The following is a 230,686-nucleotide window of genomic DNA, read 5'->3' as shown; positions in this document are numbered from 1 at the left end:
AGGCTTTGAAAATATAACATCTGAACCATTGCTTAAATCATTTTTAAAATTAGTGAAACAACATCATTATCTTAATCTAAAATATTATAAACATCAAAACCAAAAAACTGTCCAAAAAAATATAGCCAAGCCTTTTGAAGAAATTTGAGAAGTGGCCTTAAATTTAGCCAAAAGTTAAATAATGTAACTTAATAAAAGTAAACAAGAATAAATGTTCTAAAGTAAACGAAAAGCTAACAATAATTGTTAGCTTTTTATTTTAATATTTTGCATGATCAAGTTTTTACAATATATATATATATATATATATATGAATTATAATTAATTTAAATAAATAACTAACATAATAAATTTTTTGTTCTTCAAATTTATTATGTTACTACATATCATTCTGTCTATATAAACTTTGTAAGGAGTAAAATGTCAAATAATAATAAATCGCTCACCAGCATTGAGTTATTACAAAAACTACAAGAAATATTTATAAAATCCGGCTTTGCAATTATTTCATGTGGGATTCGTATAAATAATTTTATAAAATTTAAAATTTTAAAACATAATCAAGAATATTTTATAAATGTAAATATCCGTAATATTGCTAGTGCATACTTACCAAATAAACCTGATGTAATGAGAAGACAAGTTAACAAACTTAATTTTAATGATATTCCTGATAATACTGGAAATAATGCAACAATGCTATTAGGACTTTGAGATATTAATGGTAAAAAAGTTTTAGTTGCTTGAAATCCATTTTTATTTATCCACCATGAAAAAAACCGCTCTTGCTATGTATTAAAAGAAAGTTTAAATAAAGCATCACAATATGGTTTATATCAAGGTAAGGATTCAGGTACAAATATTTTAGTATGTTCTGAAAATAATTTTGAAAAACTATTATCAGTTTATCTAGAAATTTATAAGGCAGATTAAGATGAGTATTTTAAAAAAGGATTTTGTATACGTAGATTTATTTGCTGGAATTGGTGGCTTTGCTCTAGCAATGCAAAAATATAGCAATAATAGCAAATGTTTATTTGCTTCTGAAATTAATGAAGCAGCTGCGCAAACATATGAACAAAATTTTAAACATAAACCTTTGGGAGATATCCAATTGTTAAATTTTAATAATTTATATCAAAAAAATATTGATGTAGTTTGTGCTGGTTTTCCATGTCAAACATTTTCCAAAGGTGGCAAGCAGGAGGGGTTTAATGATTCACGTGGCACACTGTTTCGTGAAATAATTAGATTAATTGAAACAAAGCAAGATATTAAGCAAAGACCAAAGATATTAATTTTAGAAAATGTCCAAAATTTAATTACTCATGATAGTGGTAATACATGAAACACAATTTATAATGAAATATCAAATGCTGGATATAATGTGGTTAAAAAACCACTAGTTGCAAGCCCTAAAGATTTTGGAGTTCCACAACTAAGAAATAGGGCAATAATACTAGCAGTGAGAAAAGATATATACAATGGTCCTATCAATTTAGAAATTAAAAAAGTTAAACAAAATACACCTACTATTTCTAAAATCATACAAGATGAGTTACAAATTAGCAATAAAGCAAAATATCAATTATCTAAAATGCAATTACAAACCCTAAAATGTTGGAATAACTTTATAGAGATTATTCCAAAAAACAACAGAGTCTTAGGTTTTCCCATTTGGGTTGATGAATTTGGATTAAATTATGATATTTCAAATTTACCAATTTGAAAACAATCCATTATTAAACGAAACAGAACTTTATATTTTGAATATAAAGAAAAAATTGATAAATGACTAGAAAAGTGAAAGGTTAAAGATATTTTAAATAAAACAATGCGTAAATTTGAATGACAAGCTGGCTTGGATTTAGATAATCTTTTCGAAGGAATTATTCAATTCCGTCCTAGCGGAATTAGAGTCAAAAGACCTACAGAATCCCCAGCATTAGTAGCAATGGACCATCGCCCAATCTATGGACCTCAAAAAAGGTATTTTACTCCTGTTGAATGTTTAAGGTTACAAAGTTTTCCAGATAGTTTTAAATATATAGGAAATGAAAAAGAATTATTTAAACAATTAGGCAATGCAGTTAATGTTACTGTAATATATTCTATATTTAAACATTTTATTAAATATATTAATAAAATGAGAAAGGTTAATAACAATGAATAATACTAAGAAGTACGATATAACTATAGGATCTGGTTTTATAAAAAATTTTCAATTTGAAAATTATAAACTTGAACGTGTTTTTTCTGAATTTATCGATAATTCTTTACAAAGTTTCTTAGACAACCAGGATATTTTAAAAAACCTTGAAGATGGTAAAAAGTGTAAAGTTTCAATTATTTGAGATAAAAATCAAATTATTATTGAAGATAATTCGTTTGGTATGAATGAGGAAGAATTTGGTAGAGCTTTAAAACTAAATGCAAAAAACCCAAATGCAAATAAAGATAATCAGTTAGGGATGTATGGCATAAGCTTAAAATATGCTTCTGTTTACTTAGGTAATAAATATACAATATCCACAACAAGATATGATTCTGGTTCTAGAATTAGTGCGTCTGTTGATATTGATGAGTTATCGGAAAATAATCCAAACGAAATTGAAGCAATCTTTGACCATGATCAAAAAGAAAACCATGGGACAATTATAACAATTACTAAATTAGTAAAAGAACTTAATAACCCAAATAAGGAAAATGAGCTGCGTGAAAAGCTTGGTACAATCTATCACCATTATTTAGAGAGGGGTATTTTAAATATTACGTTAAATAAAATACCTATAAAGTATGAAAAGCCTGAAATATATATGGATGAAAATCAGCAAAGATATATTCGTAATATTAATGATTCATTTACTTTTAAAAATATAACATACGAATTCACAGGTTGAATAGGAATCCTTAATAAAGGAAATCGTAGTAAAACTGGTCTAAACATGATGCAAGCAAATAGGTGTATTGCACTTAACTATAAACCTGAAAAAATATTTGATAAAGGTAATTTATTTCCAACCCTCCGAGTAGTTGGGGAAATAAGATTTGAAGGAAAAAATTATGTTTTATCCTATACTAAAGATAAATTTGTTTGGAATCACGATGGTGCAGAGGATAAATTTCTTGAGAAATTAGCTTCAAATGAAAGCGTCTCATATATTATTAAACAATCTAAAAAAATTCGTGTAAAAGATGATGATAGAAAAATTAGTAATCAAACTAAAAAGATCTTGTCAGATAGTGCAGCAAGTACACCAACTATTAAAGAAGATATTAACAATAATGAGGAAAAATCAGTTAAAGAACTCCCAAAGAATGAATTTGAAAAAGATGTTGATGAAATTATATTTGAAAAATATAATGTTTTAGTAAATGATCAATTGGTTTATTTATATGTATCAATTCAAAGGCTTTCTTCAGATGTAGATTGCTTACAGTTTGATAAATATAAAGATGGCTATTCTCTTATTATAAATATTAATAATCAGTTTTATGTTAATAAATTTAAAAAAAGCGGAACAATTGCATCAGTTAATTCAATTATTATAATATTAGTTCAGAGTATGCTTCAAAGCCAAAGTTTGGGTATTAAATTGGCTGATTCTATAAAATTGCTTGACACAATTAATGAGATTATGGTTAAACAAAATGGATAGCAATAAAATTATTTTAACTAAAGTTGTTGAAGATAAAAAAGTTGCAGATAACTATATAAATTTAGCCAAATTAAACGGTTTTTATATAAAAAAATTTAAAGAATTTCTTGCAAAATCAGAAGATAGTCAAACAATTTCTCATATTCTTTCAAATTCATATCAAGCAATTTATAATTTTCAAAATCCAACTGGTAATATTAATCAATATAGTCCTGTTAAAATATTATGTTTAGGCAAGGTACAAAGTGGGAAAACATCATTTTTTTTAGCATCAACGGCGCTGGCATTTGATAATGGGTATGATATTGCTTATATACTAGCTGGGACTAAATTAAAATTAAAAGACCAAAATTTTAATAGACTAGTTGACGGATTCAAAAATAACGAGAAAGTAAAAATTTTTAATTTAAATTCCTCATTTAAGGAAGATATAAAGGATTTAATTAAACAAGGATGTAAAATTATATTAGTTGTTTTAAAAAATCCTGCAGAAAATACTAATTTGGGGAAAATGATGCAATTGGCAAAATTATATTCTGAAATACCATCAATTGTTATCGATGATGAGGGAGATGAATTTACTCCAGGAGCTCCAAAATCTAAAAAAAAGGGAATATCTAATAAAACTCATGACAATATAGTTGATATTATTACTTCTTTTAAGATATGCACATTTTTATCAGTTACAGCAACCCCACAAGCTAATTTACTCATTTCAACCTATGACCATATCTCACCTGATAGAGCTTTATTGGTTAAGCCAGGAAAAAATTATACTGGAGGAAGATCCTTTTTTGATACTATTGATAATCCACATATAAAAGTAATTGATGATAATGATGATTTTGAAAATTCAATACCTGATTCATTTAAAGAAGCCTTATATTTATTTATTTTTTCATGTGCCTTAAAGCGAGCACAAGGAGACTATAAACCTTTTTCAATGCTTGTACATCCTTCTTCATTTAACAAAATCCAAGATATTGTTGGGTTACGTATAAAAAAATATATTAATACAACAATTACTTCGGGACTTGAAGATAAAAATTCTATATATTTTGATGATCTTAAAACTGAAATAAGTAAATGTTACAAAGAATATTATGAATTAAATAATGGTATTATCAAAATTGAGTTTAAAAAAATAGTTAATGAACTTTCCAATGTTGTAAAAAATATTAATTTACAAGTGATCAACCATAATAATATTGAAAAGGAAAAAACAAACTTTCTTTATAACATTAAAGTAGGTGGCAACATGTTAGGACGCGGCCTTACTTTGGATCGTTTAATCGTTTCATATATTTACCGAGATTCAAAAGAGGCACAAGTAGACACTATGTATCAAAGATGCCGCTGATTTGGATATAAAAATAATTATTTTGATATTTGCAGAGTATTTATGACTAAAGAACTACAAAGAAAATTTATGGCTATTGTATCAAATGAGGATCATATGTGAAATGCTTTTCAAGCATTTTTAGAGTCAAATTTGAATCTAAAGCAGTTTAAACGAACCTTTTTATTAGAACATGATAACTTAGTTTTAACACGCAAAAGTGTGTCAAATACTGTTAGTTTAAAAGTTATTTCATATGGTAATAAAGAAGATTTATCTGTAGAATTAACCAACCAACAAAAAGAACATAATCGAAATTTATATTTAAATTTTTGTAAAAAATATGGATCAAAAGGAAAATTAATTGATTTTGACACATCGCAAGAACATAATCAAAGGCATTTATTGTTAATGCTAAGTTTTAATGAGTTTTATAATGAATTTTTATCTAAACTTGTTTTTGGATTTACTAGTCCATTTAGTCTAGAAAGTTTTGCAATAATTAATAATAGAATAAAACAAGGGTTACAAAGTGATGAAATTTTAATTATGCTTATGAGGTATCAAAAAGGTCAGTATCGTTCTTATACTGATTCCACAAACACATCTATAAAAAGATTGTTTCAAGGTCAAAATCATGGAACTAAATTTTCTGGTGATAGGTACCCAGTTGATATAAATGGAAATGATTATACAAATATTCCATTCATTCAAATACATATGGTAGATATTTTTAATAAAACGCCTATATTTGAATCATGTATCCCATTAATAACTTTTAATAATCCTTTAACAGCTCAAACAATAAAATTAGTTACAGGAGATAATGTTTATGAATAAAGAATCGAAATATTTTGGAAATTTTCTAAAAGATCAGTGACTTTCAAATAATGTTTTTATGTTTGAAAGTGAAGATGGAATTAAAACTATTTTCATTAAAAATAGTAACAATTTGGCTAAAACTATGAATAATGCAACAGATAACTTGCATTATTCAATTAATGGGAGATACACAGATGGCAATACCACTTATTATTTTCATACTATCTCGTGCTTAAGGCAAGATAATAAATCAAAAGAACAGTTTCAAATTATTTATGATTATTTATTTAAATCTATTGATAAACCTCAAGCTGGTGAAGATATTTTTAATTTGCTTGACTCTTTAGAAATATTATTTAAATCTACACCAGCACAAGATTTAAAAAGAATGCAAAGCATTTCCTATTTAATATTATTATTTTGTATTTATAGTCATAAAAGTAATTTAAAAAGTATTTATAGTAAATTTAATGATCTTGATTATCTTGAGAAAGGTGTTATACAATTAAATTTTGAAACTTCAATCATTTTAAAAGGTTCATTAACTGGCAATAGGATTCACCGATTTGCACATGATTTATTAACTTCAGCGCAAAATAATTTATACTATGTATCAATTTTGCTTGAAAAAGATGATAATGGAGTTAGTCTTTATGATTTATTTTTAAAAGTAAGTTTTTTAATTAAAGATCCTATTTTCCATTTATATTTAGAAATGCTTAAAATTAAGTGTGAAATTTCTAGTTTAAATAAAGGTGTAAGTTATAATTTAAATTATGCTTTAGATCAATTGAAAATTTTTAAAAAAGAGCAATTACCAATTTTAGAAATTAACTCAAAGTACTGCGATATTAGTAATATTAAATATGATATTGATTGTAAAAAGCTAAATTCACTTAATATAAGTGAATTTAGTGATGAAATTAGAAAGAATCTTACTTGGTAAGATAAAGGAGAAAAATGGATTTAAAAGAATATAATAAAGTTAAAGATTTTACATACTTAGAATATTGTGATTATTTACAAAATAAATATGGAATAGGTCTTGGCCCATACTTTAAGGAAAATTGAGTTAAAAATCCAAAGATTACGAGAACTAAAGAAGGTTTGTTTGCACATCATAAATATGAAGATCATGCAATTATGTTATCTACCTTGGAATATGCAAAAAATAATCCTTATGAATGACAATTACCTGAAAACTTAGTATATTGAATTATCTAGAACATTTATTCTTACATATTTTAATTGTCCAATACCCTGCTAAAAATAAAAACAAGCATGAAAATGTCGGTTATGGTGGTGTAGTTAATTTCTTAGTACCAGAATTAAATGATGTTTATTCTGGTTTCATGCCTGAAAGTGGTTGAAAAATTAAACCATATTCAGTTATAAAAGATCACAAAGATGTTTATTTACAATTACTTAAAAAATTTAAAAATATAATGAAAAATGACCCAAATTTCTCGCCGCTATCTTTATTATCTTCGTGACCTTATAACAAAGGTGTATGAAGCATTTATAATAACTTAGAATTATATAATGAAATATTAGATCTATAAAATTTTTACTAGTTGCCTATAATATTGGTTGCAAGTAACTAGTATTATGTTAAAATAAATTTTTTATATTGTGTAAATACCAAATTTATATATTAATATTTATATATATATATATATATAATGTTATAATATAAATATAATTAAAGGAAAATACAAAAAGGACAAAATATGAGACTTAAACGAAAATACAAAATAGTTTTAATATCCCTTGGTTCTGCAATGGGTATAACTACTATTTTTACAACTGTGCAATCATTGCAAATAGATTCTAAAAATAGTCATAAGTATAATGTGCAACAAACTGTTAATACCTTCTTAGACAACAATACTGCTGATCCTAAGAATTCATATCCAAATACTTATGATGCAAATTTAGATCGTAAACCAAGAGAACCCGAACCAACTCCTCCTAAAGAAGTTGAAGAGCCTCTTACAATACTTCCAGATCCCCCAAAGATTATTGATGATAAAAAAGAGGAACCTAAACCAGTGGACCCTCCTAAATTAGAAGAAGATGCATTGCCAATTCCTACTCCTGTTCCGCCAGTAGAAGACACTAAACCCGTTGAACCAGATGTTCCAATTCAAAAAACTCCAATTGAGGTAAAACCTGAACCGGATAAAGAACCTTATGAAAGAGTGCAACGTCGCGAACGGAAAGAAATTAACCAAGGTGGTATTAAATTTACAGCTGATATTGCATATTTAAATCCCCCTAAAACTGAAAGATATGATCGGGATCGAGGAATTGCGAACCGGATTGCATATCAAAATGAATTTCAAGAAGTTGAAGGTATTTATAATGCTTTAACGGAAGCAAATATTAAAATTTCTGTGGAAAGATCGCAAAAAGGCGCTAAAGATGCAGATTGACTTTTCCAAAATTCAAACACTTCATTCCATGAAGTATTGCATGATGAAAAGTTAGATATTGAAGCTCAAATTGATTTCTTTAAACGTAGTGGCGATGGTGCTATTGAAGCATTAGGTAACTTATATGCAAGGTATTTTAGACTTTTAGAAAAACCTGAAAAACTTAAAGAATATCTTGATGAAACTGGTTTAAAAAACTTTGATAAATGATGAAACATGACCAAGATCTTCAAATACCGGCCTCCACGTGCAAATCAAGATGTTGAAGTTCCTCTTGGTAAATTATTGCTTTTAATGCATATTGATCAATCTAAAATTAATAAAGTTAGCGATCGTGTTAAAAAATACCTAGAAGAAGGTTTTGTAATTTCAGAAAGCGGACAAGTATGAGTTAATGAAAATGGTGAATGAGAATCATATGTTTATTCACCACCAGTTAACAATGTTCAATTAAGAATCCAATACGATAATAAAAATCGTCGTGTTTTATGAAATAACGAAACATGGCCTGGTCGTAATTCTGATGACATAAGATTAGGCAATTACAACGGTTGAACTAAAACTTGGGCAAACCAAGAATTTGAACAAAATGGATATGCTGATTTAATTGCAGGATTTCATGGTATCACAATTAATAGGTTTATTAATAATAAACCTGAAGAAGGAAAACTCAAAGAAGCTATTGTTGTTGAAATTGATGTTGAACAACCAAAAGCATATCAAAATGCTCAAGCATTAATTGAAAGACTTCAAAAAAATAACGTTAAAATTACTGGTTATCGTATTAAAAGTATTGGAAGAGTTGGGGCAAACCAAGATATGGATAAAATCTTTGCTGCTTTACCAAACAAATTGCCAATGCTTGAATTATTCTTCGCGTCAAAAAATACAACTGCCTTAAAATATATTAAAGGTAAAGAAATTGACGAATTAGCCATGTATACAGACCAAAAATTAAATGCTTTAGCAAACGACTGGGCATTTAATCCATGGGCTTTAAATAAAGTTGCTTGAGTCAACATGGATGATTACAATATATCATGAGGTGCTTTAAATAGCCAAGAAAGAATTTATTCTCGAATTAGTTTTGACAATTTAGCCTTTGATGAAGAAGACGTTATCGTTAATGGAAAATATGATTTAACAATCATTAACGATGGCTTAAGAATGGCTTATTGAGCTAGAAACAACGAAAGAATCTTCCAAGGTGGTTGAGGTGGTGGTAATAAGCCTGATAGTCAAAGGGATGGAAACTCATGGCCTCTTGGCTTAGATTTCAGTAATGCACCAAGTATCAAAACATTAGCGGGTATGGTATTTGAAGACGTGTTAGGAAATAATAGTACTGTTCGTAAACTACGTAGAATTAAATTATTCAATGACTCAGATATTTGATCTGTATCTGCCTTTGAAATGAACAATGCACAATTTAGCAAAATTCTAATTACTGGCGAGCCAGGTGATCCAAGCAAGATCTTCTTTAGCAATGGTAAAGAAACCAAGAAGATAATGATGAGGGCACTAGAACCTGGAAAAGGTGAAAAACTTAATGCAGAAGGTGCTGGCAACTTACGTACTTTATTAAATAATAGTGATGGAACCTTTAATTCAAACACCGAAATTATTGTTCAAGCAGGGGAACAAGCATTACTAGATTCTTTAAAATCTGCTGGGTTTAATGCAAGGTATGAAGTTGAGGATGACAAATATATCATTTTATAATTAACAAAAACAATATGTGTACAAGCATATTGTTTTTATATATAAATTTTATTAGTCTAAATACACAATAAATGCATTTAATTGAATAAATTAGGTGCATACAATTTTATGGTTGTTTTTCTATCCCAATGTGATAAATATTCATTAAATAAGAATTATAAGAAATTTAATTATTACCGGTGATTAATAAGTAATTTAAACAAAAAAAACTTAGCCATGAGCTAAGTTTTAAGTTAGTCTTTATTTTGTTCATGTTGTTGTAGACTTGGTTTTATCATATTTTGTGCTTTATAGTTTTTAAAACTGATCAATTTAATAACAAATGGGTTAAAGTATTTTTCGGTAAAGCCTTGCACAAATAAGTATAAAAATGGTGCTAACAATGTACCAAGCAACATTGCAAAAGTTCCAGCTAAAATACCATTATATGCTTGTGCACTTGGGTTTGTTAAAGTTCAAGAAATGCCAAGGTTATTTGTGTAAGCAGCAAAGCCATTTGAATAGGTATCTTCAAATAATAAATTCGGCAATTGCTGTGCTAAACCTCTGGCTGGATTAATTGCAGCAGACCCCGTTAATATTCCCATTCAAACGCTAAATGAAATAATTGCCATAATAAATGTATCACGGTATTTATTATCAATTCTTGGTGAAAAAATTGGTACTAATAATACAACTGTCACAATCATTTCAAAGAAGAAAATTCATGTTGAGCCTGAGGCCATTATTGATCCTTCACCATTTTTAACCACAAAAGGTGAAAATGATTTTTTAGCAGCTACTAGTGAGTTAATTGGTGCATTAGCAACATAAGTATCGCCTACGTTTGCCTTTCCAACTGCATAAATAATTGCACCTGCAATAAAAGCCCCAATTACTTGCATTAAGATTTTAAATAAAGTATATTTACCATCATTTGTCCCATTTAAATATCTTGTAATTGAAACAGCCGGATTTAAATCACAACTAAATCTTAGAAAAATAAATAATACTAATCCAACTGCCACAAAACCCGCAAAGAAACCAACCAAGACTGGGTGAATCAAATATTCTTCTATAATAATGGGGTGGCCATCTTTATCTTTAATAAAGGTACTAAGGCCTGCTAATAATAATGAAAGCATAATTGTACCAATTATTTCAGAAATACCATGAATTAATCAAGTTTTTGGATCCTTTGGTTTTTCTGCATTTAAACGTTTATCTTTGGTTAATTTAAAATAACTAAAGAGCGATTGAGTTTTTAAGGTTTGCTTTTGTTTATCCATTTTTAATTTTTCCATTTTCTAAAATAATTAAGGCATTTTCAAAGTTGTTATTTTGAGCTGCATCTGCATGATCTAACGTTACTTTAGCAATTTGGGTAAGGGCTAAATCAGTTAGAAATGCTTGGTGTGAGGTAATTAACACATTTGGCATTTCAATTAATTCTTTTCATTGAGGATCTAGGTTCTTTAAATCTTCAATACGAGCTGAAACATCTTCGTAAAATCTTCCTTCTTCGCGCTCTAACACATCAGTTGCTAAACCACGGATTTTTCCAGATTTAAGAGCCTTAATAATTGCTTCTAAGTCTAATATTTCACCACGGGCGGTATTAACTACAATAACCCCATCTTTCATTTTATTAACTGCAGCTTGATCTAATAAATATTTTGTTGATGGTAGCAATGGACAGTGAATTGAAATGAAATCTGACTCTTCTAGTAATTTACTTAATGAAACAAATTCAATTTCTAATTTTGCAGCTAAATCAGGGAAGTTTTCTTGTGCATAGGCATCAAATACTAATACTCTTGCACCAGTTGCTTTGGCAATTTTAATAAATGTTTGCCCAATTTTTCCTGAACCAATTACTCCAACTGTTGAATTTGCAATACATTTACCATCTAATCCGTTTAAAGAAAAGTTGTATTGTTCAACTCGTTTATTTGCTTGAATTAAATTTCTATTTAGTGCTGATAAACCGGCAAAGGCAAATTCTCCAATGCTTTCAGCTGAGTAATTAAAGATTCTAAAAACATTAATCCCTAATTTGTTAGCTGTTGCAATATCAATCTTATTATATCCCATTGATCTTTGAAATCAATGTCTTACCCCCAACTTTGCTAAAACATCTAAAATTACTTTATCTCCGTATGTATTAACAAAGGCACAAACTGCATCATATCCTTTGGCCAAAGAAGCAGTATTAAGGTTTAAATTTTCTTTGAAAAATGTAATTTGGTGTCTGCTTTCATTATACTTTTCAAAATATTTTATGTCATAATCTTTCGCATCAAAAAATGCTATTTTCATTCTGTCTCCTATTTCTAATTTTGTGAATTTAAAATAACTTATAAAGTTATTTAAAATTATATAAAATTATGCCTATAACGTAAATAAAAAATGCGGAATTTATAATGAAAATTGTTAATGAATATTTTGATATTTTTGTTTACAAATTTTAAAAATATAATATAATTATAAAGCCATTTGAACAATAACCTACTAACCTGGTCAGGATAGAGATATAGCAGCCATATGAAGAAGTATTGTGTCAGGTGGTCTTTTTTTATATTTTAATAAAGGAGTAATTTATGGATATATTTTTTAAAAATAATGAATTTTTATTTAAATTACGAGTTGGTTATTTAGTTAAACATGATAATAAAATTTTATTATCAAAAAATCCAAACGGTACATATTTTTATTTACCCGGGGGCAAAATTGAATTTGGCGAAACTTCGAGCAATGCCCTTAAACGTGAAATATTTGAAGAATTAAAACTTATTCCCAATACAATTAAGGAATTATTTCACGAAGAAACTTTTTATTATTCAGACTTTTTTAAAGCAAACGTGCATGAAATTTGTTTTTATTTTGAGGTAAATTTAAACATGCCCAAGCATATGTTAAATGATGAATTTGAAATTTGTGAAACTCCAACTAAAAGACCATATTTTAAATGGGTTAACGAACAAGACTTAGAAAATATAAATTTTGTTCCCCAATCAATTTTAAAATACCTTAATAAACCAAATGCTTTGAATAAATCATAGTATTTGGTTTATTTTTATACTTAAAATATAAAAAGAAAACCAAGATTCATCTTGGTTTATTAAACATTTAGTTATTTTCGAATTCATCATAAGTTTCATTGTAATCTAGATCAAAATCATAACTTTCTTGCATTGGTTCATTTTCAACATCCTCAATGATTTGATCAAGTGAAAATTGTTCTATTTCAGCTCTTAATTCTTCAGTAAATGTTGGCTCTGGTTCTTTATGTTTATCAGGGAAATATGAAGCAAAACTACGAATGTCATATTTACCTTTTAATTCATAATTAGAGTTAGTTCCGGCAGGAATTTTTTGACCTAAAATAATGTTTTCTTTTAATCCTTCAAGCATATCGATGCGTTTACCAATTGATGAATTAACTAAGATCTTTGCTGTTTCTTGGAAAGAAGCAGCAGCTAGGAACGACGTAGATTGAAGCGGAATTTGTTTAGCTCCAGAAATTTTTGGTTTACCATATGCAGGACGTAATCCTTTAGCTAATAATTTAGCATTTTCAGTTTGGTAAACATAAGTATCAACTAATGATCCACTAAATAATCTTGAATCGCCTGGATCAATAATTAAAATTTTTGACAACATTTGTGAAATAATAATTTCAATATATTTATCGGCAATTGTAATACCTTGGAGACGGTATAGTCGTTGAATTTCTTTAAGTAAGTAATTTTGTACAGTTCTTACATCGGTGGTATTTAATAATTGGTTTAAAACAATTGGACCATCAAAGATTTTTTGACCAGGAACAACCTTATCTCCTTCTTTTACTCTTAATCTTTGAGTAGTTGATCCAGTTACAAATTCATTAAGTAAATTGCCTTGATCGTCTGTTGTTGCAATTGTAACTTGTGTTAAGTCAGCAAATTTTTTGGCATCCTTACTTAAGATTTGTTCTATTTTTGTAATAGTACCATTTCATTTAGAAATTGCGGCTGTTTTACCTCATGGATTATCATAAGCATCGATCAACTCAATTAAACGACCAAACCCACCAGTAATATCTTCAACTCCGGCAACCCCTCCAGTATGGAAAGTACGCATGGTTAGCTGAGTTCCAGGTTCACCAATTGATTGAGCAGCTACAATACCAACGGCTTCACCAATATTTACAACACGGTTGGTTGCTAAATCTTTTCCATAACAAACCTTACATACCCCGTTTTTGGTGTGACATGATAAAACTGAACGAATATCAACAGTTTCTAACTTTAATTCATTAGCTAAGTAATTTGCAATTTGAGGTGTAATTAATTTGTTCGCTGCAATTACTAAGTTACCATCATTATCGTAAATGGCTTTATTTGTATATCTTCCTTCAATTCTTTCGTATAGGGATTCAATGACAACATTTGTTTTAGTATCTTTAATATTTTTAACGACAAACCCAAAATCTGAACCACAGTCTTCTTCACGTACTACAATACTTTGTGCCACGTCAATTAATCTACGTGTTAAATACCCAGATTTAGCAGTGTTAAGTGCTGTATCGGTAAGTCCTTTACGTGCACCATGGGTTGATGAATAAAATTCGTAGGCACTAAGACCATTTAAGAAAGATGACTTAACAGGGATTTCGATGGTAGAACGTACGACACGTTCATTTTCAGCATCGGCTTTTAATGTTTTGGTGTTGTTTGACATCAGTCCACGCATACCGGCCAGCTGAATTAAGTTAGAAGTATTTCCGCGAGCCCCAGAAGACATCATCATAAATAATGGATTATCTACTTCTAAATTAGTTATTTCCTTAAGGGATTTTTCGACTTTATCTTTGACTTTTGACCATTTTTCAATTGTTAATTTATAACGTTCATCATCTGTTAAATAACCATTTTCAAAATATGTTTTTAATTCAGCGATATATTCATCACCTTCTTTTATATAATCTTTAGTTAATTCAGAAGTTTTAACATCATTCATTGAAATAGTAATTCCTGAAATAGTTGAATAATGGAATCCTAATTCTTTAATATTATCTAAAATTTCAGCAACGTAGTTGGAATATTTAAACCAAACAGTTTCTAAGGCTTTTGAATATTGTTCTAAAGTTCAATCTAATTGTTCTAATGATTCATTAGGAGAATGTGAAAAAGTGTATTTGTCAAATTCTTCAATAATAAAATTATTTAATAATTTAGCATGTGTATCAGGTAATAATTCACCTTTATAATCAACTAAAGCATTAAGAGCTTCCAGTTGGTCTTTATAATTAGTTTTATTAATATTGTTAATTACACTTGCTAAATCTTCAATTGTAATAACAGAAACATATTCTTTGTAAATTTGATGAATAATTTTAGCGGTATCTTTTTTAGATAAAGCTAAGTTTAGGTCCACATTTGCAATTACTTGTCTAAAGTTTTGTCCATATTCCAAAGTATAACGATCTAATGCGTCACGTGAAGTATGAATTACTTCTTTAGTTGAAACCTTAGTTTCGCCATTAGAGGCTTTAACATAACTTTTTTCTACGTATTTACCAAAAATAAACTCAAATTCTTTTGGCAATACGTTGTTGTAAATGAATTTACCTACTGTAGAAAAGATGTATGGTTTAGTTGTTTGCTTTAATAATTTAGGTTTATTTAAACTACTAATTGGTAATACAACTCTTGTATGTAAACTAATATCATTACGTTCATAAGCGCGCATCATTTCTTCAAAGTTTTGATAGTAATTTCCTTCACCCTTTGCTTGATAACCTGTTTTTTCTATGGTTAAATAGTAAATTCCTAAAATAATATCTTGTGAAGGATTAATGATGGGTTCACCATCTTTTGGACCTAAAATATTTTTTGAGGCTAACATTAGTTCTTGTGCTTCACGAACCGCTTTTTCAGAAATTGGCACGTGAACTGCCATTTGGTCCCCATCAAAGTCGGCATTAAAAGCCGTTGTTACTAATGGGTGCAATTTAATTGCTTTAGAACGAATTAAAACCGGTTCAAAGGCTTGAATCGATAAACGGTGTAAGGTAGGAGCACGGTTTAATAACACCGGGCGACCTTTAATTGCTTCATCAACGTACGGTCAAATTTTTGGATCTAAATTTTCAATTAGTTTTTTAGCAGTTTTAATGCTTGTAACACTTTCTTCCTTTGCAATTAAATCTTTAATAATTCATGGTTCAAATAATTTAGCAGCAATATCTCTAGGGATTCCTACTTGGTACATTTTTAACGATGGCCCAGCAACAATTACACTACGAGCCGAATAATCAACACGTTTACCTAATAAATTTTGACGGAAACGACCTTTTTTACCTGTTAAACTGTCTGAAATTGATTTTAAAGGATGATTATCCCTTGAAGAAACTGGAGTTGGTTTTTTACGAGCATTGTCAATTAAAGCATCAACAGCTTCTTGGACCATACGGTATTCATTTTGTCTAATTAACATAGGAGCATCAGTATCATGCCATTTTTCAACACGTGAGTTTCTAATAATGATCCGGCGGTATAATTCATTAATATCACTAGTTGAATGTCTTCCTCCATCAAGTTGTACCAGTGGCCTTAAATCAGCAGGAATAACTGGCAATTCATAGATTAACATATCTGTTGGTTTTTGGCCAGAACGAATGAATGATGAAATAATTGTTAAACGTTTATATAATTTTTGACGTTGTTGAATTTTTGAAACAGAAACATCTTTTTGCTTATTGATTTCTGAATTAATTTTATCTATTTGTTCTTGAACTAATTGTTGTTCTTTATGGCTATCAAAGTTTGTTAATAAATACTCAATAGCTTGCGAACCTGTACCAATTAAAGCATCTGAATATTCTTTAATAATATCGTTATATTGGTAAAAATCAATACCATAATCTTTACCATCTTGAGATTGAGCATAATCGCGTAGTTCATATAAAGCTTCAATAATAATTTCTGAGGCTTCTTCGTCATCTTTGTTTAATTCTTTTAATTCTTCTAAAGCAGCTTCATAAATTGTAGCTGCTTTGTTAATATCAATAATTGTATTTTTCTTGAGTGATTTTAATGATCCGCTCTCTAACACAATATGTGATTTATAGTAAATTAATTTTTCTAAATCTGATTTTGAAACCACTTGTTTTTCATCTTCAACTCTTAGGCCAAGCAAATTGGAAATAACTGAGTGATCAATTTTAAAGAATCAAAAGTGGACAACTGGAGTATGTAAGTGAATATGACCCATTCTGCTACGACGTGAAATTTTAGGTAATATTTCAGGATTATATCTTTTACATTGAGGAGTTTTAGAACATGTTGAGTTAACATCACTTTTTTTGTATTTGGTACCACAAATTGGACATTTAAAATCTATTGTAGGACCAAAAATTAACTCATCAAACAAACCGTCACGTTCGGTTTTATAGGTTTTATAATTAATTGTTTCAGCTTTTGTAACTTCTCCGTGCGACCATTTTAAAACATCTTCTTTAGTTGCTAAAGAAAGTGTGATTTTACGAATTTTATCTTTTTGATTTTGTTTAACAGTTGCTTTATTCACTTTCCCCTCCTGTTTCATATTGGATTATTTGGTCTTCGTCTTGTGGACTTTCAAAACTTTGTTCTAATTTCATACCAAGACCTTTTAATTCATAACTAAGCACGTTGAATGATTCTGGAACACCTGGTGTTGGGACTTCTTTTCCTGATACTAAAGCACTATATAAGTTATTACGACCTAAAATATCATCAGATTTATAAGTTAAAATTTCTTGCAGGATATTTGTAGCACCATATGATTCTAAGGCCCAAGTTTCCATTTCACCAAACCTTTGACCACCATTTTGAGACTTACCTCCTAGTGGTTGTTGGGTAATTAATGAGTATGGACCAACTGAACGTACGTGCATTTTATCATCAACCATATGGTTAAGTTTTAACATATACATAACACCAACTGAAATTGGTTTATCAAATTTTCGACCTGTAATTGGGTCAATAATAATTTGTTTACCAGTTTTATCAAGACCAGCTTCTTCTAAGGCTGCTTCAATATCTGGTTTTTTTACTCCATCAAATGAAGGAGACACGAATTTAACATTTAATTTACGAGCTGCCATACCAAGGTGTAACTCTAAAATTTGACCAATGTTCATACGTGAAGGTACCCCTTGAGGATTTAACATTACATCAAGTGGTGTTCCATCTTCTAAGTGAGGCATGTCTTCTTCAGGTAATACAATTGACACAACACCTTTGTTACCATGACGACCGGCAACTTTATCTCCGACTTTTATTTTACGTTTTTGTGCAATTGATACTTTAACAATTTTTTCAATTCCTTCTTCTAAAATATCACCTTTATCACGTGATAAAACTTCAACGTGTGTAATAGTTCCGTTATGTCCGTTTTTAACTTTTAATGAAGTATCTTTATCTGTTGGTGCTTTTAAAGATAAAATTTGGTATAGTAATTTATCTTCTTGAGAAGGGTTTTCTTCTGCTTTAGGGGAAACTCTACCAACTAATACGTCTCCTGGATATACTTCTGAACCAACTTTAACAATACCAGTTTCATCTAAATGACGTAGTGCATGTTTTGAAACGTTTGGCACGTCTTTTGTTAATATATCATCTCCAGATCTAGATGAACGGAATTGAATTGTTTGTTCTTCGATATGAATTGAAGTAAAGACATCATCACGAACTATTTTTTCATTTAAGATTACGGCATCTTCGAAGTTATATCCATTTCAAGTTGTGAAACCAACCAAAACGTTTTTACCTAAAGCCATTTCACCATCTTTAAATGATGAACCATCAGTTAAAATGTCACCTGTTTCAACAACATCTCCTACTCGAACTAATGGGATTTGTTGAATTATAGTTCCTTGGTTAGATCTTTCGAAATTACGAAGAGAATATTTGTCTGTAATACCTGTTTCATTTCTTTGAATGTGAATATGTGATCCATCAACATATGTAACAGTACCAGCATTTTTAGCTAGCAAGTTATATGATGAATATTTAGCTATATCAGCTTCTATACCAGTAGCAACTAATGGAGCTTCTGCTTGTAATAACGGAACAGCTTGACGTTGCATGTTTGATCCCATTAAGGCACGGTTTGCATCGTCATTTTCTAAGAAAGGAATTCCGGCAGCAGCTACTGATAAAATTTGTCTTGATGAAACTTCGACAAAGTCTACGTCCCCTCCATTACCATTTACATAAGTATAGTTTTTACGAATGGTTAAATTATCATCGATAATACGGTTATTTTCATCAACATTTACCGATGATTGTGCAATTGAATAACCTAATTCTTGGCGAGGGTTTAAATAATGTACATCATTATAATCAACTACACCATTATTAACTTTGAAATAAGGAGTTTTTAAAAATCCTTTTTCATCAATTTGTGAATAGGTAGCAAAATTTAAAATTAACCCAATGTTAAGACCTTCAGGTGTTTCAATTGGACAAATTCTCCCGTAGTGAGTTGAATGTACATCCCGAACCTCAAATTGAGCAGTATCCCGATTAAGACCACCAGGCCCTAAAGAAGTTACGCGACGCTTATTAGATATTTCAGATAAAGGATTAATTTGATCCATAAATTGTGAAAGTTTGGAAGTATTAAAAAAAGATTTAAATTGATTTGTAATTAATTTGTTGTTAGTAACATTTTTAACAGTTACCTTCTCAACATCTTTTGCACCAATTGATTTACGTGTTGTTTTTTCAAGTTTACTTAATGCAATTTGTAATTGGGTTTCAATCAATTCACCAACTGATACAACACGCTTGTTAATTAATGAATCAGGTTCATCATCTTGCCCAAGGCCATCTGTTAAGTTAAAGTAGTAACTAACAGCTGCTACAATATCTGAGATTAATAAGTGGTGTTCAATTGCTGAAGGGTCATTACCAATAACGGTAACAGGTTCTTTTTCTGGATCATTCATTCATTTTTTACTTGGGTAAACTTTAACCTTAATAACTTTAATTCTTTTTCTTAAGATAGGATTATTAAAAACAGTATTTGGATTTTTCTCATTTAATTCAGCTCGATATAACTTATAGTATACATGTTCTGGGTCCAGATCAAGTTTTTCAGTTCTAATAAATCTTTGATTAAAATTTTCTTGAATTTCTTTAGCTTTTTCAAAAGTAATAAAAGTTCCTTTTTCGAATAAAATTTCACCACTTTTGTTTTTAATGTCTTGAGCTAAATATGTGTTAGTAATACGGTCTATTAATGAAAGTTTATTATTAAGCATATAACGACCAACATCAGATAAGTTATATCTACGTTTGTCAAATAAAATACCTGGTAATAATGATTTTTTAGCATCTTGTGTATCACGATCACCTTTTCGTATTGTTCTAAAAATATCTTCTTGTGCCGCTGCAACTAATTCATCTTTATCGTCAACATATCTTTCTAAGATTTTATCTTTTTTAATTGTTTCATCAAGTAAATCATTTGGACCAAAAAGTTTTTGAAGTTGTTTTTGGGTAAATCCAAAGTAAGCTAAAAAAGTACCTAGCTGAATGTTTTTGTTACGATCTAATTTTACCTTAACAGGATCAAGAGTTGATGAGGTTATTTTATGCGATACTTCAAATCACGAACCTATTTTTGGTAAAATTTCAAGTTTGTTAAAAAGATCGTCTGATTGTTTGTTCCGCACGCCAACCCCAAAGTAAGCTCCAGGGGATCTTACTAACTGGCTTACAATAACTTTTTCAGAACCATTGATAATAAAACTACCACCAGAGGTCATGTATGGTATTTCTCCTAAAAGAATTTTATCTTTTTGGATTTCACCAGTATTAATATTTTCTTTTTGAAGATAAATGTAAACCTTTGAACTGTAGTTAATTCCTTTAGCTTTACATTTATTAATTTCTTCTGTTTCGCTTGTTATCTTTTTAAACGGATATTCAATTTCAACAGAGTTTTTAATATAGTCAAGTTTTACTTGACCGGTAATGATTGGATAAATTTCGAGTAAAACTTCATTAATACGTTTTTTCATGAAGTTATCAAAACTATCTTTCCGACTCATTAAAAGATTTTCTAATTTTAATGATTTTTTAGTCACTGAATAATCACGGCGTTGCGTAATTGGACCAAATTTACGAATTGTATATTTTGGTTTTTGATTCATACAAGACCTTCCTTAATTTTATGTTTTTGCTTATAAAAAATGTTATAAAAATAAAATAAACTTTTGCATAATAAATTAAAATATTACAAAAGTAATATAATTTTACTATATTTGTTAAATTTAGTAAATAAAATTATTTGTTTTTTATTCATTGTTTTTGATATAAAAAAATATATTAATTGGAAATGTCACATGCAAGTTTTTTTGCATGTGACATTGTTTTTGTCTGCCTTGTAATAAAATAGTTGTATTAATAAATTTTAAAAAAATGAAAGGAGACCTTAAAATTATATGAAAAATTTAGAAAAATATATTTGTGTTTTTGACAAATATCGAAAAGAAAATAAATATCAACATTTTAAAATTGAAGAGAATTACAACACTATCTTGAAAATGCAAGGAGCTCTTGAGTCGCATCGAAAATTACGATCAGATCAAATCGATCTAGAACAACTTTTTAATATTTTACAAGAACTTTCTGAAGGCTTCTCAATCCAAGAAGTAGCTAAGATTTCTAACAGAGACATTCGAAGTATAAAAAGTAAAATCCAAATTATTACAAATCGCAAACCACTTAGTTTAGATAAACACAATCGCTATGTTTGTGCTAAGTGTTCAAAAAGAGTAATGCGGGTTAAAACCCTTAATTTTACTAAACTATACGAACATTTATTAGGTTATTCATTTTCGCGACTCTTTTTTGTAAGTGATGCAATTAAAGAGAAATGAAAGGCCTACAGAAAATATTGGTATAGTGAGCTTAATACATACAATAAAAATAGAAATAAAAAGAATTTGCAGCAAAAAGAAGTTAAGAAATCAGTTACCTATCTTGTGAATTCTTTTAAAAAATTATCCCCTGATGAATTTGCTCCTTCACCTAGTACAATTTATAAAATAATCAAAAAATACCCTTATTTCCTTGAATTTGACCACATTGTTAAAAAATCTGAAGGCAAATATGGCATAAGGAAGAAAAAACAAACCAAACCTAAAACATTAAAATATGCTACAGAAATTTCAAAACGTCCAGCTTATATTAATGATCGCTCTGAACACGGCCATTTTGAATTAGACACCGTTATTGGTACAATCAATGATACATATTGTATTGTAACCATAATTGAACGGCAAACCAGAATGTCTTATGCTATGCTCTCAAAACGCAACTCCAAAGCTATAAAACAAACTCTTCTAAAGCTAATCAAGAAACATAACTTAGACATTAAAACTTTAACAGTTGATAATGGTAGTGAAAATGTCTTATTGCACCAGGTTATTCCAACTGAAAGACTATTTAAATGCCAACCATATAGTTCATGACAAAAAGGTTCAATAGAAAATATGCACCGCTTAATTAGGTATTACATTCCCAAAGGAAAAAGCTTAGATAAATACTCTCAGCAAGAAATTGATTATATGATGGAAAAAATAAATAACTATCGACAAGTTGTACGGCAATATAAGATAACCTAAAATTTTTTTTAATCCCCCGCCTTTGATTGCAATCAAAGGGGCCTTACTTTTGGCAAAAGTAAGCAAAACCGACGAGAAAACACTGCCGTGTTTTCTGTTTTCGCATACATTTTTTTATCTAAAAATTATGTTAAAATTAAAAGACAATTATTTTGTTAACATCTCGCAAGTGACTTTTCCAAAAAACAATATAAAAAAATATTAGAAAATTTTGAAAAGGTTTATAATTAATTTATGAAATTTAAATATTCCAAATTAGTAAAATCCCTACTTACAATTATGCCACTTGTAGTAGTTGCTTCTTGCAATAATGTCAATAAAAATAAACCTAAAAAACCAGATATTCCCCCTGCAATAATAGGTAAAAAGGAAGATCTAGAAAAAGAAAAAACTATTAATCCAGTTGTTAAAACTGATGATATTAAAAAAAACATAGATAAGCCATTTGAAGACAAACAAGCACCTAAAAAACAAGAGGATCCAAGTTCGAAAGATAATAATGTAGCAAATAATAATTCTCAAAATCCTGCAAATGAAACTGATACAAATCTAGGCACATCACCTTCAAATATAAACCAGACTGACCAAAATAATGAAAATATTAATAAAAATAATAAAGCTATAGAAAATAATGATAAGCCTAGTAAACCCGATGATGAAAATAACAATTCAGATCCAGAAAAAGATTCCGGATTAGACACTTTAAAAGAACCAGATTTTAGTGATTTAAATACTTTAAATTTGAATATTAATTTAAATATTAAAAAATATCAAGATTACGATGCATTATCGTATAAAACATTTATAAAAGATAATTCTAATTCAATAATAAGTTTATTACAAGTCCCAAGTGATATATATGAAAAATATACTATTATTTTAGAATCTTATGAATTATTAAATATAGATAACGAAAAAGGAACAATTAAAGATATAAATCTTAAATTTACTTTAAAAAATACTAATAAATTTAAAGTTTTAAAATACTCTTTAAGCGGATTTAAAACTTCAAGTTCACCTAAAAATAGTAATCCAAAATATGATTTTATTACAAAGCAAGAAACTAAAAGTTATAATAATTTTTTAAATCTTTTTCCATCTTTAGTTGGTGCTTTTTTACTTTGAAATAAAAATGATCAAGTTCAAACTAACCTTCAAAAAAATTCGCTTGCAAGTACTTATGCTTTTGAATCACTTGCAAATAAAAAAGAAAATGAATATTTTAAAGATCCTAATATTGTTTTTAACCCTTCACTTCCTTATTTATTCTTAAAAGTTAATCAAAAAGATCAAGAAAAATATAATTTTAAAATATCTGGAATTAATGCAAATGATATAGAAGGTAGTCTAACATTGCAAATTGATATTTTCGATCGCTCTGAATCAGTTGAACAAAATAAATACCCAGACGTAACTAAAACAATTAGTTTTGATAATTTTGCATCATTTAATAAAAACATTAATGATTATAAATTTGCAATTAATTCTGAAGATTTTAATATAAATCTAAAAAAATATACAAAACTAGCCAAAAAACTAAATGAGGATATTTTTGCTAAATATGCTAACCAGGAAATTAATGGTCAAATTGATATAACAAGCGAGTTTAGTACTTTTGAACAGCGGACTTTAAAAAACGCTTTATTTAATTCTTTAGTTTTTGATATGAATAATGATATTTATCAAGTATCAAATGTAAATAACTTACTAAAAATAACTGATACCTTTGCCTTTCAAGGAAATTATTCAATTTACCCCTTTTTAACTAAATTTAATAATGATTACCTTAATATATCTAACGTAACATTATCATTAAATGAAGGCAAATTCATAATTAAATTTAATATAGAATATTCGTTATTACCATTTATTTCATCTGGGTTTACTAATTTAGATTCCTTTGAATTTGCAACTGAAGGGATTACTAAATCTTTTACGTATCAGTTAATCCAGGAGTAAATTGCATAATTCTAAAAGAGCCTTTAGTAATCAAGAAACAGTTGATAAATATGCTATGAGTATTTTAGACGTAGGATTATGGAAATCTGAAGAATTTTTAATTAATAAATATGTTGCTAAAAATTCTAAAATATTAGATTTAGGATGCGGGACGGGAAGAACTACTTTTTGATTATATAAGCTTGGTTGAAAAAACATAAAAGGTATAGATATATCCAAAGAAATGATTAATAAATGTAATGAAATTAATCAAATCATAAAGTTTGATATTAAGTTTTATCACCAAGATGCAACTAATTTATCATTTAGTGATAACTTGTTTGATTTTGTCTTTTTTTCATTTAATGGTTGGCCTGGAATTGTTAATTTCAAAAGCAGAATTAATGCACTAAAAGAAATATACAGAGTGTTAAAACCTGGGGGCATTTACATATTCACAGCACATACCCGAAATGAATTAGAATATCATCAAAGATATCAAACTAACTTTAGGAATTGTACTGAATTTCAATTTAAAGAATATGGCGATTATGTATTTCAAAATGAAGAAGGATTTTGAGACTTTATGCATTTATATTCAACTAATGAATTAAGAAATCTAATTAAAAACCATACTAATTTTGAAATTTTAGAAATACTCGAGCGGGATAAATATTTTAAAGAATCGCAAAAAGTACTTGAATTTTCTGATAATACTAATTTTTGAATATTGAAAAAATAGAGTAAATTAAATTTACTCTATTTTTATTTATGATAAGTAATATTATGTTTAATTGTATACGCTCGGTAAATTTGTTCAATTAACATTATCCTAAATAATTGGTGTGGAAACGTTAAATCTGAGAAATTTATTTTAGTTTTAAATTTATCTTCAATTACACCATTTGATCCGCCAATTACAAAAGTAATATTATCAAGGTTAGTAATATAACTTGAAAAGGATAATGAATCCATTTTTTTACCATGTAATGATAAATAGATTACCATGGAATTTTTAGGAATTTTTTCAAAAATTAACTGTGTTTCCTTGCTTTTTTTTAATTCTATATTATCGATTTTTTGTTCTTTAATTTCAATTACATTTACTTTAGTAAAGTAATTAACTTTTTTTAAGTAGCCATTAAAAATAACTTGGTATTCTTTAGATAATGATCCTACTGCTATAATATTTAATTTCATTATTTTTTCTTTGTTGAAATATAAAACATTAACATTTGAATATCAGAAGGGTTAATTCCTGAAATTCTTGATGCTTGTCCAATTGTTGTAGGCTTTATAAGCATGAGTTTTTGCTTAGCTTCAGTGGCTAAATTTGTAACTAAATTATAATCTAAATCAGATGGTATTTTAAAATTGTCTAATTTAGCCATTTTTTGTGCTAAAGATTCTTGTTTTTTAATATAACCATCAAGGCGTACAATAGTTACTAATTCATTTTTATATTCAAAATCGCCTAAAATATCTTTAGCATCTACTTCAGGACGTGAAATTACCTTAAGAAGTGAAACTCCGTTTTCAATTTGATATTTTTTGGCTAATTCACTTTTAGATGAAACAAATTTAGTATTTAATTCTTGAATTTTTTGATCAATTAATTGATATTTATTTAAAACATTTTTGTAATGCTCTTTAGTTAAAAGCCCAACTTGATATCCATATTTTGCTAAGCGAATATCAGGATTATCATTTCTTAATAATAAACGATATTCAGCCCTTGAAGTAAGCATTCTGTATGGTTCTTTAGTTCCTTTAGTTACTAAATCATCTATTAAAACACCAATATAAGCATCTGAACGATTTAAGACAAGTGCTTCTTTTTGTTCAATTTTTTGACCTGCATTAATACCTGCAATTAAACCTTGAGCAGCAGCTTCCTCATAACCGCTAGTTCCGTTGATTTGACCTGCAGTAAATAAGTTTTTAATTATTTTTGATTCTAAAGTATTTGAAATTTGCAAAGGGTTAAGGGCATCATATTCAATTGCGTAACCTCATTTTTGAACTTTTGCATTTTGTAAACCAGGAATTGTTTTAAGCATCTTTTCTTGAACTTCAATTGGCATTGAAGTTGACAATCCATTTACATAAATAATGCTTCCATCAGCTGTTTCAGGTTCAAAAAAGATTTGATGCCTATTTTTATCTCTAAAACGCATTACTTTATCTTCAACACTTGGACAATATCTTGGTCCTATCCCTTCGATTAAACCTGAATACATTGAAGATTTATTAATATTTTGTTCGATAATTTGGTGAGTTGTTTCATTAGTATAAGTTAAATAACATGAAATTTGCTCATTTAATTTAACTCCAGAACGGTTTGAAAAAGTTAAATATGTATCATCTAAGTTTTCTTTTTCAACTTGACTAAAATCAATTGAAGATGCATAAACCCGAGGAGGTGTTCCTGTTTTGAGACGTTGTAGTTCTAAACCATGGTTTAACAACGATTGGCTTAATTTAGGGGTAGTTTTTTGATTATCCGGACCACTAATTGTGATATCTTGTCCCCTTAAAATACGTGAGTTCATATATGTTCCAGTAGTAATAACAGCTGTTTTTGCTTCTAACATCATCCCACTTCATAATTTTACACCATAAAATTCTTTATCTTTGTTTACTAAAATTTCTTCAACTGTTGCTTGGATTAAAGTTATATTTGGATGAGCTAAAAGGGCTTGTTTGATAATATAAGAATATTTTTCTTTATCAATTTGTGCCCTTAATGCACGAACTGCTGGGCCTTTTGATTCATTAAGCATTTTAATTTGAATCATGGATAGATCCGAAAAATATCCTTGCATCCCTCCTAATGCATCAATTTCCCGCGTTATTATTCCCTTGGCAGGTCCTCCAATTGATGGATTACATGGCATCATTGCTAACTTATTTAAATCAAATGATATTAAAGCAACTTTATGTCCTTTGTTTGCTAAAGCAAAGGTTGCTTCCACTCCAGCATGGCCACCACCAACTATTATTGCATCGTATTTAGTATTATTCATAATTAATTAAATTTTACCAAATATTTAATTAAGAAGGTTAATAACTTATTAACTTTCCACTAATACGTTTTTTGTCTTTATCTAAAACAGTAATAATAGCATTGATTAGTTGGCCAGGGGCAAAAGTTTCATATTGACTTAAATTATTTGTAAGGTTTAACTCTTTAGTTGGAATAAATAAACTTTCTTTTAATCCGATGTAAGCAAAAATTCCAAAATCAGTAATGTTTTCAATAAAGCCAGTTATTTCTTGGCTTTCTGATAAATCCTCAAAATTAATAATCGAACTTTTTAAAATAAAGCCTGTTTTATCGCGTTTAATTGGTTGAACACTCGTTGACAGTGCTTCTAAAATTAATTTAACATCATAATAATCAGCATTAAACTCTTTAGTAATCATTTCTATATCTAAATGCTCAAGGTTTATCCCACTATCTTTAGGCTCTAAGTTATATTGTTTGATTATTTTAAAGGCAAGGGGGTATAAATCGGGATGGATTATGGTTTTGTCTAAAAAATTATTTGAATTAAAAATTCTTAGAAAACCAACGGCTTGCTCGTAGGTTTTTTCACCAATACCTTTAACATTTAATAAATCGCTGCGGTTTGTAAAATCACCATTTTCACGTCTATGTTGCACGATATTTTGAGCATGTTTATTTGAAAGTCCTGAAATGTAAGTTAAAATTTCTTTGGTTGCCAGGTTAATATCAACACCAACTTTATTAACTACTTTTTGCACTTTAAAAGTTAGATAATTGTCTAATTCTTTTTGATTTACATCATGTTGGTATTGGCCAACCCCAATTGATTTAGGATCAATTTTCACATATTCGTTTAATGGATATAAAAATTTTCGCCCAATATTAATTGCACTACGTTCTTCAACAGATAAATTAGGGAATTCTTCAATAGCTATCTTTGAAGCAGAATAAACACTAGCCCCAACTTCAGAGACAATTGTATATTTAAGGTTAGTTAACTTATATTTGGCAATTAAATCAGAAATAAACTTTTCAGTTTCCCTTGATGCAGTTCCATTACCAATTACAATTATGTCAATTTGGTGCTTTTGAACTGCTTTAAGGATAACTTGCTGTGCTTTTTCTATATCTTTATAAGGTTCATTTGGAAAAATTTTAATAACTTCTAAAACATCTCCATTTTTATTTAATACGGCAACCTTGCAACCATTTTTAAAGCCTGGGTCAATTGATAAAACATTAACATTATCAATTGCAGGAGTATTTAATAATTTTTCAACTGAATTAGAAAAAATTTCGATTGCAGATGTTTCGGCTTTGGCAAATAATTCGTTGAAAATTTCGCGCTCAACTGATGGAAGTATTAAACGGTTTAAAGAATCAATAATTGCTGGTTTTAAATTCTTATGATTGATTTTTTTGCGATCCACCATATACAAAATATATGAAACAAAATTGTCAAAATTATATTCAAACGATAATGAAACAATATTTAAATTAACAGCTCTATTAATAGCTAAAACATTATGATTTTTTAAATATTTAAGGGGCATTTTAAAATCATAATAAAGTTTGAATTTTTCTTTTTCGTCGTTTTTATTTTTTTTAGCATTGGTTTTAAGTATTCCATAAGTATAAATGCGCTTTTTAATTTCAATTTTTATTTGAGTGTCTTGTGAAATTCATTGGGCAATAATATAATTAGCCTGTTCTAATGCAAACTCAATATTTGGTATTTTATCAGATAAATATTTAGAGGCCTCTTGAGCAATATTAAATATTGGATTTTTATTTTTAAAAATACTTAATGCTAAAAGTTCTAATCCTAAATTTATTGCTTGAGTCGCCTTGGTTTTTTTACCTACTTTAAAAGGTTCATATAATGATTCTAAATCACTTTTAAATGTAATTTGATTTATTTTTGCTAATAATTCATCAGTTAAGAGTTTTTTTTCATCTAAGATATTGATAATTGCCTCTTTACGTTTGTTTAATGCTTCGTGATATTTATACAATTTGTCAATTTGATAAATTTGTTCTTCGTTTAGTCCTTTTGTGAGATTTTGGCGATACCTGGCAATAAATGGTACGGTATCACCATTAGAAAGCATCTCTAATACTAAGTTTACTTGGTTAGTCGTTAATGATAGTTCGCTTGCTGTTGTTTGAATACTTTTTTGAGCGATATTAAGATTTTGATTCATATTTTCTCCTTTGTTTCATAACTTTGTTTCTAAAATATAATTTTTCAGCTAAAGTTGAAATTTCAAATGCTTTAAGTGTATTATTAAATTCTTTGATATTAATACTTTGAGGCAATTTAGTTGCTTCGTGACTTAGTTCTAAAAGTTTTGCTTCGAGATTACTCATATTAGCAATAATTACATGTTGTGGAATATTACTTATTTCTAGTTTTAATTCATCGGGAAAAACAATTAATGATGCATATGAAATATGCTTATTTGTCGTTTTGAAAATATTCTTAATGTGTATTTCGTTTTGTACTATTGGATTTTTGGTTTTAAATTTTTTGTTTTTTCCTTTACTTAAATTAAGTTCAGGAGCATTTGCATCACCTGATAAAACACCTTGAAAGTATTTGTATTCAGAGCATACTAACATTGATTCATTAAAAAAGATCGAATCAACTTCATATAATACTTTATCAAACTTATAAGCTCCACCTGGGATAAAATTAAAATTGGTATTTTTAAGTATTTTTTTAATTTTATTATTAATTGAATCTTCAAATAAAAAACCTTTTTTCTTACTTTTTATATTATGAATATATTTATGTAAAACAAATAAACTGAAATAAATTATAACCCCAATTGAAAAGAGTGTAATTAATGTTATTATTATAATAAGAAATTGTTGTTGATTCATATTTTTTCCTAACTTTAACAAATATTTTAAAATATTAAGGATAAAAAACATTTAGTTGAACTAAATGTTTTTTTATTATAGATGTTAATTTGCATCTGCAAATTTGTATTCTTCAGGTACATTTTCTAATGCAAAACCATTTTTAAATAATCAAGTATTACCTTTGTTTGCTTTAAGCATCGCATCACGGTATGAATTTTGTTGATCTTTTCCAGTTCCATAAATTACGTCGTATTGAGGTAAATTGTATGAACCATATAATCCTTGATAATTAAAACCACTTGAACGAAGAGCTGCTGCAACACCAGTTGATGCTGTTAAATTGGCACTATGGAAGATCGCAACAACCTTATTTTCTTGAGTACGTACTGAGGATCCTGAAGCACCGCCTCCTGGTACATAGCGACGAGGCAAGTATGCTAAATTCATTGCTACATATTGATTATTATCTTGACTTGAACGATATGGACCACTTCCAGTAACTGGATTAGATAAAAATTGATCTACAACTCCAGGTTTATTTGTAAAAGTACGGTATCCAAGGTTGTAAGATAAATTATATCCTAACTTATATACAATTTGTGAACGTTCATCTTTAGTTGGCAGCTTTTGATATAAATCATAAGCAGCATTAGTCCATAAACTATATGTATATAATGCAACACTTAGTAAATTTTCATCTTGGTAATTATCTAAGAAAAAGTCTAAAAAACCTTGTGATTGAGTGGCAGGAAAACCAAGAATATATAAATTATCATAGTTAGTTAAAACGCTCTTAAAATCATCTGTGGCTAAAGGTCAATCGATTTTTTCATATTTTGATAAATAATCATAATTAGCAAATGAAACTTTTTTATTATCTTCTAAATTAGCATAATCATTGGTTAATGCTTTAATTTGCTCCTCAGTATAATCAGTTTTACTAAAGTCAATTTCAAATATTGCAAAATCCATATATTCTTTTAAATCTTGACTTTTATCTGCAATATAGTCTTTTGGATCTAATTTTAAATAATCTCTTCCATCAAAAATACGGCTAAAAGCATCTTTGTTTTGATCTGAGAAATTATAAGATTTAAAACGATCGTCAAAATGAATTGTTTGTAATTTTTGGTATAAAGAAGGAGTATTTTTGTCTAAGACAGTTAATTGAAAGCTATCTAATGCATCATTAGCACCATCAATGACGTGCAAATTAGTTGCAAAATATCATTTTTTTGGATATGAACCATCGCTAGTTAATTCATAATCCATAATTCAGGCCGTTCCTGAAAAAGGTGAATGAGTATTAGGATAATTTTGTAGTTTATTAAAGTCATCTTCTTCACTAATTTTCGAAATTAGCTTTTCTTTAACTGATTCTTGTAATTCAGTATTTGCTTTTACTCTTGCAATGACTTTATCTTGGTGACCTTTAACATAATCACGGTATTTTTTCACAGCTTCTTGATAATCATTTTCAGCAATTAATAAGTTAAAGGTTTGCTCAATTAATTGTTTAATAACACCTTGATTATCGTTGTGGCGTGAATAAACTCCAAGGATACGTTCTTTTTCTTGTGCATTATTAATCATATTGATAAAGACTGTTAAATCTGCATCGTTTTTTAATAATTCACTAGCAATAGCACGTTGCTTAGGATCTTTTGAAATACTTCAATTACTTATTTTAAATTGATAGGATTGAAGCGAAATATTTGAATATGTTTCATTTGTAATTGTGCGTGCTAATCCTTTATTAAGATGACTTTCTTTAGTATGTGAATCTACCCATGAAGAACCCTTACCTGTTTCAGTTAGTTTTAAATCCAAACCTTTAAAATTACCTTGTTCATCATAACTTGGGATAGTCATTCCTAAGCGGTTTGAACGATCGTAAGTAGGTAAATTTAATTCCTTAGCTTTCGCATCAAATTGAGCCTTTGTTTCCTGTGTAATATTTGTATTTCTTAATTCAGTATTTAATGCAAGGCCTCTATCATAATCAACCATATCTTTTTCATAACGCTCTTGCTGAGTTGCATTTAGATATTTACTCCATTCTGAATCAGATTTTTTAGGTGGTTGAATAATATAACTTTGTTGTTTAAATCCATTAACTCGATATTTTAAAGTATCGTTAATATTATCTTTATATATAAAGATAATTTCAACACTATTATCAGTATCTGATGCAATTGAATTTAAAACTTTTAGGTCAGTATTACCATCTTTTAAATTTATTTTAACTTCACCAGTAACAACTTTTGAAGAAAAATCATTTTTATTAAAGTTTTCTTTATAGTTATTTGGATCAACAAATGAACCTTCTACTTTAAAAAGTTGGTCAAAGTCCTTGCCTTTAAGAGATTCAGAAAATTGTGCAAAGGTTAATTCTTCTTTTGGTTTGGAGTTTGTATCACCTGTTTTAGGTTTGCCATCTTCAGGAGTAGGTTCTTTATTAGCACATGATAAAGCAGTTGTTAAAAATCCTAAAGAACTAAGTGAAGAAAAAAGTAAAGTATATTTCTTTTTCATTTTGCCTCATTTGTATTTTTTTTATGTTTATTAATTATTTATTGTTGGCTTAAATTTAAATTCTTCAGGAACATTTTCTAAATTAAATCCATTTTTGAATAATCAAGTATTTCCTTTACCTGCTTTAAGCATTTCATTTCGATATGAATTTTTTTGATCTTTACCAGTCCCATAAATTACATCATATTGAGGTAAATTATATTCACCATATAACCCTTTATAATCAAATCCATCACTTCTGAAAGCGGCGGCAAGACCAGATCCTGCATATTGATTAACACTATGGAAAATTCCAACAACCTTGTTATCTTGAATTCTTACCTGCGAACCACTTGCACCTCCTCCTGGGATATAGCGACGTGGTGCATAAGCTAGGTTCATTGCGACATATTGTTTATCATCTTGTGGTGAGGTATATGGAGCAGATCCAATGATTGGAGCAGATATAAACTGATCAACAACTCCAGGTTTATCAGTGAATGTACGATAACCTAGGGTGTAAGAAAGTCCATAACCTAATTCATAAGTTGTTTTAGATTTTTCATCATCAGTTGGCCCAGGTTTTTTATAAAGGTCATAAGAAGCATTGGTTCATAAACTATATGTAAACCATTGTTGTTCATAAAGAGTCTTGTCTTCATATTGGTCAATAAAGTAATCTTCAAAATGATCTGTTTTAGTTTTTGGATAACCTAAGATGTATAAATTATCATATTTTTTAAGATCTTCAATATTACGTGTAGCTAAAGGTATATCAATTTTTGAATATTGATTTAAATAATCATAGTTAACAAATGAGATCTTACGATCATCTTTATTAGCATAATTATTTGTTATAAATTTAATATCTTCTTCTGTGTAGTTGGTTTTTTCAAAGTCTATTTCAAAAATTGCAATATCAATAAATTCTTTTTTATCAAAAGTTTTGTCAGCTAAAAAATCTACTGGATCCTTAGTTAAATAATCGCGGCCATCAAAAATTCTTGTAATTGCCTTTGAATTATCGTCATTAAAGTCATATGATTTGAAACGATCATCTAATGGAATTGTACGTAATTTATTGTATAGTGAAGTCATTTCTTCATGTAAAACAGTTAATTGAAAGTTTTTAAAATGAATTTGGTCCATTGCATCAATAACGTGCAGGTTAGTTGCAAAATATCATTTAGTTGGATATTTACCGTCTTTTGGCAATTCATAGTCCATAATTCAAGCGGTACCTGCATTAGGTGTAAAACTTTCTCATAAATGTTGTAAATGGTTAAAGTTTTCGTTTCTTTTTGCGTGGTTAACAGTAGAAATAAGTTTGTCTTTAATTTTTTTATTTAATGTTGTTTTGTTAATTTTGTCAATTAATAAAGATCTTCTGTGTTTATTGAATTCATCTTCATATCTTTGACGTGCAGGATAAAGCCCAATTTCAGAAGCTAATTGTTCAAAGGCCTTATCGTGAATTACCACAACTGTATCGGCATCATCATAATTACGCTTTAATTTTTCAAGTAAATCATTTTTAATTTCCTGATTTGACAACATTTTAATTAAATATTCATGAACAAAAGGATCTGGAACGAAAATTTCTTTGGCAATTAATCGATCAGCTTCATGAGCAGAAACGGCTCAGTTTGTTAATTTAAGGTTATATGAAGATAAGGCCATATTAGAATAAGTTTGGTTAGTAATTGTCCGAGCCAAACCAGCATTTAAACCTTTAATTCTTCCATAACTATCAACTCATGAATCTGCTTTCCCTTGTTCTTGCAGTTTCATGTCAAGACCTAAAATCTTTCCATCTGCATCATATTTAGGAATCGTAAAACCTAACAAGTTTGAGCGATCATAATTTGCTAAGTTTAATTCTTTAGCTAATTTATCATACTGTTCTTTGGTTTGAGTTGTTGCGCCTAATTCACGAGCTTGTGCTCCACTTGCGAGTAATTGATCATATGCTTTCATGTCTTGATCATATCGCTCTTGTTGGGTTGATTCTCGGTAGATTGTTCAGTCACTAACTGGTTGATTGTTATTTGTTGATAGTGAATTACTATTTTTGTCAAGAAAGCCATCAATATCAAATTGAACTAAGTTATTTGAATTATTTTTATAAGCAAAAATTAGTGCAGCTCTATTTTGGTTTTCAACTGATACAGCATTAACAATTTTTAACGTTGTATCATCATTTTTTAAAGTAACCTTTAAATCACCAGAAACAACTTTTTCAATGAATTGCTCTTTAGTAAAATTAGCTTTAATATCATCTAAACCAAAACTTGTTCCAGTTATTTTAAATAAATCACTAAAAGTTTTGTTAGCAATTGATGTTTTAAAGGCTTCAAAATCACCGTTAGTATTTATAGTTCCAGTGGAGTCATGTCCTGTGTCATTGCCTGGATCATGATTTGGTTTAACAGGTTCGGGGTTTTGCACTGGGTCACTTGTGCCACAAGAAACCAATGCTCCAAAACTTACAATACTTAAAATTGAACCTAAATTAAGAAAAAATTTCTTTTTCATTAGCTGTTTTTAATTATTCCTTCAGGGAATAAAGCTGTTTTAGGGTATTTAGATGTTAAAGTTGTAAGTTTAGCAAGATTTTGACGATATGATTTTTCTTGTTTTGGATATTTGGATTTATCACTTCCGTCAATAAGGTTGTATGCAAAGTTTGTAGCTGGATTATCTTGGGTCATAATTAGCTGGATAAATCCACCACGTTTTGATAAATCTGATGCACCATCAGTATTATCAACTGTTGAATAAATACCTACAGGAACTCCATATTCATTAAGCACCATTGAACCACTGGCACCATAGTATAGTGAAGAATTATCAACATTGAAACTGTAGCCAAAAGGAACTGTTGCTCTTTTTGAATCAAATACATGTGAAACGGTTAAATTGTTTGTGAATGTATTATTTCTGTATGTAATATCGTGGTTTAAATCAGTTGAAGTATTAGTCATAAATACAGATCCAAGATCACTAGCTTTAGGATATCCACCAATATAAATTCTTTCAGGTTTTAAAGCTCTACGATTATTTTTTTGATATGAAGAAGCATAGTCAAATGGGATATATAAAGTATCTCCATCATGTTTTAACGATTTTAAATCCTCATCAAATGATTTAATTGCTTTATCAATGTGTTCTTTCAATTCTTTATGTTCTGAATTATTTAATGAAGAATATTTGATTTCAACAGCGAATACTGCAAAATCAATTCCAAGTTTTTGGTCAGTAAATTCATCATTAGGTCTTACACTCGCTGTTTGTTTAAGTTGATTATTTGAAGTTGAATCAAAAATATCAATTGCAGCAAATACTGTTTTTGGATTTCCTAAGATATCTCCAATTGGTGTTGATTTTTGTTTGTCAGTAACTGAATCAGGTAAGTTAGAATACAATTTAGGTATATTTGTTTCAATACTTGGAATTTGTTTATTTTTAATTGGAGCAGTATTAATATTTGATTTTGGAACACCTAAAAAGAAGTTAGTGTTTTTTGAATCTTCAGTTGTTTCGTATTCTAAAAATTTACCTTTATCAGCAGTTCCTTCAAAAGTGTTTGCTTGTCTATTATGAACGTGTAAATTAGTTGCTAAAAATAAAATTAGGTTTTGTTTGGTCTGATTATTATCAAATGCATAATCAAGTAATCAACCTGTTCCATCATAATTTGAGTAAACCTGTTCACCTTTGTTTTTATAACCATATCCAATTGAAAAACTACGGTCTTTTAATTTTTCAATAGCTTGTTCTTGAGATATTTTTTTGAAACTAAATGTTCTAGTTTCGGTTGGACTTGTATCTTGGGCTGCTTCTTGTTCTTCTTTAATAGCGTTTTGAACGTCAGTTTTCAAGGTTTCGAGTTGTTGTTTAGTTTGACTAAATTCTATACGAAGACCAAAAACACCTTTTTGTCTGTTATCATCAGGTAATTGTTGGATTAAAGCTCTAATTTCTTGTTTCAAGGCTTCTAATTCTTGTGGGTTTTGTGTTGGCTCACCAGGTTGTCCAGGATTTGCTGTATGACCCTGTCCATTATTTGGGTCTGAATTATTATTTGTATTTGATCCTCCTGGGTTTGTGTTAGAATTAGGATTTTTTTCTTTATTTTCTTGATCTTTAGCTCTTTGTTTTAATGAATTAAAGTTTAATTCTGTTGATGTATTAGAATTTTTAAATCCATTAAATTCAGTTGTTAATTGGGTTTTAATTTGTGTATCAGTAACTTTATCAATTGCACTTTGTGTTTCGGTTACTAATTTATTTCAATATTCAGTAATTTGATTTTTTAAACGAGTTAAATCTTCGGTAGTTGAAGCTGTTTCCAAATTACGTTTGTATTGGAATGATGTTTGTGTATTTAATCTTAAGATGTATGCATTAATATCAGCTTTTAATTGAGTATTGTCTGATGCACCTCTTTCAGGTGCGTCAGTTGTACCACATGATACAATCACTGGCATGATTGAAGTTGCTAAAGTTAATGCTAAAACATTTTTAAATTTCTTATTAATCTTTTTCATATAATTATTATATAGATTTTTCTGTTTTTTGTATTAAACTTATCAGGAAAATTAAGGAGAACTATGAAACTATTTATTTATCAACAAAACAACTTAATTCAAAAAATTAAGCTTGCAACAAACCAAGATATCTTTAATTTAATAATTAGAATATACAGCAAAACCTTTTATAAGTGTGAAAATTTTAATTATGCTTGTTTTAATAATTCTTTTAAATGAGTAAATGCAATTTTGGATACTTTTATTCATTTAAATAAAGTCTTTTTACATAAAAATCATGATCAATATATTAAAGATCGCATAATTTATTCGCTTGTTTTTGATCAAGAGGATATAAACCTATTAGATACAAAATTACCCAATAAAATTATTTTAAAAGAAAAAGAGTTTTACAACCTTAAAATAAAAGATTCGCATTTTTCTAGTAAAATAAAAACTAAAAATTGAACTGACTTTATTGAATGAAATAATAATTTTTTAAAAAGTTGCTTTTTGCACCAAAGCGATTTGCAAATAACATACCAAAATTTTGAAGTAAAAGAACAACAAATACTTAAAACAAAAGTTCAACAACTAGTAAATTTAAATATCAACCCCCATTTAGAAAAACTTTTTGAATTTATATTAAGTGACAAAATTAAAGGTTTTTAAAATAATGACTATCTTTTATGTCAATCATTATAAAAATCCATATTTTTAAATACTATTTCTAACACCCTTTGATACCTTAATGTTACTTCTTTCTCTTAAAATCGGGGTGTTAACAATTTTTATTGTTACTATACTAATTGCTAGTAAGATATAATGGTTCAAGTTGTACATCAATCTCAAGAATTTCACCTAATTTTTAAATATGTCTTTGTTTTTATTTCGTTTAGTTTGTTGAAACTAAATTTCTAGTATTAACGTTATCTCTTGCGAAGTTTTATTTTGTACAAATCTTGTAACTTTTCTTACTATTTTGGTTGTTTTTGTACTAAATAAACCTAATTGGTTAAATCTTCTGATTAAGGTTTTGTAAGGATTTTTTTCTTGTAAAAGAACCATATTCTGAATAATAATAACTTTTAAACGAAAGTTGGTTATTTGTTAGAATGCTATTTAAAATAATTTCACATGTTTTTAAATAATCTTTAAACACTAATTCAATTTCTGAATCGGTAAGTTTGCAACTTCTTTGTTGATTTTTATTTTTATGACTGATGTCAATTTCTTGATTACTTTTTATTATTTTTTTATATCTTTTCACAGTTGATACACTAAGGTTTGTAATTAAACTAAGTTGAGATAAAGATTTTTCAATATTTGTAGCAATTAATATGAGAGATTGCTGTTTTTTTAGTTCGTATTTTATTAAGTTTTTATACTTAATTATTTTATTAATTCTAATTTTTACACTATTTCTTTGTAAGTTTTTTGTTTTTGATGATATTTGATAAATATCTTGAAATGCACCTGGGAAACTTAAATTTTGATATTCTTGGTATATTTTTGCAAATTCTTCTTTCTTTAAATGTCTTGACATAATTTTCCTTTCAAAAATTTTTTTTGTTGGTACCAACGAATGATAACAGAAAAGCTAACATTTTATGTTAGCTTTTCTGTATGGCTTTATATTTAATCAATTTGGCTTAATTTATTTGAGTTTTATATATAGACCTAAATAGTAGTTATTTCAAAAATTAAAAGTTTTTAAAATAATGGTTAACTTTTAAGTTAATTTATTTTATAATATTACTGTGCAGTAATATAGAAAGGAAACTATGAACACATTTTTTAAGTATATTTTCTTTATACACAAAATTACATTAAAAAAGAAAAATACCTTAATTATCCCGTTAATATGGTTAACTGTGGCCCTTATATTTTTGGCTTCTGTTGTCTCATTTGATTTAAATGTAAACATAAAAACATTAATTTTTTATATCATTGTTTTTATAGAATTACTATTAACCTTATTATACTCATCAATTAAATCGATTAATATTTTTAAGGATTTAGAAGATGAAGGTATTGAACTATTAACTTTATCTAAAGCTATATCTCGTAAAAGCATAATATGAGGAAAAACATTGACAAATTTTTTGTTTGCCTTTTATTGATCATTGGTTTTAGCAATCTCAAATTTTATAATTTTAGGAGCTTTAAAAGACCAAAATATAATTGCTTTAGGTTTTTTATCAATACCAATTTTTAGTTTAGGATATATTTTATTTGGTAATATAAGCTCTTTAATTGCTTATAAAGTTAATGCTAAAGTGGCAATTACCATTCCTTTGGTCTTATTTAGTCCACTTGTAATTGGCGGAACCATTATTTCAACTAAAAGCACTTCAACAAGCAATAATATTGCTTATTATTTAAACACCAAATATGAAAATAATCCTTCTGGAAACTTGCCAAACTTAGAAAAATTTTATTTAAATAAGAAACAAGATACCTTTTACATTATTCCTAACGGAAATGATAAAAAAGAATTACGAGCTGACCAAAGAGAATATTTAAAAGAAGCATTTAATTATTCAAAAAACTCAGCCTTAGAATGACAAATTTATTCTTATTTATCATTACCTTACCAATTTGTTGATTATTTTAATACTCAGAATAAAAATATTGCTGAAACATTTGTTGAAAGTTCAAACAATAATTTAAGTAATTATATTTATTATAAAAATCAAGATACTTATACTTATAATTATGATTTAAATAAAAATGTTAATTTAAAACTTTATCCAATTACTAGTCATATTGTTAAAAAACAAGATTCAGATGGTAATTATCTTAAGGATCAATATGGAAATGATATTATTGAATCTAGGGTCAATAAAAATGCTTATTTAATTCCTGGTTCATTAAAATCATATAGTCATATTGAAAACTTAGTTAATACAAACTTAATTTATGCAAGGGAAGGGGCTGAAAGTTTTGGACAAAAATTCCCTGAAGATAAATTTATTTATTCAGCTTCAGATAATTTAGTCGGCCAAATTAAATGAGAATATTTAAAAGAACTTTTAGAAAGCGAAGTATTCCAATACTATGCAAAACAATTTGTACAAGCTTTGGCTAACGAATTTAAAGAAGCTTCATTAGATAATGTTTTTGAGGTTAAAGATATTATTTTTAAATTAATTTCACAACATTTAAAAATAGATTCAGAATATGAACTTTTAAAAATACATGATATTCGCTCTGTTGTTTTGAATAAAGATTCTCTTGAAAACCGTAGTATTAAAACTATTATTGAGAAGAAAATTTATCTCGCACTAGGATTAATTTACTATTTATATTTTACATATAATAATACGTTTGTGGCTGATGCTATTTTATTTAATACAACAACGAATAATTTTGATCCTCATTCAATTAATTTAGATATTGAAGGCTTTAGATATAACTTAGGAGGTTTTGCTAACTATGTAGCAAAACAACAAATTGAAGAAGATGAAAATAAAGAGCGAAAAGTAATTATTAGATATGAATTAGAACCATCTAATAATTATGCCTTTCAACCGGTTGAAGAAGTTTGGCAAGTAGCAAGAAATAACATTCAAACAGTTAATAAAAATTATTACTTTTTAATCTGAATTATTTTAATTGTTGGTTTTGTTGCACTTAATAATTGACTATACTTTAAAAAGGATTATAAATAATGGAAACAAAAATTTTAGAAGTCAAAAACTTAAGTAAAATTTATGACAATAAAAATGAACAAACTGGTATATTTGATTTAACATTTAGTGTTCCAAAAGGATCATTCCATGCTTTTATTGGCGAAAACGGAGCAGGAAAGACAACCACAATCAAAACAATTATTGGTGCATATATTAACCATACTGGTGAAGTATTTATTAATGGGATTAGCATTAAAGACCATAAAAGCCGCCTTGCACTTGGGTATATTCCTGAAAATGCAATTTTCCCCAAAGAATTAACCGTCTTAGATTACTTAATGTACCTTGGACAATTAAATGGAATTGCAAAAGAAGAATTATTACAAAAAATTGATCAATATTTAGAAGAATTTGAAATTAGTGATTTAAAACGTAAAAAACCATTTAATTTTTCTAGTGGGCAAAAGAAAAAAGTTTTATTAATTCAGGCTTTGCTAAACAACCCTGAAATAATTATTTTAGATGAACCAGCTGCCAATTTAGATCCAACGGCCCGCTACCAATTGTTTAACATACTTCAAAACTTACGTGAAAAAGGAATTACAATTTTTATTAGTTCACACATTTTAAGTGAAATTGATAAATTTGTTAATACTTTAACCTTAATTCATAAAGGTAGAATTGTATATTCAGGCGAAAAATATGCAAGCCTTGAAGAAATTTTTTATGAAAAAGTTATTAAGGTTTAATTTATTAACAGTAAGTTTTGTAAGTATGCCTTTAATTATTTCATGTTCAGAACATAATAAGCCAACAACTTCTCCTTACCAAGATTTAATCCAAGAAGATTACCAAATTAATGAAATTATTGAAAAGTTTGTTAAAGATAATTTAAAGCAAGATGATCCAAAAAGATTAAAGAGTTTTTTTAATGAACAATTAAGAGTGGAAGAAAAATTTAAATCAGAATTGAATATGTCTTTAACTTTTGCACCTTTATTTATACCTAAAATTGAGGAAATTGCGGAACGTTGAAAATTAAAAACAGCTCTTAATTCAGTTAAAATAATATCCTCAACCTTGAATGATCGTTGGTTTTGGTATTTACAAAATATTGGTAATTTTACATATGTTTTTAATAATTGAATGCCAAATTTTAAAGAACATAGAGCCCAATACCAAGATGAATATTTGAAAAACCAATCAAGTTTTGAAGCATATTATACAAACCAAAAAACATTAAGCAAAACATTTAAAGATTACCAAATAGTTGAATTTAGCAACTCATTTAGTTTATGACAAAATCCAACAAATAAATTTTTTAATCATAAAATTACTTTTTTAAGATTGAAAAACAAACAAGATCATAACATTCTAATTCCTATTTTTCTTTTTGAAAAAACTAATAATAGTTCACAAAGAGAAATCTTTTTAACTGGTGAAATATTTACTTTCCAAAATACGATAAATAATTTTGAAATGTTATATCAAACTTTATCATCATATATTTCAAAAGGAATGGAGTTTTATCCACAAAAAGAATTAGATTATTACCAAAAACTTAATTCTAATAATAATTTTGATCCTAATCCAATTTTAAGTGAGTTTAATGATGAATATTTTTTAAATCATTATCATAAAAATAATTATGCAAATGCATTTTATTATGCAAATGAATTATTTGATAAAGAAATACCAAATAATAAAATGTATCGCTATACCTGGGGGTTTATCGATGAGAAATAAGAAATTTAAATATCTTTTTTTTACTTTAAGCATGTTACCTTTTGCTACAGTTTCATGTGTAAATTATTCAAAGCAACCAGAATTAAATAAAATAATTAATAACGTTGATGCAATAACTTCATTTTCAGATGATAATAAAAACAAAACTCACAAAACTATTATCGATATAATTTTAAATAATGCCTATCGGTTTGATTCTCTTAAAATTCAAGAATACGTTAATTCCCAAACATCCCCTGATAGTTACCAAAATTTAGTTAATCAATTTAAAGAAATTACAAATAACTTTAAAAATAGCAACGATAAGAAAAAATACGCCTTAGAGCAAAATGACTTTTTTAGTAAAAATTGGTATTTTATATTAAATAATCTTGATAAAATTGAACTTACTTTTGTTGAATTTGTTACTGTTGACTTAGCTAAAAATTATTCAACTAGTGAAGAATACAAAGAAGAAATCATACCTAAAACTAACAGAATAAAAAGTGGCAAGGATAGAGGAACTTGGGAATTTGAAAATCACTTTTTGGAAGCAATTAGAGAAGGTATTGAATCAACTGAACTAGGTGATGTGGTGGTTTATTATATACGTAAAAATAAGCTTATCTTTAGGGTGATTATTAATAATCTTCGGGCTGAAAATACACAACCTGAAGTACAATTACGTCCAATTAATTGATATTTTGGTGAATCTAAAGCAAATACAATTTCACCTTCACTAATTTCAAATGTAGTACATCAATTATTTATTCATGGATACGAGCGCGGGCGTCAAGAATTTGAAGTTGAAATGGTAAAAAAACAAAAGTATGGCTCACCAAGCTTTGTGTTCCTAACTTGGAAAGATAAAAATGTTTAGAAAATTAAAAAAATATTTATTTGTATCACCTTTAATGTTAATTACATTTGGGTTAGCTGTGAGCTGTTCTTCAAATAGCCTTGACCAAAAAAATCAAGAAATTAAATCAATTAAAATATCTAACCAATCAAAAGTTGACCAAAATTGAGAAAACTTTATTAACCGTAATTACATCCAAGTAATCTTAAAGTCAATTTATAAAGATGATTTAGAAAAGCAAAATAAATACATTCAAACACAAAAAGCTTTAAACCAAGATTATTTTGCAGAATTACGTACCAAGATACGATATTCCAATAATATAATTTATCCATATTTTAATAAAGAAGAAGAAAAATATAAAAATAATCAAGCACATTATGCTGCTTTAAGTGGTAATAATGCCATTGTTGATTTATATACTAAAAATTGATTATTCTTTTTATTTAATTTAGATAAATTTACTTTCTTACAATATACTGAATTGCAAGCTTCTGATGAATCACAAAATGATTTAATTGATGAAGTTGAAACTAACAATTTAATTTACGATGCTTTTTATACTCCAGCAAGTAACGAGATAATTGATTTTGTAGTTCAAAAATATTATAGCGAGAAAATTCAAGTAAGCGATTCACAAAATACTAGTGAACCTTATGAAATCAGAATTTACTTATTAACTAAAGATGGACGAATCTTACATTTTGATATCAGCGGAGATCATTCAAATAATTCAATCTCTGAAAGTTCGCCACCTGCTTTGCATAGTTATTTATATTCATATCCCAAACTAATTACTAGTAAAGATAAATTGCGTGATTTTGATTTAAAAAAATACGTCGAAGTAGCAGCTGAATGAGATGATGAAAACTACACTTATAGCGATATAAATAAAACTTTATTTACTGATGAATATGGTGCAAAAGAATTTCGTTACATATTAATAAATATCAAAGGATAATATTATGAAAAAATGACTTTTAACTTTAAATATTTTACCAATAATGAGTGTTATCTCATGTACTAACAAAGAGCCCCAAACTGGCAATGCAAATACTAGGGACATTGATTTATCTAATCCTCAAGCAGTTGCAAGAAATGTTAAAAATATTGCCGATAAATTAGGAATTGAGGACCTTGCTGCTTCTGTTAATAACACAAATTTAAAATGAAATGAGTTTACTAAAAGGTTTGATACTTTAAACTATACTGATAGTGATTATGAAACAAAGTTAAATGATTTATTAAATGAAAATTGGGCTTTGTTTCTTTCGAATTTAGATTATTTTGCTTACTATAAATATCCAAATACTAAGTGATTTTTATATCCAGAAAAACCTAATGCAAAATATTCTGATATATATAAACATAGTATTGGATTAATAAAAATTGAAAACGAAGCCATCCCACACAACCACATTAAACAAGTTGATAAAGTTATCGGTTTTAAATCCTTTAGCGATATATCTGAGAGTTTTACCTCTAAAATAACAAATAATACTAGAGTATATGTTTCGCTGGGTAGAGTAATTATGCAACTTGAAAAAGTTGATAACAAAGTAAAAATTATGCCTCAATTATTGTATTTTATTAATGAACCAGGATCTTATTCAGGAGCGATTAATGGAAATTACTGGGAAGTTGTCAAAGAAGTTTTAAATGTACATCCTGATAATTTTACTGAAACATTAGGCGCAATTATCGATCGCACTACTAAAGAAATTGGTTATCCTGCATATGTCTATTTGGGGAAAAAATAATTTTGGAAAAACCACCTATAAATTTATAGGTGGTTTTGTAATGCTTTTAAATATTAAAGTATTTATATCTTGAATTATCTTTTATGTAAGAAACCATCTTTTAATGAGTCTAATAATATATCAGTATTTGCGCGTCCTGTATATCTATCGTTGTAGCCAACACGGTAGTAAACATAGGCCAATAATTGATCTGATCAGTAGTTTCAATGTCGTGTACTTGAAGCACGGTTTCCTATTATAAAATCAGTATTATAAGATTTAATTCCATATCACGAAGAATAACCACCCATAGCTTCTAATTCTTTATTAGATAGTTGCTTAAACTTATCTGGATAAGTATCTCTAGCATCACCAAAAGCCATGCTTAAAGAATTAACCACCATGGAAACAGCATCTAAACCGATATTTCAGAACCATCCGCCAAGTTCAGCTTTGTCTTTTAAGAATCATAATACAAGTGCTGTTATACGATAAGCAGCATGATATTCTGGATTACCTTTAGGATTATTTATATTATATGTTTTATTTGACAATTTAACTAACATTTGTCTAAAAATTGGACGGTAGAATATTCTTAATAAATCTGCAACTCGATCCCTAATTGTAAGTACACTGTAATCTTGGTAAAAACCATAACCTTCTTCTGTATCAATTGGTGCTTCAGGTGGTGTTGGAGTAGGAGATGGACTAGGAGTAATTGGTTTACCAGGATCCACTGGTGGTTTAGGTGGATCAATTGGTTTACCTGGTTTTTCGTGTTCTCATTCTCCATTCATTAATGTATTTTTTATAAATCCGTAAATACCAGTCATTTTAGTGCGGTCACTTGCTTCAAAAATACGGTTAATAAATCTAACATAATTATCATCCCCTAAACTATCAATTAAAGCCTTTAAAAAGGGAATATTCTCATAAATTTTGCTAAGTTGGAATGTTTTATAATCTCATGCTAATAGAAAGTGGAATGCTCCATCAGTAATTGCACGAATTACGATTTTTGGATCATCACGTTTTAGTTTTGAAAAATCAATTAACCTAATTCTTTCATAGATTTTATCAATCATACCCTTTAATTCGTTGCGGTCAGCAATAAATTTAAAGAAATTACCAACCATGTTATTAACCATCGTGGCATCTTGGCCTGTAAAACTAAACATAACATTTGAATCTCTTAGTTTTGAAATTAAAACTTGTGCCGCACCTTTAACTAACCTTTGATCAGGATTTTTTAAGGTTGCTTTTATTCAATTATAGAAATTATCTTTTAATTTACTTGAAGTTTCTGTAGGAGCATTTAACAAGGTGTTTAGAGCCGTTAATCAACTGTTATTTTTTTGGTATTCATTTATTCTAGTTATAAAATCACTAATTGAAGTATTTAATGCTTGCCGCAAATCAGGGTTATTAATTGCAAGTATTAACATGTCTTTGACAAGTATTTTATCAATATCTGGATAACTTGCTGTTATTAATTCTACAATGCCAAATTCATCAATTGCAGCCCTTATTCTATTTTGATCATTAATGAAGTTACTAATTGCTTCAAATGCAAAATCAATAATTAATTTTGAATTCTTTTGAATTAATTCATCTTTTAAGAGTTTTTTAATTGTATTAAATTCAGATATCTTTAAATTGCCACTTAATGCATTTGCGATTACACTAGGAATTTGTTTAAGATTATTTGCACGTGATACTGTTTCAAAAACAGCATTTAGTGCATTTGTAAAGATTTCCTGGCGTACTAAAAAATCACCAAATCCATCAGCAAACTTACGTTTTAGTTCATTTGCTTTTGAAGTATTACGAATATTGAAGAATTTAATTCCTTTGTCAAAAACAGCTATAATAGCATTTTTGGCATTAGTTTTCTTAAATCCATTTTGTAAAATTTTAACAATTTTAGCTTGGAAGTTTTGTTTGTTATTTGGGTTATTAAAGTAAATTTTAAAGATATCAACTAAGCTGTTAATATTAGCAAATTGTGATTTATTGTTAATAATATAAACCATAATTTCACCAACAACTTCTTTAATTGAACTTGGATCTAAAATATCATCAATAACACCGGTAAAGTGTGTTTTATCAATGAAATTACGGGTAATAAATGCTCTTGAACTACTTGGTAATAAACTTCAAACGAGTTCTCCAAGTTGCACATCTTTTATTAAGATAGTAGTAGCATTTTCAACCACAACAGTTAAATCTAACTTAGCAATTTCAAAAGCAGAATTATTTAAAACTTCTTTAAATAATTGTGCAGCTCTTAAGTCAAAATTATCTTGACTTATAAAATTATTGACACTTTTTACTAAACTATTAATAATTGAGTTAATTGTAAGTGGGTCTTTTGATTTTTTAAGATCCAAAATTAAATTATCAACTAAGTTATCAGTAAGTTTTAAATTCTTATTAAAGATATTGACAAGTGAAAATGAGTTTTTAACAAAATTTTCAGAATTTGACAATCTGTCAAAGATTTGACTATATTTAGTATTCTTAACTTCATTAACCGTTATTTTACTAATAATGTTGTGAAAATTAGTATTTATTAAAAGTTTGTTTAAGATAGTTTTTAATAAATTTGCAGAACTATTTGAAAAAGAAGAATCTTGCAATAATCTATTTAATAAATCTCAAAAATCATTTGCTGATTTAAATGCATTTCAATTATTAACTGAAGCTCCAAATAGATCTTTAAAATTATTTAGAATCTGGTTATCACTTAAAATAGCTTTTAAAACGCTTTCTAAATCAGTCTCAGGAATTTGGTATTTAACTAATACATTGCTTTGACTTGCAGTATTTACAAAAGATTTAAGTAATTCATTATTTTGGCCAATATTAGTCAAAACACTGTTGAAAATTTGTTTTAAATCATTTTTATTATTACTTAAATTTTCAAAATGAATAAAGAATTTTTTATATGTTTGATATGAACCAAGATTTAACTTGCTAGAAATTCAATCTTGTAACCTACTTATAGCTTGCTCAGTATTAATTGATGAAGTAATTGAATCAAGAGTTTGAGTAAATAAGTTAGGTAATAATTGAATATCTTTTAAATAATTGTTAAGATTATTTAAAAGAGCAGATACTAATGCAGTTTTATTAATTCCATTTAGGTTAATTTGGTAATTTTTAGCTAAATTATCAATTAATCTTAAAGTTATTTCAAGCACCTTAGGATTGCTAGATAATGAATTTGCAAAAGTATTTAAATATGAAATAATTGCATTTTTAACAGGTGCTTTTGTTAAAACTGTTTTAAGTAATTCAAAAAGATTATTTGTATGATTTAGCCAGTTTGTATCATTAATAAGTTCAGGGACAATACTGGTTAAGGCATTATTTAAACTAGTATTATCTAAAGCTATTTGCCCTAATAATTTTAAGGTTTGTTTATCTACTAAGGTTAAAAATGCTGTATTTTGCTCAATATTATCAACTACTTGGTTAAAAATATTTGCTAAAACACCTTTATTTTTTAAACCAATTAATAGTTGCAAGATTGCTTTTGCTAAAGTTGCTTTGTCATTTTTTAAAAAGCTAAGGTTTAAAATCTTATCGACAAATTGTTTTGGATTATCCTTTAATTTTGATTGAATAATTAATGAAACATCATTAGTTAATGCTTTAAATTCATCAAGCATTCCAGTTAAATTAGTTTGAGAACTTGCTGATTTAATTCTAATAAAGAATTTATCAATAATTGGTTTTAAAATATCAGCAGCTTCAACTAGTTGATCTAAATTATTACTTATATTCGTAATTAAATTATTAATTTTTACATCAGTAACTGAAACCCCATAAGTAGTGAAAGTTTGTATTAAAAAGTCATTAATTGCCTGCTTAACTTCAGTTGAATTTTTTAATAAATCATTTATTAATCCATTAACGTCGGTTTCAAGTTTGTTTGTATCAATGATACTTAATGTTTTCTTTAAAACATCAAAATATGAAGTAACATCTTTAAATTCGTTGATTCTGGTTATAAAGTTATATACAGTATTATTGAAAATTGAGTTGAAGTGTTGGTTTGCAAGGATGTAATTAAATAATGTTTTAAGGGAACTTAATGGTATAAATTTAGCAATAGTGCTTTTAGCACTTTGAGGTAACGCATCAAGAGCATTATCAAAAGTACCTTGTGTTTTTAAAATATTTATGATATTAGAAAGTAATTTAGTTAAATCATCTTTATTTTCTGCAAATAATTTTGAATTAGCTAACTCTTTAATTAAAGCAATAACTTTGCTTTCTTGGTTGGTTGAGTCTCCTAAATGTTTTTGTAGTCCATTAAGAATTACATTTGCAGTTTTAGTTATGTTAACTTGGTAACCATAAGTTGCTAAGGCATCAAAAATTGTATTGAAGATCAATTGGCTAAAGTTTAGATGTTTATCAATTATGTTATAAACATCTAAAACATTATCAACAATTCTTTGTTTATTTTCTATTCCTTTGAAGTATTCTGTAAAAGAAGGATTATTCAATAAGTTAGTAAGCAATTCTCTAAATGAAGTTTTAAATTTATCATTTAAGATTGCATCTTTAATAAATTTAACTAAAGGTTGCTCAATTTGTGATTTTAAAGATGGAATTGTAAAAATTGCTTTTACTAAATCATTATATGTTGTTGCTTTTTGTAAATGATTTAAGTTGTCTAACACAGTATTAACAATAGTTTTAAGGATTGCTTTAAAATCGTCTTTTACCAAAATATCTGCTAATGCATTTTTTAAAGTATTGTTAAGACTTTCAGATCCAAATAAGTTAAGATTAATGTTAGTTAAAATTGGGGTAAGTGTTTCTTTTGTTACAAATTTTTGAATTAATTTTTCAATAATGTGTTTTATAAATTCTTTTTCTTTACTTAAAAAGTTTGAATGAATAATTGATTTAAGGAAATCATATTCTTGGATATTAACAGTATTAGTAAGATTATTAATTAGTGCTGTTTTTAGAGTCTCTAGATTAGTAATTGATTTAAGTTGCTGGTCACTAAAATTAAGTGTTTTATAAATTAATGAAACATTAGAATCAAAATAAATAACGTCCTGAACAAATTCCTTGAAGTTTTTAAATTGATCTAAGGTAAGTTTTTTACTTTCATCAATAAGTTGTTCACTCACTAGTAATTTATTAAGTGGTTCTAAAAGTAAATTGTAATTATTTAATAATTCTAAACTTGCAAATTCAATAACTTCCAAGAAGTATGTTTTATTTTTAGTAATAACATTAGATTTAACAAATGCCTGTATTATTTGATCAAGCTTAGTTGTTAAATCAGCAAAGATACTATTGGTTAGTTTATTAATACTTAAATCATTATATAAGTCATTAAGATTTTTATGTGAAGAATTTCCAATAGCATTTGAAATATAATCAATAATTTTTTGATTAAAGTTTGCTATTTTATCTATTGCATAATAATCTTTAATTAAGTTTTCAATAAATCCTTCAGTAGTAGATTTTTTGTATATTTTAGGATATTTATTTTCTAAAATTTGTGCTAAAAGTTTAACAATTGAATTGCTTCAAGATGGAGTATTAACCTTACTAAATATATTAGTTAATAATGTTTTTAGTTTAGTATGATCAATTGATTTTAAGGCAGTAAAAATTAAATCTGATAAAGAGTTAATTTGAGCAAGTTTTTGACTATTATTTAAAATTGAGCTAACTAATTCGAAAATTTTGTTTTTAACTTCGTTATCACTTAAAACTAAGGTTGTTAAATCTGCAAGGTCGCTTAAGTTTGCATATTCTTGAATTTTTGATTTGATATTTTCAGGTAATATTCCACTAAGCAAGGTTGGGAATTTCTCTTTATCATTAGCAAAATGATTATAAATATTTTTAAAAACTTGTAATATTGCTTGTTTATTTTGTGTTAAATAATTTTGGCTTATCGCTTTAATAATTCTAACTAAATTAGTTTCAAGTTTATCAGCTGCAAATTCTTTAAAAAGTTCTTTAATAAAAAATGAGATTAAACTACTAAAATCCAGCGAATCACTACTAATAAATTGTTCTAAGCCACTAAATAAATGTTTAATTAAATTAAGGTTGGTTAACTCACTAATTAAAGTATCATAAGTATTATTCAAAAATGTTTGTTTATCATTAACATTTTCTAATACTCAACTATATGAAGGCTGGTTTAAGAATCCTTGTAATAGGTTAACAACAACTTTTTTAATTGTGTGGTCTTTATGAACTGCACTAACAAAACTTGCTATTTCAGCTCCCAAGTTTTGTAAATTAGTTTTATCATTTAAAACCACTTTTAAAGCTTGAATTAGGGAAGTTGCATTTTTTAGGTTATCAAGGTTATTAAATAATAAATCAATTGCTAAATTAAAGGCTTTATGCAAGTTTTCATTATTGTAAATTAATGAAATAGTTGTTTTTATTTCATCCTTAGTTATATTATAAGGTAAACTTTCAGGTAATAAAGAATTAATAAATTCAGGGAATTGCGGTGATTTTATCTTTGTTAAGAAATCATTTAAAAATTCTTTTAATAAGTCTTTAGTTTCTAAAACTATTGGAGATGTTAAGATAACTTTATAAAGATTTAAATCTTTAAAATCAAAGAAGTCTTTAAATTTATCAAATAAATTAGAGGCAATTTGATCAATACTATTTGCCTCAGATAGCGTATTAAAAATTAAACTAAAGAATTGCTCATATTTATTGGTTGATTTTAAAATATGTTTAATACTTGGAATAACATTATGAATTAATGATTGATATTTTTTATCAATTGCTAAAAAACTATCTTTTGAGATTTCAACTAAGGTTTTCGCTAAGGTTTTATTCAGTGAAATATCATTAAAAAGATCAATGCTAATATTTTTTAGGCTATTTTTAATTAACTTTTTAACATCAGCTTTTACTAATAATGTATTAATTAAATCATTTGTATCATTTAGTTTATCTAGTAAATTAGGATCATTAATAATTACTGTAATTGCACTATAAATAATGTTTTGTGTTTCAGGGTTATTAATTAGTGTAATAAATAATTTTTTGATTTCATCTTGGTCAAGGTATTTAGATACATTTGCATTTTCAAGCAATGTAAACAAATTATTGTTCACCAAGTTAACTAATAATCCTTTTGCATTTAAATCAGCATAGACAATTTTGGCAATTGTCCCAATAAAATCAACATTATTTTTAATATATGGTTTATTAATAAGTTTTTTAGCAAAAGCAATAGGATCATTAATTTTTGTTTGGATAACGTTTAAAAGTTTATCTGAAAGACCATTAAGATCGCCAAGGATGTTATCTGAATTTTTAATTTCTTTAAGGTGCTCAAAGAATGTATTAATAACTGGTTCTAAAATATTAATATCATCTAAGGTTGGATTTAAATCATTGATTAATGATTGGATAAATTCATGATCTTTAGTTGTTAATTTAATATTTGCAGAACTTACATAGTTAGTCAATGAACTAATTAAAAATTGTTTAAATTCAGATGAATTACGGATTTTATTTAGGAAGCTTACTAAGTTTGTTTTAAATAAATCTAGGTTAAAATTACTAATTATTTTAAGAATTACTTCATTTAAACTTTGAACATTTTTAAAAGTATCATAATTTTTTAATGTTGCATCAACTGTTGACAGCAACATTTGTTTGGTTTCAGTTAAATTAAGAACAAATTTAAATACATTATTTAAATCTTGTTCATTGAAAAATTTACTCAATGTTTGGTTGCTTCTTATTGCACTAGTTAAAACCATGCTTACAGAAGAAATATTTTGAGAATCTAAAAGGTTATTTAATAGTTGTGAAAGTAAATCTTGGTGGCTAGCTATAAATTTAGAATTAGCTAAGATTTTAATTACTTTTACTATATTACTTTCATAATCATTATTTAGTAAAAATGATTTAAATGAATCAACAAAAGCTTCTGAAACTACTTGAGTTATATTACCAAGGCCGCGAATTGCAATTTTGTTTAATACATTTGCAATCAAGTTATCAACAATTTTAAATTCAATATTTAATTCTTGTAATAAATCAAAACCATTATTAGTTACTTGTTTCAGTTGTTCTTTAGTAATATTTTTAGTTAAATTAGCTTTTTCTAGTGAACTATAAACAACATTGGTTACTAAGTTTTGAACACCTTCATTATTAATAAAATATTTAAAATTATTATTAATTAATGATGATAATTCTTCGTTATTCTTTTTATCTGCGATAAATGCATTAATAAATTGTGAAAGGTTTGAAAGATCACTAAATTCATCAGAATTGTAGATAAAGATATCGATTAACTTGCTAATTAAAGCAACAAAATCTTTAGAACTAATTAGGCTATCAAAAATCATACTTATATCAGATTTTTGAATATTGTAGTCTTTCAATACATTATGAATTGGATTAACTAATAAATTACTAATTGGATCTTTAAAGACACTTAAAATATTTTGAATAACTTCTTTAATTGCTTTTGATAATTCATCTTTATTAAATTTAACTAATTCACTTCGTGCAATTCCGCTAATTACGTATGCTAAATTATCAAGAGATAGAATATTACTTGTGACAATTCGTTTTAAACTTGCAAAATCAAGGTTTTTATCTTTAGTAGCTAAATCAATTTGAATTTGAATATTAGCTAGAATTTGAGCTATTTTTTGTGAACCAAAAATTTCTGAAGTTAAATTGGCAAAATAAGTATTACCTTTAGTTGAAGTTTTATTAAGTAATGTTTTAAGAACACCATTTGGATCAATTTGTTCGTAAACTGAGCTATTTGTTAAGAAATCAAGAACATCACCAATGTAATAATCAAAGACATAAGCTAACTCTTTTAAACGGCCCATGAAGTTTAATGGTGTTCTTAATAAATCAATTGAATATTCATAATCACTTGTTGTATTAATATATTCATATGAACTTTTCCCTAAAACGCTTTGATCAGGATTATCAACTTGAATTTGATAACTAGCGGTATTGGCATCTAATTTTAAATATTGATCTGTAAAATTGTAATTATCATAATATTTTTGATTTAAATTTGGCTTTGTGATCTTTAAATATAAATCCATTGCCATTTTTTTGTAACCTTTAGTTCCAGGGTGTATATCAAAGAAAATGGCTGATAGATCTTTTGCATTTTCATTCCAAAATTCATTATTATAAGTATTAACGTAATTTACATCTGAATTAATTGCTACTTCTTTTAATAAATCATTAAGTATTTCTTGTAATAAGTCTAAAACTTTTAAACTACCTAAATTACCTATTAAGTTAGTATTAATATATTCATTAAGAACATTGAACAACATTAATAATGGCATTGGATATGAAACAATATTAATGTTAGCTTTTGGTGCTAATTCTTTTAATTGCTTTGCAAATGCAATTAAACGCTTTCTCATTTCAGGCAGTGCTTTTTGAAATATGCGGTTAACAAATTTAATTGCATCACCTAAAATTGGTTTATTATCAAAAAAGTTTTTAATTAAGTCTAAACTTTCGGCATCTCCAATTGTGTCAAATAATAGACCAAAGAAGTCATTTGCTCCCAAAGTAAAGGTAATTAAGTTTGAGTTTTGTAATTCATTAATAATTTGTTGTCGTTTATTATTAAGTGAACTAAAAATAACACTTGGATTTGTGCCAAAACGTTTATTATCTAGTTCAAAATTTAAAAACTTTATTCAGTCCAGAGTTGTAGCTCCAGAAATTGCATAGTTATTAAATGATTCAACACGATTATTTTGATTTAACAATCGTGCTAAAAATGCAGGATATGATAAACCTGAAACACTATTATTAGCTTCGAGTTGACCTTTATAATCTTTTGGTAAAGTACCATCAAATCCCGCAGTAATCGAATCACCAATTGCAACATATCTAATTTTTTGGTCTGAATAAATGATGTTATTAGATATTTTACGTGGTAAATCACCATCTTGTGGTTTTGCAAGTTTTTGGGTATTATTACCTGCTTTTGGATCACTTGTCACAAACTTTATTTTGTCAAGTGAATCACTTGGTTTTTCATCTTCCTTAGGTTTTGGGTCTTTAGGTTCTTGATTGCCTGAACGTCCAATTTGAACTGATGAACCTGGTGCCTTGCAGGCAGTGACTACTGATGTACTGATGCCTAGTGCAAAGAGCACTAAAAATAAACTACGTTTCTTATTTTTTGATTTCATAATGCCTCACTTTTTAAATAATATAATATATTAATATATATTATATAAAATTAAATAAAAAATACAACACTTGTAAATGTCTTTCCAGCAGTAAAAATATATTAAAAAACAAGCATTTTAATTTGCTTGTTTTTGTTATAAAAAAGTTCTAAAAGTTGCTCAAATACTAGTTTAAAAATATTATTAAAACTTATTTTATACAGAAAAAGGAGGTACAAATGTAACACAAAACAGGGCAGCAACTATATTTAATATATAGTATTAAATAATAAAATCATTTAAATAACTAAAATATGCTTAAATTATAATGTTTAAAAATGTAGCTAATATTTTTAAACAAGCTATAATACTAAGTTAATTTAATTAAGTAATGATTTAATTATTGCCTTAAAATAAATATTTAGTTTATTTTTTTAATAAGTTTATCTTATTAAATGTGCGCACAAATAAACTTTAAGATTTATCATTAGCCCAAAACAAATAACAAAGTTTAATTTAATAATCAGCTAAATTAATTAGATTAAACTAAAATTTTATTTATAATAATTATTAATTGAAAGGAAATTATTTAAATATAAACAATATTTTGATTTACTAAGCAAGTTTTTTGATAACTCTTAATTTTGCACTTTTAGACCTTTTATTTTCGGATAGTTCCGATTTTGAAGGAGTTAGTTGTTTAATCACATATTTTTTTACCTCTTGAATCGGCATCTTATGAGGTAAATTTGAATATGTGATTTTTTTAATAAATTGCTTTACAATGCGATCTTCTAAGGAGTGAAATGTAATAATCGCTAGGGTGCCATTATTATTAAGTAACTCTAATGCATCGTTAAGCATAGTTTTTAACGAATCTAGTTCGTTGTTTACTTCAATTCTTAAGGCTTGGAAAACTTGTTTGGCGGGGTTTTTTTTGCGTAAAAGTGCTGCAGGGTATGCTTTTTTGATAATCTCTACTAATTCAAGCGTAGTTGTAATTGGACGGTTTATTATGATGGCCTTAGCAACTTTTTGTCAAAGCCTTACATCAGCGTAATCACGTAAGATTCGTTCTAAACTAGTTTGAGAATAAGTATTAATTAATTCAAGAGCAGAAAATTGTTGCTCTTGGTCCATACGCATATCCAAGGTAGCATCTTTGTTATAACTAAAACCACGGCTTGCTTGATCAACTTGAGGTGAAGAAAATCCTAAATCAGCAATAATACCATCTACTTTCTCGATATTCAATTCCCTTAATTTTGATTTTATATTTTTGAAATCACTTTTAATTAAGGTGTAATTGAGACTTACTTGTTTTAACTTAAGATCAGATGCCCTTATGGCAAATGAATCTTTATCAAAACAATATAAATGTCCGTTCGTTATTTTTTCGAGGATTTTAGCTGAATGACCTCCTAGACCTAATGTTAAGTCAACATAAATACCATCAGGCTTAATCTCAAGAGAATCAATAGTTTCATTAAGCATAACTGAATAGTGTAATTTATCCATTATGTTTTTCAGAAAGTTCTTGTGCGATTAAAGCAATATCATCAAGAGTGTGTTCATTAATAAAACTATTGTATTTCTCTGCTGATCATAATTCTACTAGTGTTCCAGCGCCAATAAAAATTATTTCTTTTTGGATAGCAAGTTGTTCGACCATTTGTTTTGGTAAACTAATGCGATTCATATTATCTAAGGTTACTTCAAAACTATTTCCTAAAATAGAGCGTGTAATAATCCGGGCTTTTTTATCAAATACACTTTGATTTTCTAACATTTTAATGTATTTTTGAAATTCTTCCTTACTGCGTAAGTCAGCATTCCCATCAAAGCCAATTGAAATCATAAAATTCGTGCCTAAATACTCTTTTATATTAGATGGTAAAACAACTCGGTTTTTTCCATCCATGTTTCGTGAGTGTGTTCCGTAGATAATATTTGACATTTTTTCCCACTATCCTATAATATTTTACCACTTATCGACCTTCTTACCAAGAAAATAGTAATAAAAAAATGAGTTTTTTCAAACTCATTTTTTGCTTTTATGAATAATTATTCTTGTTGGAGTCATTCAAATGCTAGGCTGACATCTGAAATATCTCCAATTAAGGTAACTGTATCATTATAATGTAATAATGTTGAGCCAGTTGGGCGAATGCTTTTACCATTATTTTTTACTAAAACTAAGCTTACTCCCCGCTTGTTAAAATCAACATCTTTAACTAATTTATTATTAAGTGAGTGGTTTTTTATTGTAGTTGTACCAATTACAAAATCATCACCAATTTCTTGAAAATTTTCACTATATTTTAAAAAGTTGCTATTAGCAGCTATTAATGCAGTTCGTTTCCCTGATTCATTTTCGGGACTAACAATTAAATCAACACCAATTTGTCTAAGAACACGGCTGTGTCTTGGTGTAGTTGAGCGTGCAATAATGTTTTTAGTTCCTAATTCTAATAATGCGGCAACAATCTCGATATTTTCAGGAACTGCTACAACAACTGTGCCAACTGAACCAATTTTATTAGCCTTTAGTAAACGAGTATCAGCTGCATCACCCAAAATTAAATTATCTATATCATCTTTATAACGTTTTAGCAATTCTTCATTACTATCAATAATAGTTATTTTTTTGTTTAGTTTTAAAAGTTCATCTACAATTGATTGACCAAATCGACCAAGACCAATAATAACTATATCATCTGAATAACTAAATTTCATATTTTCCTAACCTATAACTATGTCAGTAGTTATATATTCATAATGTCTCTTATTACTTTTTTTCCTATTTCAAACAAGTAGTGATGAAGAAATTCCAAATTGACCAATAAACATCACGAAAATTAGCGCAATTTTAGAAACAATATTAAGATCTCTTGTAATCCCTGTAGATAAGCCAGCTGTTCCAAAGGCGCTAGCGACTTCAAAGAAGATATGCTCAGACTCATAAGAGGTAATATGAGATTCAAATGTTTTACTTAATAATGCCTGATCTGTATTAACATTTCCACCATAAATATCAAAGGAAGTAAATAAGACAAAGGAAGCCATTAGCAATATTACTAAACCAATAATAAATACCTGGCCAGCCATAAATACATTTTCAGGGTTGATGCTGCGCTTAAAAACTCTAACCCTTGAACGTTTCAAGATAACTGAAAGAATTGTTAAAGAAACAATTGCAAAGGTAGTTGTTCTAATCCCTCCACCAGTTGAGGATGGTGCTGCGCCTATAACCATCATAATTAATAAAACAAAAAAACTTGTTCGTGAAAAATCCCTCATGTTAACAGTAGCAAAGCCAGCACTACGAGTTGATAAAGAAGTAAATACTAATGCGAAAACTTTATCAAAAGTACCGCCATACATTTGACCTTGGTTTAAAAACTCTTTTAAGGTGCCATTTTTATACCCAATTAACATACCATTCTGATCAAAAAACTTAATAATATTAAGGTGGTTTTTATTTAAAATATTAAATCATTCTTTAGCACTATCTGTTGTTAAAGCTGAACTATCATTAAGGATTGTTAATGATCTTAGTTCTTGATAAATTAACTTACCTTGCTGAGTTGGATTTTCTGAATAAAAACTTAAAGTATAAAGCCAATTATTATAATCATTTTTCATAGCATCTGGAATGTAGACTTTATTTCAAAAGGTATTTGCATTAATTGAAAAAAACTCAAAACCAAACAACATTGCCAAACCAACTAAAAAAATTAAAAGATATGTAATTGTTGATACTTTGGTAAATAATAAGAAACGATATTTATTTTTTTTACGTTTAAGTTTATGTTTAAAATAACGGTTTATATCATAAATAACAGGGAAGCCTAGACCCCCTAAAACCAGCAAAATAATAAATCAAAATTGCAAAGCAAAATTTTGATAATAAGGCATTAAGGATCTACCTGAAATTAAATCAAAACCAGCATTATTAATAGCTGATATTGTGTGAAAAAAACCAAACCTAAATGCTAGTGACCAATTTCCCTGTGGATTAACATATCCGTCAAGAGTTTGTTGGATGCCAAAAGTATGCTCAGGATTAGCATAATAAAAATAAAAACTCATGGCAAAACCAGAAACCAAAATTACAGATAAAATAAATGTTACTGAAGAAGTTAATAAATTTCCAATTTTATTTACTTCAGTATGGTTTCTTTCATATTGGATCATTTTGTAAACATTCATAGATTTTATATTTCGTTTAAAAATAAAGTTAAAAATGTAAAATTTTAAAACAAAAATCCCTAAACCGCCACAAATAATTAAGATTGCCAAAATAATTTGGCCTAGAATATTTCAATGTAGGTGTGTGTCGTAAAGAACTAATCCTGTGTTACTAAAAGCACTTGAAACTGTAAAAAGAGAATTTAAATAGCTCTTTGCACTATATCAGTCTTTCTCCGGATTAGTTTGAGTAATTGGGCTTCATAAAAATAAACTTGCAATAATCAGAATTAATAAATAAACAAATAGTAAATACTTTAATTTAGAGAGTCTTTTCCACCTTTGATAAAAATTATTAAATAATTTAAAGAGTGGATTTTTTTTAAATTTAGATTGTAATATCATTATTTTCATATTAATTGAACTTTCTGAAAAAATCCAAAAAATAAAAAACATTATTATTAAATAATGATTTAATATTTATTAAATTAGTTATCTTTTGCATTTTGCATAGAACGCATGATTTGGCGGATTTGTGTTTCGCTTGCTTTTCTACCCATTTGATTAAACATCACACGCAACATTTTTTCATTTACCGGTGGGTTTTCACGCAATTGTTTTTCAAAGAATTTTTTAGTTAGCATAAAAGTAACAAATGCAGCTGCAGCTACCGCTCCAATTACTACTAATATAATCATTAAAATAAATATTCCAGTAGTCATTTCTACCATAATTTTGCCTCCAATTTTTTATTAATTCTAATAATTTAAATTAATTATACTATATTTTACTTAAAAACAATATTTTGATATGTCTCATTATCAAAATCTTCTAAGAACTTTATAATTAAATTAGCAGTTGCCATTAAATCACTTATGGCACAAACTCCAATAGGGCTATGTAAATATCGTTGTGCTAATGAAAGAGTTAAAGTTGCAGCCCCGCCATTAGGAGAGTATTGTAACTCAGCAGCATCAGTTCCGCCACCTGCAGCTACAAACTTATATGCTGGTATATTGTATTTTTTTGAAATATCTATAAAACATTTAATAAGTTTTGGGTCCATAAGTGTCCCACCATCTTTTACCCTTAAAGCAGCACCTTTAAATAATGCAGTAGTTCCAGGTATTGTACCAATTGTATCATGGGTTGATGTTGTATCTAATGCTATAGCAATATCTGGTTTTATAATAGATACTGAGGTTCTAGCGCCCCTTGTTCCTACTTCTTCTTGAACAGTTCCAACTAAATATAAATCTACATTTAAATCTTTGTTTGATAGATCATTTGCAATTTTTTCCAAAATAGTCACCCCAGCACGATTATCCATTGCTTTCCCACCAAGTAAATCTGGATTATCAAAGTATATTGTTTCGCCTGAGATAAAAATCGGATCTCCTATTTCAACACCATTATCTAGAGCTTCTTGCTCACTTTTGAAACCAAAATCAGCGTACAATTCATCATTAGTTAATGCTTTTGCAACTTTTTCACTTTCCATGATGTGAATGCTAGTATGTCCAAAAACACCTATGAATTCTTTACCAGTTCCTACTTTTAAAATAGCTTTTGTCCCAATAATAGTTGAAGCTCAAATTCCGCCAATTGCTGATAGTAAAAGTTGCCCTTGTTTTGAAATTGATCTAACAATGTAACCAACTTCATCCATATGGGCTGCAATCATTACTTTTGGAGCATTTTCAACTTTTGACTTTTTGTAAAAAATTACTGAGCCAAGTTTATCCCGTGAAACCTCATAAATGCTTGGAATATTTGCTTTTAGTTCGTCAACAATCGGTTCTTCATATCGTGACATTGCTTTGATTTCTAAATATTTTGTTAATCTTTGTTTAAAATTATTTTTCATTTTATTCCTTTCAATTATAGCGAGCAATTAAAAAATTAATATTTTTACCTTGATTTGCTCATTTTGTTTCATAGCCTGTTTGATAATTGTTAAGATTATAATTTGATTTGTGTAAATCAGTAGTGATATCTGTAATTATTCAGTTGCTTTCTTGTAATGATTCAACTGAGTAATTAAATAATTTATCATTATCTGTTTTAAATCACAAACTACCATTTTTAACAAGTAAATTTTTGTATAAATCTAAATAAGTTTTGTAAGTTAAACGGCGTTTCTCGTGAGCATTTTTTGGTCAAGGGTCAGAAAATGTTAATCAAATTTGCTCTACTTTTCCAATAAAAATGTCGTTTAATTCTTTTGCATCTTTAGTAATAATAAATAAATTCTCTAGATTATATTGTTTTATCTTACTTAAAATTTTATTAGCAACAGTTTGATATTTTTCTAATGCATAATATTTTATATTAGGATTATTTATCGCAAGTTGCACAATCATTTCCCCTTTTCCTGCTCCAATTTCAATGACATCATTTTTATATACTTGAATTGGAAAAGTTTGCAGATAAAATTTAGAATTATTAAGTTTATCCTGTGCTGTATTATCAAAACGTAATCTCATAATTACATATTATAAATAATTATTACATTTATAAACTAACTTATTTATAAATTATTTGATTATTTAATATAAAAACACCTTAATCATAAGGTGTTTGATTCTCATCGTGTTTTTGAGTATTATTAATATTTTTTAAAACTTCCACCGCAACAATTTGATCTTTATTACGTAAATTAATAACTTTTACACCTTTAGTATTTCTTGCAGTTTGGTTAAATTGATCAAGTTTAATTCTAATTGTATTGCCATTTAAAGTGATTATTAATAATTCATCTTCTTGATTAACAAATGAGGCAAAGACTAAAGGTCCTGATTTTTCTGGATTAATACCTGTAACTCCTTTAGCCCCACGTCTTGTAACTCTATATTCAGATTCATGAGTAATTTTTCCAAATCCTTTAGCTCCTAATGAAAAAATTAAATCTCCATCTTTATTTGAAGAACCATTAATTACATATTGGCCTTCTACAAGTTTTATTGCTTTAACACCAAGTGAGTTGCGACCCAAAGTACGTACTGAATCAATATCAAATAGTGCAATATTTTTATAGTTATTAGCAACAAGGACATTATCGCCAGATGTAGCGATAAATGCTCTGACTAATTGATCTTCATCTTGTAATTTAAAAGCTAAAATACCTGAGCGGCGTACATTACTAAATAATGAAAGAGGTGTTTTTTTGAAAATACCTTTTTTTGTAATGGTTGCTAAAAATAAATCATCAGCAAATTCATCAACAGAAATTATTGAAATAATCTTCTCATCTTCTTTAACGTTTAAGTTTTCTAAAATGTTAATAAAAGGTTGCCCTTTACTTTGTTTTGACACTTCTGGAATTTGATATCCTTTTAAGGCATATGCTTTACCAAAATTTGAAAAAAGTAGTAAGTTGGAGTGTGTTGAGGATTTTAAAATTAATGAAATATCATCATCATCATAAGTCTTCATACTTGTTGAACCTGCACCTCCGCGGCGTTGCGTAGTATATTGATCTAAATTAATTCTTTTCACATAGCCATTAATGGATGCAGTAATTACAATTTCTTTACGTGGAATTAAATCTTCATCATTAATTTTTCCCACTCCATAATAATCAATGCTAGTGCGGCGATTATCATCATATTTATCCCGAACTGTTTCTAATTCTTCAATAATTAGATTAACAAGTTTTTCTTCGCTAGCTAAAATTTCTTGATATCCTTTTATTTCAATATATAGTTGGTTAATTTCATCAACCATCTTTTCATAATTTAAAGCAGTTAACCGACGTAGGTTCATATCTAAGATTGCTTTAGTTTGGCGTTCAGTAAATTCAAAGCGAGCAATTAAATTATCTTGTGCAATTTGATCAGTTTTAGAACTTTTAATAATTTTAATAACTTCGTCAATATTTAAAATTGCAACCTTTAACCCTTCTAAAATATGAACTTTTTCTTGTGCTTTAGTTAAATCATAATTAAGTCTACGAGTAAAAACATCCTTTTGATGATCTAAATAAACATTTAATGCTTGTTTTAAACTTAAGGTTTTAGGTTCTCCATTAACTAGAGCAACTAAATTTGAATTAAATGTAGTTTGTAAATCTGATTTTTGGAATAATTGATTTAAAATAATGCTTGGGCTATATCCTTTTTTAATATCAAAAACAATTCTAATTCCATTAAGATTTGTTTCATCCCTAATATCAGCAATTCCATCAATAACTTTTTCTTTAACAAGTTCAACAATTTTTTTAATAATTGTACTGGTTTTAATTGCATAAGGAATTTCAGTAACGATAATTTTTGATTTAGCGTTAGCTTTTTCGATAATTTGTGTTTTAGATCTAACGATAATGCTACCGCGTCCTGTTTCATAAGTATCAAGAACTCCTTTAGTACCTAAAATTATTCCTCCAGTAGGAAAATCAGGTCCTTTTACACTTTGCATTAATTCCATAGTTGTAATCTGAGGGTTTTTAGCTAATGCTATCGTGGCATTAATTATTTCTGTGAGGTTGTGTGGTGGAATTGAAGTAGCCATACCTACAGCAATACCTGAGGAACCACTAACTAGTAAATTTGGAAATTTAGCAGGTAAGACAACTGGTTCTTGCTCTGTTGCATCATAGTTATCGACAAAATCAACTGTATCTTTTTTAATTCCTTCAAGGAGTTCACTTGAGAGTTTTGTCATTCTTGCTTCAGTATAACGCATTGCCGCAGCTTGATCGCCATCAATTGAGCCAAAGTTTCCATGTCCGTCAACTAATGGATAGCGCATAGAGAAATCTTGTGCCATACGCACCATTGCTTCATAAACTGATGAATCACCATGAGGGTGATATTTACCTAAAACATCACCAACAATTCTTGCACTTTTACGGTGTTGGGAACTGGGGGTAATTCCTAGTTCAAACATATCATATAGAATTCTTCGGTGCACTGGTTTTAGACCATCGCGCGCATCAGGCAAAGCTCTGGAAACAATAACACTCATTGCATATTCTAAAAATGATGTTTTCATTTCGTCATCCACAATAACTGGCTTAAGTCCACCTTGTGGTTCTGTAATTAAATTAGGCTTTACTAAATAATCATCGTTATCTTGAGGGATTATTTCTTCAACATTATCATCATTAGTGGATTCTATATCATCTTTAAAAACCACTCTTTTATCTTCTTCATATTCATATTCAGGTTCCAAAGTTTGTTTCTTGTTATCTGCATTATCTAAATTAAATATCATTTTTTGCTCCTTTGATTGTTAAAATTCAACAAAATTATTATAAATAATAATTTTATTATATCACAAAAGTGAATTTTTAAACTCTTGCATACTCAATATTTATAACTTGTTTTTTGGAAAAGTCACTTGCGAGATATTAACAAAATAATTGTCTTTTAATTTTAACATAATTTTTAGATAAAAAAATGTATGCGAAAACAGAAAACACGGCAGTGTTTTCTCGTTGGTTTTGCTTACTTTTGCCAAAAGTAAGGCCCCTTTGATTGCAATCAAAGGCGGGGGATTAAAAAAAATTTTAGGTTATCTTATATTGCCGGACAACTTGTCGATAGTTATTTATTTTTTCCATCATATAATCAATTTCTTGCTGAGAGTATTTATCTAAGCTTTTTCCTTTGGGAATGTAATACCTAATTAAGCGGTGCATATTTTCTATTGAACCTTTTTGTCATGAACTATATGGTTGACATTTAAATAGTCTTTCAGTTGGAATTACCTGGTGCAATAAGACATTTTCACTACCATTATCAACTGTTAATGTTTTAATGTCTAAGTTATGTTTCTTGATTAGTTTGATAAGAGTTTGTTTGATAGCTTTGGAGTTGCGTTTTGAGAGCATAGCATAAGACATTCTGGTTTGCCGTTCAATTATCGTCACAATACAATATGTATCATTGATTTTACCAATAACGGTGTCTAATTCAAAATGGCCGTGTTCAGAGCGATCATTAATATAAGCTGGACGTTTTGAAATTTCTGTAGCATATTTTAATGTTTTAGGTTTGGTTTGTTTTTTCTTCCTTATGCCATATTTGCCTTCAGATTTTTTAACAATGTGGTCAAATTCAAGGAAATAAGGGTATTTTTTGATTATTTTATAAATTGTACTAGGCGAAGGAGCAAATTCATCAGGGGATAATTTTTTAAAAGAATTCACAAGATAGGTAACTGATTTCTTAACTTCTTTTTGCTGCAAATTCTTTTTATTTCTATTTTTATTGTATGTATTAAGCTCGCTATACCAATATTTTTTGTAGGCCTTTCATTTCTCTTTAATTGTATCACTTACAAAAAAGAGTCGCGAAAATGAATAACCTAATAAATGTTCGTATAGTTTAGTAAAATTAAGGGTTTTAACCCGCATTACTCTTTTTGAACACTTAGGACAAACATAGCGATTTTGTTTATCTAAACTAAGTGGTCTGCGATTTGTAATAATTTTAATTTTGCTTTTTATACTTCGAATGTCTCTGTTAAAAATCTTGGCTACTTCTTGGATTGAGAAGCCTTCAGAAAATTCTTGTAAAATATTATAAAGTTGCTCTAGATGATTTGATCTGATCGTAATTTTCGATGCGACTCAAGAGCTCCTTGCATTTTCAAGATAGTATTATGATTCTCTTCGATTTTAAAATGTTGATATTTATTTTCTTTTCGATATTTGTCAAAAACACAAATATATTTTTCTAAATTTTTCATATAATTTTAAGGTCTTAAAGCCGGACAGAAAAGTTAACATGTAAATGTTAGCTTTTCTGTTACCATTCGTTGGTACCAATGAAGAATTTTTTTGAAAGGATAAATTATGTCAAGACATTTAAAGAAAGAAGAATTTGCAAAAATATATGAAGAATATCAAAAATTAGGTTTCCCAGGTGCTTTCCAAGCTATTTACCAAATATCACCAGAAACAAAAAACTTACAAAGAAATAGTGTAAAAGTTAGAATTAATAAAATAATTAAGTATTATAATTTAGGTATGGAAGACTTATTGCAGACAAAGAAAGGTGAAAGCCGTAAAAAAGGAAGCAGCAAACCTAAGACGAAAAGAGAACCAAATTGAGATATTTTTGATCGTGATGATTTGTTACAAATAGCTAAAAGATATTATGAAATTACCAACGAATTACCTAAAAGTAAGAAAGTTATTGAATCTAAAAGTTTTAGTATAAGTTATGTTAAGCTTGCAGAAGTTTTTGGCATTTCTAGACAAACAATTTCTAAAACTCAAAATATTAAAATTGCACAAAAACTCCCTAAATATAGTGATGTAATCGAAAAATCGTTCGCAGAAACAAAGTCAAGATATGGAAGGTTAAAACTAAGTGTTTACATATCTAAAAAATACAAAATAGATATAAACGAACGTTCATTAGGGAGATATATGAACCTTTTAGGCCTAAAATGTAAGCTTAGACAAAAATCAAAACGAAAAGAAATTAAAAATCTATCTACTCAGATTGATAACTTCGTAAATCGTGATTATAATGATCAAAACAATCGAAATATTTATGCAACTGATGTTTCATATATAAAAGCGCCAAAAGATGTGTTAGAATCACACGTTTATTTGTCTGCAATTTTGTCTCATAAAACTAAACAAATTGTTGGTTTTAAATTATCAAAAAGTAATAATCTAGAACTAGTTTTAGACAATTTAAATTCATTAAAGCAATACAAATCCAAAAATTTTATCATTCACTCAGATCATGGCTTTCAATATACACATCATCAATATATCAAAGAAGTTAAAAATCTTGGTGGGATTATTTCGTTATCAAGAGTGGGAAATTCTCTTGATAATCGAGAAATTGAATATTGGTTTGGAATCATTAAAACTGAATTATTAAATGATTTAGATTATTCAAAAATAACATTTAATGAACTTAATGATATGATACAAGAATATGTAATTTGGTACAACAATGACCGAATTCAATCAAACTTAAACTGAAAAACTCCACAGCAATTTGCTATGGAATTATAAATAACTAAAATGTTAAATTTTGCTGTCCATGTTTATCTCCTTTATTTTTTGAAAAATTATTAATACAACTATTTTATTACAAGGCAGACAAAAACAATGTCACATGCAAAAAAACTTGCATGTGACATTTCCATTTAATAAATATTTATAACTTAGATTGACGAATGGTAAAAGCAACAAAGTTTACTTTGTTGCTTTTACTAATATTATTTATAATACTTTCAAAACATTTAGTTATTTTATTCAATCATATTCTATTTTTAAATTAATTTCATTTGAATCTGTTACTTTTGTCTTATTGAGTATAAGAAAATAACTTCTATATCAACTATTAGAACCTATTGCTTTATCATTAATTCAATTACTAGAATCAGAAATTCAAAAATATTTCTTCATTTTATAGTTTTTAGTTCATTCTAATCAAAGAGTATTTGTAACATAATCATATTTATAATTTTTTATATCCCATCCTATTTTCCTGCGATCACCCCGACTTGGCATTGATGGACTATAATAATTATTTAATAAAATTAAATCATGTGTTTCAAAATTGATGTTATCTAATAATTCTTTAAATTCTTTAATAATAAAATCTTCATTTGGATATGAATGAATTTCAGCACTAACACGTCTAAACAAGTTTATAAAATCTTGTTTTGTTTTAAAAATATATGTAGTATTTTTAAAATTATTACTTGAATAAACTCATGGTGAGTTTTGGTTGTTCTCGTCAAGTCGAACATCCATGTTACTATATTTCCATGGTTCATAATAATCATATTCACTTTTTATAGTTAACGGGCGAATGGGATCTTTTATAAATAAACTTGGATACCCCGATTCTAAAGTTAGAAGTGTTCTATCTTTATTCCAATAAGAACTACCACCTTTTTCACTGTCTTTTTGCCATTGATTATGTTCAATTCGATATCAAGCATATAATGATGTTGATATTATTAAAACAGAAGAACCTAAAAATAAAAGTGCATACTTAAGACTTTTTCTCATTTTTCAAACCATTATTAGTTATTGTCTTCCTTAACATATGTAATTGCTACTTGAACAGGGTTTGTGTTTTTTGAATATCTATATGCCTCAAATCTATAAAAACCTGAATTCGGAACAGTGAATTCAACAACTTCAATATTTTTATTACCAGATGAAGAGGAAGCGATTAAGTTACCGGATGTATCTTTAATTAGAAAATCTATATCTGTTTTGTCGTTGGTGCCATTATATAAAAATGCTAAAGAAGCACGAATTTTATCACATTTAGATAAATATACCTGGCGGGAATTTTTTGATAAATCCTTATATTTATTTGATATAAATAAATTACTTATATTAATATCTGGAAACTTTTTTACTTCAAATATTAATTTCTCTGATATATGTCTGTTTTTATGTATAAAACTAAAAGAAGTTGGTAAAGATACAAATGCAAGCCCAAACATGCTATAATAAATTTTAGATTTAACTTTTTTCATTATTTTGGTACTCCTTAATTGTTCATTTATTTAATACAAAAAAATTATAACATGTATATAATGCATTAGAAATAATTTATAAAAATTCAAATAATATAACTTTAAGTTAATCATAATCTTTATAATTTAAAATTCACTAGTAAACCTTATAATAAAAAAAATGAATTCTTAAATATAGGAAACCATAAAATAGACTAAAATTAATTTAAGGATTTATGCCTATATCAAAAGCTTCAGCCTAAACACAGACAGCAAAATTTAGACAAGGACTAACTATTCGGGAAAAATAAATCCCGACAAAAAAGCTAACATTTTCGTGTTAACTTTTTTGTCGGGATTTAAGATTAAATTAATTGAATTAATAATGCTTTTTATATTCTAGGTTATATCAATTCGATATCTTAGTATAAAAACCTAGGAAATCTCAAGGACCAGTTCCATTGATTCGTTCTAAATTCAATTCATTTATTATTATTTGTGCATTTTTATTAATTGAGAAAACTTCTCAATTATATTTAGCAGGCATAACTGTTGGGCGATGCAAATCGTTAATATTTTTAATAACATTTAAAGTTACTTTATCGTTATCATAAAATGGAATTAAATATTCCTCTTCTCCATAGTTTGAGTATTCAATAAAGGGTTTAATGTAAATATCTTTCAGTTTCAAAACTTCATAAACATCTTGGTTATTTAAGTATAATCTTTCAAATAATGCTTTAATTTGTGCATCTTCATTAAAGTCATTTTGATTATTTAACTCTTTAAATCGTTTAATAATTTTATTATTAAATTCTTCCTTGCTAGATATTTTAATAAAAGAATTATATGAGTACTCGTAATCAGAATTAAAATAATTTAAATTAAATGTTGTGTTGTTTTCTTGCTTTCTAGGTTCTTTTATATATTCTACATTATCACCATTAGTTTCCACCCAATCTTCAGGGGCAAATACTTTAAATTTAGAAAAACTTTGATTTGCTGGGAGAATTAATTTATATATCTTATTAACTTCTTTTATAGCATCTTCTTCAGTTAAAGGTTCTGAGCAGGAGAAGGTTAACAATGGGGAAATTGATATTATTGATCCAAATAATATTTTTTTAATGTTTTTCATAAAATATGTTTCCTTTCAAATATTTGTTTCAGTTAATGTGTGGTAATATTTTTTTCTGATTTACAACACATAAATTATATAATAAATTTTATATTATTACGTTCAATATATGATAGATATATCATACTTCATAATTTATTTTTTATAAACTTAATCAATTAAAAAAATGTAAACAAAAAGTTTAGAAAATAAACTTGTAAATTTACTATGACAGTTTTTATGTCATATATAGCTAAAATATTAGTAGTAAAAAATCAAGCCAAATAGGCTTGATTTTAAAAATTATTTATCAATTTTAATTTTTACACTTGGTCCCATTGAAGCAGAAACTGTTAAGTTCAACATATAAGTCCCTTTAACTGCAGCAGGTTTTAGTTTCTTGATTAAAGAAATAAGAACCTTTGCATTTTCTGCTAATGCTTGTGTTGACATTGACTGTTTACCAATTAATGAGTGGACAATACCTGCTTTATCTGTACGGTAGTTTGCTTTACCTTTTTTAAGTTCTTCAACTGCTTTTTCAGGAGTTGGTGTAACTGTACCAGTTTTAGGGTTAGGCATTAAACCTTTAGGTCCTAGTTTTTTACCATATTTTCCTAATAAAGGCATCATAGCAGGATCAGCAACCATTACATCAAAATCAAATTCATCTTCTTTTATTTTTTGTTCAAGGGCTGGTCCATCAACTACAATATCTGCGCCTGCTTCTTTAGCCGCTTTTGATTTTTCAGGGCTATTTGTCGCAACTAAAACTCTAATTGTTTTACCTGTACCATTTGGTAATAATACAGATCCACGAAGTTGTTGATCAGCTTTACGTACATCAAGGTTTAAGTTAAATGCTAAATCAATTGAAGCATCAAATTTTGCATATGAAGTTTTTTTAGCTAATTCTATTGCTTCTTCTAAATCATAAGCAACAGTTCTATCAAATTGCTCACGAGCATTTTTGAGATTTTTAGATAAATGTTTAGCCATTATTCAACTCCTTCATTAGCTTTTTCTTCATCACTAATAGTTGTAACTTCAATACCTTGTCCTTTAGTTTCGGCTAAGTTTGCCAAGTCAGCTTCTAAAGCCGCGGCTTTCAATTCAGCAAGTGCGGCTGATTTGGCAGCAGCTTTTGCTTTAAAAATATCATCATAACCTTCAACTAAAACACCCATTTGTTTTGCTGTACCAGCAATTGTAGCCATTGCAGCATCAATATCATTTGTGTTTAAGTCAGGTAATTTATATTCAGCAATTTCTCTAAGTTGATCTTTAGAAATTGTAGCAACAATAGTAGTTTTAGCATTTTTTGACCCTTGTTGAATCTTAGCAGCTTGTTTAATTTTGTATGATGCAGGCGCTGTGAATAATTTAAATTCAAATGTCTTATCTTTGTAAACAGTAATTAAGACAGGAACTGGTTCATCACCTCTGTCTCTGGTTGCATCGTTAAATGCTTTAGTAAATTCTGGCATGTTAACACCTACACCAGCAAGAGCTGGCCCAGGCTTTGCTTTTCCAGCTAGGAATTGCAATTTAGCAACACGTTGTATTTCTTTTTTTGCCATGTTTGTATCCTTTCGATATTGTGGTCTAGCGATATTTTGATATCTCCCACTAGTAAGAGGCAATAACTTAAATATTGCTTTTCTATTATAATAAAAAAAATAATTTTGAAAAGTTATTTTTGTTTGTTTTTTTGGTGTTTTTCGACAGAATACTAAATTAAAAACAACCAAAATAATATATAAAAAAAACCTTTCAAGCTTATTTTACTTTTCCAAAATATTGAAAGGTTTTTAGTTTGTTTAATTACCTTTAGCTTCTTGTAAAAATCAAGGCAAATCAACTTCAGCAGGTTTTTTAAGATGTCATCTTAAAATTTGAGCTGCTACTGAATTTGTGTTTTTAATACTTAAAGCTTCTTGGCCAGGTTTATTAACTCCTAAATAGTTATAAGCAGATGTTTCATAGTTTCAAGCTAATAATTCAGTTAAAGGAACTCCAGAATTAATTGTTGAAATATATGAATTATTTGGTCCTAAAATTCCCGTGCCAGAATTTCCTGAATTAAAGAATGATTGCACATAACCATTTTGTCTAAATAAACTTATTACACTTGAGCTAGTTTGCGCTCGATTAACAAAGTATCCAGCTTGTTTTCCATATGGAAAACCGTTAATAGCAAATTGTTTGACATTTGGTCCAAATTGGACTCCATCTTCAGAACCAAAATAGTTCATATCCATATTTGGTAATTTATATCAATTTTCAAATCATGCAACTAAGTCAAATTTTCCTTCTTTACGAGCCGCTTCAATTAAAGGCTTGATATCTACCGCAAAGACTGTTATGTCAACTTGCATACCAGTTGCTTTTTCGCCTTTTTCATTAATTTGGTCAACACCTGATCAAATTACTTCAATAGGTACTTCATTAGCAACATTTAAGCCGCTTCAATATGAAAATCCATCATCAACATCATTCCCAAAATTATTAGATGCTTTGGTTAAATAACTACTTTGTTGTTTTTTACCTAAATTCTCACCTTCAACTTCGCTAAAGTTTGAAATATGTTGCACGTGGTTATTAGTTATAACGTAAAATCTTCCATCTAAAGGATCTTTAGATACCTTAGCTAACATAGTTGCTGAACCACGATTATACGCAAAGCTACGAGCCTTTACATTATCAACAAGGTCAATTCCTTCTCAAGAACTATGCATATATTCTTGGTCTAGTTTATAACCTTCGTGTAATTTATAACTAACATTTTGGTTTGGGTTATATTCATTTGATTTAATTATTTCTTCTGAGTTATAGAATAAAATTGGTTGATTTTCTTGAGTATAATCTAACTTTTGGTAGTTAAATTGATTTGTTTCTAAAATACTAAAAGTTTCTTTTTGAAGTGAGTTGGTATATTTTATTGTTACATTAGCCCCAGCTGTATTAATTAAAAAGGCTTTGTTTTTATCAAAATTACCAAATTTAGAACTATCTAATGTTTCTTTATAAGTAATAGCTTCTTTATATGGATTAGCTACTAATATTTTATATTGATTATCATCAACAGTAACCTTAAAAATAACACCTTTACCAGCTTCATACTTGGCACTTAAAGTATAGTTAAATTGTGGATAATTGCCACCACTTAATTTTGAATATAATTTCGTTTGCCGTGAAACTGATAAAGTTTGACCTGCAAATAGTTGCTCAAAGTCAAATTCATAAGGGGTATGTTTATAAGTTTCTTCACCTTCACCACTAATTCTTTTTAACCTATGATCATCTTGAATTAATTGGTTAGCAAATAATGTGACTATTAATTTTCTTTGAGTTGCATTATTTGCTAACAGAGTTTTTGAGATATATTTTTCAGCTAAAGTCCATGATGCTGAATTAGTTTTAGCATCATAAGTTCAGAGCAGATCTTCAAAATATGGTTCAATTTCCCTAGTTCTAGTTATGCTTGAACTTGAGTTGAAAACTGTTTGCAATGTTGTGGTTTTAAAAGTTAAGTTTTCTTTAGTTGTAGTTCCTGATCTAAAACCTGTTATTTTATATCAAGTATTAGCAACGTATGATAAATTAGTAGTCGGATTTGTAACTTTAAACTTAACATAAACTGAATTATTATCACCTGGCTTTACTTCTTCAATGCTAAATTGATCTTTGCTAAGAGTAAAGTTTTTATAGGTTTGATTATTTTTTACACTGACATAAGATTTTAAAGAAGTTTTATCTTTACTAATAAATTCTTGTGCTGATAATGAACTAATGTTAGTAATTGTTAAATCATCATAAGTTAAAGCATTTACTATTATTTCAGGATATAAGTTTTCTTTATAATCATTTCTAAGGTTTTTAAGAGTAATAACCTTAGAAGAATTAGTATATCTTTTAGTAGTATCAGTTTTGTTAATAAATCCTAGTTTAAAACTTAGTTCATTTGAATTATTACTTACAACATCGTAATAATAAACAAAGTAATTTTTTTGGATTTCAGTTAAGTTTATTGAATTACTTTGATCACTTGTATTAGCAATGCTTGCTGTAGAAGATCATAAACTTTCTTGTTGCTTACTATTTTCAATTTTCTTATCATCTGATGCTTGTGTTTTACTTGGATTTTTAAATTCATTATTTTTTGAACTATCTTCACTTGTTGCATTTGCTTTTAATTTAAGTAAATAATTAAGTTTATTAGCGGCATTTTGAGTTACGATATCTTTTGGATCTATAATTGCATAATTTGTATTGTTAGCTACGTTAGCTTTACGTAATTCAAAGTTAGTTGAATTAATTTGATCAATAATACTTTTATGATTTTGATCAATATTAGCAGCACCAAAATCTGATGCAGTGAATCAACTATTAGAATTAGCAGGTTTAACGTCTAAATATGTTAAAGGTTTAAAGTATTTAATTGTTTTAGAGTATTCTGAAAGACTTTGATAATTGACTAAAAATCTGTTAGAAGTTTTATCAACCACAGTTCCATTTTCTTTAATTCAGAATTTAACTTTTGCACTTCCTCCAACACTAGAATCTACAAAGTTTTTAGATTCAGTTAATTCATCAGCATATATTTGGAATTTACCTGCTTTTGGTAATTCATAATATTCATTAAATGCATTAACTGCATCTTTAGAATTAACTTGATTATGAGTTTTCTTCGGATCTTTAACCTTTGTTAATTCTAAAATTTTGGAAGCATCCTCTTTAGTCTCTGTTTTAATTAAATTTAATAAATAATTAAAATCATTTTGATCTTGGTTAGTTGATTTATCATTTTTTTCATTTGCTAATTCAACATCAATAATTTGTTCTTTATCACCTTGTTTAACTTTAAATTTAAAAATAGCAACATCTTTATTAGAATCATTAACATGGAAAATATCAGTTTCATTATAGTTAATTAATTCTCAATTTGCTCCTCAAGGAACATTAACTGTAAAGATTTGTTTTAGTTGATTTTCTTTAATTTTTGCATGAACTTGTTTGATTTCATCTGGTGTTAAAGCATTTTGGTTATTGTTATTTTTTACAGTTGGATTAACTAAATTAACTTGTGATTTAAGTTCTTTATTTTTTAAACTTTCGATTTTGTCCTTTTCAGTATTGAAAATATCAAGAGCAAATCACGTTAAAATATTAGAAGATTTTTGTGATACAAAAAATAGATACCTTTTTGAAAAATTAGGATCATTAGTAGGTAATTGTCATGATCCAGGCTCTTTATAGAATTTTTGTTGCTTGAATCAATCGCTTGGGGTTATACTTACCCCTTTTAACCATTCTTCTTTAAAAGTAACATTATTTTGAGTTGATAATTTCAAAGTTTTAGCAACTCTTTCGTTAACTAAAAATTCCAGTTCTGCTGCTACTTTAGAATTTTCATATTTGAAACTTCCTGCCTTAAATCTAAATTTAAAATAGTTATGCAAAATATTATTTTTGGCATTAAAGTTTTCTTTAATGTTAGCTTCACTAGCACTTAAATCACTTTGGTAATAATTTTTTAAATTTTCATAGTTTACAGTGAAAATTTCATCTAAATTAGTGTAATTAAGTAAATTTAATTTAGTATTAAAATCATTAGTAAAAGTATACGTTTTTTCTACATCGGTTACTAGCGATGCTTCGCTTGTACTTTTAGCTGTATAAACAAAGGTGAGTTGGTTAATATTACTTTCAACAGTTTTAATTGCTTTTAAAGTTAAAGTTGCTCCTTCAACTTTTGGATTAGCTAAAAAGAGGCTTTTGTTTTGTTCAGTAATATTTACACTGTATACTTCACTAGCTAAATTATATCTTGTTAAATTCTCAGATAATTGAGGTGTAAGCTTACTTTCAATATCTGTTTTAAATTGTTGAATTTCAGCACTTGAAGCATTACCGTTTAAATTACTTTGAGCTTCAGATAAATTATTTAAAATGTTGTTAATAGAATTAATATTTGAAGCTGAATTAACGTATTCAGCTTTATTAATCAATAAGTTATTTCCTAATAAATTTGATGCTTCTGATAAATATCTATCAAAATCAGTTTTATTAGAAGCATTATTGTATTTACTTGTGGCTTTAACTTTATTAGCTTCATTAATTGCAGCTAAAATATCTGTAACTTTATTATTGTATAAATTAGCATTGTTTTTTGTTTCATTAATTAATGATTCAATATTTAAAGTATCAATATAAGTTCCAAATGCATTTTTAAGTTCATTACTTAAATTATTTAAACTATTAATATTTGTTTTAGCTTGAGTTCTTAAATTATTTAAATTCTCCTCGTTTTGAGAATTTTTACTAATTTCGTTAGCTTGATTAATAAAAGTATCTAATTGGCTAACCAAGTTAGGATCAGATAATTTAGCATTATTAATAAATTCTCCATTGTAATATGAACTTACTGAATTAATAAAATCATTAGTTGCTGCATCTTTATTAGTTTTAGCCACAAAAGCTTTATAAATAGTTTTTAAACTTAAAGCTTTTGTATTAATAGATGAATATTTATTAATAGACTTTAATAAATTATTATTGGTTTTATAATCATTAACTGCTTCTAAATTTAATAAAGAAGTTTTAACTTCAGAATTAAAAATTGAATTTTCTTGGTTAAAAATCTTAACTATTTCATTAAAATCATTTAAGATTTTTTCACCATTTGCCTTAAAAATTACAAAACTAGTTTCAAGCTCTTGAAGTTTTGGTAATTCATTTGTTAAATTTGTTAAAATTTCTTGGTTGTTTGAACTAATTAAAGTAATACTATTTTGATATTGAGTAAGTAATGAATTATAGTTTTTGTCTAAAACTTTTTCTAAAAAGTTTTGATATTCACTTGGATAATTTTTTGTTTGATAAGCAGAAGAATTACTATTAATAGTTAATAAGGTATTAACAAAGTTCGTTAAGGTGTCAACACTAACTTCTTGCAGGTATGTTTCATTATTTAAGATAGTATCAAATATTGAAATAACACCAGTTGGTAAACTAGCTGCGCTTTGTTTAATAGCATTAATTTTGTCTTGTTTAACACTTAATTCATTTTGTTTTCTAGGTTCATTTGGTTTATTTGGATCGCTTGGACTAGGGTTTGGATTTTGTATTTTATTGTTTTGAGTCTCTTTAAGTTCGCGTATTTTTTCACTTAATTGATCTAATAATGCTTTTTGACTTGTTAAAGCAGTTTTAATATCTGAATTTAAATTATTATAATCATTTAAAGCAGCATTTAATTTAGATTCATCTGTTAGGGCAGCATTACTTGGAATTTTAGCTAGAATTTCTGCATGAGTAGTTGTAAAGTTCTTTACACTGCCTTGAATTGGGTCAATTGGATTTGCAGGCTTTTCTGGGCCTTTATTACACGCAATAGCGGCAACAGAACCAAGTGGTAAAGCTATAATATTTGTTAATAATATAAATGTTTTCTTTGTTTTTTTCATATAGTCAATTCCTTTCTTTGTTTGAATTTATATTTTAAAAATAATAAACATTCCAGAAAATGAAATATTTACTATAAATATATTATATAATATATTTGTGAAATCACAACAAACTATAATTAATTTCATAAATAATATTAAAGCACCAACAGTTTTTGAAAATGAGTTATACAAAATTTTAAAAAATTTTATTAATTATTTTAATTTACATGACAAGCAAACAATTATTTTAGATGTCTCACTTGTTTCACGCAATGAAATTAAAAAATTGAATAAAACATATCGTAATAAAGACTATATTACTGATATCTTATCATTTGATTTCCGCGATCAAGAATTATATGATAAATTGCCATTACTACACTTAGGAGAATTGGTGATTTGTTGAGATCGAGTAAAGCGCCAGGCAATTAAATTTAATCATTCTCTAAAACGAGAATTTTGTTACTTATTTACCCATGGGCTGGTACATTTATTTGGTTATGATCATGAAGAAGAAAACGAAAGAATCGAAATGAACAAAATTGTTGATGCTATATTTAACCCATTAAATATTACACGTGAAGGATAACAATATTATGAACATTGAAAAATTAAGATATTTATTAACTAAATCGTATGCACCATATTCAAATTTCCAAGTAGCCGCTATTGCTATTGATGAATTAGGCAATGAATACCCTGGCGTTAACGTTGAAAATGCTGCTTACCCGTCTGGTTTATGTGCTGAGCGCAGTGCCTTATTTGGCTCAGTTGCTTACGGAGCAAAAGTTGGGAGTTTCAAAGAGATACACATTATTTCTAAAAAAGAAGATGAAATAAGTCCTTGTGCTGGGTGTCGCCAAGTAATGAGCGAATTTATGCCGCAAGATGCATTAATTTACCAATATTCAAATGATGGGCAAAAAGTGCGCATAAACAAATTATCTGAATTAGTTCCATTTCCAATTACACCAAAAGATATTAAATAATGAAAATTTGTTTTGCTAGTATTTTAGGAAGGCCAAATGTTGGTAAGAGCAGTTTAGTAAATGCAATTGTTGGCTATGATATTGCAATTGTAACAGATACTGCCCAAACAACAAGGGACCAAATAACTGGTATTTATACTGATGAAGATTTCCAACTTATTTTTACTGATACTCCTGGAATTCATAAAGCCGAAAATAAACTTGGTGAAAGTTTAAATAAATCTGCTTACGAGTCAATTAAAAATGTGGATGTAGTTTTATTTTTAAGCCCAGCTGACGAAAAAATTGGCAAAGGTGATAAATTAATTTTAGAAAAAATTACTAATCAAACGCATAAAATTGCAGTTATTTCTAAAGTCAATAAAATTAAAGGAAATCCAGAATTATTAACATCCAAAATATCTGAATTACAAGCATATAACTTTGATTACATTGTATCTACTGATATAAGTAATAAAAATTCAATAAATTATTTACTTAAATTAATTAAAGATAATTTTGCCTATGAAGATACTTTGCAATATGATCCAGATTACATTACAGATAAATCTATACGTTTTATAGCTAAAGAAATCATAAGGGAAAGTGCCATTAATTTACTGTATGAAGAATTGCCTCATTCAATAGCAGTTGAAGTAACAGAATTTAATGAATCAGATCCTGAACATATTTATATTGATGCATATATTTATGTTAAAAAAGATTCACAAAAAGGTATGCTAATTGGTAAAAATGCGTCTAAAATTAAACAAATAAGCCAAAATGCAAGACATAAAATAGCACACCAATTGCAAACCAAAGTTACCTTAACATTAAAAGTTAAAGTAGCCAAAAAATGAAATGATAATGAACAACAATTATCAAAATTTGGATATTAAAAGATAACTTAAAAGCCATATGTATTTACATACATATGGCTTTTATTATTAGTGGTTTACATTGTTTAAATTATTTTGATTTAGTATTATATGGGATTTTCTTATCTTGTTCTTTTTCATACCTAGCATTAAAACCAGCATCTTTTATTGATTGAAATAAACTAGTTTCGCCCTCTTGAACAATAATAACACTATATTCATCAAAAATACCTTCATTATATTTTAATAAATTTCTTAGCTCAGCTATTCCATTATAATTTAGCCGCTCATAATTATTTGGTTTTTCTACAACTATCCTAATTTCCTTAGTTGCTTTAGCGTTACTAAAAGTAATTTTAGTTGGTACATTATTAAAATTATCACCGACTAGAATATCACTAAATTGACCTTTATTCATATCTTGAGCAGAAATTGTTCAAATAGATTGATTGTTATAGAGTTTAATTTTGTTTAAATTTCTTTCATTACCATTTCGATCTTTAAGTTCTAAACCTGCTAAGTTTTTTATGCTTGGTACATTAGAAAAATCAAGACCAAGTGGTCATGATGCAACAAAATTACGACTATTATTATCCTTAAGACTATAAGTTCGATTTAATCCTTGGAAGAATTTTTCATTATTTCTGGTTCAATAAAACATTTTTAAAGCCTTGTTCACTTTATATAAGTCAAATTCACCAGCAATATAAACATCTTCTTCATCAAATGATAAGTTGTCAAATTTAATCACATCATATGATCTAGTTTTATTAGTATTGTCATTTAGATTTAAATTTTTGACTTTAGTTAAAACAAGCGGGTTGATTGATCAATTTTCAATATTGGATCCAGTATTTAAACCTGGCTCAGTGTAAAAGTTTAATTCTTTAATTTCCTTATCTTTTAACTTTTTCATTACATTTGTATTAGTTGAAGCAAAAAATAATTCTAATAAAGGTAATTTATCAGGTAGTGCATCAAAGATTTCATCCATATTTTGATTACGGTTACTTTTACCAATATTTTTAATACGGTAACCAGTTACTTTATATTTAGGATCATTGTTTAACTTGGAAATAAAAGCCTTAGCATTTTGGTATGCATTTTGCTGCGAAACATCTATTTCAATGATAATAGCATATTGATATTGATTATCAACTTGTTTAATAGTTTTATATTTAGTTGCACTAATTCCATCTACATTACCAATTAAACTTCGATATCCATTTGATTCAAGTTCATATTTAATATCTTGAATACTTCAATTTTTCTGGTAATTTTGTAAACTGAAATAATCTAGCCTGTGTTGCTCAACATCTAGTGTATCAAAACCAAGAATGTTATTTTCATCACTAGTATAATTAGAGTTTTGGTAACTTGGAGTTTGTGTATCTGTATTTGGATTATTTGGTTCTGGATTTTTATCACTTTGTTGTGAACCTTGATTTGCTTGTTTTAAACTTATTATTTTTTTATTTAAATTATCAAGAAGCTTAATTTCTGCTTGCAAGTTACTTTTGGTCTCGCTATCTAAGCTATAATATGCATTTACAGCATTTTTAACTTTAGTTTCATCATCTATTGTAATGTTGTTAGTATTTTTACGTAAGACCTCAGCATGAGCATTTTTATAATTATTCACTTTAGTATTAATATTTTTTTGGTTTTGTTCAACACGTTTTAAATCAGTTATTGTATCTTGTAAATTTAATAATATATTATAGTAATAATCTAATTTACTTTTAATGTTATTACTTAAGGATTGATAATCACTAAGTGCAGAATTTAATCTTGCTTCATCAGCTAGAGATACATTGCTAACAGTCTTATTCAAAATAACATTATGAATATTTCTAAAATTATTTATTTGGCGATTTTCTAAACTAACTATTTCTTTTAAAAGGGAATCTAAGTGGTTTTTTTGTGATTGCAATTTAGTTTTAACTTCTTTGCTTAAATTACTATACTCATTGATTGCACTTCTTACTATTTGTGCATCAGCTATGCTAATATTATCAACATTTTTATCTAAAACGGTTTTATGAGCATTTTTATAATTAGTTTCTTCTTGAGTTTGTTGTTGTATGTTAAGTAAATTATTATTTATAGTATTATTTAGTAATACATCAACACCTTTTTTAAATTCTGGGTCTTTTAAACTAATTTTAAAAGCTTCTCGCATAGCTTCTTTTTGCTCACTAGTAATAAGGTGTTTTGAATCTGCAAAAAGTTTGTCAAAATATTTTTCGAATTGTTCATCTTCAGGAGAAGAACATGATACTACAGATAAAGTTGTTACACTTGTAAAGGTAGTTAAAAGTATTATTTTTTTTAATTTCATGGTTTGTTTCCTTTATTTAATTTATTATGTTATTTGTAATTAACTTATTATAATATATATATATATATATATATATATATATATATAACTAAAAAGTATAAAAACTTGTAATATTGATTTGACTAGATAAGAATATAAAAATTAAAAGTTAAAAAAACTTGACTATAATTAGTCTGGTTTATTAATTTAATATTTTATTACGTTGTAATTAGCTACTTAACTATATTTTTGAAAATAAATACTATGATTTAAACATGGACAGCAAAATTTAACATTTTAGTTATTTATAATTCCATAGCAAATTGCTGTGGAGTTTTTCAGTTTAAGTTTGATTGAATTCGGTCATTGTTGTACCAAATTACATATTCTTGTATCATATCATTAAGTTCATTAAATGTTATTTTTGAATAATCTAAATCATTTAATAATTCAGTTTTAATGATTCCAAACCAATATTCAATTTCTCGATTATCAAGAGAATTTCCCACTCTTGATAACGAAATAATCCCACCAAGATTTTTAACTTCTTTGATATATTGATGATGTGTATATTGAAAGCCATGATCTGAGTGAATGATAAAATTTTTGGATTTGTATTGCTTTAATGAATTTAAATTGTCTAAAACTAGTTCTAGATTATTACTTTTTGATAATTTAAAACCAACAATTTGTTTAGTTTTATGAGACAAAATTGCAGACAAATAAACGTGTGATTCTAACACATCTTTTGGCGCTTTTATATATGAAACATCAGTTGCATAAATATTTCGATTGTTTTGATCATTATAATCACGATTTACGAAGTTATCAATCTGAGTAGATAGATTTTTAATTTCTTTTCGTTTTGATTTTTGTCTAAGCTTACATTTTAGGCCTAAAAGGTTCATATATCTCCCTAATGAACGTTCGTTTATATCTATTTTGTATTTTTTAGATATGTAAACACTTAGTTTTAACCTTCCATATCTTGACTTTGTTTCTGCGAACGATTTTTCGATTACATCACTATATTTAGGGAGTTTTTGTGCAATTTTAATATTTTGAGTTTTAGAAATTGTTTGTCTAGAAATGCCAAAAACTTCTGCAAGCTTAACATAACTTATACTAAAACTTTTAGATTCAATAACTTTCTTACTTTTAGGTAATTCGTTGGTAATTTCATAATATCTTTTAGCTATTTGTAACAAATCATCACGATCAAAAATATCTCAATTTGGTTCTCTTTTCGTCTTAGGTTTGCCGCTTCCTTTTTTACGGCTTTCACCTTTCTTTGTCTGCAATAAGTCTTCCATACCTAAATTATAATACTTAATTATTTTATTAATTCTAACTTTTACACTATTTCTTTGTAAGTTTTTTGTTTCTGGTGATATTTGGTAAATAGCTTGGAAAGCACCTGGGAAACCTAATTTTTGATATTCTTCATATATTTTTGCAAATTCTTCTTTCTTTAAATGTCTTGACATAATTTATCCTTTCAAAAAAATTCTTCGTTGGTACCAACGAATGGTAACAGAAAAGCTAACATTTACATGTTAACTTTTCTGTCCGGCTTTAATTTTTGCAAATTTTGATTAAAACCCAAAAAAGTTTTGCATAAAAGATAATACTAATACATTAATTTTAGATAAACAACTAATGAATATTAAACACTAAGGTCTAATGCTTATTTTTTTCTGCTTGTAATGCTTCGTTAATATCAACTTCAATATTATTTTCTTTAAAAATTCTGTCGTAGAACATTATTACCGCATCTTTTTCATCCTTTTTTAAAGTACTAATTCAAGAATAATCAAGAACTTTCTTTTTCTTTTTGGTGGCAATTTTGTTAGTCTTAGGTGATTTCTTGTTTTGTTTTTTTATAATCATAATTAAATTATATAGTTTTAATTTATTCTTTTAGTTATTTATTAAAATATTTTTCTAATTTTGTGAAATATACTAAATTCTGCTTAAGATGTTAAAATTTAATATTTATTGTATTGCCTAAATTTTTTTAATTCTTCAGTTTTTTAAATATCATTTAATAATATCTTTCTTTTTAATAAAATATTCGTATGTTAAATCTGGACAGAAAAGTTAACGTGAAAATATCATCGTTTCTGTCCAGATTTATTTTGCTAAATATTTATTTTTTTAATTGTGGTTGTGGTTTATTTTAAAATTAATTATATACAAAGTCAATGTCTAACTCTTCTGCATTTTTAGCAGCTGATTTTGGAACAATTAAAAAATAGGTTTTATATCACTCATCATTTCCAAAAGCACCATGTGCTCCTCATTTAAAATCATTAGTGAATAAAAATTTACGAACTTTATCATTATACTCAAAATTTATTACAATTTTTTTATTATTTATATCCAAATTGTAGTCCGAAATATTCCAACCCAATTTTCGGTTATCAGATCAAGCTAATTTAAGACCTAAAAAATTATTTAACATTAATAAATCATGGGACTCAAAATTAATTTTGCTCAATAGTTCTGCATAGTCATTTAAGATAACTGTATCGCTAGTATAATAATTAGGTTGGTTCTTCTTTAATAAGTTGATAAAATCATCTTTGTTTTTAAATAGATAACTATTGCCTTGTATATTTTTTGTTTTTCATTTGGGGAATTTTTTATTATGCAAGTTATCATAAGTTAAGTTATTATAATACTTAAAAACATGATAAAATCCAAAACCAGAACCAGGAGTATACTCATTTATTTCAATATGTTCTAAATAATGCTTATCTTCATCAGCAATTCTATCTTTATCAATCGCAAAAACTTGTGGCGAACCACCTTCTTTTGTAAAAATACTACCATTAGAGTTCCAGAATGCATAATTATGGATTTTAGAATATTCTTCTTGTTTCTTCAAATCATTATAATGTATTAATAAAAGAGTTGTCGGAATACTAAGAATACTTAAACCCAAAAAACCAAACAAAGTATATTTTCAAAGTTTCCTTTTATTAGTTCTCTTTAACATATGTAATTACAGTCTCCACACTATTTCTGGTAGTTTTAGGTATATAGGCTTCTAGTGTGTATCATCCTGAAAAAGGAACAGTAAATTCAACAACTTCAATATTGTTAAATGAAGAATTTGAGGAATCTATGGTTATACCAATTTCATTTTTAACTTTAAAATCAACATCAGTTTTGTCATTTGTGCCATTATATAAAAAGGCTAGCGAAGCTCTGATTTTATCACCTTTATTAAAGTAAACTTTTCTAGTGTTAGTAGTAGGGTTATTTCCTTTTTTAGCATTTGGTAATACAATTAGAGATTGCAATGCATTTTCAATCTTATCATATTGAGGGATACCGAATCCAGTTTCAACTGTATAAAGATTACTGATACCTTTAGGTTTTCTTGATCCTGTAATAAGTGCAGATTTAAAGATAATTGAGTCTGAACCTAAATCAAAATAACTTTTATATTTTTGTTTTAACATAGCAGCTATACTGGTAACTACCGGAGCTGAAAAGCTAGTTCCAGAATTATCGTAGCCATATTCTATGTCCTCATAAATTGTTCTATCAGAGAATCAATAGTCTCCGCCAGGCGCGACAACTGATAAGTAGTTTTTGTAATTCCCAACTTGACTATAATCAGCACGCTTTTCGGGATTTGTATTTGAAGTGGCTCCTACAACAATACTATTCTTAGATAGAGCAAGAGCACTCATTTCTTTTTGTCTACGATAACCATTGCCAGATGCAACAACATTTATTAACTCAGGGTTGTTAAAAATTAAATTGTCTAAGTAATTATACAATCATTTCATGGTATCATCTGGATCATATGGATATCCCCAACTATTATTTACTAAATTAGTATATTTTAGTAAATAATTGAATTCACTTGAAAGGCCATTTCACTTCATATCAGCCTGAACAGATACTACAGTAACTGTTGGATTAATTCCTTTTGTACCAGCTATTAATTCAGAAACTTGGGTGGCATGTCTCGATGATTTTTCACTATAAAATCATACGTCTCTTCACCAAATACCATTTCCATATTTTCTATTTCAATCAAAAGCTTTTGAATGTGTCTCGGCTACCCCTAGTTCTAAAACACCTACATTTAATTTGTTGTTTATAAAACTATTGAAATGTCTTTCGCGTGTCTTTTTAGTTAGTCCTACAAATGAAAATAAATGATCATTATCAGATTCATTTTTAAAATTTACATAGTTGTATCTGCTTTCAGGTATTTGTAAATTTTCTTCACTATTATTATCAAGTTTGCTTTTTTCAAAATCTTCGTATTGAGTCTTTGTATTAAAATTATAAATATTGTTATAAGTAATTTTATTATCAATAAAATAATTAAGAACTTTATTAATTAAAATGTTCTTATTAATATTTTTTAAATAAGCGATGGATAAAACACCCGCAAATTCTTCATATTTAACTGGTATATCGTTACCAACATTTTCCTTTATAAATTTTATAACCTCAGATTGTTGAACATTGTTTAACTTTGTAAATATTTCTAACCTATTTACACCAAAATTTAACAAATGTTGCTCAGATCCTGTGCTTTGAACTTGTAAATATTGACTTTCTAAATTTATATTTTGTATTTTTAAATCTTCTGTTATACTATTATTTAAACTATTTACAGTATCGATTCCGTTTATGGCAACCATTGGAATTCCAGATGATGCTATAGACGAAATAATAAATATTTTTTTAAGTTTTTTTTGCATACATATATAACTCCTATTCATTAAGCATTATCAACTTTTTTGCCTTAAAAATTTAAGGCATTTTAATTATACAATTTTTTATATTTATAATAAAATTATATATATATATATATATAAAAGATATTTATAAACATATATACGGGGAAATATCATGAAATTACATAAATTTTTATTAGTGACAACTAACTTAGTTGCTATTTCGACAATTGCAGCTGTATCTTGTAATGAAAAGCAACCTGCTAAAAGAGTATTTAATTTTAAAAATGTTAGTGAAATTACAGTAACTCAAACAAGTGCTGAATTCGCATTTAAAATAACTAACATGCAAGGAAATGACCAACTTAATGTAAAAATTAATGATATTGTTCATAATTTTACAGTTTCAAGTTTAAGTAAACCAGCTGATAATCAATATAAAATTACTATTACTGGCTTAACAAAAGGAACTACATATTTATTAGATACCATTAAGGTAAACAATGACACATCGTTTAATGTTAAACTTCCATTTACAACCTTAACTGATGCAGTAACTGTAAATCCACCTATTGAAAATAGAGAACAAGAAGACTCAGTAAATCCTAATCCACCAAGTAAAGATAATCCGCCTTCTAATCCAGGAACTAGTGATCCGGAAATAGAAGATCCTGGAAATAATGTAAAACAACCAAAAGACAAAAAACTTAGCAATAGTACTGATAATTTACCAAGTGGTTCAGATAATTCAGAAAAAGTGGAACAACAACCTACACCACCTACTAATATTGGATCAGATGCACAAGAAGGTTCAAAACCAAATGATAATAAATCCGGGGGTAAGACCCAAGCTAGTAATAGCGATTCAACTAATACTAATCAAATTAATACTGAAAAAGAAAGAATTAATGAAAATAAAGCAACTGGTGACAACACCATTGATAATAATGCATATAAGGGCCAAGAGGAATCAGAGGATCCTTCTAAATTAATACATGAAGCAAAACCACTAATTCCATTGCATAACTTTTTACCTATTTCAGAAAATGAAGTATTTTTAACTGCTAATATTACTAATGAAGAAAAACAACAATCCTTAACAAAACTAAATGAAAGCATTTATACAAGCCTTGATAAAGTAGAAGAAAAAACCAGGGGTAAACAACCCTTTCTTGAATATCTTGATCCTGAGACTGAACTTATCTTTCGAGAATATAGTTATACAAATGATGATGGAAAAACATATAATTATCTACTTGGTAAACAAGGTTTGCTAATGTTAGTTCATGAATTTAAACGTAAAATTCCTTATGGTCAAGAAATCAAAGATTTACAGGCACTTATCTTAAATGATTATAAAGCTATTGATGAAAATGCCAATGGATTATACATGCCTGATTCCCGCAGAATCTTCGTGAATGGTTTGGGGGCTCAAAATAAGCAATTTGATTTATATGAAATTATTGGTTTTTTAATGCCAACTATCTTCCATGAATACATGCACCACTGAGCAAGTATTTATGCTGAAATTGGACTAATCGAAGATCCTAAAATAGATGTGAAAAATAAAGTAGCAAAAGACTTAAACAAACGCCAAACGACAGAAATATATTATAATCCTCCACAAAATAATACAAATGATGGACATTCACACGGAGCAAGACAATTTTGAAACTCATATTTTACCGCTAATTTTTATAGTTTATTAAATTATGATATAGATAAAAAAGGTTATATTAATCCAGAGATATTGAAAAAGTTTGGTATTCCTGATGAAATAAAAGATTATTTACTTTTCCAAAATTTATCTGTAAATGACCTTTGGCGTTTAGCAAATGAATTAGAAACTCCAAACCATTTAAAAAATTATCCAACTTCTGAAACTCCACTATTCTTTTCACCCCGTGGTTCATTTTACACATACACCCCAAGATTAAAATATACCTTTTCCTTAACTGAATTAGTGCCTCGCGAATACACTAAGTATGCTTATGAATCATACTTTTCTATTAATGATCAAAATAAATCATATCTGAATGAAGAAACCAAACCAAATTCAGTGAATTGGTTTGGTGCTTGATATTTCAATATAGATTCTAGTGGTTATGTTTCTGGTTCTTTTTCACCATCAGGGAATGCTGAAGATTGATCCCATACTTATTTGAACAATTTTGATTCACCAATCAGGCAAGGTTGATTTCAAAACGGTGAAGGTGTTAATCTTTACGATAATTCTCCTAAGTTTAATGCCACTGCTATGCCTAATTCTATATTTGATATTAATAAATTTAGGTATTTAAATGAGATAAATCAAATCACTGAATTACCAGCTGAAAAAACTAAAAATAGAGCTAATGAATTTTATAAATTATTCTTAGAAACCATGGGACATGCTAAAACAATAAGTCAAATTTATACTTATAGTGAAACCTCAAATAGCGAACAAGGCTTAGAAATGACAAGTACTAGCTACCCTACATTGCTTAGATTTAGTGGTTTTATTGACTCTAGTAAAAAAGTAGATGGTTTAGTTTTAAAAACAAATGATCAGATTTATAACCAGGTTAAATTTGACTATAGCAATGCTTTTAACTTTTTTGGTAAGTCTAATTATGATGAAGGTGCTTCTCTTTATGAAATAGCAGATGATCAAAATTTAAAAATTACAAAAGACCGCCAAACTCAAATTAATAAACGTATTTATCCTGATGATGTTGGATATAGTGCAAATTATTTAAGTTATATAACTAAAGAATTTATTGATGTTAAAGATAATTCAACTATCCATTTATGAATTGATAAGGATAATGATGGTAAAGCAACCAATGATGAATTAATTGAGCAAGAAATAACTCTCCCAACTCAAAGAGCAGTAACAACTCAAAGGGCTACTAATGCTACTTATAGCAAATTTGAAAAATTCTTAATTCAAAGTGAAAATGGATTAACTACTTTGAAACAAATTAAGCAATAATAGATATTAAAACATTTGCAATTTTAATTGCAAATGTTTTTTATAGAATCACTATTATTTGTAATATTTTATAAATTCCTCCCTGTATCATTTATTGAGTTTTCCGTAATATTCATTCGCTTTTTCAAGGGGCATATTATGGGTAAATTTATTATCAATAAAATAAGTATTTAGCTTAAAATTTTGTTTCTTTGGTAAACTAAAAACTTTTCATGCTTGAGCACTTTTTCTGATGGTATTTACATAACCTGAAAGATTATTAATAAGTAATGTTAATTCTACTGAATCTTCAGTTATAAATGGAGCAGCAAGATAGTAAAATGCACCGCTATGATGAGCATATAAAATATAAAGATCATTATTTTCAAGATGTTGATAAATGTTTTTATAATTTAAAAAAGATTTTTCAAATTCAGATATAATTTCTGCATGTGTAGGCTTATAGTTTTCTAGAGTATGTAAATCTCGATATCTTTTTATAATTAGATTCTCAAATTCATCTTTTGTAGATATTTTAATAAGTTTACTTGTATCTTGCGTGCCATAAAGTGGATTAGTTACATGGTTAAAAAACTTAAATTCATATCCAGAGCCATTTTTTTTATCAATTTTTTGTTTATAAGAAGATATTGATGGTACATATAAACTATTAACAGAACCTATGGTGTTTAGTTTTGCTCGAACTTGGCCATGAATTTCATACACTTTATTTTCTAACTCAGTTTTAAACCTGTTATGGTCTTCTTGAGTATTGGGTTCAGAATCAATGGGTGAACAAGATAAAGAACTAAGAGGAAATACAATGCCACTGACTCAAATTAATATTTTTTTGATTTTAGTCATTTCTTACCACATGAGTAACTGCAACTAAGTCATCAACAAAGTTATTAAAATTTATAGATCCAACTTTTTTAATAACATATCTATATAATCCCGGTTTTGCAGCTTTGTATTCAATAAGTTCATCGTTACTATTTATTGTTTTAACACTTTTTATATTTACTCATTTGCCATTAGGTTCTTGGAATTCAAGGCTCAAGTCATAGTTTGTAAACCACTTTCCGTCTTGTTTTTTTCATGCCTCATTAAAAGTTAGTTGGTTTTCGCTTTTTTTATGGTGTGTGTTGTCTCAAATTCTTTGTTGTTCTTGAATTCTACGATTCTCTAATTCTTGTTCTCTTTGCTTTGCAGAAGAAAAAAAGCTAAAAAATGAATTTCATCAATTTGTTTGTTTTTTCTGAGGTCTTTTTTCGGGTGTATTTAAAATACCTGCATTAAATAACCACGAACTTGAAACTTTTATGGTTTGGTTAGCACCTAAATAAATTGATCCACTTGTAAAAATTGTGCCACTTCCGTTATTAGGGTTTGTTTTTATAGTTCTATAGTTTCGAGCTGCTTCATTCATTTTAATACCATCGGGAGTTCCAGCCCCATATTTTTGTTCATAGCCACTACTTTTATAGTTAAGTCCAGTTAAGCGCGGAGTGACTGCTGAAGCAGATAAAATAGATTTTATAATTGGTACTCTAAATTCACTAGTATCAATTCCTGGATATAATTTTAAAAAATTCGAAACAAGTCCAGTGATAAGTGGAGTTGCCAAACTTGTGCCATGAGCATATAATTTTTCTTCTTTCTTCATTCAAGTTTCATAATACATATTATAAAAAACGCCAGGTGCTATAATTAATGGTTTGGCTAAATCAGAATACTTGCTGTTTAATTTATAGTTTGTATAGTAAATTGCCTTATTTCTATCGATATTATCTGGGTTTGCATTAATACCTAATGCTCCAACAACAATTGAATTAAATGATAATTTTTTTTGAGTGATTTGGTGGATAGGATTATGACCATCATTACCAGCAGAAATTAAGTTAATAACACCATATTTTCTTGCTATATAATCTAAATAATATGAGTCATCATCATATAGTCTATAATAATTATTTAGGTCTAGTATGTCCGCGCCATAACTGTGGTTAATAATTCTTACACCATCTTCCAAAACCATTTTTTCAATTGCAAATTGTCATTCCCCGCGTGTATTGTATTTAGAAAGATAAATAGTTGACTTTCTATCAACACCAAATTGGCTTCCAGCAATCATAGCTACATTAGTCGCATGCTCATCATTATCATTTTCTAATGGTTTAGATAGTCCAGATTCATTAACTTTTATTCCACCTTTGAAGAATTCAGAATATTTAGAATCATATTTATTCTCACCGACTTCTAAAATACCTATTTTACCAACTTTATGATGATACATTCCTGCAGCTTCAGCTTTAATAATTGCGATATTTTTGGTAATCGAATTTTTAAAATCACTCATAGATTTTGTTGGAGCTATGTTAAGGTTTGAATATGTTTTACGGTAATATTCAAATCCTGTATTATTTGCCCAATAACTTTCTGATTTAACTTCATTTTTAAAAACAATAACCCGAACAATTTCCTCTAAATCTTTAATTTTATTTGCAAAATCTTCGCGATCTTTTTCGGTTTCAAAGTAAAAGTAAATAATTGGCATTATTTTGCTTTGAATAGAACTAGTAAATTTTAAGCCCTTACTAGATACTTTTTCAACAAAGTGCTTGTTGAATTTTTGTATAAAATCTACGTTGTCCAGTTCAAACCCGGGGTTTAACAATAACTTTAATTCAAAATTATTGTCTACTGGAATTTTTAAAACTTGACCATTATTGAACGATTCAGTATCATAAATTTGTTCCCTAATTTCAAACTTTTTATTAGAAATGTTTTCATATCAAATTATATTTTTATTGATTTTATTATATGGCGCTATTGAAGCTAATGTAACAACGCTACTAAATGTAACCAATGGCCATATAATGAATTTTTTGAATTGTTTTTTTTTCATAATTTTACCTCATTTTTTTATAAAGATTTAATGGAGTAATTAATATATAAGTAGTATATTAATAAAATAGTGTTGCAATAAGTTTTATCCTCCATAATAATTATACCATATTGTACCGCTTTTCATTTTATGATTATGTGTAACACGGATAAAAAAAATTTAGCATTTTTATTAAAAAAAAGCAAATCAAAAATTATAGTGACATCTAACTTCTAAATAAATTATTTTCGTGATACATAAAACAACCTCGTAGATTACTAAAATTTCATAATATTTATTAAACCTATAAATATTTGTATAAAAAATAATCAACAATCATTTTATTGATTGTTGATTATTTAATTGTTATTTTTACTATATTTTGCTCTTAATTTATTAATATTTTCAAAGGTTGCTAAATATTTTACAAGGGCAAAGATAAAAATATAAATTGCAAAAACTGTAATAATATCATATTTATATCAAGTTCAAATTAGTATCGGTTCTTTGTCAGTGGGTTTGTATAAGGGCATTCAAAATAATGTCATTGTAACGCCAATTATAAAAGCAATAATTTGTAAATAAATAACTTTTAATTTATTGTAGTAAGCGAGTAGAAAACTGCTTACTAAAAAGCCCGCTGTATACAAAAAACTAAGAAGAATACGATAAGGAATTTTTAATTCATAACTAGAATTAAAAATTATTTGTCAAGGAATTAATTTGTCACTTATTAATAAAGTAGCAATTGTCATTAAAAAAAAGGTAACAAAAAATATTTTGTTTCATTGTTTTTGTGGATTTGTTTTTTTTAACATTATTTTTTATTTACCTTTAAATCAGTAATATAACCTATAAATTCATTTAATGGGAGTGTAGTAGAATTATCTTTACCATATTCGCGATAAGTTACGGTGTTTGAAAATCGTTCTTTTTCACCTAAAATAAGTTGGATTTTTGATTTAGAAATTTGTGCCTCTCTAATTTTTTTATTTAAACGTTCTGCAGATAAATTTACTTTTGACCTAAATCCAAGGCTAAAGAGTTTAGTATTAATTAACTTAGCATATTGAACATCTTCATCAAAGTTTGTGGCAGGAATTATTGTAATTTGCTTTGGTGCAAGTCAAAATGGTAATACACCTTTAGTTTGTTCTAATAAAATTGCAACAAATCTTTCATAAGTTCCAATTAAGCCACGATGAATTAATACTGGTGTTTCTTCTTCATTATTTTTATTTATAAAACTCATGGCGAATTTTTTAGGTAATAAAAAGTCTAATTGTAAGGTTGAAACTGTGATTTCGTGTCCTAATGCAGTATAAATTTGAATATCCATTTTAGGACCATAAAAAGCCGCCTCACCTAATTTTGCTTCATATTTTACATTTAATTCATCTAATACATTGCGAAGTTGTGTTTCAGCTTCATTTCACATCATCTCATCATCATAATACTTATCTTTATTTTCCGGATCTCTTAATGATAAAGAAACATAACTAATTTGGATGTTAAAAGATTCTAAAGTTTCTTTAATAAGTTGATACATTAATTTAAATTCTTCAGAAATTTGCTCTTTTCGTACAAATAAGTGCCCTTCAGTTAACAGCATACCACGCACTCTTTCAAGACCAGTTAAAGCACCTGATTTTTCATAGCGATATAGTTGAGATTGCTCAGAGTAACGAATTGGCAGATCACGGTATGAACGCTTTTCACTTTTATAACATAAAATATGGTGTGGGCATGTCATTGGACGAGGAATTAACCTTTCATTTTCAACCACAATAGGTTTAAACATATCATCTTTATAATGAGCTAAATGACCTGAAATTTGGTAAAGCTCTTCTTCTCCAAAATGAGGTGTTAAAACTTCAGTAAAACCATATTCACGATCTTTTTGTAATACTAGGTTTTTAATTTCATTATGAATGTACATTCCATCTTCTAACCAAAAAGGTAAACCTTGTCCACCTAACTTATTAAACGTAAATAATTTCATTTCTTTACCAATTTTACGGTGATCTCGTTCCTTGCGATCTTTTAAAATTGCTAAAAATTCTTCTAATTCAGCATTTGATTCTCAAGAAGTTCCATAAATTCTAGTTAATTGAATATTATCAGAATTGCCACGTCAATATGCTCCAGCTAAATGAAGTAATTTAAAATGTTTAATATGTTTGGTATCTTGAACATGATCCCCAGCACATAGATCTGTGAAAATAACTTCATTATTTTGAGGATCTACTAGTGAATAAAAAGTAATGGTTTTATTTTGCTTTACTAATTCATCATATAATTCTTTTTTATATGGTTTATTTTCAAAACTATATTCATCAATGCTTACTTGCTTCATAACTAAATTACGTGAAGCAAGTTTTTTCATTAATTTTTCAATTTTAGTTAGTTCTGTATCACTAAGCGGGTCAATAAATTCAAAATCATAGTAAAAGCCTTCTTCGGTTGCTGGTCCAAATCCCAGTTTTACGCCAGGATATAATCTTTCAATAGCAGCAGCTAGTAAATGTGATGTAGTATGGTTTAATTGTTTATTTGCTTTCATTTTCACCTCCGTAAAGTCCTATTTTGTTTTGTAAATTATTTATAGTTTGTTTTGCAATTTTTTGAGCTTTTAAAGCTCCTAATTTAGTAATATGGTTAACTTGTTGTAAATAAATTTGGTATTTGCTTTGAATTTGGCTTAATAAATCTTTAACACTTTGGGCAACTGCTTCTTTAAAGTCTTTGTAATTAGCATCTTTAAATTTCTCTTCAGCTTCTGCTAAAGATAAATCATTAAGTGAAGCATAAATATTTAATAAATTTAAAATACCAGGTTTAGCTTCCGAAATATAGATCCTATTTTCTGAATCTGTGACAGATTTTAAAATTTTATTATAAGCGCTTTGGGGATCTTCTAATAAATAAATAGTTGATTTAGTGCCCCTTTCACTTTTTGACATTTTTGCATTTGGGTCAGTTAATGATTTAATTTTGGCTCCAATTTTAGGCAAAATTGCTTGAGGAATTTTTAGGTTCGTTTTGTAATTCTTGTTCAATCTTTGTGCAATATTTCGGGTCAATTCTAAATGCTGAATTTGATCTTCTCCAACTGGTACAACATCAGGATTATACAGTAAGATATCAGCAGCCATTAAAACTGGGTATGTTAATAAACCAGTTGGGATTTTTTTAGTACCATTAGCTTGCTTTAATTTTGAGGCTTGATCTTTGAATTGTGTCATACGCTTTAATTCACCTAAAGTAGTTTCAGAGCTACATAACCATTGCATTTGAGCATGTTCTAAAATTTGTGATTGGTAAAAAATTGCATTTTTTTCATAATCTAGGCCACAAGCTGCATATAAAGCGACTATGGCTTCTCGAGCACCCTTTAATTCATTAGGGTTAACTTTACCAGTTGTTAAAGAATGTAAATCAGCAACAAAGATGTAGGATTCGTACTCATTTTGCAATTTTACAAAGTTTTTGATAGCCCCAATATAGTTACCTAATGTTAGGGATCCAGTTGGCTTAATACCACTTACTAATCGTTTCATAATCCTCCATATTAAAAAGTTTTTTAATAATAAAATATTTTAAGTATATTTTGAAGCAATTAAAATCATTGCTTCAATTACACTATGTAAAATAATATTGGTTAAATTGAATTTTTGAAAATATTTTAAATCACCACCAGTATAAAAAACTGGAAAATTTATTCTATTTATATCATTTATCAAACCGATAATACCGTAATAATTACCATTAATTATACCAATTGATAATGCATCTTTAGTATTAGTAGCTAATGATTTTGCTATTTGATAATTTAAATCTTGCTTATTTATTAATGAAATATTTTCAAAGAATGATTTTACACCTTGCTTAATACCCGGAAGTAAGATTACTCCTTCAAGAGTTTTATCAATAATTTGGGTAATAACAGTTGCGCTGCCAAGGGAAACTAAAATAGCAGATTGATACTTATTGGCAATTAAATAAGTATTTAATAAAATATCAATTCCTACTTCTTTAAAGTTAATTAAAGGGTTTAATTCTAAAGTAAGGTTTTTAAATATAAATTGATGGTTAATTAACTGAATCTTAATTTTTAGTCTTGTTATAATGTTTATTAATTTATTTGTATATTTTAAATTTACACTACATAATCATGCTTTTTTTATTTTATGACTAAAATTATCCAAGATTTCTTTAATTAATTTATATGAAATTAATTTAACATTTAAAACCTTCACAATTGTTTTATTATCTTGTGTTTGAAAACCTATTTTTAAAGCTGTATTACCTAAATCTAAATAAATCATTATTGATTAAACATTAAAAATGATAATTTTACCCTTAATAAATTCTTTGTGTTTAATTTCTTTACCTTCTATAAATTTTTGTACATTTGGATGGTTTTGAGCTAAAGCAATAATTTGCTGATCATCTATATCCGCAGTTTTTTCAATAATAGCACGAACTTTTCCATTAACTTGCACAACTACTTTAACTATTGATTCTTTGATTAGTGATTGATTATATAAAGGCCAAATTTGGTCTTTTATTTGTTTTTTGTCTAAAAGTTCTAATAATTCTTCAGAAATATGTGGAGCTAGTGTTGAGAGCATAATCAAGAAATCAACTAAAGGTTGAAGGTTATTTAATTTTGTTACTTTATATAAAGCATTGATAAAGACCATAAGTTTACTAATTGCAATATTAAATTTTAATTGATCTATTGCTTCGGTTACTTCTTTAATTGTTGCTTGTCATACTGAATTAAATTCTTCATCTTCATATGAATCATCAATTAAAGTAGGATTTAAAGCAAATTTTTCAATAATCACAAAAACACGGTCTAACCACTTACGAATACCTTTAATTGAACTCACACTTCATTCTTTAGTATCAGTTAATGGGCCCATAAACATTTCATAAACCCGTAAAGTATCAGCACCATATTCATTAACAATATCATCTGGGTTAATGACATTACCCCTACTTTTAGACATTTTTTGCCCATCAGGTCCCAAAATCATTCCTTGATTAACTACCTTCATAAAAGGCTCAGAGACTGGCAAAATATTTATATCATATAAAAATTTATGTCAAAATCTAGAATAGATTAAGTGCCCAACAGCATGTTCTTGTCCACCGATATATAAATCAACGGGAAGCCATTTTTGAAATCTTTGGTATGCTTCTTTACTTTGGATATCTAAATATGTTCCATCTGAATTTTTTAAAATATAGGCTAAGAAATATCATGAACTACCTGCCCATTGCGGCATGGTATTTGTTTCTCTGCGATATTTTTTACCATTACGTTCAAAATATAACCATTCTCTATTATTAGCAAGTGGTGATTCACCAATTAGTGATGGTTTAATATTTTCCATATATGGCAATTCAACAATATTTTCTTCTAAGTAAATATTGTTATCTTCATCAAAGTAAACTGGAAAAGGTTCTCCTCAATATCTTTGACGCGAGAAAATTCAATCCCTTAGTTTATATGATATTTGACTTTGTGCTAAGTTTTGTTCTTTTAATAAATTAAAAACTAAAATTGTCCGTTCTTGTTTAGATTGCTTTTCAAAATTAACTAAATCAATTATCCCAAAGTTTTTAGTTGGAAGAATCGAAGGTACATCTAAGTTATATTTAGTAGCAAAGTCTTGATCACGTTCATCTTCAGATGGAACACCCATAATTGCCCCAGTTCCATAAGTATTTAAAACATAATTAGATGTTCAAATTGGTAAAACTTCCTGAGTAATTGGATGAATGACATTTAAACCAGTGTATACACCTACTTTTTCTTTATTATTTGAAATCCTGTCTCGATCACTAATTGTTTTAGAATATTCTAAGAATTCATTTACTTCTTTCTGGTTTTTAGCTCTCTTAATAATATCATGTTCGGGCGCAACAATTAAAAAACTTACTCCAAAAATTGTATCAATTCTTGTGGTAAAAACATCAATAAAATCATCTGAATTTTCTAATTTGAATTTAACAATATGTCCGACAGATTTTCCAATTCAGTTTTCTTGTAATGTTTTTAGTGATTCTGAAAAATCAACATCTTTTAATCCTTCTAAAAGTTTTTCAGCATATGCAGTGATTTTTAAGACTCATTGTCTCATTGGTTTGCGAATAACTGGGAAATTGCCTCTCTCACTAACTCGTTGACCATTTTCATCAGTTATAACTTCTTCATTAGCTAAAACAGTCCCAAGTTCTTCGCACCAGTTAACATCAATTTCTTTAATTTCGGCAAGGCCTTGTTCGTATAACTTTTTAAAAATTCATTGTGTTCATTGGTAATATTTTGGATCAGTCGTATCAATTTCTTTATCTCAGTCAAATGACATTCCAAGACTTTTAAGTTGCTTTTTAAAAGTTTTAATATTATCTTGTGTAAAACTTGCTGGATGGTTACCAGTTTTTAAGGCATATTGTTCAGCGGGTAAACCAAAGGCATCTCACCCAATTGGATGAAGCACATCAAAACCATTTAAACGTTTATAACGAGCTACAATATCAGTAGCTGTATAACCTTCAGGGTGACCAACATGCAGTCCTGCTGCTGAAGGATATGGAAACATATCTAAAGCATAAAATTTCTTATCATGATTATTTGTTGTTTTGAAAGCTTGAGTTTTTTCTCAAATTGCTTGCCATTTTTGTTCAACTTCTTTGTGTTTATACATAGTTAACTAATTATAACCTAAAATAACTATATATATAATATATAACTTAAATAATATATAATATGATATTATATGTATAATTAAATAAATTAACAAAGTTGATATCATATTATGTAAGGAGAAACAAATGGCAAGATTTATTGATGAAATAACAATTTCATTACAAGGCGGTAAAGGTGGAAATGGAATGATTTCTTTCCGCCGTGAAGCCCACGTAGATAAAGGCGGGCCTGATGGGGGTGATGGAGGCCGTGGTGGTCATATTTATTTTGTAGGAGACCATGGAAAAAATACTTTACTAAGTTTTTATAAAAATAAACATATTAAAGCAGAAGATGGTGTTAATGGAGGCCCTAAAAACTTGTATGGAGCTAATGCTAAAGATACCTACATTAAAGTTCCAATTGGAACTTTAGTATATAATGGTGAAAAATTAATTGCAGACGTAATTGAGGCAAATACACCATATTTAGTAGCAAATGGTGGAAAAGGGGGACGGGGTAATAATAAATTCAAAACAGCCAAAAACACCGCACCTAAAATAGCTGAAAATGGGATGCCTGGGGAAAAATATGAGGCTAAAATAGTTTTAAAAATTTTATCTGATGTTGGGTTAGTTGGTAAACCTTCTGCTGGTAAATCAACTTTTTTAAATGCAATTTCTAATGCAAATGCAAAAGTAGCTGAATATGAATTTACTACCTTAGTTCCTCAACTTGGAATGGTTAAATATCACGATGATTCATTTACAATTGCTGATTTACCAGGGCTTATTAAAGGTGCTTCACTAGGAAAAGGTTTAGGAATACAATTTTTAAAACATATCGAAAGATGTCGAATTATTGCTCATATTATTGATTTTGGATCAGTTGATAAAGATCCTGTCATTGATTATCAAACAATTAATAATGAACTTAGTTCTTATAATTTAAAACTGGAAGAAAAACCTCAAATTGTAATTGCAAATAAATCTGATATGGAGGTTTTTCAAGATAATATTGCCAAATTTAAACAAACATACCCAGATATAGAAATCATTGAAATTTCAGCTATTTTTAGGCAAAACCTTGAAATAGTTAAAGTTAAATTAGCAAATTTAGTTAAGCACTATGCACATGCAACTATCGAAAAAACAAAAGAAAAAATTAAAGTTATTGAATATGAACCAGATTTTAAAATTGCAAGCCCTTATAAGGGACATTTTATAATAAGCGGTAAAAAAGTTGAAGAGTTATATAATAAAATTCCAATTAATACTTATGATAATTTAGTTCGTTTTAATAATATTCTTAAAAAAATGGGTGTTTGAGATGAATTAATTAAAAGAGATATAACCCCGGGTGATACTGTATCAATTTACGGGTTTGAATTTGAATGAGAAAATGAATCATAAAAAACAAAGCTATGCTTTGTTTTTTGTATAATTTTATTATGAATGATTTTTCTTTAGAATTACATGAGAAAGTGAATACTGTAGCAAATAAACCAGGAATTTATTTATGAAAAGATATAACTGGTAATATTATTTATATTGGAAAAGCAAAAAACATTAAAAAAAGATTAAAACAATATTTACAAGGATCTGAGAATTCATATAAAACTACCAAAATGTTTCAAGAATTAGCAGACTTTGAAATGGTTTATACTCTTAATGAGCGTGATGCATTACATCTTGAAGAGAAAATGATTAAAGAGTATAAACCAAAATATAACATTAAGCTTGTAAATTCCCAAAAAAATCCTTATATTAAAATAAGTATTAATAAAAAGAATTTAATTAATTTTAGTTTTAGTTCAAAAGTATTTAAAAATAATGATCCTGATACAAATTATTATTTTGGACCTTTATTTTATAATGATGATCATAAAAACTTTATTAACGCACTTAAGAGCATTTATACCTATAAAAACGGATTTTTGATTACTAGCCAAAGTTTAGAAGAAGCCAAAAATATATTCAACGAAATAAAAAGTATTTTTGAATTTAAAAATAATAATTTTAATCAAAAATTACAAGAATTAGAAAATGAGTTTGCATCTAAATTAGATTTTCAAAATGCATTAATGTATAAAAAAGCACAAGATTTTTTAATTAAAACAAAAATGCCTCAGGTTACAGAAATTCATAAAATTAGTTTAATTGATTATATTTATGTTAAACAAATTAATCAATTAATATTTGTAGCTCTCAAAACATATAATTATGGGATAGTTACAAATATAAGTATTAAATATTATGAATTTAATGGATTGTTACAAGAATTTTTAGAATACTTTTTAAATAATTATTATAAAGATAAAATTATCCCTAAAAAACTTTATTTAAATAATGAATTAGAATCTTTAGACTTAATTATAAATAATGAAATGCAGAAAATAATTAGTTATCCAAAAGTTGGTATAAATCAAAAAATTTTAAATAACTTAAGAGATAATATTGAAGAAAAATATCAATCCTTAGGTTTAAATATAAATGAAAATATTTTACAAGAATTAAGCCTTAAGTTAGGCTATCAAGATTTAATCCAAAATATTTATATCTTTGATAATTCATTTGAAAAGTCAAAAGATGGAGTGGGTGTTGTATTAAGTTTTAACTTAAAATCTAGCTCAAAACCAAAAGTATTTAAATGGTCTTTGGAAAAAGATATTCAAAAATTTAGTACTGAAGATGATTTAAAATATATGTATTTAAATACACTTCAATTTTTAAAAGTAAATCAAGATAAAATTAATCAAAATGATCTTTTTGTTGCTGATGGAGCGATTAGTCAAATTAACGAAATTAAAGAAGCTTTAAAAAATTATAATTTTAACAATAAGGTAATTGGTTTAGTTAAAAACCAAAAGCATCAAACAAGTAAAGTTATTAATGATCAAAATATAACTTTAGAAGTATCAATTAGTACTTTCAATTTTTTAAGCAATATTCAGTTCTTAGTAGATAAAAAAGCAAAAGAATATTTAAATAAAACACGTAACAACAAAATTAGCAATTCACTACTCTTGCAAATACCTGGGATTGGTAAAAATATAGAAAATAAATTACTGCAAGCATTTTCTAATATCAAAAAAATAAAAAATGCACCAATATCAGAAATAGCCAATGTTGTTGGGAATAAGTTAGCATTAAAAATTAAAGAATATTTTGAAAATAAATAATATCTATTATAAGAAAGTAAAAGAATAACAATATTCAGATACTTCTGAATATTGTTATGTCTATTTGCTCCAATCGTTCAATTTTTCTTATTACTAAGATATTATTCATATTCAAAATTAATATTTAAATCATAAACATTTTGAATGTTTGTTTTATCAATAATTAAAAAATAAGTTTTAAACCAATCGTCAGCTCCAACAGATGCATTTCCACCTAATTTTTTGTCTGAATGAAATAAGAAGAATCGATAACTATTATTAAAATTGAATTTAATATTTAGTTGCTGTGCTGCCTTATCAAAAGCAAAGCTTTTGATATTTAAACCTTTTTCTCTGTTATCTGATTCTGAAATTTTTTTATATAAATAATTATTTAAAATTACAATATCTTGTGTATCAAAATTAACTTTATCTAATAAGCCAATATGTTCTTGAATTATTTTTTCTTTATTTTGGTATTTTCTTGGATTATGTTTTTGTAATAACTGAATAAATTGTTTTTGATTTTTTATTAAATAGCTTGTTAGTTTTAAATTGTCTGTTTGTCATTTTAGTTTATTTACATCATCATAATTAATATTGTTAAAATATTTATATGCAATGTCACTAGAAAGATAATTAAATTCATTTTCTTGACTATTTTCTTTTCATCTAGAATAACTTTTCTTATCCTTATCTAGGATTTTATCTTCATCTATAACAAATAGTCTCGGACTTACACCTTCTTTGGTCCAAGCATTTTTATCATTGTTTCAATATGTATGCTCAGAAATTAAACGAGATTTTTCAATTGTTTTAACTTCATAAAAGTAAACTCCAAGCAAAGATGCAGGTAAAATAGCTAGGATAAAAGTTACCAAAAAATACTTTATAAACTTTTTTTTCTTAGTTTTGTTTCACATATGTAATTGCAACTTCTACATTTTGTTGTTCCATTTTATATGGATATGCTTCCAGTATATAATAACCATCTGATGGGGCGGTAAACTCAATTACTTCAATGTTTCTATTACCAAAATTAGAAATAGCTAATTGATACCCAGATTGACTTTTAATTTTAAAATCTATGTCAGTTTTATCGCCCAATCTATTATGTAAAAAAGCTAAGGAAGCTCTTATCTTATCGCCCTTTTTAAAATACATACGTCGAGAATTTAAATAGGGCGGATTATTCTTATTAACATTTTTAATGACAATTAAAGATTGCATTGCTTCTTCAATTTTATTATATTGTGGTATACCATAACCAGTTTCATCAGTATAAATTGAATTTACACCAGCAGGTTTTCTTGATCCTGTTATTAGTGCCGATTTGAAGATAATAGAATCAGAACCAAGATCAAATTTGTGTGGGTATTTTTGTTTTAACATCCCGGCGATTGCCGTTACAACTGGTGCTGAAAACTCGTACCTCTATTTTGATAACCTGTTTTTTTACCGTCATGTATCGATTCGTCAGTAAATGTATATTCACCGCCAGGGGCTACTACTGAAATATAATTCGAATTATTTCCTATTTGGCTATAATTTGATTTTTGTTCAAGGCTTGCGTCACTTGTAGCACCGACTATAATACTGTTCTTTGATAATGTTAATCCGAAAATCTCCTTGGAATTTTTATTATATTGGTTTCCAGCTGAAATAACATTTATTAATTCTGGATTCTCAAATATTAAGGTATCTAAGTATCCAGGAAGAAAACTTAAAAATAATGTAAATTCCTTCCAAATATTTCAACTATTATTTACAATATTTGTGTGTTGAAGCAAATAATTAAACTCACCAGAAAGGCCGTTTCAATATAAATTCACTTCAACAGAAACTATACCAGCTGTTTGATTAATCCCCTTTTTACCAGCTATTAATTCCGATACTTGGGTAGCATGTCTTGACCACTTCTCATAGTAAAATGGTTCGTTTCTCCAACTAATTCCATTACCATATTTTTGATTTCACTCAAATGCTTTTGAGTGTACTTCTACGACTCCTTCATATTCTAAAACACCTATGTTAACTTTTCTATCAATATAATTATAAAAATGTTTTTGTCTAGTGGACTGATCCAAGCCGACAAATGAAAATAATTTTTCGTTTTGCAGTTCATGCTTAAAGTTATTAAAATTATAACGCCCACCAGGGTAATAACTTTGAGATTCCATGAAGTTCTCATTTTGTTTGTTTATTTGGAAATCTTCATATTGTGTATTTGTATTAAACTTATAAATATTACGATATTCGATATTGTGTTTATCTAAAAAACTAATTAATAAGTTATTTAATTTTTCATGATTTGTATTTTTTAAATAAGCAATTGATAAAACTCCCGTAAATTCATCATATTTTACCGGTAAATTTTGATCAATATTGTTATGAATAAAGTTTTTAATTAAATCAGTCTGTTTCTGGTTTAACTTTGTAAAAACTTCTAACCTATTAACACCAAAGTTAATTGTATAGGTCTTTGAATTTGCATCACTATTAGTAACAAATGCAGTTTCTAAATTAATATTTTGAATTTTTATATTATTTGTTATAATAGTATTCGGACTATTTACAGTATAGATTCCATTTATGGCAACTAATGGAATTGCGGATGCTGCTATAGACGAAACAATAAATATTTTTTTAAGTTTTTTTGTGTACATATATAACTCCTATTCATTAAGTATTATCAATTTTTTGCCTTAAAAAATCTAAGGCATTTTAATTATACCATTTTTTGGTATTTATAATAAAATTATATATATAAAAAAATATATTGTTTTTTGGAAAAGTCACTTGCGAGATGTTAACAAAATAATTGTCTTTTAATTTTAACATAATTTTTAGATAAAAAAATGTATGAGAAAACAGAAAACACGGCAGTGTTTTCTCGTCGGTTTTGCTTACTTTTGTCAAAAGTAAGGCCCCTTTGATTGCAATCAAAGGCGGGGGATTAAAAATTTCTTAGGTTATCTTATATTTCCGGACAACTTGCCGATAGTTATTTATTTTATCCATCATATAATCAATTTCTTGCTGAGAGTATTTATCTAAGCTTTTTCCTTTGGGAATGTAATACCTAATTAAGCGGTGCATATTTTCTATTGAACCTTTTTGTCATGAACTATATGGTTGGCATTTAAATAATCTTTCAGTTGGAATTACCTGGTGCAATAAGACATTTTCACTACCATTATCAACTGTTAAAGTTTTAATGTCTAAGTTATGTTTCTTGATTAGTTTTAGAAGAGTTTGTTTTATAGCTTTGGAGTTGCGTTTTGAGAGCATAGCATAAGACATTCTGGTTTGCCGTTCAATTATGGTTACAATACAATAGGTATCATTGATTTTGCCAATAACGGTGTCTAATTCAAAATGGCCATGTTCAGAGCGATCATTAATATAAGCTGGACGTTTTGAAATTTCTGTTGCATATTTTAATGTTTTAGGTTTGGTTTGCTCCTTCTTCCTTATGCCATATTTGCCTTCAGATTTTTTAACAATATGGTCAAAGTCAAGGAAATAAGGGTATTTTTTGATTATTTTATAAATTGTACTAGGTGAAGGAGCAAATTCATCAGGGGAGAATTTTTTAAAACAATTAACAAGATAGGTAACTGATTTCTTAACTTCTTTTTGCTGCAAATTCTTTTTATTTCTATTTTTATTGTATGTATTAAGCTCACTATACCAATATTTTCTGTAGGCCTTTCATTTCTCTTTAATTGTATCACTTACAAAAAAGAGTCGCGAAAACTAATAGCCTAATAAATGTTCATATAGTTTGCTAAAATTAAGGGTTTTAACACGCATTACTCTTTTTGAACACTTAGGACAAACATAGCGATTGTGTTTATCTAAACTAAGTGGTCTGCGATTTGTAATAATTTTAATTTTGCTTTTTATACTTCGAATGTCTCTGTTAAAAATCTTGGCTACTTCTTGGATTGAGAAGCCTTCAGAAAGTTCTTGTAAAATATTATAAAGTTGCTCTAGATCGATTTGATCTGATCGTAATTTTCGTTGTGTCCCAAGTGCTCCTTGCATTTTCAAGATAGTGTTGTAATTCTCTTCAATTTTAAAATGTTGATATTTATTTTCTTTTCGACATTTGTCAAAAACACAAATATATTTTTCTAAATTTTTCATATAATTTTAAAGTCTCCTTTCATTTTTTAAAATTTATTAATACAACTATTTTATTACAAGGCAGACAAAAACAATGTCACATGCAAAAAACTTGCATGTGACATTTCCAATTAATAAATAAAAAATATCTGGAAATATTTCCAGATATTTTAGATCTTTATTTACTAAATTACTTCATATTGATCATCATCAGTTTCAAAGCGGGCATTAAAGCCGGCACCTTTGAGTGCTTGAAGAATTTTATTTTGTCCTGTTTCAACAATAATTTCTGTGTTTGAATTAAAAGTTCCGTCGCTTCAATTGATTAATGTACGTAAGTTAGCGATACCAGCTCCAGTTAATGTATCGCCATTAGTTTTATCAAGTGAGAAGAATTTAATTTTCTTAGTACTTTTGCCATTACTAAAGAAGATTTTTGAGCGATCGTCAGGAGTTTGTGGACCTTCAGTGATTAAAATCTCGCTAAATTGAGCCACGTTCATTTCGGCAGCTGATACTTCTCAAGTATCAGAATTATTGTAAAGTTTAATACGTTTTAATCTACGTTTTGAGGAATTATTGCCTAAAATATCGTGGAACTGCATTCCAGCTAAAGTTTTAACACTTGGAGCATAGCTAAAATCTACACCAAGAGGCCATGAGTTTCCGTCTCTTCCAGAATCAGGTTTAGTTCCACTACCTCAACCACCTTGGAAAATTCGTTCATTGTTTCTGGTTCAATATGCCATTCTTAAACCTAAGTTAACTTTCTTAAGGTCATAATCACCTTTTTCATTTTTAACATCTTCTTCATCAAATGATAAATTATCAAAGGTAATACGAGTATAAATTCTTTCTTGACTATTTAAGTATGCTCAGTTAACATTGTAATCATTCATATTTACTCAAGCAACTTTATTTAAAGCTCAAGGGTTAATTGCTCAATCGTTAGCATTACCATTTAATTTTTGGTCCGTATACATTGCAAGCTCATCAATTTCTTTATCTTTAATAAACCTAATTGCAGAAGTATTCTTAGATGCAAAGAATAATTCTAATAAAGGTAATTTTGTAGGTAAAGCAGCAAAAATTTTATCCATATTTTGATCTGCACCTACTAAACCAATATTTTTGAAACGGTATCCAGTAATTTCATAACCATCTTTTTTCAGTCTTTCAATTAAAGCAAGTGCATTTTGGTAAGCTTTTGGTTGTTCAACATCAATTTCAACAACTGTTGCTTCTGTACGGTTAACACCTTGAATTTCCTCGCGTCTTGTATATTTAGTAATTGTGATGCCGTAAAAACCACCTATTAAATCACCATATCCTTTATTAATAAATTCTTGATTTAAAATACGATCATCTCAATTGTAATATTTACCACGTTTAATATCATCTGAATTTCTAGTTGGCCATTGCGAATTATTACCTAATACTTTCTTAAATTTATTATCTTCAGTGTAACGACGTTGCACATTATTAATTGGTGGGCTAAAAGTATATGATTCTCATTCACCTTTTTCATTTACTCAAGTTTGGGTGTATTCCTCTGGAATAACAAAACCATTTTGTAATTGACGCTGCACCTCTGCACTAACTTTAGTAATTTTGCTTTGGTCAATGTGCATTAATAAAAGTAATCTACCATACGGAACACGAATTTTATCATTTGATCTATATGGTTTTCATTCAACTATTTTTGGATCATCTCACCATCTGTCAAAGTTGGCTAAACCAGTTGGATCAACAAACGTTCTTAATAATTCTTTATTTTGCAATAATCTTTCATAACGTGCTCATAAATTACCTAATTGCTCAGGTGCCCCTCCATCTCCAGCTAAGTATGCATTTAAATTTTCAATGTCTTGATTTTCATCGTGGAATAAATCATAATAACCAACACCCTTATTCTGAAAAATATAATCATTTTTCTTAGCTCCTCTTGCAGCAATAACACCACTAAGACGAATGTTTTCTTCAGTTAAAGCACCAGTAATTGATACAATCTCTTCAAACTCATTTTGGTATGGAATACGGTTGGCAATTCCATTATTTATATCATATTTTTCATCCTTAGGCGGATTTAAAACATCGATTTCGGCAAGATATTTAATTCCACCTTGGTTAATTTCTCTTTTTTCTCTACGTTGTACTCTTTGATATTCGGGCTCAGGTTTAGGTTCTGGTTTAGGCTCTGGTTCAACTTTAATTGGTTGAGTTGGCACAGGAGCCTCAGGAGGAGCCGGAACTGGTTCTTCAACTGGAGGAACTGGGGCAGGTACTGGCACAACATCATCCTCAATTTTTGGAGGATCTTCAGGTTTTGTCTCTTCTTTAATTTCTTCTTTAGGATCTTCAATAATCTTCGGAGGATCTTGAACAATTATAACTGGTTTGTCAATTTCTAAGGGTGGAGTTGGTTTAATTTCTTCTGGTTTGCGATCTAAATTATCATCAAAAGCATTTGGGAGTGAATTCTTTGGATCAGCTTTATCGTTATCTAAAAAAGTATTAACTCCTTGTTGGATGTTATACTTGTATCTATTTTGAGCATCAATTTGTAATGATTGAATAGTTGTAAAAATAGTAGTTGCTCCAAGAGCACCGGATACAACTAATAAACCTATTTTATGTTTTCTTCTAAACTTCATATACTTCCTTTACTTATATAAATATTTATACATTATTTTCTTTTATTTACTTCTCATTATATTATACCAGAATAATATATATAAATATATTAATTTTAAAATCTCAATTTAACTATTCTAGGTAAATTTGCAATATCATTGATTATTTCAATATGGTATTTATTTGTTAAACTTACCCACCAATCATAATGTAACGGATTAATTTCAAAATAAATTAATCCGTTCTTAGTTAAATAATTAGGAGCTTGGTTAATAATCTTTTTATAAAATTCAAGGCCATCATCATTAGCAAATAATGCATTATGAGGTTCAAAATTTAAAACAGATTTATCAAGTTTTTCATCACGTGATAAATATGGTGGATTACAAACAATTAAATCAAAAAGCTTATTACTTAAATTTTTAAATAAATCACTTTGATAAGTATTAACATGTAAATCATTTATTTGAGCATTAATTTTAGTTTGTTTGATTGCTTCAACTGAAATATCACTTAATGTAATATCCCATATTGGCCTAGCTTTTTTTAAAGCAAGGCCAATAAAACCTGATCCTGCACATAAATCAAGTGCTTTTATATTAGAAGAACTAGTATGATCATTTAAAACTTGTAAAATAAGTTCTTCAGTTTCATAACGAGGGATTAAGACATTATGTGAAAGATCAATTTTAACATTTGCCATTTCAATATAACCAATAATTTTTTGAACTGGCATTCCTTTATTTAGTAATTCTTCTTCAAAAGAAGATATAGTTTGTTTAAGATTATATCTTCTTTTTTCTAATAATAAATCTGTTTTAGTTGGCATTAAAAATTAGAATCCTGTAATTTTAAATTTTGTTCTTCGGTCAATAATGCCTCAATTATAGCATTTAGTTTACCATTCATAATTGAAGTTAATGAACTTGAGTAGTTGATACGATGATCAGTGACACGATCTTGTGGGTAATTATATGTTCTAATTTTTTCACTACGGGCTCCAGAGCCAGCTAACTTGCGGTAACCAGATTCTTCTGCTTGTTTTTTTTGTAATTCTAAATCATATAATTTAGATTTCAAAATCCGCAATGCAATTTCTTTATTTTGAATTTGGCTTTTACCTTCTTGACATGAAACAACTATTCCGCTTGGATAGTGAGTAATTCTTACAGCTGAATCTGTCGTGTTAACAGACTGCCCACCATTTCCACTTGAGCGAAACACATCAATCCTAATATCTTCAGTTTTAATTTGAATATCAATATCTTCATCAATTTCAGGCATAACAGTTACTGTTGCAGTAGAAGTATGAATTCTACCTTTAGTTTCGGTAACTGGAACCCTTTGCACCCTATGCACCCCAGATTCAAACTTTAATTTTGAGTAAGGTTTTTCTCCTTTAATTGAAAAAGTAATTAATGTAAAACCTCCTGATTCAGCACTTGATGATTCTAAGATACCTATTTTCATATTATTTTGTGCAGCTCATTTTGAATACATTTTATAAAGATCACCTGCAAAAATATTTGCTTCATCACCTCCAGCTGCGCCTCTTATTTCAACGATCACATCTTTTTCATCATTCTCATCTTTTGGTAAGATAAGAATTTTTAGTTCGCTTGATAATTGTTTTAAACTAGCCTCATTTTCTTGAATTTCTAATTTTGCTAACTCAATTAAATCTGGATCTTTTTCTAAAGTTAATAATTCTTTAGCAGTTTTTAAATTTGATTCAGCATTTAAATAATTATTAAAGGTTTCTACAATATCACTAATTGAGTTAAGTTCTTTATTTATTTTATTATATTTTTTAATATCATTAATTACATCCGGGTTGACTAACTCAGATTTAAGTTGATCATATTTTGCTTTAATTTGTTGCAATGAACTATACATCTTTAATTCCATAGTGTTTTAATTTTACCATAATAAAGATTTATAAATTATGTTAAAATTAAATTGTTATATATATAAGGAATATTAAAGGAAAGATTATGAATAGAATAGAAAAGTTAATTAAAGAATTATGTCCTAATGGAGTTGAATATAAAAAACTTAGCGATGTTGCAATTGTAACAGCCGGGAATTCAGCACCACAAGATGGAAAATTCTTTATTAATGGAAAATATCCTTTTTGCCGTACTTCTGATGTTGGAAAAGCAAAGAAATCAGTTGATTTTTCTAATATTAGCGATTATTTGAATGAAAATGGCATAAAAGGATTGAAACTTTTTCCAGCTGGATCAATTTTAATCCCTAAAAGCGGAGCATCAACTTTACTTAATAACAGAGTAAGGTTGGCCGTTGATTCTTATGTAGTTTCTCATTTAGCAGTTGTTATTCCAAATGATAAACTTATTAATAGTAGGTTTCTTTATTATTCTCTCGAAAGTTTTAACATGGCAACATTAGTCAATGATAAAAGTTATCTAACAGTTAAAAGCTCAACAATAGCCCATTCTATTCAGGTCCCTTTGCCGCCCCGCGCGATCCAAGATGAAATTGTTAAAATTCTTGATAATTTCACAGAACTTACCACAGAACTTACCACAGAACTTACCACAGAACTTAAATACCGTAAGCAACAATATGAGTATTACAGGGATAAATTATTAACTTTTGATGATTCAAAAGTTAAGGTTGAGTATAAAACACTAAAAGAATTATGTTCAATAACAACAGGTAAATTAGATACAAAAGAAAAAGTTGACGATGGATTATATCCATTTTATACATGTAATATTACTCCATATAAAATAGATAAATTTGCCTTCGATACTGAAGCAATAATAATTGCCGGTAGTGGCAGCCAGCTTGCTCATGTACATTACTATAAAGGTAAATTTAATGCTAATCAACGAACATATGTTTTACGAGGATTTAAAGATATTAATCCTTTATTCTTAATGCATTACTTAAAAACATATTTAAGAGATTACGTTTATAAATTTACAATTAATTCTGTAATACCTAATATAACTATGCCAATTTTACAAGGTTTTTCAATTCCCCTTCCTCCACTTCCAGTGCAAAACCGAATTGCGGAAGTTTTAGACAACTTTGAGAAAATTTGTCATGATCTAAAAATTGGCTTGCCTTCTGAAATATCTTTAAGACAAAAACAATATGAATATTATAGAGATCTCTTATTATCATTTAATATTAATGATATTGAGAGAGAGAGAGAGAGAGAAGATAATCCGGGATTAACCAAACTCTTTGAATATGTCTTTGGTTTTGAACTCGTTAATTTTGGGTATGAGGTTAAATATAAGAAGCTTGGAGAATTAATTAATAATTTGTCTAAAGATACATTAAAGACTACTGATTTAATACCAAACGGAAAATACCCTGTTATAAACTCTGGTACATCTATTTATGGATATTATGATAAATTTAATAACAATGGTGATGCAATAACAGTTGCTTCAAGAGGTAATGCTAGATTTGTACAATACATGGATCAAGACTTTTGGGCTGGTGGATTATGCTATCCTTTTAGAAGCAAAGATGATAATGAAATATTAACTAAATTTCTATATTATTACCTAAAAAATATTCAACAAAAAATTAGAGAAACATTAGTAAATGAAGGAAGTATACCAGCACTAAATAAAAAGGATTTAGAGGATATTATTATACCTCTCCCTCCACTTCAACTCCAAAACAAAATAGTTGAAATCCTAGATAATTTCTCTGACTTAACAAATGATTTAACTAAGGGCTTACCAGCTGAAATAAACCTTAGACAAAAACAATATGAATATTATAGAGATAGGTTATTGAGTTTTGATAAAGTGAATTAAAACAAACATTTAAAAAAGGAGACACGGATTAAATATTTGGACAAATTCCAAATGTTTCTTCCCTGTCTAATTTATGTTTATTTTATTCAATCATATTTCATTTCTATGTTTAATGAATTAGAATCAGTTATATCTGTTTTATTAATAATAAAAAAGAAACTTCTATATCAATCGTTTGTCCCAACAGCCGTATCTAGAAGATAATTATTTTCTTCTGGTATTCAGAAATATTTTTTCATATTATAATTTTCTATTCAATCTATTTCAAGCGTTTTTGTTGTTTCATTGTATGAATACTCTTTAATATCTCAACCTATTTTTCGGCGATCTCCACGAGCAGGCATGAATGGACTATTATAATTATTTAATAAAATTAGATCTTGAGTTTCAAAATTAATCTTATCTAATAATTCCTTAAAATTCTTAATTATAACTTCTTGGTTTGGGTAAGGGTGAATTTCGCTGCTAACACTTAAAAACAACTTTATAAAATCTTGCTTTGTTTTAAAAATATATGTGCTATTTTTTAAATTATCTGATGAGTATATTAAAGGGCTAGATTCATTATTTATATCTAGTTTAATATGCTTATTGCTGTATTTATGTGGCTCATAATAATCATATTTACTTTGCGTATTTAATAGCCGCGCTGGATCTTTTACGAATAAGGGAGGGTATGATCCTTCATTAGTTCAAAGTGTTTTTGTTTTATTTCAATAAGAACTACCACTAATTTCATTGTCTTTTGACCATTGATTATGTTCAACTCTATACCATGTATATAATGACACAGGGACTATTAAAACTGCAGACCCTAGAAAGAGAAGTGGATATTTTATAATTTTTCTCATTTTTAAAGCCATAGTTTAATTTTGAGCCTTTGTGTATGTAATTGCCACCTCAACTGGGTTTGTGTTACTTGAAGATCTGTACGCTTCAAATCAATAAAATCCTGTGCTTGGAACAGTAAATTCTACAACTTCAATATTTTTATTTCAAGAATTTGAAGATGCAATAATATTACCATTTATATCTTTGATTCTAAAATCAATATTAGTTTTATCGTTTGATCCATTGTATAAGAATGCTAAAGAGGCACGAATTTTATCACCTTTAGATAAATATACTTGTCTTGAATTTTTTCATGAATTATTGCTTTTATCAGTTTTAGGAAGAATTATTAAAGATTGTATGGCCTGTTCAATTTTTTGATAGTTTGGAATACCATATCCTGTCTCATTAGTATAAATTGAATTTATTCCCTGGGGCTTGCGTGAACCAGTTATTAATGCTGATTTAAAGATAATTGAATCCGACCCTTGGTCAAAATATGATTTATATTTTTGTTTTAACATTCCTGCAATAGCACTTATAACTGGGGCTGAAAAACTAGTCCCCTCATTATCATATCCAAGGTCAATTTTTTTACCATCAATTACTAGTTGTGCTCGATCACTAAATCAATATTTTCCACCTGGAGCAACAACAGAAACATAATTAAGATTATTACCAATTTGGCTATAATATGTTTTTCTTTCTAAATTATCAATATCAGTTGCACCTACTATAATACTATTACGTGATAGGCCATTGCTAAATAATGTATCGACTCCTTCGCCATTTAAATTGCCAGCTGCAACAATTGGACTATTAAATATTGCAATAATCGGTCCAATAGTTAAAGATATTAATAATGTTTTTTTAAATTTATTTAATTTCATAATTATTTCCTTTAGTTTTTTATCATTTAAATAATTTATCTACTAATTTGTATGCAAGTTACGAGATATACTTACCTCACTTTTTATTATATCATTGATTTTTTTCGTTTGCAAAAATTTTTTAATATGCAAATGTAAAATGTCCAATGACAACTATTTAGGTCCATATATAAATCCCATGGAAAGTGCACTAATTTAATTAAAATATGGTATAAATTATTTATGAGAATCAAACATAACATAGATAAGTACAAAAACTTAACAAACTACGAACTAAAAAAACAGCAATCTCTCATATTAATTGCTGCTAATATTGAAAAATCTTTATCTCAACTTAGTTTAATTACAAACCTTAGTGTATCAACTGTAAAAAGATATAAAAAAATAATAAAAAGTAATCAAGAAATTGACATCAGTCATAAAAATAAAAATCAACAAAGAAGTTGCAAAGTTACCGATTCAGAAATTGAATTAGTGTTTAAAGATTATTTAAAAACATGTGAAATTATTTTAAATAGCGTTCTAACAAATAACCAACTTTCGTTTAAAAGTTATTATTATTCAGAATATGGTTCTTTTATAAGGCAAAAATTTCTTACAAAACTTTGGTAAGAAGATTCAACCAATTAGGATTATTTAATATACATACAACCAAAAGAGGAAGAAAAATAGCAAAATTATCAAAGAAAAAAACTTCACAAGAGACAACATTGCTATTAAAAAAATATTATAAACAAATTAAACAAAATGAAAAACAAAGACAAGTTTTGGGTCTAAAGAAAAATTTAGAATTTGGTGAAATTGTTGAAATCGATGCTTAACTTGAACCATATTTAAAAAATAATAAACCATTCTATCTTTATCATGCAATTGATGTTGCCACTGGAACATTATTAGCAGCATGATTTGAAGAACAAGAAACAACATTAGGATATCAAAGACTGTTAGAAATTGTATTTAAGAAATATGGATTTCCAAAGAAAATTTATACTGATAAAAGAAGAACTTTTTGGGGAAACGAAAACGCACAAACAATTTTTGAAAAAGATTTAAATAAAAAAGGAATAGAAGTACTCGGTTCATCTAATCGCAAACATAAACCTGTTTTTTGGAAAAGTCACACGCGAGATATTAACAAAATAATTGTCTTTTAATTTTAACATAATTTTTATATAAAAAAATGTATGCGAAAATAGAAAACACGGGCCCGTGTTTTCTGGAAGTTTTGCTTACTTTTTAAAAAGTAAGGCGCCCTTGATTGCAATCAAGGGCGGGGGTTTAAAAATCTTTTTGCTTCATTTTGAAATTTTATAGTTAATTTAACAATATACATAATTATGTTCTGATTTTTTAGACAGTAAAAACATCAAAAAATATATAAATTTTCCAATTTAGTTGCAAAGAAGAAAAAAATTTTTTTGTTTTGTTTTTTCATTATCTTTTTTTTGCAACAAAAGCATCATAATATAAATCAAAAAATAAAAAAAGATTAACCCCAACAGTCTGGGCGGAAAATTAAAAATGTAGTTCAAAAAAGTAGTTATTCTACATTCCGTTTGCTGAAATTTTTTCAATAAACAAATGTAAAATATTAATGATATGAACAAAAAACAATAAATAGCAATAACTAATCTTTAGTTATTACTATTTCTTTTGCAAAGTTTAATAATTTAACTCTGTAATATTCATATTGTTTTGTCTTAATTATTTCTATGTTCTTATTTTATAAGTATTTAATTTAAATTATTATTATTATTATTATTATTATTATTTTGTACATCTAAAACATTAGTTTTAGATTTTTTTAATAAAAATCAATAAGCCCCTAATGAAACAACTGTATCAAAGGCATTCCCAACTCCAAATAAAATAGCAATACCGATTAATGAGGGTTCTCACACACCTGTTACATACAAGATAAAAGCAATACCATAATAAATAGAGTTAGTTACTACTGATTCAAATAACATATAATGAGTTTTTCCTAAACCATAAAATATAGCATCAACAACATTTTGGATTGCAAACAATATATAGAAAACAAATAAAACCATTACTAGTTCAAATAGTTTGTCTACTTCGCCATAGTTTAAAACATATTTCATGAATGGTTTATAAGCAGGTATTAAAATAATCCAAATAAGTATTGTAATACCAGTAATTGCAAAATATCCTAAGGTATTATTTTTAACAGCATTTTTGTTTGTTGAAGTTTCTTGTTTAATTAATTCACCTAGTTGCAAGATTGGTAGTAGCATTCATCCTCAAATAAAGTTATTAGCAACCCAATAAGTTCCTTGTTCATTGACAACGTTTACCATTCTAGCAATCATAATCATATATGCTAAATTTCTAACAAATGATTCAAATCCTGAAATCCCACCAATTTTTGCAAATTCTTTTGCTCATTTAAAGTCCATTTTATCTTTGTTGAAAATATTAACACCATTTTTGGAAAGTAAGAATAATCCTGTTACTAATAATATTGCATTGACAATAATATTTGTAACCCCTATTCCGTTAACTCCCATATTGGCCGAAAGAGATAAACTAGAAACTAAGAATAAATCTAGTATTACAGATAAAACTAATTTTACTGCAGTTAAAAGATAAACTAATTTGCTTTTACCTAAAATGACTAAACCAACCAAAACAAATTGGAATAACACACCAAAAATATTCGCTACTGCTTCAATTCTTATATATTGTGCACTAGCATCAATAATTGATTCATTTGTCGCCATAACTTTAAGTAAGGGATTAGCACCACCTATTACAATTAATGATAAAATACTATAGATTCCAAAAGTTAGTAGCAGTCCAGTTTTCATGCGATTTGTAAAATCCTTTTTGTTAGATAAAACATTACCTACAAAATAAAATAACGGCAAAATAATCGCTTCATTTATAACTTCATAAATTAAATTAACTCAAGATAATTGCCCTGCAATACTATATGATCATTCGCCAGGTAAGTTACCTAGTCAAAATACTCTTAAAGTAGTATAAATTATCGGTGCTAAACCAGTAACCAATAAAGCAAGAAATAATTTGTAATTAATATTTTTTAATGATATTTTTAATTTAGTAAGCATCTTTATATCCTCCTTTTAAATATTTATATTTTTAGTTTTAAGAGTCTGCCCCCCCCTATTAATAAAAAAAATTTTTATTAATAGGGGGGGGCAGATATTTATAAAATTTGAGTTTTCTTGTCTTAGTATTATAACATATTCCAGCTAAAAATCTATTTTTTGGTTAAAAAGAACATAGTGCATCATTAATCAACTCTAACAATTTATAAATTATTTAAAATTTATTTTATATTTACTTTCATTGCTATATTTGTCAAGAGTTATATGCCAAAACCAAAATCATTAACCATAATTAAATTTTACCATCCAAAAACACAATTTTAATTATCATTTATTAACATTAAAAATTAATATAAAAGTGTTATAATATAAAAACACTTAGAAATATAAATAAATTATTAAGGAGTATTCATGATTGATTCAATTAAATCATTTTTATTAAAACCAGTTTTTTATGATGGTTGAACTAATGTTGAAGTTAAAGGATGAATTTCATCAAACCGAGGAAACAAAAAAATACGTTTCCTAGAAGTTAACGATGGTTCGACTATTGAAAATTTACAAGTAGTTTTTAAAGGTCAAAATTTTGATTTCAACATACTTGATTCATTACGCCCTGGAGCCGCTGTTATAATTAAAGGAACTTTAAATGCAACGCCAAATTCTCCACAACCAATTGAATTAGTTGCCAGTGAATTGGTGGCATATAAAAATGTTGATGAAGATTATCCAATTCAAAACCAAGAAATTAAACTTGAAACCTTAAGGGATCTGCCACACTTAAGACACCGTACATCACTTTTAAGAGCTGTTATGTTAATTCGCTCTACTTTAGCTCATGAAGTGCATAAATATTTTATAAACAAAGAATTTCATTATTTAACAAGTCCTATTATTACAAGCAATGATGGTGAAGGGGCTGGCGAAACATTTAATGTTTCTGACAGTTCAAACCTTGATCCGTTTTTTGGAAAAAATAAAAAAGCAACTTTGGGAGTGACAGGTCAATTACACGGGGAAAGTTATGCTTTAGGAATGAAAAAAATTTATACTTTTGGACCTACCTTTAGAGCCGAAAGATCTAACACTAAAAAACATTTAGCTGAATTTTGGATGATAGAACCTGAAATGGCTTTTTATGATTTAAATGATAATATTGCATTGGCTGATGATATGCTTAAAGTAATTATTAGAAATACTTTAAGCAAACATAAAAAAGAATTTAGTTTCCTAGATTCATTACACGAAGGATTATTGGATCGTTTAAATCAATTTATTGAAACACCAATTCAAATCGTAGATTATCAAGATGCTATAAGTAAACTTGCTGAAGTTAAGGATATTTTTGAAAATAAAGATATTAAATATGGACTAGATTTAGCTACTGAACACGAAAGATATTTAACTGAAAAAATTTATAACAGACCGATTGCTGTTATAAATTTCCCAAAAGATTTTAAGGCATTTTATATGAAACAAAATGATGATAATAAATCAGTAGCAGCTTTTGACTTATTAGTGCCAGGTATTGGAGAATTAATAGGCGGAAGTCAAAGAGAATGTGATTATGATAAAATAGTGCAACGAGTAAATGAATTAAATATTGATCAAGAAGATTTACAATGATATTTAGATCTTCGCAGATATGGTCATATCATGTCATCAGGTTTTGGGGTAGGTTTTGAAAGATTAGTAATGTATGTCACAGGAATTGAAAATATTAGAGATGTAATACCATACCCAAGAACAACTGGAAATATTAGAATGTAAAAAAATACCACTGTAATATTAGATACAGTGGTATTTATTTATTATTAATAGTTAAATTTTATTTCAATAAGAAATTAATCAGCATGTATTTTAGAGAATTTATAAATAGTATTTTGCAAAGACATTATTATATCACTTAACAAATCGATCTCTATAATTTTGAGCTGATTCATCTATATCTCTATTTATACCATTATATTTTGGTGTAAACCCTTTTTTAACTAAAAAGACTTCTCAAACATAATCTGGTGATGGAATATATGCAGCAGGTGGTTGTAAAAGACGAGGATCAATGCTTTCATAAGAACCTATTCAATTTATGGTCACTTCATTATTTTCATAAATCGGAATTATAAAGCCACCATTTGGTGATTGTTTTGAACTTCTATATTTTATAAAAATATCATGATCTTCTAAAAGAGTATAAACATCTTGGTTATTTAAATATAATTCTTCAAATAGTTTTTTGATTTTTGAATTTTCACTATATTCACTATTATTATTTAATTCTTTAAACTTATTTATAATATGAGTGTCAAATTCATCTTTTGTTTTAACTTTTATTATACTACCCTCAATATATTCATGATAATTATGATTAGGATAATTACGGAAAAAACCTGTATTAAATGTATCTGATCCTTTTTGTCTATAATTGTCTTTTACTCTTTTTTCTTCTTCTGAAACTCATTCTTTTGGAGCAAAAATAGCTGTTTTAGTAATATTTTGATAGATTGGATAAATCACATCATACATTTTTTTAACTTCATTTTCATAATATTCGTCAGGTTTGTCAAGTATAATTCTAGGTGCAATAGGCTCTTTTCCAACAGGCGGTTTTTCATTGCATGAAAATAAAGTTATAGGAACTACTAAAGAAATAAGACTAATTAACGATTTTTTAATTATTTTATTCATTTTTAACCACGTGAGTAGTTGCTATTAAATCATATACAGAATTGCTAAAGTCATATTTCTCATACTTTTTAATGCGATATCTATATGTCCCTGAAGAAGTTGCTTTATATTCAAGTAATTCATCATTACTTAGAGCTGATTGAATCATCTTCACAACAACCCATTTCCCATTTGATTCCTTTTTTTCTAAATATAAGTCATAATCAGAAAATCAATTGTTGTTTTGACGTTTTATTGCCTCAGATTGAGTCAAACGAATCTCAGATTTATGAGTTAAGTCTCACATTTTACCCTCGGCAATAGTTTTTTGTTTTTCTAGTTCTTGGCTTCTTTTACGTGATGGAGAAAAGAAATTTAAAAATGAATTTCACCAACTTGTATTTTCTTTATAGTCTGGCCTAACTTCAGATTGATTTAAAAGACCAGCATTAAACATTCAGGAACTAGATATTTTTATCGTTTGATTCTTTTTTAAATTTATTTCTTTACTTGAAAATACAAAACCACTATCATTAGTTGGATGAATTTTTAGTATTGAATAGTTGTTAGCTGCTTCTAACATTGTTTTAAAATCTACTGTTCCAGCACCATATTTTTGTTCATAACCACTTGACTTATAGGTTAAATTATCGTGATTTGGACTAACAGCAGATGCAGATAAAATTGCTTTTACAATAGGAACTCTAAATTCACTATCCCTAATATCCGATCTATATTTAAATAAGTTTGAGATTAAACCAGTTACGACAGGCGCAGCATAACTTGTTCCACGAGAATAATTGTTTCTGTTATAAACAGGATTATAAAAATGTGCTGGAGCAACAACTAAAGGCTTCGATATATTTTCAAATTGTGGTAATAATTTGTAATTAGAATAATCTGCAATTATATTTTGTTTTTGATATTCTTTAGATGATCAATCTGATAAAGCACCAACAACTATTGTATTGAATGATAGTCGTTTATGTGTTATTAAATGATAATCTTTATTTCCCTCATTACCAGCTGCAAATACATTTATTACACCATACTTACGAGATATATGATCAAGGAAATATGAATTTTCATGGTAACCCTTTTTATAGTTGTTACTTTCATAAGTTTCACCATTTTTTTCGTAATACCTTATAAGACCATAACTATGATTAATTAATTTTATTCCATCTTTTTTTACCATTTTTTCAATTGTAGACATTCAATGACTATCTGTTTGGTTTGTTGTATATAAATATATTTTAGATGATCGGTCTATTCCATATTGTCCACCTGCAACAAGTGATACCATTGTTGAATGGGTTTCATAACCTGGTCATATTCTTTCGTTTATATCGTTTATCTCAATACCATTTCTAAAATATTTTTGATAGTTTTTATCAAAGGGATGAGCCCATGTTTCTAATATTCCTATTTTATTTACATATGGATTATCTAAATAGTTTGTAGCATTTACAAGATCTATATTTTTGTTCATATGTTGCACATAATTTTGCAAATTAAAATTTATTCCATTACGACCATAATTACTTACTTGTCCTCTTTGTGTATACAGATTTTTAATCTTATTTGTGGAACTCGGGGTTATGTATCCTTGTGGAATTGTATTTGTATTTTCAAATATAATGAACTTATAAATTTCGTTTCAGTTTTTTACTTTATTAACAAATTTTTTTCTATCTTCTTCTTTTTCAAAATAAAATCAGACAATTGGCATCATTGTTAGTTTTTCAAATGATTTATAAACTAAATTGCTTTCAGTAACTTTATTTATAAAATCATCATTGAATTTACTTAAAAATTCTTCATTCTCAGTTTCAAAGCCTGGATTTAATAATAATTTAAGTTCAAAATTATTATCAACAGGCAAAGAAAACGTTTCATTATTTTGATTAAATGCGACAGTCGCACCCTGCTCCCTGACCTCAAATTTTTCATTATTAAGATTTTCGTATCACATTGTATCTGGAGTGAACTGCTTTGCAACTGGGGTAGCAAAAAATGTTACTAAAGCACTTGTGCTAATTAATGTTAAAACAGAAATTTTTAGTTTCTTTTTCATAATTGTCTCCTTAAGTTTTGTAAGCAAAATTTGTGTTTAATATTTTTTTGAGTAGAAATTGTTTAGAAATGTATAATGCTCGTTCCTCATTTCTAAACTTATAAATATTGGGTATTTTATCTATACCTAACAAAATTTTAGCATAAAAAAAAGTTAAAAACAAATATTTTCAATTTTTATCATAATTCCACACTTTTCCAGGTGTCTTATATAAAATACTTATAAATATTAGAATAATCTAATATAATAAAATTTAGAATGGTTAGAATTATTTCTATTTTTTTTAAACTATGCGGGATTAATATTCACATAGTCGTTTTGTAAAGTATAAAAATTCTTTTCATCTATCTATATTGAAAAGTAAATAATAATATCAAGAATTGGAAATAAACTTACCAAAACATTAGCTTTGGCTTAACCAAATGGTATGGTTTGGGATGGTAAAATAGTCCGAAAAAATTCCCAAGTTTATTATTTTTACTATATTCCTTTCTTTTTAAACGTACAAGTTTTTTAACTTTCTTCATATATATATATATATATATATTAAAATTAAAGTAGATTAACAAATCTATTAATTTGATTTTAGACAAATTAATTATTATATAAATATATTTATATGAAAGGAAGATACGTTATGAAATTACGTAAATTTTTATTAGTAACAACTAACTTAGTTACTATTTCAACAATTACTGCTGTATCATGTACAGCGCCTCAGCCCCAAAAAAGACAATTTACTATTCAAAATGTTAGTGAAATTACAGTAACTCAAACAACTGCTCAATTCACCACTAAAATTACTGGTCTACAAGGAACAGACCAACTTAATGTAAAAATTAATGATACAGTTCATAATTTTACAGTTTCAAGTTTAAACAAACCAGCTGATAATGAATATAAAATTACTATTAGTGGACTAACAAAAGGAACTACATATTTATTAGATACCATTAAGGTAAACAATGACACATTATTTAATGTCAAACGTCCATTTACAACGTTAAACGATGTGTCAACCCAAAACCGACCTATTGAAAATAGAGAACAAGAAGAGCCAGTAAATCCTAATCCACCAAGAGAAGAAAATGAACTATCGAATCCAGGAACTAGCAACTCCGAGCCAAAAGATCCAGTAAGTGAAAATCCAAGTACTCCTGGTGGAGATAACAATCAAAACCCAGGTAACACTATACCTAATCCACCAAATGATAGTGATCAACCAAGACAAGACCCTGCTCCAAAAAATCCAACTAACGACACCCAACAACCTCCTAAGACAGAACCAAACCCTACTCCAGTTCCTAAAGATCCAACTACAGAGCAAGGTAATAGTGATAACACCCAAGAAACTCCAAGAGAAGAAAATACACCATCTAACCCAGGGACCAATGACCCATCTCCAAAAGAACCAGCAACAGAAGAACCTGAAACTGGTGTAAAACAACCAGATGAAGAAAAACCAAACAATGGTACTGATAATGGTTCAAGCGGTGCAGATGATTCGAGAGATAATGCCCAACCAGGGCACGATTCTGCTCCTAATCAACCAGTAGAGAAACCAATTCAAGGCAATGATGATCAAGAAACAGATACAGGAACAATAACTAAGGATGAAGATACTAAATCTCAGCCTACTGATAATCCAGAAAGCACTAACCGTAATCAACCTTCTGATCAAAAAACTACCGAAACACAAGGGCAAGATCCAAGTAGTTCAACAGATGGAAATACATCAAATGATAATTCAAACTCTGCAAAAGAAGAAGAACCTAAGGACGAATTAAAAAATTCAAAAGCAAGTGCTAGCATATTACAAATAGTAGTAGAACCAGGTGGCCCTAAATGAGATCCTAGTCGAAAATATATTAGAATAGCAGTAAGAACTAATAAAGAAGTGTATGAAAAAATAAAATCAAAAACTATTACTCATGAAGTATATTCAAAAAGTGCAAGAATTTATACAAATGACTCAACAGCACCAGCAAATATCCAATATTGGCGTAATATAGGCGAAAACCAAGTCGATTTTATTATTAATGCACCAAATCCATGACATAAAGGAGCTTATAGCATAACTAGGCTTTTTGTTGCTGGCGAGGAAGATTACAACTTACTCCAAGGACAAACAAAAGATTTTAATATTAATTAAATTTTATAAATAAAATAACTAATTAAATATGACTATAAATAAACCCAAAATATAATATTTTGGGTTTATTTTGATATAGTTTGTAGTAGGATATTGAAATTTTATATATTTTTAAATAAACAAAACAGTAAACCAGGATAAATATATTTATAATATATAGCAAGTTGTTATGTACTATTATCAATAAATAATCTTTAATATTATTTGTAATAATTGTTGTAAATAAAAATTTACTTTCACTTGTTTTTATTTTCTGTAATATAGGCAGTGGTATAAAAACATAAATCTTTATTATTTTATAATATTTAAATTATGAATCTTATTTTTTACTTCGAAATATAAATCAAAAGCCAAGTACTAAAAAAGATAAGATTGCACCAGTTCCAAGAGGAATTACCACAAAATTTAATCAATTATTATTTAAACCTTCAATTTTTACACAAAGGATTATTCCAATTATTACACCTAGTAAAAATATAATTGGAATAGTAATTTTAATTATCTTTTTAAACATTTAAAATTCTTCTTTAAATCTTTTTATTAAATTCTTACGTAATCTTTTGGCTTTAAAATCATGATTTTCTATATCTAAAAGTAAAAAACTTGCCCCTACTTTGGTCACAACATAACCAGCAACTAAATTTGCATCAAAAACAATATTAATTAAATCTTCATCGATAACAACTTCTTTTGAATTTGCTTGTTTAGTATCAAACCATTTACCGATAAACGTACCAAAGAAAGCATCACCAGCTCCGGTAGAATCAATTTGCTTTACTTTTTTAGATTCAACTAAAAAATGTTTTGAATCTTTATAAACTAATGTGCCTTTCTCACCTAAAGTGATTAAAAATAATTTATTTTTAAAATTTTCAAGAGCTTTTATACCATCTTTTAATGTATTGGTATTTGTTATTAAATATAGTTCATCTTTAGAAAATTTAATAAAATCAGTTAAATTAATAAATTCTTTTGCTTTTGCAATAAAATCATAAAGATTATCTTGATAAAGGGCCTTTCGATAATTAGGATCAAAGAATATTTTCTTGTTTTCCATTTTAGCTTTTAGAGCTAAGTTCTTGTAAGTTTCAAATAATTCACCACCTAAAAAAGCCGTTGCGGAAGTTAAAACTAAGGCATCAAAATCAATATTTTCAACATATTCATATTTTAAATCAACATCAGCGCCTCTAACAAATTCAAAACTTCTTTCACCATTTTCATCTAAGGAAACTATTGCTTTTGTAGTATTTTTATCTTTTATTTTTATCAAATTATCTGGATCTAACTTATCCATAGATACAGAAAGAAGTAAATTAGTACTATCATCAAAACCAACAGCACCAACAAAAATAGCAGTACGTTTGGTTTTTTGAATCACGGCTGCTACATTTAAAGAAGCTCCTCCAACATTAACTTTAATTTTTCCATTACCTAAATGATATTCATTATAAAGAGCTTCGCCTGGCACTAAAAGTTGTGGACGATCACCCCAATCAATATCAACTTCATCAAGTTCACCAATAGTTGCAGTAATATCACCATCATATTGAAATAATAATTCACCATCTAAAAAGTATTTTGTAGTAATCACGTACTCTCCTTGATTTATATAAAGTTCTAATAATGATGAATCTTGGATAATTTTGATATCTTTAATATTCTTAATATTTCTAGTTATTTTGTTAGGGTAATTTGGTGCAAAACTATGTGACATATTAGTTCGATCAATGGTTAAAACACCATTAAGATAGGAAAACATAATGTAATGACCTTCCACATTTTTAAACTCAAAAAATCATTTCTTACCACTAGGTTTTAAGTGGAGAAAATTCTGGCGATTTCATAAGTCTACAATACCATCTGTAATTCGATAATACGTTTGGTAAATAAAATTAAAATTATCTGAATATTTTTGGTATAGTTTTCCTTTTTCGATTCACATAGTTCTTGGTAAGGTTAATGAATGAGCGTATCCTTGTTCAAAAGTTGCAACAGCATCTGTATCTGGTGTTCCTGCTCATGCAATTGAAAGATTATAATAATCGGGACCATTCATAATTTGAGGCGCATAGTAGTCAAAACCTAAATCAAGTAAATCCCAATGGGTAACTTTAAATGTTAATGTTTTTCAATTCATTTTACCTAGAAGGTAAATTGAAACATCCCTATTTTGGTTATCTTGATCATAAAAATAAGCCCCCTGAGTTGAAATAAATAATACATCTTTTTCAGCTATCTTAGTGAAACTAGGACACTCAAACATAAATGCTTCATTAAGTTGCTTTGGCCCATTAATAAATTCGATTTCACCCTTTCAAGTAAAATCAGAATTAGGTTTATCAGAACTATAAACAACAATTTTACCTTTTTTATCTAAAGTTTGTGCTCCATGTAATAAATAATAAGTGTCTTCAACTTTGACAATATACGGATCTCTAAAATGCCTTGTATATTTAGTTTTATCAACACTAAATAATAGTTTTTTGCTTGCTTCAGTTTCTTTTCAATCATTGCTATATTTAGCAACTAATGTATACGATGTATCTTCAGGAGCATTATAAATATTTCCTTTTTTTACGTTGCCAGTGTAATATAAATAAAGGTTATTATCTTCTGATAATGCTGAACCTGAGTAAATCCCATTTGCATCATATTCATTTGATGGTCTAATTCCTAAACCATGACTTTTATATTCTAAAAAATCTTTTGTCGTAAAATATCCTTGGTGCTTATTAGCATGGATTGGACTAAACGGATTTCATTGGTAAAAAATATAATATTTCTCATTATGATAAACAAAATTATTTGGATCATTAATCAAGCCTGAAAATGAAGAAAGGTGAAGTTTATTAAAATAAACATCACCTTTGGCTTGTTTTAATTTATTAGTTAATTCAGGCAACAATGCATCGGTATATACGTAAGTTTTACCTGTATTTTGTTGCTTGATTTGATCTAATTTTCTTTGCTTATCTTTGTAATTAACAGGTTTAAGCTTTTTCATGTTCTTTAATAAAGTTTTCGAGCGTTTCTTTACCAAATGTTTTTGAAAATACAAATGTTAATGAACTAGATACAATTGAAGAAATTACAGAAGCAATTGCAATATTACCTAATGGTGATAATGCTCTATGGAAGAACATTTTATTTCCTCATGGAACCACTTTTTCATATTCTGTATAGTAAGCTAATAATTTATCACTTTTTACAGGTGAGAATTGGAGAAATCCTAATCATGAAGCTGAACCAAGTGAACTAGCTACAGCTTGTGACATACCTACTCAATATCCACCAATACCTGCTCCAATAGAAGCTGCAAGCATTGGGAAGAATAATGGAATGTTTGTTCCAAACATAGCAGGTTCAGTAATACCTAAATTAGCTGCAATACCAGATGAAAGTGATGAAGAAGCTAATTTTTGTGATTTTTTGTATAAAAGACCAAACATTGTAAGAGCTGCAACTCCTTGTGCAATATTAGATACTGTTGCAATTGAAGTAATTCAAGTAAATCCTTGTGAAGCAATTAATTGAGCTTCGATAGCAGTAAATCCTTGGTGCAATCCAGTTACAACAATGAATGGGTAAGCCATTCCAATTAATAACCCACCTAAACCAAAGCCTGGGAAGTTAGTATATGTAAAGATTGCATTTTATAGTGAACCCCACAAGTTGGACCAAATCAATTGGTAAAACTTAGGGGGTTTTTATTATGAAGTTAAAATTAGAAGATAAACTAAAGATTATAAAACTATATAAAACTGGTAAGAGTAGCAAACAAATTGCCGAAATTTTTAATGTAAATATGCGTACAATTCAGTTTATAAAGCATTTGTACAACCTCCACGGATTAGAAATATTTACAGAAAGAAATAAACGACGAAACTTCAGTCCTAGTTTTAAATTAGAAATTATTAAGCAAGTATTAAATGGCAAATCAATCCGCTCTTTGGAAGCAAAACTATTAATTAATTCTGGAATAATTAATTCATGAGTGAAAAAATTTAAATTATTTGGGTATAATGGTCTTATAAATAAAAAGAAAGGTAAAATGCCAATGACCATGCCAAAGAATAATAACCCAAAACAAGATAAAACATTATCTAGAATTAAAGAACTCGAAGAAAGAAATGCCCAGCTTGAAATGGAGGTAGACCTCTTAAAAAAATTGAGAGCCTTGGTTCAACAAAGGACAGAGCAACCAAACAAGAAAAAGCAAAAGTAATATTTGAATCAAGGCATAAATATAAATTAAAATTAATGCTAGACTTTTTCCAATTAGCAAAGTCAACATACTTTTATATTGTTCAAAGTTTTTCAAAAAATGATAAAGATTTTGATTTAAAACAAGTAATAACGAATATTTTTAATGAGAATAAATCCCGTTATGGATATCGAAGAATTTGTTTAGAACTAAGAAATAGAGGTTATATTATTAACCATAAAAGGGTTAAAAGATTGATGAAATTACTTAATTTATTTGGTTTACAGCCAAAATCAAAATATAAATCATATAAAGGTGAAATTGGAAAAATTTGTAATAACTTACTCCTTACAAGGATTGTTGACAAAAAGAATCATAATACTTATTACGAACGAAATTTCAAAACCACAAAATTGAATCAAACTTGAAGCACTGATGTTTCTGAATTCAAAATAGCAAGTGGAAAACTATATTTATCACCAATTATAGATGTACATAACCGCGAAGTTGTTTCATACACAATTTCAAAAAGTCCTAATTTTGAACAAGTGAATCAAATGCTAAATAAAGCTTTTAAAAAGTATAAAAATCTTAATGGTTTAATTTTGCATTCTGACCAGGGATGGCAATATCAAATGAAACAATATCGTGACAAATTAAGTAAAAGAGGTATTAAACAAAGTATGTCGCGAAAGGGAAATTGCTATGATAATTGTGTTATTGAAATATTTTTTGGAACCATGAAAAACGAAATGTTTTATGGTCATGAAAAAGAATTCAAAACTCTAGAAGACTTAGAAAAAGCGATGTGCAAGTATATAAATTATTACAACAAAAAACGAATTATCACAAAATTAAAAGGACTGACACCTTTAGGATATAGGCATCAATCCTTAAATTAATTTTAGTCCAATTTTATGGGTTCACTATATTTGCTGCATATCCAATACCAATTCCAATATATCTACCAATTGGTCCTACAAATCAGAATCCAAAGAAGACGCTAATGCCTACGGTAAATAACGGAACTACTACGATTGCTAAAGCTTCTGGTGTATATTGTTTGAGTAATTTTTCAATATAGAATGCTAAAGCAATGATTAATAACACTGGGAAAATTTGGGCTTGGTAACCTATGAATTTTCATTGGAAAAATTCAGGTAACTTAGGGAACAAGGCAAAAGCCCCCTCAACAGCTTCTTTATTTGATGAACTTCATCCATTAACAAGGGCTGGTGAAATCATTGTTAGACCAATTGCTAACCCTAAGAATGGATTTCCTCCAAATTTTTTCATTGCAGTATATCCTACAAAAGCAGGTAAACCACCAAGAATAGCACCCCCAATTAAATCAAAAAAGTTTTTAGCTGCTGTTGCAGAAGTACCAGAAGCAACTGTTGAAATAAATGAAGATAATGCTAATGAAATACCACCTGCAATAAAGACTGGGATTAATGGTACGAAGATTTCAGAAAATGATCTAACAAGTCATCTGATTAATAAAAAGGCATTGCTTTTAAATGATAATTCTTTGTTTCAAAGAACTTGTTTTCTAGCTTGTGTCGTTGTTTGGGTTTTTGTATCTGATAAATAGTTTCTTAAGTTATCAATTACTTTATTTACAGTTCCAGGACCATAAATAACTTGCAATTGATCACCGTCACGAGAAGCTCCTTTTGCAAGTGCGACTTTTGAAAGTGTTTTCATGTCGATTTTAGAATCGTCATGCACATACACTCTAAGCCTTGTGGCACAGTTAAAATATTCTTTAATATTTTCTTTACCACCTAATGCTTCGGTAACTTCTTTTGAGACATTGTCTCAATCAAATTTTTGCATATTATTCCTTTCGTTTTAGTAATAAATTGATTTAAAAACAAATATTATTAAAACAAAAATAATAATTAAGTTTTAAATCTGTACATATTATATATTATTATTATTATTATTATTATTATTATTATTATTATTGTTTTTTTCGTATTTTTTCCACAACCCTTGAGGATTTGTATAATTTTAATTAATTTAGAGAGTGAATATTAAAGTACTAAAAAATTTGACTAAGCAACTTGATACTAACTTTTGAACAACATACTTATATTATAAATTACTAATTTAAAGCCTATTAATTCCAAATATAAAATGCCTAAAAATTTTCTTATACTTCTAAAAACCATAATATCAATATTTTTTAAAGAAATGTTTACATATTTAAAAAATAGTGTATAATATATGCATATTTGGAACAGTACTCAAGAGGCTGAAGAGGCGGTCCTGCTAAGACTGTAGGGGAGGCAACTCCCGCGGAGGTTCAAATCCTCTCTGTTCCGCCATTTATTTTAAAAATATAATTAAATTTTAGATATTTAGAAAGACAAATAATAATATTTCCTTTTTTATTGATATATATATATATATATATATCAATAAAAATAATTACTTCTTATAACTTTATATTACTTTACTCAAATTCATTTTTATTTTTCCTTTATTTATTAATCAATAACCTTTTATAAATTTTCTCATTATAATAATACCTTTCTAATTTCTAAATTTAATCCTAAATCATTTGTATAGTTTATTTTTATGTTTACTAAAAAACACTTATGCAGCGCATAAGTGTTTTATTCACTATTTAGATTGGTTTAATTTATTAAATTTTATTGCTTTTTGGACAAATTTATTTTTAGAAGCATTTTCCATAGATAAAGCTTCTAGAATTGGAATACCAACAATATCATTATTAATAATACCAACCGAAATACCTGAACGACCTTCTAAAAGAAAATCAACTGCTTTTTGACCAAGCAATGAAGCTAAGATTCTTTCTTGAGCACTAGGAGTTCCACCTCTTTGAATATGGTTTAGAGGATTGCTGCGAGTATCTCATCCAGTTGTTTCTTGCACTAATTTTTCTAATGCTTTAATATCATAACATTTTTCTGAAACAACAATTATGATACTACGCCTGTTAGGTTGCTTTGTTAATTCAAGAGCACTTGCTGCAATTTGCTCTGGAGTTAATTTATATTGGTTTGAGGCAATAATTTCAGCACCAGTAGCTAAACCAGAGTAAAGAGCTAAATCACCGCAACCATTACCCATTACTTCAACAATCATAATTCTTTGGTGACTTTTAGCAGTATCCCTAATTTTATCGATTGCATCAACAATTGTATTTAAAGCTGTATCATAACCAATTGTATAATCAGTGGCGGCAATATCATTATCAATAGTCCCAGGTAAGCCAATTGTTTTTACTCCCGCTTCATGAAGTAATTGAGCACCTCGGTAACTTCCATCACCACCAATAACAACTAAGGCCTCAATTCCTAAGCTTTTTAGATTATTAATAGCAACTTCTCTTACTTGTGGATCTTTAAATTCAGGAAAACGAGCTGAGTAAATGCAAGTTCCCCCTTGGTTAATATAAGCATCAAGATCTACTGTATCTGCAGGCACTATATTATTGTTATATAAACCTTTATACCCTTCATACACTAAGTATGCATCTAAATTATTTGCTTTAGCATGCTTCGCAATTGCTCTAACGGCATTATTCATTCCTGGGGCATCACCACCAGAAGTTAAAATAGCAATTTTTTTCATATTTCTCCTTTTAATTATTTAATTGCATCAATTAAGTTTTTAAGTAAACAAACTACTGTCATAGGACCAACCCCACCAGGTACTGGTGTTATGGCTGATACTTTATCTTTAACTGATTCAAAATCTACATCACCATGTAACTCTTTTGTTAATTTATTATCTAAATTAATGCCAATATCAATAACCACTGCACCTTCTTTAATATTTTCGGCTTTGATATACTTAGCAACACCAATGGCCACTATGACAACATCGCCAGATTCAACACCTTTAATGCCGGTTTTTTCATTAAATGTAGCTACATCTACACCATATTTCTTAATTAAATGGGCAATTGGTTTGCCTACTAGGTGCGAGCGCCCCACAACACAAACCTTAACATCTTTTTTGTAATTAATGTTGTAATGATCCATTATTTCCATAACGGCACGGGCCGTTGCTGGAACAAAGCATTTCTCTTCTTTACGGTTGTATAGTTTAAATTCGTTACGAGTTGATAAACCATCAACATCTTTTTCAAATGGAATTGAATCCAAAATAACTTGGGTTGGGATATGTTTAGGCAAGGGCAATTGTACAATTACACCATCTGATTCTAAATTAATTAAATCGAGTTTTTTCAAAAGAGAATTTTGTGTAATTTTTTCATCAAACTTATGCAATCTTCCTTCAACTCCGACTTCTTCACATTTTTTTAATTTAGCATTAATATATTTATTAGAAGCTTCATTATCACCAACTTGAACTATCGATAAAATTGGGCGGCGGGGGAAATTTAAAGATTCTAGTTCTTGTTTAATTTTTTCAGTTTCTAGCTTTGCTAATTCTTTACCACTTAATATTTGCATTTTAATTCCTCCATATATTTATTTAGTTCACTAGTGTATTTATCTAATTTTAAACGTTCTGCTTCGACTTTCTCTGGCGGAGCTGATTGCACAAATCTTTGATTTGCTAAAATGTTTTGCGATCTTTTTACCTCAGATTCAAGATATTTAATTTTTTCAATTAATTCTAGTTTATTTTTGTTTTTTAATTCACTTGATTGCTTAATAAATAAACTTTCTTTATTAATTGAAATTAAATAATCCTCGTTCTGGGTTAATTTTGCATTAGCCATACGGTTAATAATCTCAATTCACTTAGGCTCAATTTTCCCAGAATATCAATATTCTAAAAGATCTTTTTTAGAAATTTGCATATCATCGCGGTATTTTCTTAATGCAGTAACTAGTTCAATAACTTCATCTATGCTACTAACAAAATCATAAGAGCGAAGCATTGGCATTTTTTGTTCCAATAATTCAGCATGGTATATTTCTGAATATAAACAGTCAGTTATAAATGGTAAAAAGGGATGTAAAACAATTAAGGTTTTACTCAAGATGTTAAGAGCTACATATTTATTTTGAGTTGACTTTAAAAACTCAATATATCAGCTGCTTAAGTAGTTAAAAATAAATTTGTAAATTTCAGAACCAATGATTGCAAATTCATATTGTTTAATTAATTTTGTAATTTTCTTAGATAAATTGGCTAATTTATCTAAGATTCAATAATCATATGGTGTTTTTTCTTTAGATGGATTATCTGGTAAACTTTGAATATAATTAGCAATATTTCAAAGTTTATTATTAAGTCTTCAAGCACTTTCAACTTTTTGAGTTGAAAATCTAATATCCATTCCTGGAGAGGTATTTGTTAATAAAAACCAACGCAATGAATCTGATCCATATTGATCAATTAAACCCATAGGATCCACACCATTATTTAATGATTTAGACATTTTTTGCCCTTTTTCATCCCGAATTAAACCATGGAATAATAATTCCTTAAATGGTTTTTGTTTCATAAACTCAAGACCCATAAAGTACATTCGAGCAACTCAAAAGAAAATAATGTCATAACCTGTCACTAATAAACTAGTCGGGTAATATCTTTTAAGCATTTTGGTATTATTTGGCCAACCCATAAATGTAAATGGTGCAATGCCTGAAGAAAACCAAGTATCTAAAACATCTTCATCTTGTTTTCAACCTTCACCTGGACTACCAACTTGAACTTTAATTTGATTTTCTTTATACCAGGCAGGAATACGATGGCCTCATCAAATTTGGCGTGAAATGTTTCAATCATGGATTTTATCCATTCATTGTTGCATTGTGTGTTTTAAGCGTTTTGGATAAAACTTGACTTGGTCCTTTGATTTCATATTTTTAATAATTAAATCTTTTAAATCATCCATTTTAACAAATCATTGAGGTAAAACTAAAATTTCAGTAACACTTTTACTACGATCAGAAATTGAGACATTTGAAGTTACTTCTTCTTTTTTAAAAATAAAGTTATGCTCTTCTAAATATTTAGCAATTTCTGTGCGGGCTTGAAATCTCTCTAACCCATGAAATTTAGTATTTGGATAATTAATAAATCCATTTTTATCAATTGATTCAATAATTTCTAATCCTAATTTTTGAATAATTTCGATATCCGCATCAGCATGTGCAGAAAGTTTCATTAACCCTGTTCCAAAATCTGGATCAACATATTCATCTTCTATAATTGGTAAAACTTTCTGCGTTAATGGATGAACAACATGAAGGTTTTTATATTTTTTGTATTTTTGATCCATTGGGTTATAAACAATTGCAATATCACTAAGTAAAGTTTCAGGACGCACTGTTGCAACTATTAAATCCTCGTTAGTTTCAAAAACCTTATACTTAATATAGTACATAATCTGAGTGGTTGGCTCATTAATTACTTCAATGTTTGATATTGCAGTTTGTAACTGAATATCCCAGTGCACAGCTTTAACTCCCCGGTAAATATAACCTTTTTCATATAGTTTAATAAATACACTTTGCACAGCATTACTAGCATCTTTATCTAAAGTAAAACGTTCATTTTCATAATCTAATGCAAGGCCAACCCTGGCTCATTGTTTTCTAAATAAATTGGCATATTCGTCTTTCCATGCTCAAACTTGTTCTAAAAACTTTTCTCGACCTAAATCGTGGCGAGTTTGCCCCGTTTGTTTATAAATCACATCTTCCACTTTAGATTGTGTTGCAATCCCAGCGTGATCCATACCGGGAATCCACATTACATCGTAACCTTTTAATTTTTTATACCTTATAATTGTATCTGGAATATATACATCTAGTGCATGACCTAAATGCAATTTACCGGTCACATTAGGTGGTGGTAATAAAATTGTAAATGGTTTTAATTTTTTATTATGAGTAATAAAATATTTTTTATCTCTTCATTTTTTTTCAATATCTTTTTCAACTTCTAAATGATTATAATTTTTGTTCATAACTTCTAGATAACCTCCAAATATGTAAATATATAAAATAATATTAAAATTATACCAAATAAGCCATTTTTTAGAAATGTAAAACTTACTATATTCTAATAATTTTCAGGTATAATGTAATTATGATTACAAAATACAAAAATGGAGATATTGTTATAGCGAAAATAAAAAAAATAACTTATAAAAATATAACCTTGCAAACCAAACAAGGTACCACTTACAAAATAAACTATAATGAAGTTTCAGATTATCCAAACAAAAATTTATTTACATTTTTTTCAGTAGGAGATACTATTAATTTCGTACACTTAAACTGTACAATAGACAAAAAAAAGAACCAAATTTGTTATGGTAGTTTTAAACGTAACCACCCCAACGAATCAAAAGCTAAAATAAATTCCAAATTGCAAAAAACACCCGGTGGCTTTAAGGCATTGTCAAACTACAATCAATTAATCATTAATAAATATAAAAAGCAAAAGAGAACATAAATAATGGGCAAAATAAATATTAAAGGATATGATATAGATACTCAAGCATATTTTGAACAAAACAAAGAAATAATACAAAAAATTAAGTCTCTAAATTTTAAAGGTTCAGAATATTTAAATTTTGATGATATAGCTGTTAATTATTCAATTAATGGAATCAACTCCATTATTAAATTTTGTAACAATATTTATAATAATGGTGTTAAGCACTTAATAGTTTTTGCTTCACATATAACCCGAAACTTAATTAAAAGCACAATAAGTTTTATCTTAGGTAAAAATAACTACACAAACCAAAAACGAATTATGCTGCATTTTATCAATGGTCAAGATCAACTGTATGTAATTAAACAAAAATTAGATAAATATTTTGATCAAGACGAAAACAACAATATAGCAATTTGCTTTGCGGATGGTTTTTATGATTTATCAGAGCAAAAAAATAAAGATATCGTAAATATCCTCATGTCAAAATTTAGCGAAAGATCAAGTCATTTTCTAATTGATAAATTAATTTACTTCTTAGGCAAAAAAGAATGACTAAGTCATTTAAAAAATCATAAAATCCCTAATAAAAATATTCGTGCAATATCATCTGATTTAAATCATTCTTTTTACTTTTTTAATGATCTTACCTTAACTTTACTAGCAACCCAAGGCATTAACATTAAAAAATTAGTTGCAGGGTATTCTAAGAATCAACATATTATTTATGAATATGATTTAACCATTAATTTAGCTTTAAAATTGGCATGGTTTTTAACTAATTTTAATTTAAGTCATAAAGAATTTGTTAAACTAAATTTATTTATCTCATATGATAAAAATCTTGATCAAAGTGCTAAATCAATAATGAACTTTTTTAAACCAATTTTAGAACCTTGTAAAGTATTCTGTGATTATTTAACTTTCCCATCAGATATTTCAAAAATTGGCCAAGCTATGTTAACTAGTAAATTGTCAAAGGGAATTATCTATTTAAAACTAAATCAAAATAATTTAGATTTTCAAGGCACTACTGATGTTCAGTATGATGATTTATTAAATTATGAACAAGATCATACATTAAATCATTTAAAAAATATAAGTCATCAAGTGTTTAATAATTATTTACTTTCATATAATAACACCACCACTAGTATTGACATTGAGTTTGCAAAACAAAATGAAGAAGCATATGGAGAATTTATCCAAATCATGTATTGAACCAGAATTTTTTTCGGAATTATTAATGATTTAAATCCTTTTGAGATTAATTAAGTAATTTTGATTTATACATCTTTAAATATGTTAAAATTTAATATACTATGTTGCTATTAAATGGCGTAGACTTAACACGCATCTCACGGTTCAATAATAAATCAATTCGATTTGCAAAACGTATTTTATCAAAGATAGAATTTGAAAAATTTCAAAACTTAAAAGACCCATCCGAGCAAGCTTTATTTTTAGCAAGATCCTGGGCTATTAAAGAAGCTATCTTTAAAGCTGATAATCAATATTTTGAATTTTCTAAAATAGAACTGTTAAAAAATAATAATAGTTGAACATTTCGAGATTTTACCATTTCAATTAGCCATGAGGGTGATTGATTAATAGCATTTGTTGTTAAAATTAAAAATTAAAAGGAGTTTTATGACTATAATTCCAAAGTTAAAAATGGTTTTATTTGCTATACCATGATTTTTTAGATTTCTTTCAATTAGAAGGTTAGCTAAAAAGTATATTAAAACACCAGATTTTGTACCTGGTTATGATAGATATAATAAATTAGCCAGATTGGCAAAGAAAGCCTTGAAACTTTATAATATTGATGTAAATGTTAAAGGTATTGATAATTTACCTAAGACAGGACCTGTATTGATTGTGCCAAATCATAAATCATATACTGATGTTTTAGCATTGCTGGTGGCTTTAGAAAAAGAGGCCCACCTTGAAAATATTGACCAGCGTATACCCACATTTGTTGCTAAAAATGAATTAGATAAATCTCTTACTACTAAACATGCTTTAAAACTATTAGATACATTCTTGTTAGATCCTAATGATTTTCGTAACAGCCTTAAGACCTTAAATGCTTTTGGTGATTATATCCGTGAAAAGAAAACTTTTGGAATTATTTTCCCTGAAGCACACCGTATCAAGACTCCTGAGCTAGGCGACTTTAGAGCAGGAGCATTTAAAATTGCAGTTCAAAAATTCTTGCCGATTGTCCCTGTTGCAATTAACGGAGCATTAGATTCTTTTAATAGTTCAAAGACTTCAAGAAGTAAAGTTACACTAACATTTTTACCATTAATTAAAGCAAGAGATATTATTGGTCAAGAACCACAAGCTATTGCACAACGTGTTAAAAACCTTATTACAGCTGAAATAAACAAACAAAATGAAAAAAATTAAAACTATAGATTATTCTTCAGACTACCACTTTAAAATTAAGGAAGTGTTCGATGGTCCTTTAGATTTACTTTTAGATCTAATTAAAGATAAAAAAATCGATATTATGAATATCGATTTAATTGAATTAGCAACTCAATATATCGCTATTATTAATCAAATCAAAGAGCAAGAAATTGATATAGCTGCCGATTATTTATTAATGGCTTCAACAATGATTAACCTAAAAGCAAAAATGTTGCTTCAAGATCCTGAAGTTATTTTAGAAGTTGAAGAAGAAAAGAAGGTCTTTTTACAAGAATTAATTGAATATCAACAATTTAAAGATATTCAATTAGCCTTAAAAACTTTTCAAGAAAATCGGAATAATATTTATATTAAACCACCAAGTGATATTGTTAACTTTATTTTAGATAATGACCAAAGTAAACTTGATGGACATTCTAGTCCAATGACACTAATTACAACATTGCGGCGTATGTTTGAAAGAGTTTATGCAAAAGAATTAAGAAAAACAAAATTAGAAAAAGTTAATGTTACACCAGCTGAAATGTTTCCTTTTATTAGGGGATTGTTAGATCAAAAAGAACGTGTTGAATTCGAAGAAATATTTAAACAACCCTCAATCCAACACTTTCTAATTACCTTAATCGCTCTATTAGATTTAGCCAGAAGACAATACTTAGTAATTCACCAAGACAAACAATTTGATATTATATACATAACACGGGGAGAATATTATAATGAAAAATAAAATTTTAGAGTCACTTTTGTATATTCAAGGAGATGCTGGCTTAACTTTAGAACAAGTGAAATTAGTTTTTAATCTTAATAACGTAATAGAAGCTAAAAAAGTTATGCAAGATTTTCATAAAGCTTATAATTCAGAAGATCGTGGACTAAAGGTTGTTGTTTATGATGAAATTTACAAATTAGCAACGCGTGAATCAGTCAAAGATTATGTTTCAAAATTAGTTACTATCGTACGCCCTAATAAATTATCAAATGCAGCAATTGAAGTTGCTGGAATTATTGCCTATAAGCAGCCAATTACTAAATCTCAAATTACAAAAATACGTGGCGGTGCTTCATCAGACCAAATTATTAATAATTTAGTCCAAAAAGGAGTAGTAGAAGAAGTTGGAGTTTCACCAACTCCAGGAAAACCAATTTTATATGGTGTAACTAGTAAATTTTACGATCACTTTCGTTTAACTTCTTTAAGAGATTTGCCTAAAATGGATGATTTTAATTATATTGATGCTAGCGAAAGTGAAAATAATAATTTCGATTTATTCTCAAGCCAAAGAGAAGATAATTAAAATAATAGATATAGAAATTACAATTTCACAAATAAAATCATATACAAGATAATATAGTGAACCCCCCCTAAGTTACCCCAAATTAATTGGTAAAACTTAGGTGGTTCACTATTTTTCTCTATTCATCTTTATTTTTATGATTTATAATAATTTCTTGATTAATTTATAAATATATTTTGTTTATTTTTAGTTTCTTTTAGTTAAACTTAATAACAATAATATGGAGAATCATGAGTGATATATTATTTTATTTTACGGACGTATATGCAGGCGATAATGCCAGAATTTATCAAGCAATTAAAAACACAGAAAAAATAAATGAAACTAAATTACAAGAACTAAAAAATAAATATAAAGAGCATAATATTAAATATTTAACACTTATGGATAATATATATCCAAATAATGTATTATTAGGGAATCGCCCACCATTCATTATCTTTTATAAAGGCAATAAAGAAATTTTAACAAATCATCAAAAAGTTTATCTAGTTAATGAAACACATAATACTTTTACACAAAAATATATTCAAGATAATATTGAACAACTAGTGAAAACAACAACCTTAGTAACAAATGGTTATAAATATACTGAACTTGAATTCATTAAACAATACAAAAAATATGGTGGAACAATCATCCATATTGCAAAATGCGGACTTGATAAGTTCAACTTTGAGAATATTGATCTAAATAAAGAATTAGTTATTAGTAAATATCCGATAAACTATACTGTACAGTATGAAAATTTTAAAAGTGATAATTATTTTGCAGCTTTACTTTCAGATCAATTAATTTATTTCTCGTCAAAAGAAAAATCTAAAACCCATAATTTAGTTAATTATTTTCTAGACATTGGAAAAGAGGTCTTTTGTTTCCCAGGTTATGGGATTAATGATGGAAATAATGAATTAATTAAATCTGGAGTTAAATTAATTACTTATATAGCTGAAACTATTCAAATATAAATAAAAAACAAGTTAGAAATAACTTGCATTTTATTTATATTTATTTTGTATGTCTTTCGGTGTATACTGAAACATACTTTCTATTTCTTTTGCTTTCGTATTTAATGTAACCTGTAATTAAAGTGTAAAGGGTATCATCTGAACCACGACCAACATTCTCACCAGCATGAATTTTAGTACCCCTTTGACGGTAAATAATTGATCCAGCTGTAGCGAATTGTCCATCACCTAATTTTGCACCTAAACGTTTAGAATGCGAATCACGACCGTTCTTAGTAGAACCACCGGCTTTTGTCTTTGCCATTTTCTAATTATCCTTTGATTGAAGTTATTTTAATACGTGTGTAGGGTTGGCGGTGACCAAGTTTTCTTTTGTGAGTTGATTTTGCGTTGTGACGATATACAACAATTTTCTTTGCTTTACCTTGTTTTTCAATAACACCTGTTACAAAAGCGTTTTTAACTAAAGGAGATCCAACTTTTGAACTTTTTTCAGTAACAACAAGAAGAACTTTATCAAATTTTACTTCTGATCCTTCTTGACCTTCAAGTTTTTCAACAAAAATTGTTTGACCTTCTTTAACTAGAAGTTGTTTCCCACCGGTTTCGATAATTGCTAACATGCAATACCTCCAATAAGTGGCTCGTCCTTAAGGTGAGTTGTATACTGCTTAAACCTTTTTGGAACGGTTACTATTAAAAGTAACTTATGTATTATACAAAAAAAAATAAAATTACGTAAATAAAAAATAAAATGCATTTATAATATTTATTATGCAAGTAAAAACATACAAAGAAAAAATAAAAGATTTATGTTTAGTAAATACTTGAGACTTTGGTTTATTTGAAAGATATGTACAGTTAATTGAAGAAAAAAATAAAGTTATGAATTTAACTGGTTTTAGCGGTGAAAAACTGTGAGAAGAAGGCATTTGAGAATCCTTGATTTTTATGCTGCAAATTACAAAGGATAAACAAAATACCACAATTTTAGATATTGGGGCAGGAGCAGGTTTTCCTTCAATTCCTTATGTTTTAACTAAACCTCAAAACAAAGTTTATATTTATGAACCATTGCAAAAAAGAGTTAACTTCTTAAATTTAGTAATTGATGAATTAAACTTAAGAAGTTATGTAGAAATAAAACAAACAAGAGTTGAAGATGTTAAAGAGAAGAATTTATTCGATATAGTTACTGCAAGGGCTGTTTCAAGTATAAGGGGTTTATTAATGTCTTCGTTTCACTTAGTAAAAGTTAAAGGACAAATGATTTTGCTAAAAAGTAAAAAATACCAAGAAGAGATAAATGATGCTCAAGATATTTTACAAAAACTTAATTATAGTTTAAAAATAGAAGATTTGATATTAACGAATGATACGCGGGAAAATAAAATTGTTACAATAACTAAAAATAGATCGACCCCTAGCGAATTTCCATATCCATGGAAAGAAATTAAAAAATCATTAAAATAAAAGCAAGGGTAAATATCCTTGCTTTTATCCTATAATTATTTAATTTCTAAATAAATTATTCTTTTTTAAATAATCATATTCTTGAACTGTTTCTTCAAGTTTTGCAATACAGTATTCATCACTGAAAGGCATAATATCTTGAGCATGAATCCATAAAATTGTTAAATAATATACTAAAATCTTTTGTTGAACCAAATATTCTTCTCAATACATATCATATTCATCTAAAAAGATTTTTTCTTGTTCTTTAGTTAAAAATGATCCACAAATAAAATAAGCTAGATCAAAATGCTTATCACCCATTGAAGCATATTCTCAATCAATAAATAATATTTTATTGGTTTTTTTATCTAACAATAAGTTACCTTTATATAAATCGTTATGTAGCGGTCTATTATTTTCACTATGAGCTAAAATATTATTTATCCGTCTGTAATATTTATTTAATATTTCAATATTTATATTTTTTTGTTTTAAGATATTTCTGTATTCTTTAACTCTTTGGGCGTGGTTTGATTTTGGAAATTTTAACTGCGAATTATGCAACTTTAAAAAATTTTGTGCAATTTCTTTTAACTGCAACTCATCAAATTCAAATTCTTGTGATTCTATTCATTGTCATCTTATAAATTTTTCACTGTTTTCTAGTAATTTTGGTACAAATTCAAAATCTTTTAATAAGTTATAATCTAATTTATGGTTGAATTTATTAAGTTTTTTTATTTGGTAAAAGCTGCCATTATCTTTAAAACTATCATTTGTAAAACCAAGTTTAATTTTTTCCATATTAACTCCTCATGTTATATAAGATTAACATATTTTTTAAACATTTAGTAAATAAATTAACAAATATTATAATATATTTACTAAATATTTATTTTATAAAAAAGACAGGTGATAACCCGTCATATCTTATATTATAAATTGGCGCGCCCGGCAGGAGTCGAACCCGCAACCTTTAGGGCCGTAACCTAACACTCTGTCCAATTGAGCTACGGACGCATATAAACTTAATGGAGGCACTAACGGGATTCGAACCCGTACTCAAGGTTTTGCAGACCCATGCCTTGGCCATTTGGCTATAGTGCCATTTGCAAAAATGCTTTATTATTATACTATATTTTTTTAAATATTAAAAGATTTTTTAATTTATTTATTTGTTTGTTTTTTGGAAAAGTAACACGCGAAATATTAACAAAATAATTATGTTTTAATTTTAACATATTTTATCTAAAAAACAACATTTGCTATTAATGCAAATGTTGTTATGTCCAATGACAACTATTTAGGTCCATATATAAATCCCATGGAAAGTGAACTAATTTAATTAAAATATGGTATAAATTATTTATGAAAATCAAACATAACATAGATAAGTACAAAAACTTAACAAACTACGAACTAAAAAAACAGCAATCTCTCATATTAATTGCTGCTAATATTGAAAAATCTTTATCTCAACTTAGTTTAATTACAAAACTCAGTGTATCAACTGCAAAAAGATATAAAAAAATAATAAAAAGTAATCAAGAAATTGACATCAGTCATAAAAATAAAAATCAACAAAGAAGTTGCAAAGTTACCGATTCAGAAATTGAATTAGTGTTTAAAGATTATTTAAAAACATGTGAAATTATTTTAAATAGCGTTCTAACAAATAACCAACTTTCGTTTAAAAGTTATTATTATTCAGAATATGGTTCTTTTATAAGGCAAAAAATTTCTTACAAAACTTTGGTAAGAAGATTCAACCAATTAGGATTATTTAATATACATACAACCAAAAGAGGAAGAAAAATAGCAAAATTATCAAAGAAGAAAACTTCACAAGAGACAACATTGCTATTAAAAAAATATTATAAACAAATTAAACAAAATGAAAAACAAAGACAAGTTTTGGGTCTAAAGAAAAATTTAGAATTTGGTGAAATTGTTGAAATCGATGCTCAGCTTGAACCATATTTAAAAAATAATAAACCATTCTATCTTTATCATGCAATTGATGTTGCCACTGGAACATTATTAGCAGCATGATTTGAAGAACAAGAAACAACATTAGGATATCAAAGACTGTTAGAAATAGTATTTAAGAAATATGGATTTCCAAAGAAAATTTATACTGATAAAAGAAGAACTTTTTGGGGAAACGAAAACACACAAACAATTTTTGAAAAAGATTTAAATAAAAAAGGAATAGAAGTGCTCAGTTCATCTAATCCCAAACATAAACCACACGTTGAGAGATCTTTTAGAACATCATTAGATAAATACCCATTATTAATTCATGAAAACAGATATAAAGATATTAACGATTTAAAGCAAAATAACGAAGTATTTCAAAATTATTACAACACAAGGAATAAAAAAATAATTTCTAAACATAATGTCTTTCAAAAAGAAGGAAAGAAAAACGGCAATTGAGCCGTTGATTTAGAGATTAATAGAAAAGTTTTAAATGGTGTTGTTAGATACCAAGGTAAAAACCTTGCAGCTTTCGATATGCATGACAAAAGGATTATATTTCCTTATAATTCTGATGTTGTGTTAGTACATTCTTCTGATGATAATTTGTATTTTAAATATAATGGAAAAAAATACTTTGCCAAAGAACCTAATGGAAAATATCTAAGCTTTACAGAAATGTGAGCTCTTGAGAAAGGTTTAGATTATTCTATCCCTGCCGTTGGAAAACTAGCATTTATCCATAAGAAAACAAACTCATTTTTTAAAACTCTTGAATTATACATCTCAAAGTTTAATAGTGTCTCTGTGAATGCACAAGGAAATAACCTTGAAGCCAATAAGATTATGGCTGAGTATTTAGAGATACTTCGAACATTACACAGAAGCATCAATGATGAAATAAAAATTGATGCATATTAATTTTAATATTTTTTAATAAAAAAGAGAATAATAAAAATAGAAAACACAGGCTCGTGTTTTTTGGAGGTTTTGCTTACTTTTTCAAAAGTAAGGCTCCCTTGATTGCAATCAAGGGCGGGGGGGTTTAAAAATCTTTTTGTTTCATTTTGAAATTTTATAGTTAATGTAATGATATAAATAATTATGTTCTGATTTTTTAGACAGTAAAAACATCAAAAAATATATAAATTTTCCAATTTAGTTGCCAAAGAAGAAAAAATTTTTTTTGGTTTGTTTTTTTCGTTATCTTTTTTTGCAACAAACGAATCCATAATATAAATCAAAAAATAAAAAATAATTAACCCCAACAGTCTGGGCAGAAAATTAAAAAAGTGGTTCAAAAAAGTAGTTATTCTACACTAAAAAACAACATTTGCTATTAATGCAAATGTTGTTATCTTATTTTAAAATAATTGAAAACTTTTTAAACTTCCATTACTCCAAAAATTCCTTTGTTCTTACGATAATTTAAAATATTACGAATTGAAACTATAGGGATAACCAAATCAATGAAATAAAGAAGTTTTATTTTAGGTTCTTTAAAATCTAGCAAGGAAAAAACAGAAATATAATTAGGAATAAATCTAATTAAATAAATACTAAAGAAAACTATAAAAATAATAAAGAAAAGATGGTTTAAATCAAAATATTGAAATGAAACTATTTGGTTATAAAACACACTAAAAGCCAATATAAGAGACAAAAATCCAAATACATGCCAAATTAATTTATAAATAGTTTCTAAATAAAGCATATGTTTTGTAATATTAGTATCATTTGATTCTTGTTCTCTATCTTTTATTTCCTTTGCTAAATTATTTACATTTGATCAAGCTACAATGTAGGGGAAGCTTGCAAAAAATAAGTAGGGAGATTTTTTCCACGGCTTGTTTTCTTTAACGATTATTTCGTTATATAGTTCTGCAGAATGAGCTGAAATATACATAAAAGGATAAGAGATAATTACTATAATTGACCCACCAACTAATATAGTAGGAACTAATATAGATAACATTATATTATATATTATGTTTGTGGAGTAATGATCTGATATTACATATATAGAATTTGTACCCACTATTACAAATATCCCAACCAGCATTAAAGCAAATAAGATTCCAAAGGTGTCACGGAAAGAATTAATAATTCTTCATTTTTTAATTAATTCTTTAGTTGTAAAAGTACGATTAATATTATAAGATTTTGAGATTAATTTAACAATTGCTAAAATTGGATGAAATAGAAATAAAATACGATATATTTTTAAATTTAAGTTTGAAGCATGAAAATAAACATCCTTGTTTAAGCCCTTTGATAATTGGCTTCTAAATATTAGTGATAGAAACATTGATAAAAGTAATATCCCACCATAAATTAAGGTTTTTAAATCTAATCCAGTTTCCTTAACTGGTAATTCACTTTCACTAAAGGTTAAATAACCTTCAGGATTAATTAAAACTTTTGTTTCAGCCCCTGATGAAGAAAAGAAAGCATTGAGAAATCCTAAGTGGATAAATAATACTAAATATGCTATTATCTTTATTATGATAAAGAAACTAATAATATAAAGTAATTTATAATTATTAGTTGTTAAAAGTAAATTTTTGAATTTAAGTTTTTCTTTCATAATTCTCCTAGTTATTTGTTGCATTTTTTATATTTTTAATATCTTGATCATTAAAAATATAAAAATTTACAGTATGGGTGGGCTTTTTGTCACTTTCATGATTTTTATATGAAGATAAAATTCCAACAATTTTTTTATCATAATATAAGGGTGATCCTAAAAATTGATTGTTTATATATGAAATATTTTTGTATGTAATATTATTGCTTGATTTTGAAATTTCCTCTGAACCAACATTAACAATTGAATTATGTTTAATAAAGTCGATAAAAAGTCTTTGGTCATGTAAAATAGAAGTGTTTTGTATTGGGGTATAAGATATTGCATGTTTTTTCTCAATGTTTGCAGCACCCATTGAAGAAAGCGAGTCTAGTAGTTCATTACTTTGATTTAATTGTTCAAAAATTGGGTTATTACCATGTCCTGGGGCTTTAATAGTCCTATTATCTCAATTATTAGATAAACTAAAGCTATAAAGTGAAAAAACAAGATAATCCTCAGTGCTTAAAACTACGTCAAACTTAGTTGTTGCATAAAAGAAAAATGCAGGGCGAGCAAGAACATCTATTAATGTCGAGAGGCTTATATCCACTTCTTTTTGATTTAAATCTTTTAAGTCACTTCTACTTGTTATAAAATAAAGTTTTCCGTTATTATTATTTAAATATGTAGATGCGAATGTTTTATATGATTCCTCATTACCATTTTTTGCTCTTATAATGGTTTCAAAAACCGAATTATTTTTGTTTCTGTTTTCTTCATAATGGAGCTCATTAAGTTTTCTTTCATTAATAGTAATATAAGAACAAGAGGCAGAAAAGGTTATTGCTGGAGTTATTGCTCCAATAAGTGCAAAAGATTTATATATTAACGTTTTTATTTTTGTTTTAGTCATTAATATGCTCCTTTAAATAATTGTTATTATAATTATTGCATTGAATCAAATTTACTTATGGTTATGTAAAGTTAATTAAAATTCAATAATTTTGCTTAATTATTAATAATTATACTTTAATTTTGATATATATATTTATTATTTTATAATAATGAACTTTAATGTTTTTTGGAAAAGTCACACGCGAGATATTAACAAAATAATTGTCTTTTAATTTTAACATAATTTTTAGATAAAAAAATGTATGAGAAAACAGAAAACACAGCAGTGTTTTCTCGTCGGTTTTGCTTACTTTTGCCAAAAGTAAGGCCCCTTTGATTGCAATCAAAGGCGGGGGATTAAAAAAATTTTAGGTTATCTTATATTGCCGGACAACTTGTCGATAGTTATTTATTTTTTCCATCATATAATCAATTTCTTGCTGAGAGTATTTATCTAAGCTTTTTCCTTTGGGAATGTAATACCTAATTAAGCGGTGCATATTTTCTATTGAACCTTTTTGTCATGAACTATATGGTTGGCATTTAAATAATCTTTCAGTTGGAATAACCTGGTGCAATAAGACATTTTCACTACCATTATCAACTGTTAAAGTTTTAATGTCTAAGTCATGTTTCTTGATTAGTTTTAGAAGAGTTTGTTTGATAGCTTTGGAGTTACGTTTTGAGAGCATAGCATAAGACATTCTGGTTTGCCGTTCAATTATGGTCACAATACAATATGTATCATTGATTTTACCAATAACGGTGTCTAATTCAAAATGGCCGTGTTCAGAGCGATCATTAATATAAGCTGGACGTTTCGAAATTTCTGTAGCATATTTTAATGTTTTAGGTTTAGTTTGCTTCTTCTTTCTTATGCCATATTTGCCTTCAGATTTTTTAACAATATGGTCAAAATCAAGGAAATAAGGGTATTTTTTGATTATTTTATAAATTGTACTAGGTGAAGGAGCAAATTCATCATGGGATAATTTTTTAAAAGAATTCACAAGATAGGTAACTGATTTCTTAACTTCTTTTTGCTGCAAATTCTTTTTATTTCTATTTTTATTGTATGTATTAAGCTCACTATACCAATATTTTCTGTAGGCCTTTCATTTCTCTTTAATTGTATCACTTACAAAAAAGAGTCGCGAAAATGAATAACCTAATAAATGTTCGTATAGTTTAGTAAAATTAAGGGTTTTAACCCACATTACTCTTTTTGAACACTTAGGACAAACATAGCGATTTTGTTTATCTAAACTAAGTGGTTTGCGATTTGTAATAATTTTAATTTTACTTTTTATACTTCGAATGTCTCTATCAAAAATCTTAGCTACTTCTTGGATTGAGAAGCCTTCAGAAAGTTCTTGTAAAATATTATAAAGTTGTTCTAGATCGATTTGATCTGATCTTAATTTTCGTTGTGTCCCAAGAGCTCCTTGCATTTTCAAGATAGTGTTGTAATTCTCTTCGATTTTAAAATGTTGATATTTATTTTCTTTTCGATATTTGTCAAAAACACAAATATATTTTTCTAAATTTTTCATATAATTTTAAGGTCTCCTTTATTTTTTGAAAAATTATCAATACAACTATTTTATTACAAGGCAGACAAAAACAATGTCACATGCAAAAAACTTGCATGTGACATTTCCAATTAATAAAATTATAATTCTTATATTTTATGTCCAAAATCATTATTATCAGCTTCTTTTCATTTTGATATAGATTAGAAATTAGAACAGAAATAAGTTTATTAACTCAGCGAGAAATTCTTACTATAATTTCTCAATTACATATATAATATATAAGTATGAAAAAAGCAAAAATTAGAAATATTTTTATGTTTTTTACCGCTAGTGTTTTTTGCTTCACTACCGCAATATCTTGTTCCTCAAATATAATTACTGCAAATCAAATTAATGATGTCAAGAAAAATATATTTAACGTAAATATTTACAATAATAATCAAATCAAAACAACATTTACAAGTACATTAATTAAAGAAGATGCAGATAAATTGATTTTCTTAACCACATCACATTCATTTAAAGCTTTAAATATAAATGAATCTAAAGAGTACAACTTATCAGTTAAATTAATACAGTTTTATGACATAAAAAAAGAAATAAATTTAAATTCTAAAATAACTATTATTTATGATAATAAAGATGAAGATATCGCTATATTCACAATAAATAAAACATATGAATTTGATAATATAACCACAACTAAAAATTTAAATTTTAATTCTTTTGAAAATAAAATAACTCAAATAAACTTTTTGTATAGCCTTGGTTTTGTAACATTGTTAGATGATAATTTTAATCAAAGTTCACATAATTTATTTTTTTACCTTAAAGAAAAAGAAAGTGAATTTTTAGAACCAAATTTGTTATTTGTCAAAGACATTGAATACAATAGTGGAGCTTCTGGTTCACCCACCACTAATATATAAAGACAATATTATAGGAATTTACTTAGGTAAAAAAATTAATAATGGTAAGCTAACCCCATTCTTTAAACTATTTAGTAATACAATTGTTTCAGCACTTACTAATTCATTAAAAATAAATAACTAACTAAACAATATCATGACAAATATAAATTATCATTGTTGTTTAACAATTATATGGTTGTGGTTATTTATTGGAATAAATTTTAAGTTGTCTGATAACCAAAAAATTAGTAATTACAAAAAAATATATTATTATATTTTTTATTTAATGAAATATATCTGATATAGAAATCTTTAGATGATTTTCAAAATGACTATTAGTTAAAAACAACTTCCCCATTAAAATAAGGAAGTTGTTTATTTTATACTAAGAATTTATGCTCTTTCGGGTATTTAATTATATTATATATAGATACAATAGGTATAAAAATATCTAAAATATATAAAGCTTTTATGCTATTTTTTTGTTTTTTAATTAATACAAAACTTGAGATATATCTTGGAACTGTATATACAAGATAGAAACCAAATGATGCAAAGATTCATCAAATTATTAGCATGTCTAAAACTGAATGCTTTAAACCTGAAATTTTTGAAATTGCTATAATAATGGCAAATATTAATGAAACAAAAGAAAAAATATGTCATGAAGTTTTGAAAACTGAATCACTGTAAAATAACTTGTTTGTAATTTCAGTATTTTCAATTTCTGGTTCTTCATCTTTTAATTGTTTTTTAAGTTTTTCAATATTATAGTATGCTTTTATGAAAGGAAATGGCATGAAAAATACAAAACCAGCCACAGTTCAATTACTTTGTGTTTTATTTCTAATTTCATTATAAACTTCAGCAGAATAAGCACTAATTAAAACTACAGGAAGTAGTGCAACAAATACTATAAATAAAACTAATGCAATAATTAAGATAATTACAAACAACGCAAACGAAGCACCACTAATACCAGGATTTCCTCCGGTAAGTGCATAAGTTGTTTTTATTATTCAAATTCCCAATATAACTACACCCATACCAAGTAAAACAGCCATTGTATCACGAGTAATATTGAGTATTTTCCATTTTTTAATTAGTTGTTCAGTAGTTCATCCTGTACCTAATGAGTAAGATTTAGATATTAATTTAATAATACCTAACGTTGGCCAACAAATAAGTAGAGTTCTGTAAAGACTTAAACTAAACCCCGAAACAGTAAACCTTGCATCGTTTCTTAATTTAACAGCTAATGTAATTCTTATAATTAAAGATGATATACCTATAATTATAGCAAATAAGAATAATAAAGTTGAGTTATCAGTAGGCAAATTACCTGCTTGCAGCCAATTTTCATTTGTGTTTACTAGCTCAATATATCCTTCTGGGTACCTTAGAACTCTATCACCAGCAAAATAATCTGGTTGTAGGCTTGTAGGATTTAGGCTTGTGAATATAAGAATTCCAAGAATAATCTTTATAATTGTTAAAGCAGCTAGTAAGAAAACAAATTTGTACTTTGTGTCTGTTAAAATATAATTCTTAAATTTTATCTTATTAAGCACCATTGCCTCCTTTTAGTTTTGCATCGTTTATTGCTTTTTTGATATTTGAAATTTCATTTTGTGTAAAGAGATGGAATGTTACTGAATGGGTTTGATTTTGATTAGTTTCATTATTTTTATATTTAGTTAATATACCAACTATTTTCTTGTCATAAAATAGTGGACTACCAAAAAATTGATTGTTAATAAAAGCAGGATTTGTATACACTAACTCATTAGCTTTCTTTGATTTTACCTCAGAAATAGGACTAACAATTGATTTTAAGATATTAAATACACTAAATAAGGGCTGTCTATATAAAAGTGAATTGCTATGAATTGGTGTATATGAAATAATCTTGTCATTTTGCAGTGTTGTTCCGTCAATAGCATCAAAACCACCAATTAGGTTATGTTGTGGTTGCAGTTCTTTTAATAAGGGTTGCGATAAGGTTCAACGTACATCAATTGGTTTTTTCAAAATATCTGTTGATAATTGTTTTTCATCCAATGAATAAATAAAATAATTATCTGTAGAGTGTATAACATTAAATTTTACTTTGCCGCCAAAATAATACGTTGGAGAGTAAGTGGGTAACAGATTTGTATTCACTAGAGTTATTTCTAGCTCTTTTTGATTAATAGTATCTATATTTGGCCTACTTGCTATAAAGTATGCCATATTATTTTCTTTTGTAAGAAAAGTAGATGTAAAACTCAAATATGAACTTAAAACATCTCCACGACCTGGAACTTTAAGAATTGTTTCAAAAACTGATGAATGTTTTGCTTCATTATCATTGTATGATTTTATAAAAGCATTAATATCAGAACTGTTATTTGAGCAAGATACAACAACTGGAAGAATACTAGTTGCCGATAAACTAACAATAATTTTTCCAATTTTTTTAGATTTAAGTAATTTCATTAATTACCTCAATATAATCTACTGTAGTACAGATAATTAGCCCAAGCTTTTAACTTTTGAGATATATTAGTGTTTGTTTTTGTCATAAATTCCTTTCAATGTAAATTATGTTTTTAATACAAAATTTACTATATAAATGTATAAAAATAAAATTCTCTGTTGTTATTCATTTAATAGCATAAAAATTATATCAAAAAAAAAAAAAAAACTTGGTAGGGCTTTTTAGAGATATTTGAGTTTTTTTGTGATATTGGTTTTACAAATTAAAAAACTATGCAGCAGTTATAAACAATAATGTCACAGTATAAATGTTGCTATTTTCTGCTAAAATTAAATTATTATATATTAAAGGAATCATTATGAATAAAATTGAAAAGTTAATTAGAGAATTATGTCCAGGCGGTGTTGGGTATAAACCATTATGAGAAATAACATCTTGAAACAAAAAGTTTCAAGATGTTGAATCATATAAACAAAAACATATTTATAAATACAAAAAATATTTTAGTGCTAATGAACTAAAAGATTTAGCAAGTAATGATGGAACAATTAAAATATTAACTACTAACCAAAGTGATTTATATGCTAATGAAGATGATATAAAACAGTATATAAGCGAAGCAGAGATCATTTGCATACCTACAGGAGGAAATGCAATTGTACAATATTACAATGGCAAATTCATAACTGGTGGTAATTTAATTGGAAAATCAAATGATCCAGATAAAATAAATATTAAGTATGTATACTATGTTCTTCTTAATAAACTTAACTTAATAAGTTCTTATTATCGGGGTGCTGGTATTAAACACCCTGACATGACAAAGATCTTGGAAATCTTAATACCCCTCCCGCCCCGCGCGATCCAGGATGAAATTATTAAAATTCTTGATAATTTCACAGAACTTACCACAGAACTTACCACAGAACTTAAATATCGTAAGCAACAATACGAGTATTACCGGGATAAATTATTAACTTTTGATGATTCAAAAGTTAAGGTTGAGTATAAAAGAATTGATCAATTATTTAAATTAAGTAGAGGAATTGTTATCTCTAAAGATTATATTAGAGATAACCCAGGAGAATATCCAGTATATTCATCACAAACGGAAAATAACGGTGAACTTGGCAAAATTAATACGTACCAATATGATGGAGAATATATTACCTGGACCACTGACGGAGCACATGCTGGAACAGTATTTTATCGCACTGGTAAATTTAATATTACTAATATTTGTGGATTATTAGATCTTAAAACAAATGATAATATAAAATACTTGTATTATTCATTATCCATTCGTACAAAAGAACATGTAAATATCGGAATGGGTAATGCCAAACTAATGAGTAATGTCATGGCTGGTATTCAAATTCCCCTTCCACCACTTCCAGTCCAAAACCGCCTTGCTGATGTATTAGAAAACTTTGAACAAATTTGTCATGATCTCAAAATTGGCTTACCTTCTGAAATAAATCTTAGACAAAAACAATATGAATATTATAGAGATCTCTTATTATCATTTAATATTAATGATATTGAGAGAGAGAGAGAAGATAATTCCGGATTAACCAAACTCTTTGAATATGTCTTTGGTTTTGAACTCGTTAGTTTTGGGTATGAGGTTAAATATAAACCTTTATGAGAAATAACTACTTGAAACAAAAAGTTTCAGGATGTTGCTTCTCATAAACAACAAGATATTTATAAATACAAAAAATATTTTAGTGCGAAAGAACTAAAAGATTTAGCAGATGATAAAGGTACAATTAAAATCCTAACTACTAATAAAAGCAACATATTTGCTAACGAATCAAAAGTTAGCAAATATGTTGATGAGCAAGAAGTAGTTTACCTTCCAACGGGTGGGAATGCCATAGTGCAATATTACAAAGGTAAATTCATTACTGGGGGTAATGTAATTGCATTACCTAAAGATATTAATGAACTAAACATAAGATATTTATATTATGTTTTAAATAATAAATTAGATTTAATTGAATCATATTACAGAGGTGCAGGAATCAAGCATCCACATATGCCTGATATTTTGGAAATTCTTATACCTCTCCCTCCCCTTCAACTCCAAAACAAAATAGCAAGGATCCTAGATAATTTCTCTGACTTAACAAATGATTTAACTAAAGGCTTACCAGCTGAAATAAATCTTAGACATAAACAATATGAATATTATAGAGATAGATTATTGAATTTTAAAGAAGATAAATAGCGTCAATCTGTATTATAGATTGCCGCTATTTTTATTGTTTATTTCTTGAAAATATTTTTTTAAAATTTGTTAATTGTTCCTCTTGCAATAATTCACCAAGTCTATTTATAATAATATTACCATTATCTGTTTCATCAAGATATAAAACTTCTTTGCAAAAACAATTTCAAAACCTTTTATTTTTGTAAGCTAAATAATTTTTTGAAGAAGACGAAACAAACATAATATCTAACTTTTGCTGCATAGCAAGCGAAATTTTGTATTTGTTTTTTAAAAATATTACTTTTAATTTATCACTGAAATTATTAATTTCAATTTTGTCAAGCAATAAAATTGCATCAAGCAAGTAATAATTAAAAATAATTCTATCATTAAATTGCGATTTTTTTACAATTTTAAGTAGTTCGTTAAGGAGGTTGCGATATATTCTAAGATTGTTTATGTTTGTATTAACAAGTTCAGGCTTGAATAATGTAAAACCATTCTTATCAAAAAAATCTTTAAAATCATTTATATCATACCAACCACTAAAAGCTACAGAAATTGTTTTTTTATTAGTTGTAATGAAAAATAAATGTATTGAAAGAATCATGTAAATAATATTTATTAATAAAGTTGTAATGTTAATAAATCCAATTCCACCAAAAAAGATGAATGAGAAAATATTTTTAATAATTCAAATTATTCATGAATCTCTAAAGCCCATAACCATCATTGTTAAGGCAACTACTGATAAAGCATTAATTAATGATATTAAAATATTGCCTGCAATAAAATAATTAAAATTGCTACCGTATCTTTCGACCTTTTCTTCACCCAACAACTTAACTACTAGTTTGTTTACTTCGGGATTTGAATAATAAAAAATTATTGTAAAACAAATTGTTAAAATAATAAAAAATGATGTTGAATATATATTGGAGCGAAATGATTCAAATAATTTATTTTGATTTTTAATACGGGTTGTTTTATATCATGTTGCCAACATAATTGGAATATAAATTATAAAATTAATAAAACCATCTATTGCTAAACCTCATGAAAAAGCAAACAATGCATATAAAATTGCATTTGAAATTCCTAATCAATAGGCAATATTTTTATGCAAAGCAAAAAAGATAACTGATAAAACTCCTAAAATAGCCGATAATGAAACACTGATACCAATTATTTTTTTTCAAGTTGAAATTTCCCCTGTTCATATTCATGTTTTATAATCAAAAGAATATAAAGTATTAATTATCAAAATTAATATAAATATAATTGAAAAAATCTTTTGATAATGTTTTTTAATCGAAAATACAATATTTTTATTCATAAATTAATTATATAACATTGTTTACAAAACAAATTATTTATGGTATTATTATTAAAGTATCAGCTGATAGCTGCTATTTAACCAAAAATAGTAGAGGAAAGTCCGTGCTAGCACCAGCTGCGATGTTGGTAGTGTTCATGTTAAGCCTAAGAAGCTTAAGTTCAAACGACTAGTGCCACAGAGACGAGAATTGTGAAACGGGTAAACTCCATGAGCTAGAAACCCAAATTTGGTAGGGGAACTTCGAATAGAAAATGAACAATTTCGAAGAATATGCATTTAATGCATATTAGATAAATTATCAGCGCATTTATAATGTACAGAACACGGCTTATCGATACCAAAGAAAATATTTAAAAAAAATATTTTCTTTTTTATTTTTAGAAATATAAAAATATATTAAAATATTGTAAAAATTTTAGAGTAACTTAAGATAAATATTAAATATGGAGAATGATGGAACACACACAAAATTTTTTTCAATATAAAAATATAAAAAAAATTTTTATTATAACCTTAAGTATTATTTTCGGGATAATTATTGCTTTATTTGTTGGACTTAAAATTAATTATCCATTTAGGCCTGCATTTTTTAATTATAAATCATACATTAGTAAGCCAAACGAAGATCGCATTAATAAAGATTTTGATTATAAAGAATTTAACGAAGTAGATGAATTTACGATTGCATTAAACAATAACAAAGCAATTGCCGGTATAGGAAGTGATTTTCAAGTTATTGATTTAATTAAACGTGGTTTTATTCAAAAAATTAATTTTGAAAAACTGTTAGATCTTAAAGAACCAATTAAATCAAAACAAGAATTAAAAAATATCTTACAAAAAATATATACACCTACTGTCTTTAAACATTTAGAAAGCTATGATGTTGAATTAACTCATGATGCAAATAATAACCCATATGCTGAACCAAAACACCTTTGAGAATATTTTGTACCTTATTATCAACAAGATGGTGTAATTGCAATTAATCCTTTAAAAAACACTAAAAAACCAATTGAAGATTTTGAACAAAAATTAAAAGATAATTATTCTGAGTTAATTAAAAATAGTGATTTAAAGAATTTAGAAATGCAAACAGCATATAATTCCCTTTTTAATATCTTAAATACAACAACTAAAAATGGTTATGAAAATCTTTTAATTACTGATGCGGTACGTGTCAACATGCTTTATGGATCACCATATCATATTGAAAATAATGAACTTAAGTCAAAATATGGACAAATAACTACTAGTGAAAATTATCAAGATTTAGTAAATAGTTTTTTAAATTTAATTAAGCATTCAACTGGTAAGCCTATCGAAAGTGATATCTTTTCATTTAATGGGGATGGTCTCGAAGTTTTGAGAACCTTATTAGATGTTACACGAAAAGATGTAAATGCCGCTTTAATGTATAATGGCGATGCATTAGACGCTTACTATTCAGAAGATAATGAATTATTAACTACTGATAAACAAGGTAATCAAATACCAATTCCAGATGGAACTGTTCAAGTGCATAAGTTTCGTGAAAACATACTTTTAGTAGATGGATTAGTTGTTGCAAATAATTTATCAGTAAGCACAGAAAATACTTTATATAAAACACTACGTGAAACAATCTATGCTAATATCGAAGCTCCTTATACTGCAAACAATTCAACAACAGTCATGCGTAACTTATATGATGAATATTTGAATGTTGCTTTTAGAGATAAATTTATTCAAAGTTTTAACTCATTAGATTTACCTAACAATCATAGCGAAACTGCATTTAACAATTTTAAAACCGAATTAGTAGAACTTTATGCCCAAACTTTAGATAAGGAACTTGAAGATAGTGATTTGGCAAAATTCAATGATTTTGTATCTAATAAGCTAAGGGAAAACCAAATTTATAAGGTGATCTTTGAATCATTTCTAGATGATTCTGCTACTCTTAAAGATGAAGAATTTATCAATAAAATAGCCTATTTATTCTCACATATTGATTTTGATAATGAAGCTTTTAACAAACTATTATTAGAAAAATACCAAAATTTAGAAAACTTTGGGTTTGTCAACTATACACCAAGTAACATCGCTGATTATGAACTAGTCAAAAGGAACTATTTCATTAATGATGATAATACCTATGACCAAAAAGCTATTAATATCTACGAAGTAAAAGACCAAGAAGGAATTATAACTCATAAACGTGTTTCTGGGGTTAGCGAAAAACTTAACTCACTACTTAATACATATTATTACTTAAAAATCAAACATTAAAAACCTAATTGCCTAAGCAACTAGGTTTTTGTTTTAGTTCTGTAGTTCCCCATTCATCAATTATTTGAGTAACCTCATCTAAAACAGTTCAATCACTTTTATTATTCGTATTTACAATTTTATATGGGATTTTATAAAATTCACATAACTTAATAAATAATGGTTTATATAACTCGTGAAGTCTTTGAAAATATATTTCATTTGCATCATAATTATCTATTTCAACGCTGCGTCCTCTTCTTAAAATTCGATCCTTAATAGTATCATAATTTGCATCTAAATAAATTGCTAGATCTGGGTTTAAATTACTATCTACAATATATTTAAACATTGCATCAAAAGCCTTAAGATATTTCGGATCTTTTTTCTCTAAAGTGATAACAGCAAAAATATAATGTTCAATGTTGAAACGGTCTAAAATCATAAACCCATTTTTATGATCTTTAAATTTATCTAAAAATGTTACTTCCTCTTTTAAAAATGTATCCGTTAATGACTCAATAATATACGATTGAAAAGCAATATCAATATTGGGCTCTTTTTCATATAATCATTTTAAAAAACAATTAAAAACAGGATCATCATTAGCAAATTCTTCAACTAAGTGAGAGTTTTGATAATGTTTACTTAATTTAGTTGCTAAGGTGCTTTTACCTGAACCAATCATGCCACTAATTGCAATAACCATAATTAAATAACCACCTTGCCTTGATCAAAATTATCAATTATTTGAATTGCTCTTTCAAAAACTTCTTGTTCAGTTAAGTTATTTGTATCAATTATTACATAATTTAAATTATATTTTTTAGCTTGGTTTTCAAATGATTCTTTATAAAAGTTATATAAAGTTTCAAAGTAACTTTTATTAGAGTGATAATTATCTATTTCAACTGCTCGCCCACGTTCAAAAAGCCTCTTTTCAAAAGTTTCATAACTCACATCTAAATAAATAGCTAAATGAGGAGTTTCTTGATCTGTAATTAAGTTTTCAAATAAGGCGTCGTATCCTTTTAAATATAATTCTCCTTTTGGCCTTAAATTTACATTTGCAAAAATGTAATGTTCAATGCTAAAACGATCTAAAAATATATGATCGTTTTTGTAATTTTTACCAAGTTCTTTAAATTTAGCAATTAAGTCATTTAATTTAGTTGTATGATTTTCAACAACATATGTTTGAAATGACATTGTTAAATTTGGTTGTTTTTGGTATAACCATTCTAAAAACTGATTAAATACCACATTATCTTGGTCATATTCTTCAAGCATTAATGAAGATTTATAATGCTTATGCAATTTAGTAGTTAAAGTGCTTTTGCCACTACTAATCATTCCGCTGATTCCAATTAACATAATTATTACCTGCCTATTCTGTATTTATTAGGTGTTTATTTTAGCAAAAAAAATACGAAAACAAATAAATTAAGTTATTTCCTACTTAGTCATATTGACGTTATAAGTTTTTTCATTATTTTGTGCTCTATTTTTAATTTGGTGGTAATATATATGCCTAACTTAAAAATATGGAGGAAAACATAATGAGATTAAAAAAACCAGAAGGAACTTTAGAATTAATTACTGGACCAATGTTTTCAGGAAAAACAGAAGAATTATTAAAACGAATTAAAATCCTTGAAATAGCTGAAATTAAAACCTTAGTTTTTAAACCGTCTTTTGACACACGTTTTGATGCCCAAAAAGTAGTGAGCCGAACTGGAGCACAAACCCCAGCTATCGTAATTAAAAAATCTAAAGAAATCTTGGATCATTGAAATACGAAATATAAAAGTGTTGCAATTGATGAAATTAACTTCTTAGATGAAGGCATTTTTGAAGTTATTGACCATTTAGTTTTAAATGGAGTTAGAGTAACAGCAAGTGGTTTGGATATGGATTTTTTGCGCCGCCCATTTGGTGTAACTCCTGGCCTTTTAGCAATTGCAGACGAAGTTAAAAAACTTAAAGCTGTTTGCATAGTATGTAAATCAGATGCAGCCTTTAGTTTCCGCAAGGAAAATAACCAAGAATTAAATATGCTAGGTGATAGCGAATATGAAGCTCGTTGCCGTAAATGCCACATTTTAGGTGAAAAAGCTAAAAATTTATAAATATCTATTTGAATTTCATTATAATATATTAAATTAAACATTATAGTGAGGAAATATGGAAAAACTTGAATTAGATGTCGCAAATGCTCATTTAAGACCCTTAAAAGATTTAGAATATCTTGAATATAAGATTTCACAAATTCATTATGAAATAAAAAAACAAAATAACGCAAAAATAGAGTCTTTAAAATGATTAAATTACCCAAGTAATTATGATAAAGACACTTTTTTAAAAATGCACGGTAAGGCTCAAGAATGAAAAAGAAATGGTGTTAAAAGTGTTATAGTTATTGGTGCAAATGAATCAACTCTTGGAATTAAAGCAGCCTATGAGTTTATGTTTCAAGATTATACATATAATGAACCAGATATAAAGTTATTGTTCTTATCAAGTGATTTATCAACAGATGAATTAATTCATAAGTTGGCTTTGCTAAATGAAACAAAATTTGCCATTATTGTAATCTCTCATTCAGGAAATACCATTGAAACATTATTTAACTTTAAAGAAGTTCATAATATCTTAACAAAAAAAGAAGAATCTAATGCTTCTTCTTATGTAGTAACAATTTCTGAAAATGAACAAGGGCAGTTATTTAAATATTCCGTAAAAAATAATTATACAACTTTTAAAATACCAGATAAAACACCAACATTTTATTCTATCTTTACTTCTGTTGGTATATTCCCATTAATGTGTGCAGGAGTCGATGTCGCTTTAATGCTTAGGTCTGCAGCACATATGCAAGAAGAATTAGATAATCCTAAACTTATCCAAAACCAGGCATATTTATATGCTGCTTCGCGTCATTTTTTAAATACAGAACAAAATTATTTAATTGAAAAAATTATATATCCAGAACCAAGACTTAAATCATTTACCTCTTGAATTCAGCAACTAATAGCCAATTCATTAGGTAAAGAAGGTAAAGGAACTTGGACGAGCATTAATTATTATAATAACGAACATTCGCAAAAAGACAAAAACCCAAAAAATAAAATATTTTTTCAAACTATGTTAATATGTAATAGTCCACTTAATTCGTTAATAATCAACACGAGCCATAAAAAATATGATTTATTAAATTATTTAAATAATCTTGAACAAAAAATCGTGTTAGAACCAACATATGATATCTTAAAATATGATATTTACGATACAAAAAATAATACACCCACATTTTTATTAAAATTTGATTCATACAATGAACAAACCTTAGGGGCTTTATTCACTTTTTTTCATAATGCTTTAGTTATGAATGCTTATTTATTAGGCCTTAATCCTTTTGAACAACCCGCTATTGAAGTATTTCGCAACAATTTTATAAGTACTTTAAATAAAACAAATAATTAACGACAACTTCTAAAAGTTGTCGTTAATTTTATGTAAATTATTTATCTTGAATATCTGTTAATATTCCTCTATTAGTAAATGGTGTTTTATCATCTCCAATTATCTTAAGAATTAAATCAGGATAATCAATAAATGGATTACGGTTTTGTTGATATTTATATGTTTCGTTATTACGGATAATATCTCACTTCGTCACATAATCGGTAATATCTCATTCTAAATAATAATTAAAATAATCTTTTTGTATGTATGGAGCATCAGATGAATATGAGTTTGTAAAGATGTGTGATTGGTTTGCTACTAATTTATCTTTGTGTGTTATCATAAAGTAAAAGTAAGCTCTTGCAATATCTCCTTTAAATGCATCTACAGGTTCAAAAACCGTCTTAGAATTAGCATCAGTTCCTAATTTTGAACCATTTTGTGTGGTGGTTCTAGTAGTACTTACATTTCCGTGTGGATAATTAGCTCTTAATGTATTAACCTTAATATCAGAAGGTCATACAAAATGTGCATCATGAACTGTTGGAGTAACTTTATTAAACCATGATTGCGGAATTAAGTGTTCACGGTTTAAGCCTCCTCCCTCATTGCTTGCACTTGCATTAGCGTTATCTCTATATGTCAAGTACTCATAAGGATCATTACCATTTGGATTTTCTGAATAAACGTCTAGAATTGAATTATTATTTTCAAAGTAAGTGTCTTTAAAAGCGTTATATTGATCATAAAATGATTTTAAACCGTCATAACTTTTAGTATTTAAATTTGTTAAATTAGAAGCTTGCAAACTAATAAGAGCATTGAGTAAATCTTGCCCAGTTTTTCCATCTAATGAAGCATAGTAATTATTAGAATTATCATAAATTAAATTATATTTATTTATGTTTTCATTATGCTTAGATAATAATTGTTCCTTATTTAAATTCTTAGATCCTGTTGTGTTGGCGTCTTTATTATTAACTGAGTTAGACCCTTGCTGTGTATCTTCTTGCTTATCTGTAGTTGATGGATTTTTAGCAACAGGAATAACTATTGTATCAGTATACTCTTTTTGATCATATTTATAAGTTATTTTTAGTTCTCTTGTAGTTTCATTAAATTCTGCTGCAAATCATCTTTCCTTTTTATCGGGAACAGTCCCTTTATGTTTTGTGTGATCAAATCCCTCTTTTAATTTTAAAATAGCGGTTTCAGGTTTTCCGCCAGACCCACGAACTGAAAGATAATAATTATTTTCAGTATTTGAATTTGGACCATAGTTTTGCATTTCCTTTAAGAATTTATCAACATTTTTCTTTGCTTTATATTCATCTAATAATTTATCAAATGTTGCCCCGATGTCAGCATGATCCCAAAGTTCATACATATTTAAAGATGTCTCATTTGTTGTTGTATTAGGAGTTTTGGGTTCTTGAGATTGAGTTGAACCTTTGACCGGTTTTTCTTGGTCAGGAGTTTTTCCAGTACCTGGATCATTTTTTTGCGGGTTAGATGGCTCAGGGCTTGATACAGAAGGGGGATTAGGGTCTGGTTGAGGCTTAGGTAATGGTGCTGGCTTTGGTTTTTGTTCAGGTTCTTTAGAGCAACTAAGTGCAATAAAAGGTATCACACCAATACTTAAAGAAGCTAAAGTGAGTGCTTTGGTTATTTTTTTTGTAATTTTCGTCATATTTATATTTTAACATAATATAAATCAGATAATCATAAAGCATATATAAGTTTTTAAAATTTACTTTATGTCTAGCAATATTATTAAATTAATTAAATTAGAATCATTTTATATAATAAAATTTTACTTTTGTAATATTTAAAATCATCTAAAAGCAAAATTTTATGGTAATACTAAATATAAAGCAACAACTTGTCAAATATTGAGTTAATAAAAAGATTTATACTTTAATTATTTAAAAACATTTGGATAATTAATCCAAATGTTTTTATTATACTTATGAAAATTTCTTTTCAAATTCTTCTTTGAACCATTTCTCAAATCTTTGTTTGTAAGATTCGTATTTTTCACCATATTCTCTAAAAATTTGGTGATACTTTATATTATTACTCTTTTTTATTAAGTAAACTATTCAATATGTTGGCGGGTTTGTATTAACTTCTGCAGAGGTAGGGACCACCATATAGCTAGAACCACTTAATAAAAAATCATAGACAATATTAATAGTAACTTGATTTTCATCATAAGTAGGAATTATCATTTCGTCATAAGGATAGTGTGTTGGCCGTCCGGTATTGTGTATATAAATATTATTTTCTTCCAATACTTGATAAACATCTTGATTGTCTAAATAAAGTTCCTCAAATAATTTTTTAATTTGTGAATCTTGATTAAAATCTTCGTGTGGGTTTAGTTCTTTAAATCTGTTAATTATATATTTATCAAATTGATCTTTATTTGTTATTTTAACTGCACTTGCAATTGGTAGATATTCTAAGACATTTTTATCTCGTAAATAATCAAAACTATTATGGAAAAATGTTAAGTTAAATGGATAAATAGATTGTTTTTGTTTTCGTTCTTCTTTTATTTCGCTGCCGTTTGATTTGATCCAATCTTTAGGCGCAAAAATGTCTATTTTTGTGAATTGTTTATATTTAGAATAAACGGCATTATACATATCATAAGCTTGCTCAAAAGCATTTGCCTCTTTAGTTGGGTCTACCTCTAATAATATCTTATTGTCTCTTGCTCTTTCTCATATTCCTTTATCTAAATCAGATATGTTAGGTTTTTTTAGTGGCGGAAAAGGATCTGGTTTTGAGGGCTCATGACTGCTACCATGTGCACATGAAAAAGTAATTAAAGGAGTTAACAAAGATCCAATCAATAATATTTTTTTATTCATTTTTATTCCTTACTACATGAGTTACATTTTGAAGTATTATACCTTAATTTATTAATAATTTAAGTTCAAAATTATTATTGTGTAATATCTTTTCCATTAATATTAATTATCACATTTTTGTTTTTTGGTAAACTAAAAACACTTCAAATTCTATATCCAGGTACTACATCTGGTTCTGGTTTGATCATTTCGTTAATTAATATATTTAGTTTTATTGAATCACTATCCACAAATTCAATATTATAAAATGTATCAAATGCACTATATGAATTATCATCACTAATATAAATATCATTGTTTTCTAAAAACTCATAAACATCTTGATCATTTATGTAATTTTTTTTAAATTGAGCTTTTATTTCGGTATCGCTTATGTTGACACCTTCACGACTATTTAAATGTTGGAACCTCTTAATAATAATTTGGTTAAAATCTTCTTTATTTTGAATTTTAACTCAATTATACATTTTTTTACTTGTGTCAACATTTTCAAAAAATCCAGCATTAAGTGTATAATAGCTATCATTTTTAATCTTGGTTAAATTTTTACTTACTGTAGGGGGTATAAAAGATTTTATTTTCACAATACCTTTTTGTTTAAAATTATTCCCATTTGCTGGGTTAGAAGGTAGAGAAGGCATGCATGCAAACGTTAAAAATAGTAAAGAAAAAGGAAATGAAAATAAACATGGACAGCAAAATTTAACATTTTAGTTATTTATAATTCCATAGCAAATTGCTGTGGAGTTTTTCAGTTTAAGTTTGATTGAATTCGGTCATTGTTGTACCAAATTACATATTCTTGTATCATATCATTAAGTTCATTAAATGTTATTTTTGAATAATCTAAATCATTTAATAATTCAGTTTTAATGATTCCAAACCAATATTCAATTTCTCGATTATCAAGAGAATTTCCCACTCTTGATAACGAAATAATCCCACCAAGATTTTTAACTTCTTTAATATATTGATGATGTGTATATTGAAAGCCATGATCTGAGTGAATGATAAAGTTTTTGTATTTGTATTGCTTTAATGAATTTAAATTGTCTAAAACTAGTTCTAGATTATTACTTTTTGATAATTTAAAACCAACAATTTGTTTAGTTTTATGAGACAAAATTGCAGACAAATAAACGTGTGATTCTAACACATCTTTTGGCGCTTTTATATATGAAACATCAGTTGCATAAATATTTCGATTGTTTTGATCATTATAATCACGATTTACGAAGTTATCAATCTGAGTAGATAGATTTTTAATTTCTTTTCGTTTTGATTTTTGTCTAAGCTTACATTTTAGGCCTAAAAGGTTCATATATCTCCCTAATGAACGTTCGTTTATATCTATTTTGTATTTTTTAGATATGTAAACACTTAGTTTTAACCTTCCATATCTTGACTTTGTTTCTGCGAACGATTTTTCGATTACATCACTATATTTAGGGAGTTTTTGTGCAATTTTAATATTTTGAGTTTTAGAAATTGTTTGTCTAGAAATGCCAAAAACTTCTGCAAGCTTAACATAACTTATACTAAAACTTTTAGATTCAATAACTTTCTTACTTTTAGGTAATTCGTTGGTAATTTCATAATATCTTTTAGCTATTTGTAACAAATCATCACGATCAAAAATATCTCAATTTGGTTCTCTTTTCGTCTTAGGTTTGCCGCTTCCTTTTTTACGGCTTTCACCTTTCTTTGTCTGCAATAAGTCTTCCATACCTAAATTATAATACTTAATTATTTTATTAATTCTAACTTTTACACTATTTCTTTGTAAGTTTTTTGTTTCTGGTGATATTTGGTAAATAGCTTGGAAAGCACCTGGGAAACCTGATTTTTGATATTCTTCATATATTTTTGCAAATTCTTCTTTCTTTAAATGTCTTGACATAATTTATCCTTTCAAAAAAATTCTTCGTTGGTACCAACGAATGGTAACAGAAAAGCTAACATTTACATGTTAACTTTTCTGTCCGGCTTTAAAATGCAAATAATTTTTTAATTTTATTTGGCATCATATATTTCTCCTTTAATCATGTTATAAATTTTATTATTATGTTAATGTATTTGATCTATATATAAATTATATATGATTATTTATTATTTATAATGGTTCATTAATTTGATTTTTTTAAAGGAAAAAGTTAACATTAAAATGTTAACTTTTTGTTTATTGCAACTTCTTATAATTTTTATTTAAGAATTTTTTGCTAAATAGTTTTTAACTTCTAAAACACAGTCATCAATAACTTGTTCAACTAAGTCAAATGATTTGATAATTGCCCCCGAGGCTCTTTCGTGTCCTCCCCCACCTCATTTAACAGCAACATTGCGAACAATTGGACCATTGGACCTAAATTCAACTCTAATTTTACCATCTTCTTCTTCTAAAAATTGCACCCAAATTGGGAACCCTTTAATATTGGCTATTGCATTAACCCGCATTGACTCATTTGATGTTTTTCCATATTTCTTTGTTTCTGCAAGTGAGTTTTGGATATAGGCTACGCCATCACGCGTTTTTAAAGTTGATAAAAGCCACGAGTTAAATTTTAAATCTTCTAATGAACTTAGCGATAGGTTTTTATGGACAAAGTCTGCTTCTAAACCAGATTCATATAATTTAGAGGCAAGCCTTAAAGTACGAGCTGACACACTGCTAAATAAAAAGCGTCCTGAATCAGTATTAATTCCTAAATATAAATAGTTTGCAGCTTTAGGAGTAATTTTCCATCCATTAATTACTGCAATTTCAGTAATCATTTCATCAGCTGCACAATATGAACTATCTACTCATCTAGTGGTAGTATCACCTAAATCATCATCATTTGGATGATGATCAATTCTAATTACCTTAGCAAATAAATTTTTATCTAAAACTTCTCTTTTTTCAATCCTTTCCTTGAAATTAGCATCAACAATGACTCCTAATGATTGTTTTAAAACTTCATCACTAGGAATTTCATCCATTTTAAAATCTAAAAAACTAAACGAGTTTTTACTATCACCAATTGCATAAACTTTTTTATCAGGAAAATTGGTTTTAATTAATTCTTTAAGTCCAAATTGAGAGCCTAAACAATCACCATCAGGGCGAATATGATGAAAGATCACAATACTATTATATTTATATAATTCTTTAGTAACTAATTCTAAATTACCTATTTTCATATTATTTACCTTCCCATTTTATAATAGCTTCATTAAGTAATTTTAATACTTCAGGAACTTGATCAAAACTACTTAATGTAATACCAGCTGCATTATCATGACCACCACCATTAAAGTGAGAAGCCACCTCATTAACTAGTGGTCCATTAGATCTTAAACGACCTCTAATTTGTCCATTTTCCATTTGGATAAATAAAGCTCAACATGAATTATCTTCAATGTTTGCTAATTCATTGACATATAATGCTGCTTTTAATGAATCAATTTGATATTTATCTAAAAAATCTTGTCTCATTTCGTAATACAATACACGTCCCTCTTGCTTAAAGTTAGAAAGCATTTCACCGGAAATTTTAATATCTAATAAATTACGTTTGTATAAGTTATGTAAAATTTCATTTGGATGAAAACCATTTTCCATTAAAAAAGCAACTAGTTGATAAGTTCGAGCACTTGTATCTGGGTATAAAAAGCGTCCTGAATCAGTGTTAATTCCTAGATAAATATGCCCTGAAGCTTTTTGGGTTACTTTTCATTTTGCATCATATGCAATTTGTGCAATCATTTCAGCAGCAGCAACAAAATGTTCATCAACATAGTTATATTCATAATCAATATCAGCTTCATTTGGATGGTGGTCAATTCTTAAACGTGCAGTGGTTCTTTTTTGATATAAAAGTTCAGCATGTTCGATACGATCTCCGCTTGAAGCATCAACAACAATTGCTAAAGAATTGTTAAAATCAAGAGAATCAAGTGGATCATAGTGATAATTCATAAAATCAAAATTATGTTTATTGTCACCTATTGTGTAAACTTTTTTATTTGGGTAGTTTGTTTTAATTAATTCAGCAAGTCCCGCTTGTGAACCTAAACAATCACCATCAGGGCGAATATGGTGAAAAATAATTATATTATCGTATTTTTCAATTGCATCAATGGCAACTTTTGTATTTCCTATTTTCATTATTTGGTTTCTCCTTCTCAATCTTGTATTACTTGGTTTAATGTGTTAATAACATTAGTGATTTGACTGGTATTTTGTAATATGAAGCCTCCCCGGTCAATATGACCTCCGCCTCCATAAGATTTAGCTACCGGAATCATTGATGGTCCGTTTGATCGAATTCTTGCTCTTATAGTTCCATCTTCTTGTAAAATAAATAAAGCTCAACAATTATTATCTTCAATATTTGACAAAACATTTACAAATCGTGAGGCTTGATATGGAGTTAGTGAGTATTGTTCTAGAAATTGATTATCAGCATAAAAATATAGAACTCGCCCAATTTTTCTAAAATTAGATAAAATATGCCCTGCAATTTGTATTTCTGACAAACTACGTTTATATAAATTACTTAAAATTTTATTGGGATGAAATCCATTTTCCATTAAAAATGCTACTAATTGATAAGTCCTTTTGCTCGTATCTGGATTTAAAAATCTGATTGAATCTGTGTTAATTCCTAGATAAATATATTCAGAAGCTTTTTGGGTAACTTTTCATTTTGCATCATATGCAATTTGTGCAATCATTTCAGCGGCAGCAACAAAATGTTCATCAACATAGTTATATTCATAATCAATATCAGCTTCATTGGGATGGTGGTCAATTCTTAAACGTGCAGTGGTTCTTTTTTGATATAAAAGTTCAGCATGTTCGATACGATCTCCGCTTGAAGCATCAACAACAATGGATAAAGAATTACTAAAATCAATATTATCAATATTATCAAATTCAAAATTCATGAATAAAAGGTTATTTTTATTATCACCTACCTTATAAACTTTTTTGTCTAGATAATTTGTTTTAATTAATTCCGCAAGCCCTGCTTGCGAACCTAAACAGTCACCGTCGGGATTAATATGGTGAAAAATAATTATATTATCATATTTTTCAATTGCATCTATTACAAGTTGTGTGTTTCCTAATTTCACTATTGTTCCTTACTACTTTTTATATATTCATTAATTTGTGTTTTATATATCTCGAAATTGTCTTTAACATTCACTATATCATTAAGTGTTTGATACATTTTTTGATAATTTGCTTCTTTTGTGTTTTGTTCAGAAGTTAAATTATTAAATTCTACTTCTTTTAAAAGATTTTTAAATGAACCTTTAAAAGTTGTTTGATTATATGAATTATGGTTAAGATTATACTTAGTTAATTGATCCATTCAAGTAATTATTACTGGAATTTGGTTTTCTAATCTTTTGATTAAGGTTTCATAAATTTCACTTTTTAAAATTGGATTAATCGTTAATGTTTCAAAATAACTTCTTTTAACTAGGTTGATTAAATTTAAATATTTATTATATTCATTATTAAAATAAACATCTCATTCATTAAGTGTATTAATTAAATTGTCAAAATCTTTTAAAACAGTGTTATATTCATTAGAATTAACATTTGTTAAAGATTTCAAACGTTCATTTGCTAATTTTTCATAATCGCTAACAAACTTTTCGATTTGCCTAAGTTCTTTCGTTGGCTCTTCTAATCCAAAACTATGATACGAAGAATAAATCTTTTGTGTAGTTTCAAAATATTTATAAACCTCTGAACTACCTAATTTATCAACTGCTAAAGGCACAGTTTCTAAATAATCACTAATTATTTTAGACTTTGCATATTTTAATCATCAGTTTAAAATACCGTGTTGTTTCACTAATTCTTTAAAGGATGAAAATTCTGCCTCACTTAAGCCATGCATAATATAATATAGATCTAATAATTGTTCAGATTTTATGCCTTTATTTAGATCATTAATCTCATTTTCAGGAATTTTATCCAAAGTTTCTTGAATTTGATTATAAAATGTGCGGTTTGCTTTTATTTGAGCATTTAAGTTATTTCATTGTGCTTCACTAAAATAATATGCTTGTGATCTTTGAGTTTCTAAAAATCCATTTAAAGAACTTACTTTATATTTTAAAATCGGTAAATAATATTGATATCTCGGATTATTTTGGTTTTCAACTTTTTTAAGATAGTCATTCAATTCATTGATGGTTGATTCAGCTCGAGACTGGGAGGTGCAGGCAATTGTTAAAGAAAAAGGGCTAAATAATAATAAACAACTAAATAATAATGTAAACCTACGTTTTATTTTCATACCTTTTAATTTTACTATATTTTTACTAACTTGTCTAAAAACATAACTATTTTTAATAGTTATGTTTTATTTTTTAAGGTTTAATACGTGCATTATTAACAAAGTGTTCGTCAATAATGTATCCGGTAGCATTGTCACGTATGTATGAATTTACATCTAATAGTGTGTTACGATCTTTTTGTTGATCCATTAATAGTGAAAAAATATCTAAGATATATCATTTGCCACGATCTTCAAATTCAATTCAGTAATTAGCATTATTTTTTGAAATACTTGCAGGGTCACTAGTTTTGTATCCTTTTATTGCTTGAACTTTATAAACACCATTTAAGAATAATAAATTACTAAATAATTCGGCTAATCCAAAATGTGAGGTTGCTGAATTTTTTATACCTGTATTTAATCTTGACATTACTAATTCAATATCGTTAGCAAAAGGTTTTTTAAGTTCTTCAATTTGTGTTTTTAAGGTTTCATCGTTTGGATTTGCTTTAAGATCACTTAATAAACTTGCTAAATTGACTCTAAAGTTTTCAGCTTCTGTTAGTTGCGGCTTTAAACGATTTATATCTCTTTGTTCCCTACGAATATCGTTGCGCCATTGGTTATTTTGTGCTGTATCACTAGATTTTTCAATTTGAGCTTCTAATGATTTAATATTTTCTTCTTTAAGATCTATTTCAATTTTAAGATTATGTTCTTTTTCTGCTAAAAAGATTTTATCAAGGTTATCATTAACAAATTCTGTTGGATTAAGCAAGAATTGTGAAGCATCAGTATCGTCTAAAGGTTCTGCAAAGATTTTATATGCATCATCTTCTTTTCCCGTTGATGGATTAAGCCCTTTTGCTAAATGAATTGGACCAAACCCAGAACCCATTCCTTGGCTTGAACTTTCAATTAAATCGTCTTTAACAGCATAAGAACTTGAAACATTTCAAAATTCATCTCAAATAGTTTTAACGACTTTTGTTGTTTCTGTTTTCTTAGCTTGTTTACCATGAACATTGTTAACTTTTTCCCATACTTTTTGGAATATAGGAGTAGAAAGTCCGTTGTTAATAATTGCTGGAGAAAATTCAACAATATAGTTTAATGAAACATTATCGTAACGTAACATATTCTGTGCTGGATTAAAACTAGATTTGGAGCTAGCATTTTGTTCATGTTTAAACCAGTAGTAATATACTGCTCATGGTGTATCACTCACATAATTTTCTAAAACTTTTTCAACGTCTTGATATGTAATGACTTGATCAAAATCACCAAGTGGAATATTATAAACTGTAGCTGATAAAATTGATGACAAACTACTTTTAATAGCTTGCTCATTTTTTGTTGCTGGTGTTTCAACTCCGCCAGCATGGTCAACTTTAAGTATTTCACCTAAAGAACGAGTTCCATTATTAACATTATAATATTCATTAATTAAATTAGTTAATGCTTCAAATCTTTCGTCAAAGCTGTTTAAAACTAATTTATTTTGATTAAGTAAAATTTGAATATCTTTAGTATTTTCTTCTGTTTTATCAGAATTATTTGCTAAGTAAGTTTTGTAATTTTGTTCTGTTTGGGTAATTATGGCTTTTAATTGATCATATTTAGTTACGTTTTTAACAGCGGTTTTGCCATTTAGAATAATTAAATTATTAACTTTAGTTTGTAAATGATTATTATTAACTTCTCACCTTGTTTGTTTAAATCTTAAATTAATACTTGAAAAATTATAGGTTAAGTAATTAGCTTTATAAAGGCTTTCTTCAAATTTGGCTAAGGTTTTATTGTTTGGATCTGCAACGCGAGTTTTATCTAAGAATCCATTATCCCTAGCAAAAGTTTTGGCAAAAATAACGGTATTATCATCGTCATATAAACAAGATACGGCAGTCAACGGAATTAATGAACTTAATAAGGTGCTAGAAAAAATAAATTTAAATTTCTTATTGAATTTCATGATAATTAACTAAACATTTCAACATATTTTCAAGACTTAATCCCAGCATATGAAATTACAAGTCCCATTAGGAAAATAATGCATGCAAATGCCAAACCTCCTATAGTGTATGAACGAGCAAAATTATATGTATCGATAATTTTTTGATCAAGTGTTACTGTTTCATGTAATTCAAGCACATTGCTTAAACTTGCTAAAAAGATTGCTAATGCAATGATTGCAATAAATGCTAAAACTGTAACTATTGACCATGTAATAACTTTTCTTTTGTATCCTTGCATATTTATCCTTTAATTGTAGAACCTTGTCTACTAATTGCATTCATAATTCTTTTTCTAAATAGTAAGTAAACTACAAACATTGGTAAGATAACAATAATAGCTGCTGCCATTCTAATATTAAGCTGCACGTTAGCTCCGGAAGAAGAATCTCTTTCATCTAAACCAGCTTTAAATAATCAAATTGAGATCAATTGTCAATCTTTATTATCACTATTAACAATAGAAGGTCATAAATATGAGTTTCATGAAGCTAAAGAAGTTAAAATAACAATGGTTAAAGTTGTTGGCACAACCATTGGAAAAGCAACTTTAAATAAGTATTTTAATCCTCCAGCTCCATCAACTAATGAAACTTCTTTAATACGTGCAGGTATTGCTTCAAAAGCATTTTTGTACATAACAGTATTAAAAATACTTGCAGAAAATGGTAATACCATTGCTAATAAAATTGTAAATAATGATGAACGAAGGTTTGTTTGAACTACAACTGTATATTGTCCTGATAATAAGGCTACTTCAGGTAAAACTAGAAGAGCTAAAGCAAAAAACCAAATCATACCTTTAAAACGCCAATTTCTTAATGAAAAGGCATATCCCATTAAGAATGTTGTAAAGATTTTAAAGAATACTGATAGTAAAACATTAACAGAAGTAACCATTAATGATTGCCAATATCCCGAACTAATTGCACGATCATAAGTATTTTGCACAACTTCTGATCAAGGCCTGATTTCAAACCCTCCGCTTGCATTTGGATCAGATTGAATGAAGTAAGTTCTTCCTAAAGTAAAGTCTGATGCAAATTTAAAAGTGCTTTTTAACCCTTCAGCTTCGTCATCAGCCATTAAGGAAATATTAATCATAAAGATAAATGGGAAGATAATTACTAACCCAAAGAAAGATAATAACAACAGTTTTAATAAAACACTGATTGCAACATTAACTAGATTTTTTTCAAGTACTTGAGAAGAAACAATTTCTTGGTTTTTTCTAAGCTTTTTAGCTATTAATAGTTTTTGTAGCTTTAACTTTAACTCAAACATTTCTTTCTCCTAAATTATTTAAGGTTAATTGCACCATAAAGAAACCACCACGAATTACAGATGAATAACTGACTCCAATTATGAATAGTGAAATAGCTGAAGCACCTGCAAGAGCAAAATTACCATTTTTTGTTACTAAGTATACATATAGCATTAAGGTACCACCACCATATGCAAAGGCATTTTCTGGTTTATTACTAAATAATGCTAATGGGAATACTTTTAACCCACCAATAATTCCTAAGGTAATTAGGAAATTGATTGTTCCTTTAATAGACGGCAAGGTGATTTTGAAAAATTGTTTTACTTCACCATAGCCATCTATTGATGCTGATTTATAAAGGTTTTTATCAACACCTAGCATCGCGGTTGTGAAAATTAAGATATTAAATGCTAGTCCACTTCAAATACCATTAATAAACATCGCTAATAAAGCATTAAAGGTAAATTGATCAGCTGTTTCTAGCCATGGGGTTTTTGAACCTAAAACCAGGTTTAAAAGACCATTAGAACTAAAAAGTTGGATAAATGCAGTTGAAACAGCTACGGCATTAGTTATATATGGCAAGAAAAAGACGGTTTGCCAAAATCCTTTAGCTCATTTACGATGTAATTTAGCAATAACACTAGAAATTGTTAGTGATATTGCCATTACAAAAGGTAAAACAGCTAGTCCATAAATAAATGAGTTTCTAACCCCTACTGCAAAACGTGGATCTGTAAAGGTGTTAACATAGTTTCTTAAAGTAAGTTCACCATCAGAATTAAATAATGATACTTTAAGGTTTAAAATAATCGGAACAACGGTGAACATCATAATTAATGCAAAACCAGGTAATAAGAATAATAATGGCAGTCACAACGGTGTTCTACGGTCTAAAATAGAATGTGATAATGCGGCTTTTTTTCTCGCTTGAGCCTTTAAGGACCAATTAAGTAAAAAAGGTAAATTTCTTGAAATAAATAAATGTAGTTTATTGTTGAGAGTATTCATATGCAACTCTTTCTTCAGAAGCAGCATCAAAGATATGTAATTTATTCATTGGTAAATCAAAGTAAATTACATCACCAATTGCATAATTTTCTGAGTTATCTAATAAGAAGTTAATGCGCCCAACATCATTAATATTAACGACAAGTTTACTTTCTTTTCCAAAGTTTTCTTGCACAACAACTTCGCCTTTAAACATATAATCCTCGTGAGCTTTTTTAATAATATAGTCTTCGCTACGTACACCAACATTTAAAGATAAGTTGCTTTTATCTGGTAAACTAATTCCTGCAAATTCTTTGCCAGCAACAAATAACTTGCCGTCCTTAAGTTCAGAAGGTAAAAGCCCCATTTCAGGCATTCCTAAGAAACGTGCCACAAACTGGTTTTTAGGTTTATTGTAAAGTTCAAGTGGTGAACCTAATTGTTGTACTTTTGCGGTTGACATACATACAATAATATCTGAAATTGACATTGCTTCTTCTTGGTCATGGGTAACAAATACAGTAGTAATACCTAGAGATTGTTGAATTTCTCTAATTCATTGACGAGTCGAAATACGAAGTTTTGCATCTAAGTTTGATAAAGGCTCATCCATTAGTAAAATTTCTGGTTTTTTAACAATTGCCCGAGCAATTGATACACGTTGTTGTTGCCCTCCAGATAACCTGGTTGGTTTCTTTTGTAAGATTTTGACAATTTCAACGCGGTTAGCAACTTCCATAACTTCATTGTGAATTGCTTTTTTAAGTGGAATATCATTTTTAGCAAGTTGTTTTAAAGTTTGTTTTTCTTCATCATTTAAAATTGATGGCCCTTCTCCTTTACGATCTTTTGCTAATTTATTTTTTAGATCATATTTAGTTTCAAATGCTGCAACTAATTCATAAAAATGTTTTTTAGCAACTACTGGTAAGTTTAAGGCATCTTTTTTAAGTTCTAAATATTGTGCATTAGTTTTTAAAGTTTGTTTAAATTCATTTTTAGCTTTTAAATATGCTTCTTGTTTTTGTTTTTTAATAATTGCATATTCGTCAACAATTTCTTTTTGTTTTTGAATAAATTTATAGCGAGTTAAAAGTTTTAAAACTTTTTCTTCTAATTTAACAACTTCTTTACGATCTTTTAAGGTTAATTCGTCTAAATTCACACTCATTAATTCAGCTGAAAAATTATTTAATTTATTCGTATGATCTAAAATTTGCTCATAAGGTAAAGTTTGATATTTAACGTACTCAGGAGCAACATTTTTTAAAATTTCGGCTTCTTTTAGATTTGGTTGCAATAAATTATTACTAAAATCTGAATTATATTTTTCAGTGATGCGTTCTAATTTTTCTTTTGAATCTCTACGTAATTTATCGTTAGTTTTTAAAACGTTTTTAGTTAAAAGTGAAATTTTTGAAGTTTCGTGCACACTAGCTAATTTATATTCAGTGTGTGCTTTTTCATAATCTTCAACTAAATAAGCATATTCTTTATTTAATTTATATGGTAAATCTTCAGATATTAATTCTCATTTATTAAAAGCATCGCGTAATTGTTGTATTTCTGTTTCAGAAGCGCCAAGCTTTTCTAAATATAAGATTCTAATTTCGTTGCGTGCTTTTTCCCGTTTTAAAAAGGTTTTGAACTGCCAGTTAAAGTCGTTTTTAAGTGGAAAGGCAATATTGGCATAAACACTTAAATGTGGATATAGGGCATAGTTTTGGAACACAAACCCTATTTTTCTTTTTTGTGGTGTAAAGTCAGTAACATCTTTCCCTTTAAAAAGGATTTTTCCAGATGTAACTGTTAGTAAACCAGCAATTGCATTTAAAGTTGTTGTTTTTCCTGATCCAGAAGGCCCTAGCAGTGTAACTAATTTACCTTCTGGAATTTGAAAACTAACATTATCAACTGCTAAAGTTTCACCAAAGTCGATATTTAAATTTTTTAATTCAATAGCAGGAACTTCTTCAGTGCTTTTAGAATTAAATTCATTAAAATATTTATCAATTTTAGTTAATGATTCTTCATCTACTTTAACAGCAGTTTCTTTAAATTTATTTAATAATTTTTTAAAGATTATCATTTCTAATCCTTTCGTTTATTTTGTGACATAATCTTTTACAATTGCATTATTACCATTTTTTTCTCAGTAAAATGGATGTCATCTATTATTATTTTTAATTAAATAAATGAACAATGAAGCATCGGCGGGATTATCAAAATAGTTAAAGATTCCTTTGTTATTTTTGATAGCTTCCTCAAAAGCCTGTGCAATTTGTGGGTAAAGATTATATTCATAACTACTTGTATCTTTATTACGCAAGTAGTTTTCTCATACATCATTACTATAAGGCAAGGTATGACCAGAGCGTACTATTTCAGTAATGTAAGAATATTGGTAATTTTGACCAAAAAAGATATCTGCGGTAATCCGATCATATGAATCTTTTCCAGAAACAAATCCTACCATGATGTCATTTTTGAATTTAGGATTGTTTAAAACTTGTTCAGCAAAATTAGTTGCATGCATTGCAAACGAATATTCAAAAGGAGCCGCTGAAACGTAGTTTGAACCACTACCGACACCTTTTTCAGGTGTATCGATTCCAGAAAGGCGAATTTTATATGATTCACCTTCTTTAATAATAACACCGCCGCGAATATTCTTAGACTCAAGTGCTATAACTGAAAGTGTATCTCCATCTGACACTGATTCCACTTTAGCTCTAAATGATAAGCCTTTTGGAGTTTCAGATTCAAATGAAATACCAGTTGGTTTAAAATTACTTTCATCAGAGTTAATGCTAAGTTGGTTTAAAAGCGGATTTAATTGAGCTTGCTCAGTTATTTTAACTTCTAAAACGCCAAGTCCTAATAAAGCGCTAGATTCAATTTTAGGTTCATAATTAATCGCATAAGCAACACTAATATTTCCAATACTTTCAGCAGCATTTTGCTCATCACGAGTTTTACCTTTAACACCTAATTCGCCTAGTTCAATATTTTTAGAAGTTTGAGTTTTCGTTAAGGTAATTTCACGATTATTAATACTTAGTTTAACTTCTTGAGGAAAACCTGTAATATTTTGAATATTTGTAAAAATCTTATTACCCTGTTTTTGAGGCACTACAATTTTTGCTTTATATGTATCTGTTAAATAACTATTAATTGTTTTATTAATAGCATTTAAAACTTGATTAAACTCATTTTGAATTGTAGAATCAGATAAAGTACCTGATGTTCACAGTTCGTAAGTATTTTCATCACGGTTACGTTTAAAACTTATTTTTTCAACGTTTAAAGATAGCTTTGAAGTATCGTTTGTTGATTCAACGACCGATTTAAGGGTAAAAGATCCTATTTGCTGCTCATTTTCTGTTTTTTGGACACTTGGGTTTTCTGTGTTGCCGTTACCTGGATTTGGTTCATTATTTGGTGGCAAAGGCGCAGGGACTGGCTGAGGATCCTTAGCAGTACATGATAAAGGTATCATAGTTAATACTCCTAAAGTACCAAATGTACTCAAAAATGTTTTATATCTCTTTTTGTTCATAGTCTATAAAGGTAATAATAAATATAATTTGTTACCAAATTATATTTATAAGTTTTAATTAACCCTCAATTCCTTTTGTAACATCAGTAACGAAATCTTGGAATGTTTTCTTAGTTTGTGCTTTGTTTGAAATTGTTGATTGAGTTGTTTCTCAAGCTGTTGCAATATTCTTTCTAAAGGCATCAGATTGTGAACCAGCAGGTTCTTCAAAAATTACATAATCTGCTTCTTTAGAAGATTTAACAAATTCATTGTAAGCGATTTTTAGATATTGGTTAGTACCATAAATTTTTGAAGCATTTGTTGCATTACTTTCTAAGTCTTTAACAGCAGAAATGTATCCAGCTGATTTTTGTAATTCAACTAAAGCAGTATTATTAGTTGTTCCGATTGTTTGGGCTGAAGTCATTAACCATTTAACAAATGCTCTGGTAGCTGCTTCATCTTCATCATTTGATTTAATACCAATTAAACTTGGACCTTGTACATATAATACTTTCTTTGCATTATCTTCATTTCATTTTGAAGGAGTTGGTAATGAAACTAGTTCAGTTTCATTTAATAAATTAGTATCAGATAATGATTCAACAGTGTGTCCTTCAATAGATGGACTTGATTTAAGTGTTAATTTTTTATCATTTAAAACATCTAAAAATGCATATACTACATATTCAGTGTTAGTACCATCTAGTTTGGTCATCATGTATTTTTTCACTTTATCAGTTTGTGAAGTTGCAAGTTCATTTAATTTATCAGTGTAATCTTTTACTTTACCACTTTGGGTATCAGAAACTTTGAAGAATAAGTTTAAAGTTGTTTTAGCTTTTGAGTATAGATCCCTAATTATAGTATCATCATTAGCTGTTTTAGCTTTATAATCATAACGCTGAGCTTTTGAAGTATCTTGTAAAGTTGAAGGGTAAATTACGTTTTTGTAACTTGAAAAGTACGCAATACCATCAGGGTATTTAGTATTTTGATCATTAAATTCAAAAGCGGTATTTGATGATAATTCAGTTGTATAACCAGTGGCAGTATGTTTTAAATTAGTAATTGCAGTTCCTGCTTTTTTAAAATTATATGAATAACCAGCAGTTGAACCAATTGAGAAGGCAACTTGGTGCTTAGTTTGATCATTTGATGCATATTGTCCTGATGGATAAGCATAAATTGCACCTTTTTCCATCGCTTCACTAAATTTAGTAAAGATTTCTTGTGATTTAATGTATGAAGCACTATTGTTGTTTTTAATTGCATTAAACTCAACTTTAGTTCTTCCGCCACTGACTGAAACAGTTTGTAGCATATTAGCTTTTTCACCATCTAAAGCTGAGAATAATGCTTGTTCATAAACTCCAGTCATATCATCAACACCGAATACTTTGACACTAGCATCCACTCCTTTTACTGAATTAACAAATAAACTTTGCGCAATAGTTGCAAATTCTAATAATTTAGTATATGATTCAAAGATGTTTTTTGATAATTTAAATCCTTCTTTTTTATAAGGTTGTAATACTGTATCTGCAGTTGAAACTTTTTCTCCTCATAAGGTTTTAACAGCTTCTTTATCACCTTCACCTTTTTTAATAATATCCTCAAAGAATTTATCTGATTCATCACTTGTTTCAAATGTAACACCAGCTTCTTTCATAGTGGTTAAGAAATATCCTAAGACTGAAGCATTAATTGATAATACTTGAGTCGATTTTAATAAAGGTAATACATATGTTGATTTTGCAGTAACGTTTTCGATTTCAGAGTTAACATTTGAAAATCCTGAATCAAATTGAGATAAGTCAGTGTTTAAACCTTCATCTAATGAGTTAAAACTCAAGAGCATATCTCCGCTATTTCCTTCTTTTGCTGCTAATTTAGCTGCAACAGTAGAATAGTTTAAAATTAAGTTAAAGAAGTTATCTCTATCACGTGATGAAAGTGATAAGTTAACTTTTTCAGCTCCCGCAGGGTATCCTGAACCAATGTTCTTTTGAACAACTTTTTTAGCTTTTGGTGAAATACCAAGTTTTTTGTACTCAGCATCTTTTTGATCTTGAGTTAAAGAGGTATTATTTTTAACTTTGATCATTTCATCAACTAATTTATTGTATTCGCTAATAATTGTATTAATTGATTTAAATTGTGCTCCAGTTTCAGAGAAAGTTGTTGCTAAGACAATTTCACTCTTTGTATTTTGTTGGAACAATCTATTTTTTGACGTAGATGCTTTTAATCTTTCAAAGTAACCAGGGTTAGCTTTGTTGATTTCTGCTTTAATATTGTCTTCAACAGTATCTAAAGCTTCATCATTTGTACCTGCTGTAATACTTTGTTTTAATGCTTCACGTTTATCTTCTGGTGCGAAGTTAACATAAACATTTAGCTCCTCTTTACGAGCTCTTATTTCTTCAGAATCAACAGCTGTTGTGCTTGAGCCTGAGTCAGCTTTTAAAGTATCAATTTTAGCTTTTAATTTATCTAAAAGTGTTTTTTGAGTTGTTAAAGATGTTTTAACATCTGCGGCTAAAGCGTTATATGCAGTTAAAGCTGCTGTTACTTTAGTTTCATCTGCTACTGTAACGCTTGTTTCAGTTTTACCTAAAACATCTGCATGATCTTGTTTAAATTTATCTGCAGGTGATGTTTCTGGTTTTGAGTTTGATCCACATGACACTAAGACTGCCATTGGGGTTAAAGAAATTAATCCTGTTCCTAAAGTAAGAACATATTTTCTAAATTTACTTGACATAATAAAATCTCCAGTTTTATTGAAATTTAATTTATAAATAAGTTAAATAAGTGTTTAATATTTTAAAAAAAGGAATTAAATTTTAGTGATACTTAGTAACACAATCCTGAAATTCCTACATAAATTATACACTTTTTTATTTAATTCAAAAAATTTGTTTTTTGGAAAAGTCACTTGCGAGATGTTAACAAAATAATTGTCTTTTAATTTTAACATAATTTTTAGATAAAAAAATGTATGCGAAAACAGAAAACACGGCAGTGTTTTCTCGTCGGTTTTGCTTACTTTTGCCAAAAGTAAGGCCCCTTTGATTGCAATCAAAGGCGGGGGATTAAAAAAAATTTTAGGTTATCTTATATTGCCGTACAACTTGTCGATAGTTATTTATTTTTTCCATCATATAATCAATTTCTTGCTGAGAGTATTTATCTAAGCTTTTTCCTTTGGGAATGTAATACCTAATTAAGCGGTGCATATTTTCTATTGAACCTTTTTGTCATGAACTATATGGTTGGCATTTAAATAGTCTTTCAGTTGGAATAACCTGGTGCAATAAGACATTTTCACTACCATTATCAACTGTTAAAGTTTTAATGTCTAAGTTATGTTTCTTGATTAGTTTGAGAAGAGTTTGTTTTGTAGCTTTGGAGTTGCGTTTTGAGAGCATAGCATAAGACATTCTGGTTTGCCGTTCAATTATGGTCACAATACAATATGTATCATTGATTTTACCAATAACGGTGTCTAATTCAAAATGGCCGTGTTCAGAGCGATCATTAATATAAGCTGGACGTTTTGAAATTTCTGTAGCATATTTTAATGTTTTAGGTTTGGTTTGTTTTTTCTTCCTTATGCCATATTTGCCTTCAGATTTTTTAACAATGTGGTCAAATTCAAGGAAATAAGGGTATTTTTTGATTATTTTATAAATTGTACTAGGTGAAGGAGCAAATTCATCAGGGGATAATTTTTTAAAAGAATTCACAAGATAGGTAACTGATTTCTTAACTTCTTTTTGCTGCAAATTCTTTTTATTTCTATTTTTATTGTATGTATTAAGCTCACTATACCAATATTTTCTGTAGGCCTTTCATTTCTCTTTAATTGCATCACTTACAAAAAAGAGTCGCGAAAATGAATAACCTAATAAATGTTCGTATAGTTTAGTAAAATTAAGGGTTTTAACCCGCATTACTCTTTTTGAACACTTAGCACAAACATAGCGATTGTGTTTATCTAAACTAAGTGGTTTGCGATTTGTAATAATTTGGATTTTACTTTTTATACTTCGAATGTCTCTGTTAGAAATCTTAGCTACTTCTTGGATTGAGAAGCCTTCAGAAAGTTCTTGTAAAATATTAAAAAGTTGTTCTAGATCGATTTGATCTGATCGTAATTTTCGATGCGACTCAAGAGCTCCTTGCATTTTCAAGATAGTGTTGTAATTCTCTTCAATTTTAAAATGTTGATATTTATTTTCTTTTCGATATTTGTCAAAAACACAAATATATTTTTCTAAATTTTTCATATAATTTTAAGGTCTCCTTTCATTTTTTTAAAATTTATTAATACAACTATTTTATTACAAGGCAGACAAAAACAATGTCACATGCAAAAAAACTTGCATGTGACATTTCCAATTAATAAATTCAAAAAATTTTTATATAGAAAAGGACAAGATTTTCTTGTCCTTTTTAGCGAGCAATATTTAAGTCAAAAATTTCAAAAACTTTCAGTGACATCTTATTTAAAGTTGCTAATTCTTTTTTGAATTCTTCTTGTGATTCAAAATTTTCATAATCTGTTTCTGTTGATCACCTTTGAATAATTAAAATCTTATCACGAGATTCTAACCCATATTCAAAGGATAAATTCTTTTCAAGTTTACGAACTTTTTGTGTTAAGATGTATAAATAATCAACAAACATTTTAGTTTTTTCAGGATTAATTATATATCTAGTTGCTTTTGCGTAAATCATAATTACCTCTTAATTCTTTCAAATAATATATAATGGGGGGCTTGTTTAAACCTTATAAATTTATTAAAATCTTCAATTGTATTTAAACTTAATTCATCAGCCCCTAAAGCTTGTTGCACTTGCATCATTTTCAACGGCATAACAACTTGCAATAATGTAGCAATTGTATAAATTCCATTTAACAAACGAACTAAAATTTGTTCTAAGTTTTCTAAATCATCTTTTAAGGTTCAGGGTTTTGTTAAATCAATATATTTATTTAATGCATTACTTAAGTTGATTGCCACTTTTAATGCCTTATCAACTTTGTAATCATTAAATAAATTAATATATTCATTTTTGGATTTTAAAATTTGAGTTTCAATTTCTAAATCATATTCGTTAGTTGTTTTTTGGTATTTTAAGGATTGATTAACAAATGATAAATCCTTCATTTTTAAGGTACGTGAAACTAAGTTACCAAAATTATTAATTAAATCCGCATTAATAATATCAACAAACCTATCTTCATCAAAATGCCCATCTTCCCCAAAATTAATCTGCGAAGCTAAAAAATACTTAATTGCTTCGGGGTGATATTTTGATAATAAATCATAAGGATCAATAATGTTGTTAAGTGATTTAGACATTTTATAACCATTTTTATCTAGTATTCAACCATGAGATTGAATTCTAGTTGGTTGCTTAATATTTAATGCTTTTAAGAAAATAGGTCAATAAATCATATGAAATCTTGCAATTTCCTTGCCAACTACATGAACAACTTCAGCATCTTTTGAAGCTCAAAATTCTTGAAATTCTAATTTACTATTTTCAAAATCAAATCCAAGAGCACTAATATAATTACAAAGCGCATCTAATCAAACATATAAAGTATGCTCAGGATGCTCTAAGACAGAAATACCTCATTTTAAATTTGTTCGTGTTACTGACAAATCTTGCAACCCTACATCTATGAAATTAGATATTAATTCTTTTTTTGTTTTTAAAGGCATTAATCATTCTGAGTTTTGATTAATATATTCTTGGAGCCAAGGCAAGAACCTTTGCATATCGAAAAAATATGTTTCTTCTTCAACTCACTCTAATTCTTTTTGGCTAACAGGGTGGTAAAGTTTACCATCTTTTTTAATTGCTTGATCCTCAGTTAAAAATTCTTCATCACTAACAGAATATAAACCTTTATATTTACCTTTATATACATATTTTTTCTTCAAAAAATAACTAAATATTTTTTGAACAATTCGTTTATGTTCCGAATTGCTAGTTCTCCAAAAATATTGATAATCAATTTTAAAATCTTTTCACATTTGAATATATTTACCAGATAATTCATCGACTAAAGTTTGTGGATCAAGATTCAATTCTTTAGCTTTTTGTTGAATTTTTAAACCATGTTCATCGCTTCCGGTTAACATCTTTACATCATAGCCTTGCATTTTTTTATAATTTGCAATTGTTCAAGCTAGGGTAGTTGTATATAAATGTCCAATATGTAAATTGCCACTAGCATAATAAATCGGGGTGGTGATATAAAATTTCTTCATTATTTAAGCTCCTTTATGACTTTAATAGGTTTGTATAATTCTTTTATTTGCGGCAAATAATCATGATTCAATTTATCACTTGAGTCATGTAAGTATAAATTAGGTAAAAAATGTGGTCCACTGCCCGTTTGATATCTTGCTTCAACTAAAACAAATTTTGGTTTATCTTGCACCCTTGTATAAACATATTGGATTCGTTTGGGTTCAAAATTATATTTGCGCAAAATCACAAATAAATCAATTGACCGTTCAACTGGTAAAACAATGTTTAAAAATCCTTTTTGTTCAATTATTTTCGAGCATCCTAAAACTAATTCTTCTAATGTCAAGGCAATATCATGGGTAGCAATTAAAATTTCATTAGGTACATCGTTTTTTATTTTTGTTTTAGAAATTTCATAAAATGGCGGATTACAAAAAATACTTTGATATTTTTTTAACGATTGTTTAGCATGCATTTTTCAAAAATCATTAAAATCTGTATTAATTATATTTATTTGATTTTCCATTTTATTAAATTTAATATTTTCATTAGCTAAATCAGCAGCCCTAGTTTGTATTTCAAGAGCATCAATTTTTAGATTTGGATTGCGAGCAGCTATAAATATTGATAAAGCCCCATTATTTGCCCCAATTTCTAAAGTATGAGTTATTTTTTCATTTAAAAAAACAAAATTACCTAATAAAATTGTGTCAACTGAATAGTTAAACATTTCTTTGTCTTGGTAAATATATAAATTCGAATCAAAACCTAAGGAGTTTTTAACAATTTTAGGCATTATGATTTTCTCTTTGGTTTTTGATCATGTTTTTTAGTTTTTGAATCTTGTAATTTCTTTTCTTTAAGTTTTAAATATTGTGGATATAAATCTTCTAAAACACAATCAACTTTCCCTTGGACTAGATCAGTATTTGTAATTACCACATTAACATAATCTCCAAGAGTAAAGCTACGTTTTTTACCTACTAATTTAGTTAAGTTTTCATTAGCTTCATATTCATCATCAATTAAAGTTGATTTATGAACTAAACCACTAGCTTTAAAATCAAACTCGATGAAAAATCCAAATGGTAAAATACTTAAAATTTGTCCCTTATACACTTTACCGGTTTGATTTTTTAAATATTCAGCAAATTTAAGGTCATTAACGTATCTTTCAGTTTGCACAGCCTTTTGCTCAGCTTTGGTATTTAAATCACCATATACTAATAATTTTTCTTTAAAATGATCGATTAAATATGTTTGTTTATTAAAGACTAAATCACGAATGACACGGTGAATAACTAAATCTGGGTATCTTCGTATAGGACTAGTAAAATGACAATAGTTTTGTGATGCAAGTCCAAAATGTCCGATATTTTCATTTGAATAAATAGCCTTTTGCATTGTCCTTAAAAACATTAATTTAACAAAATCATCATCTCGCACAGTTTTAATTGAATTCACAAAATTTGCAAAATTGAGTGGAGATATTGTATTTGAATCTAATTTAATATCTTTAATGCCTATTGCGCTCAGTGAATTTTTTAATGAAGTAATCTTTAATTCATCTGGTGCATCATGAATTCTGTATAAAGCTGGAAGTTTGTTATCAAATAAAAATGTTGCAATTGTTTCATTAGCTCTTACCATGAAATCTTCAATTAACACCTCTGATTCACCACGTTCACAAATTATAATTTCTTTAACCGAACCATTTTCATCAAGTTTAATCTTGGGCTCATTAATTTCAAAATCAACATATCCTTCATTGATTTTAAACTTATGAATAATTTGCGATAATGCTCTTGCTTTATCTAGCATTTTTGTTAAGGTTTTAACTTCATCCAACGATTGATCAAGACCGATATCACCTTCCTTAAAATATTTATCAACTTGTTTATAGGTTAATCTAAATTTACTTTCGATAATTCCTTCAAAAATTTCAAAATTAATATTTTTACCATTTTGATCAATTTCCATTTCGCACACCATAACAAATCTTTTTTGGTTTGGATTAAGCGAACAAATACCATTCGATAATTCGACTGGAAGCATTGGCACAACTTGATCAACTAAATAAATACTAGTGCCACGCTTTAATGCTTCAATGTCAATTTCAGTATTTTCTTTAACATAATATGAAACATCAGCAATATAAACACCTAAAAGATAATTACCATTTGGTAATTTATCAACATAAATTGCATCATCAAAATCCTTGGTATCATCGCCATCAATTGTAACAATCATTTTATTAGTTAAATCTCTGCGGTTTGTTCGATCTTCCTGGTCAATATTTTTTGGTATTAAAGAAATTTCTTGTTCAAGCGAAGAAGGAAAACTGCTTGGAATTTTCACTTCTTCTAAGTAATATTTAACATAAACCATTGGATCAGCTTCATTAGTAATAACCTTGATAATTTCAATAGAAATGCAACTGCCTTCTATTTTAGTTATCTTTGCTTTTACTAAATCATTTAATTTAATTTGAACAATGCATGTTTCAATTTTTCAAGTAAAAACACGGTATTTTGTATCTACTGGTACAAAATAAGTTAAGTCATTTTTAAGTTTAATAAATCCTTGAATTTCTTGAGTATTTCGACAAATAACTTCGGTAATCACTCCATCACAAGGCATTTGATCATCAAACACGTTTTGATATATATTAACTCTTACAGTATCATTATGCATTGCTGTATTAAAGTTAAACTTTTTCACAAAGACACTTTTTTTTGTATTATTTTCTAAATCGATATCATAGTCAACAAATCCAAACATTCCTTTTGCATTAACAGACAAAACACCTTCAACGCTTTCAAGAAACTTAACAGCATAATATTCATCATTATTGTTTTTAAAAATCTTGTTATCTTTTTGTAAAACCGATAAGAGTGAAGTTATTTCCCTGTTATTTGATGGTGGTATTCTAAAATACTTTGCAATTTCTAAAAATGTTCGTGATTTTGCAGATGAAATATATTTAACTATTTTTGCTTCGTTCATATACTATATAAAAATCCTCAAAAGTAATGATAAAATTAGTAATAAAAACCCAAAAGTCATCATTGAATATTTAAGAATTTTCTTAATCCCTCTTTCTTTTGATACTTTAAATAAATCTAAATCACCACTTCCAACTAAAGCTCCAGAAAATCCATTTGAATCTGGTGACATAATAAAAGAAATGATAATAATTAAAAAACTTATGATTATTAAGATAATTGTTAATGCTGCCATAAAACTCCATTTTTTAAGCTACTTTTTTAAAATATTCATGTTAATTTATAAATATATATAAATATTAATTATATATTACCATAATATTATATAATTAAGGCATGAAAAAAATTAAAAAATTATTAATTTCAACAGCATTGCTACCAACTTTATTTCCTTTAGTAAGTTGTACGAGCAATCCAGAACCGACAAAACCAAATAAGCCTATACAAAGTGGAGATGATGATAAAAAGGACCAAAAGCAACAATTGCAATTAAACTCTGATAAATTTGAGTATATCTCAGAAACAACTCAAAAAGAAGGTTTTATTAATTTATTAGAAATTATGTTGAATCAAACCAGGGATTATGCAAAAGAATTATTGGTTGAATTTACAGCCATTGAAGAAAATAAAAACTTCTTAGAAAATATTAAGACTCAAAACTCTCAATTATATGAACTTTGGTTAACTTTTATTCAAGATAAAAAGTTTACAGAATTTCTCAGTGGTTTACTTAAAAATGCAAGGCAAGTTTTAGATCAACTAAATATTGGGGAGATGATCGCAAACTTAAATGTCTATGCAGCTCAATATACCAGTAATATATTAACAGGATTGATTTCGTCATTAAAAACTGAAGAAACTAAATTGCAAAGTATGAGGGAATTCTTTGATTTTTACCGCGAAACAATCTTTACACAATTAAACATTAATACATTACTAGAAATCTATAATTCTTTAGAAAATAAAACTACTAGTTCAAAAATTTCGCAATTTAAAGAAGATATCAAATTGTTAATTAATAATTATAAAAAAGATACACAAGAATTATTTAAAAATTGAGATTTTACCACTTATAAAGTTTTAAAACAAAGTATCTTTGAAAAAAGTAGTAAATACTTTAAAAAATCTGATGAATTACTAACCTTATTAAATAATGACTTACAAACCGAATATTTATCAATAATTCAAAAAACTTCACCACATTTTAGCTTACTAGTTAATAATATCTTTAATCGTCCTCATGGTTATGATTCGCCAAATAAATTTTTTGAAACAATTGATAATGAAAATATACGTGGTAGAGCAATTGCCAAAATTGAAAGCGAAAAAGGAAATCCACAAACCTGAGACGATATTGTTTATAATGATGAAGATAAACAAAAAATTAATGAAGCCTTTGAAAAATCTAAAAATTCTATTGCAACTCAATATGATAATGATTTAGTCGCTAAAGACTTTTTACAAATTACGTATTCTGATAATAGTGCAAACCATATTTTGCCATTAACCTTATACTCTCGTGATCAAACTTCAAATTCATTTCCATTGATTGATAATGAATTTGAAGAAGATAGAAAACAAACCAAAATATCAAGCTTAATACCAGCAAATATCAACCACATTGTTAAAATTGTGCTGCCAGTTTCGTTGAATATCAGTGAAAATAGTTTAAATAATTTAAGCATTCTTAGCAAACTTCAGTTAAACTATATCCCAGATTGAATACCTAATTTAGATAACAAGAGAATTCCATTATTTTTATATAGATATAATAATTTAAGTGTTTCAAATCTTACTCGTGAAGCAAATAAAATAAATATTGAGTTAGGTATTAACAGTAACAAAACTAATATTAATCAATATATTGATTATAATGCACGTATTGCAAATTTTGTACCTAAACACAGTTTTGTCACTCCATATATATCTAATCCAAACGGACATTTGGGTAATGCTGAACCGCTTGAAGCTAACTTAAATTATGATTTATATATTGGTCTTAGTGATGAAATTTATAATGAATTATTTGCACCAAGATATAAACAACTTGAAGAAATAGCTAAAACTAAACCAGAACTTGACTTAGTTGCAGAAAAACATAAATTATTCCAAGAAATCATCTTTGAAATTAAATAAGGCATTTGTAAAATGTCTTATTTTTATTAAAAAATACCCATAAGGAAAACCTTATGGGTTATAGAATGTATAAAATTAATATCCTTCTTTTGAGCTTAAACCTTCCATTATTGCAACAGCTCGTGATGTTCCAAAGCGTGTTGCACCAGCTTCATACATTTTTATTAAATCTTCTAGGTTACTTACTCCACCTGCCGCTTTAATTAATAGTTTATTTCCACAAGTTTCTTTCATAATTTTAATGTCATCTAAAGATGCACCTCTAAAACTAAATCCAGTAGATGTTTTTATAAATTCAGCACCTGATTTCATAACAATTTCGGTTGCTTTTTTAATCTCATTAGCAGAAAGTAAGGCTGTTTCAATAATAACTTTTAAAATGCGGTTACCGCACGCTTCTTTTACTTTCTTAATATCATTTAAAACATATTCATAATCACCTGATTTAAAGCGTCCGATATTCATTACCATGTCAATTTCACTGGCCCCATGATCAATAGCAAGTTTTGCTTCTTGAGCCTTAACTTGGGTAATCATTGACCCGAGCGGAAATCCAACTACACTAGTAATACCAATGCTTGTTTTAGCTAGTTTATCATGTACATATCTCACTCATGAAGAATTTACACATACAGTTTTAAAATTATATTTAAGAGCTTCTGAAATAAGCTTATTAATATCTTTTTCAGTTGCCTCTGGTTTTAAAAGTGTATGATCGATTAATTTATTATAATCCATAATACCTCTTTTATTGTAATTTATCAAGAATTACTTTGTTATCTATTTTAGTCATATTGAATTTATAAGCATTTTCTAATTCAACTGCTAATTTTTCATCAATTGGCTTTGATGAAAATAAACTAAATAATGTTTCCCCAACCTTAACATACTCGTTGGTCTTCTTATTTAACGTAATCCCAGCTTCAAAATCTAAAGAATCTTCTTTAGTTTGGCGCCCTGCTCCTAATTTCATAGAAACAAGCCCAAAAGCTAAGCTATCAAAAATTTCAAGATAACCTTCTTGTTTTGCCTTAATCTCTAATTTATATTTAGGATTTCAAAAATCTGGGGCGAGTAATTTATCCAAATTTCCGCCTTGTAATTTAACAAATTCATAGAATTTTTTAAGTGCCATTCCATTTTGTATAACTTCTTGCACCATTTGCTTTGCGTGCTCAGCACTTGTTGCAAGTTTAGCTTGCAACAAAATAGTTGAACAAGAAGAATAAATAAGTTCATTAAAGTCTTCTGGTCCATTTCCTTGCAACGTTCAAATTGCTTCTAATACTTCGTTTTTATTACCAATTTCACGACCTAATGGGCGATTCATATTAGTAATTTCGGCTCGTACATCAACGTTTAATTCTTTTCCGATGTTAATCATAGTTTGTGCTAGTTCTTTTGCACTTGCTTCATCTTTCATAAAAGCTCCATTACCACATTTAACATCTAATAAAATAGCATTAGATCCTGTGGCAAGCTTTTTAGACATAATAGATGACGCAATTAATGGAATTGAATCAACTGTAGCAGTCACATCACGAAGTGCATATAATTTTTTATCAGCAGGTACTAATTTAGCACTTTGTCCAATTACCGCAATTTTATGATCTTTCACTTGTTTGATAAAATCATTTTGGCTTACTTCTGTGTTAAAACCTGGAATTGATTCTAATTTATCGATTGTTCCGCCAGTTTGAGCTAGTCCTCTACCACTCATTTTGGCTACATATCCTCCGCATGCAGCGATAATTGGAGCAATGGCCAAGGTGGTTTTGTCTCCAATCCCACCAGTTGAGTGTTTATCAACTTTAATGCCAGGTATCTCGGATAAATCAATAATTTCACCTGAATTCATCATATATTTAGTCATTCAGGCAATTTCACGTGATGTCATCGAATTGAAGACAACAGCCATTAAAAATGCACTCATTTGGTAATCTGGTGTATTTCCTGCTACATACGAATTAATTAAAAATTCAATTTCAGTTTCGGATAATTCTTGGTTGCGTTTCTTTTTGTCAATAATATCAACTATACGCATAAGTTTATTTTGCTAAGTTTAAAGCAATCTCCACCATTTTAACAAAAGCAGTTTGACGCTCTTGTGAACTAGTTTCTTCTTTAGTGATTAAATTATCACTAATTGTTAATAAACATGCTGCTTCTTTACCAGCTTTTTCAGCATTTGTAAATAATGCATATGATTCCATTTCAACACAAACAGCTTGTGTTTCTTTAATTCTTTCTTCTAACGGTACTACAGAGTAAAATACATCAGAAGAGTGTACACGACCCTTAGTAAGTTTGTGACCTAAATCACTAGCTATTGATTCAATTTCTTTATTTAAAGCTTCCGCAGGGTATGCAATATTTCCATCCTTACCTAAAGCAAGTTTTCTAAATGAATCCGAATCAGCATAAGCTTCAGTTGCTAGTACAACTTCATATAATCCTAATTCTTCAATATATGAACCAGCAGATCCAATTCTAATAATACGATCTACATCATAAAAATTAAATAATTCATATGAATAAATTCCAATTGATGGACATCCCATTCCGCTACCTGCAATGGTAATTTGCTTTCCTTTGTATGTTCCAGTATACATAAACATGTTACGTACTGAGTTAACAAGTTTATATCCAGGGTCCAAAAATGTTTCAGCAATATTTTTAGCTCTGAGTGGGTCCCCAGGCATAATTACTGTTTTAGCAATTTCTCCCTTTTTTGCACTTATATGTGGTGTCATAATTCCTCCAAAAATATTATTATTTATTAAATTTTAAAAATTGATTATTATGTGATAAAACATATAATCGTAATACTATTTTACCACAATTTCGTTATTCCAAAAACATGGCAAAAGCTTAGTGTAATTTATAAAAATATATTATAATAAGTTAATGCCAGAATATCCAGAAGTAACAATTGTACAAAGATCATTAAATGACCACGTCAAAGGAAAAACAATTCTTAAAACAGAAGTTAAAATTGAGAAAATAATTAAAAATACTGATCCAAATTCATTTATTAATTTTTGCAAAAATAAATTAATAAATGATATTGAAAACTTTGGCAAATACTTAGTTTTTAATTTTAGTGATAATTCAAGATTAATTTCACACTTAAGAATGGCCGGAAAATATTATATACGTGATATTAATGATCCGTACTTATATAATTATAAACATGATTGTATTTATTTCTTTTTAGATAATCAGAAAGTAATGGTTTATAATGACACACGTATGTTTGGTTCTTTTGAAATAATTGAATCAAACAACATAGATTCAATTTACCAAATTAAAAAATTAGCAAAATTACCTGGAGATGTAGATGCTAATGATTTATATCAAAAGATTAAGAACCGTAATATTAGTATTAAAAAAATTCTCTTAGATCAATCTTTAGTGCTCGGAATTGGTAATATTTATGCTGATGAAGCCTTGTTTGAATCACAAATTTATCCAATGACAAAAGCAAAAGATATTTCTTATCCAAAATTATGTGAAATATTAAAAAATGCGCAAGATATTATGGATAAAAGTATATTATATGGCGGAAGCAGTGTAAAAGATTATAGCTCAGTAAATGGTATTAATGGTAAATTTCAAAATGAATTGAAGGTTTATGGTAGAGCAGGTTTAGAATGTTTAAGATGTAAAACACACTTAATTAAAAAAGTAAAACTTGATTTTAAGGAAAATGGAAGGGGGACAAGTTATTGTGAAAACTGTCAAAAATAAAAAATTATTCTTTGTTATCGATATGCTAAATGGTTTTGTACGTTTTGGTGATTTAAGTGATAAACGTATTGCTGGAATTGTGCCTGATATGGTTGATCTTTTATCTAGTAATAAAGAAAATGATGTCATGTTTGTTTGCGATGCACATAGTGAACATGATTTAGAAATGAAAACCTATCCTGAGCATTGTATTGCTGGTAGTAGCGAGGCTCAAATCATTGATGAATTACAAGAATTTGTTTTAGATGATGAATCTAACGTACTTTACAAAAACACAACAAATGGTTTTTGAGAATTAGATAAAAATATTATAAATAACTATGATGAATTTATCATAACAGGTGCATGCACCGATATTTGTGTGATGCAATTTGCATTAAATTTAAAAACATGACTAAATAAATCAAAACAAGATAAACCAGTTGTTATTTATCGAAATTGTGTTCAAACTTATGAATCGCTTGAACATGATGCTGATTTATTTCACAGTATGGCGCTTAGCATCATGCAAAAAGCTGGTATTATTATCAAAGTATGACGCAAACAATAGATTTGCATGGACTAGAGTCTCAAGATGCTTTAATTGTTTTACAAAACCATATCTTTGACCTTGAAGAAGGAATAATTTCTGACTTAACTATAATAACAGGCAAAGGTAGTGGTATATTAAAAACAACCTTTGAAAACTTTGTGAAAAAACATAATCATAATAGTAATTTAAAACTTAAGTATCAGGCACTTAATGATGGATCATATTCATTATGAGTCCAATATACAAATGATATTTATAGTAATAATTCTTATGAATCGAATTGAAATATTTCACAAAATGAAGTAAATCAGTTATTTGATGATTTGAAAACAAAGAAACTAACATAAAACATTTAGCGTGAAAACGCTAAATGTTTTATATAAATTTAATCTTTTTGTAGTCTAGTATCCACTTTTTTTAATTTTTGGTTGATAAATTCAAATTAGTATTGTTGAAACTAAGATTACAACAAAATATGCAATAAATGTATATGTAACTCAAATTGTAGCTAGGTAGGTTAATAAAATAATAAGCAACGAACTTAATATAATTCTAAAACTTAATGAAATACCATTTTGTTTATGGAAGGTTTTGGCATCAAATAATTCATAAGTTAAACTATAGTATTGACTTAAAAATAGCGAGAATAAGAATTGTTGTATTGAACTAAAGATTATAAATAAAATTATATTTGTAAATTGATCTTTGATAAATATTAAACCTAGTAATCATACAAATCCAGCTAAAGATATGATTGATAAAACTCAAGATATTTTAATTGCCTTAATTTTCTTAAGTCAAAACTGAATAATAGATGATAGCAATGCACTAGCTGAAAAAATAATATTTATATAAAAACTTCAAATATCTATTGAAAAATCTGACATTAACTTAAAATATTGCGGCAACCCACTGCCCCGTGGATATGTAAAAATACCAATTATGGTCGAGGCAGAAAGTACATAAATCCACTTTTTGTATGGCTTTGGTTCTATTATAGTCCTATGGTTAGCTTTATTTAGCTTTGTTGTTGTAAATACTGATTTCTCAGTGTTTGTCTGAAGTCATAAGTATAAGAATCCAGATAATAAATAAGTAATACAGTTAAAAATAATCAAATAATAAAAACTAAGATTTTGATAAATAAAAAAAGATAAAATTGGTGAAGCCATAAAACCAACTGAAGTTGCAAATGATGATCCAATATTCATCTTTCACATTTGCTTTTCATTCGTTGCTATATAGTAAACTATATTTTTTATATAAATAAATCTAAAAGAATGTATAAATCCTAATATAGCAGATACTATAATTAATAAAATTGAAAATATATAACTATCTTTGATTGCAAAAAACATGGCAATTAAAGATGCTAAAAATAAAACGCTTATGACGTCGCAAATAAATAAAATAGATTTACCAGATAATCTTTTAAAAAAATCAACTATTTTAGAACTAAAAATATAAACAATAATTGTTGGCAGTTGAATAAGTAAATATAAAATTGATACTAGCCAAAAATCTCCAGTAATACGGTATATATATAATGACGAAGCAAATTTAAATGCTTCGGATCCAATTAAGGAAATTGCTAAAGAACCAGTATATTTATAAAGGTTATTTAGAAAACTCTTCATTTAAAATACCTATCGCAAATAGCATATAAAATATATTTTTATGGAAAATTTTAGATGAATATGAATGAATTTCATTAGCTGGTATAACAATTGTTATTGAATTTTCAAATTGAAACTCTGTTTGGTCTGTAGATCCGGCACCAAAATAATATTGAAAAGGTAGAGCATAATCATTAAAAATTTCGGAAATATGTTCTAACATTTTTGGATTAACACCCGTATAAAAATCAGCAACACGGATTAATAAATTTTCATTATCCCAATTTTGATATTTAGATACTTCTAAATTATAAATATAATCCTTTGAACCTATAATATCCTTAACTTCTTTTAGTTTTGAACTTTGTAACTGAACTTCCTCACGTGTTGTTATTAGATAATTAAGATTTGCAATCTTTGTTTTTTCTATCATTCTTAATGCAAGGGTATTAATGCGATTGTCATGGTTTCTAGTGATAAAATAAGAATCATTAAACTCAGGTTTTTGACTTGAAATCACTTGTAAAATTTTATTATCATAATTCTCATAATCAATTTCTAATTGTTTTCTTGCGATCTTTGATTGATATTCTTTTGAATATACTTCGCTAGTTATTGCAGTTCCGTTTACTCGTTTAATATATTCCCCATCAAGATTATATAAATCATAATCTCCTGAAATTCAATTGCATGTACCTAAGTTGTAAACATTATTCCCAACTAACAAACCTCCAGCTTCATCACTATGACTTATAAATAATTTTTTTTCTTTTTTGTTATTTTCCTTAAAATAAAACCCTTTGAAGTTGTTCTTTTGTATTTCAAAAACTTTACTTAAGAAATTTATTTCAGAGCCAGGCAATGAGGGAATATTATAATTATTTAATAAAAAGTTAGTAATAAACTCTTTATTTTGTAAGATTCTTTCACCAATTTTTACAATTAGTTGAATCTTTTGATCTTTAGCGAAAAATTCGTAAAATTTTACAATAATGTCAACTATCTCATCGTCTTTAGTTAACTTTTTATAAAAGCCTTTCTTACCATAATCAAAAATTAACATTTCTGTATAGTTATATTTGTAAAAAATAAAAAAACTATTTCAAAGACAATGCTTCAAAAAGTCTATTGTTTCACTATTAAATAATTCACTAGTATTTACCAAAATTTTTCAATTTGTTAATTGTTCAATTGTGCGGCGGATTTTTTTATCCCTATCATGTGGAAAATAATCACTCATTATATATGGTAGAGCAAGTAACTTCTGCGTAAATAACCATTTACCTTTTAAAAGTAAAATACCATCCCATTGTGAACTAGTTGTAAATTTTAGATTAAGTTGTTCTAGCAAAATTATTTCTATTGTTAAAGAATCTAAATTAAAAATAAATAAATTACCATCATTTTTTGCAACTTCTATTTTTTCGTAAGTTTGTATAAATTTTAAGAATGCAAGTTTTGTTTCATAACTAGTTGATAATAAAACAACATCCAAATCAGCGGGCATATTATCTTTTGCTTGCTGTTCTAATCAAAAAACAGCGCTACCTTTTAATATTATTTTAAGGTTAGAATTAGTTTCTTTGTTAAATTGGTTTATATGACTGTTTAGTTTATTTAATATTTTAATTATCATTATGGTAAGACCTCCAAATCCGTAAGCCTCGGAATTACTTGTACATCACGGATATCCTCTAATCCAGTTATAAATAAAATTAATCTTTCAATACCAATTCCAAAACCTGAAGTTTGTAAGGGTTGTTCTTTTTTCATTTGGAGATACCAGTTATATTCATTAGGTTTATTTTGGTGATCATTAATAGAGGCAATAGTTTCATCATAGTCAAAACATCTTTGGCCTAGTCCCACAGTTTCACCAATACCAATTAAAAGATCTGAGTTTAAAGAATATTCACCAAATCTTTTTTGGTAAAAAGGGGTGTTTATTCAAGGAAAATTATTTAATCACAAAATTTTGTCCGAAAATTTCAGCATTAAATATTTTTCACCATGACTATTTATATTAATAAATCCATTTTTATTGTCTATCCCTATGTTATGCTCATTTTCTAAAATGCTTACCGCATCTGAAAAGTCAAGGTCATAAACTTCTTGTTTTATCCATTTTTTCAATCTGGAAACATTGCTTGCATTATAAGAATTAAGTAACCCGGGTTTTTTATTAACTAATCTTGTTATAAGCTTCTTTAAATAGTTAATAACTAATTCTTTTGCTTGGTTTTTTTTCTATAATTTCAATTTCAAAATGATAAAACTGATGTAGGTGTCTTTGATCAATATCTTCACCTCTAAAAGACTGAGAGATATAACCAACTCTTTCAATCCCCTTAGTTCTTAATAACAATTCTAAATAAAATTGCATACTATCTGCAAGATAAAAAGAGTAATTTGGTTTTGAAGATGAAAAAACTTTATATGGTAACGAATCACTGCCTAAACCCATAGGACTTGATATGCTTTGAGTATTCACTGGAAGGCTAACAATCTCAATATAATTGCGTTTCATTCATTCAAATGTAAATGCAATTATTTCAGACGTAAGCTTAATTAGATTATATGTAGAATTAGATTTTATTAAGTCTAAAAAATTATCTTGATATTCTATAAATCTATTTCTTGTTTTATCCATAACAAGATTATTATACCAAATTTTTTATTTTCTATTTGTACAAAAAATAACACCCTTATAAATAAGAGTGTTATAAACTAAGTTTAAATTATAAATAATCATTAATTCCATTAAAAGTTTGTTCTTCAAGTTTATTAACTTTTCAATAACCTGTATCAATTCGTTTTTGTTTGATCCCTTCACTATAACTGAATATTTTCACTCAAACATAAATAGATAAATAAGAAGAGAAAACAAGAATTAACGGTAATGAAATAAAGATTAAAATAGTAGGTAAATTATTGGTACTTGTACCAATAAATATTAAACCAATACCTAATGCTAAAATCCCAAAGAACGAAACTATAAAACGTTTGAGGTTTTGTGTAATTGTATAATTAGCAACATTTAAAATTTCTGGTGTTATTAACACTTGTTTATGATATTTTAATTTTACATTTTCCTTTAAGTCTGTAAAAATATGCATCTTTTCATTATTAGACCAAATAAAGATGATTAAAAAGATGATTAAACTATAGTTATTGATCTGAATTCTAGTCAATATTAGTAATCCAAAAATAATTAAGAAATCAAGAACACTTGACAGAGCTCAAACAATGCTAAAGACTAAACCAAGTCTAAATGCAACATAAAGTAAGATAACTGCAGATGAAATAACGATACCAATAACAACTCATTGCAAGTCATTAAGTGATGAAATATTTGTTATATTAACACTATCGACACTTAATAAATTATTACTATATGAATTTGCTAGTTCTTGTATTTGTTTTAAAATATCTTGATCATGATGAGATAGTTGTATTGATACACCGGTTAGTCCATCAAGACCAGTAATTGAATATATTGATGATTGGGTAATTAATGATTTATTTAAAACTGCCGAATCATTAATATAATTGATAAAATTATTAGCTAATTCTGAATCAAAGAAATACTTAGATTTATCAAGTGAAGTGATGTTAATTGTGTAATATCCATTAAAACTATTTGAAACATTAAACCCATTTAAAGCACTCCCTCTGATTCCAGCTAGTGCACCAAAAATAACGGTTGAAATTAAAATTAAGGCAGTAAATAAAATTAAGATGAATTTGAAGTGTTTAAAATAATTTACACTTATTTTATTTTTAAAAATATATGCTTTGTGGCTTAATTTTGTAATACCAAATAATTTAATTTTTTCAATAAAGTAATCAGAAGTACTGATCGAAATAATAATAAACTTTAAAAAAATCAATGAGATTATAAGTGATATTATTGTACCAAAAACTGTAAACGAACTAAACTGCTTAATTTCGTTGGTTCCTAAAAAGAAGATAATTAAACTGGACACAAAAATTATTACATTGCTGTCAATAATTCTTAATGAATTAAATCGTGCAGTATTAATAATAGCTTTCTTGATAGAATCTCCTCCTAGATGCCTATCTTTGAATTTTTCAAACCAGCCAGATGAAGATTCAAATAAAATTAGCATACCTAGTAAAAAGGCACTTAAACTTGCAGGAGAATACTCTCCTCTAACCACTGTAAACATTGCTAAAGTAAGGGCTGCATATAAAGCACTTGAAATAGCAGCAATTACACCTAATAGTCCATAATTAATAATTTGAATAAAAGCTAAAATTGCGAAGGCAACTAATGATCCAATTATGGCATATAAATAAGTATTTTGTGAACCTGAACGATCTTGAGAATTATGTGTTGAAAAAAGTTCTAAGCTATAATCACCTAAAGCAAAATTAATTTTTTCAACTAACGATTTAGACTCAGAATTAGATAAAGTTGCTTTATTTGATAAATAAAGATGTTCACCATTATGAACATAATATACTTGTGCATTATGAATTAAATATTCTTTTGAAACATTTAATTCACTTTCTTTAAGTGTATTGTTAGTCTCTTCATTTGAATCAGTTTTTTTTGATTTAACTGAGTTGTTAACATGAATAAAATTATATAAATTTTGATTTGCACTTTGTCAATCACTTTGATATTCATTAACTGCTTTTTCATATAGGTTTTGAATGTTAAGTCAAATCAAAATTTCTTTGCCAACTAGTGATTCAGTGGCTTTAGAATATTCTGTTTCACCAGTATTTCCATTTAAGGCTATTTTAACACTGTTGTTTCCATTTTGTTCAACATATTCAGCACTTCCAGGTTTAAACGGAATATTATAATCATAAACGTTTTTATAATCAAGTGCTTGAGAATTATTAAACTTACCTAAATAAAATAATGGCTTCATATCAGTTGACGTTGCGATAATTGAAGGTTTTTGTATAACTTTGTTAATAAAATTACTTAACTCCAGCTGTGAAAGTTTACCACTTTTAGAAATTAATATTTTATCACTAGAATAAGGCTCTACCTTAATTCCGCTATAACCAAAACTATCAACTAAACGGTCATTAATAGACTTTGAAATCTTTAAATTATCAATAGAATCGGGTTTGTCACTTTTTATCTTAACAACTATTTGAGTTCCTGGATTATACTCATAGGTTTTATTAACGTTGGAGTTAAAATAAAAAAGACTACCAAAGATAATTGAAAGTAGACCTGCTATTAAAAGCAAAGTACTAATTAAAAGCCTTTTTCATGATGTTAATTTAAATATTTTATTTAAAAATTTCATATATTATACTATACCATAAAACCGGGTTTTTATATGCTATTATTAGTGATATTTTTTGTTTGTTTTTTGGAAAAGTCACTTGCGAGATGTTAACAAAATAATTGTCTTTTAATTTTAACATAATTTTTAGATAAAAAAATGTATGCGAAAACAGAAAACACGGCAGTGTTTTCTCGTCGGTTTTGCTTACTTTTGTCAAAAGTAAGGCCCCTTTGATTGCAATCAAAGGCGGGGGATTAAAAAAAATTTTAGGTTATCTTATATTTCCTGACAACTTGCCGATAGTTATTTATTTTTTCCATCATATAATCAATTTCTTGCTGAGAGTATTTATCTAGACTTTTTCCTTTGGGAATGTAATACCTAATTAAGCGGTGCATATTTTCTATTGAACCTTTTTGTCATGAACTATATGGTTGGCATTTAAATAATCTTTCAGTTGGAATGACCTGGTACAATAAGACATTTTCACTACCATTATCAACAGTTAAAATTTTAATCTCTAAGTTATGTTTCTTGATTAGTTTTAGAAGAGTTTGTTTTATAGCTTTGGAGTTGCGTTTTGAGAGCATAGCATAAGACATTCTGGTTTGCCGTTCAATTATGGTCACAATACAATATGTATCATTGATTTTCCCAATAACGGTGTCTAATTCAAAATGGCCGTGTTCAGAGCGATCATTAATATAAGCTGGACGTTTTGAAATTTCTGTTGCATATTTTAATGTTTTAGGTTTGACTTGCTTTTTATTCCTTATGCCATATTTGCCTTCAGATTTTCTAACAATGTGGTCAAAATCAAGGAAATAAGGGTATTTTTTGATTATTTTATAAATTGTACTAGGTGAGGGAGCAAATTCATCAGGGGATAATTTTTTAAAAGAATTCACAAGATAGGTAACTGATTTCTTAACTTCTTTTTGCTGCAAATTCTTTTTATTTCTATTTTTATTGTATGTATTAAGCTCACTATACCAATATTTTCTGTAGGCCTTTCATTTCTCTTTAATTGCATCACTTACAAAAAAGAGTCGCGAAAATGAATAACCTAATAAATGTTCGTATAACTTTGCAAAATTAAGGGTTTTAACCCGCATTACTCTTTTTGAACACTTAGGACAAACATAGCGATTTTGTTTATCTAAACTAAGTGGTCTGCGATTTGTAATAATTTGGATTTTACTTTTTATACTTCGAATGTCTCTGTTAAAAATCTTGGCTACTTCTTGGATTGAGAAGCCTTCAGAAAGTTCTTGTAAAATATTATAAAGTTGTTCTAGATCGATTTGATCTGATCGTAATTTTCGTTGTGTCCCAAGAACTCCTTGCATTTTCAAGATAGTGTTGTAATTCTCTTCAATTTTAAAATGTTGATATTTATTTTCTTTTCGATATTTGTCAAAAACACAAATATATTTTTCTAAATTTTTCATATAATTTTATAGTGAACCCCACAAGTTGGACCAAATCAATTGGTAAAACTTAGGGGGTTTTTATTATGAAGTTAAAATTAGAAGATAAACTAAAGATTATAAAACTATATAAAACTGGTAAGAGTAGCAAACAAATTGCCGAAATTTTTAATGTAAATATGCGTACAATTCAGTTTATAAAGCATTTGTACAACCTCCACGGATTAGAAATATTTACAGAAAGAAATAAACGACGAAACTTCAGTCCTAGTTTTAAATTAGAAATTATTAAGCAAGTATTAAATGGCAAATCAATCCGCTCTTTGGAAGCAAAACTATTAATTAATTCTGGAATAATTAATTCATGAGTGAAAAAATTTAAATTATTTGGGTATAATGGTCTTATAAATAAAAAGAAAGGTAAAATGCCAATGACCATGCCAAAGAATAATAACCCAAAACAAGATAAAACATTATCTAGAATTAAAGAACTCGAAGAAAGAAATGCCCAGCTTGAAATGGAGGTAGACCTCTTAAAAAAATTGAGAGCCTTGGTTCAACAAAGGACAGAGCAACCAAACAAGAAAAAGCAAAAGTAATATTTGAATCAAGGCATAAATATAAATTAAAATTAATGCTAGACTTTTTCCAATTAGCAAAGTCAACATACTTTTATATTGTTCAAAGTTTTTCAAAAAATGATAAAGATTTTGATTTAAAACAAGTAATAACGAATATTTTTAATGAGAATAAATCCCGTTATGGATATCGAAGAATTTGTTTAGAACTAAGAAATAGAGGTTATATTATTAACCATAAAAGGGTTAAAAGATTGATGAAATTACTTAATTTATTTGGTTTACAGCCAAAATCAAAATATAAATCATATAAAGGTGAAATTGGAAAAATTTGTAATAACTTACTCCTTACAAGGATTGTTGACAAAAAGAATCATAATACTTATTACGAACGAAATTTCAAAACCACAAAATTGAATCAAACTTGAAGCACTGATGTTTCTGAATTCAAAATAGCAAGTGGAAAACTATATTTATCACCAATTATAGATGTACATAACCGCGAAGTTGTTTCATACACAATTTCAAAAAGTCCTAATTTTGAACAAGTGAATCAAATGCTAAATAAAGCTTTTAAAAAGTATAAAAATCTTAATGGTTTAATTTTGCATTCTGACCAGGGATGGCAATATCAAATGAAACAATATCGTGACAAATTAAGTAAAAGAGGTATTAAACAAAGTATGTCGCGAAAGGGAAATTGCTATGATAATTGTGTTATTGAAATATTTTTTGGAACCATGAAAAACGAAATGTTTTATGGTCATGAAAAAGAATTCAAAACTCTAGAAGACTTAGAAAAAGCGATGTGCAAGTATATAAATTATTACAACAAAAAACGAATTATCACAAAATTAAAAGGACTGACACCTTTAGGATATAGGCATCAATCCTTAAATTAATTTTAGTCCAATTTTATGGGTTCACTATATTTTAAAGTCTCCTTTCATTTTTTTAAAATTTATTAATACAACTATTTTATTACAAGGTAGACAAAAACAATGTCACATGCAAAAAACTTGCATGTGACATTTCCATTTAATAGATATTTTTTGGTAGCTAAATTTAAGAAAAAAATCCCAGATAAACATTGCATTTTAATGTTTACCTGGGATAAAATTCTATAATTTTTGAGTTTGAAAATCTTTAATTGCGTTTACTATGGTATAAATAATCAATGCCTTCGCTTGTAATTCGTCTACCGCGAGAGTTTTTTTCAATTAAATTATAGAATAATAAAATTGGTTCAATATCACTTACAATATTTTCTTTATTAAATTTTATTAAACTTGATAAAGTCAGAAGTGAAACATATTTTTCATAAAAATTTTCTTTTAATAGTTCTAAATATTCAACGTGATCCTTTGTTAAACCATAACGATATAAATCAAGAGATTTAAATGTTTTTTTAATAACTGATAAGTCTATTAAACCATTATTTAAAGATATTGCAAAGTCATTTACTCTTTGCAATAAATGATTAGCAATTCGCGGAGTTTTACGTGAATATTCTGCTATTTTTTTAACACAATCACTTGAAATATTAACATTAATTTTCATAGCAGAATTATTTAAAATTTTGCAAATTTCATCTTGTTCGTAATTCACTAACCGCCCTATATATCCAAAGCGGTCTTTAAATGGTTGTTGCAAATCATTAATACGGGTAGTTGCCCCTATTAGCGTAAATTTTTTAATCTTCATTCGCATCGAGCGCGAATTACCATCTACTCCAATTATTAAATCAAAGACAAAATCCTCCATTGCATTATATAAAAACTCAACAACTGTTTTATTAATACTGTGGATTTCATCAATAAAAACAATATCACCTTCATTTATAACTGATAGGACATTTATTAAATCACTCTTTTTTTCAATGTTTGCTCCTTGAATATAATGGATTTTAGCACCAATTTCATTTGCTATTATTGATACTAATGTTGTTTTTCCCATACCTGGGCTGCCATAAAACAAAATATGTGGGAGAGTTTTTTGTTGAATTTTAGAACTATTTATGACTGTTTTTAATGTTTTAACTAAATTTTTTTGGCCAATAAAACCATCAAATGTAGAAGGCCTAAGTTCTAAGTTGTGAATCACTGTTTGTGGTTATTATGCTTATACTTTCTTCCACCATTTTATCAAGATCAATTTTTTCAGTAATATTAGCTATAGCATATTCAATTTGATTACGCTTAAATCCTAATGAGCTAAGTGTATTTGTTAAGTCAGTTAAATTATTAACTTCAGCACGTTTGTCCTCGCTTAAATCAACTAATTTAGATCATTTGGCTTTTAATTCGACACAAATATACTTAGCTGTTTTTTCTGAAACAAAGTTAATTTTAGATAATTCTGCTCAATTATCCGTTGCTATATATTGAGCAACTACTTCTCAACCCTTATCTAAAATCATCATGGCAATTTTTGGACCGACCTTTTCAACTGAAATTAAATCAGTGAACAATAATCTTTCTTTAAAATCTTTAAATCCATAAATATTTTTGTAAAACTCGGTATTGTGCTCATATAAATAAATTTTGCACTTTGTACCAACCTCAAAACGTTGGATATTTGCAACATTCACCATATATCCATCACCTTTATTTTCGAATATAATACTTGATTTGTTTTTGAAAACAATTTCTCCAATTTTGTATAAAATCATTTTTTCCTCCAAAAAGATGATATAAAAAATGATTAAGTGAACAAAAAATAAAAAAAGACAGGCAAATTTTGTGCTGTCTATTTATTTATTAAATTTAACTATTTTTAATACGATCATTTAATGCAAGATAAGCAGGATGTTTTTTACCTTTGTAAAAACCACAATGTTGACATAAAGTATGTTGTTCAATTAATTTTGTGCAATTTGAACATTTAATTAAATTAGGTGTTTCTAAAGCACTATGTGTTTGTCTTTTGTGTTTACGTTGTTTTGATGTCTTGCGTTTTGGTACTATAGCCATATTTTCCTCCTTGCAATTAATATAAATTTATTTTCTAACTATGTTATCAAATAGCATTACTATTATAATATAAAAATCAAAATTTAAAAATGGAAAAATTAACAAAAAAATTAGTTATTAATTTATAATAAAACAATATGAATAACAAAACAAAACCAGTAAAAGTTGGAATTGTAGCTGAGTATAACCCTTTTCATAATGGCCATATTTTTCAATTAAAATGAATTAAACAAAAATTCCCTAATTCAAAAATTTATGTCGCTATGAGTTATAAATTTTCACAGCGGGCTGAATACATATGCGTATCTTGAAAAGCACGCAAAAAAATTGCCAAAAAATACGGTGTTAACAAATTTATAAAACTTAAAAATAATATTTCAACCCAAGCTGCACATATATTTGCTAGTGAAGCTGTCAAGAAACTAAATAAACATAAAATTAATTATTTAGTTTTTGGCTCGGAAACAGCTGATATAACACAATTTTTAAAAGTTGCTTATATTTTAAAATATAAAAAAACAGAATATAATGCACTTTTAAAAAAATATTTAAAAACTGGTGGTAATAGCTTCCCAAGATCTTCATCTTTAGCAATGCAAGATTTAGCAAATTACTCATTAAATACTCCAAATGACATTTTGGGAATTGAGTATGTTAAAACAATTGTAGAAAATAATTTTAATATAAGGCCAATTTGTATTAAACGAACAATAGGATTTCATTCTGACCAAACCCAAGATAATTTTGCCTCTGCAACTCATATACGTAAAATGGTTTTACATAACCAGGATATTAGTAAATATACACCAATGGATATTAAAAAATTTAAACAAATCAACGAAACTTACCTGAAGTTTCAAAAAATAATTAACAAAAGTAGTTTAAAAACTTTACGATCATATAAAATGGTCGATGAAGGAATTGAAAATTTATTTAAAAAAAATATATACCATCAAACGTATGAGGAATTTATTGAAGCATGCATTAGCAAAAGATACACAAGAAGCAGAATCAAAAGAACCTATCTCTCAATTTTTTTAAAAACTAAAAAAAATTCAAAGAGTTAAAAATTATTTCTTTGAATTTTTTCTTTTGATTCATAAGGCATTAATATGAAGTTCCGTTCACGATATATCTTATTTGTTATGTTAATTTTACGAATATAAACTTCATTATCATAAATTAATTGTTTTTCAATTATTCCTTTATGGATATTATGATATAAGTACTTTGTATTTATTTCGCCTTCTCGCTTTATTACAAATTGTATATTTAAGTTGTTGACTTGTTCAATTAAATAATCGTATAAGTAATCTAAGAAATCAAAATTATATAAAAAACCTTTATTTGTTCAGTTTCTTAAAGATAAATTACTTAAATATGTAAAAGATATTTGCGGGTTATTAAATACAAGTTCATGAATAATAGTTTTTAGTCTTTGAACTAAGAAAAGATATTCATGATTTTTTGAGTTTAAATAATTATCAAAATTAATATTATAAATTCCTTTATTTAACAACATTGTCCGTAAGATATTTACTGAAAGATTACTTCCAAAATTAAACTCATAAATCTTATTATCTAAAAAACTTAATAAATCTAGGTGTTTATTATTCTTTATGATGCTTGTATAACTGTAAATTCTTGAACTATTTTCCTTTTTAAAAACAGTAAAAACTCGATTTAAATAATCTACTTCTTTCATTACTATATTTTTTGAGAATTTCCTCATGTGCGATTCAAAGCCTTCAAATACAAAACCAGTTACATTATATTCTTTTTCAAAATATGATTTGATTAAAAATAAATTTCAATAAAGTTTTGTTTGATGTTCATCAATACCATAATAAAATTCATTATTATGGTCGAATTTCGCTCCCATCGATTCAAAATTAACAACTCGTTCAATTGAATCTTCTGTATTCACCGAATCATTGATAGAACTTGACTTTTTTGATATAGAGTATGATAAAAAGCCAAGTTCTTTAAAATTAATCAATTGCAGGATTGTTATATTTTGTAATAAAACTAATTCTTTTAACCAAGAACTCAAAAATTTATAATTTTCATCAATATTATTAGCTAATTCTTCATTTTCAAACTCTGATAAATAATATCAATGAGGCAAAATTAAAACAATCTTGAGATTATTATTTCTTATGATTTCAATTTTTTTATAAATATTCTTTAAATATTCTTTAAAACTTTCTGGTACTAGTTTTTCCTGGCATTTATTAAATAAAAAAATAAAGTATTCATTGTTAGAATTTATTTTAAAAGTTTTTAACGAGAAAGATTTCAAATAATTCATTTACATTCACCCCGCTTGTTTTTGATAAAATATCTAGTTTTCCTAATTCATAAATCACATTTTTAAGTTTTTTAAAACCAAAATTATTCAAAATAGTTGATAATTTCCTAATTTTTCATAAGGGTTGCTTTAGTTTTTCAGTAATTTGCACATTGTTAAGACCAGATGCAATTAAATAATAATAATTAACACAATCGCTTAGTATAGTGCTAAGTTGGGCAATTAATGATGTGATTTCTTCGCCCTCAGAAATACGCTCTAAATACTTTTGGTAAATAGTAGTAAGGTTAAATGTGTCTATTGAATTAAGGAACGAAAAAACTTCATTTTTGGCATATTTTGCAATTACTAAATTAATAACTTCAAAATTTATAGTTTGGTAAGTTTGTGTTAAATTATTAAATTCGTTCATAATTATTTCAAGATTATCTGGCATTTTATCTAAAAATAAATTTATATCAGTATATGAGAATTTTATATTTTTTTCTTTACAAAGTAATAATAATTGCGCCGCTATTTCTTTTTTAGGTATTTTTTTACATTCATATAATGTTGCATTTTGATTTAAAAAACTGGTAAGCATATTATTTGCCATTTTTGCAGAAATGTAAACAAATACTACTTCATTACTGTCAGAAAATTTAACCAAAGTTTTAATTAATAATTCTGCATTTTGTTGTTGTTTTTTATTATATTTAGTAGTTTCGATAAGATCTAAATTTTTTACTATAATTAACTTTTTATCTACAAACAAAGTTTCCATTGCGATTAACTCAATTAATTCTGAAAATTCATAATTCTCGTCTAAGACAATTATTTGATCAAGGTTATACATAGACTTAATTTCATTAAGATTTTTATTTATAAAATAAGATTCATCACCAAAAATAAATTTCATACTCTTATTATATTTTATTTTCTTTTTTATTTATAAAAACAGTTAAAAAGGATATAAAGCATCCTGTAAATAAAATAGACATAATTATTCAATTAACATTAAGGTTGATTTTTCAAAATAATAATAATGATAAAGAATTATCAAGTATAAATCTAATAAATACAAGTGCTGGCGGAAGTCATATTAGTAAAAGTAGGCAAATATACAATATTTCGAATATCGGAGATATAACCAAACTCAAAAATCAAGATGTGATATTTATATCTTGTTTTCATATCACAATTAAACTCGCCGAAATTATCCATATTTGAAAATAATTTGCAACATAAGATAATAACCATTTATTGTTATTCTGTTTTTTCATATTACTTATAAATATCGACAAAATAAAGCTTAGTCAATACCCTTGTGAATTTACCCTTAGGTTTGAAGTAAAAAATATAGTTAAAACCACTATTAAACTAAATTTATATTCTTTGTATGTTTTTTTGTTTAAGGCACTATTTAAAAGAATCGAAAAAAAGGCGCGATTTACTGAGATGGACTTAAGACAAATAATTCAGTATACAAAGCAGATAATATAAGTTATATTTTTTGTTTTTCCTTTGAAAACTTTATTCAAAAACATTGCAAGCAACTGAAAATGCATACCACTAATAATTAGAATATGCACTAAACCTAATTCACTTGCATAAGAAAACGGACTATTTTTGTAATTAACACTATGACCAAATAATAACGGTATTACAAATTCAGAATATACTGAATTATGAGAGTTAAAAAATTTAAAGATATGTATGCGAAAATCATATGATTTTAAAAACTTAACATTTTGAATATTTTCAAAATAATTGCCTTTAGTATTACCTTCAATATATATTTTATCCCATAAATTCAATTTTGTATTGATGCTATTAATATTAAGATAAAAAGCTTGATTATTAATATTAATTAGTTTATAACTATTTGTATCTACTAACTCGACTCAGTAAATATTATTAAAATAATTAAGCATAATATTATTTAATATTTGCTTAATAAAATATGAGATAAAAATTATTACTAAACTAATAATCAAGAATTTGAATTTTCATGGCATTAAAATAAAAAAAAGCAAGAAGCAAGTTAAAAATAACAAAATTCATAAAGTGTTGTTTTCTTGTAGAAATAAGATACCAAACGATATTAAAAAAAATATGATTAAATTCTTTAATTTAGGACTAAATAATTCATTAACTTTTCAAGCGTCTTTTGCCCAATTCCACTTATCTCACCAATAGCTTTTCATGTTGTTTGTTTATTCTCCTTTCTATGGTCTAATAAAGCCTGAGCTATCTTATTTGATAATTTTAAAGTACTTAATTGTTTAATATTATCAAAATCATCCCAATTTAGCTTCAGATCTAAATAAGGAACATGTATCTTGCCATTATCAGGGACAAAATTATTCATTTTAAAACTTGAAAGATCCGCAAAACCTTGTGCGGATGCTTGAAATAACAGCTCTCGGTACGTGAGTTTTTTCGTTGATTTATGGATGCCATCGTGCAATACTGCTCCAGTTACGTAATAAATATAAACTTTTTCCTCATTTTTATATTCTTCTTTGCTTGGTTTATTAACATAAACTTGTAAGATAACAATTGTTCCAGCAACCGAAAATAAAAATAATAATATTAATAAAATTTGTCCAAATGTTTTGCGCTTCATATATTTAAAAATAAAGGAGTATAGCAAAAAACACAAAAAACAAAAAAACAGGCTTACAAGCCTGCCTAAAGGAATGCATAAATTCTTTTAGGAATAGTCCGAGCACTAACAAAACTTTTATAATAAGCATTGTTAAAAATAATTCCTAAAAACATAAAATAAATAAATCAGTTAATAAAAAAACTTATCGAAAAGAAAAACCCTGCTGCAGACCCAAATTTACTATAAGATACAAATTCATTTAAATAAATATATATTACAATTAAAATATATGAGGGGAGGCTAGCAACAATAGTACCCTTAAATATGTCTTTAAATCTAATTTTAAATGATGGTATCAATTTAAATAAAACTAAAAATAATACATTTAAAAAAACAAGTGCATAAAGTAAATAAATAAAATCTGATAATCAATAACTGATATCCCCATAAGTTTTTCAAATTTTTACTTCAGTTAATATGAAAAGATTACTAAAAAATCAAAGTAAAACCGAAATAACTAAAACCAAGAAAAAACCTTTGACACGATTTCCTAAAAAAGTTCCAGTTCTACTATGTGAAAAAATAAAATTATAAGCAGAAATTACCTTACCATATCCGCCGCTTGCAATATATAAAGAAGGCAAGGCAATAAAAGAACCTGGAATTAAAGCTAAAAATGAATTAAATCCTGCATCTGGATTTTGATTATCTAATATAAAATAATGTTCCCCTCCTGGAATAAATTTTTGGAACACAATTGAATTAAATAAGTATTGAAAAATGTTGTTTGGCACTGAATCACTTCGAGATTTTGCTAATGGTTCAACATATTCTTTTAATGGTGTTATTGCATTATTAATCATAAGATTTAGAAAACCAACAATATAAATGACTGGAATAAATGAAATTAATACATAAAAAATTGTTGAAATTCACACAAAACTTGTCTCTTTGGAGTTATAGTGAGAGTAAACTAAATTAACCAATTTATTGCGTTTAATTTTATTATTATCATCATTTTTTTTTCAAATTAAAGTTGATGTAAAAAATAAAATAATATATTTTAAAATTGTACTATAAATAACATTTAAAAATTCAAACCTATCTGGATAAATCAAATTAGTATAAAATCTTCTTAAATGTGTTTTTTTATTCTTTAATCGTAAATATTTTTTATAATGATTTTTAGTTGTTCTTAAAAAGATCATTTAAAACCTTTGTAGTTATTTCACTAGCTAAAACAGGGTTTACTTGACCACCAGTTTCTTTCATTAAGGCACCAAGAATAAACTTAGTAACTTTTTCTGGTCTTTGCTCATATTCGGCAACAATTTCATGATTTTCATCAACAATTTTGGATATTAAGGAATTTATTAAAATAGGGTCTGAAATTTGTTGCAAATTGTGCTCTTTTATTAAAGAAGTCAAATCACCATTAAAATTAACTAGCAACGGCACAAGTTTTTTAAAAGATTTTCCTGAGATAATCCCTTGGTCAAGTAATATAATTGCATCTTTAAAAATTGATGCAGAAATATTTAAATCATAAGCTTTAAGACCCTTAGCATTAGCAAGCGAAACTATTTCAGCAAAGAATAGCTTAGATAATTTTTCTTTGTCATCATATTCAATACTATCAAAATACTTTGCTAATTTAATATCATCTAACAAGCTTTGAATATAAAGATTTTGTATCTTTACATCTGTATATCGTTGTTCTTTTTGGTTTGGTAGTTCTGGAACTACTGCTGAATCAATAAATTTTTTGGAAAGTTTAATTAGTGGAATATTTGATTCTGGAAAGTATTTATAATCTATAGCACCAGTTTTAACCCGCATTATTATATTTTCATTTTTATCAGCATCAAAACGTTTAGTTGCTTGTAAAATTGGATCATTAGTTAATATTTGTTTTGTTTGCAAGTTAATTTCATATTCGATAGCTTTTTCAATATTTGAAAGTGAATTAAGGTTTTTGATTTCTACTTTTGGACCAAATACATTAGACCCAAACGGGCGAAGCGAAATATTAATATCAGCACGCAAACTTCCTTGTTCAAGTTTACCTTCAGATATTTCAAGAGCAAGCACAATTCTCTTAATCATATCAACATAAGCAGAAGCTTCTTTTGCGCTTCTAATGACCGGATATGTAACTATTTCAATTAAAGGTATACCTGCTCTATTATAATCTAGTTTAGTGCCTTGCTCGCTATGATGTTGCCTTGCTGTATCTTCTTCAAGGTGAATACGTTCAATTTTCACTTTTTTATTAGAATTGTTAACCTTAATTTCTAGCTCACCATTTTTCCCAATTGGGCGGTAAAATTGGGTAATTTGATAACCTTTTGGTAAATCTGGATAAAAGTAATGTTTGCGATCAAAATGCATTTCATCATCAATTTCCATATTTAATGCTTTAGCTAAAGTTAAAGCGTATTTTACAGCTTCTTTGTTGACTAATGGCAAAGTACCGGGGTAACCTAGATCTACTTGATTTGCTTTTGTATTTGGTCTAGCAAAATAATCAATTGGAGTTGACGAAAACATTTTAGTTTTAGTTTTTAATTCAACGTGAATCTCAATTCCAATAATTACTTCAAAATTATCATGCATTATAATCCTCCTTTGATTAATTCTTCAATATATTCAGCAATTCCAAGTAGTTTTTTATCTTGATATAATGAACAATCTAAGGCAATGCTATAACCAAGATTGTCTTTTACGCCTAGTGGCAAGGTAATCGATGGGTTTCCTAGTAAATTAGATCCAGTTAAAATAAAGTTAATAACATTATTGCTTGAAGTATCTGTGAATTTAGGCGCAATGCCAGCAGTTGCAGGATAAATCAATACATCACCTTGCTGGAATAAACTTGCATAATAATTAGATATTAAACGACGAACTTTTTGAGCTTTAACAAAAATTTCTTGTTGGTTTTCGTTATATAAAAAGTAACTGCCTAATGCTAATCTTTCTTGAACCATATGACCAAATTTTGATGAACGAGTATTTTTAAATGTGTCTTCTCAAGTTCTCCCTTCAACTCTATTGCCAAAACTAACACCGGTTAAATTAGCTAAATTGGAACTAGCTTCAGAAAACGAAATAATTCGATAAACTGGTTGGATCAATTCTAAAATTTTGTAATTTGGTTTAACTACCTGAACAGCAACTCCATCTTCCTCTAATTTTCTAATTAATGAATTTCATGAATTTATATAATAATCTTTTACTTGATCCGTAAGATCAAGCAAAACAACCTTAGCTGGTTTAGTTTTTACAACATTATCAATTTCAACATCAACTGATGTCATATCATTTGCATCCTTACCAAACAAAGTTTGAGAAACTAATATTGAATCATTTACATTATGAGTGAAATATGCAACAGTGTCTAAAGATGAAGCATATGCAAATAACCCATAGCGGCTAATAGAACCATATGAAGGTTTAAAACCAACTTTTTTAACGAAAGATGCCGGTAGGCGAACGCTATCACCTGTGTCACTTCCAATTGAAAAAGAAATATTAGTTGTTAAAGTAGCGGCAGATCCAGAAGATGATCCACCAGCATATCTATTAGAATCATATGGATTTTTTATAAGTCCATAAGCACTGTATGTTCCAGTTCCTCCAAGAGATAATTCATCTTGGTGTGTTTTGGCAACAAATAAAACTCCAGCATCTTTTAATTTAGTAACAACTGTTGCATTATAATTGGGATCAAAACCTTCCAAAATCATGCTAGAAGCTTTTGTTTCATATCCTTTAATTGCGTAATTATCTTTAATAGTTGCAACAGCACCATTTAAAGGAGAATCTAAATTTTTCTTTTGCTCAATTTTTAAGAGTGATGCAACTGCATTATTTTTATCATTCTTTAGAGATTCAATTGCATTATTATAATCCCCTTTAACAAGTAACTTTCGCATTAGTCTACCACCTTTGTTAATAAAATGTAATCTTGATCCTTGTTTTTGGCATTTTTTAAAATATCTTCCTTAGTAATAGAATTTGTGGTATTGGGAATATCATCACGTAAAAAATCAATTAAATAAGTTTCATTAATATGGGTCATTGGTTTGATATTAGACAAATCAAATTGGTCAAAGAGTTTGATGCTTCTGGTTAATTCATTTCAATTATCTAAAATATTATTGATAACTTCATTATTTGGCTCAAAAAGCAATGATTCAACAATTTGTTTAATTTTTTCGTTATCTATTGTTTTCATATTACTCCTATCATTTTGGTTTATTTGTAAAAAATTCTTTTTTATTTAAATATTTTAAATTACCCGTTAAATTCTGAAATTGTAAGCAAAATGAATGTAACATTAATCGATCATCTGGTTTGCCGCCATATTTTCGATCACCAAAAATGGGTTTTTGTAAATATTTTAAACTAGCTCTTATTTGATGTTTGCGGCCTGTAATTAATTGGGCAATTTTGTCATTATTTTCAAGGTAAAATAGTGTTTGTGCTATTTGAGAATTTGGCAATTTATTTTTGTGTGCTTTCATACGGTGGTGTAATTCATCTTTACTTAAATATAATGATAATTCAAGTTTTTGACCTGGAATTAATTCTAAGTTTGATTTAAATAAGTATTTCTTTACAAAAAACTGATGCTTATCATTTAATTCAACTAATGTAGGATAATTTTTTGCATAAAGCATCAAGCCACTTGTGCTTTTATCTAAACGACCAACATGTGATGGTTTAAAACTATCTAAATGTTGAAAATTTAAATAAGTTAAAACTTGATTGTCTAAAGAATCTTCTTCACCATGAACCACAACTCCTGGCTCTTTATTAATTAATAAAATGTTTTCATCTTCATAAATAATATTTAAATTAACTTTAGTTTTAATTGCAGTTTCTTTCTTAATAACATCAAAAACACCATAAACGATAATATGATCCCCTTCTTTTATCTTTATGGTTTTATCATTTGTTCTTAAATTATTAATCTTGATATCTTTTTTACGAAATAATTTTTCAAGGCGAGATTTATTTAAATTATTCAAATATTTCACCAAGAGTTTGTATAAGGTTCTTCCTTCATCATTTTTTGTTGCAAATATTTCAAACATAATTGCCTCCAATTCTTATAATAATGTATTATACATTATTATCATTAGATTGGCAAAATGTTTCTCAAATAAACAATAATAACTTGGCTTATCGTTTCTTTCTCAATTGAAATATAACCTTGAATTGTATAAATATTATTTGATTCTAAAAATTTCTTTAATTCTTCACTATCTATTAAAATACCTTCATCAGTTAATTTATCTTGTACAATTAGATCAAATTTTTGAATTGAATTATTTATATTAGCATTAAATAAAAAATTATTTTCACTTAGTTTTTCATACGAAATATTTTGAATATATAATTCGTTTTTTAACTTATGAATATGCACGTTATAATATTCATAAGTTTTTAAAAAACTAATTTTATAAAGTAAAAATATAAAAATAGCAAAAATTAAGCAAAGCAGGAAAATACTTAAAGAATATTTCTTAAACAAGTTCATCTAAATTTACCTCATTACTATTTCCATCAAAAATATACCGACTACTATGACTAATTTCAATAACTAATTTGTTTGATAGTAAACTATTTAAACGATTTTTTAAGTCATTATAAGTATTAATACTTAAATTTTCAAAAGCTTCATCAAAAATAATTACATCATAATCACGTAAAAATAATTTAAGCAACTTAATAAATGCCAATTGTCCTTTTGACAAACTGTTAACCTGCTTGTCTAAAAAACAGCTTAAATCCAAATTAACACTTTTTAGAATAATATCTAAATTACTATTTTTTAGCAAATCAATAAATGAGTTTTTGTCATTAATTATTAAATAATCTTTCACAGATAAATGAAGATCGCTACGCTCAGAATTTAAATATAAAATTTGCTCTTTTAAACGTTCATTAAAAAACAAGTATGAAATTTTTTCATTCACAAATATTTCCCCTTTATTAAGGGGTAATAGTCCTGCTAGAAGTTTTGCAATGGTGCTTTTACCCTTACCATTTTTTCCAATAATTTTAACTTTATCTTGCAAGATTAAACGATCAATATTCACAATTGTAGGTAATAAATCTTGATACTTAAATTCAGCATATGTAAGTTGTAATGACTTAATTGTTTCATTAAATTTCGGAATAGTTAATTGATTTTTGGTATTTTTATCAAATATATCAATTGTTTTAATTTTTTGAGAATATTCAATATAAGAATCAAAACTTTGAAAAAACCCTTTAATCGGTCGGATAAATAAATTAATTGATGTTAAAAAATAAATAAAGTTAGAGTATTCCATTCTTTGATTCCAAATTTCATAAACCCCTATTATACTTATAAAAAGATGCAAGGACATTTCAATGATATTTTGAAAACTATTAAGATTGTTGTTGTGAATTTCAAAACTAAGTGATTTATCTTTAAAAGTTTTTGAATTTGTTTGTCAATCGAATAAAATTCTCTTAGTTAAATAATCTTCTTGTGCTTCTTTTAATGATTTTAAATAATTATCTAATTTGGTTTCTAAATGATATGAATTACCTTGAATTTTTAAATAATTTTTTTCATAAATTATTTTTTTAAAATAGCTAATAACTAAAATTAAAATACCAAAACAACATAAAATTAATAATAAAACTAAATTGATATTTCGTAATATTAGCAATGACACACAAAAACCGACACAATTGACGATAAAATTAGGCAAGAAAACTTCTTGAATATTGAGAATATAAAAAAGGTTGCCAAGCCTTGTTTTAATCTCAACATTAGGCATAATATTGAGCATGCCATAATTTTCTTTAGAAAATTTTTCTAAAGTAGCAAAAAGTTGCTGATATGAATAGTTATAAAAATAGTTACGCCTAATTTGGTAACTTAAAGTTTGGATTAAATAAATAAATAAAAAACTTATAAAAATTAATAATGCAATAATTATAACTTCATCTTTTAACTTATATGGAATAATAATATTTAAAATCCGTTTATTAATTCAAGGAACGAGGATGTAAATACCCAATTCAAATAATAATACAAATAGTAATATTATTTTTGTCTTGGAAAGTAAAAACAAACTATAATTGGTATCTTTATTATTACCTTGTTCTTTTATAGTTACACCTGTATGATTAACCAAAGTAGTATCTTTAAGAAATTCAATATATATACCTTTTGTTAGATCAGCAAATTCTGCAGTGGAAATTTTAGTTTTAGTTCCAAGTCCTGGATCATAATAAGTTATATATTTTGCATCTATTTTATTAATCAAAATCATATGGTTATAATTACCAGAACTTATAATAGCTCCAAATGGTAATTCATTGCTGGAAAGTTTACTAATTTCTTCGATGCTTGCTTTATAAGCATTAATGCTATAACCAAATTCTTTAAGCAACATATTATAATTGTTTAAACTAATTCCTTCTTGATTATATTTTGCTTTAAATTTTAATTCGTCAAGGGGAATATCTTCATATTTTTTATAACTTAAATACTCGCGAAATACATATAAAGAGCAATCTCATGGCGAAATTTGTTTTTTATCTTTAAACATATATTTACTAATAAAAATATTAGTAAAAAAGACAAATAAAAAACCAAACCTTTAAAATGGTTTGGTTTTACATTATAATCCTTTCATTGAAACATCTTGTCTTTGTTGAGTAGATGCAGCAAATAGTCCAAATGTAGAAAGTCCTAGTGTAGCAGCAACAACACTACCAGGTCATGCAAAAATTGATGCATTAAATTGTGTAACATTAGTATTGTATAATCTACGAGCAGCAGCAACTTCTCTTTCAAGGTAAACAATTTGTTCAGTTAATGTTTTGTAAGATTCAGAAGCCTTAAGTTCTGGGTAGTTTTCAGAAACAGCCATTAATCTACCAAATACTGAGTTATTTAGACCTTCTAATTCAGTTCTTTGTGCACTTGTTAGATTACTTGATGATCTGAAAGTTCTTAAACGAGCAATTTCAGAAAAAGTATCTTTTTCAAATTGTTTGTGTGATTGTACTACATCATATAACTTAACTAATGTATCAGATCTTTTAGCAAGTTGAACATCAATTGTTGATGCTGATTCATTAATGTAATTTTGTTGTTTTAAATATGCATTTCTTTTAACTAAAAAATATATTGCTGAAAAAATTAATAAACCTAAAACTCAAAATGCAATTTTAGCAGCTGTGCTAGATTGAGCAACTTTCTCACTATTATCTACATATGGGTTAAAACCTTCTTGGTTTTTGTTTTCTCTATTATTATATAAATTTGCCATAATTAATATAAATTATACATAAATTAATTATTTGTCAAACTTTTTATTTTAAATAATGTACGTTTTAATTTTGTTTCTAATTTACTAATATCAGAAGTATCTTGGTTGCCTTGGGCAATACGCTTTTCTAAAGCTTCTTTTTCGGCTAATTGTTTTTCAAGGTCAATTTCTGATAATTTTAAAATATCGTCAGTTATAATATCAATTTTCGAACCATTAGCGTAAACTAGCCCACCACCAATATAATATTTTTCTGAATTTTCATTAGATTCCCACCCAATTGTTAAAGTGCCTATTTCTATATTTGAAAATAAAGGTGATTTATTTGCTTGCAGTCCGATATAACCTGATGAAGTTTTTAATGTCACTATATCTGTCCAACCCTCATAATATATACCACTTGGAACAGTAATTTTTAAATATGTTTGAGCCATTTATTTTGTTTCTAGTGTTTTTTGATATCTAGAAATTACATCGTCAATGCTACCAGCATATCTAAATAATTCTTCAGGATAATCATCAAAATCACCCGATAAGATCATTTTAAAACTTCTAATGGTATCTGATAAAGGAACGTAAACCCCTTTAATACCAGAGAATTTTTCAGCAACTGTAAAAGGTTGAGATAAGAAATTACGAATTCTACGTGCTCTAGCAACTATTGCTTTATCTTCTTCGCTAAGTTCACCCATTCCTAAAATAGCAATAATATCTTGTAACTCTTTAAATCTTTGTAAGATTGAAACAACACCTTGTGATACTTCATAATGTTCTAATCCAACAATTAAAGGATCCAGTAAACGAGATGAAGAATTTAGTGGGTCAATGGCAGGATAAATCCCTAATGATGCAATCGTACGATCTAAAACTGTTTTGGCATCTAAGTGAGTAAAGGTCGTAGCAGGTGCTGGGTCAGTTAAATCATCTGCTGGAACATAAACAGCTTGTACAGATGTAATTGAACCACGATGTGTTGAAGTAATTCTTTCTTGCAAAGCACCCATTTCAGTTGCTAAAGTAGGTTGGTAACCAACAGCAGAAGGCATTCTTCCAAGTAAAGCTGATACTTCCGAACCGGCTTGGGTAAATCTAAAAATATTATCAATAAATAATAAAACATCTTGATTTCGTTTATCTCTAAAATATTCTGCCATAGTTAAACCACTAAGTGCAACACGCATTCTAGCGCCAGGCGATTCATTCATTTGTCCAAAAACTAAAGCTGTTTTATCTAAAACTTCAGCATGTTTCATTTCATGGTATAAATCATTGCCTTCACGGGTTCTTTCGCCAACACCCGCGAAAACAGAAAGTCCATTATGTTGTGTAGATATATTATTAATAAGTTCTTGTACTAAAACAGTTTTTCCAACTCCTGCTCCTCCAAAAAGACCAATTTTTCCACCTTTTACATACGGAATTAATAAGTCAATAACTTTAATACCAGTTTCCAAAATTTCCGAAGATGTTTTTTGTTCTTCGTAACTTGGTGGAGTTGCATGGATTGATGATTTTGGAACATCATTATCAAGTGGTAAATCATCAATTGGATTTCCAAGTACATCAAACATTCTTCCTAAAACTTTTTCACCAACTGGTACTTGAATTGGCATTCCAGTATCTAAAACAGTTAAACCTCTTTGTAATCCATTAATATCACACATTGCGATAGTACGAGCAGTTTCATCGCCAATATGCTGAGCTACTTCAAAGGTATATACTTTGCCTTCAAATTCTGTTTTAAGTGCATTTAGTAGTTTTGGCAACTTTCCTTCTTGGAATCTCACATCAACAACAGGACCTAAAATTTGAACTATTGTACCTTCGTTTCTAACCATAAAAACTCCTTTTTTTAAGTAGCATCTGCTCCTGAAACAATTTCAGTAATTTCTTGTGTAATTAAACTTTGACGCTGTCTATTAAATTCTAGTTGCAGATTTTGAATTAATTCTCCAGCATTATTAGTGGCATTTTCCATTGCATTACGCCTCGATGCAATTTCAGAAATTTTTGAACTAAACCCATGATTATATAATGTACTAGTTAAAAACAGTGGAACTGATTTAACAAGCACAGTTTCTGCATTTGGTTCAAACTCAATTAATTGTGATATTTTTGAACCAATCTTCTTTTTATCAATAACAAATGGAAATAATTGTAAATTTCGTGCTTCTTGTACTAAATTATTGATAAATTCTGTATATAAAAGATTTATAGCAGAAACTTTATTTTCTAAATACAAATCAAGTGAAACCTTAATAATTGTTGAACTTATATCATAACTTAATGAATCCCCAACATTACCAATAAACTTAATCACTTGATCCTTTAATTTAGAATTTTTTAATAAAACTACCCCCTTATCTCCGAGCACAATAATTTTATCTTCGGGTTTAATTTGTTCTTTAAGCAAATTAATAATATTGTAATTATATGATCCACAAAGTCCTAAATCGCTTGTAATAACAATATATAATTTGCCTTGTGCACTATTTTTAGGAAAAATTGAATACAGCTTACGAGGATCAACATTGTTAATCAAATCATTAAAGATATTTTTTAAAGTAGTTTGGTATGAATTTATACTAAAAAATTCATTTCTAAGGCGACGTAATTTTGAAGTTGACACTAGCTCCATAGCATTAGTGATTTTTTCTGTACTTTTTATAACATTAATACGGTTTTTTAATCCATTTAAGTTAGGCATTATTTGTACCTATATATTTTTTGGGCAATGATTCAAATTGTTTTTCATCATAGTTTGGAATAATTGAAATAATTGCTTTCACAATACGAACTAAATTTTGTTCAATAGCTGCATATGTTTCCTGTGATAAGATGCCAGTTGTTAAAATATCATTAGCAATATCAATTCCGCTTTGATCATGGGTAACTCAATCAATTACATTATCACGATATGATGTTATTTTATCAAAAGGTAGAGGGTTAATGATACGTTCTTTAACCCCAATTAATAATATTACTTGAATATAAGAGGGCAACAAAAAGTATTGATCTTGTTTTAAAAGGCGGTATACTTTTGCACCATGATCTAAAATTGATTTAGTTGAATTATCTAAACCAGAACCAAATTGAGCAAATGCTTGCATTTCATTATATTGAGCTAGTTCTAGTTTTAAAGAACCAACAACTTGTTTCATTGCCTTAGTTTGAGCAGCAGATCCAACCCTAGAGACTGAAAATCCAATATCAACAGCAGGGCGCTGACCTGCATTGAATAACGATTCTTTAGTAAAAATTTGTCCATCAGTAATCGAAATAACATTTGTAGGTATATATGCACTTATATCCCCTTGCTGAGTTTCTATAATTGGCAATGCAGTTATTGAACCTCCGCCATATTGTGAGTTTAAGCGAGCAGCTCTTTCTAAAAGTTGTGAATGCAAGTAAAAAACGTCCCCAGGGTAGGCCTCGCGTCCAGGTGGGCGGCGTAATAATAATGATAAAGTACGATAAGCAATCGCATGTTTAGATAAATCGTCATACACGATTAAAACGTCTTGTCCTTGCTTCATTCATTCTTCAGCAATGGTTGCTCCCGTATATGGTGCAATATATTGTTTTGGAGCTAATTCACTAGCACCAGCAACAACTATTGTTGTATATTCTAAGGCGCCTGCATCAGAAAGTTTCTGTACAATTTGTGCAACAGTCGAATTCTTTTGTCCGATTGCAACATATACACATTTTACATTTTTACCTTTTTGATTAATAATTGTGTCAATTGCAATTGAGGTTTTACCTGTTTGGCGATCACCAATAATTAATTCACGTTGTCCTTTGCCAATTGGAATCATAGCATCAATTGCTAAAATACCAGTTTCTAAAGGTTGATTTACTTCTTTACGCGTCATAACTCCTGAAGCAGTTTTAAATATTTCAGAAGTGTGGTTGTTGTTAATTGGTGCTTTACCATCTAAAGGCATACCTAATGCATCAATAACACGGCTCAGCATTTGGTCCCCAACTGGAACAGAAATGACTTGACCTGTACGGGATACAACATCACCTTCAGATACAGAATAAGCATCACCTAATAAAGCAATCCCCACAGTTTCATCCTCTAAATTTAAAGCCAGACCATAAATACCATTGCCAAAACGTACTAATTCAGAATACCTGACTTTTTCTAGTCCAGAAACTATTGCAATTCCATCACCAACTGAAACAACACGTCCGACTTCAGAACGATCAACTTTTGATCCTAAGTTTTTAATACGCTCTTTAATAATTTGTGAAATTTCATCTAATTTAAGAGGCATTATACCTCCTCTCTATTTCAAATAATTTGATTTTTTAGTTTTTGTAATTCTCTTTTATAGTTAAGTTCTAAAACCTCAGTGCGCGATACAATTTTAAAACCACTGATTAAGCTTTTATCAATATGGTTTGTAATTTTTATTGCACGCCTCGTGGTTTTTTGTAATTTTTCCTTAATTTCTTGTAATTGTTCATTATTTAAAGGAAAGGCCGAAATAACATCAATATACCTTATTTTTAAATGATGGTTTGATAGTTTTAAATATTCTATAATAATATTTTTTAAAATATTGACAGCTTTCCGTTGTACGATTACTTTTAGAGAATTAAGAATTATTCAATTAAAACCAGCAAAAGCTAAATCAATTGTTTTTAAACGTTCAGTTTCTGGAACACCATCATTTTTTAAATAATCAATAAATTCAGGATTTTGATTTAAGAATTCTTTAAGTAATTCAAAATATGGTTCGAGTTCTACAAATCTATCATCTTCTAAAACTAAATCAAAAATGGCAATAGCATATGCAGATGTATGAGTTTTACGAAACATTATAGTTCCTCAACATCTTTATCAGTATTTAAATATTGATTAATAATTTGATCTTGTGTAGTTTGTGTGATTTCTCTTTTGAGAATTTTTTCGGCTAACTCAGTTGCAATTTCTACAACATACCTACGTGAATTAAAGTCGAATTGTTTCTTTTGGTTTTCAATATCAATATTTGTTTCCTCTAATAATCGTTTTGACTCAGTCTTAGCACTATTTAAATATACTTCAGCTGTTTTTTCAGCTTTAATTTTTGCTTTAGAAATGATTTGTTCTGCTTGAATATGTGCATTTTTTAAACTTTGATTGGCTTCATTAAGTTTTAAAATGCTTTCTTGTTTTTGTTGTATTGAATCATCAATATTACTTTGAATAAATTGTTCACGTTCTTTCATTAATTTCTTAATTGGTTTATAAACTAAATAAAAAAGTAAACTACATACAATTATAAAAGCAAGAATTGTCGCAATCATTAAGGGTATACTTGGAAAGAGACCTGCAAAAAGGTCTTTAAATCTAGTTCCAAATTGTTCATTTACACTTGCTGATTGTTGTGCTTCACTATAATAAACCATTATTTAACCAACTATTTAGTAAATAAAATAATTAAGGCAATTAATAAAGAATAAATTGCAGTTGTCTCGGCAATACCAGCGCCTATAATAAGCATCAATCTAATTTTAGATTCAGCCTCAGGGTTACGACCAACAGCTTCACAAGCTTTTCCTGCTGCATATCCTTGGCCAATTCCAGCACCTAAGCAACCAATTGCAGCAATACCTGCACCAACACCTAATAATCCAGCACTAACACTTGAAGTTGATGCATTATTATTTGCAACTTGTGTTGCACTTTGAGTTGCCTCTTGTAATAAAGTTGTTACTTCTAACATAATAATCTCCTAATAAATTGCTTCTGTTTTTCTTCTAGTTCAATCCCTAAAAGATAATTTTCTACTTGTAGTTTGTTTTTTTGGTTTAATATCACTTGCTTCAGACACTCAATAAACTGAGGTTAATAAAGCAAAAATAAATGCCTGTAGCGTAGAACCAAAAATATCAAAATAAAAATGAAAGAATGGTGTAATAATAAGTGAAAAGAAATATAATTCTTGTCCATATCCAACTGAAAAAACTTTTTGTCACATAATTCCGCCAGAAACATAGGACATGGCTAAAATAGCAGCACCACCAATAATATTTCCATAGATCCGAAAACTTAATGAAACTAAGATAGATAACTTACCAATTAATTCAGTTGGAATTAATAATTTTGCATAAAATTTTCATTTACTATAAATAGTTCCAATAATAAGAACCCCAAACCATGTTAAAATAGCTAAAGAAAATGGAACAGAAAATGAGGTAACAATTGGTTCTAGTCCAAAGACAACAACACCATTCCCTATTAATAAAAAAGTTCCTAAACTTAAGATGTAAAATCTTGCAATTTTTAAATTATCTCCAGGGCCAGCAACAGCCTCATAAGTTTTCTCAATTGAACCCACGTAAGCTTCAGCAATTAAAACTATGCCTTTAGAAGCTTTTTGTGGATTTGTCTTTTTAACTTTTATATAGATTCAAACTGACAAAATTAGAACAATTATGACAGTTACAAACAATGAAACTAACTGCGGTTGACGTCAATTAAATAATGAATTTTTGATGTTTTCCATTCGTCACCTTTCTTTTAATTAAAATTACATGCACTATAATAGCAATTGCACTTAATGATAAACATGATATAAAACTAAATAAATTAATACGTCCATGAGCTCAATGCATGTTTGTATCTCCTAAATGAATTTGGTTTATCAATTTCATCAAATAAATCATTAAAAATAATAAACTAAAAAAAAACAACATTTTTAAGGGTAAAAGAAAATAGTAAATCTTTCTTCTCTGTAAAAATAATGATGTATAAATTAAAGCTGTTATCTTAAATAATAAATAAGATACTAATGATCCGAGGATAAACCCTAATGTAAGGTTAATTTTAAAAAATTCTATGATACTAAATACAAAACCAAGAAATAGAAATAGAATTCAAAAGATGAATTCAAATTTATTTCAAAATTGAATCATGCTTTTACTCATAATGTGCTTTGCTCCTATAATTTTAATACTTTTTAATAATTACATAATAACAAATTTATATTTTTTTAATATTGTTTTTTGGAAAAGTCACTTGCGAGATATTAACAAAATAATTGCGTTTTAATTTTAACATAAATTTTACATAAAAAATGTATGCGAAAACAGAAAACACGGCAGTGTTTTCTCGTTAGTTTTGCTTACTTTTGCCAAAAGTAAGGCCCCTTTGATTGCAATCAAAGGCGGGGGATTAAAAATTTCTTAGGTTATCTTATATTGCCGTACAACTTGCCGATAGTTATTTATTTTATCCATCATATAATCAATTTCTTGCTGAGAGTATTTATCTAGACTTTTTCCTTTGGGAATGTAATACCTAATTAAGCGGTGCATATTTTCTATTGAACCTTTTTGTCATGAACTATATGGTTGGCATTTAAATAATCTTTCAGTTGGAATGACCTGGTGCAATAAGACATTTTCACTACCATTATCAACTGTTAAAGTTTTAATCTCTAAGTTATGTTTCTTGATTAGTTTTAGAAGAGTTTGTTTTATAGCTTTGGAGTTGCGTTTTGAAAGCATAGCATAAGACATTCTGGTTTGCCGTTCGATCATGGTCACAATACAATAGGTATCATTGATTTTACCAATAACGGTGTCTAATTCAAAATGGCCGTGTTCAGTGCGATCATTAATATAAGCTGGACGTTTTGAAATTTCTGTAGCATATTTTAATGTTTTAGGTTTAGTTTGCTTCTTGTTGCTTATGCCATATTTGCCTTCAGATTTTTTAACAATATGGTCAAAATCAAGGAAATAAGGGTATTTTTTAATTATTTTATAAATTGTACTAGCTGAAGGAGCAAATTCATCAGGGGAGAATTTTTTAAAAGAATTAACAAGATAGGTAACTGATTTCTTAACTTCTTTTTGCTGCAAATTCTTTTTGTTTGTTTTTTGGAAAAGTCACTTGCGAGATATTAACAAAATAATTGCGTTTTAATTTTAACATAATTTTTAGATAAAAAAATGTATGAGAAAACAGAAAACACGGCAGTGTTTTCTCGTCGGTTTTGCTTACTTTTGTCAAAAGTAAGGCCCCTTTGATTGCAATCAAAGGCGGGGGATTAAAAAAATTTTAGATTATCTTATATTTCCGGACAACTTGTCGATAGTTATTTATTTTTTCCATCATATAATCAATTTCTTGCTGAGAGTATTTATCTAAGCTTTTTCCTTTGGGAATGTAATACCTAATTAAGCGGTGCATATTTTCTATTGAACCTTTTTGTCATGAACTATATGGTTGGCATTTAAATAATCTTTCAGTTGGAATTACCTGGTGCAATAAGACATTTTCACTACCATTGTCAACAGTTAAAGTTTTAATGTCTAAGTTATGTTTCTTGATTAGTTTGACAAGAGTTTGTTTTATAGCTGTGGAGTTACGTTTTGAGAGCATAGCATAAGACATTCTGGTTTGCCGTTCAATTATCGTCACAATACAATATGTATCATTGATTTTACCAATAACGGTGTCTAATTCAAAATGGCCGTGTTCAGAGCGATCATTAATATAAGCTGGACGTTTCGAAATTTCTGTAGCATATTTTAATGTTTTAGGTTTGGTTTGCTTCTTGTTCCTTATGCCATATTTACCTTCAGATTTTTTAACAATATGGTCAAAATCAAGGAAATAAGGGTATTTTTTGATTATTTTATAAATTGTACTAGGTGAAGGAGCAAATTCATCAGGGGATAATTTTTTAAAAGAATTAACAAGATAGGTAACTGATTTCTTAACTTCTTTTTGCTGCAAATTCTTTTTATTTCTATTTTTATTGTATGTATTAAGTTCACTATACCAATATTTTCTGTAGGCCTTTCATTTGTCTTTAATTGCATCACTTACAAAAAAGAGTCGTGAAAATGAATAGCCTAATAAATGTTCGTATAGCTTGGTGAAATTAAGGGTTTTAACCCGCATTACTCTTTTTGAACACTTAGGACAAACATAGCGATTGTGTTTATCTAAACTAAGTGGTCTGCGATTTGTAATAATTTGGATTTTACTTTTTATACTTCGAATGTCTCTGTTAAAAATTTTGGCTACTTCTTGGATTGAGAAGCCTTCAGAAAGTTCTTGTAAAATATTATAAAGTTGTTCTAGATCGATTTGATCTGATCGTAATTTTCGTTGTGTCCCAAGAGCTCCTTGCATTTTCAAGATAGTATTATGATTCTCTTCGATTTTAAAATGTTGATATTTATTTTCTTTTCGATATTTGTCAAAAACACAAATATATTTTTCTAAATTTTTCATATAATTTTAAAGTCTCCTTTCATTTTTTTAAAATTTATTAATACAACTATTTTATTACAAGGCAGACAAAAACAATGTCACATGCAAAAAAACTTGCATGTGACATTTCCAATTAATAATTTTTTTAATAATAAAATTAATTAATAATTTAACACTAAAAATCAACTTTAAAATAGGTAATTTTTATAAGTAAGTTAATTCCCTGTTACTATTTTAATACTATAATCTTAAATACATGTATAATATTTTTATGAATCTAGTTAATTTAAGAAAAAAAGAAAATCAAATACAACAACTAATTGCAAGTATTCTTGCATATGATTTAGATAATGTAAATATTTATGATCCAGTAGTTATGGAAGCAAAATTATCCTCAGATCTAGGTCTTGTTAAAGTATTTGTAACTTTAGCAAAAAGCGAGCAAAAAGGAATTATTGCCCTAAATAATGCTTCTGGTTACGTTCGCAAATTGTTATCTCAAACATTAGACTGAAGAAAAGTGCCAGAGGTAAGGTTTTATTTAGATACGGTTTCTAAAACTGGTAGTGAAATTGATAAAATATTACAAGAACTAAAAAAAGAAAATAAAAATTAAGAAAAGTTAACATTTAATGTTAACTTTTCTCTTATTGAATTGAAATAAATATTTTAATTTGTCTTGGCATGAGGAATAGTAACTGTTTGAGTATGACTTTGACCATTATGTTCATAAGTAACTGTTAATGTTCTGTTTCCTTCATCATAAATAGCGATTAGTTTTTTACTATTTTTAGTATATTTCTTTTCAAATTCTCCTTCGCTACCATCTTTTACATAAAAAACAGCATTAGTTCCCCCAGAGCTGGCAATTGAAAAGAATTTTTTAGTGCTTTTCTTACCTTTATATCATTGTAATTGCACCTCTTTGTTTTTTTCATATTTCGGTTTATACTGTGTTTTTACTTTATATGTATTTAACATATCATCAAATGTTTTCCCAAAATTCTCTTCAGTATTTAAAATTAATAAATCCAAATTATTTGTTTGGTTAGTATTTGAATCAGAAGATTTGTTTTCTGGGATTGATTCTTTATTCGTTTCCTCGTTTTTTATATTTTGTGTATCACCTGATGATTGCCCGTCTTGTTTTTCCGTAGATTCACTAGTTGTTGCACTATTTGAACGGGTTGAACTAGTTTGATTGTTTGTGCTTGTGCTGTCAGATTGTGAAGCTGAGCCGCCTGTGCTAGATCCTACAGAATCTTGTTCTGTTTGTGTTGATGTATCTGGTGTAGCTTCACTTGTAGATCCAGAACCAAAATTGCCTTGATTAGTTTTGCTAGTTTCAGAGTTTGCTTGTTCACTACCATTTGATGCATCAGAATTATCGGTGCTTCCAGTTGAGTCTTGAGTGCCAGGAGTTTGGACTTCTTGTTGTGCATTATTTTTCTCTTTATTATCAGTTGTTTCAGAATTCTCACTTAATTTATTCTTTTTAGTTTCTCCTTCATTTGTTTTTGTCGAACCATCTTCTTGTATATCAGATTCTCCGCTAATGGGTGGTATAAGTTGTGTTTCATCGG

The 230,686-nt window shown here is 27.5% G+C and carries 184 protein-coding genes, 3 tRNA genes and 2 other RNA genes (2 of these 189 running past the window's edge); 59 read left to right on the top strand and 130 right to left on the bottom strand.

Going from position 1 to position 230,686, the window contains the following annotated elements; all coding sequences use genetic code 4:
• The 9 genes from AC0B4N_RS03010 to AC0B4N_RS02970 all read left to right on the top strand — a co-directional run.
• Positions 1-178: the final stretch of a hypothetical protein gene (locus tag AC0B4N_RS03010; RefSeq protein WP_465102382.1), read on the top strand. Its footprint begins 935 nt before the window's first position; only the last 178 of its 1,113 coding nucleotides appear in the window; the start codon falls outside the window, past its left edge; it ends in the stop codon at positions 176-178.
• A 242-nt stretch (positions 179-420) separates the two neighbouring features.
• Positions 421-933, top strand: a complete 513-nt coding sequence (locus AC0B4N_RS03005) for a hypothetical protein (RefSeq protein ID WP_465102381.1) — start codon at positions 421-423, stop codon at positions 931-933.
• 1 nt (position 934) lies between these two features.
• The gene (locus tag AC0B4N_RS03000; protein WP_465102380.1) at positions 935-2,173 is read left to right on the top strand and encodes a DNA cytosine methyltransferase; all 1,239 of its coding nucleotides are present in this window, start codon (positions 935-937) and stop codon (positions 2,171-2,173) included.
• Entirely contained in the window at positions 2,166-3,659 is a 1,494-nt protein-coding gene (locus AC0B4N_RS02995; protein WP_465102379.1) for an ATP-binding protein, read from the top strand. The genes AC0B4N_RS03000 and AC0B4N_RS02995 overlap by 8 nt, the downstream gene beginning before the upstream one ends.
• Entirely contained in the window at positions 3,631-5,838 is a 2,208-nt protein-coding gene (locus AC0B4N_RS02990) for a Z1 domain-containing protein (protein WP_465102378.1), read from the top strand. Before AC0B4N_RS02995 ends, AC0B4N_RS02990 begins: the two co-directional genes overlap by 29 nt.
• A complete protein-coding gene (locus AC0B4N_RS02985; RefSeq protein WP_465102377.1) occupies positions 5,831-6,766 on the top strand; it encodes a hypothetical protein in 936 nt (311 codons plus the stop codon). The genes AC0B4N_RS02990 and AC0B4N_RS02985 overlap by 8 nt, the downstream gene beginning before the upstream one ends.
• A 14-nt stretch (positions 6,767-6,780) precedes the next feature.
• Positions 6,781-7,044 (top strand): hypothetical protein, encoded by a 264-nt coding sequence (locus tag AC0B4N_RS02980; protein WP_465102376.1) that lies wholly within the window; start codon positions 6,781-6,783, stop codon positions 7,042-7,044.
• Positions 7,032-7,382, top strand: a complete 351-nt coding sequence (locus AC0B4N_RS02975; protein WP_465102375.1) for a hypothetical protein — start codon at positions 7,032-7,034, stop codon at positions 7,380-7,382. The genes AC0B4N_RS02980 and AC0B4N_RS02975 overlap by 13 nt, the downstream gene beginning before the upstream one ends.
• Before the next feature lie 168 nt (positions 7,383-7,550).
• Positions 7,551-9,977, top strand: coding sequence for a putative immunoglobulin-blocking virulence protein (locus AC0B4N_RS02970; protein ID WP_465102374.1), 2,427 nt, complete (start codon positions 7,551-7,553; stop codon positions 9,975-9,977).
• Positions 9,978-10,210: 233 nt separating this feature from the next.
• Here AC0B4N_RS02970 and AC0B4N_RS02965 read toward each other — a convergent pair whose 3' ends face one another.
• Entirely contained in the window at positions 10,211-11,245 is a 1,035-nt protein-coding gene (locus AC0B4N_RS02965; RefSeq protein WP_465102373.1) for an aquaporin, read from the bottom strand.
• Positions 11,238-12,275, bottom strand: coding sequence for an NAD(P)-dependent oxidoreductase (locus tag AC0B4N_RS02960; RefSeq protein ID WP_465102372.1), 1,038 nt, complete (start codon positions 12,273-12,275; stop codon positions 11,238-11,240). Before AC0B4N_RS02960 ends, AC0B4N_RS02965 begins: the two co-directional genes overlap by 8 nt.
• A 166-nt stretch (positions 12,276-12,441) precedes the next feature.
• On the opposite strand from AC0B4N_RS02960, the gene ffs reads away from it, so the two are divergent.
• Both ffs and AC0B4N_RS02950 read left to right on the top strand, forming a co-directional pair.
• Positions 12,442-12,535, top strand: an RNA gene (gene ffs, locus AC0B4N_RS02955) — signal recognition particle sRNA small type.
• 21 nt (positions 12,536-12,556) lie between these two features.
• Positions 12,557-13,018 carry an NUDIX hydrolase gene (locus tag AC0B4N_RS02950; protein WP_465102371.1) on the top strand — a complete coding sequence of 154 codons (462 nt, stop codon included), beginning with the start codon at positions 12,557-12,559 and terminating at the stop codon, positions 13,016-13,018.
• Positions 13,019-13,085: 67 nt separating this feature from the next.
• On the opposite strand, the gene AC0B4N_RS02945 is transcribed toward AC0B4N_RS02950, so the two are convergent.
• Together AC0B4N_RS02945 and rpoB are read right to left on the bottom strand one after the other, a co-directional pair.
• Positions 13,086-17,528 carry a DNA-directed RNA polymerase subunit beta' gene (locus tag AC0B4N_RS02945; RefSeq protein WP_465102370.1) on the bottom strand — a complete coding sequence of 1,481 codons (4,443 nt, stop codon included), beginning with the start codon at positions 17,526-17,528 and terminating at the stop codon, positions 13,086-13,088.
• Complete coding sequence (gene rpoB / locus AC0B4N_RS02940; RefSeq protein ID WP_465102369.1) at positions 17,521-21,144, bottom strand: DNA-directed RNA polymerase subunit beta; 3,624 nt, start codon at positions 21,142-21,144, stop codon at positions 17,521-17,523. Before rpoB ends, AC0B4N_RS02945 begins: the two co-directional genes overlap by 8 nt.
• A gap of 291 nt (positions 21,145-21,435) precedes the next feature.
• Here rpoB and AC0B4N_RS02935 point away from each other — a divergent pair, with 291 nt between their 5' ends.
• From AC0B4N_RS02935 to AC0B4N_RS02925, 3 genes are all read left to right on the top strand, one after another.
• Complete coding sequence (locus AC0B4N_RS02935; protein WP_465102368.1) at positions 21,436-22,620, top strand: IS30 family transposase; 1,185 nt, start codon at positions 21,436-21,438, stop codon at positions 22,618-22,620.
• A gap of 234 nt (positions 22,621-22,854) precedes the next feature.
• Positions 22,855-24,579 carry an LppA-related lipoprotein gene (locus tag AC0B4N_RS02930; protein WP_465102367.1) on the top strand — a complete coding sequence of 575 codons (1,725 nt, stop codon included), beginning with the start codon at positions 22,855-22,857 and terminating at the stop codon, positions 24,577-24,579.
• 1 nt (position 24,580) lies between these two features.
• The gene (locus AC0B4N_RS02925; protein ID WP_465102366.1) at positions 24,581-25,300 is read left to right on the top strand and encodes a class I SAM-dependent methyltransferase; all 720 of its coding nucleotides are present in this window, start codon (positions 24,581-24,583) and stop codon (positions 25,298-25,300) included.
• A 23-nt stretch (positions 25,301-25,323) separates the two neighbouring features.
• On the opposite strand, the gene AC0B4N_RS02920 is transcribed toward AC0B4N_RS02925, so the two are convergent.
• The 7 genes from AC0B4N_RS02920 to AC0B4N_RS02890 form a co-directional block, all read right to left on the bottom strand.
• Positions 25,324-25,758 (bottom strand): 23S rRNA (pseudouridine(1915)-N(3))-methyltransferase RlmH, encoded by a 435-nt coding sequence (locus AC0B4N_RS02920; RefSeq protein WP_465102365.1) that lies wholly within the window; start codon positions 25,756-25,758, stop codon positions 25,324-25,326.
• Complete coding sequence (gene mnmG, locus AC0B4N_RS02915) at positions 25,758-27,584, bottom strand: tRNA uridine-5-carboxymethylaminomethyl(34) synthesis enzyme MnmG (RefSeq protein ID WP_465102364.1); 1,827 nt, start codon at positions 27,582-27,584, stop codon at positions 25,758-25,760. The genes AC0B4N_RS02920 and mnmG overlap by 1 nt, the downstream gene beginning before the upstream one ends.
• 37 nt (positions 27,585-27,621) lie before the next feature.
• Positions 27,622-29,772, bottom strand: coding sequence for a helix-hairpin-helix domain-containing protein (locus tag AC0B4N_RS02910; RefSeq protein ID WP_465102363.1), 2,151 nt, complete (start codon positions 29,770-29,772; stop codon positions 27,622-27,624).
• Entirely contained in the window at positions 29,756-30,454 is a 699-nt protein-coding gene (locus AC0B4N_RS02905) for an NERD domain-containing protein (RefSeq protein WP_465102362.1), read from the bottom strand. Before AC0B4N_RS02905 ends, AC0B4N_RS02910 begins: the two co-directional genes overlap by 17 nt.
• Positions 30,455-30,538: 84 nt before the next feature.
• The gene (mip, locus tag AC0B4N_RS02900; protein WP_465102361.1) at positions 30,539-32,971 is read right to left on the bottom strand and encodes an Ig-specific serine endopeptidase MIP; all 2,433 of its coding nucleotides are present in this window, start codon (positions 32,969-32,971) and stop codon (positions 30,539-30,541) included.
• Between the two features lie 30 nt (positions 32,972-33,001).
• Positions 33,002-35,485: an Ig-specific serine endopeptidase MIP gene (gene mip / locus AC0B4N_RS02895; RefSeq protein WP_465102360.1), complete on the bottom strand. Its 2,484-nt coding sequence runs from the start codon at positions 35,483-35,485 to the stop codon at positions 33,002-33,004.
• Positions 35,485-37,500 carry an MIP family Ig-specific serine endopeptidase gene (locus tag AC0B4N_RS02890; RefSeq protein WP_465102359.1) on the bottom strand — a complete coding sequence of 672 codons (2,016 nt, stop codon included), beginning with the start codon at positions 37,498-37,500 and terminating at the stop codon, positions 35,485-35,487. The genes mip (AC0B4N_RS02895) and AC0B4N_RS02890 overlap by 1 nt, the downstream gene beginning before the upstream one ends.
• 63 nt (positions 37,501-37,563) lie before the next feature.
• On the opposite strand from AC0B4N_RS02890, the gene AC0B4N_RS02885 reads away from it, so the two are divergent.
• The gene (locus AC0B4N_RS02885; protein WP_465102358.1) at positions 37,564-38,151 is read left to right on the top strand and encodes a hypothetical protein; all 588 of its coding nucleotides are present in this window, start codon (positions 37,564-37,566) and stop codon (positions 38,149-38,151) included.
• Positions 38,152-38,494: 343 nt separating this feature from the next.
• Here AC0B4N_RS02885 and AC0B4N_RS02880 read toward each other — a convergent pair whose 3' ends face one another.
• Positions 38,495-39,025, bottom strand: coding sequence for a hypothetical protein (locus AC0B4N_RS02880; RefSeq protein ID WP_465102357.1), 531 nt, complete (start codon positions 39,023-39,025; stop codon positions 38,495-38,497).
• Positions 39,026-39,263: 238 nt separating this feature from the next.
• Between AC0B4N_RS02880 and AC0B4N_RS02875 the strand changes: the two genes are divergently transcribed.
• Genes AC0B4N_RS02875 through AC0B4N_RS02850 form a run of 6 tightly spaced genes read left to right on the top strand, consistent with a single transcriptional unit; the run spans position 39,264 to position 45,458 of the window.
• Complete coding sequence (locus AC0B4N_RS02875) at positions 39,264-41,153, top strand: hypothetical protein (RefSeq protein WP_465102356.1); 1,890 nt, start codon at positions 39,264-39,266, stop codon at positions 41,151-41,153.
• On the top strand, positions 41,153-41,863 hold the full coding sequence (locus AC0B4N_RS02870) for an ABC transporter ATP-binding protein (protein WP_465101543.1): 711 nt from the start codon (positions 41,153-41,155) through the stop codon (positions 41,861-41,863). Before AC0B4N_RS02875 ends, AC0B4N_RS02870 begins: the two co-directional genes overlap by 1 nt.
• Positions 41,841-42,860: an aromatic motif membrane protein gene (locus tag AC0B4N_RS02865; protein WP_465102355.1), complete on the top strand. Its 1,020-nt coding sequence runs from the start codon at positions 41,841-41,843 to the stop codon at positions 42,858-42,860. The genes AC0B4N_RS02870 and AC0B4N_RS02865 overlap by 23 nt, the downstream gene beginning before the upstream one ends.
• Positions 42,850-43,719: an aromatic motif membrane protein gene (locus AC0B4N_RS02860; protein ID WP_465102354.1), complete on the top strand. Its 870-nt coding sequence runs from the start codon at positions 42,850-42,852 to the stop codon at positions 43,717-43,719. Before AC0B4N_RS02865 ends, AC0B4N_RS02860 begins: the two co-directional genes overlap by 11 nt.
• Positions 43,712-44,659, top strand: coding sequence for an aromatic motif membrane protein (locus tag AC0B4N_RS02855; RefSeq protein WP_465102353.1), 948 nt, complete (start codon positions 43,712-43,714; stop codon positions 44,657-44,659). Before AC0B4N_RS02860 ends, AC0B4N_RS02855 begins: the two co-directional genes overlap by 8 nt.
• A 4-nt stretch (positions 44,660-44,663) precedes the next feature.
• Positions 44,664-45,458, top strand: coding sequence for a hypothetical protein (locus AC0B4N_RS02850; RefSeq protein WP_465102352.1), 795 nt, complete (start codon positions 44,664-44,666; stop codon positions 45,456-45,458).
• A 74-nt stretch (positions 45,459-45,532) separates the two neighbouring features.
• On the opposite strand, the gene AC0B4N_RS02845 is transcribed toward AC0B4N_RS02850, so the two are convergent.
• The 11 genes from AC0B4N_RS02845 to AC0B4N_RS02795 all read right to left on the bottom strand — a co-directional run bounded on the left by AC0B4N_RS02845 (position 45,533) and on the right by AC0B4N_RS02795 (position 66,517).
• Complete coding sequence (locus AC0B4N_RS02845; RefSeq protein WP_465102351.1) at positions 45,533-55,654, bottom strand: SGNH/GDSL hydrolase family protein; 10,122 nt, start codon at positions 55,652-55,654, stop codon at positions 45,533-45,535.
• 594 nt (positions 55,655-56,248) lie between these two features.
• Positions 56,249-57,151: a 16S rRNA (cytosine(1402)-N(4))-methyltransferase RsmH gene (gene rsmH / locus AC0B4N_RS02840; RefSeq protein WP_465102350.1), complete on the bottom strand. Its 903-nt coding sequence runs from the start codon at positions 57,149-57,151 to the stop codon at positions 56,249-56,251.
• Positions 57,144-57,590, bottom strand: a complete 447-nt coding sequence (locus tag AC0B4N_RS02835) for a division/cell wall cluster transcriptional repressor MraZ (RefSeq protein ID WP_465102349.1) — start codon at positions 57,588-57,590, stop codon at positions 57,144-57,146. Before AC0B4N_RS02835 ends, rsmH begins: the two co-directional genes overlap by 8 nt.
• A 107-nt stretch (positions 57,591-57,697) precedes the next feature.
• Entirely contained in the window at positions 57,698-58,369 is a 672-nt protein-coding gene (locus AC0B4N_RS02830; RefSeq protein ID WP_465102348.1) for a potassium channel family protein, read from the bottom strand.
• 6 nt (positions 58,370-58,375) lie between these two features.
• The gene (locus tag AC0B4N_RS02825; RefSeq protein WP_465102566.1) at positions 58,376-60,229 is read right to left on the bottom strand and encodes a potassium transporter TrkG; all 1,854 of its coding nucleotides are present in this window, start codon (positions 60,227-60,229) and stop codon (positions 58,376-58,378) included.
• 83 nt (positions 60,230-60,312) lie between these two features.
• Positions 60,313-60,555, bottom strand: coding sequence for a YneF family protein (locus tag AC0B4N_RS02820; protein ID WP_465101533.1), 243 nt, complete (start codon positions 60,553-60,555; stop codon positions 60,313-60,315).
• 56 nt (positions 60,556-60,611) lie between these two features.
• Entirely contained in the window at positions 60,612-61,691 is a 1,080-nt protein-coding gene (locus AC0B4N_RS02815) for a zinc-binding metallopeptidase family protein (protein WP_465102347.1), read from the bottom strand.
• Between the two features lies 1 nt (position 61,692).
• Positions 61,693-62,310 (bottom strand): tRNA (guanosine(46)-N7)-methyltransferase TrmB, encoded by a 618-nt coding sequence (trmB, locus tag AC0B4N_RS02810; RefSeq protein ID WP_465102346.1) that lies wholly within the window; start codon positions 62,308-62,310, stop codon positions 61,693-61,695.
• A 79-nt stretch (positions 62,311-62,389) separates the two neighbouring features.
• Positions 62,390-65,038, bottom strand: coding sequence for a DNA gyrase subunit A (gene gyrA, locus AC0B4N_RS02805; RefSeq protein ID WP_465102345.1), 2,649 nt, complete (start codon positions 65,036-65,038; stop codon positions 62,390-62,392).
• A 295-nt stretch (positions 65,039-65,333) separates the two neighbouring features.
• Complete coding sequence (locus AC0B4N_RS02800; protein WP_465102344.1) at positions 65,334-66,182, bottom strand: IS30 family transposase; 849 nt, start codon at positions 66,180-66,182, stop codon at positions 65,334-65,336.
• A gap of 179 nt (positions 66,183-66,361) precedes the next feature.
• Positions 66,362-66,517, bottom strand: a complete 156-nt coding sequence (locus tag AC0B4N_RS02795) for a hypothetical protein (protein WP_465102343.1) — start codon at positions 66,515-66,517, stop codon at positions 66,362-66,364.
• Between the two features lie 106 nt (positions 66,518-66,623).
• Between AC0B4N_RS02795 and AC0B4N_RS02790 the strand changes: the two genes are divergently transcribed.
• Positions 66,624-67,805 (top strand): IS3 family transposase, encoded by a 1,182-nt coding sequence (locus AC0B4N_RS02790; protein ID WP_465102342.1) that lies wholly within the window; start codon positions 66,624-66,626, stop codon positions 67,803-67,805.
• Between the two features lie 234 nt (positions 67,806-68,039).
• Here AC0B4N_RS02790 and AC0B4N_RS02785 read toward each other — a convergent pair whose 3' ends face one another.
• From AC0B4N_RS02785 to AC0B4N_RS02760, 6 genes are all read right to left on the bottom strand, one after another.
• On the bottom strand, positions 68,040-68,825 hold the full coding sequence (locus AC0B4N_RS02785) for a hypothetical protein (protein ID WP_465102341.1): 786 nt from the start codon (positions 68,823-68,825) through the stop codon (positions 68,040-68,042).
• 2 nt (positions 68,826-68,827) lie between these two features.
• Positions 68,828-69,292 (bottom strand): hypothetical protein, encoded by a 465-nt coding sequence (locus AC0B4N_RS02780; RefSeq protein ID WP_465102340.1) that lies wholly within the window; start codon positions 69,290-69,292, stop codon positions 68,828-68,830.
• 358 nt (positions 69,293-69,650) lie between these two features.
• Positions 69,651-70,409 carry a hypothetical protein gene (locus tag AC0B4N_RS02775; protein ID WP_465102339.1) on the bottom strand — a complete coding sequence of 253 codons (759 nt, stop codon included), beginning with the start codon at positions 70,407-70,409 and terminating at the stop codon, positions 69,651-69,653.
• Between the two features lie 282 nt (positions 70,410-70,691).
• A complete protein-coding gene (rplA, locus tag AC0B4N_RS02770) occupies positions 70,692-71,387 on the bottom strand; it encodes a 50S ribosomal protein L1 (RefSeq protein ID WP_465102338.1) in 696 nt (231 codons plus the stop codon).
• Entirely contained in the window at positions 71,387-71,968 is a 582-nt protein-coding gene (rplK, locus tag AC0B4N_RS02765) for a 50S ribosomal protein L11 (protein ID WP_465102337.1), read from the bottom strand. Before rplK ends, rplA begins: the two co-directional genes overlap by 1 nt.
• Before the next feature lie 240 nt (positions 71,969-72,208).
• Positions 72,209-77,857, bottom strand: coding sequence for an MGA_1079 family surface serine endopeptidase (locus AC0B4N_RS02760; protein WP_465102336.1), 5,649 nt, complete (start codon positions 77,855-77,857; stop codon positions 72,209-72,211).
• A gap of 97 nt (positions 77,858-77,954) precedes the next feature.
• Between AC0B4N_RS02760 and ybeY the strand changes: the two genes are divergently transcribed.
• Genes ybeY through era form a run of 3 tightly spaced genes read left to right on the top strand, consistent with a single transcriptional unit; the run spans position 77,955 to position 79,706 of the window.
• A complete protein-coding gene (ybeY, locus tag AC0B4N_RS02755; RefSeq protein ID WP_465102335.1) occupies positions 77,955-78,428 on the top strand; it encodes an rRNA maturation RNase YbeY in 474 nt (157 codons plus the stop codon).
• Positions 78,429-78,435: 7 nt separating this feature from the next.
• Entirely contained in the window at positions 78,436-78,828 is a 393-nt protein-coding gene (cdd, locus tag AC0B4N_RS02750; protein ID WP_465102334.1) for a cytidine deaminase, read from the top strand.
• Positions 78,828-79,706: a GTPase Era gene (era, locus tag AC0B4N_RS02745; RefSeq protein WP_465102333.1), complete on the top strand. Its 879-nt coding sequence runs from the start codon at positions 78,828-78,830 to the stop codon at positions 79,704-79,706. The genes cdd and era overlap by 1 nt, the downstream gene beginning before the upstream one ends.
• Before the next feature lie 70 nt (positions 79,707-79,776).
• Here the strand turns inward: era and AC0B4N_RS02740 are convergent, their stop codons facing one another.
• From AC0B4N_RS02740 to AC0B4N_RS02720, 5 genes are all read right to left on the bottom strand, one after another.
• The gene (locus tag AC0B4N_RS02740) at positions 79,777-82,026 is read right to left on the bottom strand and encodes a putative immunoglobulin-blocking virulence protein (protein ID WP_465102332.1); all 2,250 of its coding nucleotides are present in this window, start codon (positions 82,024-82,026) and stop codon (positions 79,777-79,779) included.
• A 284-nt stretch (positions 82,027-82,310) separates the two neighbouring features.
• Entirely contained in the window at positions 82,311-83,492 is a 1,182-nt protein-coding gene (locus AC0B4N_RS02735) for an IS3 family transposase (RefSeq protein WP_465102331.1), read from the bottom strand.
• 193 nt (positions 83,493-83,685) lie between these two features.
• A complete protein-coding gene (locus tag AC0B4N_RS02730) occupies positions 83,686-83,895 on the bottom strand; it encodes a hypothetical protein (RefSeq protein WP_465101515.1) in 210 nt (69 codons plus the stop codon).
• A gap of 295 nt (positions 83,896-84,190) precedes the next feature.
• Positions 84,191-85,006: a hypothetical protein gene (locus AC0B4N_RS02725; protein WP_465102330.1), complete on the bottom strand. Its 816-nt coding sequence runs from the start codon at positions 85,004-85,006 to the stop codon at positions 84,191-84,193.
• Positions 84,990-86,738, bottom strand: coding sequence for a S8 family serine peptidase (locus tag AC0B4N_RS02720; RefSeq protein ID WP_465102329.1), 1,749 nt, complete (start codon positions 86,736-86,738; stop codon positions 84,990-84,992). The genes AC0B4N_RS02725 and AC0B4N_RS02720 overlap by 17 nt, the downstream gene beginning before the upstream one ends.
• Before the next feature lie 151 nt (positions 86,739-86,889).
• Here AC0B4N_RS02720 and AC0B4N_RS02715 point away from each other — a divergent pair, with 151 nt between their 5' ends.
• A complete protein-coding gene (locus AC0B4N_RS02715) occupies positions 86,890-89,688 on the top strand; it encodes an MYPU_1760 family metalloprotease (protein ID WP_465102328.1) in 2,799 nt (932 codons plus the stop codon).
• Between the two features lie 54 nt (positions 89,689-89,742).
• Here AC0B4N_RS02715 and AC0B4N_RS02710 read toward each other — a convergent pair whose 3' ends face one another.
• The 7 genes from AC0B4N_RS02710 to leuS form a co-directional block, all read right to left on the bottom strand.
• Entirely contained in the window at positions 89,743-90,531 is a 789-nt protein-coding gene (locus AC0B4N_RS02710) for a hypothetical protein (protein ID WP_465102327.1), read from the bottom strand.
• Positions 90,524-92,575 carry a S8 family serine peptidase gene (locus AC0B4N_RS02705; protein WP_465102326.1) on the bottom strand — a complete coding sequence of 684 codons (2,052 nt, stop codon included), beginning with the start codon at positions 92,573-92,575 and terminating at the stop codon, positions 90,524-90,526. The genes AC0B4N_RS02710 and AC0B4N_RS02705 overlap by 8 nt, the downstream gene beginning before the upstream one ends.
• A 338-nt stretch (positions 92,576-92,913) precedes the next feature.
• Positions 92,914-93,372: a hypothetical protein gene (locus tag AC0B4N_RS02700; protein ID WP_465102325.1), complete on the bottom strand. Its 459-nt coding sequence runs from the start codon at positions 93,370-93,372 to the stop codon at positions 92,914-92,916.
• Positions 93,372-95,117 (bottom strand): threonine--tRNA ligase, encoded by a 1,746-nt coding sequence (gene thrS, locus AC0B4N_RS02695; RefSeq protein ID WP_465102324.1) that lies wholly within the window; start codon positions 95,115-95,117, stop codon positions 93,372-93,374. The genes AC0B4N_RS02700 and thrS overlap by 1 nt, the downstream gene beginning before the upstream one ends.
• Positions 95,104-96,114 carry a tryptophan--tRNA ligase gene (gene trpS, locus AC0B4N_RS02690; RefSeq protein WP_465102323.1) on the bottom strand — a complete coding sequence of 337 codons (1,011 nt, stop codon included), beginning with the start codon at positions 96,112-96,114 and terminating at the stop codon, positions 95,104-95,106. The genes thrS and trpS overlap by 14 nt, the downstream gene beginning before the upstream one ends.
• Before the next feature lie 39 nt (positions 96,115-96,153).
• Positions 96,154-96,882, bottom strand: coding sequence for a type III pantothenate kinase (locus AC0B4N_RS02685; protein ID WP_465102322.1), 729 nt, complete (start codon positions 96,880-96,882; stop codon positions 96,154-96,156).
• 6 nt (positions 96,883-96,888) lie between these two features.
• Positions 96,889-99,276: a leucine--tRNA ligase gene (gene leuS, locus AC0B4N_RS02680; protein ID WP_465102321.1), complete on the bottom strand. Its 2,388-nt coding sequence runs from the start codon at positions 99,274-99,276 to the stop codon at positions 96,889-96,891.
• A 127-nt stretch (positions 99,277-99,403) separates the two neighbouring features.
• Between leuS and obgE the strand changes: the two genes are divergently transcribed.
• Positions 99,404-100,669: a GTPase ObgE gene (obgE, locus tag AC0B4N_RS02675; protein WP_465102320.1), complete on the top strand. Its 1,266-nt coding sequence runs from the start codon at positions 99,404-99,406 to the stop codon at positions 100,667-100,669.
• 38 nt (positions 100,670-100,707) lie between these two features.
• Positions 100,708-102,438, top strand: a complete 1,731-nt coding sequence (locus tag AC0B4N_RS02670) for a GIY-YIG nuclease family protein (protein WP_465102319.1) — start codon at positions 100,708-100,710, stop codon at positions 102,436-102,438.
• A 101-nt stretch (positions 102,439-102,539) separates the two neighbouring features.
• Here AC0B4N_RS02670 and AC0B4N_RS02665 read toward each other — a convergent pair whose 3' ends face one another.
• From AC0B4N_RS02665 to prfA, 8 genes are all read right to left on the bottom strand, one after another.
• Positions 102,540-103,298, bottom strand: coding sequence for a hypothetical protein (locus AC0B4N_RS02665; RefSeq protein ID WP_465102318.1), 759 nt, complete (start codon positions 103,296-103,298; stop codon positions 102,540-102,542).
• Between the two features lie 25 nt (positions 103,299-103,323).
• Complete coding sequence (locus AC0B4N_RS02660) at positions 103,324-103,809, bottom strand: hypothetical protein (RefSeq protein WP_465102317.1); 486 nt, start codon at positions 103,807-103,809, stop codon at positions 103,324-103,326.
• A 14-nt stretch (positions 103,810-103,823) separates the two neighbouring features.
• On the bottom strand, positions 103,824-105,083 hold the full coding sequence (locus AC0B4N_RS02655; RefSeq protein ID WP_465102316.1) for a S8 family serine peptidase: 1,260 nt from the start codon (positions 105,081-105,083) through the stop codon (positions 103,824-103,826).
• 301 nt (positions 105,084-105,384) lie between these two features.
• Entirely contained in the window at positions 105,385-106,065 is a 681-nt protein-coding gene (locus tag AC0B4N_RS02650; protein ID WP_465102315.1) for an IS30 family transposase, read from the bottom strand.
• 111 nt (positions 106,066-106,176) lie between these two features.
• The gene (locus AC0B4N_RS02645) at positions 106,177-106,569 is read right to left on the bottom strand and encodes a hypothetical protein (protein ID WP_465102314.1); all 393 of its coding nucleotides are present in this window, start codon (positions 106,567-106,569) and stop codon (positions 106,177-106,179) included.
• A gap of 164 nt (positions 106,570-106,733) precedes the next feature.
• Positions 106,734-109,202 (bottom strand): putative immunoglobulin-blocking virulence protein, encoded by a 2,469-nt coding sequence (locus AC0B4N_RS02640; RefSeq protein ID WP_465102313.1) that lies wholly within the window; start codon positions 109,200-109,202, stop codon positions 106,734-106,736.
• A 95-nt stretch (positions 109,203-109,297) separates the two neighbouring features.
• Positions 109,298-110,011 (bottom strand): peptide chain release factor N(5)-glutamine methyltransferase, encoded by a 714-nt coding sequence (gene prmC / locus AC0B4N_RS02635; protein ID WP_465102312.1) that lies wholly within the window; start codon positions 110,009-110,011, stop codon positions 109,298-109,300.
• Positions 110,011-111,090 carry a peptide chain release factor 1 gene (prfA, locus tag AC0B4N_RS02630; RefSeq protein WP_465102311.1) on the bottom strand — a complete coding sequence of 360 codons (1,080 nt, stop codon included), beginning with the start codon at positions 111,088-111,090 and terminating at the stop codon, positions 110,011-110,013. The genes prmC and prfA overlap by 1 nt, the downstream gene beginning before the upstream one ends.
• 86 nt (positions 111,091-111,176) lie before the next feature.
• On the opposite strand from prfA, the gene AC0B4N_RS02625 reads away from it, so the two are divergent.
• On the top strand, positions 111,177-112,988 hold the full coding sequence (locus tag AC0B4N_RS02625; RefSeq protein ID WP_465102310.1) for a restriction endonuclease subunit S: 1,812 nt from the start codon (positions 111,177-111,179) through the stop codon (positions 112,986-112,988).
• 77 nt (positions 112,989-113,065) lie between these two features.
• Here AC0B4N_RS02625 and AC0B4N_RS02620 read toward each other — a convergent pair whose 3' ends face one another.
• Positions 113,066-113,851 carry a hypothetical protein gene (locus tag AC0B4N_RS02620; RefSeq protein WP_465102309.1) on the bottom strand — a complete coding sequence of 262 codons (786 nt, stop codon included), beginning with the start codon at positions 113,849-113,851 and terminating at the stop codon, positions 113,066-113,068.
• Positions 113,852-113,854: 3 nt separating this feature from the next.
• Positions 113,855-114,709: a S8 family serine peptidase gene (locus tag AC0B4N_RS02615; RefSeq protein WP_465102308.1), complete on the bottom strand. Its 855-nt coding sequence runs from the start codon at positions 114,707-114,709 to the stop codon at positions 113,855-113,857.
• A gap of 222 nt (positions 114,710-114,931) precedes the next feature.
• On the opposite strand from AC0B4N_RS02615, the gene AC0B4N_RS02610 reads away from it, so the two are divergent.
• Together AC0B4N_RS02610 and AC0B4N_RS02605 are read left to right on the top strand one after the other, a co-directional pair.
• On the top strand, positions 114,932-115,321 hold the full coding sequence (locus tag AC0B4N_RS02610) for a hypothetical protein (RefSeq protein WP_465102307.1): 390 nt from the start codon (positions 114,932-114,934) through the stop codon (positions 115,319-115,321).
• A complete protein-coding gene (locus AC0B4N_RS02605; protein ID WP_465102306.1) occupies positions 115,315-115,530 on the top strand; it encodes a hypothetical protein in 216 nt (71 codons plus the stop codon). Before AC0B4N_RS02610 ends, AC0B4N_RS02605 begins: the two co-directional genes overlap by 7 nt.
• A gap of 912 nt (positions 115,531-116,442) precedes the next feature.
• Here the strand turns inward: AC0B4N_RS02605 and AC0B4N_RS02600 are convergent.
• Positions 116,443-117,804, bottom strand: a complete 1,362-nt coding sequence (locus AC0B4N_RS02600) for an MATE family Na+-driven efflux transporter (RefSeq protein WP_465102305.1) — start codon at positions 117,802-117,804, stop codon at positions 116,443-116,445.
• A gap of 411 nt (positions 117,805-118,215) precedes the next feature.
• Between AC0B4N_RS02600 and asnS the strand changes: the two genes are divergently transcribed.
• On the top strand, positions 118,216-119,574 hold the full coding sequence (asnS, locus tag AC0B4N_RS02595; RefSeq protein ID WP_465102304.1) for an asparagine--tRNA ligase: 1,359 nt from the start codon (positions 118,216-118,218) through the stop codon (positions 119,572-119,574).
• A gap of 99 nt (positions 119,575-119,673) precedes the next feature.
• Here asnS and AC0B4N_RS02590 read toward each other — a convergent pair whose 3' ends face one another.
• The 3 genes from AC0B4N_RS02590 to AC0B4N_RS02580 all read right to left on the bottom strand — a co-directional run bounded on the left by AC0B4N_RS02590 (position 119,674) and on the right by AC0B4N_RS02580 (position 123,075).
• On the bottom strand, positions 119,674-120,492 hold the full coding sequence (locus tag AC0B4N_RS02590) for a hypothetical protein (RefSeq protein ID WP_465102303.1): 819 nt from the start codon (positions 120,490-120,492) through the stop codon (positions 119,674-119,676).
• The gene (locus AC0B4N_RS02585; RefSeq protein WP_465102302.1) at positions 120,485-122,548 is read right to left on the bottom strand and encodes a S8 family serine peptidase; all 2,064 of its coding nucleotides are present in this window, start codon (positions 122,546-122,548) and stop codon (positions 120,485-120,487) included. Before AC0B4N_RS02585 ends, AC0B4N_RS02590 begins: the two co-directional genes overlap by 8 nt.
• Before the next feature lie 392 nt (positions 122,549-122,940).
• Positions 122,941-123,075: a hypothetical protein gene (locus AC0B4N_RS02580; protein WP_465102301.1), complete on the bottom strand. Its 135-nt coding sequence runs from the start codon at positions 123,073-123,075 to the stop codon at positions 122,941-122,943.
• 110 nt (positions 123,076-123,185) lie between these two features.
• Between AC0B4N_RS02580 and AC0B4N_RS02575 the strand changes: the two genes are divergently transcribed.
• Positions 123,186-124,700, top strand: coding sequence for a hypothetical protein (locus AC0B4N_RS02575; RefSeq protein ID WP_465102300.1), 1,515 nt, complete (start codon positions 123,186-123,188; stop codon positions 124,698-124,700).
• A 514-nt stretch (positions 124,701-125,214) separates the two neighbouring features.
• Here AC0B4N_RS02575 and AC0B4N_RS02570 read toward each other — a convergent pair.
• Positions 125,215-127,707: a PfkB family carbohydrate kinase gene (locus tag AC0B4N_RS02570; RefSeq protein WP_465102299.1), complete on the bottom strand. Its 2,493-nt coding sequence runs from the start codon at positions 127,705-127,707 to the stop codon at positions 125,215-125,217.
• The gene (locus AC0B4N_RS02565; RefSeq protein ID WP_465102565.1) at positions 127,694-128,317 is read right to left on the bottom strand and encodes a PTS transporter subunit EIIC; all 624 of its coding nucleotides are present in this window, start codon (positions 128,315-128,317) and stop codon (positions 127,694-127,696) included. The genes AC0B4N_RS02570 and AC0B4N_RS02565 overlap by 14 nt, the downstream gene beginning before the upstream one ends.
• Before the next feature lie 98 nt (positions 128,318-128,415).
• Here AC0B4N_RS02565 and AC0B4N_RS02560 point away from each other — a divergent pair, with 98 nt between their 5' ends.
• Complete coding sequence (locus AC0B4N_RS02560; RefSeq protein ID WP_465101968.1) at positions 128,416-128,928, top strand: transposase; 513 nt, start codon at positions 128,416-128,418, stop codon at positions 128,926-128,928.
• A complete protein-coding gene (locus AC0B4N_RS02555) occupies positions 128,871-129,809 on the top strand; it encodes an IS3 family transposase (RefSeq protein WP_465102558.1) in 939 nt (312 codons plus the stop codon). Before AC0B4N_RS02560 ends, AC0B4N_RS02555 begins: the two co-directional genes overlap by 58 nt.
• A gap of 13 nt (positions 129,810-129,822) precedes the next feature.
• Here AC0B4N_RS02555 and AC0B4N_RS02550 read toward each other — a convergent pair whose 3' ends face one another.
• A complete protein-coding gene (locus AC0B4N_RS02550; RefSeq protein ID WP_465102298.1) occupies positions 129,823-130,746 on the bottom strand; it encodes a PTS transporter subunit EIIC in 924 nt (307 codons plus the stop codon).
• A 403-nt stretch (positions 130,747-131,149) separates the two neighbouring features.
• Here AC0B4N_RS02550 and AC0B4N_RS02545 point away from each other — a divergent pair.
• A tRNA-Ser gene (locus tag AC0B4N_RS02545) sits at positions 131,150-131,240 on the top strand.
• A 298-nt stretch (positions 131,241-131,538) separates the two neighbouring features.
• Here the strand turns inward: AC0B4N_RS02545 and pfkA are convergent.
• From pfkA to AC0B4N_RS02530, 3 genes are read right to left on the bottom strand one after another with little or no spacing between them, the layout of a single operon-like run.
• A complete protein-coding gene (gene pfkA, locus AC0B4N_RS02540) occupies positions 131,539-132,516 on the bottom strand; it encodes a 6-phosphofructokinase (protein ID WP_465102297.1) in 978 nt (325 codons plus the stop codon).
• A gap of 14 nt (positions 132,517-132,530) precedes the next feature.
• Positions 132,531-133,364 carry a bifunctional 5,10-methylenetetrahydrofolate dehydrogenase/5,10-methenyltetrahydrofolate cyclohydrolase gene (locus AC0B4N_RS02535; protein ID WP_465101479.1) on the bottom strand — a complete coding sequence of 278 codons (834 nt, stop codon included), beginning with the start codon at positions 133,362-133,364 and terminating at the stop codon, positions 132,531-132,533.
• Positions 133,352-135,838 carry a valine--tRNA ligase gene (locus AC0B4N_RS02530; protein ID WP_465102296.1) on the bottom strand — a complete coding sequence of 829 codons (2,487 nt, stop codon included), beginning with the start codon at positions 135,836-135,838 and terminating at the stop codon, positions 133,352-133,354. Before AC0B4N_RS02530 ends, AC0B4N_RS02535 begins: the two co-directional genes overlap by 13 nt.
• A 122-nt stretch (positions 135,839-135,960) precedes the next feature.
• On the opposite strand from AC0B4N_RS02530, the gene AC0B4N_RS02525 reads away from it, so the two are divergent.
• From AC0B4N_RS02525 to AC0B4N_RS02495, 7 genes are all read left to right on the top strand, one after another.
• Entirely contained in the window at positions 135,961-136,329 is a 369-nt protein-coding gene (locus AC0B4N_RS02525; RefSeq protein ID WP_465102295.1) for a hypothetical protein, read from the top strand.
• A gap of 3 nt (positions 136,330-136,332) precedes the next feature.
• Positions 136,333-137,589: a hypothetical protein gene (locus AC0B4N_RS02520; RefSeq protein ID WP_465102294.1), complete on the top strand. Its 1,257-nt coding sequence runs from the start codon at positions 136,333-136,335 to the stop codon at positions 137,587-137,589.
• Positions 137,590-137,636: 47 nt separating this feature from the next.
• Entirely contained in the window at positions 137,637-137,954 is a 318-nt protein-coding gene (locus tag AC0B4N_RS02515; protein ID WP_465102293.1) for a 4'-phosphopantetheinyl transferase superfamily protein, read from the top strand.
• Positions 137,955-137,964: 10 nt separating this feature from the next.
• The gene (locus AC0B4N_RS02510; RefSeq protein ID WP_465102292.1) at positions 137,965-138,729 is read left to right on the top strand and encodes a lysophospholipid acyltransferase family protein; all 765 of its coding nucleotides are present in this window, start codon (positions 137,965-137,967) and stop codon (positions 138,727-138,729) included.
• Positions 138,716-139,480: a segregation/condensation protein A gene (locus AC0B4N_RS02505; protein ID WP_465102291.1), complete on the top strand. Its 765-nt coding sequence runs from the start codon at positions 138,716-138,718 to the stop codon at positions 139,478-139,480. The genes AC0B4N_RS02510 and AC0B4N_RS02505 overlap by 14 nt, the downstream gene beginning before the upstream one ends.
• A complete protein-coding gene (gene scpB, locus AC0B4N_RS02500; RefSeq protein WP_465101472.1) occupies positions 139,470-140,048 on the top strand; it encodes an SMC-Scp complex subunit ScpB in 579 nt (192 codons plus the stop codon). Before AC0B4N_RS02505 ends, scpB begins: the two co-directional genes overlap by 11 nt.
• Before the next feature lie 230 nt (positions 140,049-140,278).
• Complete coding sequence (locus AC0B4N_RS02495; RefSeq protein ID WP_465102290.1) at positions 140,279-141,016, top strand: DNA-processing protein DprA; 738 nt, start codon at positions 140,279-140,281, stop codon at positions 141,014-141,016.
• Positions 141,017-141,056: 40 nt separating this feature from the next.
• Here the strand turns inward: AC0B4N_RS02495 and rpmA are convergent, their stop codons facing one another.
• Positions 141,057-141,320, bottom strand: coding sequence for a 50S ribosomal protein L27 (gene rpmA / locus AC0B4N_RS02490; RefSeq protein ID WP_465102289.1), 264 nt, complete (start codon positions 141,318-141,320; stop codon positions 141,057-141,059).
• Between the two features lie 7 nt (positions 141,321-141,327).
• Positions 141,328-141,639, bottom strand: coding sequence for a 50S ribosomal protein L21 (gene rplU / locus AC0B4N_RS02485; protein WP_465101469.1), 312 nt, complete (start codon positions 141,637-141,639; stop codon positions 141,328-141,330).
• 151 nt (positions 141,640-141,790) lie between these two features.
• Between rplU and rsmG the strand changes: the two genes are divergently transcribed.
• Positions 141,791-142,489 carry a 16S rRNA (guanine(527)-N(7))-methyltransferase RsmG gene (gene rsmG / locus AC0B4N_RS02480; RefSeq protein WP_465102288.1) on the top strand — a complete coding sequence of 233 codons (699 nt, stop codon included), beginning with the start codon at positions 141,791-141,793 and terminating at the stop codon, positions 142,487-142,489.
• Positions 142,490-142,528: 39 nt separating this feature from the next.
• Here the strand turns inward: rsmG and AC0B4N_RS02475 are convergent, their stop codons facing one another.
• The 3 genes from AC0B4N_RS02475 to AC0B4N_RS02465 form a co-directional block, all read right to left on the bottom strand.
• Positions 142,529-143,275 (bottom strand): phosphotransferase family protein, encoded by a 747-nt coding sequence (locus tag AC0B4N_RS02475; protein ID WP_465102287.1) that lies wholly within the window; start codon positions 143,273-143,275, stop codon positions 142,529-142,531.
• 139 nt (positions 143,276-143,414) lie between these two features.
• A tRNA-Arg gene (locus AC0B4N_RS02470) sits at positions 143,415-143,491 on the bottom strand.
• Between the two features lie 12 nt (positions 143,492-143,503).
• Positions 143,504-143,578, bottom strand: a tRNA-Cys gene (locus AC0B4N_RS02465).
• A 261-nt stretch (positions 143,579-143,839) separates the two neighbouring features.
• On the opposite strand from AC0B4N_RS02465, the gene AC0B4N_RS02460 reads away from it, so the two are divergent.
• Positions 143,840-145,372 carry a transposase family protein gene (locus AC0B4N_RS02460; protein ID WP_465102286.1) on the top strand — a complete coding sequence of 511 codons (1,533 nt, stop codon included), beginning with the start codon at positions 143,840-143,842 and terminating at the stop codon, positions 145,370-145,372.
• A gap of 463 nt (positions 145,373-145,835) precedes the next feature.
• Here AC0B4N_RS02460 and AC0B4N_RS02455 read toward each other — a convergent pair whose 3' ends face one another.
• The 3 genes from AC0B4N_RS02455 to AC0B4N_RS02445 all read right to left on the bottom strand — a co-directional run bounded on the left by AC0B4N_RS02455 (position 145,836) and on the right by AC0B4N_RS02445 (position 149,467).
• The gene (locus tag AC0B4N_RS02455) at positions 145,836-147,038 is read right to left on the bottom strand and encodes a hypothetical protein (protein ID WP_465102285.1); all 1,203 of its coding nucleotides are present in this window, start codon (positions 147,036-147,038) and stop codon (positions 145,836-145,838) included.
• Between the two features lie 7 nt (positions 147,039-147,045).
• On the bottom strand, positions 147,046-147,933 hold the full coding sequence (locus AC0B4N_RS02450; RefSeq protein WP_465102284.1) for a hypothetical protein: 888 nt from the start codon (positions 147,931-147,933) through the stop codon (positions 147,046-147,048).
• Positions 147,934-148,282: 349 nt separating this feature from the next.
• Positions 148,283-149,467: an IS30 family transposase gene (locus AC0B4N_RS02445; protein ID WP_465102283.1), complete on the bottom strand. Its 1,185-nt coding sequence runs from the start codon at positions 149,465-149,467 to the stop codon at positions 148,283-148,285.
• 266 nt (positions 149,468-149,733) lie between these two features.
• On the opposite strand from AC0B4N_RS02445, the gene AC0B4N_RS02440 reads away from it, so the two are divergent.
• Complete coding sequence (locus AC0B4N_RS02440; protein ID WP_465102282.1) at positions 149,734-150,378, top strand: hypothetical protein; 645 nt, start codon at positions 149,734-149,736, stop codon at positions 150,376-150,378.
• Between the two features lie 362 nt (positions 150,379-150,740).
• Here AC0B4N_RS02440 and AC0B4N_RS02435 read toward each other — a convergent pair whose 3' ends face one another.
• Both AC0B4N_RS02435 and AC0B4N_RS02430 read right to left on the bottom strand, forming a co-directional pair.
• A complete protein-coding gene (locus AC0B4N_RS02435; RefSeq protein ID WP_465102281.1) occupies positions 150,741-151,934 on the bottom strand; it encodes a hypothetical protein in 1,194 nt (397 codons plus the stop codon).
• On the bottom strand, positions 151,924-152,838 hold the full coding sequence (locus AC0B4N_RS02430; RefSeq protein WP_465102280.1) for a hypothetical protein: 915 nt from the start codon (positions 152,836-152,838) through the stop codon (positions 151,924-151,926). The genes AC0B4N_RS02435 and AC0B4N_RS02430 overlap by 11 nt, the downstream gene beginning before the upstream one ends.
• Before the next feature lie 359 nt (positions 152,839-153,197).
• On the opposite strand from AC0B4N_RS02430, the gene AC0B4N_RS02425 reads away from it, so the two are divergent.
• Positions 153,198-155,072, top strand: a complete 1,875-nt coding sequence (locus AC0B4N_RS02425) for a restriction endonuclease subunit S (protein WP_465102279.1) — start codon at positions 153,198-153,200, stop codon at positions 155,070-155,072.
• Positions 155,073-155,103: 31 nt separating this feature from the next.
• Here the strand turns inward: AC0B4N_RS02425 and AC0B4N_RS02420 are convergent, their stop codons facing one another.
• Positions 155,104-156,390: a nicotinamide mononucleotide transporter family protein gene (locus AC0B4N_RS02420; RefSeq protein ID WP_465102278.1), complete on the bottom strand. Its 1,287-nt coding sequence runs from the start codon at positions 156,388-156,390 to the stop codon at positions 155,104-155,106.
• 55 nt (positions 156,391-156,445) lie between these two features.
• On the opposite strand from AC0B4N_RS02420, the gene rnpB reads away from it, so the two are divergent.
• Both rnpB and AC0B4N_RS02410 read left to right on the top strand, forming a co-directional pair.
• Positions 156,446-156,729: RNase P RNA component class B (rnpB, locus tag AC0B4N_RS02415), an RNA gene on the top strand.
• A gap of 117 nt (positions 156,730-156,846) precedes the next feature.
• Entirely contained in the window at positions 156,847-158,664 is a 1,818-nt protein-coding gene (locus AC0B4N_RS02410; protein WP_465102277.1) for a hypothetical protein, read from the top strand.
• Between the two features lie 4 nt (positions 158,665-158,668).
• Here the strand turns inward: AC0B4N_RS02410 and AC0B4N_RS02405 are convergent, their stop codons facing one another.
• On the bottom strand, positions 158,669-159,352 hold the full coding sequence (locus AC0B4N_RS02405; RefSeq protein WP_465102276.1) for a deoxynucleoside kinase: 684 nt from the start codon (positions 159,350-159,352) through the stop codon (positions 158,669-158,671).
• Between the two features lie 2 nt (positions 159,353-159,354).
• Complete coding sequence (locus AC0B4N_RS02400) at positions 159,355-160,017, bottom strand: deoxynucleoside kinase (RefSeq protein ID WP_465102275.1); 663 nt, start codon at positions 160,015-160,017, stop codon at positions 159,355-159,357.
• Positions 160,018-160,202: 185 nt separating this feature from the next.
• On the opposite strand from AC0B4N_RS02400, the gene AC0B4N_RS02395 reads away from it, so the two are divergent.
• Complete coding sequence (locus tag AC0B4N_RS02395) at positions 160,203-160,772, top strand: thymidine kinase (protein ID WP_465102274.1); 570 nt, start codon at positions 160,203-160,205, stop codon at positions 160,770-160,772.
• A gap of 55 nt (positions 160,773-160,827) precedes the next feature.
• Positions 160,828-162,126, top strand: a complete 1,299-nt coding sequence (locus tag AC0B4N_RS02390; RefSeq protein WP_465102273.1) for a glucose-6-phosphate isomerase — start codon at positions 160,828-160,830, stop codon at positions 162,124-162,126.
• A 37-nt stretch (positions 162,127-162,163) separates the two neighbouring features.
• On the opposite strand, the gene AC0B4N_RS02385 is transcribed toward AC0B4N_RS02390, so the two are convergent.
• The 21 genes from AC0B4N_RS02385 to secG form a co-directional block, all read right to left on the bottom strand.
• The gene (locus AC0B4N_RS02385) at positions 162,164-163,798 is read right to left on the bottom strand and encodes an endonuclease (protein ID WP_465102272.1); all 1,635 of its coding nucleotides are present in this window, start codon (positions 163,796-163,798) and stop codon (positions 162,164-162,166) included.
• 277 nt (positions 163,799-164,075) lie between these two features.
• Positions 164,076-164,987, bottom strand: a complete 912-nt coding sequence (locus AC0B4N_RS02380; RefSeq protein WP_465102271.1) for a hypothetical protein — start codon at positions 164,985-164,987, stop codon at positions 164,076-164,078.
• 74 nt (positions 164,988-165,061) lie between these two features.
• Positions 165,062-165,571 carry a hypothetical protein gene (locus tag AC0B4N_RS02375; protein WP_465102270.1) on the bottom strand — a complete coding sequence of 170 codons (510 nt, stop codon included), beginning with the start codon at positions 165,569-165,571 and terminating at the stop codon, positions 165,062-165,064.
• Between the two features lie 134 nt (positions 165,572-165,705).
• Entirely contained in the window at positions 165,706-166,887 is a 1,182-nt protein-coding gene (locus AC0B4N_RS02370) for an IS3 family transposase (RefSeq protein WP_465101581.1), read from the bottom strand.
• 305 nt (positions 166,888-167,192) lie between these two features.
• The gene (locus AC0B4N_RS02365) at positions 167,193-168,167 is read right to left on the bottom strand and encodes a DHH family phosphoesterase (protein ID WP_465102269.1); all 975 of its coding nucleotides are present in this window, start codon (positions 168,165-168,167) and stop codon (positions 167,193-167,195) included.
• Between the two features lies 1 nt (position 168,168).
• The gene (locus AC0B4N_RS02360) at positions 168,169-169,134 is read right to left on the bottom strand and encodes a DHH family phosphoesterase (protein ID WP_465101443.1); all 966 of its coding nucleotides are present in this window, start codon (positions 169,132-169,134) and stop codon (positions 168,169-168,171) included.
• Positions 169,134-170,105: a DHH family phosphoesterase gene (locus AC0B4N_RS02355; protein WP_465102268.1), complete on the bottom strand. Its 972-nt coding sequence runs from the start codon at positions 170,103-170,105 to the stop codon at positions 169,134-169,136. Before AC0B4N_RS02355 ends, AC0B4N_RS02360 begins: the two co-directional genes overlap by 1 nt.
• A complete protein-coding gene (locus AC0B4N_RS02350) occupies positions 170,105-171,286 on the bottom strand; it encodes a hypothetical protein (protein ID WP_465102267.1) in 1,182 nt (393 codons plus the stop codon). The genes AC0B4N_RS02355 and AC0B4N_RS02350 overlap by 1 nt, the downstream gene beginning before the upstream one ends.
• Before the next feature lie 73 nt (positions 171,287-171,359).
• Positions 171,360-173,240 (bottom strand): hypothetical protein, encoded by a 1,881-nt coding sequence (locus AC0B4N_RS02345; protein WP_465102266.1) that lies wholly within the window; start codon positions 173,238-173,240, stop codon positions 171,360-171,362.
• A gap of 5 nt (positions 173,241-173,245) precedes the next feature.
• On the bottom strand, positions 173,246-173,521 hold the full coding sequence (locus AC0B4N_RS02340; RefSeq protein ID WP_465101439.1) for a hypothetical protein: 276 nt from the start codon (positions 173,519-173,521) through the stop codon (positions 173,246-173,248).
• Positions 173,522-173,523: 2 nt separating this feature from the next.
• Positions 173,524-174,564 carry a carbohydrate ABC transporter permease gene (locus tag AC0B4N_RS02335; protein WP_465101438.1) on the bottom strand — a complete coding sequence of 347 codons (1,041 nt, stop codon included), beginning with the start codon at positions 174,562-174,564 and terminating at the stop codon, positions 173,524-173,526.
• Positions 174,521-175,558 (bottom strand): carbohydrate ABC transporter permease, encoded by a 1,038-nt coding sequence (locus AC0B4N_RS02330; protein ID WP_465102265.1) that lies wholly within the window; start codon positions 175,556-175,558, stop codon positions 174,521-174,523. Before AC0B4N_RS02330 ends, AC0B4N_RS02335 begins: the two co-directional genes overlap by 44 nt.
• The gene (locus AC0B4N_RS02325; protein ID WP_465102264.1) at positions 175,539-177,629 is read right to left on the bottom strand and encodes an ATP-binding cassette domain-containing protein; all 2,091 of its coding nucleotides are present in this window, start codon (positions 177,627-177,629) and stop codon (positions 175,539-175,541) included. Before AC0B4N_RS02325 ends, AC0B4N_RS02330 begins: the two co-directional genes overlap by 20 nt.
• Positions 177,630-177,644: 15 nt before the next feature.
• The gene (locus tag AC0B4N_RS02320) at positions 177,645-179,099 is read right to left on the bottom strand and encodes a thermonuclease family protein (RefSeq protein WP_465102263.1); all 1,455 of its coding nucleotides are present in this window, start codon (positions 179,097-179,099) and stop codon (positions 177,645-177,647) included.
• 58 nt (positions 179,100-179,157) lie between these two features.
• Entirely contained in the window at positions 179,158-181,848 is a 2,691-nt protein-coding gene (locus AC0B4N_RS02315; RefSeq protein WP_465102262.1) for a P68 family surface lipoprotein, read from the bottom strand.
• 343 nt (positions 181,849-182,191) lie between these two features.
• Positions 182,192-183,376, bottom strand: a complete 1,185-nt coding sequence (locus AC0B4N_RS02310; protein WP_465101895.1) for an IS30 family transposase — start codon at positions 183,374-183,376, stop codon at positions 182,192-182,194.
• Positions 183,377-183,542: 166 nt separating this feature from the next.
• Complete coding sequence (locus AC0B4N_RS02305) at positions 183,543-183,827, bottom strand: antibiotic biosynthesis monooxygenase (RefSeq protein WP_465101433.1); 285 nt, start codon at positions 183,825-183,827, stop codon at positions 183,543-183,545.
• A 2-nt stretch (positions 183,828-183,829) separates the two neighbouring features.
• Complete coding sequence (gene metG, locus AC0B4N_RS02300; RefSeq protein ID WP_465102261.1) at positions 183,830-185,374, bottom strand: methionine--tRNA ligase; 1,545 nt, start codon at positions 185,372-185,374, stop codon at positions 183,830-183,832.
• The gene (locus AC0B4N_RS02295; protein ID WP_465102260.1) at positions 185,374-186,153 is read right to left on the bottom strand and encodes a tRNA1(Val) (adenine(37)-N6)-methyltransferase; all 780 of its coding nucleotides are present in this window, start codon (positions 186,151-186,153) and stop codon (positions 185,374-185,376) included. Before AC0B4N_RS02295 ends, metG begins: the two co-directional genes overlap by 1 nt.
• A complete protein-coding gene (gene rnr / locus AC0B4N_RS02290; protein WP_465102259.1) occupies positions 186,153-188,363 on the bottom strand; it encodes a ribonuclease R in 2,211 nt (736 codons plus the stop codon). The genes AC0B4N_RS02295 and rnr overlap by 1 nt, the downstream gene beginning before the upstream one ends.
• Before the next feature lie 3 nt (positions 188,364-188,366).
• Positions 188,367-188,597, bottom strand: a complete 231-nt coding sequence (gene secG, locus AC0B4N_RS02285) for a preprotein translocase subunit SecG (RefSeq protein WP_465101429.1) — start codon at positions 188,595-188,597, stop codon at positions 188,367-188,369.
• Positions 188,598-188,698: 101 nt separating this feature from the next.
• On the opposite strand from secG, the gene AC0B4N_RS02280 reads away from it, so the two are divergent.
• Entirely contained in the window at positions 188,699-190,498 is a 1,800-nt protein-coding gene (locus AC0B4N_RS02280; RefSeq protein ID WP_465102258.1) for a hypothetical protein, read from the top strand.
• 75 nt (positions 190,499-190,573) lie between these two features.
• Here the strand turns inward: AC0B4N_RS02280 and deoC are convergent, their stop codons facing one another.
• The 3 genes from deoC to deoD are packed head-to-tail and all read right to left on the bottom strand — an operon-like array spanning position 190,574 to position 193,251.
• Positions 190,574-191,236, bottom strand: coding sequence for a deoxyribose-phosphate aldolase (gene deoC / locus AC0B4N_RS02275; protein WP_465102257.1), 663 nt, complete (start codon positions 191,234-191,236; stop codon positions 190,574-190,576).
• A 10-nt stretch (positions 191,237-191,246) separates the two neighbouring features.
• Positions 191,247-192,542, bottom strand: coding sequence for a thymidine phosphorylase (locus AC0B4N_RS02270; protein ID WP_465102256.1), 1,296 nt, complete (start codon positions 192,540-192,542; stop codon positions 191,247-191,249).
• A 4-nt stretch (positions 192,543-192,546) separates the two neighbouring features.
• Positions 192,547-193,251, bottom strand: a complete 705-nt coding sequence (gene deoD / locus AC0B4N_RS02265) for a purine-nucleoside phosphorylase (RefSeq protein ID WP_465101425.1) — start codon at positions 193,249-193,251, stop codon at positions 192,547-192,549.
• Positions 193,252-193,405: 154 nt separating this feature from the next.
• Here deoD and mutM point away from each other — a divergent pair, with 154 nt between their 5' ends.
• Genes mutM through AC0B4N_RS02250 form a run of 3 tightly spaced genes read left to right on the top strand, consistent with a single transcriptional unit; the run spans position 193,406 to position 195,127 of the window.
• Entirely contained in the window at positions 193,406-194,248 is an 843-nt protein-coding gene (gene mutM / locus AC0B4N_RS02260; RefSeq protein WP_465102255.1) for a bifunctional DNA-formamidopyrimidine glycosylase/DNA-(apurinic or apyrimidinic site) lyase, read from the top strand.
• The gene (locus AC0B4N_RS02255; RefSeq protein WP_465102254.1) at positions 194,229-194,798 is read left to right on the top strand and encodes a cysteine hydrolase family protein; all 570 of its coding nucleotides are present in this window, start codon (positions 194,229-194,231) and stop codon (positions 194,796-194,798) included. The genes mutM and AC0B4N_RS02255 overlap by 20 nt, the downstream gene beginning before the upstream one ends.
• Positions 194,783-195,127 carry a Smr/MutS family protein gene (locus AC0B4N_RS02250; RefSeq protein ID WP_465102253.1) on the top strand — a complete coding sequence of 115 codons (345 nt, stop codon included), beginning with the start codon at positions 194,783-194,785 and terminating at the stop codon, positions 195,125-195,127. Before AC0B4N_RS02255 ends, AC0B4N_RS02250 begins: the two co-directional genes overlap by 16 nt.
• Positions 195,128-195,181: 54 nt before the next feature.
• Here AC0B4N_RS02250 and AC0B4N_RS02245 read toward each other — a convergent pair whose 3' ends face one another.
• From AC0B4N_RS02245 to AC0B4N_RS02220, 6 genes are all read right to left on the bottom strand, one after another.
• Positions 195,182-196,417 (bottom strand): MFS transporter, encoded by a 1,236-nt coding sequence (locus AC0B4N_RS02245; protein ID WP_465102252.1) that lies wholly within the window; start codon positions 196,415-196,417, stop codon positions 195,182-195,184.
• The gene (locus tag AC0B4N_RS02240; protein WP_465102251.1) at positions 196,398-198,032 is read right to left on the bottom strand and encodes a zinc-binding metallopeptidase family protein; all 1,635 of its coding nucleotides are present in this window, start codon (positions 198,030-198,032) and stop codon (positions 196,398-196,400) included. The genes AC0B4N_RS02245 and AC0B4N_RS02240 overlap by 20 nt, the downstream gene beginning before the upstream one ends.
• Entirely contained in the window at positions 198,032-198,529 is a 498-nt protein-coding gene (locus AC0B4N_RS02235) for an amino acid--tRNA ligase-related protein (RefSeq protein ID WP_465102250.1), read from the bottom strand. Before AC0B4N_RS02235 ends, AC0B4N_RS02240 begins: the two co-directional genes overlap by 1 nt.
• An 82-nt stretch (positions 198,530-198,611) precedes the next feature.
• Positions 198,612-199,046, bottom strand: a complete 435-nt coding sequence (locus AC0B4N_RS02230; RefSeq protein ID WP_465102249.1) for an amino acid--tRNA ligase-related protein — start codon at positions 199,044-199,046, stop codon at positions 198,612-198,614.
• An 88-nt stretch (positions 199,047-199,134) separates the two neighbouring features.
• Positions 199,135-201,690 carry a protein translocase subunit SecDF gene (gene secDF / locus AC0B4N_RS02225; protein ID WP_465102248.1) on the bottom strand — a complete coding sequence of 852 codons (2,556 nt, stop codon included), beginning with the start codon at positions 201,688-201,690 and terminating at the stop codon, positions 199,135-199,137.
• Between the two features lie 248 nt (positions 201,691-201,938).
• On the bottom strand, positions 201,939-203,123 hold the full coding sequence (locus AC0B4N_RS02220; protein ID WP_465102247.1) for an IS30 family transposase: 1,185 nt from the start codon (positions 203,121-203,123) through the stop codon (positions 201,939-201,941).
• A gap of 65 nt (positions 203,124-203,188) precedes the next feature.
• Between AC0B4N_RS02220 and AC0B4N_RS02215 the strand changes: the two genes are divergently transcribed.
• Together AC0B4N_RS02215 and AC0B4N_RS02210 are read left to right on the top strand one after the other, a co-directional pair.
• A complete protein-coding gene (locus tag AC0B4N_RS02215; RefSeq protein ID WP_465101968.1) occupies positions 203,189-203,701 on the top strand; it encodes a transposase in 513 nt (170 codons plus the stop codon).
• On the top strand, positions 203,644-204,582 hold the full coding sequence (locus AC0B4N_RS02210; RefSeq protein WP_465102558.1) for an IS3 family transposase: 939 nt from the start codon (positions 203,644-203,646) through the stop codon (positions 204,580-204,582). The genes AC0B4N_RS02215 and AC0B4N_RS02210 overlap by 58 nt, the downstream gene beginning before the upstream one ends.
• Before the next feature lie 244 nt (positions 204,583-204,826).
• On the opposite strand, the gene ruvB is transcribed toward AC0B4N_RS02210, so the two are convergent.
• The 3 genes from ruvB to rpmF form a co-directional block, all read right to left on the bottom strand.
• Positions 204,827-205,783 carry a Holliday junction branch migration DNA helicase RuvB gene (gene ruvB, locus AC0B4N_RS02205; protein ID WP_465102246.1) on the bottom strand — a complete coding sequence of 319 codons (957 nt, stop codon included), beginning with the start codon at positions 205,781-205,783 and terminating at the stop codon, positions 204,827-204,829.
• Entirely contained in the window at positions 205,761-206,351 is a 591-nt protein-coding gene (gene ruvA / locus AC0B4N_RS02200) for a Holliday junction branch migration protein RuvA (RefSeq protein ID WP_465102245.1), read from the bottom strand. The genes ruvB and ruvA overlap by 23 nt, the downstream gene beginning before the upstream one ends.
• 94 nt (positions 206,352-206,445) lie before the next feature.
• Positions 206,446-206,652: a 50S ribosomal protein L32 gene (rpmF, locus tag AC0B4N_RS02195; RefSeq protein WP_465101414.1), complete on the bottom strand. Its 207-nt coding sequence runs from the start codon at positions 206,650-206,652 to the stop codon at positions 206,446-206,448.
• A gap of 137 nt (positions 206,653-206,789) precedes the next feature.
• Here rpmF and AC0B4N_RS02190 point away from each other — a divergent pair, with 137 nt between their 5' ends.
• Positions 206,790-207,719 carry a nucleotidyltransferase gene (locus AC0B4N_RS02190; RefSeq protein ID WP_465102244.1) on the top strand — a complete coding sequence of 310 codons (930 nt, stop codon included), beginning with the start codon at positions 206,790-206,792 and terminating at the stop codon, positions 207,717-207,719.
• On the opposite strand, the gene AC0B4N_RS02185 is transcribed toward AC0B4N_RS02190, so the two are convergent.
• The 22 genes from AC0B4N_RS02185 to AC0B4N_RS02080 form a co-directional block, all read right to left on the bottom strand.
• The gene (locus AC0B4N_RS02185; protein WP_465102243.1) at positions 207,716-208,963 is read right to left on the bottom strand and encodes a hypothetical protein; all 1,248 of its coding nucleotides are present in this window, start codon (positions 208,961-208,963) and stop codon (positions 207,716-207,718) included. The genes AC0B4N_RS02190 and AC0B4N_RS02185 overlap by 4 nt on opposite strands.
• Entirely contained in the window at positions 208,926-209,861 is a 936-nt protein-coding gene (holA, locus tag AC0B4N_RS02180) for a DNA polymerase III subunit delta (RefSeq protein ID WP_465102242.1), read from the bottom strand. The genes AC0B4N_RS02185 and holA overlap by 38 nt, the downstream gene beginning before the upstream one ends.
• A gap of 1,209 nt (positions 209,862-211,070) precedes the next feature.
• Positions 211,071-211,571 (bottom strand): MAG0490 family ComEA-like DNA-binding protein, encoded by a 501-nt coding sequence (locus AC0B4N_RS02175; RefSeq protein WP_465101410.1) that lies wholly within the window; start codon positions 211,569-211,571, stop codon positions 211,071-211,073.
• A gap of 65 nt (positions 211,572-211,636) precedes the next feature.
• On the bottom strand, positions 211,637-212,761 hold the full coding sequence (locus AC0B4N_RS02170) for a YhjD/YihY/BrkB family envelope integrity protein (protein ID WP_465102241.1): 1,125 nt from the start codon (positions 212,759-212,761) through the stop codon (positions 211,637-211,639).
• Positions 212,739-214,169: an Asp-tRNA(Asn)/Glu-tRNA(Gln) amidotransferase subunit GatB gene (gatB, locus tag AC0B4N_RS02165; protein WP_465102240.1), complete on the bottom strand. Its 1,431-nt coding sequence runs from the start codon at positions 214,167-214,169 to the stop codon at positions 212,739-212,741. The genes AC0B4N_RS02170 and gatB overlap by 23 nt, the downstream gene beginning before the upstream one ends.
• On the bottom strand, positions 214,169-215,488 hold the full coding sequence (locus AC0B4N_RS02160; protein WP_465102239.1) for an amidase family protein: 1,320 nt from the start codon (positions 215,486-215,488) through the stop codon (positions 214,169-214,171). The genes gatB and AC0B4N_RS02160 overlap by 1 nt, the downstream gene beginning before the upstream one ends.
• Positions 215,488-215,790 (bottom strand): Asp-tRNA(Asn)/Glu-tRNA(Gln) amidotransferase subunit GatC, encoded by a 303-nt coding sequence (locus AC0B4N_RS02155; protein ID WP_465102238.1) that lies wholly within the window; start codon positions 215,788-215,790, stop codon positions 215,488-215,490. The genes AC0B4N_RS02160 and AC0B4N_RS02155 overlap by 1 nt, the downstream gene beginning before the upstream one ends.
• A 7-nt stretch (positions 215,791-215,797) precedes the next feature.
• Complete coding sequence (locus AC0B4N_RS02150; RefSeq protein ID WP_465102237.1) at positions 215,798-216,652, bottom strand: pseudouridine synthase; 855 nt, start codon at positions 216,650-216,652, stop codon at positions 215,798-215,800.
• Between the two features lie 44 nt (positions 216,653-216,696).
• On the bottom strand, positions 216,697-217,098 hold the full coding sequence (locus AC0B4N_RS02145; protein WP_465102236.1) for an MAG1140 family protein: 402 nt from the start codon (positions 217,096-217,098) through the stop codon (positions 216,697-216,699).
• The gene (locus AC0B4N_RS02140) at positions 217,085-219,151 is read right to left on the bottom strand and encodes an Mbov_0121 family peptidase domain-containing ABC transporter (RefSeq protein WP_465102235.1); all 2,067 of its coding nucleotides are present in this window, start codon (positions 219,149-219,151) and stop codon (positions 217,085-217,087) included. The genes AC0B4N_RS02145 and AC0B4N_RS02140 overlap by 14 nt, the downstream gene beginning before the upstream one ends.
• 72 nt (positions 219,152-219,223) lie before the next feature.
• The gene (locus AC0B4N_RS02135; RefSeq protein ID WP_465102234.1) at positions 219,224-219,877 is read right to left on the bottom strand and encodes a LemA family protein; all 654 of its coding nucleotides are present in this window, start codon (positions 219,875-219,877) and stop codon (positions 219,224-219,226) included.
• A gap of 23 nt (positions 219,878-219,900) precedes the next feature.
• A complete protein-coding gene (locus tag AC0B4N_RS02130) occupies positions 219,901-220,311 on the bottom strand; it encodes a F0F1 ATP synthase subunit delta/epsilon (protein WP_465101401.1) in 411 nt (136 codons plus the stop codon).
• Positions 220,312-221,715: a F0F1 ATP synthase subunit beta gene (atpD, locus tag AC0B4N_RS02125; protein ID WP_465102233.1), complete on the bottom strand. Its 1,404-nt coding sequence runs from the start codon at positions 221,713-221,715 to the stop codon at positions 220,312-220,314.
• Between the two features lie 14 nt (positions 221,716-221,729).
• Positions 221,730-222,584 carry an ATP synthase F1 subunit gamma gene (gene atpG / locus AC0B4N_RS02120; protein ID WP_465102232.1) on the bottom strand — a complete coding sequence of 285 codons (855 nt, stop codon included), beginning with the start codon at positions 222,582-222,584 and terminating at the stop codon, positions 221,730-221,732.
• Positions 222,577-224,160, bottom strand: coding sequence for a F0F1 ATP synthase subunit alpha (gene atpA, locus AC0B4N_RS02115; protein ID WP_465102231.1), 1,584 nt, complete (start codon positions 224,158-224,160; stop codon positions 222,577-222,579). The genes atpG and atpA overlap by 8 nt, the downstream gene beginning before the upstream one ends.
• Entirely contained in the window at positions 224,160-224,708 is a 549-nt protein-coding gene (atpH, locus tag AC0B4N_RS02110) for an ATP synthase F1 subunit delta (protein WP_465102230.1), read from the bottom strand. Before atpH ends, atpA begins: the two co-directional genes overlap by 1 nt.
• Positions 224,708-225,280, bottom strand: coding sequence for a F0F1 ATP synthase subunit B (gene atpF, locus AC0B4N_RS02105; RefSeq protein ID WP_465102229.1), 573 nt, complete (start codon positions 225,278-225,280; stop codon positions 224,708-224,710). Before atpF ends, atpH begins: the two co-directional genes overlap by 1 nt.
• A gap of 11 nt (positions 225,281-225,291) precedes the next feature.
• On the bottom strand, positions 225,292-225,597 hold the full coding sequence (atpE, locus tag AC0B4N_RS02100) for an ATP synthase F0 subunit C (protein ID WP_465102228.1): 306 nt from the start codon (positions 225,595-225,597) through the stop codon (positions 225,292-225,294).
• Between the two features lie 9 nt (positions 225,598-225,606).
• Positions 225,607-226,380: a F0F1 ATP synthase subunit A gene (locus AC0B4N_RS02095; protein ID WP_465102227.1), complete on the bottom strand. Its 774-nt coding sequence runs from the start codon at positions 226,378-226,380 to the stop codon at positions 225,607-225,609.
• Positions 226,352-226,489 (bottom strand): hypothetical protein, encoded by a 138-nt coding sequence (locus AC0B4N_RS02090; protein WP_465102226.1) that lies wholly within the window; start codon positions 226,487-226,489, stop codon positions 226,352-226,354. The genes AC0B4N_RS02095 and AC0B4N_RS02090 overlap by 29 nt, the downstream gene beginning before the upstream one ends.
• Positions 226,490-227,059: 570 nt before the next feature.
• Entirely contained in the window at positions 227,060-227,788 is a 729-nt protein-coding gene (locus tag AC0B4N_RS02085) for an IS30 family transposase (protein ID WP_465102225.1), read from the bottom strand.
• Positions 227,789-227,939: 151 nt separating this feature from the next.
• Entirely contained in the window at positions 227,940-229,124 is a 1,185-nt protein-coding gene (locus AC0B4N_RS02080) for an IS30 family transposase (RefSeq protein WP_465102224.1), read from the bottom strand.
• A gap of 250 nt (positions 229,125-229,374) precedes the next feature.
• Between AC0B4N_RS02080 and rbfA the strand changes: the two genes are divergently transcribed.
• A complete protein-coding gene (gene rbfA / locus AC0B4N_RS02075; RefSeq protein ID WP_465101392.1) occupies positions 229,375-229,719 on the top strand; it encodes a 30S ribosome-binding factor RbfA in 345 nt (114 codons plus the stop codon).
• A 53-nt stretch (positions 229,720-229,772) separates the two neighbouring features.
• Here the strand turns inward: rbfA and AC0B4N_RS02070 are convergent, their stop codons facing one another.
• Positions 229,773-230,686, bottom strand: the 3' portion of a protein-coding gene (locus AC0B4N_RS02070; RefSeq protein WP_465102223.1) for a hypothetical protein. The gene runs 1,624 nt beyond the window's last position; 914 of the gene's 2,538 nt are visible here — the last part of the coding sequence; the start codon falls outside the window, past its right edge; the stop codon is at positions 229,773-229,775.

It is taken from the genome of Mycoplasma sp. 13536 (genome assembly GCF_055523495.1).
This window is presented reverse-complemented; position numbering and strand designations above follow the sequence as displayed.